Raw genomic sequence first — 230,686 nt, 5'->3', positions numbered from 1 at the left:
GACGCCGGCTCGCCGCCCAGTGGCATCGACCGGGTCCACTGCAGCACCGGGCGAAGGTCCTGGGACGCGTACTCCGGGGGCAGGAAGTCGCCGACCATCGACTCGCCCACCCCCGGCGTCTTGAGAGCGCGGAACACCTCGGCCCCCGCGGGCGGGAACTCCGCCCACGACATCGGCTTCAGCACCGCTTCCGTGAACGCCAGCGCCCGGACCCGCGAAGGGTGGCGGGACGCCCAGTCCGCCGCCAGCGCGCCACCCCAGTCGTGGCCGATCAGGACCACGTCGTCCAGCGCCAGGGCGTCGAACCAGTCGTCGAGGTGGCGCGCGTGGTCGTCGAACGTGTACTCGATGTCCGGCCTCGGTGAGTCACCCATGCCGATCAGGTCCGGTGCCAGGCGACGGCCCGGCAGGGACGGCATCACGGTGCGCCACAAGCGGGACGACGTCGGGTTGCCGTGCAGGAACACCAGCGGCGCTCCGCTGCCTTGCTCCTGATAGGCCAGTGTCGTCACTTGAACGCTCCCGCGAAACGCGCGGCCCACGCCGCGAACGGACGCGGCGGGCGGCCCAGGATCCGTTCCACGTCCGGGCTCACCCGCTGCTCCGACGGCGCCGGTGCGCCCAAGATGTCCAGTGTGGACTCCGCCACCTCCGCCGGCATGAAGTTCAGCATCGCCGCGAGGGCCTCGCCGCGCGTCTGCGGGACGAACCGGACCGGCTCCCCGACCGCCTCGCCGATGGCCGCCGCCTGCTCGCGCGGCGACACCGGAGCCGGGCCGGTCAGGACGTACGTCTTTCCCGCGTGCGACGGGGAAACCAGCGCCGCCGCCGCGACCGCCGCGATGTCCTCCGGGTCGATCACCGGCAGGGCGACGTCGCCGAACGGTGCCGCGATCGCACGTGAAGCGCGCACGCTTTCCGCCCATTGGAACGCGTTCGACGCGAACCCGGCCGGACGCAGGATCGTCCACTCCGGACTCGACGCCCGTACGGCGTCTTCGAACACCGCCGGGTGCCGTCCGGTTCCGACGCCCTGCGACGACAGCAGCACCACGCGGGCGGACCCGGTCCGGGCCAGCACCGGCTCCAGCGAACCCTGGAACCCCGGCGGCACCATCAGGAACACCGCCGACGCGTCCTCGAATTCCGGTGGCGAAGCCAGATCTCCTTGCCGGACAACCACTCCCGGTGGCGCGTCGGCGATCCGGCGGGACACCGCCGTCACTTCTTCTCCGGCCTCCGCCAGCTGGCGCACCAGCGGGGCTCCGACATTTCCCGTTGCTCCCACAACCACGATCATGGGAACGACGCTACATTCGCCGGTATAGTAGGTACCTAGAGGAAAGTAATGGCTGGAGGCCCGAAAAGTGACCAGGACCACACCCGAGCTGGCCTGCCCGATCGCGCCGGTCGTGGACATCGTGTTCAGCCGGTGGACCACGCCGATCCTGTGGGCCCTCAACGAATTCGGCCGGCAGCGGTTCGTCGAACTCGAGCGCCGGATCGCCACCATCACGCCGAAGGTGCTCACCCAGCGGCTGCGACAGCTGGAGCGCGACGGTCTCGTCGTGCGCACCTACCACGCCGAAGTCCCGCCGCGGGTGGAGTACGAGATCAGCGAGCTGGGCCGCAGCCTGGGCCCGCTGTTCGCCAGCCTCGCCGAGTGGTCACCCCACCTCGACGAGGTCGAGCAGGCCCGGGCGGCTTACGACTCCCGCAGCTCGGCCAAGTAGGCCTCGGCCGCGGCGACGTCGGCGGCCGAGGCCCTCGCCCGCTCGCGTTCGAGGGCGGCCGAAAGGATCTTCACGGCTTGGGCGACGTCGCCGCGGGAGTCGCCCTGGACGACGGCGTTCTCCAGCGCCCGGCCGAGCTTCGTGGTCGCGAGCGACGCCTGCTCGCGCGAGACGATCCGGATCCAGTTGCCGCCGGGGTCGACCACGCTGAAGCCGGTCAGGCCCCCCATGTTCTTGCGCACGCGCGGCCGGGTCATCCGCGGGATCCCCTTGACCAGCAGTTTCCCGTGCGCCGCACGCATCCCGGCGGCGAACGCCTCGAACAGCGCGCCGAGGTCGGGGACCTGCACCAGGCAGGTGCCGTAGGACTGCTCCGGATCGAAGCCCGGCATCCCGAAGAAGTGCAGGTGCAGGTCCTCGCGCCGCAGCGCGACGTACGGGTTCGGGCGGAGCTGCCGGTACGTCCGCTCGAACCCCAGCATCGCGTAGAACTCCGCGATCTCGTCGACGTCCCCGCACGGCAGCAGGGGCGTCGTCACCTCACCGGCCATTGATCTCGTACCCCATACGAAAAGACTACTGCGAAATGTCCAGATAATCCAGGTTCGCCGGGCCGTCGGCGGTGGTCGCGGTGAGCCGTACGGTGTGCGCGCCCGCCGTGAGAGTCACCGGACGGGCGACCGTGCTCCACGTCGTCCAGGCGCCGGTCGGCGAGAACGGGACGCCGGTGGCCACCACCGCGCCGTCCACCGCGATGTCGACCGGGCGCGCCGCCGTCGTGCCGTTCGCGTAGCCGACCGTGAGCGTCGACGCCGGCCCGCTCACCTGCCACTCGACGTAGCTGCCCACCGCGTTGGCGCCGTTCGCGAAGCCCGTTCCCGAGAAGCCCGCGTGGTTCGCGTCCACCGTGCCGCCGGCCGAAAGGGTCGCGGATTCGGCTTCATAACGGGAACTCCGGGACGACACGCGGTACAGCACCGTCGCGTGCGAGGGCACCGACGCGCTGATCGTGCCCGTGGTGGTCCGGACCGCCTTGCTCCACAGGTCTTTCAGCGTGTACGAAGACGCGCCGCCGATGCCGGTCGCGGACGCGGTCGTGCTGATCGTCGCCGTCGCCGCCGTCTCGTTGGACAGCGCCACCGCCCGGTCGCCGTTGGCGAGCACCTTGCTGTAGACGACGAGCCCGCCGTTCGCGCTCAGCACGGTCGCCTGCTTGCCCAGCGGGTCCTGGTCGAGCGCGATCACGTCGGTGTTCTCCAGGATCGCGAAACTGTCGGCCGACGCCTTCCGCAGGTCGCTGCCGATGAGCAGCGGCGCCGCCATCATCGCCCACAGGCTGAAGTGCGTGCGGTACTCGGCCGCGGTCATGCCGCCGTTGCCGACCTCCAGCATGTCGGGGTCGTTCCAGTGCCCGGGGCCGGCGTACTGCGCGAGCCCGCGGTTGGTCTGCGCCTTGCCGATCATGCTCGACCACTTGTCGGAGATGTCGCCGGTGGTGCGCCACAGGTTCCCGACCGGCGCCGCCCACGTCCACGGCTTGTTCTGACCCCACTCGCAGATCGAATAGGCGATCGCGCGCCCGGACTTCGCGAGCGCGTCCCGCATCGCCTTGTACCGCTGCTGCGCGTCGGCACCCTGGTTGTTGCAGTTGTCGTACTTCAGGTAGTCGACGCCCCAGGAGGCGAAGAGGTTCGCGTCCTGCTGCTCGTGACCCAGCGCGCCGGGGAAGCCGGCGGTGTTGCACGTCTTCGTCCCGGCGCTGGTGTAGATGCCGAACTTCAGGCCCTTGCCGTGCACGTAGTCGGCGAGTGCCTTGATGCCGTGGGGAAAGCGCGCGGGGTCGGGGACGAGGTCACCCGCCGGGTTCCGCGACGGCAGCGCCCAGCAGTCGTCGATGTTGACGTAGGTGTAGCCGGCGTCCTTGAGGCCCTTGCTGACGAAGATGTCGGCGATGCCCTTGATCATCGCCTCGCCGAACTCGGGGCGGCACTGCGTCGAGTTCCAGTTGTTGAACCCCATCGGCGGTGTCCGCAGCAGCCCGTTTTCGAGCGCCGACGCCGGGGGTGAACCCAGGACGAAACCGCTTGCCGCGATCGCCAGCGCGGCGGCCGCGCTCGCGATGCGCCGAAGTGAGGACATGCGTGCTCCCGGAGGTGAGTAGGGCGACCTCCGGTTAGTTAAGGATCCTTCCAATCGACTCGTCAAGTCGTGGCGCATGAAACATCAGATATGACACTCCATTTTCCCGGTCACCGGCACGATGCGGGCAGCTCCTCCACCAGCCAGGCGTGCAGCTGCCGGGCCGCGTCGGCGACGTCCTCCCCCGTCTTCAGCGTCAGCGTCGGCACCCGCGGCTCGGCGACCGCCGCGTCGAACAGCCGCAGGTAGGCGCCGACGGTCGTGAGCTCGGCGTCCGTGACGGTCGCCGGCAGCTCGTCGAACTCGACCTCCGCCGGGTCGGCGAGCACGACGCCGGTCGCGCCGGCCGCGTCCGCCACCGCGGCGGCGAGCAGCGCGCCCGAGCCGGACCCGAGCACGACGAACGGCTCGCCGGCCGCCTGCTCGCGGATCGCCTCGGCCGCCGTCGCGACCAGGGTGTCAAGGTCGGCCGGCGCGGGGGTCTCGCCCTCGAACCCGGGCGCAGGCAGCAGCCACGCCTCGCGGACGCCGTCGAACCGCGTGGCGACCTCTTCGCACCAGCTCGTCGAGCCGGTGAGCGTGCCGACCGCGAACAGCAGCGGCCGGGACGCGCCCGTCGTCACGCGCCGGAGCCGCGGGGTCCACGGTGCCGCCGGCAGGAACTGCGAGGCCGTGGCGAGGAACGTCCGGAACTCCGCGGTGCGGCCGGTTTCCCGGGCCGTCCGGAGCAGGGTGCCGAGTGAGCCACCGGCGTCCGACGTGGTCAGGGCGACGTTGGCCAGCAGGTGGTCGGTCAGCTCGGCGACGGTCGGGTAGTCCCAGACGAGCGCGGCGGGCAGTTCGAGCCCGGTCGCCGCGCTGATCCGGTTGCGCAGCTCGACGACGCCGAGCGAGGTGAACCCCAGCTCGGCGAACGCGGATTCCGGCTCGACGGCGTCGACGGACGGGTGCCCGAGCGTCGCCGCGACCTCCGCCCGGACCCAGTCGAGCAGCCACCCGGGCCGGTCGGCGGCCGGGAGGTCCGCCAGGCGCCCGGTGATCGGCTCGATCTCCGGCGCATCGCTCACCTCGGGTGCCGTCGCTCCCGGCACCGCTGTCCCCGATGCCGCCGTCTCCGGCAGCACCATGTCGAGCCAGTACCGGCTGCGTTGGAACGCATAGGTGGGCAGGTCGACACGGGCGGCACCGGCGAAGAACGGCGCCCAGCCGACCTCCACACCGTGGACGTGAGCAGTGCTCAACGCTGTGAGCAGTGCTCTCTCCTCGTCCCGGTCACGCCGCAACGCCGGGATCGCGACGCAGCCCCCGCCGAGCGTTTCCCTGGTCATCGTGCTGAGTACGCCGTCGGGACCCAGCTCCAGGAACGTCGTCACGCCTTCGGTTTCGAGGGTGCGGACGGCGTCGGCGAAGCGGACGGCCTCACGGACATGGCGGACCCAGTAGTCGGCGGTGAACGGCTCGGCGAGAGCACCGCTCACATTCGAGATCACCGGTATCGCCGCCGGGTAATAGGTGAGCGTCTCGGCGACCGCGCGGAACTCGTCCAGCATGGGGTCCATCAGCGGCGAGTGGAACGCGTGGCTCACCGTGAGGCGCTTGGTCTTGGGGAACTGCGCGGCGATCGCGAGGACGGCGGCTTCGTCGCCGGAAATGACCACCGACTCGGGACCGTTCACCGCGGCGATCGACACGCCTTCGGTCAAGACGATGTCGGACTCCGGGGCCGCGATGGAGACCATCGCGCCGCCGGTGGGCAGGGCCTGCATCAGGGAGGCGCGGGCCGTGACCAGGCGGCAGGCGTCTTCGAGGGACAGGACCCCGGCCACGTGGGCAGCCGAAATCTCGCCGATCGAGTGGCCGGCCACGAAGTCCGGGTGGATGCCGAAGGACTCGGCCAACCGGAACAGCGCCACCTCGATCGCGAACAGGGCGGGCTGCGTGAACTCCGTGCGGTTGAGCAACTCGGCGTCGTCGAAGGCTTCGCGCACGTCAGGAAGGTGCGCGAGGACGGCATCGAAAGCTTCGGCGTAAGCGGGGAAGCGGGCGTAGAGACCGCCGCCCATGCCGACTCGCTGGGCGCCTTGGCCGGTGAACAGCGCGGCCAGGCGGCCAGGGCGTTCGCGGCCGGTGACGACGTTCGGGGCCGATCGGCCGTCCGCCAGTGCGGTCAGCCCGGCCGAAAGCTCCTCACGACTGGTGCCGTGAACCACCGCCCGGTGCGCGAACCGGCTCCGCGAGGAAACCAGGGACAACCCGACATCGGCCGGGTGCCCGGCGACGTCCAGCAGCTGAGCGGCCTGCGCCCGCAGCGCGGCTTCGCTCCGCCCGGACAACACCCACGGCAGCAACCCCGTCTCGCCGCGCTCGGAAACCACCGGCGGCGAGGAAGGAAACTGCTCGAGGATCGCGTGCGCGTTGGTCCCGCTGACGCCGAACGAGGACACCCCGGCCCGCCGCGGCCGATCGGACGTCCACTCGCGGGCTTCGGTCAGCAGCTCCACCGCGCCCGACGTCCAGTCCACATGGGACGACGGCGTGTCCACGTGCAGCGTCGGCGGGAGGACACCGTGACGCATCGCCATGATCATCTTGATGACCCCGCCGACGCCGGCCGCCGCCTGGGTGTGGCCGATGTTGGACTTCAGGGAGCCCAGCCACAACGGCGTCGAACGGTCCTGGCCGTAGGTCGCCAGGATCGCCTGCGCCTCGATCGGGTCGCCGAGGGTCGTGCCGGTGCCGTGCCCTTCCACGACGTCCACTTCGGACGGTCGCAGTCCGGCTCCGGCCAGTGCGGCGCGGATGACCCGCTGCTGCGACGGGCCGTTCGGGGCGGTCAGGCCGTTCGACGCGCCGTCGGAGTTCACCGCCGTGCCGCGGACCACCGCGAGCACCGGGTGACCCTTGCGCCGGGCGTCGGAAAGCCGTTCCACGGCGAGGATTCCGGCACCTTCACCCCAGCCGGTGCCGTCGGCGGCGTCGGCGAAGGACTTGCACCGGCCGTCCGCGGCGAGGCCGCGCTGGCGGCTGAAGTCGATGAACACCCCCGGCGTCGAAAGCACCGTGACGCCGCCGGCCAGCGCGAGGTCGCACTCCCCCTGGCGCAGCGACTGGCACGCCAGGTGCAACGCCACCAGCGACGACGAGCAGGCGGTGTCGACGGTGAGCGCCGGGCCTTCCAGGCCGAGCGCGTAGGCGATGCGCCCGGACACCACGCTCGCCGAGCTGCCGGTGCCGAGGAACCCGTCGACGCCCTCGGGAACGGCGAGCGGGCGGGACGCGTAATCGGAGTACATCACGCCGGTGAACACGCCGGTCCGGCTGCCGCGCAACGTTTCCGGGTCGATCCCCGCGCGTTCGAGCGCCTCCCACGACGTCTCCAGCAGGAGCCGCTGCTGCGGGTCCATGGCCAGCGCCTCGCGCGGCGAGATGCCGAAGAAGCCCGCGTCGAAGTCGGCGGCGTCGTAGAGGAAAGCGCCTTCCTTGGCGTAACTCGTGCCGGGGTGGTCGGGATCCGGGTCGTAGAGCGCGTCGAGGTCCCAGCCGCGGTCGTCCGGCAGGCCGGCGACGGCGTCGCGGCCCGCGGCGACCAGGTCCCACAGGTCTTCGGGACCGCGGACGCCGCCCGGGTAGCGGCAGCCGATGCCGACGACGACGATCGGGTCGCCGTCCACCCGGCGCTCCCGCACCACGACCTGCGCCGTCTCCCCGGACACCCGCTCGACGACGTATTTGGTGAGCGCCTGCGGGTTCGGGTGGTCGAAGACGAGCGTGGCCGGCAGCCGCAGGCCGGTTTCGGCGGCGAGCCGGTTGCGCAGTTCCAGCGCGGTCAGCGAGTCGAACCCGAGTTCCTTGAACGCCCGCGCGGGCTCGACGGCGGCCGCCGAGGCGTAGCCGAGCACGCCCGCGACCAGGCCGCGGACGAGTTCGAGGACCTGGCGGGTCCGGTCGTCGGCGCCGAGCCCGGCGAGCCGGTCGGCGAACGACGACTTCGCGACCGCCGCCGCGGCTTGACGGCGCAAGGGCGGCAACAGGCCGTGGAGCAGCGCAGGCGTCACCGGCTGGCGGCGCAAAGCGGCGAGTTCCAGCCGGACCGGCGCGAGCACGGACCGATCCGCGGCGACCGCCCGGTCGAACAGCGCCAGCCCGAAAGCGCTGCCCAGCGGGGTCATGCCCGCGCCCGCCATGCGCTGCAGGTCGCCCTCGGCGAGGTGCCCGGTCATCGAACTGGCCTCGGCCCACAGGCCCCAAGCCAGTGCGACCGCGGGCAGGCCGTGGGCGCGGCGGTGCTGCGCGAGCGCGTCGAGGTAGGCGTTCGCGGCCGCGTAGTTGGCCTGCCCCGCGCCGCCCATGGTGGCGGCGAAGGAGGAGAACAAGACGAAGGCGGACAGCCCCGAAGTGAGTTCGTGGAGGTTGAGGGCCGCGTCGGCCTTGGGCCGCAGGACCGCATCCAGGCGTTCCGGCGTAAGGGATTCGACGACGCCGTCGTCGAGGACGCCGGCCGCGTGCACGACCGCCGAAACGCGGTGCTCGCCGAGGACCGCCGCCAGCTGCGCGCGATCGGCGACGTCGCAGGCGATCGCGGTCGCGGTGGCCCCGAGTCCGGCCAGCTCGGCGACGAGTTCCGGGAGGGAACCGCGGCGGGACAACAGAAGCAGCTCCCGGACGCCGTGGGCGGTGACGAGGTGCCGGGCGACCAAGCCGCCGAGCAGGCCGGACGCGCCGGTGATCAGCACGGCGCCGTCGCCCCACGCGGGCGTGGTGTCCGAAGTGGACGCCCGGGCCAGCCGCGGGACGTGCCACTTCCCCGCGCGCAAGGCGAGCTGGGGTTCCCCGACGGGCAGTTCCGCCGGGATCTCGCCGGCGTCGAGCAGCACGAACCGGCCGGGGTTCTCGGCCTGGGCCGAGCGCACCAGGCCGGTGACGGCCGCGGCGGCGAGGTTCGGCACGTCTTCGCCGTCGACCGAGACCGCGCCCGAGGTCGCGATGACCAGCAGTTCTTCGGATGCGAGGGATTCCTGGAGCCGCGCGAGGACCGCCGTAGTCGTCTCCCGCACCGAGCCGTCCGGGACGCGGAACACGGTGAACTCGCTGGTCAGCTCGGTGGCGGTCAGCTCGGGCCAGGTGACTTCGAAGAGCGCGTCGCGGGTGGGCTCCGCCTTGGCGGGTGTGCGCAGGGTCAGCGACCGGACCGTCCCGACCGGGGCGCCGGTTTCGTCGGCCAGCTCCAGCGCGACGGCGTCGCCGGACCCCGGCGTCAACGTCACGCGCAGGACCGTCGCGCCGGACGCGGCCAGCGAGACACCGCTCCAGGCGAACGGCAGCTTCGGCCCGTCCCCCGTCGCGGACAACGCACCGAAGCCGGCGGCGTGCAGGGCGGCGTCGAGCAGCGCCGGGTGCAGGCCGAACCGGGCCGCCTCGGCGCGCAGGGCCTCGGGCAGCTCGACCTCGGCGAAGACTTCGCTCCCCCGCGTCCACACGGCACGCAGGCCGCGGAACGCCGGGCCGTAGTCGACGCCGGTCGCCGCCATGGCCGGGTAGAAGCCCGCCACCTCGGCGCGCTCGGCCCCCGCCGGCGGCCACTCCGAAGCGGAGCTTTCACGGGAAAGTGGCGCTTCGGTGAGGAGGCCAGTGGCGTGGCGGGTCCACGGCGTGAACTCGTCCGGGCGGGAGAAGATCGCGAGTTCGCCGTCGTCCCGCACCGAAACCTGGAGGTGCACCCCGCCCTGGGCGGGCAGCACCAAGGGGGTCTCGAGGGTGAGTTCGTCCAGCGTGCGGCGGCCGACCTGGTCGCCGGCGCGGATCGCGAGTTCGACGAACGCCGTGCCCGGCAACAGGACTTCGCCGCCGACGCGGTGGTCGGCCAGCCACGGCAGGCTGTGCAGCGAAAGCTTGCCGGTGAGCACCGCGCCGCCCGAGTCCGCGAGCCCGACGACGGCGCCGAGCAGCGGGTGCTCCGCCGCGGTCAGCCCGAGGCCGCCCGCGTCGCCGACCGCGACCAGCCGCGGCCAGTACCGTTCGTGCTGGAACGCGTACGTGGGCAGTTCGGTGCGCACGGCGCCGGGGAAGGCGTCTTCCCAGCGGACGTCGACGCCGTGCACCCAGGCTTCGGCCAGCGACGTGTGGAACCGGGCGAGCCCGCCTTCCCCGCGACGCAGGGTGCCGAGGGCGCCGTCGCCGATCGCCATGGTCAGCACGGGGTGCGGCGAAGCCTCGACGAAGGTCCGGAATCCCTGGCCCGTCAACGCGGTCACGGCGGTGTCGAGCCGGACCGGACGGCGGAGGTTGGTGTACCAGTATTCGGCGTCCAGTTCGGTGCCGTCGAGCCAGTCGCCGGTGACCGTCGAGAAGAAGCCGGTCGTGGCCCGCACCGGCCGGACCGGGGCCAAGACCTCGATGAGGCGCTCACGGATCCGTTCCACCTGCGGCGAATGCGAGGCGTAGTCCACCGGGATCCGCTTCGCGCGGACGTCGTCGGCGGCGCAGGCGGCCATCAGTTCGTCGAGCGCGGCCGGCTCCCCGGAGACGACGACCGCGGCGGGCCCGTTGATCGCGGCCACCGACAGCCGCTCGCCCCACGGCGCGATCCGGGCCGTCACCGCGTCGGCGGATCCGGCGACCGAGACCATGCCACCCTGCCCGGCCAGCTCCAGGATCGCCTGGCTGCGCAACGCGACCACGCGAGCACCGTCCTCGAGGGACAAGGCGCCCGACACGACCGCGGCCGCGATCTCGCCCTGCGAGTGCCCGACGACCGCGGCCGGTTCGACACCGTGGGAACGCCACAGTTCCGCCAGCGAAACCATCACGGCGAACAGCGCGGGCTGCACGACGTCGACCCGCTCCAGCATCGCGGAGTCACGGATGGCGCCGGTCAGCGACCAGTCCACAAAGGACGACAGCGCCGTCGCGCACTCGGCCATCCGGGCGGCGAACACCGGCGACCCGGCCAGGAGCTCCACGGCCATCCCGGCCCACTGGGAACCCTGCCCGGGGAACACCATCGCGACCTTGCCCGCGGCGGCCGTCCCCTTGACGACGGCCGGAGCGGGAAGATCTTCGGCCAGCGCGGCGAGTCCTTCGGCCAGGCCGTCCCGGTCACCGACGACCACCGCGCGGTGGTCGAACGCGGACCGCGTCGTCGCCAGCGAGAGCCCGATGTCGCCGACCGGCCCGTCGACGCCGGCGAGCCCGGCGGCCTGGGCGCGCAGTGCCTCGGCCGACCGGGCCGAGAGCACCCAAGGCACGACCTGCCCGGGCTCGTCGGCCCCGGCGGCCGGACGGTCCTCGGCGGGCGCTTCCTCCAAGATCGTGTGCACGTTGGTGCCGCTCATGCCGAACGCCGACACCGCGGCCCGGCGCGGCCGGTCCGACGGCCACTCACGGCGTTCGGTGAGCACCTCCACCGCACCGGCCGACCAGTCCACCCGGGACGACAGCTCGTCGACGTGCAGGGTCCGCGGGAGAACGCCGTGGCGCAGGGCCATGACCATCTTGATGACCCCGGCGACCCCGGCGGCGGCCTGCGTGTGGCCGATGTTGGACTTCACCGAACCCAGCCACAGCGGCGCTTCCCGGTCCTGACCGTAGGTCGCGAGCAGCGCCTGGGCCTCGATCGGGTCACCCAACGTCGTGCCGGTGCCGTGCGCCTCGACCGCGTCGACGTCCGAAGTGGACAACCCGGCGTCGGCCAGCGCGGCCCGGATGACCCGCTGCTGCGACGGGCCGTTCGGCGCGGTCAGGCCGTTCGACGCGCCGTCGGAGTTCACCGCCGAACCCCGGACGATCGCCAGCACCGGGTGGCCGTGCCGGCGCGCGTCGGAAAGCCGTTCCACCACGACCATGCCGCTACCCTCGCCCCACGAGGTGCCGTCGGCGGCTTCGGCGAACGCCTTGCACCGGCCGTCGGCGGCCAGGCCGCGCAGCCGGCTGAACGCGATGAACGAACCCGGCGTCGGCAGCACGGTCACGCCACCGGCGAGCGCGAGGTCGCACTCCCCCTGCCGCAGCGCCTGCACCGCCAAGTGCAGTGCGACCAGCGACGACGAGCACGCCGTGTCGACGGTCAGCGTCGGTCCCTCCAGCCCGAACGCGTACGCGACGCGTCCGGAAAGGACACTCGCCGCGTTGCTCGTGGCGAGGTGCCCTTCGAGGGCCTCGGCGGCGCTGAGCATGAGGGTGCCGTAGTCCTGGCCGTTGGAGCCGACGAAGACACCCGTCCGGCTGCCCTTCAAGGACGACGGCCGGATCCCCGCGTGTTCGAAGGCCTCCCACGACGTTTCCAGCAGGAGCCGCTGCTGCGGGTCCATGGCCAGCGCCTCACGCGGCGAGATGCCGAAGAAGCCCGCGTCGAAGTCCGCGACGCCGTCGAGGAAACCGCCCTCACGCACGTACGACGTCCCGGGTGCCTCGGGGTCCGGGTCGTACAACGAGCCCAGTTCCCAGCCGCGGTCCTCCGGGAACCCGGAGATCGCGTCGTGCCCGCCGTCGACCAGGTCCCACAGCTGCGCCGGGGTCCGGACGCCGCCGGGGAACCGGCAGCCGAGGCCGACGATCGCGATCGGTTCGTGCGTCCGGGCTTCCTGGAGCCGCCGGCGGGTGTCCTGAAGATCGGCCGTGACCCGCTTGAGGAAGTAGCGGAGCTTTTCCTCGTTGTCCATCGTCGTTCACTCCATGCAGTAGCGGGCCGGATCAGGAGATGCCGAACTCTTTGCCGAGGAGGTCGAACATCTCCTCGTCGCTGGCGGTGTCGAGGCTCGGGGCGGCGGGTTCGCCCGCCCAGCCGGCCGTGAGCAGCCGCAGCTGCTCGGCGACCCGGGCCCGCTCGGCTTCGCCCAGGCTCGCGCCGAGCCGGCCGAGCTCGTCGAGCAGCCCGTCGACCCCGCGCGGCGCGGGCTCGTCGCCCGCCAGTTCCGCGGTGAGGTGCCGGGCCAGTGAAGACGGCGACGGGTAGTCGAAGATGAGCGTCGCCGGCAGGCTCAGCCCGGTGACGCGGTCGAGGCGGTTGCGCAGTTCCACGGCGGTCAGCGACGTGAAGCCGGTTTCGCTGAACGCCCGGTCCGGCGCGACGTCCGCCGCCCGGCCGTGGCCGAGCACCGCCGCCACGTGCTCGCGGACGACGTCGAGCACGAGTTCACCGGCGTCGGCCGGGGACAGCCCGGTCAGGCGGTCGGCGAGTCCGGTGTGGACTTCGGCGACCGGGGCCGCCGGCGCCAGTTCCGCGTACAGCGGGCGTGCCTGGCCGGGCAGGTAGGTGTCCCAGTCGATGTCGGCGACGACCTGGGAACGCGTGACCCGGCCGAGCGCGGCCGCGGCATCCGCCGGCGGCAGCGGGGTGACCCCGGCGCGCCGCATGCGGTCGGCGTTTTCGGCGGCCATGCCGTCGCCCGCCCACGGGCCCCACGCGATCGAGGCGGCCGGGCGGCCCATCGCGCGACGGCGGTGGGCGAGCGCGTCCAGTTCGGCGTTGGCGGCCGCGTAGTTCGCCTGCCCGGCGGCGCCGGCCGCGCCGGCGAGCGAGGAGAACAGCACGAAGGCGTCGAGGTCGCCGGTCAGCTCGTCGAGGACGCGAGCGCCGGTCACCTTGGCGTGCAGGACATCGGCGAACCGGTCGCCGGTGAGGGTGTCGACGACGCCGTCGTCGAGGACGCCCGCCGCGTGCACCACCGCCGACACCGGGTGTTCGGCCAGCAGGGCCGCGACCGCGTCCCGGTCGGCGATGTCGCAGGCGACGACCGTCGTGCGCTCGTCCGGCGCCGCACCGCCGCGGCGGCTCGCGAGGACGACGTGCTCGGCGCCGTGGCCGAGGAGCCAGCCGGCGACGTGCCCGCCGAGCGCCCCGGTGCCGCCGGTGACGAGCACGGTGCCCCTCGGTGTCCACTGTGGACCGCTGCTGGTGTCGCGGACGAGCCGGCGGGCGAAGACCCCGGCGGGCCGCACGGCGACTTCGTCCTCGCCGCCGGCCGCGAGCACCGCGCACAGCCGCTCGCCGTCCTCGGGGCCGAGGGTGTCCGGCAGGTCGACCAGGCCGCCCCAGCGGTTCGGGTGCTCCATCGCGACCGTCCGGCCGAAGCCCCAGAACTGGGCCTGGGCGGGGTCCGCGACGGGTTCGCTGTCCTGCGTGGCGATCGCGCCGCGGGTGGCGCACCACAGCGGCGCGGTGACGCCCGCGTCGCCGAGGCCCTGCACCAGCGCGAGGGTCTGCGGGAGCCCGCCCGCCACGGCCGAGCCCGGGGTGCCGGCCGCGAAGGCCAGCAGCGACAGCGCACCGGCCGGGGTGGCGCCCTCTTCCGCCAGCTTGGCCTCGACCAGCTTGGCGACGGTGATGCGATCGGCGTCTTCGGGGACCCGGACGACCAGGGGCCGCGCCCCCGACGTCGCGAAGGCACCCGCCACCGCGGTCACGGCGCCGGCGTCGTCGAGGGTTTCCGGGAGGACGAACAGCCAGTCGCCGGAGACCGCGGCCGCGGTTTCGCGCAGTTTGCGCCAGACGACGCGGTAGCGCCACGCGTCGGCCGGGGAGTCCACCCGGGACTCCCGCCGCCAGCCGGACAACGCCGGGAGCGCGGAGCCGACGGCCTCGCGCTGGTCGCCGTCGAGGCCGAGCAGTTCGCCGAGCGACTCCAGGTCTTCGCCTTCGACGGCCCGCCAGAACTCGGCGTCCGCTTCGGACACGGGCGCCGCGGGGGCGGGTTCGGGCCAGAAGCGCTGCCGCTGGAAGGGGTAGGTGGGCAGGTCCGCCGTGCGGGCCGGCGGGTAGAACGCGGCCCAGTCGACGTCCACGCCATGGACGTGAACAGTGCTCAACGCCGTGAGCAGTGCTCTCTCTTCGCCGCGGTCACGCCGCAGCGCCGGGACCGCCGCCGGGCGGCCGACCATGGCGCTGAGCACGGCGTCCGGGCCCAGCTCCAGGAACACGTCGGCACCGGCGGCCTGCAGCGTCGAGATGCCGTCGGCGAACCGGACGGCCTCGCGGACGTGCCGCACCCAGTAGTCCGCGGTGAACGGCTCGGCGAGAGCACCGCTCACATTCGAGATCACCGGTATCACCGCGGGGTGGTAGGTGAGCCGTTCGGCGACGGCGCGGAAGTCCTCGAGCATCGGGTCCATCAACGGCGAGTGGAAGGCGTGGCTCGTGTTGAGCCGCTTGGTCTTGACGCCCTGCGCGGCGAACTCCGCGGCGATGTCCAGGACCGCGGCCTCCTCGCCGGAGATCACCACCGACTCGGGGCCGTTGACCGCCGCGATCGAGACCCCGTCGGTCAGGGTGATGGCCGGCTCCGGCGCGGCGATGGAGACCATCGCCCCGCCGGACGGCAGCGCCTGCATCAGCGACGCTCGCGCGGCCACCAGCCGGCAGGCGTCTTCGAGCGAAAGCACTCCGGCGACGTGCGCCGCGACCAGCTCGCCGATCGAGTGCCCGGCGACGAAGTCCGGGCGCACGCCCCACGCCGTCACGAGCCGGTGGAGCGCGACCTCGACGGCGAACAGCGCGGGCTGCGTGTAGCCGGTCCGGTCGAGCCGGTCGCCGCCGTCGAAGACGATCTCGCGCAAGGACGCGTCGAGCAGGCCGTCGAACTCGGCGCACACGGCGTCGAACGCGTCGGCGTACACCGGGAACCGGTCGTACAGCTCGCGGCCCATCCCGGCGCGCTGCGCACCCTGGCCGGTGAACAGCACGGCGAGCCGGCCGGGGCCGGCGGTGCCGCGGACGCCGTTGTCGAGGTCCGCCAGCCCGGCGAGGAGTTCGCCGGTGCCGTCACCGAGCACGACGGCCCGGTGTTCGAGAGCGGCGCGACCGGTCGCCAGGGTGCGGCCGACCTCCGCCGCGGGAACGCCGTCGGCGACCGCCGCGCGAAGACGGCGGGCCTGGTCCTGGAGGGCGTGCTCGTCCCGCGCGGACAGCGGCCAGAGCGTGAGTCCACTCTCGACGGTGGTGGCGGGCTCGGGTTCCCCGGCTTCGAGGACCACGTGGGCGTTCGTCCCGCTGACGCCGAACGCCGACACCGCGGAGCGGCGGGCGTGGCCGGTCTCGGGCCACGGCGTCGGCTCGGTGAGCAGCTCGACGGCGCCGGCCGTCCAGTCCACGTGCGACGACGGCGCGTCGACGTGCAGCGTCTGCGGGAGCACGCCGTGGCGCATGGCCAGCACCATCTTGATGATCCCGGCGATGCCCGCGGCGGCCTGGGTGTGGCCGATGTTGGACTTCACCGAACCCAGCCACAACGGCGTTTCGCGCTCCTGGCCGTAGGTCGCGAGCAACGCCTGGGCCTCGATCGGGTCACCGAGGGTGGTGCCGGTGCCGTGCGCCTCGACGGCGTCCACGTCCGAAGTGGACAGACCGGCGTCGGCGAGCGCGGCGCGGATGACGCGTTGCTGCGACGGGCCGTTGGGTGCGGTGAGACCGTTGGAGGCGCCGTCGGAGTTGACCGCCGAGCCGCGGACGATCGCCAGGACCTGGTGGCCGTTCCGGCGGGCGTCGGACAGCCGCTCCAGCAGCACCAGCCCGGCGCCTTCGCCCCAGCCCGTACCGTCGGCCGCTTCGGCGAACGCCTTGCAGCGGCCGTCCGAAGCGAGGCCGCGCTGGCGGCTGAACTCGACGAAGGTGGCCGGGGTCGACATCACCGTCGCGCCGCCCGCCAGCGCCAGGTCGCATTCGCCGCGGCGCAGCGCCTGGGCGGCGAGGTGGATGGCGACCAGCGAGGACGAGCACGCGGTGTCGACCGTGAGGGCGGGGCCCTCCAGGCCGAACGCGTAGGCCAGCCGGCCGGACACGACCGCGGCCGCGTTGCCGGTGCCGATGAACCCGCCGACCTCCTCGCCCGCCGCGCCGAGCAAGCCGGCGTAGTCCTGGCCGTTGGTGCCGGCGAACACGCCGGTCCGGCTGCCCCGCACCGAATGCGGGTCGATGCCGGCGCGTTCGAAGACCTCCCACGTGATCTCGAGCAGCAGGCGCTGCTGCGGGTCCATGGCGAGGGCTTCGCGCGGCGAGATCCCGAAGAAGGCCGCGTCGAACTCCCCGGCCGCGTCGAGGAAACCGCCGTCGCGGACGTAGCTGTGGCCGCTCTTGCCGTGTTCCGGGTCGTAGAGCGCGCCGAGGTCCCAGCCGCGGTCTTCGGGCAGGCCGGTCATCGCGTCGACGCCGCCGGCGACGAGCCGCCAGAGGTCTTCCGGAGTGGCCACCGAGCCGGGGAAGCGGCAGCCCATGGCGACGAGCGCGATCGGCTCGTCGGTGCCGGCGCGCGCCGGGCCGGCCTCGATCGGTTCCGGCAGCCGGCCGAGCAGCTCGCGGTGCAGGTGCCGGGCGAGCGCGACCGGCGTCGGGTGGTCGAAGACGAGGGTCGCGGGCAGGCTCAGCCCGGTCGCCGCGTCGAGGCGGTTGCGCAGTTCGACGGCGGTCAGCGAGGTGAAGCCGCTTTCGGAGAACGCGCGTTCGGCGTCGACCGCGGCGGCGTCGGGGTAGCCCAGAACGGCCGCGACGTGCGTGCGGGTCAGGTCGAGGACCTTCCGGCTGCCGTCCTCTTCGGACAGTCCGGCGAGGAGGCCCTCCGGTTTCGCGGCCGCCGGTTCGACGGTCGCGGTGGTCTCGGCGAACCCGGTGAACAGCGGCCGGGGCCGGACGGCCCGCAACCCCGGGAGGTAGACGTCCCAGTCGAGATCGGCCACGACTGTCACCGGCGCGTCACCGGCGGCTTCGACGGCGAGCGCGTCGAGGGCGAGGCCGGGTTCCAGGGCGCCGACGCCCGCGGCACGCAGCCGGCGGCGCGCTTCGGCGTCCCCGGCGGCCATCCCGTCACCGGCCCACGGGCCCCACGCGATCGAGACCGCGGGCCGGCCCGCCGCACGCCGTTGCTGCGCGAGCGCGTCGAGGTGCGCGTTGGCCGCGGCGTAGCTGCCCTGGCCCGCCGCGCCGAACGCGCCGGCCATGGAGGAGAAGAGGACGAAGGCGTCGAGGTTTCCGGTGAGCGCGGCCAGGTTCTCCGCGGCGGTCGCCTTGGCGCGCAGGACGGCGTCGAACCGTTCCGGCGTAAGGGATTCGATGACGCCGTCGTCGAGGACGCCCGCGGTGTGCACCACCGCGCGGAGGTCGTCGGGGAGCACGGCGGCCAGTGCGTCGCGGTCGGCGGCGTCGCAGGCCACGATCTCGACCTCGCAGCCGAGGGCGGTCAGCTCGCTTGCCAGTTCCGCGGCGCCGGGCGCGGCCGGTCCGCGACGGCTGAGCAGCACCAGCCGCTCGGCACCGCCGGTCGCCAGCCGCCGGGCGACCTGGGCGCCGAGCGCGCCCGTGCCGCCGGTGACCAGCACGGTTCCCCGCGGCTGCCAGATCTCGCCCGAGGTCGCGGCACGGCGTTCCAGCCGCCGCGCGAAGACCCCGGACGGGCGCAGCGCGACCTCGTCCTCGGTGCCGGCGAGCACGGCGGCGAGCCGCTCGCGGCCGCGGTCGTCCAGCTCGGCCGGCAGGTCGATCAGGCCGCCCCAGCGCTGGGGGTACTCCATCGCCGCCGTCCGGCCGAGGCCCCAGACCTGGGCCTGGACCGGCGCTTCGACGCGGTCGGCCCGTACGGCCGCGACCGCGCCCCGGGTCAGGCACCACAGCCGGCCGCCGAGGCCGAGCTGCAGCAGCGTGGCCGTGCCCGCCGCGACACCGCGGCCGCCGTCGGCCAGTGCCAGCAGCGAAAGCACTCCGTCCACTTCGGAGCCGTCGAGGGTTTCCGCCACTCGTTCGCCGAACTCCTCGCGGGGCGTCAGCGGGTCGATCCGCACCGGGGTGACGCGCCCGCCGCGTTCGATGATCGTCTGCGCGACGCCGCCCACGACGCCGGTCTCCCCCGACTCGGGCACGACCAGCAACCAGTGCCCGGCCGACGCCGGCACGTCCTGGGTCACCGGGCGCCAGGCGACCCCGTACCGCCACGAGTCCACAGTGGACTCCTGGTGCCGCCGCCGGTACCAGGCCGACAGGGCCGGGGTCACCGCCGCCGCGACGTCGTCGTCCAGTTCCAGTTCGGTGGCCAGCTTGCCGCTCGCGACGACGTCCCAGAAGCCGGAGTCGCCGCCGGGCGCCACGCCGGGCTGCTGCTCGCTCGCGAGCCAGTACCGCCGGTGCCGGAACGCGTAGGTGGGCAGGTCGACCCGGCGGCCGCCGGGGAAGAACGGCGCCCAGTCGACGTCGACGCCATGGACGTGAGCAGTGCTCAACGCCGTGAGCAGCGCTCTCTCTTCATCGCGGTCGCGTCGGAGCGTGGGAATGGCGATGCCGGGGACCACGGCGCTGAGCACGCCGTCCGGGCCCAGCTCCAGGAACACGTCGGCACCGGCCGCCTGCAGCGTCGAGATGCCATCGGCGAACCGGACGGCCTCGCGGACGTGCCGCACCCAGTAGTCCGCGGTGAACGGCTCGGCGAGAGCACCGCTCACATTCGAGATCACCGGTATCGTCGCGGAGCGGTAGTTCAACGTCTCGGCGACCGCGCGGAAGTCCGCCAGCATCGGGTCCATGAGCGGTGAGTGGAACGCGTGACTCACCGAGAGGCGCTTGGTCTTGACACCCCGCGCGGCGAACTCCGCGGCGATGTCCAGGACCGCGGACTCGTCGCCGGAGATGACCACCGACTCGGGGCCGTTCACCGCGGCGATGGACACGCCTTCGGTCAGGACGATGTCGGATTCCGGGGCGGCGATGGAGACCATCGCGCCGCCGGCGGGAAGGGCCTGCATCAGCGACGCGCGGGCCGAGACCAGGCGACAGGCGTCCTCCAGGGAGAGAACACCGGCAACGTGCGCGGCGGAGATCTCGCCGATCGAGTGGCCCGCCACGAAATCCGGGCGGACGCCGAACGATTCCACCAGGCGGAAGAGCGCGACCTCGACGGCGAACAACGCGGGCTGGGTGAACTCGGTGCGGTTGAGGAGTTCGGTGTCGGTGAGGGCGGCGCGGAGGGCGGGGTCGAAGTGGGCGAGGACGGCGTCGAAAGCTTCGGCGTAGACCGGGAAACGGGCGTAGAGGCCCTGGCCCATGCCGACTCGTTGCGCGCCCTGGCCGGTGAACAGCGCCGCCAGCCGGCGGTCCGGCCGGGCGATCCCCGTGGCCACCGGGGTGTCCAGGGCAGCCAGGAGTTCCGCGCGGTCCTCACCGAGGACGACCATCCGGTGGTCCAGGGCAGCGCGGGAGCGGGCCAGCGAGTGACCGATGTCGACCGGGGACAGCGACGGCCGCGCCTCGACGTGCGTGCGGAGGCGGTCGGCCTGCGCGGCGAGCGCGTCCGCGTCACGGGCGGAAAGCAGCCACGGGACCACTCCGGGCTCCGGGCGCTCCGGCTCGGCGACGACGACCTCCGGCGCCTGCTCGATGATCGTGTGGGCGTTGGTGCCCGAGATGCCGAACGACGAGATCCCGGCGCGGCGCGGGTGACCGTTCTCGGGCCAGCGCCGTCCTCCGGTGAGCAGCTCGACCGCGCCGGACTCCCAGTCGATGCGCGACGACGGCGCGTCGACGTGCAGGGTCTGCGGCAGGACGCCGTTCCGCAACGCCATGACGACCTTGATCACGCCCGCCACACCGGCGGCGGCCTGCGTGTGCCCGATGTTCGACTTGAGGGAGCCCAGCCACAGCGGCTCTTCGCGATCCTGCCCGTAGGTGGCCAGCAGGGCCTGCGCCTCGATCGGGTCGCCGAGGGTGGTGCCGGTGCCGTGCGCTTCCACCATGTCCACTTCGGACGGTGCCAGCCCGGCTCCGGCCAGCGCGGCGCGGATGACCCGTTGCTGCGAGGGGCCGTTCGGGGCGGTCAGGCCGTTGGACGCGCCGTCGGAGTTCACCGCGGAACCCCGTACCACGGCGAGGATTTCGTGGCCGTTGCGGCGGGCGTCGGACAGGCGCTCCAGCAGCACCAGGCCCGCGCCTTCGCCCCAGCCGGTGCCGTCGGCGGATTCGGCGAACGCCTTGCAGCGGCTGTCCGAGGACAGCCCGCCCTGGCGGTCGAACTCGACGAACATGCCCGGCTGCGCCATCACGGCGACGCCGCCCGCGAGCGCGAGGTCGCACTCGCCGCGGCGCAGCGCCTGGACCGCCCAGTGCAGGGCGACCAGCGACGACGAGCACGCGGTGTCGACCGAGACGGCGGGGCCTTCGAAGCCGAAGGTGTAGGAGACGCGGCCGGAGATCACGCTGGTCGCGTTGCCGGTCAGCAGGTGGCCTTCGACGCCGGCGGCCACCTCGGCGACGCCGCTGCCGTAGGCCTGGTGCGCCGCGCCGACGAACACGCCGGTGCTGCTGCCGCGCAGCGATCGCGGGTCGATTCCGGCCCGCTCCAAGGCTTCCCACGAGATTTCGAGCAGGAGCCGCTGTTGCGGGTCCATGGCCAGCGCCTCGTGCGGCGAGATGCCGAAGAACTCCGCGTCGAACCCGCCCGCGTCGTGGACGAACCCGCCCTCGGCGGCGTCCAGCGCGGCGAGGTTCCAGCCGCGGTCGGCGGGCAGGGCCGTGAGCGCGTCGCGCCCGGTCTCGACCAGCTGCCACAGCTCCTCCGGGGACGTCACTTCGCCCGGGTAGCGGCAGCTCATCGCGACGATCGCGATCGGGTCGTCGTCGACGACCGTCGTGACGACCGCCGGGGTGCCCGGTGTCGCGTCGCCGGCGAGTTCGGCCTGCAGCAGCGCGGCGAGTGCCTGGGGGTTCGGGTGGTCGAAGGTGATCGTGGCCGGGAGCCGGAGGCCGGTCACCGCGGTGAGCCGGTTGCGCAGCTCGACGGCGGTCAGCGAGTCGAACCCGAGGTCCTTGAACGCCTTCGCCGGCTCGACGGCCTCGGCACCGTCGTGCCCGAGCACGGCGGCGACGTGCGTCCGGACGAGGTCGAGCAGGAACCGGCGGACGTCGTCCGCGCTGAGCCCCGCGAGCTTCGCGGCCAGCCCTTCGACACCCGGCACGGGCCCGGCCGCGCGGCGCGTGCGGACGCGGACCAGGCTGTGCCACAACGTCGGCAGGTGCTCGGCCTGGGCCCGCAGCGCGGCGAGGTCGACGCGGACGGGGACGACGCTGCCGGCGCCGGCGACCTGGGCCGCGTCGAACAGGGCGAGGGCCTCCTCGGTGCCGAGGGCGCCGATACCCGACCGGGCGATCCGGGACAGGTCTTCGTCGTCGAGGGTGCCGGTCATGCCGCTGGCTTCGGCCCACTGGCCCCAGGCGAGCGAGACGCCGGGCAGGCCCTGCTCGCGGCGCTGGGCGGCGAGCGCGTCGAGGGCGGCGTTGGCGGCGGCGTAGTTGCCCTGGCCCGCCGCACCGGCGACGCCGGCCAGCGAGGAGTACAGGGCGAACCACGCGAGGTCGCGGTCGCGGGTCAGCTCGTGCAGGTTGAGCGCGGCGTCGACCTTGGGCCCGACGACCGCGTCGAGCCGTCCGGGGGTGAGGGATTCGACGACGCCGTCGTCGAGAACGCCTGCGGTGTGCACGATCCCGGTCAGGGAAACCGAGTCGAGGAGTACGGCGAGGGCGGCGCGGTCGGTGACGTCGCAGCTCTCGACGCGCACGTCGGCGCCGAGCGCGGTGAGCTCGGCGACCAGTTCGGCCGCGCCCGGGGCGGCGGCGCCGCGGCGGCTGGTCAGCAGCAGGTGCCGGACGCCGTGGGTGGTCACGAGGTGGCGGGCCAGCAGGCCGCCGAGGGTGCCGGTGCCGCCGGTGACGAGCACGGTCCCGTCCGGGTCCGGGGCGGCGGGGACGGTCAGGACGTTCTTGCCGACGTGCTTGGCCTGGCTGATGAACCGGAACGCGTCCGGCGCGCGGACGACGTCCCACGCCTTGACCGGCAACGGCGTCAGCTGCCGGTTTCCGAACAGTGCCAGCAGATCCCGGAGGATTTCCTGGATGCGGTCCGGGCCCGGGTCGCCGAGGTCGAACGGGCGGTAGGCGACGCCGTCGCGGGCGGCCGGGTCGCGCAGGTCGGTCTTGCCCATCTCGAGGAACCGGCCGCCGCGCGGGAGCAGGTCGAAGGATGCGTCCACAAAGGACCCGGTGAGCGAGTTGAGGACGACGTCGACGCCGCGGCCTTCGGTGGCGGCCAGGAACCGGTGCGAGAACTCGAGATCGCGTGAGGAGGCGATGTTCGTGACGCCGAGCGCGCGGACGGCGTCGTGCTTGGCCGGGCTCGCGGTGGCGAACACTTCGGCGTTCTTCGTGCGGGCGAGCTGGACCGCGGCCATGCCGACGCCGCCGGCCGCGGCGTGGACGAGCACGGACTGGCCCGCTTCGAGCCCGCCGAGGTCGAACAGGGCGTAGTAGGCGGTGACGAACGCGACCGGCACGGAGGCGGCTTCGGCGAAGGTCCAGCCGGCCGGGACGGGGACGAGCAGCCGCGCGTCGGTGACCGCGGTGGGGCCGAAGGCGCCGGTGAACAGGCCCATGACGCGGTCGCCGGGAGCGAGCCCGGTGACGTCGGGGGCGACTTCGGTGACCACGCCGGCGGCTTCGGAGCCGAGGACGGCGGCCGGGTCGGGGTACATGCCGAGCGCGATCAGGACGTCGCGGAAGTTGATCCCGGCGGCGCGGACGGCGACCCGGACCTCGCCTCGGCCGAGTTCCCGTTCGGGTTCCGGGGTGAGGGTGAGGCCGTCGAGGGTGCCGCCGGTGGTGGTGAGCCGCCACGACTCCCCTGGGATGGCGAGGGCGCCGCTGTGGGCGCGAACCAGGCGAGGTGCGGTGAACTTGCCTTCGCGGACAGCGAGTTGCGGTTCGGTGGCGGGCAGCGTGGTGAGGTCGGGCCGGGGTGAGCCGTCGAGGTCGAGGAGCTGGAAGCGGCCCGGGTGCTCGGACTGGGCGGACCGCACGAGCCCCTGGACGGCGGCCGCGGCGGGGTCGGTGTCGGCACCGCGGGTGACGACCACGAGGCGTCCGGGCCGGTCGGCGGCGAGCCAGTCCTGGACCAGCGCCAGCGCGCGGTGGGTGGCGGCTTGGACGGAGGTCGTGGTGGTGACGGCGGCGAAGACGAGGGATGCGTCCGTGTCCACATCGGACACTTCGGTGAGGCCGAAGGTGTCGGGACCCAGCGCGACCGCGTCGAGCGCGGGGCCCGCGGCGACGACGGTCCGATCCAGACGGAACAGGGAGCCGCTCTGGGCCGGCGGGGCAGCTGCGCCGGAAATCGGGCGCAGGACCAGGGAATCGACCGTCGCGACGGGGCCGCCGGACTGGTCGTGGACCGTGACCGCGACCGCGTTGTCGCCGGCCGGGGACAGGCGGACGCGCAACGCCGTGGCGCCCGATGCGTGCAGGGCGACGCCGCTCCACGAGAACGGCATGCCGCCGGTGGCGCCCGGTTGCGCCGCGGCCGTGGCGTCCGGGCCGGCGAGGCCGAGCGGGTGCAGGGCCGCGTCCAGCAACGCCGGGTGCAGGCCGAAGGCGGCCGCGTCGGGCTGGTACTCCTCGGGCAGGGTGACCTCGGCGAACGTGTCTTCGCCGCGGCGCCAGACCGTCCGCAGGCCGTGGAACGCCGGGCCGTAGGTGAAGCCGAGGCCGGCGAGACCGTCGTAGAGGCCGTCGGTCGGGACGCGCTCGGCTCCCGGCGGCGGCCACTCCGTCAGCTCCGCGGCCGGCGGGGCGCCGGTGGCCAGGAGGCCGCCGGCGTGCCGGGTCCAGGTGTCGGTGTCCTGGCCGGGGGTGGCGCCGTCGTCCGGACGCGAGTGCAGGGTGAGTTCGCGGCGGCCGGCGCCGTCGGCCGGGCCGACGAACACCTGGATCGCGACGCCGCCGCGCTCGGGCAGGACGAGCGGGGCTTCGAGGGTCAGCTCGTCGACGAGGTCGCAGCCGACCTGGTCGCCGGCCCGGACGGCCAGCTCCAGCAGCGCGGTCCCCGGGACGAGCACCGCCCCGCCGAGGGCGTGCCCGGCGAGCCACGGCTGGGCTTCCAGCGACAGCCGTCCGGTGAAGACGACGCCGTCGTGACCCGCCAGGCTGACCGCGGCGCCGAGCAGCGGGTGGTCCAGTCCGCCCAGGCCGAGCGATCCCGCGTCACCGTGGGCCACGCCGCCCCGGGGCCAGAAGCGTTCGCGCTGGAAGGCGTAGCACGGCAGGTCGACGCGGCGGCCGCCAGGGAAGAACGCGGCCCAGTCGACGTCCACGCCGTGGACGTGAACAGTGCTCAACGCTGTGAGCAGTGCTCTCTCGTCATCCCGCTCTCGTCGCAGAGCACTGATCGCGGTTCCCTCGACCATCGCGCTGAGGACACCGTCCGGGCCCAGCTCCAGGAAGATTCGGGCGCCCTCGGACTCGAGGGTGGCGACGCCATCGGCGAAACGGACCGCCTCGCGGACATGACGAACCCAGTAATCCGCGGTGAACGGCTCCGCGAGAGCACCGCTCACATTCGAGATCACCGGAATCGCCGCCGGGTGGTACGTGAGGGACTCGGCGACCGCGCGGAACTCCTCCAGCATCGGGTCCATCAACGGCGAGTGGAACGCGTGACTCACCGTGAGGCGCTTGGTTTTCGGGAACTGCGCGGCAATCGCCAGGACCGCGGACTCCTCGCCGGAGATGACGACCGAATCCGGGGTGTTGACCGCGGCGATCGAGACGCCCTCGGTCAGGGTGATCTCCGACTCGGGGGCGGCGATCGAGACCATCGCGCCACCGGCGGGGAGGGCCTGCATCAGGGAGGCACGGGCCGAGACCAGGCGACAGGCGTCGGCGAGGGTCAGGACGCCGGCCACATGTGCTGCCGAGATCTCGCCGATCGAGTGGCCAGCCACGAAGTCCGGGCGGATGCCGAACGATTCCACGAGCCGGAACAGGGCCACCTCGACGGCGAACAACGCCGGCTGGGTGAACTCCGTGCGATCGAGCAGCTCAGCGTCGTCGAAGGCGGCGCGGAGTGCGGGATCGAAGTGAGCGAGGACCGCGTCGAAAGCCTCGGCGTAGACCGGGAAGCGGGCGTAGAGGCCCTGGCCCATGCCGACCCGCTGGGCACCCTGGCCGGTGAACAGCACCGCCAGCAGAGCATCCGGGTCGGCGGTGCCGGTGATGGCGTCCTCGATGCGCTCCAGACCGGACCGCAGTTCCTCGCGATCGGCGCCGAGCACCACCGCGCGGCGGGCGAGGGCGGCGCGGGTGACCGCGAGGGAGTAGCCGCCGTCGACCGGGTCGGGATCCGCCGCGAGCAAGCGCTGGGCCTGCTCCCGCAAAGCCGCGTCGCTCGCGCCGGAGAGCACCCACGGCAGTAGCCCGGCTGACGGGGCGGCCGGCTCCGGAGCCTCCGCCGCGGGGGCTTCCTCGACGATGACGTGGACGTTCGTCCCGCTCACACCGAACGCCGACACGCCGGCTCGACGGGGAGCATCCCCGGCCGGCCACGGGCGGGGCTCGGTGAGCAGCTCCACCGCGCCCGCGGACCAGTCCACTTCGGACGAAGGCGCGTCGACGTGCAGCGTCCGGGGCAGCACCTCGTGCCGCAACGCCATGACCATCTTGATGACACCGGCGATACCCGACGCCGACTGCGTGTGCCCGATGTTGGACTTCAGCGCACCGAGCCACAACGGACGGTCGGCCGGACGGTCCTGGCCGTACGTGGCCAGCAGGGCCTGCGCCTCGATCGGGTCGCCCAGCGCGGTTCCGGTGCCGTGGGCCTCGACGGCGTCGACGTCCGATGTGGACAGACCGGCGTTGGCCAGCGCTTGGCGGATGACTCGTTGCTGTGACGGGCCATTGGGTGCCGTGAGGCCGTTGGAAGCGCCGTCGGAGTTCACCGCGGAACCGCGGATGACGCCGAGGATCCGGTGCCCGTTGCGGCGGGCGTCGGACAGCTTCTCGAGCAGGATCATGCCGACGCCTTCGCCCCAGCCCGTGCCGTCGGCGGCGTCGGCGAAGGACTTGCAACGGCCGTCCGACGCGAGACCGCGCTGGCGGCTGAACTCCGCGAACGCCAGCGGGCTCACCATCACCGTGACACCACCGGCGAGCGCGAGGCCGCATTCGTCCTGCCGCAGCGCCTGGCACGCCCAGTGCAGCGCGACCAGCGACGACGAACACGCAGTGTCCACGGTGACCGACGGGCCTTCCAGCCCGAAGGTGTAGGACAGCCGGCCCGACATGACGCTCGGCGCCTCGCCGGTCAGCAGGTAGCCCTCCGAGCCCGCGGCCGACTGCAGCGTGCTGCTGTACCCGGACGCGTTGGCGCCGATGAACACGCCGGTTCGGCTGCCCCGCAACGAAAACGGGTCGAGGCGGCCGCGCTCCAGGAGTTCCCAGGACGTCTCCAGCAGGAGGCGCTGCTGGGGGTCCATGGCCAGCGCCTCACGCGGGGAGATGCCGAACAGGCCGGGGTCGAACCGGGCCGCGCCGGGGACGAAGCCGCCCTCGACCGCGCGGGTGCCTTCCTCGCCGTACATGCGCTCGACGTCCCAGCCGCGGTCCTCCGGGAAGCCCGACATCGCGTCGGTTCCGGTCGCGACGAGGTCCCACAGGTCCTCGGGCGAGGCGACCCCGCCCGGGTACCGGCAGGCCAGGGAGATGATGGCGATCGGCTCCTGCTCGGCCGCCTCCGCCGCCTGCAGCCGCTGCCTGGTCTGATGCAGGTCGGCCGTCACGCGCTTGAGGTACTCGAGGAGCTTGTCCTGCTCTGACATCGCCAACCTCATCCGTTCGTCCAGTCAGGGCGTCACTGCGCCGGCGGCGGGGAAATCTTGTCGATGAAGGCGAAGACCTCGTCGACCGACGCGTCGGCCAGCTGTGCCTTCTGCGGCGCGGGTTCCGCGCTCCACCGGTTCAGCAGGGACTTCAGCCGCATTTCGACGCGCAGCCGGAGGTTCTCGTCGGTTTCGAGGTCCCCCAGCGACGCCTCCAGCTGGTCCAGCGCCCCGAACGCCGACTCGCCGGGCGCGGTGCCCGGGGTGATCTCGGCGGCCAGGAACCGGGCCAGCGCCACCGGTGTCGGGTGGTCGAAGACGGCGGTGGCCGCCAGCCGCAGGCCGGTGACCTCCCGCAGCCGGTTGCGGACCTCGACCGCGGTCACCGAGTCGAAGCCGAGGTCGCGGAACGGCCGGGTGCTGCCGATCGCGTCGGCGCCGCGGTGACCGAGGACGACCGCGGCTTCGGTGCGGACCAGGTCGAGCACGGCCCGGTCGCGCTCGGCCGCCGTCAGCCCGGCCAGCCGCTCGCGCCAGCCGGCCGCGGCACCTTCGTCGTAGCGGGTCTGCTCGGCTTCCAGCCGGTCCAGCACCTGCCGGACCGCGGGCAGGTCCTCGATCAGCGGGCGCCGCCGCGACGCCGTGAAGGCCGGCACGAACCGCTCCCAGTCGACGTCGGCCACGGCGAGGAACGTCTCGTCGCGGTCGAGGGCGCCCTGCATGGCCGCCACCGCACGCTCGGGCGCCATCGGCCGCAGGCCGCGACGCCGCAGCTGCTGCTCGCCTTCGTCCCGCGCCATCCCGCCGCCGGCCCAGAGGCCCCAGGCCACGGAAGTCGCCTTGACGCCGCGGGCGCGGCGCTGTTCGGCGAGCGCGTCGAGGTAGGCGTTCGCGGCGGCGTAGGCACCCTGGCCCGCGCTGCCCCAGACGCCGGAGTTGGAGGAGAACAGCACGAACGCTTCGAGGTCGTCGCCCAGCAGCTCGTCGAGGTGCGCGGTGCCCGCGACCTTCGCCGCGAGGACGTCTTCGAACTCGTGCAGCCCGGTCTCGGCCAGCGTGCTCGACTGCGGCAGCCCGGCGGCGTGCACGACGGCGGTGGGCGCGTGCTCCAGCCCGGTCAGCAGCTCCTCGACGGCCTTGCGCTCGGCGACGTCGCAGGCGGCGATGGTCACCGCGCAGCCGAGTTCCCGCAGTTCGTCGGCCAGTTCGGTGGCGCCGGGGGCGGCTTCGCCACGACGGCTGGTGAGCACGAGGTGCTCGGCGCCGGCGCGGCCCAGCCAGCGGGCGACGTGCGCGCCCAGCGAACCGGTGCCGCCGGTGACGAGCACGGTGCCGCGCGGCCGCCACGGCTCCCCCGCGGGTGCCGGACGCGCCGGGCGCAGGCGGCGGGCGAGGACGCCCTGGGCGCGGATCGCGAGCTGGTCTTCGCCGCCCGGCTCGGCCAGTACGCCGGCCAGCCGGTCGGCGGCACGGTCGTCCAAGGTCGCGGGCAGGTCGAGCAGACCACCCCACAGTCCCGGGTACTCCAGGCCGATCACGCGGCCGAGACCCCACAGCTGCGCGGGCACGCTCGACGCCGGGGCGTCGCCCGCGCCGGTCGCGACCGCGCCGCGGGTGAGGATCCACAGTGGAGCGTCGATCCCGGCTTCGGCGAGCGCCGGGGCCAAAGCGGCTGTCGCGGCGACCCCGGAAGCGATCAGCGGGTGACCGGGCACCGGCGTTTCGTCGAGACCCAGCAGGGAAACCACACCGGCGTACTCCCCGGGCGGCAGGTCCTCCGCCGTGGTGGTGACGACCTCGGCGCCGCGGACGGCGAGCGCGTCGAGCACCGAGTCCGCGAAGGAACCGCGACCGGCGGGCACGAGTGCCAGCCAGCGCCCGGAAAGCAGCGGCAGTACCGGTTCGGCGACCGGTGTCCAGCCCACCTTCAGGCACCAGGAGTCCACAGTGGATTCTTCGGTGCGGCGGGTGCGCCAGCGGGACAGCGCGGGCAGCACGGCGTCCAAAGCCGCGCTGTCGACACCGAGGACGCCGGCGAGGTCGTCGGTTTCCTCGAGCGCCGTCCAGAGCCCGTCGTCGGCCGGGGCCGCCGGGGCCGGGTCGAGCCAGTACCGCTGGTGGTCGAAGGCGTACGTCGGCAGCGGGACCAGCCGGGCCCCTTCGCCGAACGCCGGCGTCCAGTCGACGTCGACGCCGTGCACCCACGCTTCCGCGAACGACGTGTACAGCCGGTCGAGGCCGCCTTCACCGCGGCGCAGCGTACCCGTCACGACGGCTTCGTCCACAGTGTCCTGGACGCTCATCGTGAGCACCGGGTGCGAGCTGCATTCGACGAACGTGCCGTAGCCGTCCCCGGCCAGCAGCCGGGTGGTCGCGTCGAACAGCACCGGGTTGCGCAGGTTGGTGTACCAGTAGCCGCCGTCGAGCCCTGCGGTGTCGAGGGGTTCGGCGGTCACCGTGGAGTAGAAGGCGATGTCGGACGAGCGCGGCGAAACCGGCGCGAGCAGCTCGCGCAGCTCGGCTTCGATCTCTTCGACCTGGGCCGAGTGGGAGGCGTAGTCGACCGGGATCCGCTTGGCGCGCACGCCGTCGGCTTCGCAGGACCGGATCAGCTCGTCCAGTGCGTCCGGAGCGCCGGAGACCACCACCGCGGCCGGGCCGTTCACCGCCGCGACCGAAAGCTGCTCGGTCAGGCGGGCTTCGACGGACTCGCGGGATGCGGCCACGGACACCATTCCCCCGCGCCCGGCCAGCGCCAGGATCGCCTTGCTGCGCAACGCGACCACGCGGGCGGCGTCCTCCAGGGAGAGCGCACCGGCGACCGCGGCCGCGGCGATCTCGCCCTGGGAGTGGCCGATGACGGCGTCGGGCTGGACGCCGTGGGCGCGCCAGGCTTCGGCCAGCGACACCATCACGGCGAAGAGCGCGGGCTGGACGACGTCGACCCGCTGGAGCATGGCGTCGTCACCGAGGACGGCCGGCAGCGACCAGTCGACGAACGGCGCCAGCGCGCGTTCGCAGTCCCGCATGCGGGCCGCGAACGCCGGCGACGTGTCCATCAGGTCCAAAGCCATCCCCACCCACTGCGAGCCCTGCCCGGGAAAGACGAAGGCGACCTTGCCCCCGTGGCGGGCGCTGCCCCGCACCAGGCCGGGAACGGCCCGGCCGTGGGCGAGCGCGCCCAGGGCGTCGTGGCCGCTGTGCTCACCGGCGGCCACGAGCACCGCCCGTTGTTCGAACGTAGACCGGGAATTCGCGAGGGAGTACCCCACATCTGCGGCCCGGACCCCCTGTGCGGCCCCTACGCGGGCCTGCAGGCGACGGGCCTGCGAAGCCAGGGAATCGGGGGTCTTCGCGGACAGGACCCAGGGCACCGGGCCGGTCGCGGCGGGCCCGGACAGCTCCGCCGCGACCGGCTCCGGTGCGGCTTCGAGGACCGCGTGGGCGTTGGTGCCGCTCATCCCGAACGACGACACGGCGGCCCGGCGCGGCCGGCCGGTTTCGGGCCAGGGCCGGCTTTCGGCCAGCAGCCGGACGTTGCCGGTCGTCCAGTCCACATGGGACGACGGCGTGCCGGCGTGCAGCGTGGCGGGCAGCACGCCGTGGCGCAGGGACAGGACCATCTTGATGATGCCGGCGACGCCGGAGGCGGCCTGGCTGTGGCCGATGTTCGACTTGACCGAGCCGAGCCACAGGGGGTGCTCGCGGTCGCGGCCGTAGGTGGCCAGGAGGGCCTGGGCCTCGATGGGGTCGCCGAGGGTGGTGCCGGTGCCGTGGGCCTCGACGGCGTCGACGTCGTCGAAGGTCAGCCGGGCGTTGGCCACGGCCTGGCGGATGACCTGCTGCTGGGCGGGGCCGTTGGGGGCGGTGAGGCCGTTGGAGGCGCCGTCCTGGTTGACCGCCGAGCCGCGGATCACGGCGAGGACCTCGTGGCCGTTGCGCTGGGCGTCGGCGAGCCGCTCGACCAGCACGACGCCGACGCCCTCGGCCATGCCCATGCCGTCGGCGTCGTCGGAGAAGGCCTTGCAGCGGCCGTCGGACGCGAGCGCGCGCTGACGGCTGAAGGCGACGAACGACGCCGGGGTCGACATCAGCGCCACCCCGCCGGCCAAGGCCATCGTGCACTCGCCGTTGCGCAGCGACTGGCAGGCCAGGTGCAGCGCGACCAGCGAAGACGAGCACGCGGTGTCGACGGTGACCGCCGGCCCGGTGAGCCCGAAGGTGTAGGAGATCCGGCCCGAGACGACGCTGGCCGCGCCGCCGGTGAGCAGGTGCCCGGCCGAGCTGTCCGGCTGGGCGAGCCCGATGCCGTAGTCGGCGTAGTTGGTGCCGACGAACACGCCGGTCGCGCTCCCCCGCAGGCTCTCCGGGTCGACGCCGGCGCGTTCCATCGCCTCCCACGTCGTCTCCAGCAGGAGCCGCTGCTGCGGGTCCATGGTGAGCGCTTCGCGCGGCGAGATGCCGAAGAAGCCCGGGTCGAAGTCGCCCGCGTCGTGCAGGAAGCCGCCGTGGCGGGTGTAGCTGGTGCCCTCGTGGTCGGGGTCGGGGTCGAACAGCGCGTCGGTGTCCCAGCCGCGGTTGGCCGGGAACCCGGTGATGGCGTCGCCGCCCGCGGTGATCAGCTCCCAGAGGTCCTCGGGGCTGGTGATGCCGCCGGGGTAGCGGCAGCTCATCGCGACGATCGCGATCGGCTGGTCGTCGGCGACCGCGACGACGGTTTCGGTGACCGCGGTCGTGGCGCCGAAGAGGCCGTCGAGCAGGAACGCCGTGATCCGCTCGGCGGTCGGGTGGTCGAACGCGAGGGTGGCGGGGAGGCTCTGGCCGGTTTCGGCGGCGAGGCGGTTGCGCAGCTCGACGGCGGTGAGCGAGTCGAAGCCGAGTTCCCGCAGGGCGACGCCGGGTGCGACGGCGTCCGGGCCGTCGTGGCCGAGGACCGCCGCCGCGGTGGCGCGGACCAGCTCGAGCACGGTCCGGGTGCGGTCGGCGGCGGACTGCCCGGTCAGGCGCTCGCGCAGGCCGCCCGGGGTGACCGGGGCCGCTTCCACGGTCAGCGCGTTGCGGACCTCGGGCAGCTCGTCCAGCAGGGGGCGGGGCCGCAGCGCGGTGAAGACCGGGGCGAACCGCGTCCAGTCGACGTCGGCGAGCGCGAGGAACGTCTCGTCGTCGGCCAGGACCTGGCGCAGCCCGGCGAACGCGAGGTCGGGGTCGAGGAACGGCAGGCCCTGGCGGAGCAGGCGGCTCGCGTCGAAGTCCTGGTTCTCCTTGGCGGCGTCCCAGGGGTTGACGGCGTTCCAGACGCCCCAGGCCAGCGAGGTCGCGCGGAGGCCGCGGGTCCGTCGGCGCCGGGCGAGGGCGTCGAGGTGGGCGTTGGCCGCGGCGTAGGCCGCGTGGTCGCCGCTGCCCCACACGCCGGCGATCGAGGAGAACAGGACGAACGCATCGAGGTCGCGGTCGAAGACGGCGTCAAGGTTTTCGGCGCCGAGCACCTTGGCCTTGGCGACGGCGGCGAACTCGGCGACGTCGGTGGCGTCGATCGAGGCCAGCTCGATGAGCGCGGCGGCGTGGATCACCGCGCTGATGTCGTAGCGGTCGGCGAGGGCCTGCACGTCGGCCCGGTCGGCGACGTCGCAGGCGGCGAAGGTGACCGGGATGTCCAGCGCGGCGGTCAGCTCGGCCGCGCCGGGCGCCTGGTCGCCGCGGCGGCTGGCCAGGACGACGTGTCCGGCGCCGGTGCGCTCCAGCCAGCGGGCGATCCGCGGGCCGAGCGCGCCGGTGCCGCCGGTGACGAGCACCGTGCCGCGGAACGACCACGTGCTGGGCGCGGTTTTCGGTGCGGCGGCTCGGACCAGGCGGCGGACGAGGACGCCGGACGGGTGGATGGCGAACTGGTCTTCGTCGCCGCTGGTGGCGAGGATGGCGGCGAGGCGGGCGGCGGCCCGGTCGTCGAAGTCGGCAGGCAGGTCCACCAGGCCACCCCAGCGGCCGGGGTGTTCGAGGCCGATCACGCGGCCGAGGCCCCAGATCTGGGCCTGCGCGGGCGACGGCGTCTCGGTCGCGACGGCGCCGGACGTCAGCAGCCACAGCGGTGCGCTGATCGCCGCGTCGCCGAGGGCCTGGGCGAGCAGCAGCGTGCCCGCGACCCCGGACGGCAGTTCGGGGAAGTCCGGGTGCGGCCGTTCGTCGAAGCCCAGCAGGGAAACCACGCCCGCCGGGTTCGGTTCGGCCGCACGGAGGCGCGCGGCCAGGCTCTCCCGGTCGCCGGTCACCTCGACCGGCACGATCTCGATGCCGAGCGCGTCCACCATGGCCGAGTCCTGACCGGGCGCGACCACGGCGAGCCAGCGCCCAGCCGGCACTTTCACGTGAAAGTGATGTGGAGAACCCACCTCCGGATCACTTTCACGTGAAAGTGCGGGGGCCGGGCGCCAGCGGACGTCGTAGCGCCAAGAGTCCACCGTGGACTTGTCGTGTGCCGTCCGGCGCCACTCGCTCAGCGCGGGCAGCAGCTCGCTCAACGGGATTTCGGTGTCGACGCCCAGCGTCTCGGCGAGGGCCTGGAGGTCGTGGCTGTCGACGACCTCCCAGAACCCGGAGTCCTCCGTGGTCGCTACCACGGGCGTGCCGGGCTTCAGCCAGTAGTGGCGGTGCTGGAAGGCGTAGGTGGGCAGGTCGACGCGGGCCGCGCCGGCGAAGTACGACGTCCAGTCGACCTTGACGCCGCGTACGTGCGCTTCGGCGACCGAAAGCGCGAAGCGGGCCAGGCCGCCTTCGCCGCGACGCAGGGAGCCGAGCGCGACGACGTCGTCCCCGATCGCCATGGTCAGCACCGGGTGCGGCGACGCCTCCACGAACGTCCCGAACCCCTCGCGCTTGAGCTGCTCGACCGCGATGTCCAGCCGGACGGTGCCGCGCAGGTTCGTGTACCAGTACTCGGCGTCGAGTGCGGTGCCGTCGATCCATTCGCCGGTCACCGTGGAGAAGAACGCCGTCTCCCCCCGCCGCGGGGCGATCGGGGCCAGGACGTCCAGGAGTTCGTCGCGCAGCTGTTCCACCTGGACGGAGTGGGACGCGTAGTCCACCGGGATCCGGCGGGTGCGCACGTCTTCACACGCGGCCATGAACTCTTCGAGGGCTTCCGGTTCACCGGAGACGACGGTCGCGGCGGGGCCGTTCACCGCGGCGATCGAGATGCGCTCACCCCAGGGCCGGGCGAGCGCCTCGGTCCGCTCGCGCGAGGTGGCCACGGACACCATCCCGCCCGCACCCGCCAGCGCGAGGATCGCCTTGCTGCGGAGTGCGACCACGCGCGCACCGTCCTCGAGGGACAGCGCACCGGACACGACGGCGGCGGCGATCTCCCCCTGCGAGTGGCCGATCACGGCGTCCGGGCGCACCCCGTGGGCGGCCCACAACGCGGCGAGGGACACCATCATCGCGAACAGCGCGGGCTGCACGACGTCGACGCGGTCCAGGTCGAGGTCGCCGTCCAGCAGCGAGAAGCCGGTGTGCGGTTCGAGGGCACGCGCGCACTCGGTGAAGCGAGCGGCGAAGACCTCGGACGTGGCCAGCAGCTCCGTCGCCATCCCGGCCCACTGGGCACCCTGGCCGGGGAAGACCATGGCGACCTTGCCGGCGCTCCCGGCGGCACCCGTGACGACGTTCGGCGCCGGGACGCCGTCAGCCAGCGCCCGCACGCCCGCGAACAGGCGCTCCCGGTCCTCGCCGACCACGACCGCACGGTGCGCGAACGCGGACCGGGTCGTCGCCAGGGAAAGCGCGACTCCGGCCGGGTCCGCGTCCACAGTGGCCAGCCGGGACGCCTGCTCGCGCAACGCCTCCGCCGACTTGGCCGACAGCACCCACGGCAGGACGCCGTCGACGGGCTCCGCTGCCGCAGGCTCCTCGGCGGGCTCCTCCAAGATGATGTGCGCGTTGGTGCCGGAGATCCCGAACGACGACACCGCACCCCGGCGCGGCCGGTCCGCGGTCCACTCGCGGCCTTCCTGCAGCAGCTCGACCGCGCCCTCGGTCCAGTCGATCTTCGTCGACGGCGTCCCGGCGTGCAGGGTCGGCGGCATCCGGTGGTTCCGCAGCGCCATGACGAGCTTGATGATGCCGCTGACGCCGGCCGCGGCCTGGGTGTGGCCGATGTTCGACTTCACCGAACCGAGCCAGAGCGGCTCCGGGCGGTCCTGGCCGTAGGTGGCCAGCAACGCCTGGGCTTCGATCGGGTCGCCCAGCGCCGTGCCGGTGCCGTGCGCTTCCACCAGGTCCACGTCCACAGTGGACAAGCGGGCGTCGGCGAGCGCGTCCCGGATCACGCGCTGCTGGGACGGCCCGTTCGGCGCGGACAGGCCGCTGCTCGCGCCGTCCTGGTTCACCGCCGAACCGCGGACGACGGCAAGCACCGGGTGCCCGTGCCGGCGCGCGTCGGACAGCCGCTCCACGAGCAGCATGCCGACGCCCTCGCCCCAGCCGGTGCCGTCGGCGCCCTCGGCGAACGCCTTGCACCGCCCGTTGCCGGACAGGCCGCCCTGGCGCTGCATCTCGGTGAACATGCCGGGGTTGACCATCACCGCCGCACCACCGGCGAGCGCGAAGTCGGATTCCCCGCGCCGCAGCGACTGCACGGCCAGGTGCAGCGCCACCAGCGACGACGAGCACGCCGTATCGACGGTGACGGACGGGCCTTCGAGGCCGAGGGTGTAGGAGATCCGGCCGGACAGGACGCTGGTCGCGGTGCCGGTCATCAGGTGCCCCGCGACCGCTTCGGCGTCCTCGCCCGCCCCGGTGGCGTACCCCTGGTGCGCGGCGCCGACGAACACCGCGGACCGGCTGCCGCGCAACGACTCCGGCACGATCCCGGCGCGTTCCAGCGCCTCCCACGACGTCTCCAGCAACAGTCGCTGCTGCGGGTCCATCGCGAGCGCTTCGCGCGGCGAGATGCCGAAGAACCCGGCGTCGAACAGGCCCGCGTCGTGCACGAAGCCGCCTTCGGCCGCGAAGCCGGCGTCGTGCGCGTCCGGCCAGCCGCGGTCGGCGGGGAACCCGGACATCGCGTCGCGGCCGCCGTCCACCAGCTGCCACAGGTCTTCCGGCGAGCGGACGCCGCCCGGGAACCGGCAGGCCATCCCGACGATCGCGATCGGCTCGAACCCGGCGTCCTCCACCTCCTGGATGCGCTTGCGGGCGCGCCGGAGGTCCGCGGTCACCTTCTTCAGGTATTCCCGGAGCTTCGCGTCGTTGTCCATCAGGCCCCATCCCGTCGGTGCGTGGCGTCCATTCAGGACAGCCCGAGCTCGTTGTCGATCAGGTCGAAGATTTCGTCGTCGGTGGCGGCGTCGAGCCCGTCGCCGGACTCCTCGTCCGCCTGCGCGCCGCGCCGCCGGGCCAGCAGCGTCTCCAGGCGCGCGGTGATCCGCCTGCTGTCGCCGGCGCCTTCGAGCACGCGCTCGAGCCGGTCCAGCTCGGCCAGGACCGCCGCGTCCGCGTCCGCTTCCCCGGGCGCGAGCCCGGCCAGCAGGTGCGCCGCCAGGTCGGCGGGCGACGGGTGGTCGAAGACCAGCGTGGCCGGCAGCCGCAGCCCGGTCTCGGCGGTGAGGCGGTTGCGCAGCTCCACCGCGGTCAGCGAGTCGAAGCCGAGGTCCAGGAACCCGCGGCCGCCTTCGACGTCGGCGGCCGAGCCGTGGCCCAGCACCGTGGCGACGTGCCCGCGCACGAGGTCGAGCAGGAACTCGCCGCGCTCGGCCGCGGGCACCGCACCCAGGCGCTGCGCGAACGGCGGGCCGGACGGCTCACCATCGGCGGCCGCTTCGGCGGTCCGGCGAGCCGGGGCCCGCACGAGCGAGGCGAACAGCGGCGGCAAGCCCGCTTGTGCCCCCAGCGCGGCCGTGTCGAGCTGCAGCGGCAGCAGCACCGGCTCGGGCCGCGCGGCGGCGACGTTGAACAGGTCGAGGCCGCTTTCGGCGGTGAACGGGACGAACGCGGACCGCTCCAGCTTCGCGCGGTCGGCGTCGCCGAGCCCGCCGAGCATCCCGTCGGTGGCCCAGGGACCCCACGCCAGCGAGCCGGCGGGCAGGCCGCGCGCAGAGCGGTACTGCGCGAGCGCGTCGAGGAACGCGTTGGCCGCGGCGTAGTTGCCCTGACCCGGGCTGCCCAGCGTGGCCGCGGCCGAGGAGAACAGCACGAACGCCGACAGGCCGAGGTCCCGGGTGAACTCGTGCAGGTTCAGCGCGGCGTCCACCTTGGGCCGCAGCACCGCGTTCAGCCGCTCGGGGGTCAGCGACGCGACGACGCCGTCGTCGAGCACGCCGGCCGCGTGCACCACGCCGGTGAGCGGCCGCTCCGCCGGGATCGCGGCGAGCACCGCGGCCAGCTCCCGGCGGTCGGCGGCGTCCCCGGCGACGATCCGCACGTTCGCGCCGAGTTCCCGCAGGTCGGCGGCCAGTTCGGTGGCGCCCGGCGCGTCCGGCCCGCGCCGGCTCAGCAGGACCAGGTCGCGGACGCCGTGCCCGGTGACCAGCCGCCGGGCGAGCAGGCCGCCCAGCGCGCCGGTGCCGCCGGTGATCAGCACCGTGCCGGGGCCGAAGCACGACGGCATGGTGAGCACGACCTTGCCGACGTGCTTGGCCTGGCTGACGAACCGGAACGCCTCGGGCGCGCGCCGCACGTCCCAGGTCCGGACCGGCAGCGGGGTCAGCGCGCCCGCTTCGAACAGCGCGATGACCTCGGTGAACAGCTCGCGGATCCGGTCCGGCCCGGCTTCGACGAGGTCGAACGCCTGGTAGGCCACGCCCGGGTGGGCCGCGGCGACCTCGCCCGCGTCGCGGACGTCGGCCTTGCCCATCTCCAGGAACCGCCCGCCGCGCGGCATCAGCGCGAAGGACGCGTCGACGAACTCCCGGGTCAGCGCGTTGAGCACGACGTCGACACCCCGGCCGCCGCCGGCCTCGCGGAACAGCTCGGCGAACCCGGTCGTGCGCGACGACGCCAGGTGCGCGTCGTCGAGCCCGGACGCGCGCAGGACGTCCCACTTGCCGGGGCTCGCGGTCGCGTAGACCTCGGCGCCGAGGTGGCGGGCCAGCTGGATGGCGGCCATGCCGACGCCACCGGCACCGGCGTGGATCAGCACGGACTCCCCCGCCCGCAGCCCGGCCAGGTCGACCAGGCCGTAGTAGGCGGTGAGGAACACGATGGGCACCGAAGCCGCTTCGCTGAACGACCAGCCTTCGGGCATCTTCGCCAGCATCCGCTGGTCCGCGACCGAGCGCGGGCCGAACGAGCCGGGGAAGAAGCCCATCACCTTGTCGCCGGGCTTGAGGCCGGTGACGCCTTCGCCGCACTCCAGCACGACGCCGGCGCCTTCGATGCCCATGATCGGCTCGCCCGGGTACATGCCGAGGCCGATGAGGACGTCCCGGAAGTTCATCCCGGCCGCGCGGATGGCGACCCGGACGTGACCCGCTTCGAGCGTCTCCGGCAGCGGATTCGGGATCAGCGCGAGGTTTTCGAGCGTGCCCGGGCCGGTGGTGTCGAGCCGCCAGTTGCCCTCGGCGGGCACGCGCAGCAGGTCACCGGAGCCGGCGCGCACCAGCCGTGCGGCCAGTGCGCGGCCGTCCCGCAGCGCGAGCTGCGGTTCGCCCGAGGCGACCGCGCCCAGCAGGGCCGCCGAGCGCGGGTCTTCGTCGTCGAGGTCGACCAGCACGAGCCGGCCGGGGTTCTCGAACTGCGCCGACCGCAGCAGGCCCCACACGGGTGCGGCGGTGAGGTCGGGCACGCGGTCGCCGTCGACCGCGCCGACCGCGCCGCGGGTGACCAGCACCAGCCGGGCGGTGCTGAACCGCTCGTCGGCCAGCCAGGCGCGGACCAGGTCCAGCGCGAAGCCGGCCCGGTCCTTCGGCTGGGGCGAGTGCCGGATCGCGGAGAACACGAACTGCGGCTCCTCGCCGGTCTCCGCCGTGCTGCGGCCGAGGTCCGCGAGGTCCACATAGGACTCCACGGTACCGGCGGAACCGAGCCCGGCGACCAGGCCGAGCGGGTCCGGGCCGATGACCGCGTACCGGCCGGCGGTCGGCTCGGGCACCGGGATCGGCGTCCACTCGACGCTGAACAACGAGTCGCCGCCGTCCGGGCCGCGCAGCTGCTCGGCCGAAACCGGGCGCAGCACCAGCGCGGCCACCGACGCGACCGGTGCCCCGGTGGCGTCGGCGACGTCGACGGCGACCGCGTCCCCGGCACCCGGGCGCAGCCGGACCCGCAGCGCGGCGGCCCCGGTGGCGTGCAGGGTGACGCCGGTCCAGGCGAACGGCAGCCGTGGCCCGGTTTCGCCGTCCCGCAAGCCCAACGCGTGCAGGGCGGCGTCGAGCAGCGCCGGGTGCAGGCCGAACGCGCCCGCCTGCTGCTGCTCCGGCAGCGCGACCTCGGCGTAGATCTCCGCACCGGCGCGCCAGGCCGCGCGCAGGCCGCGGAACGCCGGGCCGTAGCCGAAGCCGGACGCGGCGAGGGTGTCGTAGAAGCCGGTCACGTCAACGGGTTCCGCACCGGCGGGCGGCCACTCGGCGAGCGCGGCGGGTTCCGCCGCGGCCGCCGGGGCGAGCACGCCTGCCGCGTGCGCGGTCCACTCGTCCCGGCCCTCCGGTCGGGAGTGGATCGTCAGCTCACGGCGGCCGTCGGCGTCCGGCCCGCCGACCGCGACCTGGATCGCGACGGCGTCCTGTTCGCGCAGCACGAGCGGGGCGGCGAGGGTCAGCTCTTCGAGCGCCGGGCAGCCGGCCTGGTCACCGGCGCGCACCGCGAGTTCGACGAAAGCCGTGCCGGGCAACAGGACCGTGCCGAGCACGGCGTGATCGGCCAGCCACGGCTGCGTCGCGAGGGACAGCCGCCCGGTGAGGACGACGCCGTCGCCGCCGGCCAGCGGCAGGGTCGCGGCCAGCAGCGGGTGGGCCGCGTCGGTGAGCCCGGCCGCGCCGACGTCCCCGGCCGCCGCGGCCGAGACCTCGGGCCAGAAGCGCCGGTGCTGGAAGGCGTACGTCGGCAGCGGGACGCGGCGCGCGCCGGTGAACGCGGCCGAGAGGTCGGCCGGGACCCCGCGGACCCAGAGCCCGGCGAGCGCGGTGGCGAACGTGCGTTCCTCCGGCCGGTCGCGGCGCAGCAGCGGCACGGCCACGACGTCCTCGCCGAGGCAGTCCGCGGCCATGGCGCTGAGCACGGCGTCCGGGCCCGCTTCGAGGAACGTCCGGACGCCCTGGCCGGCCAGGGTGGCGACGGCGTCGGCGAACCGCACCGACGCCCGCACCTGGCGCACCCAGTAGTCCGGAGTGGACAATTCGGGACCGGCGAGCTCGCCGGTCACCGTGGACACCACGGTCCGTTCGGCCGGGTGGTAGGTCAGCCGGTTCGCGACCGCGGCGAAGTCGTCGAGCATCGCGTCCATCCGCGGGGAGTGGAACGCGTGGCTCACCTTGAGCCGCTTGGTCCGCACGCCCGCGGCGGCGAACCCGGCGGCCAGTTCCAGGACGACGTCTTCGTCGCCGGAGACGACGACCGAGCCGGGTCCGTTGACCGCGGCGATGTCCGCCCGGCCGCCGGTCTTGGCGACCTCCGCGGCCACGGCTTCTTCGCCCGCTCGCAGGGAAACCATCGCCCCGCCGTCCGGCAGTGCGTCCATCAGGCGGCCGCGGGCGGCGACCAGTTCGGCGGCGCCGGCCAGCGACAGGACCCCGGCGACGTGCGCCGCGACCAGCTCGCCGATCGAGTGGCCGGCGAGGTAGTCCGCGTGCACGCCCCAGCTTTCGGCCAGCCGGTGCAGCGCCAGTTCCACGGCGAACAACGCGGTCTGGGTGTAGGCGGTCCGGTCGAGCAGCGCGGCCTTTTCGGTGCCCGGCTCGGCGAAGACGAGGTCCCGGATCGAGTGCTCCAGGTGCGGGTCGAGGTGCGCGCAGGCCTCGTCGAACGCGTCGGCGTAGACGCTGAACCGCGCGTACAGCTCGCGGCCCATGCCGGCGCGCTGCGCGCCTTGCCCGGTGAACAGCACCGCCAGCGGCCCGGTGGCCGCCTCGCCCGAGATCACCTCGGGCGCGGGCGTGCCCTCGGCCAGCGCGGTCAGTCCCGCCCGGAAGTCCGCGGCCGTGGTGCCGAGCACGACGGCCCGGTGGTCCAGCGCGGCGCGGCCGGTGGCCAGGGAGAACCCGATGTCGGCGGGTGTTCCATCCACTTCGGACAGCCGGTTCGCCTGTGCCCGGAGCGCGGCCACCGAACGGCCGGAGACCGGCCACGGCACCAGCCGATCGGGCACCTCGGTCCGGTCGGCGAGAACGGGCTCGGCCTGCTCGATGATGGTGTGCGCGTTGGTTCCGGAGATGCCGAACGACGAGATCCCGGCCCGGCGCGGCCGGGCGGCGGTCCACTCGCGGGCTTCGGTGAGCAGCTCGACCGCACCCGCCGACCAGTCCACGTGGGACGACGGCGTGTCGACGTGCAACGACTTCGGCAGCAGCTCGTGCCGCATCGCCATGACCATCTTGATGATGCCCGCCGCACCGGCGGCGGCCTGCGTGTGCCCGATGTTCGACTTGATCGAGCCCAGCCACAGCGGTGTTTCCCGGTTCTGGCCGTAGGTCGCGAGGACCGCCTGCGCCTCGATCGGGTCACCCAGCGTGGTGCCGGTGCCGTGCGCCTCGACGACGTCCACATCGGACGGCGTCAGGCCCGCGTTCGCCAGCGCCGCACGGATCACGCGTTGCTGCGACGGCCCGTTCGGCGCGGTCAGGCCGTTCGACGCACCGTCGGAGTTGACCGCCGAACCTCGGACGAGCGCGAGGACTTCGTGGCCGTTGCGACGGGCGTCGGAAAGCCGTTCCAGGAGCAGCAAACCCGCGCCTTCGGCCCAGCCGGTGCCGTCGGCGGCCTCGGCGAACGGCTTGCACCGGCCGTCCGGGGCCAGCCCGCGCTGGCGGCTGAACTCGACGAACGCGCCCGGGGTCGACATGACCGTGACGCCGCCGGCGACGGCCATCGTGGACTCGCCCTGGCGCAGCGACTGGCAGGCCAGGTGCAGCGCGACCAGCGACGACGAGCACGCCGTGTCGACCGCGACCGACGGCCCCTCCAGACCGAAGGTGTAGGAGACGCGCCCGGCGATGACGCTCGTGGTGTTGCCGGTCAGCAGGTGGCCTTCGACACCGGACGCCGAGCCGAGCATGGTGACGTAGTCCTGGCCGTTGGTGCCGGCGAACACGCCGGTCTTGCTGCCGCGCAACGAATGCGGGTCGATGCCCGCGCGCTCGAACAGCTCCCACGCCGTCTCGAGCAGCAGCCGCTGCTGCGGGTCCATGGCGAGCGCCTCGCGCGGCGAGATCCCGAAGAACGCGGCGTCGAACTGGCCGACGCCATGGAGGAAGCCGCCGTCGCGGGCGTAGCTGCGGCCGCTCTTGCCGGGGTCCGGGTCGTAGAGCGCGCCGAGGTCCCAGCCGCGGTCGTCGGGGAAGCCGGAAATGCCGTCGCCGCCTTCGCCGACCAGCCGCCAGAGGTCCTCGGGCGAGCGGACCCCGCCCGGGTAGCGGCAGCTCATCGCGACGATCGCGATCGGGTCGTCGGCGACCTCGGCCACGGTCGCGGGCGCGCCCGGTTCCGGGGCGCCGGCGCCGAAGATCTCGCCGAGCAGGCGGTCGGTCAGGTCGGCCGGGGTCGGGTGGTCGAACACCAGCGTCGAGGGCAGGGCGAGGCCGGTGTCGGCGGCCAGGCCGTTGCGCAGCTCCACCGCGGTGAGCGAGTCGAAGCCCAGGTCCTTGAACGGCCGGACCGGGTCGATCGCCTCGGCGCCGTCGTGCCCGAGGACCGCCGCGGCGCGGGCGCGCACGACGTCGAGGAGCACGCGACGCCGTTCGGGCGCGGGCAGCCCGGCCAGCCGGGTGGTCAGCTCGGCCGTGCCGCGAGTGGTTTCGCCTTCGGTCACGGCGAACTCGGGCAGCTCGGCCATGAGCGGCCGCTGCCGGGCGGCCGCGTACGAAGGCGCGAAGCGGGCCCAGTCGACGTCGGCGACGACGACGGTCGTCTCGTCCAGCTCGACGGCCTGCAGGAGGGCGCGCAGGCCCAGCTCCGGGTCCAGCGGGAGGAGCCCGCGGCGGCGGAGCAGTTCGTCGCCCTCCTCGGACGCGCCCATGCCGGCGCCCGCCCACGGGCCCCAGGCGATCGACGTCCCGGCGAGCCCGGCGGCGCGGCGGCGTTCGGCGAGGGCATCGAGGTGCGCGTTCGCGGCCGCGTAAGCGCCCTGATGGCCACTGCCCCAGACGCCGGCGATCGAGGAGAACAGCACGAAGGCTTCGAGGTCGTCGCCGAGCAGCTCGTCGAGGTGGACGGCGCCGTCGACCTTCGCGCTGACGACGTCGGCGAAGTCCTCGGTGGACGATTCGGCGATCGGCGTGAACCGGCCGTAGCCGGCGGCGTGGAAGACCGCGCTCACCGACCGTCCATCCAGGACCGCGGCCAGGGCCGCGCGGTCGGCGACGTCGCACGCGACGATCTCGGCTTCCGCGCCGAGGTCACGCAGGTGCGTCGCGAGTTCGGCCGCACCGGGTGCGTCCGGTCCGCGGCGGCTGAGCAGCAGGAGGTGCCGGGCACCCCGCGCGGCGAGCTTCCGCGCGAGAGCGCTGCCCAGTGCCCCGGTGCCGCCGGTGATCAGGGTGGTGCCCGACGGGGCCCAGCCACCGGGTTCGGTGCCGGCCGGGGCGCGGACGAGCCGGGGTACGAAGGCGCCGGACGCCCGGAGCGCCACCTGGTCCTCGGCGGTGCCCGCGGCGAGCAGGCCCGCGAGACGGTCGTGACCGCGGTCGTCGAGGGTGGCCGGGAGGTCGAGGAGGCCGACGTCGCGGCCCGTGAGTTCCAGTGCGGCGACCCGGCCGAGGCCCCAGACCTGCGCGAGCGCGGGGTCGGGCGCGGCGTCGGAGCGGGCGGTGCGCACGGCTTCGGTGGTGACGCACCAGAGCGGCCCGGACAGGTCGGCCTGCAGCACGGTGAGTGCTTCGCCGAGGTTCGCCGGGAAGGCGAGGGCGCCGGCGATGCCGTCCACTTCGTGCAGCCGATCGACGGGCGCGGTGACGACGTCCGCGCCCCGCTCGGCCAGGCCCTCGGCGATCCCGGCGGGCGCGGTGCCGATGATCAGCCAGGTGCCGGACAGCCGGTCGGCCCCGATCGGGTGCGGCCGCCAGGCGACGCGGTAGCGCCACGATTCGAGGGTGCTCGCCTCGCGGTGCCGGGTGCGCCAGGCCTGGAGCGCGGGCTGGATCGCGACGGCGAGGTCTTGGTCCACGGCGAGGTCGCGGGCCAGGTCGCCGTTCTCGACGACGGCCCAGAACTCGGCGTCGGCGGTGTCGGCGACGGCCTGCGGCCGGGCGGGCTCGAGCCAGTACCGCTGGTGCTCGAAGGGGTACGTCGGCAGCGCGACGGCCCGGCCCGCGGAGCCGGCGTAGAGGCTCTCCCAGTCCAGGTCGACGCCGCTGACGTGCAGCCGGGCCAGCGCCGTGAACAGGGTGCGTTCTTCGTCGCGGTCGCGGCGCATCGCCGCCACGGCCGTGCCCGGCACCATCGCGCTGAGCACGCCGTCGGGGCCCAGCTCCAGGAACACCCCGACCCCGGCGGCCTCCAACGTCGAGACGCCGTCGGCGAACCGGACCGCTTCCCGCACGTGCCGCACCCAGTACTCCGCGGTGAACGGCTCGGCGAGAGCACCGCTCACATTCGAGATCACCGGTATCGTCGCCGAGCGGTACGTCAGGGACTCGGCGACCGCGCGGAACTCCTCCAGCATCGGATCCATGAGCGGCGAGTGGAACGCGTGACTCACCCTGAGCCGCTTGGTCTTCGGGAACTGCGCGGCAATCGCCAGCACCGCAGCCTCGTCGCCCGAGATGACGACCGAATCCGGGCCGTTCACCGCGGCGATCGACACCCCGTCGGTCAGGACGATCTCGGACTCCGGGGCGGCGATCGACACCATCGCGCCGCCCGCCGGGAGGGCTTGCATGAGCGAGGACCGCGCGGCGACCAGGCGGCACGCGTCGTCCAGGGACAGCACACCGGCGACGTGTGCGGCCGAGATCTCGCCGATCGAATGGCCGGCCACGAAGTCCGGGCGGACACCGAAGGACTCGACCAGGCGGTAGAGCGCGACTTCGACGGCGAACAGGGCGGGCTGCGTGAACTCCGTGCGGTTCAGCAGCCCGGGGTCGGTGAGGGCCTCGCGCAGGGCCGGATCGAAGTGGGCGAGCACGGCGTCGAAAGCTTCGGCGTAGACCGGGAAGCGCGCGTGAAGCTCCTGGCCCATGCCGACGCGCTGGGCGCCTTGGCCGGTGAACAGCACGGCCAGCAAGCCGTCGCGGTCGGCCGTGCCGGTGACCACGGCGGCGTCGGTGCCACCCTCGGCGAGGACGCCCAGCGCGCGGTCGATCTCGTCACCGGACGCGACGAGCACCGCGCGCTGGTCGTGCGTGGCACGCGTGAAAGCCAAGGAGTACGCGAGATCCCGCGGCGCCAGGTCCGTGCCCCGGAGCCGGGCGGCCTGCGCCCGCAACGCGGTGCCGCTCCGGGCCGACAGCGGCACGAGCGGCGGCGTCGCGTCGGGCCCGGCAGGCGGGACCACCACGGCGTCGGCCTGCTCGAGGACCACGTGCGCGTTCGTCCCGCTCACCCCGAACGCCGAGACCGCGGCCCGGCGCGGGCCGTCGGATTCCCACGGCCGCTCCTCGGTGAGCAGCTCGACCGATCCCGCCGTCCAGTCCACTTGGGACGACGGCGTGTCGACGTGCAGCGTCCGCGGCAGGACGCCGTGCCGCATGGCGAGGACCATCTTGATCACGCCCGCCACGCCGGACGCCGACTGCGTGTGCCCGATGTTGGACTTCAGGGATCCCAGCCACAGCGGCCGGTCCCGGTCGCGGCCGTACGTCGCCAGCAGGGCCTGCGCCTCGATCGGGTCGCCGAGCCGGGTGCCCGTGCCGTGCGCCTCGACCGCGTCGACGTCCGAAGTGGACAGTCCGGCGTTCGCCAGTGCCGCCCGGATCACCCGCTGCTGCGAGGGACCGTTCGGGGCGCTCAAGCCGTTGGACGCACCGTCCTGGTTCACCGCCGACCCGCGCACCACCGCGAGGACCGTGTGCCCGTTGCGGCGCGCGTCGGACAGCCGCTCCAGCAGGACCAGGCCGACGCCTTCGCCCCAGCCGGTGCCGTCGGCCGCGTCCGCGAAGGACTTGCAGCGGCCGTCTTCGGCGAGCCCGCGCTGACGGCTGAACTCGACGAACGCCGCCGGGTGCGCCATCACCGTGACCCCGCCCGCGAGCGCCATCGAGCACTCGCCCTGCCGCAGCGCCTGGCACGCCAGGTGCAGGGCCACCAGCGACGACGAGCACGCCGTGTCGACGGTGACCGCCGGCCCCTCCAGGCCGAACGTGTAGGACAGGCGGCCCGACACGACGGCCGGGGCGCTGCCGGTCAGCAGGTAGCCCTCGGAGCCGCCGGACTCGTCGCGCGCGCCGACGCCGTAGCCGGACGACGTCGCGCCGACGAACACGCCGGTTCCGCTGCCGCGCAGCGAATCCGGGTCGATGCCCGCCCGCTCGAACACCTCCCACGACGTCTCGAGCAGGACGCGCTGCTGCGGGTCCATGGCGAGCGCCTCGCGCGGCGAGATGCCGAAGAACCCGGCGTCGAACGCGGCCGCCGTGGTCATGAACCCGCCCTCGCGGGTGTAGCTGGTGCCGAGGTTCGCCGGGTCCGGGTCGTACAGCGCGGCCAGGTCCCAGCCGCGGTCGGCCGGGAACGGGCCGACGCCGTCCGCGCCCTCGGCGATCAGGCGCCACAGGTCCTCGGGCGACTGCACGTCCCCCGGGTAGCGGCAGCCCATGGCCACGATCGCGATCGGCTCGTCCGACGCGGCGGCCGTGGCCGGGCCCGCGGCGGCGGTCCCGGTCCCGGACACCTCGCCGAGGAGGTGCTCGGCCAGCGCGCGCGGGTGCGGGTGGTCGAAAACGACGGTGGCCGGGAGGCGGACACCGGTCACCGTCGTCAGCCGGTTGCGGAGTTCCACTGCGGTCAGGGAGTCGAAGCCGAGCTCGCGGAAGGCGCGGTCGGCGGCGACGGCGGCACCCGAGTCGTGCCCGAGCACGGCGGCGGCCTGGGCGCGCACGAGGTCCAGGACGTGGTGGGCGGCCTCGCGCGGGCCGAGCCCCCGCACCTCTTCGGCGAGTCCGGACCCGACCTCGGTGACGACCGCCTCGGCGGCGAGGTGGTCACGGACTTCCGGGAGGTCTTCGATGAGCGGGCGGCGGCGGGCGGCGGTGAACCCGTCGGCGAACCGCGGCCAGTCCATGTCGGCGACGGCGACGAAGGTGTCGTCGGCGTCGAGGGCGTGCTGCAGCGCGGCGATCGCGAGCTTCGGGTTCATCTCCCGCAGGCCGCGGCGGCGCAGGTGCTCCTTCGCCTCGGCGCTGCCCGCCATGCCGTCGCCGGCCCAGGAACCCCAGGCCACCGCGGTGGCGGTCCGGCCGGCCGCGCGGCGGCGGGCGGCGAGCGCGTCGAGGTGGGCGTTCGCGGCGGCGTAGGCGCCCTGGCCCGCGCTCCCCCAGACGCCAGCGTTGGAGGAGAAGAGGACGAACGCGTCGAGGTCGTCGCCGAGCAGCTCGTCGAGGTGATCGGCCCCGGCGGCCTTGGCCGCGAGCACCTCGGCGAAGTCTTCGACGCCGGTGTCGGCGATGGTGCCCGCCTGCGGCAGGCCCGCGGTGTGCACGACGGCACGCACTTCGAGCCCGTCGACCAGGGCGGCCACGGCGTCGCGGTCGGCGAGGTCGCAGGCCGCGAAGGTGACTTCGGCGCCGAGAGCGGTCAGGTCCGCTTCGAGCGCTTCGGCGCCAGGAGCGTCCGCGCCGCGGCGGCTGACCAGCACGAGGTGCTCCGCGCCGGCACCGGCCAGCCAGCGGGCGACGTGCCCGCCGAGCGCACCGGTCCCGCCGGTGACGAGCACGGTGCCTTCGGGACGCCACTTCCGGGCCGGTTCGCCGCTCGGGGCGTGCGCGAGCCGGCGCGCGAAGACGCCGGACGCACGCACGGCGACCTGGTCCTCGTGGTCGAGCCCGGCGAGGACGGCGCTCAGCCGGCGGGCGGCCCGCCGGTCGAGGGTGGCGGGCAGGTCGACGAGCCCGCCCCAGCGTTCGGGGTGTTCGAGGCCGGCGACCCGGCCCAGCGCCCAGACCTGCGCGGGGTCCGCGCCGGGTACGGCGTCGCCGGGCAGCGCGGCGACGGCGTTGCGCGTCAGCAGCCACAGCGGTGCGGTGCTCCCGGCCAGCGCCTGCACCAGCAGAAGGGTGCTGGGCGCGTCGGGCAGCAGGGACACCACGCCGGCGACGTCGGTGAGGTCGCCGGCCGACTCGACCACTTCGGGCTCGGCACCGGCGGCCGCGAGGGCACTCGTCACGTCGGCGGCGTCGGTGCCGGGCGTGACGACGACGAGCCAGCGGCCGGACAGCGTCGCGGCGGCCGGCTCGGCGAGCGGCTTCCACTCGACGCGGTAGCGCCAGGAGTCCACAGTGGACTTCTCCTGGCGGAGCCGGCGCCAGCGGGCGAGGGCGGGCAGCAGCTCGGCGAACGACGTCTCGGAGCCGACGCCGAGCAGCTCGGCCAGCGCACCGACGTCCTCACCCTCGACGGCGGTCCAGAACCGGGCGTCCGCGGGGTCACCGGCGGCGGGCTTGACCGGCGCGTCGAGCCAGTACCGCTTGCGCTGGAAGGCATACGTCGGGAGATCGACGACCCGGGCTTCGGGGAACGCGGGGGTCCAGTCGACGGCGACGCCGTTGACGTGCGCTTCGGCCAGCGCGGTGTGGAACCGGGTGAGCCCGCCGTCGTCGCGGCGCAGACTGCCCAGCGCGACGACGTCTTCGCCCAGCGCCATGGTCAGCACCGGGTGCGGCGACGCCTCGATGAACGAGGTGAACCCCTCGCTCTTCAGCCGCTCGACGGCCGAGTCCAGCCGCACGGTGCCGCGCAGGTTCCGGTACCAGTACCCGGCGTCGACGTTTTCGTTCCACTCCCCCGTCACCGTCGAGATGAAGGCGATCTCGCCCGCGCGAGGAGTGATCGGCGCCAGGACCTCGTGGAGTTCGTCGTGCAGCTGCTCGACCTGCACCGAGTGCGACGCGTAGTCCACCGGCACCCGCTTCGCGCGGACACCGTCGGCCTCGCAGGACACGATCAGCGCATCGAGGGCACCCGGCTCGCCCGAGACCACCACGGCGGCCGGGCCGTTCACCGCCGCGATCGACAGCCCCTCGGTCAACCGCGCCTCGACCTCGCCGAGGGGAGCCGCGACCGAGACCATCCCGCCCCGGCCGGCCAGCGCGAGGATCGCCTTGCTGCGCAGCGCGACCACGCGAGCACCGTCCTCAAGGGACAGCGCACCGGAGACGACGGCGGCGGCGATCTCACCCTGCGAGTGCCCCACCACCGCGTCCGGGACGACGCCGTACGAACGCCACAGCGCCGCCAGCGACACCATCACGGCCCACAGGGCGGGCTGGACCACGTCGACCCGGCCCAGCGCGTCCGCGTCGTCGAGCACTTCGCGCAGCGACCAGTCCACAAAGGACTCCAGAGCCACCGCGCACTCGTCGAGCCGGGCCGCGAACACCGGCGCCGACGCGGCCAGTTCCAGCGCCATCCCGGCCCACTGCGAACCCTGCCCCGGGAACACGAGCGCCACCTTGCCGCGGGCGGTCGCTTCCCCGGTCACCACGGCGGGACTCGGCTCACCGACGGCGAGCGCGGCGAGCCCGCCCTCCCCGGTCACGACCGCGCGGTGGCTCAGCAGCGCCCGCGACTTCACCAGCGAATACCCGACGTCGGCCGGGTCGCCGTCGTGCTCCAGCAACGCGGATGCCTGGGCCCGCAACGCTTCCGGCGAACCCGCCGACAGCACCCACGGCACCGGCCCCGACGGGACCCGCTCCGGGTGCGAGGGTTCCTCCGGCGACTGCTCCAGGATGACGTGCGCGTTGGTCCCGCTGACGCCGAACGACGAAACGCCGATCCGGCGCGGCTGCCCGGTCTCCGGCCACGGCGTCGCCTCGGTGAGCAGCCGGACCTCGCCGGCGCTCCAGTCCACTTGGGACGACGGCGCGTCGATGTGCAGCGACTTCGGCAGCAGGCCCTGCCGCATGGCCTGGACGGACTTGATGATCCCGGCGACACCGGCGGCGGCCTGGGTGTGCCCGAGGTTGGACTTGACCGAGCCGAGCAGCAACGGCCGGTCGGCGGCGCGGGCGCGGCCGTAGGTGGCCAGCAGTGCCTGCGCCTCGATCGGGTCGCCCAGCGTGGTGCCGGTGCCGTGCGCTTCGACGGCGTCGACCTGCTCGGCGGACAGCTGGGCGCGGTCGAGCGCGGCCCGGATGACCCGCTGCTGCGACGGCCCGTTCGGCGCGGTCAGGCCGCTGCTGGCGCCGTCCTGGTTGACCGCGGAGCCGCGGACGACGGCGAGCACCGGGTGCCCGTTGCGGCGCGCGTCGGACAGCCGCTCGACGAGCAGCATGCCGGCGCCTTCGCCCCAGCCGGTGCCGTCGGCGGCGTCGGCGAAGGGCTTGCAGCGGCCGTTCGCGGCGAGCCCGCGCTGGCGGCTGAACGCGGTGAACGTGCCCGGCGTGGCCATCACCGTGACGCCGCCGGCCAGTGCCAGGGAGCAGTCGCCGAGCCGGACCGCCTGGCAGGCCAGGTGCAGGGCGACGAGCGACGACGAGCACGCCGTGTCGATGGTGACCGCGGGCCCTTCCAGGCCGAGGGTGTAGGCGATCCGGCCGGAGGCGACGCTGCCCGCGCTGCCGTTGCCCAGGTGCGCCTCGAACTCCGCGAACACCTCGGGCGCGAGCAGCAGCCGGGCCGCGTAGTCCTGGTACATCACCCCCGCGTAGACGCCGACCTTCTCGCCGCGCACGGACGTCGGGTCGATGCCCGCCCGCTCCAGCACCTCCCACGACACCTCCAGCAGCAGCCGCTGCTGCGGGTCCATCGCGAGGGCTTCGCGCGGCGAAATACCGAAGAACCCGGCGTCGAAGTCGGCCGCGTCGGCCAGGAAAGCGCCTTCCCGGGTGTAGCTGGTGCCCGCGCTGCCCGGGTCCTCGTCGTAGAGCGCCTCGAGGTCCCAGCCGCGGTCGGCGGGGAACGCCCCGACCGCGTCCTCACCCGCGGCGAGCAGGTCCCACAGCTGTTCGGGGGTGCGGACGCCGCCGGGGAACCGGCAGCTCATGCCGACGATGGCGACCGGCTCCTGCGCGCGGTCCTCGTTCTCCTTCAGGCGCCGCCGCGCCTCGCGCAGATCGGCCGTGGCCCGCTTGAGGTAGTCCAGGAGCTTCTGTTCGTTCGACATTCAGGACATCCCCAGTTCGTCGTCGAGGAGGTCGAAGATCTCCTCGGCGGTGGCGTCGGCCAGTTCCGTGCCGGGTTCGTCCCGGCTGTCGTCGGTCGCGGTCCAGCGGGCCAGCAGCCCGCGCAGGCGCTCGGTGATCAGGTCGCGCTCGCCCGCGCCGGGTTCGGTCGCGGCGAGCACCGCGGCCAGCCGGTCCAGTTCCGCGTGGACGGGCAACGCCGCTTTCGCCCCGCCCGCGGGCAGTTCGGCGCAGAGGTGCTTGGTGAGCGCGTCCGGGTTCGGGTAGTCGAAGATCAGCGTGGCGGGCAGCCGCAGCCCGGTCACCGCGTTGAGCCGGTTGCGCAGCTCCAGCGCGGTCAGCGAGTCGAAGCCGAGGTCGAGGAAGCCGCGCCCGGCCTCGACGGCGTTGCCCGACGCGTAGCCGAGCACCGCCGCGACCTGGGCCCGCACCACGTCGTCGACCACGCGGAGCTGCTCGGCTTCCGGCAGGCCCGCGAGCCGCTCGGACAGGCCGGGCCCGGCCGGGACCCCGTCGCGCACGGCCCGCCGCGAAGACGTCCGGACCAGCCCGCGCAGCAGCGCCGGGACCTCGGCCCGGGCCCGCCAGGCGGCGAGGTCCAGCGCGACCGGCATCAGCAGCGGCTCGCCCGTGCTCACCGCGAGGTCGAACAGCCGCAGCGCGCGGGCGGTCGGCAGCGCGCGGACGCCGGACCGGCCCAGCCGCGACACGTCGTCGTCGCCGAGGTGCGCGGTCAGGCCGCTGCGGGTCTCCCACAGCCCCCACGCGAGCGAGGTCGCGGGCAGCCCCCGGCCCCGGCGGTGCTGGGCGAGGGCGTCGAGGTAGGCGTTGGCCGCGGAGTAGCCGGCCTGGCCCGCGCCGCCCATCGTCGTGGCGAAGGAGGAGAACAACACGAACGCGTCGAGGTTCAGGTGCGCGGTCAGCTCGTGCAGGTGCCGCGCCGCCAGGGCCTTGGGCCGCAGCACGGTCTCGAGCCGCTCCGGCGTCAGCGCTTCGAGGACGCCGTCGTCGAGCGCGCCGGCGGCGTGCACCACCGCGGTCAGCGGGTGCTCGGCGGGGATGGTCGCCAGCGCGCTTTCGAGGGCGGCGCGGTCGGCGACGTCGCACGCGAGGACCGTCACCGACGCACCGGACAGCTCTTCGGCGGCGGCCGGTGCGCTGCGGCTGAGCAGCAGCAGGTGGCGGACGCCGTGGACGGTCACCAGGTGCCGGGCGAGCAGGCCGCCGAGGACGCCGCTCGCGCCGGTGACGAGCACGGTTCCCTCCGGGTTCCAGGTGTGCTCCTCCCGCGGTGGGGTCGCCCGCGCCAGCCGCGGGACGTGGAATTCGCCGCCGCGCAACGCCAGCTGGGGTTCGCCGGACGCGGCGGCCACGCCGGCCCAGGTGGCGAGGTTCTCGGGGGTGTCGACGTCCAGGAGCACGAACCGGCCCGGGTGCTCCGACTGCGCGGAGCGGACCAGGCCCCAGACGGCGGCCGCTTCGGGGTCGGCGGGTGCCTCACCCACGGCCGATCCGGTGACCAGCACCAGCTTTCCGTCGTGCTCGCCGGCCAGGAAGTCCTGCAGGGTCTGCAAAGCCTCCGCCGTCACGTCGCCGCGGAACTCCTTGTACGCCACCGGACCGGGTTCGCCGAGCGGCACGGCCGGAGCGGCGGGCTCGGTGTCCACCTGCTGCCAGGTCAGCGTGAAGAGCGAGTCGGTGCCGTTGTCCGCGGCGGCGGCCAGCTGCCCGGCCGAGATCGGCCGCATGACCAGCGATTCCGCCTCGGCGACCGGAGCACCGCTCTCGTCGGCGACGGCGACCGAGACGCCGTCCGCGCCGAGCGCCCCGAGCCGGACGCGCAGGGTGGTCGCGCCGGTCGCGTAGAGCCGGACGCCGGTCCACGCGAACGGCAGCCGGGCGCCGGCTTGGGCGCTGGTCAGGCCGATCGGGTGCAAGGCCGCGTCGAGCAGGGCCGGGTGCAGGCCGTACCGGGCCGCGTCGGCGCGCTGGTCGTCGGGCAGGACGACCTCGGCGTAGAGGTCGTCGCCGTGCCGCCAGGCCGCGCGCAGGCCCTGGAACGCCGGGCCGTAGCGGTAGCCGTGCCCGGCGAGGGTGTCGTAGTGGCCCTCGACCGGCAACGGTTCCGCGCCCGCGGGCGGCCACGCCGTCAGGGTCGTGCCCGGCTCCGCGCCGACCGCCAGGATGCCTTCGGCGTGCTGGGTCCAGTCGACGTCGTCGTTCGGTCGCGAGTGGACGGTCACCGTGCGGCGGCCGTGCTCGTCGGCGGCTTCGACCCGGGCCTGGACGGCGACGCCGCCGCGGCGGGGCAGGACCAGCGGCGCCTGCAGGGTCAGCTCTTCGACGGTGGCGCAGCCGACCTGGTCGCCGGCCCGCACCGCGAGCTCGACGAACGCGGTGCCCGGCAGCAGCACGGTGTCGCCGACCGCGTGGTCGGCGAGCCACGGGTGGGTGCTCAGCGAAAGCCGGCCGGTGAGCAGGGTGGCACCGGTGCCCGCGACGGTCACGGCGGCCCCGAGCAGCGGGTGCCCGGCGTCGGTGAGGCCGAGCCCGCCGGCGTCGCCCGCGGTCACGGCCGTCCACTGTGGCCAGTACCGCTCCTGCTGGAAGGGGTAGGTGGGCAGGTCGGTGAGCCGGGCGCCGGGGAACGCCGGGGTCCAGTCCACGCGCACGCCGTTGACGTGCGCTTCGGCGAGCGCGGTGTAGAAGCGGGGCAGGCCGCCGTCGTCCCTCCTCAGCGAACCCAGTGCGAGGACGTCGTCCCCGAGCGCCATCGTCAGGACGGGGTGCGGGGACGCCTCCACGAACGTCCCGAAACCCTCGCTCTTGAGCCGCTCGACCGCGATGTCGAGGCGAACGGTGCTGCGGAGGTTGGTGTACCAGTACTCGGCGTCGACGCTTTCGTTCCACTCGCCGGTCACCGTCGAGATGAAGGCGATCTCGCCTTCACGTGGCTTGATCGGGGCCAGGACGTCGAGCAGCTCGTCGCGGAGCTGCTCCACCTGCGCCGAGTGCGACGCGTAGTCCACCGGGACCCGCTTGGCGCGGATGCCCTCGGCTTCGCAGGACGCGATCAGCTCGTCGAGGGCTTCGGGCTCGCCGGAGACCACCACCGCGGCCGGACCGTTCACCGCCGCGATGGCGATTCCGTCGGTCAGCCGCTCCTCGACGGCTTCACGGGAAGCGGCCACCGAGACCATCCCGCCCTGTCCGGCGAGCGCGAGGATCGCCTTGCTGCGCAACGTCACCACCCGAGCACCGTCCTCGAGGGACAGCGCGCCGGAGACGACGGCGGCGGCGATCTCCCCCTGCGAGTGGCCGACGACCGCGTCCGGGACCACGCCGAACGAGCGCCACAGCTCGGCCAGCGAGACCATCACCGCGAACAGCGCGGGCTGGACCACGTCGACCCGGTTCAGCGCCTCCGCGTCGGCGAGGACGTCCCGCAGGTGCCAGTCCACAAAGGAGCTGATGGCGGCCGCGCATTCGTTCAGCCGGGCCGCGAACACCGGCGACGACTCCGCGAGGTCCAGCGCCATCCCGGCCCACTGCGAACCCTGCCCCGGGAAGACCAACGCCACCTTGCCGGGTGTTCCGGCGAGCCCGGTGACCGCGTTCGCCGCGGGGGTTCCCTCGGCCACGGCGGTCAGCGCGTCGGCGCCGAGCACCACCGCGCGGTACGGGAACCGCGAGCGAGCGGTCGCCAGGGAGAACCCGATGTCCGCCGGATCCGCGTCGAGGGCGGCGAGGGCGGCGGCCTGATCGCGCAGCGCGGCCTCGGTCCGGCCGGCCAGCACCCACGGCACCGGGCCGGCGACCGGCTCGCGCTCCTCGGCGACGACGTCCGGCGCCTGTTCGAGGATCGTGTGCGCGTTGGTGCCGGAGATGCCGAACGACGAGACGCCCGCCCGGCGGGGCCGCTCGGAGGTCCACTCGCGGGACTCCGTCAGCAGCTCGACCGCACCGGCCGTCCAGTCCACATGGGACGAAGGCGCGTCGACGTGCAGCGTCTTCGGCAGGACGCCGTTGCGCATCGCCATGACCACCTTGATGATCCCGGCGACACCGGCGGCGGCCTGCGTGTGCCCGAGGTTCGACTTGACCGAACCCAGCCACAGCGGTTCGTCGCGCTCCTGGCCGTAAGCCGCGAGCAGGGCCTGGGCTTCGATCGGGTCGCCGAGGGTCGTCCCGGTCCCGTGCGCTTCCACGGCGTCCACTTCGGACGGGGTCAGCCCCGCGTCCGCGAGGGCCGCGCGGATCACCCGCTGCTGCGAGGGGCCGTTCGGCGCGGTCAGTCCGTTCGACGCGCCGTCGGAGTTCACCGCCGAACCGCGCACCACGGCCAGCACGCGACGGCCGTCACGTAGAGCGTCCGACAGGCGCTGCACCAGCAGCATGCCCGCGCCCTCGGAGAACCCGGCGCCGTCGGCGGCCTCGGCGAACGCCTTGCTGCGGCCGTCCGCGGCGAGGCCGCGCTGCAGGCTGAAGTCGACGAACATGCCCGGGGTGGCCATCACCGTCGCGCCGCCGGCCAGCGCCATCGTGCACTCGCCGCGCCGCAGCGCCTGCACCGCGAGGTGCAGCGCCACCAGCGACGACGAACACGCCGTGTCCACCGTCAGCGAGGGGCCTTCCAGACCGAACACATAGGACAGCCGCCCGGACACGACGCTGGCCGCGTTGCCGACGCCCGCGTGCCCTTCCAGCTGCTCGGTCGAGCGCTCCAGCAGCGCCGGGTAGTCCTGGCCGTTGGTGCCGGCGAACACTCCGATCCGGTCGCCCCGCACGGAAAGCGGGTCGAGCCCGGCGCGTTCGAACGCCTCCCACGACGTCTGCAGCAGCAGCCGCTGCTGCGGGTCCATCGCGAGGGCTTCGCGCGGCGAGATGCCGAAGAAGCCGGGGTCGAACCGCGTGGTGTCGGCGAGGAACCCGCCCTCGCGAGCGTAGCTCTTGCCGCCGGTGCCGGGTTCGGGGTCGTAGATCTGCTCGAGGTCCCAGCCGCGGTCGTCCGGGAACGGCGTGATGCCGTCGCCGCCCGCCGCGACCAGCCGCCAGAGGTCTTCGGGCGAGCGGACGCCGCCGGGGAACCGGCAGCCGATGCCGACGATGGCGATCGGCTCGTCGGCGGCGATCCCGGCCGCGGTGTCCTGAGTGGACTTCCCGCCGGTGCCGAGGAGCTCGCCGAGGTACCCGGCGAGGACGGTGACCGTCGGGTGGTCGAACACGAGGGTCGCGGGCAGCCGCAGGCCGGTCGCGGTGGCGAGCCGGGTGCGCAGTTCGACCGCCGTCAGCGAGTCGAAGCCCAGTTCCGAGAAAGCGCGTTCGACGTCGACCCCGGCCGGGGACGCGTGCCCGAGCACGACCGCGGCCTGTGCGCGGACCAGATCGGTCAGCACGCGGTGGGCTTCGGCCGCGCTCAACCCGGCGAGCCGCGCGGCGAACCCGGAGGTCTGGACCGGGGTGTCCTCGACGGCCTCGGGGATCTCGGCGAGCAGCGGGCGCGGCCGGGCGGCGGTGAAGGCCGGGGCGAAGCGTGCCCAGTCGACGTCGGCGACGACCACGGTCGTGTCGTCGTGGTCGAGGGCCCGGCCGAGCGCGGTCAGCGCCAGCTCGGGGTCGAGCGGCGGGACGCCCTCGGCGACCAGGCGGGCGCGGTCGACGCCTTCGTCGGCATCCCAGACGCCCCAGGCGATCGAGGTCGCCGTCGCCCCGCGAGCCCGGCGCCGCTCGGCGAGCGCGTCGAGGTGGGCGTTGGCCGCCGCGTAGGCACCGTGGGCGCCGCTGCCGACGACCGCGGCGATGGACGAGAACAGCACGAACGCGTCGAGACCGTCGGGCAGCAGCGCGTCGAGGTGGTCGGCCGCGCCTGCCTTCACGCGGCACGCGCGTTCCAGCAGGTCCGGTCCGGTTTCGTCGAGCGGCGCCAGGTCGGTGACGGCGGCGGTGTGGAACACCGACCGGACCGGGCCGTGGGCTTCGAGCACCGCGGCCAGCTGCTCGCGGTCGGCGACGTCGCAGTACGCCTCGATCACTTCGGCGTCTCGCAAGGTTTCCACACCGGGCAGCGCGGCCGCGGCGAGCACGATCCGCGTGGCGCCCCGGTCGATGAGCCAGCGAGCGAGCCGGACGGCCGCGTGGCCGTCGGCGTCGGTGACGAGCACCGTGCCCTCGGGTCGCCACCGCCGCGCGGGCTCGCCGCTCTCGGCGTGGACGAGCCGCCGGGCGAAGACGCCGGACGCGCGCAGGGCCACCTGGTCTTCGCCGGTGGTCCCGGCCAGCACCGCGACCAGCCGGGCGCCGGTGGTTTCGTCGAGGGACGGCGGCAGGTCGACCAGGCCGCCCCAGCGGGCCGGGTGTTCGAGCCCGGCGATCCGGCCGAGGCCCCAGACCTGCGCCTGCGCGGGGTCGGGCCCGTCGTCCGGCCCGGCGGCCACGGCTCCTTCGGTGAGGAGCCACAGCGGGGCGTCGACGCGGGTCAGTCCGAGGGTGGTCGCGGCGTCGGGGCGGACGGCCACCACGCCGGTCAGGTTCTCGTCGTCCTCGACGATCTCGGCGCCGTGGGCGGCGAGGACCTCGCGGACGTCGTCGCCGTCTCCGACGACGCGCCAGCGGCCGGTGAGGCGAGCCGGCGTCGTCGTGAGGGGACGCCAGGCGATGCGGTAGCGCCAAGAGTCCGTTGTGGACTCGTCGTGGCGACGGCTGCGCCACTTCGCCAGCGCGGGCAGGACGGCGTCGAGCGGGGCGTCTTCGGCGAGGTCGAGGACGCCCGCGAAGGCCGGGACGTCCTGGTCGCCGACGACCTCCCAGAACCGCTGCTCCGCGGGATCGGCGTGGCCGGGCCCGGCTTCGGGGACGTCGAGCCAGTACCGCTCGCGCTGGAAGGCGTAAGTGGGCAGCTCGGCGGGAACCGCGTCGGGGAACGCGGGCGTCCAGTCGACGCGGACGCCGTTGACGTGCGCTTCGGCGAGCGCGGCGTGGAAGCGGGCGAGGCCACCGTCGTCGCGGCGGAGGCTTCCCAGCGCGACGACGTCTTCGCCGAGCGTCATGGTCAGCACCGGGTGCGGCGAGGCCTCGATGAACGTCCCGAAGCCCTCGCTCTTCAGCCGCTCGATCGCCGTGTCGAGACGGACGGTGCTGCGCAGGTTGGCGTACCAGTACTCGGCGTCGACTTCTTCGTTCCACTCGCCGGTCACCGTCGAGATGAAGGCGATCTCGCCTTCGCGGGGCCTGATCGGAGCCAGGACGTCTCGCAGCTCGTCGCGGAGCTGCTCGACCTGCGGCGAGTGGGACGCGTAGTCCACCGGCACCCGCTTGACCCGGATGCCGTCCGCGCGGCAGGCGGCCATGAACTCGTCCAGGGCTTCCGGCGTCCCGGACACCACCACGGCGGCCGGGCCGTTGACCGCCGCGACGGAAACCCCGTCGATCAGCCGTTCTTCCACGGTTTCGACGGAGGCGCCGACCGACACCATCCCGCCACCGCCGGCCAGCGCCAGGATCGCCTTGCTCCGCAGCGCCACGACCCGGGCGCCGTCTTCCAGCGAGAGCGCGCCGGAGACCACGGCGGCCGCGATCTCGCCCTGCGAATGGCCGACGACCGCGTCCGGGACGACGCCGAACGAGCGCCACAGCTCGGCGAGGGAGACCATCACGGCGAACAACGCGGGCTGGACCACGTCGACGCGGTTCAGTGCGGCCGCGTCGGCCAGCACGTCGCGGAGCCGCCAGTCCACAAAGGATTCCAAGGCGGCACCGCACTCGTCCAGCCGGGCCGCGAACACCGCCGACGACTCCGCCAGCTCGAGCGCCATCCCGGCCCACTGCGAACCCTGCCCAGGGAAGACCAGCGCCACCTTGCCCGGCGCATTCGCCTCGCCGGTGATCACGTTCGCCGCGGGAGCGCCCTCCGCGAGCGCGGTGAGACCACCGGCGAGATCGCCGACCACGACCGCGCGGTGCCGGAACAGCGACCGCGCCGTCACCAGCGCCGCCCCGACCGAGGCCGCCGGAAGGTCCGCCCGGTCGAGCAGTGCGGCAGCCTGCGCCCGCAGCGCCTCCGGCGTCCGGCCGGAGAGCACCCAGGGAACCGGACCGTCCACGACGGACGCGGCCACGGCTTCGGGAACGTGTTCCAGGATCGCGTGTGCGTTCGTGCCGCTCACCCCGAACGACGACACCGCCGCCCGCCGCGGCCGGTCGGCCGTCCACTCGCGGGGCTCCGTGAGCAGCTCCACCGACCCGGCCGTCCAGTCCACATGGGACGACGGCGCGTCGACGTGCAGCGTCCGCGGCAGCACGCCGTGGCGCATCGCCATCACCATCTTGATCACGCCGCCGACGCCGGCCGCCGCCTGGGTGTGGCCGATGTTCGACTTGAGCGAGCCCAGCCACAGCGGCTCCGGGCGGTCCTGGCCGTAGGTCTCCAGGAGTGCCTGCGCCTCGATCGGGTCGCCGAGGGTCGTGCCGGTGCCGTGCGCCTCGACCGCGTCCACTTCGGACGTCGTCAGGCCCGCGTTCGCCAGTGCCTGGCGGATGACCCGCTGCTGGGCCGGGCCGTTCGGCGCGGTGAGGCCGTTCGACGCACCGTCCTGGTTGAGCGCCGAACCGCGGACGACCGCGAGCACCGGGTGGCCGTTGCGGCGGGCGTCGGAAAGCCGTTCCACCAGCAGCAGACCGGCGCCTTCGCCCCAGCCCGTGCCGTCGGCGGCGTCGGCGAACGACTTGCAGCGGCCGTCCGCCGCGAGCCCGCGCTGACGGCTGAACTCGACGAACAGCGCGGGCGTCGACAGGACGGCGACACCGCCCGCCAGCGCCAGATCGCACTCGCCCTGCCGCAGCGACTGGCACGCCAGGTGCAGGGCCACCAGCGACGACGAGCACGCCGTGTCCACCGTGATCGCCGGGCCTTCGAGGCCGAACGCGTACGCGATCCGGCCCGAGGCGACGCTGCCCGCGCTGCCGTTGCCGAGGTAGCCCTCGTAGCCTTCCAGTCCACTTCGGACGTTCGACAGCCGCGTCGCGTAGTCCTGGTACATCACGCCGGCGAACACGCCGGTCCGGCTGCCGCGCACCGAATCCGGCACGATGCCGGCGCGCTCGAACGCCTCCCACGCGATCTCCAGCAGCAGCCGCTGCTGCGGGTCGGTGGCGGTCGCCTCGCGCGGGGACATGCCGAAGAACTCCGCGTCGAAGTCGGCGGCGTCGTAGAGGAACCCGCCTTCGCGGGCGTACGAGGTGCCGCCGTGCGCGGGGTCGTCGTCGAAGAGGTCGCCGACCGGCCAGCCGCGGTCCGCGGGGAACACCGAAACGGCGTCGCGGCCCTCGGCGACGAGCTGCCAGAGGTCGTCCGGCGAGGCGACCCCGCCCGGGTACCGGCAGCTCATCGCGACGATCGCGATGGGCTCGTCGGCCCCGGTCGTGCGCGTGACGGCGGTCCGGTTCGTCCGCCCGGCCAGGTGGGCGGCGAGCACCGCCGGGGTCGGGTGGTCGAACACGAGGGTCGCGGGCAGCCGCAGGCCGGTGGCCGCGGCGAGGCGGTTGCGGAGGTCGACCGCGGTCAGCGAGTCGAAGCCGAGGTCCTTGAACGCGCGGCCCGGGTCGACCGCCTGCGCCGACGCGTGCCCGAGCACGGCCGCCACCTGCGTGCGGACCAGCTCGACCAGGCCTTCTTCGGTGAGTTCTTCCAGCGCGTGGCCCCCGGCCGCGGCGGTCCGCCGCACCGGCGGGAAGAGCCCGCGGAACAGCGGCGAAACCGTGCCATCGGCGGCTTGACGGCGCAACGCGGCGGCGTCGAGCGCGATCGGGACGAGCGCGGCCGGGCCCGCGACGACGGCCCGGTCGAACAGCTCGAGGCCGTGCGCGGTCTCGAGTGGACGGACGCCGGAGCGGCCGAGCCGGTCCCGCGCGCGGTCGTCGAGGTGCCCGGTCATGCCGCTGGCCTCGGCCCACAGCCCCCAGGCCAGCGACACGGCGGGCTGCCCGGCCGCGCGGCGCCGCTGGGCGAGGGCGTCGAGGTAGGCGTTGGCGGCGGCGTAGTTGCCCTGCCCGCTGCCGCCGGTGGTGCCCGCGGCGGCGGAGAACAGCACGAACGCCGTGAGGTCGCCGGTCAGCTCGTCGAGGTTGCGGGCGGCGACGGCCTTGGGGCGCAGGACCCCGTCCAGCCGCTCGGGGGTCAGGGCCTCGACGACGCCGTCGTCGAGGACACCGGCGGCGTGCACGACGGCGGAAACCCGGTGCGCGGCAAGCACTTCGGCGAGCCGGTCACGATCCGCCGCGTCACACGCGGCGAAGACGGCCTCGGTGCCCGCGGCGGCGAGGTCCGCGGCAAGTCCGGCCGCGCCGGGCGCCTGCGCGCCGCGGCGGCTGAGCAGCACCAGCCGCCGGACGCCGTGCTCCCGGGCGAGGTGCCGGGCGACGAACCCGCCGAGCACGCCCGAAGCGCCGGTCACCAGCACGTCGCCGTCGCCCCAGTCCGGCGTCTCGCCGGTGGCGGTGGCGCGGGCGAGCCGGGGCGCGAACACGCGGCCGTCGCGGACGGCCGCCTGCGGCTCGGGCGGGACGACCGGGTGGTCCGGGTTGTCGGTGTCCAGCAGTGCGAACCGGCCGGGGTGCTCCGACTGCGCCGAGCGCACCAGGCCCCACGCGGCGGCGAGGTCCGGGTCGGGCGCTTCGCCGTCGTGGACCGCGACCGCGCCGCTGGTGACGAAGACGAGCACCTCGGCGCGCTCGGTGGCGAGCCAGTCCTGGACGAGGCCGAGCACCTGGTGGACCGGCGCGCCGGTCAGGGTTTCGAAGACGGCGCCGGTGCCGCCGGCTTCCGGGACCTCGGTCCAGCCGACGACGTACAGGTCGTCGGCGGCCCGGTCCAGACCACCGGCGGGCAACGGCCGGAACGCGAGGGACTCGGCGGACGCGACCGGGGCGCCGGCCGGGTCGGCGACCTCGACCGTGATTTCGTCGGTGCCACGGCGGGTCAGCCGGACGCGGAGCGCGGAGGCCCCGGTGGCGTGCAGGGCGAACCGCGTCCAGGCGAACGGGAGCCGGGCTTGTCCGTCCCCTGTGGACACGAGCGCGAGCGGGTGCAGGGCGGTGTCCAGCAGGGCCGGGTGGAGGCCGAAGCGGGCCGCGTCCGGTGTCTCGGGGAGTTCGACCTCGGCGAAGATCTCGTCGCCGCGGCGCCAGGCCGCGCGCAGGCCCTGGAAGACGGGTCCGTACTCGTAGCCGGCCGCCGCGCGGAGGCCGTCGTAGAACCCGTCGAGGTCGATCCTGGCCGCGCCCTCGGGCGGCCAGGAGTCCAGGGTGAACCCGGCTTCGGGGGTACCGGCGGCGAGGACGCCGGCGGCGTGGCGGATCCAGGGGTCGTCCTCGTCGCGGCGCGAGTGCACCTCGACGGCGCGGCGGCCGGTCTCGTCGGCCACACCGACCCAGACCTGCAGCGCGCGGGTGTCGCGCGCGCCGAGGGTGAGCGGGGTTTCGAGGGTGAGCTCCTCGACCGTGCCGCAGCCGGCGCGGTCGCCGGCCTGGACGGCGAGTTCGACGAAAGCCGTGCCGGGCAGGAGGATCGTGCCGTGCACGGCGTGGTCGGCGAGCCACGGCTGGGTCTGCGGGGAAACGCGGCCGGTGAGGACGAGCCCGTCCCCGGCGGCCAGCGCGACGGCGGCGCCGAGCAGCGGGTGCCCGGTGGCGCTGAGGCCGAGCGCGCCCGCGTCGCCCGGGTCCGCGATGACGTCGGGCCAGAAGCGTTCGCGCTGGAAGGCGTAGGTGGGGAGGTCGGTGGTGCGTGCGCCGGCGAAGGCCGGGGTCCAGTCGACGTCGACGCCGTGGACGTGCGCTTCGGCGAGCGCGGTGTGGAAGCGGGTCAGTCCCCCGTCGTCACGCCTGAGCGAGCCCAGCGCGACGACGTCTTCGCCGAGTGCCATCGTCAGCACCGGATGAGGCGAGGCCTCGATGAACGTCCCGAAGCCTTCGTCCTTCAACCGCTCGACCGCGGTGTCGAGACGGACGGTGCTGCGCAGGTTGGTGTACCAGTACTCGGCGTCGACGCTTTCGTTCCACTCGCCCGTCACCGTCGAGATGAAGGCGATCTCGCCATCGCGCGGGGTGATCGGGGCCAGCACCTCTCGCAGCTCGTCACGCAGCTGCTCGACCTGCGCCGAGTGCGACGCGTAGTCCACCGGCACCCGCTTCACGCGGATGTCGTCGGTGCGGCAGGTCGCCGTGAACTCGTCCAGGGCCTCCGGCGCACCGGACACCACCACCGCGGCCGGGCCGTTCACCGCCGCGACCGACACTCCGTCGATCAGCCGCTCCTCGACGGTTTCGAGGGAGGCGGCGACGGACACCATGCCGCCACCACCGGCCAGCGCGAGGATCGCCTTGCTGCGCAACGCGACCACGCGTGCGCCGTCCTCGAGAGAAAGCGCTCCCGCGACCACGGCGGCCGCGATCTCACCCTGCGAGTGACCCACGACCGCGTCCGGCACCACGCCGAACGAACGCCACAGCTGGGCGAGGGAGACCATCACGGCGAACAGCGCCGGCTGCACGACATCCACCCGGGTCAGCGCTTCCGCGTCCGCCAGCACCGCGCGGAGCCGCCAGTCCACAAAGGACTCGATGGCCGTCGCGCACTCGTCGAGCCGGGCCGCGAACACCGGCGACGACTCCGCGAGGTCCAGGGCCATCCCCGCCCACTGCGAACCTTGGCCGGGGAAGACCAGCGCGACCTTGCCCGGCGCACCCGCTTCCCCGGTGACGACGTTCGCCGCGGGCGTGCCCTCGGCCAGCGCGGTCAGGCCGGCGGGCAGATCGCCGACCACGACCGCGCGGTGCGGGAACGTCGTACGGGTCGTGACCAGGGAAAACCCGATGCCGGCGGTGTCTTTGCTGTCGTGCGCCGCCAGCGCGGCGGCCTGGGCTCGCAGCGCGTCGGCGGTCCGTGCGGAGAGGACCCACGGCACCGGCCCGGCGGCGGCCGCTTCGGGCTCTTCGGCTTCCGGAGCGGCTTCGAGGATCGCGTGCGCGTTGGTGCCGCTCATGCCGAAGGCGGACACCCCCGCGCGGCGCGGCTCGCCGGTCTCGGGCCACGGGCGGGCCTCGTCGAGCAGCCGGACGCCGCCGGACGCCCAATCGACGTGCGAGGTCGGGGCGTCGACGTGCAGCGTCCGCGGGAGGACGCCGTGGCGCATCGCCATGACCATCTTGATCACGCCGGCGACGCCCGCGGCGCCCTGCGTGTGGCCGACGTTCGACTTCAGCGAACCGAGGAACAGCGGGTCGTCGCCGGTGCGGGCGCGACCGTAGGTGGCCAGCAGGGCCTGCGCCTCGATCGGGTCGCCGAGGACGGTGCCGGTGCCGTGCGCCTCGACCGCGTCGACCTGCTTCGCCGACAGCCGCGCGCCGGCCAGGGCCTCGGTGATCACGCGCTCTTGCGCGGGGCCGTTGGGCGCGGTGAGGCCGTTGGAGGCGCCGTCCTGGTTGACCGCGGAGCCGCGGACGACGGCGAGGACGGGGTGGCCGTTGCGCTGGGCGTCGGACAGGCGTTCCAGCACCAGCATGCCGGCGCCCTCGCCCCAGCCGGTGCCGTCGGCGGCCTCGGCGAAGGACTTGCAGCGGCCGTCGGCGGCCAGGCCGCGCTGGCGGCTGAAGGCGACGAACGCCGCCGGCGTGGACAGAACGGTCACGCCGCCGGCGAGGGCGAGCGAGCACTCACGGCGGCGAAGCGCGTGGCATGCCCAGTGCAGCGCGACCAGCGAAGACGAGCACGCGGTGTCGACCGTGACGGCGGCACCGGTGAGGCCGAGGAAGTAGGCGAGCCGCCCGGAGACGACGGCGGTGGCGGTGCCGGTCAGCAGGTGCCCTTCGACGGCGTCCCCGGCGCCGCGCATGAGGTTCGCGTAGTCCTGACCGGTGTTGCCGACGAAGACGCCGGTCTCGGAGCCGGCCAGCGACGCCGGGTCGATGCGGGCCCGTTCGATGGCCTCCCAGGTCGTCTCCAGCAGCAGGCGCTGCTGGGCGTCCATGGCGAGGGCCTCGCGCGGGGAGATGCCGAAGAACTCGGCGTCGAATTCGGCGACGTCGTGCAGGAACCCGCCGGACGCGGTGTGCGAGGTGCCGGGCCGGTCCGGGTCGGGGTCGCGCAGCGCGTCGAGGTCCCAGCCGCGGTTCTCGGGGAACCCGGTGACGGCGTCGGTGCCCGCGGCGACGAGGTCCCACAGGTCCTGCGGCGACCGGACGCCCCCGGGCAGCCGGCACCCCATGCCGACGATCGCGATCGGCTCCTGCTCGGCGTCCTCGACCGCCTGCAGCCGCTGGCGCGTCTGGTGCAGGTTGGTCGTGACCCACCTGAGGTGCTCGCGCAGCGTCTCCTCGTCGGCCATGTCAGTGCCACCAGCCTTTTCTCCAGCGAACTGCGGAACCCCGGCCGGCCGCACCGCCGAAAGCGGCACCGGGCCCGCGCCGAAGTGGCATCAATCTGCAGGCTATGGGACCTTTTTTGGCCCTACAACCCCTAATGATCCCCCTTAAAGGGGCCCCTACACAGGGAAAACCCGCCCCCTTGCCGAGGGCGGGTTTTCCTTTCCAGAATTGCTTCTACAATTTCCCGAGGTCATTGTTGATGAATTCGAGGAGCGCGTCGTCGTCGGCGAATTCGAGGCCGCCGGCCGGCGCCGGGACCGCCGCCGGTTCGGCGTACCGGCTCAAGAGAGCCTGCAGCCGGACGGTCAGCTCCCCGCGCGTCAGCCGGTCGGGTTCGCCGCCGGCCAGCGCCGTTTCCAGCCGCTCGAGCTCGGCCAGCACGCTGGGAGTGCTGTCCCCCAGCTGCGCCCGCAGGTGCTCGGCGAGCGCGGTCGTGTTGGGGTGGTTGAACACGAGGGTGGCGGGCAGTTCGAGCCCGGTCTCGGCGGCGAGCCGGCCCCGCAGCTCGACGGCGGTGAGCGAGTCGAACCCGAGCTCGGTGAAGGCCCGCTTGGGATCCACGGCGGCGGTCGTGGCGTGCCCCAGGACGTGCGCGGCCTCGGTCCGGATGAGGGTGACGAGCTCGGCGAGCTGATCGGCCGGCGAGAGCCCGGCGAGCTTCGTCCGGAAGCCGTCCCCCTGGTCGACGGCCTTTTGCGGCTCCGCGACCCGCGCCTCGGGCAGCTCGGCGAGCAGGCGGCTCGGGCGTGTGGCGGTGAAGGCCGGGACGAACTTGGCCCAGTCGACATCGGCGACGACGACGTTCTCGTCCCCGGCCCGCCGCAGCGCGGCGAGGGCTTTCCCGGGCGCGAGGGTGGCGAGCCCACGCCGCCGGAGGTGCTCCTGGGCGGCCGGGTCGGCGGCCATCCCGCCTTCGGCCCAGGGGCCCCAGGCCACGGAGGTGGCAACCCGGTCGCGTGCCCGACGCTGGTTCGCGAGTGCGTCGAGTTCGGCGTTGGCCGCGGCGTAGGCGGTCTGGCCGCCGCTGCCCCAGACTCCCGCGATGGACGAGAAGAGGACGAAGGCTTCGAGGTCGTCGCCGAGGAGTTCGTCGAGGTGCCGGGCCCCGGCGACCTTGGCTTCCCGGATCCGGTGGAAGCCGGCGTCGTCGAGGTCGGCGAACGCGGTGGCCTGGCTCACCCCGGCGGCGTGGACGACGGCGGTGATCTCCGGGAGCCGTTCGAGGGCCTGGGCGAGGTCGGCGCGGTTGCCGACGTCGCAGGCCAGGACGGTCGCCTTGGCTCCGGTGGCGCGCAGCTCGTCGGCCAGTTCTCCGGCCCCGGGTGCCGCCGGGCCGCTTCGGCTCAGGAGGACGAGGTGTTCGGCGCCCGCCCCGGCGGCCCAGCGAGCGACGGTCGCGCCCAGTGCACCGGTACCGCCGGTGATGAGGACGGTCCCCCGCGGGCTCCAGGCCGGCGCGGTCAGCGGGGCGCGGACGAGACGACGGGCGAAGACGCCGGCGGGGCGGAGCGCGAGCTGGTCTTCGCCCGCGCCGGCCTGGCCGGCGATGATTGCCCGGAGGCGGTCGACCTGGTGCTCGTCGGGGACCGCCGGCACGTCCACCAGGCCACCCCAGCGGTCCGGGGTCTCCAACGCGAGCGCCCGCCCGAAGCCCCAGAGCGCGGCCAGGCCGGGGTCGCCGGGGCTGTCGTCGCCGGGGACTTCGACCGCGCCGAGCGTCACGCACCACAGGGGCGCGGTCACGCCGGCCCTGGCCAGCTCCATGGCGGTGACGAGCGCGTCGTCGCCCGGTGCCGCGATCAGGACGACCCCGTCGGCCGCACCGAGCTCGTGCGGCTCGACGACCGGGACCCCCAGCGCGTCGGCCCAGCGCCGAGCCGCTCCGGAGGTGGCCACGGCCACGTGACTCCCGGCGGTCGCCGGGGTGGGCTCCGCGATCGGGAGCCAGGTCACCCGGTAGCGCCAGGAGTCCGCCACCGCGGTCTCGGCACGGTCGCGACGCCACGAAGCCAGCGCCGGCAGCACCCTCGCCACATCCGATTCCGGCACCCCGGTTCCAGCCGACAGACCGGCCGCGTCCGCGCGGTCCACGGCCGCCCAGAACTGGGCGTCGACCTCGCCGCCGACCGGCCGCGGGGCGGGGGTGGGCCAGAACCGCTCGCGCTGGAAAGCGTACGTGGGCAAGGGAATCCGGTGGCCGGGCAGCTCCGCCCAGTCGACCGGGACCCCGGCGGCGTGGAGCCCGGCCAGTGCGGTGAAGAACGTCCGTTTTTCGTCGCGGTCCCGCCGCAGCGCGGGAATCGCCGTGCCGGGGACCATCGAACTCAGCACCCCGTCCGGACCCAGCTCCAGGAACACCCCTACACCGGCTGCCTCCAACGTCGAGACGCCGTCGGCGAACCGGACCGCTTCCCGCACGTGCCGCACCCAGTAGTCAGCCGTGAACGGCTCCGCGAGAGCACCGCTCACATTCGAGATCACCGGAATCGCCGCCGGGTGGTAGGTGAGCGTCTCGGCGACCGCGCGGAACTCGTCCAGCATCGGATCCATCAACGGCGAGTGGAACGCGTGGCTCACCGTGAGGCGCTTGGTCTTGGGGAACTGGGCCGCGATCGCCAGTACCGCGGCCTCGTCACCGGAGATGACCACCGACTCGGGACCGTTCACCGCAGCGATCGAGACGCCCTCGGTCAAGACGATCGCGGACTCGGGAGCGGCGATCGAGACCATCGCCCCACCGGCGGGCAGGGCCTGCATGAGCGAAGCACGCGCCGAGACCAGCCGGCAGGCGTCCTCGAGGGACAGCACCCCGGCCACGTGCGCGGCGGAAATCTCGCCGATCGAATGACCGGCCACGAAATCCGGGCGGACGCCGAACGACTCGACCAAGCGGAAGAGCGCGACCTCGATCGCGAACAACGCAGGCTGCGTGAACTCCGTGCGGCTGAGCAGCTCGGCGTCGTCGAAAGCCGTCCGCAGGTCCGGGAACCGGGCGCACACCTCGTCGAAAGCCGAGGCGAACACCGGGAACCGCTCGGACAGCCCCTGCCCCATCCCGACCCGCTGCGCGCCCTGACCGGTGAACAACACGGCGAGCGGGCCAGGCGCGGCATCCCCGCGCACCACGGACGGATCCGACGCACCCTCCGCCAACGCCGTCAACCCGCGAACCAGCTCAGCGTCGTCCGAAGCGACCACGACCGCTCGCCGCGGCAAGGCCGCACGGCCCGTCGCCAGCGAGAAAGCCACGTCCGGCAGCGCACCGCGTTCACCGGCGAGCAGCCGCCGAGCCAACGCGCGCACACCTTCCTCGGTCTGCGCCGAAACCGGCACCGGCAGCACCCCGACCGGCGCCGTGTCGTGGACGACGGCCTCCTCGGGCGCCTGCTCCAGGATCGTGTGGGCGTTCGTCCCCGAGATCCCGAACGACGAAACACCCGCTCGCCGGGGTCGGTCCGACAGCCACTTCCGCGGCTCGGTCAGCACCTCCACCGCACCCGACGTCCAGTCCACATGGGACGAAGGACGGTCCACGTGCAGCGTCTGCGGCAGCACACCGTTGCGCATCGCCATGACCATCTTGATGATCCCGGCGACCCCGGCGGCGGCCTGCGTGTGCCCCAGGTTCGACTTCACCGAACCCAGCAGCAGCGGCGTCGAGCGATCCTGACCGTAGGTCGCCAGCAGCGCCTGCGCTTCGATCGGGTCACCGAGTTTGGTGCCGGTGCCGTGCGCTTCCACCGCGTCCACTTCGGACGGAGCCAAGCCCGCGTCCGCCAGCGCGGCGCGGATGACCCGCTGCTGCGACGGGCCGTTCGGCGCCGTCAAGCCGTTCGACGCACCGTCCGAATTCACCGCCGAACCCCGCACCACAGCCAAAATCTCGTGACCGTTGCGCTGTGCGTCCGACAAGCGCTCCACCAACAGCAAGCCGACGCCTTCGCCCCAGCCGGTGCCGTCCGCGCCGTCGGCGAACGCCTTGATGCGGCCGTCCGGGGCGAGGCCGCCCTGCCGGTCGAACTCCACGAACGCGCCCGGCGTCGACATCACCGTGACACCGCCCGCGATGGCCATCGAGCACTCGCCCGCCCGCAGTGCCTGCCGCGCCCAGTGCACCGCCACCAGCGACGACGAACACGCCGTGTCCACGGTGACCGCCGGGCCTTCCAGCCCGAACGAGTACGCGATCCGGCCGGAGACGACCGCCGCCGCGTTGCCCGTGCCGACGTAGCCGGCGACGTCGTCGCCCGCGTCGGTGAGCAGCGCCGGGTAGTCCTGGCCGTTGGTGCCGGCGAACACGCCGATGCGCTCGCCGCGCAGCGAACGCGGGTCGAGGCCCGCGCGCTCGAACAGCTCCCACGTCGTTTCCAGCAGCAGCCGCTGCTGCGGGTCCATGGCGAGCGCCTCGCGGGGCGAGATGCCGAAGAGGCCGGCGTCGAAGTCCGCGGCCCCGCTCAGGAAACCGCCCGGACGGACGGCGGCGAGGTCGGACGGCCAGCCGCGGTCGGCGGGCGGGGCGGACAGCGCGTCGGCGCCGCGCGCGACGAGGTCCCACAGGTCTTCCGGCGACCGGACTTCGCCGGGGAACCGGCACGCCATGGCCACGATCGCGATCGGCTCGTCGTCCCTCGCGGCGACCGCGGCCGGCGTGCTCACGTCCGGCGCCGAACCGGCGAGCAGGCCGTGCAGGTGCCGCGCGAGAGTCGCCGGGTCGGGGTGGTCGTAGGTCAGGGTGGCGGGCAGGTCGAGCCCGGTCGCGGTGCGCAGCCGGTTGCGGAGCTCGACCGCCGACAACGACGTGAAGCCGAGGTCGCTGAACGCCCGGTCGCGATCGACCGCCGCTGCCGAAGCGTGCCCGAGCACCGCGGCGACGTGCTCGCGGACGAGGTCCAGCACCCTGGCGGCGGTGCGTTCGACGACGACGGGCGCCTCGGCGGCCGGCGCCAGCTCGGCGAGCAGCGGACTCGGCCGGGCCGCGGCGAACGCCCGGCCGAACACCGGCCAGTCGACGTCGGCGATCGCCACGGTCGTGTCCCCCGCGGCGAGCGCCCCACCGAGCGCGGCGAGCGCGAGGTCCGGATCGAGCGGCCGGAGCCCCGCCGCCCCGAGCCGGGCGGCGACCCCGTCGTCCGCCATCCCACCGCCGGCCCACGGCCCCCACGCCACGGCCAGCGCGGGCCGCCCCGCGGCACAGCGCGCCTCGGCCAAGGCATCGAGCCGGGCGTTGGCTGCGGCGTACCCGGCCTGCCCGGCCGCGCCGAGGGTGCCGGCGAGGCCGGAGAACAGCACGAAGGCGTCGAGGTCGTGGGTCAGTTCGTCGAGGTGCAGCGCGCCGGCGACCTTGGCCGCCTCGACCCGCGCGAGGCGCTCGGGGGTCAGCGTGTCGAGGACGCCGTCGTCGAGCACACCCGCGGTGTGCACCACGGCCCGCAGGTCGGGAATCCGGTTGAGGAGGGCTTCGACGGCGTCCCGATCGGCGACGTCGCAGGCCTCGATGACCGTCGGGGTGCCGGCCGCGGTCAGCTCGGCGGCCAGTTCAGTCGCGCCTGGGGCGTCCGGGCCACGACGGGAGGTGAGGACGAGCCTTTCGGCGCCGTTCGCCGCCGCCCACCGCGCGACGCGGGAGCCGAGCGCGCCGGTGCCGCCGGTGATGAGAACGGTCCCGCGCCACCGCCAGTCACGTGCGGCGTCGGCCGGGGCGGCCACGAGCCGGCGCCCGAAGACGCCGGACGCGCGGATGGCGACCTGGTCCTCGCGCCCACCCAGCACGGCGAGGAGCTGTCGGGTGGTGTGTTCGTCCAGTTCGTCAGGGAGTTCGACGAGTCCACCCCAGCGTTCGGGGACTTCCAGCGCGGCGCTGCGGCCGAGCCCCCAGATCCCAGCTTGGGCGGGGGTGTCGCTGGTCAGGCACCAGAGCGGCGCGGCGATTCCCGCGTCGCCGAGCGCTTGGACGAGGGCGGTGGTCGTGGCGACATCGCCACCGACGGAGAGGACACCGGTCCAGGCCTCGCCGGCTTCATGCGGCGAGTCGGTGGAGGACTCCCCCGACGCGGGCCGGTCCTGCCCGGCCTCTCCCAGCCCGGTGGCGCGGAACTTCGTCGCGGTTGCCTCGCGCAGGCGGTCCGCCAGCTCGGCGCGGGACTCGCCCGCCGTGGTCAGGGGCACGACTCCGGAGAGGAGTTCACCCAGTCGAGCGGCGGTTTCGTCGCCCGCGGGAGCGACCAGCAGCCAGCGCCCGGGCTTGGCGGCACCGAGGGTGAGCGGGGTCCACTCGGCGCGGTACCGCCAGCCGGCGACCGTCCGGTCCCGGCGGCTGCGGTGCCGCCACGCCGACAGCGCCGGGCGCACCGCTTCCGCGAGGTCCTGGTCGAGGCCGAGCGCGGTGGCGAAGTCGTCCGTGTCCGCGCTCTCGACCGCCGTCCAGAACGCCTTGTCCTCAGTGGACACTTCGGCGGTGCCGGTGAGCCAGTAGTGCTTCCGCTGGAAGGCGTAGGTCGGCAGTTCGGCGTGCGCTTCGGCGGGAAGGAAGGAGGCCCAGTCGACGTCGACACCGTGGACGTGAACAGTGCTCAACGCTGTGAGCAGTGCTCTCTCTTCATCCCGCTCTCGTCGCAGAGCACTGATCGCGGTTCCCTCGACCATCGCGCTGAGCACCCCGTCCGGGCCCAGCTCCAGGAAGATTCGTGCACCTTCGGATTTGAGGGTGGCGACGCCGTCGGCGAAGCGGACCGCCTCGCGGACATGACGCACCCAGTAGTCCGCGGTGAACGGCTCCGCGAGAGCACCGCTCACATTCGAGATCACCGGTATCTGCGCCGGGTGGTATGTGAGGGTCTCGGCGACCGCGCGGAAGTCGTCGAGCATCGGGTCCATCAGCGGCGAGTGGAACGCATGGCTGACTTTGAGACGCTTGGTCTTCGGGAACTGCGCGGCGATCGCGAGGACCGCGGACTCTTCGCCGGAAATGACTACCGACTCGGGAGTGTTGACTGCGGCGATCGAGACACCCTCGGTCAAGACGATCTCGGACTCGGGGGCGGCGATCGAGACCATCGCGCCACCGGCGGGGAGGGCCTGCATCAGGGACGCACGGGCCGAGACCAGGCGGCAAGCGTCCTCCAGGGACAAGACGCCGGCGACGTGGGCGGCCGAGATCTCGCCGATCGAGTGGCCAGCCACGAAATCCGGGCGGACGCCGAACGACTCGACCAAGCGGAACAGCGCCACCTCGACGGCGAACAACGCCGGCTGGGTGAACTCCGTGCGGTTGAGCAGCTCAGCGTAGTCGAAGGCCTCGCGGAGTGAGGGGTCGAAGTGGGCGAGCACGGCGTCGAAAGCTTCGGCGTAGACGGGGAAACGCGCACAGAGACCGCGGCCCATACCGACCCGTTGCGCACCCTGGCCGGTGAACAGCACCGCCAGCGCACCCGGCACCACGCTGCCGTGCACCAAGTTCGGAGAACTTCCCCCGGAAGCCAGGGCTTCAAGCCCGGCCCGCATCTCCTCAGCCGAGGCACCGACCACGACGGCCCGGTCCTCGAACGCCGTACGCCCCTTCAACAATGCCGCGCCCACGTCCGGGAGGCCTGCGTCAGCAACGGGAACGAGCGCCGCGGCCTGCGCGCGCAAAGCGTCCGCGCCGCGGGCCGAGATCAGCCACGGCACCGGACCCGTCACCGCGGTCGACGAAGGCGCCTCGGACTCCCCCTCTTCGAGGATCACGTGCGCGTTCGTCCCGGAGATCCCGAACGACGACACCGCCGCCCGGCGCGGCCGATCAACAATCCATTCCCGCGCCGAAGTCAGCAGTTCCACCGCACCGGCGGACCAGTCCACTTGCGACGACGGTTCCTCGGCGTGCAAAGTGCTTGGCAGCAAGCCATGTCGCATCGCCATGACCATCTTGATCACGCCCGCCACCCCGGACGCCGACTGCGTGTGCCCGATGTTCGACTTCACCGACCCCAGCCACAACGGGGTCGAGCGGTCCTGGCCGTAGGTTTCGAGCAGCGCCTGCGCTTCGATCGGGTCGCCGAGCGAAGTACCCGTGCCGTGCGCCTCGACGACGTCGACGTCCGATGTGGACAGTCGCGCCGCGGCGAGTGCGGCCGTGATGACGCGGCGCTGGGAGGGGCCGTTGGGGGCGGTGAGGCCGTTCGACGCGCCGTCGGAGTTGACCGCCGAACCGCGCAGGACCGCCAGGACCGGGTGGCCGAGGCGCCGCGCGTCCGACAGCCGTTCGACCAGCAGCATGCCGACACCCTCGGCCCAGCCGGTGCCGTCGGCGGCGTCGGCGAACGCCTTGCAGCGACCGTCCGCCGCCAGGCCGCCCTGCCGGTCGAACTCGGCGAACGTGCCCGGGGTGGCCATCACGGTCACCCCACCGGCGATCGCCAGGGTGCATTCACCGCGCCGCAACGCCTGCGCGGCGAGGTGGAGGGCGACCAGCGACGACGAGCACGCCGAGTCGATCGTGACCGACGGCCCCTCCAGCCCGAGGTGGTAGGACAGCCGCCCGGACAGCACGCTGCCCGCGGTCCCGGTGAGCAGGTAGCCCGCGACCTCCTCGTCGTCACCCGCGGACGTGCCGTAACCGGAAGCCGCGCCGCCGACGAACACACCGGTACTGCTGCGCTTCAACGACTTCGGCGCGATCCCGGCCCGCTCCAGCAGCTCCCACGACGTCTCCAGCAGCAGCCGCTGCTGGGGGTCCATCGCGAGGGCCTCGCGGGGCGAGATGCCGAAGAAGCCGGCGTCGAATTCGCCTGCCCCGTAGAGGAAACCGCCCTGGAACGAACCAGCGGGCCAGCCGCGGTCGGCCGGGAAGCCCCCGATCGCGTCGGTGCCGGATTCGACCAGCTGCCACAGGTCTTCGGGCGAGCCGACGCCGCCGGGGTAGCGGCAGCTCATGGCCACGATCGCGACGGGCTCCCGGTCCCGGGCCTCGACGTCGGCGAGCCGGTCGCGGGTGTCCTTCAGATCGGCCGTGACGAACTTGAGGTAGTCACGGAGTTTCTGCTCGTTGGCCATGGCCGCCCCACTGTCTTTCACGAGGTCCGGAAGGTGTTGTCGATGAAGTCGAAGAGCTCGTCGTCGCTGGCGCCGCCGAGGTCGGTGCCGCCGGTCTCGCCGGACAGGTCGCTCCAGCGCGCGAGGAAACCCTTCAGGCGCGCGGTGACCTCGCCGCGCGCGGAAATGCCGTCCAATTCGGACTCGGTGACGGTTTCGAAGGCGGCTTCCAGCCGGTCGAGCTCGTCGAGGAGCCGGACGCCACCCGTCTCGCCGCCGCCCAGCCGCCGGTCCAGCTCCTCGGCCAGGTCGGCCGCGGTCGGGTGGTCGAAAGCCAGCGACGCCGGCAGGCTCAGCCCGGTTCCGGTGGCGAGCCGGTTGCGCAGCTCGACCGCCATCAGCGAGTCGAAGCCGAGCTCCTTGAAAGCGCGTTCCGGCCCGATCGCCTGCACCGAGTGCCCGAGGACGCCCGCGACCTGGTCGAGGACCAGGGTGAGCAGCGCCTTCGGCCGGTCCTGAATGGACATCGAAGCGAACCCGGTCTCCTCGGGCTCGGCCTCGGTGAGCACGGCGCGCACCGCCGGGAGGTCGGCCAGGACCGGCCGGGGCCGGGCCGCGGTGAAGACCGGCGCGAACTTGGCCCAGTCGACGTCGGCGACCACGACGGCGGTGTCGTCCGCCGCGAGCGCCCGGCGGAGGGCCGTGACGCCGAGCGCGGGGTCCATCGGCGGGAGGCCGCGTCCGCGCAGCATCCGGACCGCGCCGTCGTCGGCCGCCATCCCGGATTCGGCCCACGGGCCCCACGCGATCGCGGTCGCGGTGAGCCCGCGGCCGCGGCGTTCTTCGGCGAGCGCGTCGAGGAACGCGTTCGCCGCACCGTAAACCGCCTGCTCGCCGCTGCCCCAGACGCCGGAGATCGAGGAGAAGAGGACGAACGCGTCGAGGTCGCGGTCGCGGGTCAGCTCGTCGAGGTGCCGGGCGCCGGCCACCTTGCCGGCCAGCACCGCGGTCACCTCCCCGGGCGTGATCGCGGTGAGCGGGCCGTTCTGGCCGGTGCCGGCCGCGTGCACGACCGCGGTCAGCGGCAGGTCGGCCGGGATGGCCGCGATGACCTTCTCGAGGGCGTCCCGGTCGGCCGCGTCGCAGGTGGCGAGGGTGACGCGGACGCCGAGGGCGGACAGCTCCGAGGCCAGCTCGGCCGCGCCCGGTGCCTGGGCGCCGCGACGGCCGGTGAGCACGAGGTGTTCGGCTCCGGTGGCGGCGAGTTCACGGGCGACCGCGGCGCCGAGCGCGCCGGTGCCGCCGGTGATCAGCACCGTGCCGCGCGGGCGCCAATCCCGCGTCTCCCCGGGCGGGGCGGGCGCGAGCCGGCGGGCGAAGACGCCGTCCGGGCGGAGGGCGACCTCGTCCTCGGTGCCGTCGGCGAGCACGGCCGCGAGCCGGGCTCCGGCCGCCGCGTCGAACGTCTCGGGCAGGTCGGCGAGGCCGCCCCAGCCGGACGGCAGCTCGAGGGCCGCGATCCGGCCGAAGCCCCAGGTCGTGGCCTGGCCGGGCTGGGTGACGTCCTTGGCCGCGCCCTGGGTGAGGCACCACAGGCGGGCCGGGATGCCGGAGTCGGCGAATGCCTGCGTGAGCACCAGGTTGGCGGCGAGCCCGGTCTCCGCGTCTTCTCCGATCGCCAGCAGGGAAACGACTCCTTCGACGTCGGCGTGGTCGCGGAGCAGGGTCGTCAACGCGGCCCTTTCGCGGCGGCCGGACTCGATGATCGGCTCGGCGCCGTGCGCTTTCAGTGCCTGGGCGACCTGCTCGGCGAGCTCGTTCGTGCCGAGGATGAGCCAGCGGCCGGTCAGGCGTCCCGTGGTCTCGGCCAGCGGTCGCCAGGTGACGCGGTAACGCCAGGTGTCCACTGTGGACGATGAGCGCCAGCGGTCGAGCGCCGCCATGGCCTGGTCGTCGAGTTCGAGGTCGCCCGCATCGACTGCGGCCCAGAAGCCGCTGTCGCTTTCGGTCTTTGCCGCGGGTTCGAGCCAGAACCGCGACCGTTGGAAGGCGTAGGTCGGCAGTGCGATCCTTCTGGCGCCTTCGAGCAGTGCGGCGGTGTCGAGCGGGAAGCCGGCGACGCGGAGGCGGGCGAACGCCGTGACCAGCGCACGGGGCTCGTTCTCGCCGTCGCGGAGCGTCGGGACCGAAGGGAGATCAGTGCTCTCGGCAGCCATCGCGGACAGCACGCCGTCGGGGCCGAGCTCGAGGAACGTGCTCGCGCCTTGCTCGGTGAGCGTATGCACGGCATCGGCGAACCGGACGGCTTCGCGCACGTGGCGCACCCAGTACTCCGCGGTGTACGGCTCAGCGAGAGCACCGCTCACATTCGAGATCACCGGTATCTGCGCCGGGTGGTACATGAGGGTTTCGGCGACCGCGCGGAAGTCGGCGAGCATGGGGTCCATGAGCGGCGAGTGGAAGGCGTGGCTGACGCGGAGCCGCTTGGTCTTGACCCCACGGGCGGCGAACTCGGCGGCAATGGCGAGCACGGCGGTTTCGTCGCCGGAGATGACGGTGCTGCGGGGACCGTTGACCGCGGCGATGCCGACACGGTCGCCGGCCCGGTCGGCCCGGTTGCCGACCTGCTCGGCTCGATCGCCAGGCAGTGCGGCCCCGGCGCCGGTCTTCTCGGCCCGGTCACCGGCAGGCTCAGCCCAGCCACTGGTCAGCTCGGCGCGATCCCCAGCCAGCTCAGCCCGGTCGGCTAGCTCAGCCCGGTCGCCGGTCGGCGTCGCCTGGTTGGCCAGCTCGGCCCGGTCGCCGGTCAGCGTGGCTTGGTCAGCCAGCTCGGCCCGGCCGCCGGTCAGCGTGGCCTCGTCTGCCGGCTCGGCCCGCTCGCCGACCAGCGTGGCCCGGTCACCGGCCAATCGGGCCCGGACCTCGGCCTCCGAAGCGGCGATTGCCACCATCGCGCCGCCCTCGGGGAGGGACTGCATCAGGGTTGCGCGGGCGGTGACCAGCTTGCACGCGTCGGGCAGCGAGAGCACGCCCGCGACGTGCGCGGCGGCCAGCTCGCCGATCGAGTGCCCGGCCACGAAGTCCGGCCGGACTCCCCACGACTCGACGAGCCGGAACAGCGCGACCTCGAGGGCGAAGATCGCGGGCTGCGCGTAGCCGGTCCGGTCGAGCAGATCCGTCTCGATCACCTCGGCCAGCGGCACGTCGGTGTCGAGCAGGGCGCAGGCCTCGTCGAACGCCGCCGCGAACACCGGGAACCGGGCGTACAGCTCGCGGCCCATCCCGGCCCGCTGCGCGCCTTGGCCGGTGAACAGCACCGCAAGCCGGCCGGGGGTGCCGGTGCCGGTGAGGGCGCCCGGGTCGCCGCCGGCGATCGCGGACAGTCCGGCCAGGAGCTCGGGAGCACTCTCGCCGACGACCGCGGCGCGGTGGCCGAGGTCGGCGCGGGTGGTGGCCAGGCTCAGCGCGACGTCGGCGGGTACCTCGTCGCCGAGGAATCCGTGCAGGCGGGCGGCCTGTGCCCGCAGTGCCGCCGGGCTCTTCGCCGACAACACCCACGGCACCGGACCGGAAACCGGCGCGCGGTCCTCGGTGACGGCGTCCGGTGCCTGCTCCAGGATCGTGTGCGCGTTGGTGCCGGAGATGCCGAACGACGAAACTCCCGCCCGCCGGGGACGGTCCGACGGCCACTCGCGCGGCTCGGTCAGCAGCTCCACCGCTCCGGCCGTCCAGTCCACATGCGACGAAGGCGTGTCGACGTGCAATGTCCGCGGCAGCACACCATTGCGCATCGCCATCACCATCTTGATGACGCCCGCGACCCCGGCGGCGGCCTGCGTGTGCCCCAGGTTCGACTTCACCGAACCCAGCAGCAGCGGCGTCGACCGGTCCTGACCGTAGGTCGCCAGCAGCGCCTGCGCTTCGATCGGATCACCGAGTTTGGTGCCGGTGCCGTGTGCTTCCACCGCGTCCACTTCGGACGGAGCCAAGCCCGCGTCGGCCAGCGCGGCGCGGATGACCCGCTGCTGCGACGGGCCGTTCGGCGCCGTCAGGCCGTTCGACGCGCCGTCCGAATTCACCGCCGAACCGCGCACCACGGCCAACACCTCGTGACCGTTGCGCCGCGCGTCCGAGAGGCGCTCCACCAGCAGCATGCCGATGCCTTCGGCCATGCTGGTGCCGTCCGCGCCCTCGGCGAACGCCTTGATCCGGCCGTCTTCGGCCAGGCCGCGCTGCTGGCTGAACGCGAGCAGGACGCCGGGGGTCGGCATGACCGTCACGCCGCCGGCGAGCGCCAGGTCGCATTCGCCGCGTCGCAGCGCCTGCACCGCCAGGTGCAACGCCACCAGCGACGACGAACACGCCGTGTCCACCGTCAGCGAGGGACCTTCCAAACCGAACACATAGGACAGTCGGCCCGACGCCACCGACGACGTCCCGCCGGTCATCAGGTGCCCTTCGAGGCCGTCGGTCGCCGCGCCCGTGCCGTAGCCGGACGTCGCCGCGCCGACGAACACGCCGGTCCGGCTGCCCCGGGCCGACGTCGGGTCGATGCCGGCGCGCTCGAAGGCTTCCCACGTCGCTTCGAGCAGCAGGCGCTGCTGCGGGTCCATGGTCAGTGCCTCGCGCGGCGCGATCTCGAACAGCTCCGGGTCGAAGCGGTCGGCGTCGCGGACGAAACCGCCGTTGCGCGTGTAGATGCGGCCGGGCGTGCCGGGTTCCGGGTGGTACAGGCCATCGAGGTCCCAGCCGCGGTCGGCGGGGAACGGCGTGATCGCGTCGACGCCACCGTCCACAAGGGACCACAGGTCCTCCGGCGAGGCGACCGAACCCGGGTAGCGGCAGCTCATCGCCACGATGACGACCGGGTCGTCGCCGGATGCGGCGGTCACGACCTGGGTCGGCTGTTCCGCGGCGGCACCGAACAGTTCGGTCCGCAGCAGTGCCACGAGCGCCGCCGGGGCCGGGTGGTCGAACACCAGCGTCGCCGGCAGGCGCAGCCCGGTCGCGGCGCCGAGCCGGTTGCGCAGCTCGACGGCGGTCAGCGAGTCGAAGCCGAGTTCGGCGAACGAGCGGCCGGGCTCGATCTCGTCGGCGGTGTCGTGGCCGAGCACCGCGGCGACGTGGTCGCGGACCAGCTCCAGCAGCCGCCGGTCGCGCTCGGCGGCGGGCAGCGTCTGCAGCCGGGCGGTCAGTCCGCCGTCGCTCGACGCGGTCGTGGTGGCGGCGCGGCGGGTGGCGCGGACGAGCCCGCGCAGCAACGGCGGCACCGGACCGTTCGACGCCGAGAGGTCGAGCCGGGCCGGGATCGCCAAGGTCTCGCCGCGGGCGATGGCCGCGTCGAACAGCGCCAGCCCGTCGGCGTCGGACAGCCCGGTCATGCCGCCCCGCGACATCCGCGCCAGGTCGGTGGCGCCGAGGTGGCCGGTCATGCCGCTGGCCTCCGCCCACAGGCCCCAGGCCAAGGAGACACCCGGCAGGCCGAGGGCGCGGCGGTGCGCGGCCAGTGCGTCGAGCGCGGTGTTGGCGGCCGCGTAGTTGCCCTGCCCGGCCGTGCCGAACACGCCCGCGGCGGCCGAGAAGAGCACGAACAGCGCCAGGTCCATGTTCCGCGTGAGCTCGTGCAGGTTGACGGCCGCGTCGACCTTGGGCCGCAGCACCTCGTCGAGGCGGGCCGGGTCGAGGCCGGTGAGCAGGCCGTCGGCGAGGACGCCCGCCGTGTGCACGACGCCGGTCAGTGTGCGGCCGGCCAGCAGCTCGGCCAGTGCGTCGCGATCGGCGGCATCGCACGCGGCGATTGTCACCTCGGCGCCCAGCGCGGTCAGGTCGTTCGCGAGTTCAGTCGCGCCCGGCGAGTCCGGGCCGCGGCGGCTGACCAGCAGCAGCCGCCGGACGCCGTGCGCGGTCACGAGGTGGCGCGCGACGCGGGCGCCGAGCGTGCCGGTGCCGCCGGTGACGAGCACGGTGCCGGCCGGGTCGAGCGGGCGCGGCAGCGTGACGACGTTCTTGCCGACGTGCCGGGCCTGGCTGATGAACCGGAACGCCTCCGGCACCTGCCGCAGGTCCCAGGTGCGCCGCGGCAGCGGGGTGAGTGCGCCGGCTTCGAACAGCCCGGCCAGTTCACGCAGGATTTCCTGCAGGCGTTCGGGTCCGGCTTCGATCAGGTCGAACGCGCGGTAGAGGACGCCCTCGTGGACCCGCGCGACTTCGGCGGCGTCGCGGAGGTCGGCCTTGCCCATCTCGACGAACCGTCCGCCGCGGGGCAGCAGCCGGAGGGAGGCGTCGACGAATTCGCCGGCGAGGGCGTCGAGCACGACGTCGACGCCGTGTCCGTTGGTCACCTTGCGGAAGTGGTCCTCAAAGGACAGTGACCGGGAGTCTCCGATGTGGATGGTGTCGAGACCCATTTGCTTCAGCACGTCGTGCTTCCCGGTGCTCGCGGTCGCGAAGACCTCGGCGCCGCGGTGGCGGGCGAGCTGGACGGCCGCCATGCCGACGCCGCCGGCGGCCGCGTGCACGAGTACGGACTGGCCCGCTTCGAGGCCGCCGAGGTCGAACAGGCCGTAGTAGGCGGTGGCGAACGCGACGGGGATCGATGCGGCTTCGGCGAAGCTCCAGCCGTCCGGCATCGGGGTGACCAGGCGGTGGTCGGTGACCGCGATCGCGCCGAGTGCGCCGGTGAACAGGCCGGTCACGCGGTCGCCGGCGGTCAGGCCGCGGACCTGTTCGCCCGTTTCGAGGATGATGCCGGCGGCCTCGCCACCCATCAGGGCCTGGCCCGGGTACATGCCGAGGGTGATCAGGACGTCGCGGAAGTTCAGGCCGGCCGCGCGGACCTCGACGCGGATCTCGTCGGGCCCGAGTGCGGCTTCGGCTTCCGGCGCCGGGAGAGTGGTGAGGCCGTCGAGGGTGCCGGTGCCGGTGGTGCCGACGCGCCAGGCGCCGGGCGAGGCCAGTTCCGGGCGTGCCTGCCCAGTGCCGGGCAGCTTCAGTTCCGTGGCCGGGCGGGCCAGGCGCGGGACGAGCACTGTCCCCGCGCGGGCGGCCGACTGCGGTTCGCCGGACGCCAGCGCGGTGCCGATGGCGGCGGCCGCGTCGGAACGGTCGTCGAGGTCGAGGAGCACGAAACGGTCGGGGTTTTCCGACTGGGCCGAACGGATCAGGCCCCACGCCGGGGACTGCGCCAACGCGGGCACCGGGTCGCCGGGCAGGGCGGCGAGCGCGCCGGTGGTGAGCACCACCAGCCGGGCCGCCGCGAACCGATCGTCGGCCAGCCACTCCTGCGCGGTCGCGAGGACGTGCGCCGCGACGGCGTGCGGGTCGGTGCCGGTGACTGGCAGTACCACCGCGTCCGGCACCTCGGTGAGGTCCGACAATGGTCCGGTCAGCCACGCGAATCCGGGCACTTCGCCGGTCGTGGTGACCGGTGTCCATTCGGTGCGGAAGAGGGCGTCCGGCACGTCGTCCACCGTGGACGCGACCTGGAACGCCAGCGAGCCGATGCTTGCCACCGGGTTGCCTGCCGGGTCGGTGGCCACGACCGACACCGCGTTCGGACCCGCCTGGCTCAGCCGCACGCGCAGGGCGCTCGCCCCGGTGGCGAACAGGCTCACGTCGGTGAACGCGAACGGGAGGCGGGCCTGGCCGTCGTCGGGGAAAAACCCGCCGAGGCCGAGTGCGTGCAGGGCGGCGTCGAGCAGGGCCGGGTGCACGGCGAACGCGTCGGTTCCCGGCAGCTCCACCTCGGCGAAGACGTCTCCGTCGCGGCGCCACGCGGCGCGCAGGCCGCGGAAGGCGGGTCCGTAGTGGTAACCGGCGTTGGCGAGCGCGGTGTAGTGGGCCTCGACGTCGAGCGCCTCCGCGCCGGCGGGCGGCCAGTCGGGCAGGGGCTCGGCTTCCGGGGCGCCGAGGGCCAGGACGCCTTGGGCGTGCCGCGTCCAGCGGGCGCCGGGACGGTCCGGGCGGGAGCTGATGGTCAGGGCGCGACGGCCGTCCTCGCCCGGCGCCTCGACGACGAGCTGGAGCTGGACGCCGCCGGTGGCGGGCACGGCCAGCGGCGCCCCGAGGGTGAGTTCTTCGACGGTGCCGCAGCCGGTGTGGTCGCCCGCGTGGATGGCGAGTTCGGCGAACGCCGTGCCGGGCAGCAGCGCGGTGCCGAGGACCTCGTGGTCGGCGAGCCAGGGGTGCGTCTGCCGGGAGAGCCGTCCGGTGAGGACGAGCCGGTCTTCCTCGGCGAGGGTGACCGCGGCGCCGAGCAGGGGGTGTTCGACGGCGCCGAGGCCGAGCCCGGCGGCGTCACCGGTGCGGGTGGCCGGTCGGGGCCAGTACTGCTTGCGCTGGAAGGCGTACGTCGGGAGGTCGACGACCCGGGCGTCCCGGAAGGCCGGGGTCCAGTCGACGGTGACCCCGTGGACGTGCGCCTCGGCCAGCGCGGTGTGGAAGCGGGGCAACCCCCCGTCGTCACGGCGCAGACTTCCCAGTGCCACAACGTCTTCGCCCAGCGCCATCGTCAGGACCGGGTGCGGCGAGGCCTCGATGAACGTCCCGAAGCCCTCGCTCTTCAACCGCTCGACCGCGGTATCCAGGCGGACGGTGCTGCGCAGGTTGGTGTACCAGTACTCGGCGTCGACTACTTCGTTCCACTCCCCCGTCACCGTCGAAATGAAGGCGATCTCGCCCACGCGAGGAGCGATCGGGGCCAGCACGTCGAGGAGTTCGTCACGCAGCTGCTCGACCTGCGCCGAGTGCGACGCGTAGTCCACGGGGACCCGCTTGGCGCGGATGCCGTCGGCTTCGCAGGAGGCGATCAGCTCGTCGAGCGACCGCGGCTCGCCGGAGACCACGACCGCGGCCGGGCCGTTGACGGCGGCGATCGAGAGGCCGTCGGTCAGCCGTTCTTCGACGGCTTCGCGGGAGGCGGCCACCGAGACCATCCCGCCACGGCCGGCCAGCGCGAGGATTGCCTTGCTCCGCAGAGCAACCACGCGGGCACCGTCCTCAAGGGACAGCGCACCGGACACCACCGCGGCGGCGATTTCACCCTGGGAGTGGCCGACGACGGCGTCCGGGACCACGCCGAACGAGCGCCACAACTCCGCCAGCGACACCATCACCGCGAACAACGCGGGCTGCACGACGTCGACCCGGCTCAGCGCCTCCGCGTCGGCGAGCACGTCACGGAGCTGCCAGTCCACAAAGGAGCTCAGCGCAGCCGCGCACTCGTCGAGGCGGGCGGCGAAGACCGGCGAAGACTCCGCGAGTTCGAGTGCCATTCCGGCCCACTGGGAGCCCTGGCCGGGGAAGACCAAGGCGACCTTGCCCGGCGCCCCGGCCACGCCGGTGACGACGTTCGCCGCCGGGGTGCCCTCGGCCAGCGCGGTCAGACCCTCGGCGAAGTCGCCGGTCACGACCGCGCGGTGCGGCAGGGAAGCCCGGGTGGCGATCAGCGAGAAGCCGATGTCGGCCGGAGTACCGGCCACCCGGAGCAAAGCCTGCGCCTGGCCGCGCAGGGCCTCGGCCGAACGAGCCGAGAGCACCCACGGAACCGGGCCTGACTCAGCGGCAGGCGAAAGCTCTTGCTGGGGAACGGCTTCCAGTACGGTGTGCGCGTTGGTGCCGCTCATGCCGAACGACGAGACCGCGGCCCGCAGCGGGCGGTCGGCTCTCCACTCGCGCGACTCGGTCAGCAGCTCGACGGCACCCGCCGTCCAGTCCACGTGCGACGAGGGCGCGTCGACGTGCAGCGTCCGCGGCAGCACGCCGTGCCGCATCGCCATCACCATCTTGATCACGCCGGCGACGCCCGCCGCGGCCTGGGTGTGGCCGATGTTGGACTTGACCGAGCCGAGCCACAACGGCGTCTCACGGTCTTGGCCGTAGGTGGCCAGGAGCGCCTGGGCTTCGATCGGGTCGCCCAAAGTGGTTCCGGTGCCGTGGGCTTCGACCACGTCGACGTCCGAAGTGGACAAACCGGCGTCGGCCAGCGCCGCGCGGATGACGCGCTGCTGGGCCGGGCCGTTCGGCGCGGTGAGGCCGTTGGACGCACCGTCCTGGTTGACCGCCGAGCCGCGGACCACGGCCAGCACGCGGTGTCCGTTGCGCTCGGCGTCCGAGAGCCGTTCGAGCAGGACCAGGCCCGCGCCCTCGCCCCACGCCGTGCCGTCCGCGGCCTCGGCGAACGCCTTGCAGCGGCCGTCGGCGGCGAGGCCGCGCTGGCGGCTGAACTCCACGAACGTACCCGGCGTCGCCATCACCGTGACGCCGCCCGCCAGCGCCATCGAGCATTCGCCGAGCCGCAGCGACTGGACGGCCAGGTGCAGCGCGACCAGCGAAGACGAGCACGCCGTGTCGACCGAGACGGCCGGGCCCTCCAAGCCGAAGGTGTAAGCGAGCCGGCCCGAGGCGACGCTCGCCGCGTTGCCGGTCGCGATGTGACCTTCGAGGGTGTCGGCCGAGCCGAGGAGCAGCGTCGTGTAGTCGTGGCTGTTGGTGCCGGCGAACACGCCGGTCCGGCTCCCCCGGACCGAAGCCGGGTCGATGCCCGCGCGCTCGAACGCCTCCCACGTCAGCTCCAGCAGGAGCCGCTGCTGCGGGTCCATCGCGAGGGCCTCGCGCGGCGAGATGCCGAAGAACCCGGCGTCGAAACCGCCTGCCGCGTCGAGGAAAGCGCCTTCGGTGACGCTGACCGAGCCGAGCCGCGAGGGGTCGGCGTCGTAGAGGTTTTCGAGGTCCCAGCCGCGGTCGGCGGGGAAGCCGGAGACCGCGTCCGCGCCGCCGGACACCAGGCGCCACAGGTCTTCCGGCGACGCGATCCCGCCCGCGTACCGGCAGCTCATCGCGACGATGGCGATCGGCTCGTCGGCCGCCGCGGCCGTCGTCGTGGTGGTTTCGGTGACGGCGTCGCCGAGGACGCCGGCCCGCAGGTGACCGGCGAGCGCGGCCGGCGTCGGCCAGTCGTAGACGAGCGTCGCGGGCAGGGCGAGCCCGGTCTCCGCGCGCAGGGCGTCCCGCAGCTCGATCGCGGTCAGCGAGTCGAAGCCGATCTCCTGGAACGCGCGGTCCGGCGCGACGGCGGCCGCGCTCGTGTGCCCGAGCACCGCGGCGGCCTGGTCACGGACGAGCTGCAGCAGCACCTCGTCGGCGACCGCCGGGGTCAGCCCGCGCAGCCGGCCGACGAGACCACCGGTCGCGGGGGTTTCCGGCACGGGGACGGCGTCCGGGATCCCGGCCAGCAGCGGGCTCGGCCGCCGGGAGGTGAACGCGGCGGCGAACCGGGGCCAGTCGACGTCGGCGAACGTGACGTTCGTGTCGCCGCCCGCGGCCCGTAGGAGCGCCGTGACGGCCACGCCCGGCTCCAGTGCGCGCAGACCACGGCGGAGGAGGTAGTCCTCGGCGTCGTTGTCGGCGGCCATCCCGCCGTCGGACCACGGTCCCCACGCGACGGCCGTGGCGGCCAGCCCACGGGCTCTGCGGCCTTCGGCGAGCGCGTCGAGGAAAGCGTTTGCGGCCCCGTAGAGCCCCTGCTGCCCGCTGCCCCACACCCCGGCGATCGAGGAGAACAGGACGAACGCGTCGAGGTCGGCGTCGGCGAGGAGTTCGTCGAGGTGGCGGGCGCCGGTCGCTTTGGCCGCCCACTGCTCGGCGACCGCGGCGCTGTCCACTTCGGACAGCAGCGCGGACCGCACGACGCCCGCGGTGTGCACGACGGCGGTGAGCCCGGGACTGACCCGCTCGATCAGCTCGGCCAGGAACTCCCGGTCGGCGACGTCGCCGGCGGCGAACGTCACCCGCACGCCCAGCTCGTCGGCCAGCTCGGCCGCGCCGGGTGCGTCGGCGCCGCGGCGGGAGACCAGCACCAGGTGGTCGGCACCGTCCCGGGCGAGACGGCGGGCGACCTGGGCGCCCAGCGCGCCGGTCCCGCCGGTGACGAGGACCGTGCCACGCGGGGTCCACGCGGGAGCGGCGACCGGCTCGGCGGGCTCCAGCCGCCGTCCGAAGCTGCCCTCCGCGCGCACGGCGACCTGGTCCTCGTCGCCACTGAGCAGTGCCAGGAACCGTGCCGCGACGTCTTCGTCCACAGTGGACGGCAAGTCGAGCAGGCCGCCCCAGCGCTCCGGCAGTTCGAGTGCGGCCGCGCGGCCGAGGCCCCAGATCGCGGCCTGATCGGGGTCCGGCGCGGGGTCGGTTCCGGTGGCGCGGACGGCTCCGGCGGTGACGCACCACAGCGGGGCGTCGATCCCGGCGTCGCCGAGTTCACGCAGGAGGTCGACGGTCCGCTCGAGCCCGGCACCGCTGAACACGGCGACCGGATCGATGTCACCGATAGGGCCGTCGAGGCGGAAGACCCGGCCGTTCCAGTTCTCGAGGACGGCTTCCAGCTGCGGGGACGGGTCGATGACGAGGCAGTCGCCCTGCGGTGCCGGGACGTCGGTGGCGGTCAGCGGTGTCCAGGTGACCCGGTAGCGCCACGCGTCCGCGGCCGTGGCCTCTTCACGGCGTCGCCGCACGGCCGCGATGGCGGGGCGCAGGGTGTCTTCGGGCAGGCCGAGTTCGGCGGCGAGCGCGGGGACGTCGACGTCGGTCTGCGGTGCGGGCGTGGGCCAGAAGCGTTCCGGCTGGAAGGGGTAGGTGGGCAGGTCGATCCGCGGGCCGGTGGGCAGGTAGGCGGCCCAGTCCACGGTGCCGCCGTTGACCCACACCCCCGCGAGGGCGGCGAGCAGGGTCCGTTCCTCGTCGCAGTCACGTCGCAGGACCGGGAAGGCCGTGCCCGGCACCATCGCGCTGAGAACTCCGTCCGGTCCCAGCTCCAGGAACGTGTGGACGCCTTCGGCTTCGAGGGTCGCGACGCCGTCGGCAAACCGGACCGCTTCCCGGACGTGGCGGACCCAGTAGTCGGCCGTGAACGGCTCGGCGAGAGCACCGCTCACATTCGAGATCACCGGTATCGTCGCAGAGCGGTAGTTCAACGTCTCGGCGACCGCGCGGAAGTCCTCGAGCATCGGGTCCATCAGCGGCGAGTGGAACGCGTGACTGACGGTGAGGCGTTTGGTCTTCGGGAACTGCGCGGCGATCGCCAGCACGGCGGCCTCGTCGCCGGAGATGACGACCGACTCGGGACCGTTCACCGCGGCGATCGAGACGCCCTCGGTCAAGACGATCTCGGACTCGGGGGCCGCGATCGAGACCATCGCGCCACCAGTGGGCAGGGCCTGCATCAGCGACGCCCGCGCGGCGACCAGGCGGCACGCGTCTTCGAGGGACAGAACCCCGGCAACGTGCGCGGCGGAAATCTCGCCGATCGAATGACCGGCCACGAAATCCGGGCGGATGCCGAACGACTCGACCAAGCGGAAGAGCGCGACCTCGATGGCGAACAGCGCGGGCTGGGTGAACTCGGTGCGGTTGAGGAGTTCGGCGTCGGTGAGGGCGTCGCGGAGTGCGGGGTCGAAGTGGGCGAGGACGGCGTCGAAAGCTTCGGCGTAGGCCGGGAAGCGGGCGTAGAGGTCTTGGCCCATGCCGACCCGTTGCGCGCCCTGGCCGGTGAACAGCACCGCCAGCCGGGAATCCTCGCGGACCTCGCCGGTGATCAGGTTCGGTTCGAGGACGACGGCGCGGTGCTCGAACGCCGTCCGGGTGGTGGCCAGGGTGCGGGCGATGTCCGCGGCGTCGGCCGTCACCGCGTCGAGCTGGGAAATCTGCGCCTGAAGGGCTTCCGGGGTCTTGGCCGACAGCACGAACGGCGTGAGGGTGCCCACCGGTGTCCCGGCGGGCACCGGCTCGGCGGGCGGAACGGCTTCCAGGATCGTGTGCGCGTTGGTGCCGCTGACCCCGAACGACGACACCGCGGCTCGCCGCGGCCGGTCGTCCGAAGGCCATTTGCGGGACTCGGTCAGGAGCTCGACCGCGCCCGCCGACCAGTCCACATGCGACGATGGCGCGTCGACGTGCAACGTCCGCGGCAGGACTCCGTGCCGCATCGCCATGACCATCTTGATGATCCCGGCGACACCCGCCGCCGCCTGGGTGTGCCCGATGTTCGACTTCACCGAACCGAGCCACAGCGGCGTCGAACGGTCCTGGCCGTAGGTGGCCAGGAGTGCCTGCGCTTCGATCGGGTCGCCGAGGGTGGTTCCCGTACCGTGCGCCTCGACGACGTCGATGTCCGAAGTGGACAAGCGGGCGCTGTCGAGGGCCGCGCGGATCACGCGTTGCTGGGACGGGCCGTTCGGCGCGGTCAGGCCGTTGGACGCGCCGTCGGAGTTGACCGCCGATCCCCGGACCAGGGCCAGGACTTCGTGGCCGTGGCGCTGTGCGTCGGAAAGGCGTTCCACCAGGAGCATTCCGACGCCTTCGCCCCAGCCGGTGCCGTCGGCGGCCTCGGCGAACGCCTTGACGCGGCCGTCCGGGGCGAGCCCGCGCTGCTTGCTGAACTCGACGAACGTGCCGGGGGTGGCCATCACCGTCGCGCCGCCGGCGAGGGCCAGGTCGCACTCGCCCTGCCGCAGCGCCTGCACGGCGAGGTGCAGGGCGACCAGCGACGACGAACACGCCGTGTCGACGGTCAGCGACGTGCCTTCGAACCCGAACAGGTACGACAGCCGCCCGGAAACGACGCTCGCCGCGTTGCCGGTGCCGAGGTAGCCCTCGACGTCCTCGGCCGACGAACGCAACAGGGTGAGGTAGTCCTGGCCGTTGGAGCCGACGAACACCCCGGTCCGGCTGCCCCGCACCGAAGCCGGGTCGATGCCGGCGCGTTCGAAGGCCTCCCAGGACGTCTCGAGCAGGAGCCGCTGCTGGGGGTCCATGGCGAGGGCTTCTCGCGGCGAGATCCCGAAGAAGCCGGCGTCGAAGAGGTCGGCGTCGTGCAGGAAAGCGCCTTCTCGCGCGTACGTGGTGCCCGGGCGGCCTTCGTCGAACAGCGTCGCGGTGTCCCAGCCGCGGTTGGCGGGGAACGCCGTGACGGCGTCACCACCGCGGGCCACCAGGTCCCACAGCCCCTCGGGCGAGCGCACGCCACCGGGGAACCGGCAGGCCATCGCGACGATGGCGACCGGCTCGGTCGCGGCCTCGACGAGCTGCCGGTTCTGCCGCCGCAGCCGCTCGGCCTCCTTGACGGAGGCGCGCAGCGCGTCGAGCACCTTCTCAGGCGTGGCCATGGTTTCAGCTCCAGGGGTGGGTCATCGGGAATCGGTACCGTCGAGCGCCAGCCGCACCAGCGCTTCGGCGTCCAGTTCGTCCAGGTCGTCGCCGGCGTCGGTGGCGTCTTCGAGGCCGGCCAGCTCCAGCAGCGCCGACATCAGGCCGGCGTCGCGGAACTTCGCCAGCGGCACGGTGGCCAGCGCCGCCCGGATCCGGGCTTCCTCGGGGTCGGCCGCGGCGCCGGGCCGCAGGACCTCGAGGAGGTGCGCGGCGAGTGCCGCCGGGGTCGGGTGGTCGAAGACGACCGTCGCGGGCAGGGCCACGCCGGCCGCGGCCGCCAGGCGGTTGCGGAACTCGACCGAGGTCAGGGAGTCGAAGCCCAGCTCGGTGAACGGCCGGGCCGCGGGGACGGCGTCGGCACCGCGGTGCCCCAGCGCGACCGCCGCCTCGGTGCGGACCAAGCCCAGCAGCGTCCGCTCGGCCTCCGCCGGGTCCAGCTCGGCCAGCTCGTTTCGCAAGTCGCTGTCGGCCACCGGCTCGGTCTCCCCCGCGCGCCGCGCTTCCGGCACGCCGAGCAGCAACGCGCTCGGCCGCGCCGAGGTGAACGCGGGGACGAACCGCTCCCAGTCGACGTCGGCCAGGGTCAGCGTCGTTTCGTCGCGCCCGACCGCACCGGCGAGCGCGCGGACGGCGAGGGCGGGGCGCAGGGTCCGCAGGCCGCGGCGGCGCAGGTAGTCCTCGGCGTCGTGGTCGGCCGCCATGCCACCGTCGGCCCACGGGCCCCAGGCGAGCGCGGTCGCGGTCCGGCCCCCGGCCCGGCGGCGTCGCGCGAGGGCGTCGAGGTGGGCGTTGGCGGCGGCGTAGGCGGACTGGCCGCCACTGCCCCAGATCCCGGCGATCGACGAGAACAGGACGAAGGCGTCCAGCTCGGTGTCGCCGAGGAGGGCGTCGAGGTTTTCGGCGCCGGCCACCTTCGCGGCCAGGATGTCCGCGAACGGCGCGAGGTCGGCGTCGTCGAGTGGGGTCGCTCCCCCGGTGCCGGCCGCGTGGACGACTGCCGTGAGGTCTTCGCCGATGTCGTCGAGGACCTCGGCCAGCGCGGTTCGGTCGGCTACGTCGCAGGCTGCGATCGTGGCCTTGGCACCCAGGGCGGTCAGCTCGGTCAGGAGGTCTTCCGCGCCGGGCGCCTGGCGGCCGCGGCGGCTGGTGAGGACGATCCGTTCTGCTCCGGCGGTGGCCAGCCAGCGGGCGACGTGGGCGCCCAGCGCGCCGGTGCCGCCGGTGACCAGCACGGTGCCGCGGGGCTGCCACGGGCGTGCGGTGGCGGCGCCGGTGACCGGGGTGAGTCGCCGGGCGAGCCGGCCGGTTTCCCTTACGGCGACCTGGTCTTCGGCCGGGTCGGCCAGTGCTTGGGCGAGGAGTTCTCCGGTTCGGGGGGTGAAGTTCGCGGGCAGGTCGACGAGGCCGCCCCAGCCGGCTGGCCGGTCGAGGGCGGCGGTGCGGCCGAGGCCCCAGACCTGGGCTTGGACGGCGTCGGGGGCGTCGTCGGTGGCGCCGGTCGTGACGGCACCGCGGGTGACTGTCCACACGGGAGTGCCGGGGGCGGCGCGGAGGAGGGCGAGTGTTGCCGCCACCCCGGCCGGGACGGTGCCGGCTCCCGGGGTCAACGCGAGCAGCGACAGAACGGCGTCCGCCGTCGCGGCGGCTTCCGCCAGGGCCTCGGGGGCCGGGTCGTCGAGCCGGGTCAGCGCGACGCCGTTCGCGGTGAGTGCTGCCGCGATCCGGTCGCCGAGCGTGGTTTCCGTGGCCGGGACGGCCAGCAGCCAGGTGCCCGCCGGCCGCGCGCCGGTCTCGCGGGCCGGTTCCCAGGTGACCCGGTAGCGCCAGGAGTCCACGACGGACTCTTCGTCGCGCTGACGTCGCCAAGTCGACAACGCCGGCAGCAGCGCGGTCAGGGATGCGCGCTGGGCCTCGTCGATCGCCAGTGCGCCGGCCAGTTCGCCGACGTCCTCGCGTTCGACCGCCGACCAGAACGCCGTGTCCGCCGCGGGGGCCGGGGTGGCCGGCTCGAGCCAGTAGTGCTCGTGCTGGAAGGCGTAGGTCGGCAAGGCCACGCGCCCGGCGGGGCCGAAGACCGCCGAGAGGTCCGCGGGCGCGCCGTTCGCGAACAGCGTCGACAGCGCGGTCAGCGCCGCCGTTCCGTCCGGGCGGTCGCGCCGCAGCGACGGGACCACCACGACGTTCTCGGACACGTTGTCGCGGGCCATCGAGCTGAGCACGCCGTCCGGGCCCAGCTCCAGGAAGAAGCGGGCGCCCCGGGCTTCGAGCGTCGCGACGCCGTCCGCGAACCGGACGGCCTGCCGCACGTGGTCCACCCAGTAGTCCGCGGTGAACGGCTCGGCGAGAGCACCGCTCACATTCGAGATCACCGGTATCTCCGCCGGGTGGTAGGTGACCTTGTCGGCGGCCGCGCGGAACTCGTCGAGCATCGGGTCGAGGTGCGGTGAGTGGAAGGCGTGGCTGACGCTGAGGCGCTTGGTCCGGACGCCGCGGTCCGCGAATTGCGCGGCCACAGCGAGGACTTCGGGCTCGTCGCCGGAGATGACGACGGACGCCGGGCCGTTGATCGCCGCGATCGAAACCCGGTCGCTCAGCAGCGGCAGCACGTCGGCTTCCGGTGCGGCGATCGACACCATCGCACCGCCCTTCGGCAGGGCCTGCATCAGCGCGGCGCGCGCCGAGACGAGCAAGCACGCGTCTTCGAGGGAGAACACGCCGGCGACGTGCGCCGCGGCCAGCTCGCCGATCGAGTGCCCGGCGACGAACGCCGGCCGGACGCCCCACGACTCGAAGAGCCGGTAGAGCGCGACCTCGACGGCGAACAGCGCGGGCTGGGTGAAGCCGGTCTCGTCCAGGCCCGGGGCGTCGCCGAAGACGACGTCGCGGACCGGCACGGTGAACTCGGCGCAGATCGTGTCGAACGCCGCCGCGTAGACCGGGTAGCGGTCGTACAGCTCGCGGCCCATGCCGGCTCGCTGCGCACCCTGGCCGGTGAACAGCACCGCGAGCTTGCCGGCCGACGCCGTGCCGCGGACCAGCCCCGGTGCGGGTTCCCCGGCGGCCAGCGCGTGCAGGCCGGAGACCAGTTCGTCGCGGCTGCCGCCGAGCACGACCGCGCGGTCCTCGAAGCGGGTGCGGGCGAGCAGGGCGCCCGCGATCGCCGCGGGGGAAGGGTCCGCCGGCTCGCGGCCGGGCAGCGCACCCGCCACCGGGGAAGTATCCGCGACGGCGGCCGCCAGCTTGCGGGCCTGGGCGCGCAACGCCGGTTCGCTCTTGGCCGACAGTGCCCACGCCACCACCGGCGGCTCCGGCACCGCGGCCGCCGGCGGAGCCGGTTCGGCGGGCAGTTCCAGGATCGCGTGCGCGTTGGTGCCCGAGATGCCGAACGCCGAGATCCCGGCCCGGCGCGGGCGTCCGGTCGCGGGCCATGCACGCTGCTCCGTGAGCAGCTCGACCGCTCCGGCCTCCCAGTCCACCCGGGACGAAGGCGCAGCCACGTGCAGCGTCTTCGGGAGCACGCCGTGGCGCATGGCCATGACCATCTTGATCACGCCGGCCACGCCCGCCGCCGACTGGGTGTGGCCCAGGTTGGACTTCAAGGAGCCCAGCCACAGCGGTTCGTCGCGGTCCTGGCCGTAGGTCGCCAGTACCGCCTGGGCCTCGATCGGGTCGCCGAGGGTTGTGCCGGTGCCGTGGGCTTCGACCGCGTCGACGTCCGAAGTGGACAGACCTGCGCTCGCCAGTGCGGCTCGGATCACGCGTTGCTGCGAGGGACCGTTCGGTGCGGTCAGGCCGTTCGAAGCGCCGTCGGAGTTGACCGCCGAACCGCGCAGGATGGCGAGGACCTCGTGGCCGTTGCGGCGGGCGTCGGACAGGCGCTCCAGCACGACCATGCCCGCGCCTTCGCTCCAGCCCGTGCCGTCGGCGTCGTCCGAGAAGGCCTTGCAGCGGCCGTCCGGGGAGAGGCCGCGCTGGCGGCTGAACTCCACGAAGATGTCCGGCGTGCCGAGGATCGCGACGCCGCCGGCCAGTGCGAGGTCGCACTCACCTTGGCGGAGGGCCTGGCCGGCCAGGTGCAGCGCCACCAGCGACGACGAGCACGCGGTGTCCACCGTGACCGCCGAGCCCTCCAGGCCCAGGTGGTAGGCGACCCGGCCGGACAGCACGCTGCCCGCGTTGCCGGTCATCAGGTGCCCTTCGACGCCTTCCGCGGCGGACGTCGAACCGGCGGCGTAGCCCGAGTGGGCCGCGCCGACGAACACGCCGGTGTTGCTGCCGCGCAACGTGCCCGGCTCGATTCCCGCTCGTTCGAACGCCTCCCACGAAACTTCCAGGAGCAACCGCTGCTGCGGGTCCATGGCGAGGGCTTCACGCGGCGAGATTCCGAAGAAGCCCGCGTCGAATTGCGCGGCGCCGGGCAGGAAGCCGCCGCCGGAGGCGTAGAACGTGCCCGGGTGCGCCGGGTCCGGGTGGTACAGCTCGTCGACCGGCCAGCCGCGGTCGGCCGGGAAGCCGCCGATCGCGTCGCGGCCCTCGGCGACCAGGCGCCACAGGGCGTCTGCCGAATCGACGTCGCCGGGGAAGCGGCAGCTCATCGCCACGATGGCGATCGGGTCGTCCGTGCGGTTCCGGGTCGGGACGGCCGGGGCCGCCGCGGGGGCCGCGCCGGCCAGTTCGCCGTGCAGGAAGCCGGCCAGCACCTCGGGGTTCGGGTAGTCGAAGACGAGCGTCGCGGGCAGCGTGCGGCCGGTCGCGGTGGCGAGCCGGTTGCGCAGCTCGACCGCGGTCAGCGAGTCGAAACCGCTGTCCTTGAAAGCTTTCGCGGCGTCGATCGCGTCGGGACTCGCGTGCCCCAGCACCGCGGCGACGTGCTTGCGGACGAGGTCCAGCAGTTTTTCGCGCGCCTCCCCGGCACCGAGGCCGGCGAGCTGGGCGGCCCAGCCGTCGTCGGTGACGGCGGTCCGCGCGCTGCGGCGGACCGGCGTGCGCACGAGCCCGCGCCACAGCGGGGCGAGGTCTTCGGCGGCGCGCAGGGCGGCGAGGTCGACGCGCATCGGCACGGCGACCGGGCGGCCGAGCCCGATGGCGGCGTCCATCGCGGCGAGTGCGTCCTCTGTGGACAGCGGCCGGATGCCGGCGCGTTCGATGCGGCCGCGGTCGCGCTCGCCCAGCTTGCCGGTCATCGCGCTGGACAGGTCCCACTGGCCCCACGCGAGCGAAACCGCGGGCAGGCCGCGGGAACGCCGTCGCGCGGCCAGCGCGTCGAGGGCGCTGTTCGCCGCCGCGTAGCCGCTTTGCCCCGCCGCGCCGACGATCCCGGCGACCGAGGAGAACAGGACGAACCAGGCCAGGTCGTGGTCCCGGGTAAGCCTGTCGAGCGCCTCCGCACCATCCACTTTGGCGCGGAGCACGGCGGAAACCCGTGCCGGTGTCTGCGCTTCGAGCACGCCGTCGTCCAGTACGCCGGCCGCGTGCACCACCCCGATCAGCGGCTGCCCGGCGGGGATCGCCCGCAGCACGTCCGCCACGAAACCGGGCTCGGCCACGTCGCCGGCGGCCACGACCACCTCGACGCCGAGCGCGGTCAGTTCGTCGACGAGCCCGGCGGCGCCGGGTGCGTCCAGGCCCCGCCTGCCGACGAGCACCAGCCGCCGCACGCCGGGGCGGCGGGCGAGGTGCCGGGCCACCGCCGCGCCGAGCGTGCCGGTGCCGCCGGTGACGAGGACGGTGCCGGCGGGTTCGCGAGGCGGCAGGGTGAGGACGTTCTTGCCGATGTGCTTGGCCTGGCTGACGAACCGGAACGCGTCGGCGGCGCGGCCGAGGTCCCAGGCGCGCACCGGCAACGGCGTCAAGTCGCCGCGGCCGAACGCGGCCAGCAGGTCGGCGAAGATGGCGGCGATCCGGTCCGCGCCGGGGTCGCCGAGGTCGAAGGTGTGGTAACCCGGGCCTTCGCGGACGTCGGTCTTGCCCAGCTCGACGAACTGCCCGCCGGGCTTGAGCAGCTCCAGCGAGGCGTCGGTGAACGCGCCGGTCAGCGAGTTCAGGACGACGTCGACACGGCCGAACTTCTCGCGGAAGTCCAGGGTGCGGGAGCTGGCCAGGTGGGCGTCGTCGAGGCCGAGTTCGCGCAGCGCGGCGTGCTTGCCCTCGCTCGCCGTCGCGAACACCTCGGCGCCCTTCCAGCGCGCGAGCTGCACCGCGGCCATGCCGACGCCGCCGGCGGCCGCGTGCACGAGCACCGACTGGCCCGCTTCGAGGCCACCGAGGTCGAACAGGCCGTAGTAGGCGGTGACGAACGCGACCGGGACGGTGGCCGCCTCGGCGAACGTCCACCCGGCCGGGATCGGGGCCAGGCGGCGCGCGTCGGCCGTGGCCCGCGGCGCGAAGGCGTCATCGACGAGGCCGAAGACGCGGTCGCCGACGGCGAGGTCACGGACGTCGGTGCCGATCTCGACCACCACACCCGCCGCTTCGGAGCCGAGGCGGGCCGTGGGGTCCGGGTACATGCCGAGGGAGATGAGCACGTCGCGGAAGTTGAGGCCGCCCGCGCGGACCTCGATCCGGACGTCTCGCGGGTCGAGCGGCGCTTCGGTCGCTTCGGCCAGTATCAGGCTGTCGGTGGTGCCGCCGCCGGTGGTGACGAGCTGCCAGGAGTCGCCGGTCGGTGTCAGCGGCATCCCGGTCGCGCGGACCAGCCGCGGCGCGGTCGCGATGCCTTCCCTGAGCGTCAGCTGCGGTTCGCCGAACGCGTCCACAGTGGACAGGAGTGCTTCGGAGCGCGGGTCGTCGTCGACGTCGACGAGGAGGAACCGGCCGGGGTGCTCCGACTGCGCGGACCGCACCAGCCCGGCGGCGGCCGCCGCGGCGAGGGCGCCGTCGGCCGCGCCGCGGGTGACGACGACGAGTTTGCCGGCCTGCTCTTCGGCGAGCCAGGTCTGCAGCTTCTCCAGGACCCAGGCGGCGGTTTCGTGGACGTCGTCGCCGGTCACCCGGGCGAACACGAGTTCCTCGCGGGCGGCGCCGGGGTCGGCGGTGACCTCGGTCCAGGCCTGCTCGAAGAGCGTGTCGGGGACGGCGGCCGCGGCGGGCGCGACCGGGCGCAGCAGCAGCGATCCGACGGTCACCACGGGCGCGCCGGTGGTGTCCCACGCGGTGAGCGCGACGGCGTTCTCCCCCGCCGGGCTCAGCCGGACCCGCAGCTCGGTGGCGCCGGTGGCGTGCACCGCGACGCGGGTGAAGGAGAACGGGATCCGGGCCGCGCCGTCGTCGGGGGTGACGATGCCGAGGCCGAGCGGGTGCAGGGCGGCGTCGAGGAGGGCCGGGTGGATCGCGAACCCGGTGGCGTCGAACGGTTCCGGCAGTGCGACTTCGGCGTACACGTCGGTGCCGTCGCGCCAGACGCGGGTGAGGCCGCCGAAGGCCTCGCCGTAGACGAAGCCCATCGCGGCGAGCCGCGCGTAGAGCCCGGTGGTGTCGACCGGCTCGGCCCCCGCGGGCGGCCATTCAACGGCACTTTCACGTGAAAGTGCAGCTTGGCTGACGCTGCCGGTGGCGTGCTGGGTCCAGTCGGCGTCGGCGTGCCGGGAGTGGACGGCGATCGGGCGGCGGCCGGCGGAGTCCGCTGGACCGGCCGAGACCTGGACGGTGACCGCGCCGCGGGCGGGCAGCACCAGGGGCGCGGCGAAGGTCAGCTCGTCGACGACGTCGCAGCCGACCTGGTCGCCGGCCTGGACCACGAGTTCGAGCAGGGCGGTGCCGGGAACCAGGACGGTCCCGGACAGCGCGTGCCCGGCCAGCCACGGGTGGGTTTCCAGCGAGAGGCGTCCACTGAGGACGGTGCCTTCGTCGCCGGCGAGGTCGACGGCGGCGCCGAGCAGCGGGTGTTCGAGCGCGCCCACGCCGACGGCGCCGAGGTCGCCCCGGGCCGCTCCGGCGCGCGGCCAGTAGCGCTCGCGCTGGAACGGGTAGGTCGGGAGGTCGATGCGGCGGCCGCCGGGGAAGAACGCGGCCCAGTCGACGTCCACGCCGTGGACGTGAACAGTGCTCAACGCTGTGAGCAGTGCTCTCTCGTCATCCCGCTCTCGTCGCAGAGCACTGATCGCGGTTCCCTCGACCATCGCGCTGAGCACCCCGTCCGGGCCCAGCTCCAGGAAGATTCGGGCGCCCTCGGACTTGAGGGTGGCGACGCCGTCGGCGAAGCGGACCGCCTCCCGGACGTGGCGAACCCAGTAGTCCGCGGTGAACGGCTCAGCGAGAGCACCGCTCACATTCGAGATCACCGGTATCGCCGCGGGGTGGTACGTGAGGGACTCGGCGACCGCGCGGAACTCCTCCAGCATCGGGTCCATGAGCGGTGAGTGGAACGCGTGACTCACCGTGAGGCGCTTAGTCTTGACGCCCCGCGCGGCGAATTCCGCGGCGATGTCCAGGACCGCGGCTTCCTCGCCGGAGATGACCACCGACTCGGGGGTGTTGACCGCGGCGATGGAGACGCCGCCGGTCAGCGCGATCTCGGACTCGGGGGCCGCGATCGAGACCATCGCGCCGCCCGGCGGGAGAGCCTGCATCAGCGAGGCGCGCGCCGAGACCAGGCGGCAGGCGTCCTCGAGGGACAGGACACCGGCCACGTGGGCGGCCGAGATTTCGCCGATCGAGTGACCCGCCACGAAGTCCGGGCGGATGCCGAGGGACTCGACCAGGCGGTAGAGGGCGACCTCGACGGCGAACAACGCCGGCTGGGTGAACTCCGTGCGGTTGAGCAGCTCAGCGTCGTCGAAGGCCTCGCGGAGTGGGGGGTCGAAGTGGGCGAGCACGGCGTCGAAGGCGGCGGCGTAGGCCGGGAAGCGGGCGTAGAGGCCCTGGCCCATGCCGGCTCGCTGGGCGCCCTGGCCGGTGAACAGCACCGCCAGCAGGGCGTCCGGGTCGGACGTGCCGGTGATGATGTCCTCGCCCAGGCGCACGGCGCGGTGCTCGAGGCGGGCTCGGGTGGTGGCCAGGGAGAAGCCCAGGTCGACCGGGTTCGCGTCCGGGAGGTGGCTGATGAGGGTGTCCAGGGCGGCCGCTTCGTGGGCGGAGAACACCTGGGGCAGCAACGCGTCCGTGGGTTCCGGCTCGGGGTGCGGCTGACCGGCGGGGGCCTGTTCGAGGATGGTGTGGACGTTCGTGCCGCTCACGCCGAACGCCGAGACCGCCGCCCGGCGGGGACGATCTCGCTCCGGCCACTCGCGGGGTTCGGTGAGGAGCTCGACGGACCCGGTCGTCCAGTCCACCTGGGACGAGGGGGTGTCCACGTGCAGGGTTCGCGGCAGGACGCCGTGGCGCAGGGCCTCGACCGTCTTGATGACGCCCGCCATGCCGGCCGCCGCCTGCGTGTGCCCGAGGTTGGACTTGACCGAGCCGAGCCACAGGGGCTCTTCGCGGTTCTGGCCGTACGTGGCCAGGAGGGCCTGGGCCTCGATCGGGTCGCCGAGGCGGGTGCCCGTGCCGTGGGCTTCGACCGCGTCGACGTCCGAAGTGGACAGACCAGCGTTGGCGAGTGCGGCGCGGATGACCCGCTGCTGTGACGGGCCGTTCGGGGCGCTCAGGCCGTTGGACGCGCCGTCCTGGTTGACCGCCGAACCGCGGACCACCGCGAGGACCTGGTGGCCGTTGCGCTCGGCGTCCGAAAGGCGCTCCAGCAGGATCAGGCCGACGCCTTCGCCCCAGCCGGTACCGTCGGCCGCGTCGGCGAAGGGCTTGCAGCGGCCGTCCGCGGCGAGGCCGCGCTGGCGGGCGAACTCCAGGAACGCCATCGGCTTGGCCATGATCGCCACGCCGCCGGCCAGTGCCAGCGAGCACTCACCTTGCCGCAGCGCCTGGCTCGCCAGGTGCATCGCGACCAGCGCCGACGAGCACGCGGTGTCCACCGTGACGGCCGGGCCCTCCAGCCCGAACGTGTACGACAGCCGCCCGGACATCACGCTGGGGGCCTCGCCGGTGAGCAGGTAACCCTCCGAACCGGACGGTCCCTGTTCGAGGTTCGAGCCGTAGCCCGAGCTGCTGGCGCCGACGAACACGCCGGTCGCGCTGCCGCGCAGCGAAGCCGGGTCGACGCCCGCGCGCTCGAACACCTCCCACGCCGTTTCCAGCAGCACGCGCTGCTGCGGGTCCATCGCCAGCGCCTCACGCGGCGAGATGCCGAAGAAGCCCGCGTCGAACTCCGCCGCGCCGGCCACGAACCCGCCGACTTCGGCGAAGTCCGCGTCACCGAAGGAAGTGAGGTCCCAGCCGCGGTCGGCCGGGAACGCCGTCAGCGCGTCGACGCCGTTGGTGACCAGGCGCCAGAGGTCTTCCGGCGAGCGGACGCCGCCGGGGAAGCGGCAGCCCATCGCGACGATCGCGATCGGCTCGTCGGTCGCGGCGGCCGACGTGACCACCGCGGTCTCGTTGCGGCCCAGCAACAACCGCCGCAGCTCGTCGGCTAGCGCGGCCGGCGTGGGGTGGTCGAACACCAGCGTCGCCGGCAACGTCAGCCCGGTCGCCGCGTTGATCCGGTTGCGGACCTCGACCGCGGTCAGCGAGTCGAAGCCCAGCTCGCGGAACGCGCGCCCGGCCGGAACCGCTGTTGCCGAGTCGTGTCCGAGGACCGACGCGGCCTGGGCGCGGACGAGGTCCAGCAGCAGCCGGCGGGCTTCGGCTTCGCCGAGTTCGGCGACCCGGCGGGCCAGCGCCGGACGCTCGGTCTCCGGCTCGTCGGACGCCTCGAGCAGCGCCCGGACCTCGGGGATGTCTTCGATCAGCGGGCGCCGCCGCGAAAGCGTGAAGCCGGGCGCGAACCGCGCCCAGTCGACGTCGGCCACGGCGAGGAAGACCTCCCGCGCGTCGAGGGCCTGGCAGAGCGCCTCCACCGCGGCTTCCGGTGCCATCTCGCGGAGCCCGCGGCGGCGCAGCTGCTCTTCCAGCTCGACGTCGCCCGCCATGCCCCCGCCGCCCCAGAAACCCCAGGCCACCGAGGTCGCGGCGGCCCCGCGGGCGCGGCGCTGCTCGGCGAGGGCGTCGAGGTAGGCGTTGCCCGCGCCGTACGCTCCCTGGCCGCCGGAGCCCCAGACACCGGCGTTCGAGGAGAAAAGCACGAAGGCGTCGACGTCGTCGCCGAGCAGCTCGTCCAGGTTCCGGGCGCCCGCGACCTTGCCGCCGACGACGTCGGCGAACTCGGCCGCGGTGGTCTCGCGCACCGGCGTGGCCTGCGGCAGCCCGGCGGCGTGCACGACCGCGCGCACCGGCTCGCCGAGGTCCGCCAGCAACGCGGCGAGCGACTCGCGGTCGGCGACGTCGCACGCGGCGATCGTCACCCGCGTCCCGAGCGCGGTCAGTTCGGCTTCGAGGTCGGCCGCACCCGGCGCGGCCGGACCGCGGCGGCTCGTGAGCACCAGGTGCTCGGCACCGTCGGTGGCGAGGCGGCGGGCCACTTGCGCGCCCAGCGCGCCGGTGCCGCCGGTGATCAGGACCGTGCCGCGCGGCTTCCAGCGCTCGGCCGGCGGGGTGAAGGGAGCGCGGACCAGGCGCCGGGCCAGCAGCCCGGACTCGCGGACCGCGACCTGGTCCTCATCGTCCACACCGGACAGTGCGGCAGCGAGCAGGCCCGCGGTCGCGGCGTCCGGTTCGGCGGGCAGGTCGAGCAGGCCGCCCCAGATCGCGGGCAGTTCCAGGCCGATCACGCGGCCCAGGCCCCACGTCATGGCCTGCGCCGGACGGCGGTCGAGCCCACCGCGGGTCAGCAGCCACAACGGCGTCTCGCCGTCGGCCATGGCCTGGGCCAGCGCGAGGTTCGCGGTGGCGCCGGCGGGCAGGAAGTCCGCCTCCGGCGACGGGGTTTCGTCGAGCGCGAGCAGCGACACGACCCCGGCGCAGCCCTCCGCGCCGGTGAACTCCGAGACCACGACGGGCTCGGCACCGTGCGCGGCGAGGGCGGCCGGGACACCGGCGTCGTCGTGGCCCTCCGGGACGACGACCAGCCAGCGTCCGGACAGTTCCGGCGCGGACGGCGTGGCGACGGGCTTCCACTCGACGCGGTAGCGCCACGAGTCCACTTCGGACGCGGCGCGGGCGCGCTCACGCCAGCGGGTCAGGGCGGGCAGGACTTCGGCCAGGGTGCTGGCCGGGCCCACGTCGAGCGTGCCGGCGACCGCGTCGAGGTCGAGGCCGTCGACGGCGGCCCAGAACGCGGCGTCCACCGGGTCGGCGGCCGGCTGCGGGGCGACACCCGCGTCGAGCCAGTAGCGGCGGCGCTGGAAGGCGTAGGTGGGCAGGTCGACGCGGTGGGCGCCGGGGAACGCGGGCGTCCAGTCCACGACGAGCCCGCGCACGTGGGCCTCGCCGAGCGACCGCAGGAACCGCTCGTACCCGCCGTCGTCGCGGCGCAGCGAACCGAGCGCCTCGACGCCGTCGGCCTCGCCGATCGCCATCGTCAGCACCGGGTGCGGCGAGGATTCGACGAACGTGCCGAACCCTTCCGCGGCGAGCGTGCTGACGGCGACGTCGAGCCGCACGGTCTCGCGGAGGTTCGTGTACCAGTACTCGGCGTTCAGCTCGGCGCCGTCGATCCAGGCGCCGGTGACGGTCGAGAAGAACGCGATGTCGCCGGTGCGCGGCCGGATCGGGGCCAGCACGTCGAGGAGTTCGCCCCGCAGCTGCTCGACCTGCGCCGAGTGGGACGCGTAGTCGACGGGGATCCGCTTGGCACGCACGCCGTCCGCCTCGCACGCGGCGATCAGCGCGTCCAAGGCGGCGGGCTCACCGGAGACGACGACGGCGGCCGGGCCGTTGACCGCGGCGATCGACACCCCGTCGGTCAGCCGCGCTTCGACCGCGGCCAGTGGCGCCGCGACGGAAACCATGCCGCCGCCCCCGGCCAGCGCCAGGATCGCCCTGCTGCGCAACGCGACCACGCGAGCACCGTCCTCGAGGGACAGCGCGCCCGAGACGACCGCGGCGGCGATCTCGCCCTGCGAGTGCCCGACGACCGCGTCCGGCACCACGCCGAACGAGCGCCACAGCTCGGCCAGCGAGACCATCACGGCCCACAACGCGGGCTGGACGACGTCGACCCGCGACAGGGCGTCCGCGTCGGCCAGGACCTCCCGCAGTGACCAGTCCACAAAGGACGAAAGAGCGGCCGCGCACTCGTCGAGCCGGGCCGAGAACACCGGCGACGACGAGGCCAGTTCGAGGGCCATGCCCGCCCACTGCGAGCCCTGGCCGGGGAAGACGAGCGCGGTCCGGCCGGTGCCGGCGGCCCCGGTGGCCACGTTCGGCGCCGGAACCCCCTCCGCCAGCGCGGAAAGCCCGGCCAGCAGCGCGTCCCGGTCGCCGGTGACGACCGCGCGGTGTGGGAAGGCGGTCCGGGAGGTGGCCAGCGAGAACGCGAGGTCGGCCAGGTTGTGCTCGGCCGCACACCCCTGCAGCGCAATCGCTTGCGCCTGCAGCGCCTCCGGCGTCTTCGCGGACAGCACCCACGGCACGACCGCCGGCTCGGGCGTCAGCTCGACGTCGACGGTGTCGCCCTGCTCCAGGATCACGTGGGCGTTGGTGCCGGAGATGCCGAACGACGAGATCGCGGCCCGGCGCGGCCGGGCCGGGTCCCAGTGCCGCGGCTCGTCGAGCAGGCGCACCGCGCCGCTCTCCCAGTCCACGTGGGACGACGGCGTTTCCGCGTGCAGCGTCCGCGGCATCAGGCCGTGCCGCAGCGCCTGCACGGTCTTGATCACCCCGGCGACACCGGCGGCGGCCTGGGCGTGCCCGATGTTCGACTTGAGCGAGCCCAGCCACAGCGGCTCTTCGCGGTCCTGACCGTAGGTGGCCAGCAGTGCCTGCGCCTCGATCGGGTCGCCCAGTGCCGTTCCGGTGCCGTGCGCCTCGACGAGGTCGACGTCCGAAGTGGACAGACCGGCGTCGGCCAGCGCCGCGCGGATCACGCGCTGCTGCGCCGGTCCGCTCGGGGCGCTGAGCCCGTTCGACGCGCCGTCCTGGTTCAGCGCGCTGCCCTTCAGCACGGCGAGCACCGGGTGGCCGAGGCGCCGCGCGTCGGACAGCCGTTCGACCAGCAGGATGCCCGCGCCCTCGGCCATGCCCATGCCGTCGGCGGAGGCGCCGAACGCCTTGCAGCGCCCGTCCGCGGCCAGGCCGCGCTGGCGGCTGAACGCGGTCAGCGACGCCGGCGTCACCATCACCGCGACCCCGCCGGCGAGGGCGAGCGAGCACTCACCGCGACGCAGGGCCTGCGCGGCCAGGTGCAAGGCCACCAGCGACGACGAGCAAGCCGCGTCGATGGTGAGCGCGGGCCCTTCCAGGCCGAGGGTGTAGGCGACCCGGCCGGACAGCACGCTCGACACGCTGCCGGTGAGCAGGTGCCCTTCGAGGCCGTCCGGGATGTCGCGCATCCGCGCGTGGTAGTCCTGGTAGTTGGCGCCGACGAAGACGCCTGCGGGCTCGCCGCGCAGCGTGGCCGGGTCGATCCCGGCGTGCTCGATCGCCTCCCACGAGATCTCCAGCAGCAGCCGCTGCTGCGGGTCCATGGCCAGCGCTTCGCGCGGCGAGATGCCGAAGAAGCCGGCGTCGAAGTCGGCGACGTCGTGCAGGAAGCCGCCGTGGCGGACGCTCGACGTGCCCTGCTCGTCGGCGTCGCCGCCGAACAGCTTCGCCAGGTCCCAGCCGCGGTCGGTCGGGAAGCCGGAGATGGCGTCGCGGCCTTCGGCGACGAGGGTCCACAGGTCGTCGGCGGACTGCACGCCGCCGGGGTACCGGCAGCCCATGCCGATGATCGCGATCGGGTCGTCGGCGTTCGCGACCCGGGTCGCGGTGACGGCCTCGGTGCGCGTGCCGAGCACCTGGTCCCGCAGGTGCGCGGCGAGCCGCCGCGGCGTCGGGTGGTCGAAGACGAGCGTCGCGGGCAGCCGCAGCCCGGTCGCGGCGGCGATCCGGTTGCGGACGTCCAGCGCGGTCAGCGAGTCGAAGCCGAGGTCGGTGAACGGCCGGTCCGGCTCGACGGCGGCACCGTTCGCGTGTCCGAGCACCGCGGCGGCCTGGGCGCGGACCAGCTCGAGCAGCAGCCGGTCGGCCTCGTCGCCGGAGAGCCCGGCGAGCTGCCCGGCCAGCGCCGGTGCTTCCGCCGCGGGCGCCTTCGCGGTTTCCTTCAGCCGCTTGACCTGCGGCAGGTCGTCGAAGAGCGGCCGGGCGCGGCCGGCGGTGAACACCGGCAGGAACCGGGCCCAGTCGACGTCGGCGAGCACGGCGAAGGTCTCGTCGTGGCCGAGGGTTTCGTGCAGGGCCGCGATCGCGGTGGCCGGGTCCATCAGCGGCAGGCCGCGCCGGGCGAGCTGGCCGGTGTCGACGCCTTCGGACATCCCGCCCTGGCCTTCGATCTCCGTCGGGGCCCAGACGCCCCAGGCGATCGACGTCGCGGTCGCGCCCCGGGCCCGGCGCCGCTCGGCGAGGGTGTCGAGGAAGTTGTTGGCGGCCGAGTAGCCGGCGTGGTCGCCGCTGCCCCAGACGCCGGCGATCGAGGAGAACAGGACGAACGCGTCGAGGTCGTCGCCGAGCAGCTCGTCGAGGTGCCGGGCGCCGGCCACCTTGGCGCGGACGACCTCGGCGAACCCGGGCAGGGTCGTCTCGGTCACCGGCAGCAGCTCGACCGTGCCCGCGGCGTGGAAAACCGCGCGGACCGGCTCGTCGAGGTCCGCCAGCAGGCCGGCGAGGGCGTCGCGGTCGGCGACGTCGCAGCGGGCGAGCGTGACGCGGGCGCCGAGGGCTTCCAGCTCGGCGGCCAGCGCGGTGGCGCCGGGCGCGTCCGGGCCGCGGCGGCCGGTCAGCACCAGGTGCGACGCGCCTTCCCCGGCGAGCCAGCGCGCGACGTGCGTGCCGAGCGCGCCCGTGCCGCCGGTCACGAGGATCGTGCCTTCGGGCCGCCACCGGGCCGGCCGGGCCTGCTCGCCCTTGCCCGCGGTGTGCAGCCGCCGGACCCGGACGCCGCCGGGCCGTACGGCGAGCTGGTCTTCGTCGCCGGGCGCGGCGAGGATCCGGCCGAGCTGGTCCAGCTCGGCGGCGGTCGGCTCCGCGGTCAGGTCCACGAGACCGCCCCAGCGGTCGGCGTGCTCCAGCGCGAGGACGCGGCCGAGACCCCAGAGCGGCGACTGCTCGATGCCCGGCAGCTCATCGGCGGGACCGGTGCGGACCGCGCCGCGGGTCAGCACCCACAGCGGCGCGCCGATCCCGGCGTCACCCAGTGCCTGGGCGAGAACGAGCGTCAGGATCAGCCCCGCCGGGCTCGCCGGGAACTCCGGGTGCGGCCGTTCGTCACTCGCGAGCAGCGAGACGACGCCGTCGTACGGCCCGGCGAAGCGCTCGGCCAGCGCGGCCCGGCCGGTGTCGGTGAGCACGAGGGTCTCGACGTCGGCGGTGCGCGCGAGCGCGTCGACGACGTCCTGACCGGAGCCGTCTTCGCCGCGCACGACGAGCCAGCGCCCGGACGGCGTGGCGGCGGGCAGGTCGGCGGGCTTCCACGTGATCCCGTACCGCCAGGCGTCCACAGTGGACTCGATGGTCCGGCGCCGCCGCCACTGGGCCAGCGCGGGGAGGACCTCGTCCAGCGGGGTGTCGACGGAGACGCCGAGGGTGCCCGCGAGGTCCGCCGGGTCGGCGCGGTCGACGACGTCCCAGAACCGCGCGTCGGCCGGGGCGACCCGGCCGCCGTGGCCGTCTTCGGTGTGCAGCCAGAAGCTCTCGCGCTGGAACGGGTAGGTGGGCAGGTCGACGCGGCCCGCGCCGGGGAACGCCGGGGTCCAGTCGACCTCGACGCCGGCGCAGTGCGCTTCGCCGAGCGCGAGCTGGAACCGGGCGAGCCCGCCGTCACCGCGGCGCAAGGTGCCCAGCGCGGTCGCGGTCTCGCCGATGGCCATCGTCAGCACCGGGTGCGGCGACGCCTCGACGAACGTCCCGAACCCGCGCTCGGTCAGCGCACGGACGGCGTCGTCGAGCAGCACGGTGCCGCGGAGGTTGGTGTACCAGTACCCGGCGTCCAGCTCGGCGCCGTCGGCCCAGTCGCCGGTCACGGTGGAGAAGAAGCCGGTCCCGGCGGTCCGCGGCGTGATCGGGGCGAGCACGCTCAGGAGTTCGTCGCGGATCTCTTCCACCTGCGCGGAGTGCGACGCGTAGTCCACCGGGATCCGCTTGGCGCGGACGCCATCGGCCTCGCACGCCGCGATCAGCGCGTCCAGGGCCCGGGGTTCGCCCGAGACCACCACCGCGGCCGGGCCGTTCACCGCCGCGATCGACAGCCCGTCGGTCAGCAGTGCCTCGACGGTCTCCCGCGGGGCGGCCACCGAAACCATGCCACCGCGCCCGGCCAGCGCCAGGATCGCCTTGCTGCGCAACGCGACCACGCGGGCACCGTCCTCGAGGGACAGCGCACCCGACACCACGGCGGCCGCGATCTCACCCTGCGAGTGCCCCACGACCGCGTCCGGCACGACGCCGTACGACCGCCACAGCTCCGCCAGCGAAACCATGACGGCCCACAACGCGGGCTGCACGACGTCGACCCGCGCGAGCGCGTCCGCGTCCGCCAGGACGTCCCGCAACGACCAGTCCACAAAGGACGCCAGCGCCACCGCGCATTCGTCGAGCCGGGCCGCGAACACCGGCGCCGAAGAAGCCAGCTCCAGCGCCATCCCGGCCCACTGGGAACCCTGGCCGGGGAAGACCAGCGCGACCTTGCCCGGCTTCCCGGCCACTCCGGAGACCACGGCGTCGTCCGGCGCACCGGCGGCGACCGCGGCGAGCCCGCGGAGGAGTTCGTCCCGGTCGTGCCCGACGACGACGGCCCGGTGCTCGAACCGCGCCCGCGTCACCGCCAAGGAGCGGCCGACCTCGGGCAGCCCCAAACCGTCCACATCGGACAGGCGAGCCGCCTGCGCGCGCAAGGCTTCCGCGGTGCGTCCCGAAAGGACCCACGGGACGACCGCCGGCACCGGAGCCGGTCCGGGGACTTCGGCGGGCGGCGCGGCTTCGAGGATCGCGTGCGCGTTCGTCCCGCTGATGCCGAACGACGACACCGCCGCCCGGCGCGGGTGGTCGCGCTCGGGCCACTCGACGTCGTCGGCGAGCAGCCGCAGCGTGCCGCCGGACCAGTCCACTTCGGACGTCGGCCGCCCGGCGTGCCGCGACTTCGGCAACGTCGAGTGCTGCAACGCCAAGACGGCCTTCATGACCCCGGCGACGCCCGCCGCGGCCTGGGTGTGCCCGATGTTCGACTTCACCGAACCCAGCCACAGCGGCTGTTCCGGCGACCGGCCGCGGCCGTAGGTCTCCAGCAGCGCCTGCGCTTCGATCGGGTCGCCCAGCGGCGTGCCGGTGCCGTGCGCCTCCATCAGGTCGACCTGGCTCGCCGCCACCCGGGCGTTGGCGAGCGCGTCGAGGATGACGCGTTCCTGCGACGGCCCGTTCGGCGCGCTGAGCCCGTTCGACGCGCCGTCGGAGTTGACCGCCGAGCCGCGCACGACCGCGAGCACCGGGTGCCCGTTGCGCTGGGCGTCGGAAAGCCGTTCCAGGACCAGCATGCCGGCGCCCTCGGCGGCGCCGAACCCGTCGGCGTCGGCGGAGAAGGGCTTGCACCGGCCGTCCGGGGAGAGCGCCCGCTGCCGGCTGAGCTCGATGAGGATGCCCGGGGTCGCCATCACGGTCACGCCGCCGGCCAGCGCCAGCGAACACTCGTCGCGGCGCAGCGCCTGCACCGCCCAGTGCAGGGCCACGAGCGAGGACGAGCACGCGGTGTCGACGGTGACCGCGGGGCCCTCCAGGCCGAGGACGTAGGCGATCCGGCCGGACGCGACACTGGTGATCGTGCCGGTCAGCAGGTGCCCCTCGACCGATTCGGGCACCTTGTGCGAGCTCGGCACGTAGTTCTGCTGCATGGCCCCGACGAACACGCCGGTGCGGCTCGACTTCAGCGTCCGCGGGTCGATGCCGCCGCGCTCGAGGGCTTCCCACGACGTCTCCAGCAGCAGCCGCTGCTGCGGGTCCATCGCGAGGGCCTCACGCGGGGAGATGCCGAAGAAGCCCGCGTCGAACCGGTCGGCGTCGTGCAGGAAAGCGCCGCCGCGCATGGAGAACGTGCCCGGCCGCGAGGGGTCCGGGTCGTACAGCGACGCGAGGTCCCAGTCCCGGCCGTCGGGCAGCTCGCCGATGACGTCCTCGCCGTCGGTCACCAGCCGCCACAACGCTTCCGGCGTCTCGATCCCGCCCGGGAAGCGGCAGCCCATGCCGACGATCGCGATCGGCTCGGTTTCCCGCGCCTCGAAGTCCCGCAACCGCTGCTTGGCCTGGCGCAGGTCCGCGGTGGCCAGCTTCAGGTAGTCGCGAAGCTTGTCCTCGTTCGACATGTGCCGTCAACTCCGTGCCTTGTACGCGCCTTGGTGGCGGCGGTGGCCCGACCCCGTCTCAGGACAGGTCGAGCTCTCGGTCGAGCAGTGCGAAGATCTCGTCGTCCGACGCGGCGTCGAGCGGGGCGTCCCCGGCTTCGGGGCCGCCCGCCTCGTCCGTGCCGTCCAGCCGGAACAGCAGGTCGCGCAACCGGACCTTGACCCGGCCGTGCAGCGGCGGCCCGCCCGCGTCCGCGAACAGCGCCCGCTCCAGCCGGTCGAGCCCGGCGAGCACGTCGGAGTCCTCGGTGGACGGCTGGAGCGCGCCGAGCAGGTGCCCCGCCAGCGCGTCCGGGGTCGGGTAGTCGAAGACCAGGGTGGTGCGAAGCTTCAGCCCGGTCGCCTCGGCGAGCCGGTTGCGCAGCGCCACCGCCGTCAGCGACTCGAACCCGAGCTCGCTGAACGCGCTGTCGCCGTCGATCCCGGCCGCGGTGTCCCGGCCGAGGACCTCCGCGGTGTGCTCGCGGACCAGGTCCAGCACCAGTTCGGCCCGCGCGGGCTCCGGCAGCGCGGCCAGCCGCGCGGCGAACCCGCCCTCGGGCGCGGTGCGGGTGACCGGCTCGGCGTGCGGAGCCCGGACGTACTCCCCCGGCAGCGCCCCGAGCACGACGTTTTCGGCGGAGAAGACCGGGCGCCCCACGCTGTCGGTGGCCGCCACCGACACCGAGTCCGGGCCGGTGGCCCGCAGCCGGACCCGCAGCGCCGGCGCGCCGGCCGTGTGCAGGGCCAGCCCGCTCCACGACGACGCGAGCCAGCCCTCGGACTCCGCCGCGGCGGGGAACAACGCGACCGACTGCAGCGCGGAGTCCAGCAGTGCGGGGTGGATGCCGTACCCGGCACCGCTCCCGGCCTGCACCGGCAACGCCACTTCGGCGAACAGCTCGCCGTCGAGCGACCAGGCGCCGGTGAGCCCGCCGAACTCGGGGCCGAGCTCGATCCCGTGCGCCCGCAAGCGATCCCGCGCGATCGAAGCGTCTTCGGCGACCGCGCCCGGCGGCGGCCATTCGACCGGCGGCGCGGCCGCGCCCGCCGCGCCCGCGGTCTCGGCCATGATCCCGGTCGCGTGCCGCGTCCACGGCCCGCCCTGGGCGGCGCCGACCGAGTCGGGCCGGGCGAACACGCCGATCCGGCGCGCCCCGGCGTCGTCGACCGGGCCGATCCGCACCTGCAGGCACAGCGCCTCTTCGGCGAAGACGACCGGCAGGTGCTGGGTGAGCTCTTCGATCCGGGCGCAGCCCAGCTCGGACGCGGCGTGCAGGGTCAGCTCGACGAGCACGGCCGAGGGCAGCACGGTCCGGCCGAACACCGTGTGCCCGGCCAGCCACGGCTGCTGCGCGGCCGACAGCCGTCCGGTGAACAGCCAGCCGCCGTCCTCGGCGAGTTCGACGGCCGCGCCGAGCAGCGGGTGCCCGGCGGCCAGCAGGCCGGCGGCGGCGACCGTGGCGTCCGAACCGGACTCCGGCAGCGTCACCGGCTCCGCGCCGCCGGGGAAGGCCGCCGTCCAGTCGACGCCGACGCCGGACACGTAGGCCGCGGCGAGCGAGCCGAGGAACGAGCGCGGGCCGTCTTCACGACGGCGGATCGAGCCGAACACCACCGCGCGGCCGTCCAGCGTGTCGATCGTGTCCTGCACCGCGACCGTGAGCACCGGGTGCGGGCTGATCTCGGCGAAGACGCCGAGGCCCTGCGCGACGAGCCCGCGGGTGGCCTCGTCGAAGCGGACCGGGTTGCGCAGGTTCCGGAACCAGTAGCGGGCGTCGAGGACGGCGGTGTCGAGCGGGCCTTCGGTCACCGTCGAGTGGAACGGGACGGCGGTCGACGACGGCGCGAGCGGGGCGAGGTCGGCCAGCAGCCGGTCGCGGATGCCGTCGATGTGCCGCGAGTGCGCGGCCAGCCCGACCGGGATGCGCCGGGCCCGCACGCCCTCGGCGGTCAGGTCGGCCAGGAGCTCCTCCACCGCACCGGAATCACCGGAGACGACCACCCACGACGGCGCGTTCACGGCACCGATGTCGAGCCCGTCCCGGCCCGCCAGCCGCGACCGGACGTCGGCGACCGGCAGGGGGACGGAGATCATGTCGCCGCGGCCGGACAGCGTGGCCTGCGCCTGGCTCCACCGCGCGGCCACCCGCATGCCGTCCTGGTGGGACAGCGCGCCGGTCGCGCAGGCCGCGGCGACCTCGCCGAGGCTGTGCCCGACGACGGCGGCGGGTTCCACGCCGTGCGAACGCCAGAGGGCGGCCAGCGCCACCATCACCGCGAACAGCACCGGCTGCACGACGTCGGCGCCGTCGTCCAGCGTGGGCGCGCCGGGGCGGCCGTGCAGGACGTCCACAATGGACCAATCGGCGAACGCCGCGAGCGCGGCGTCGCAGCGCGCGATCTCCCCGGCGAACACCGGCGACCACTCCAGCAGGTCCAGCGCCATGCCCGGCCACTGCGAACCCTGGCCGGGGAAGACGAACACGACCCGCTCGGCGCGCCGGGCACTGCCGCGCACGACGTCGGGCGGGTTCTGCCCGGCCGCCAGCGCCTCCAGCCCGCGCAGGCCGCCGTCGCGCCCGCCGGAGAGCAGCACGGCGCGGTGCGCGCGGCCGGTGTCCTCGGCGGCGACCGAGCGCGCGAACGACTCGAACGGCGTGTCGGGGTGCTCGGCGAGGTAGCGCGCGAGGCGGTGGGCCTTCGACCGCAGGCCCGCCTTGCTGTCGGCGGAGACGATCAGGGGCACGACGTCGTGACCGCTGCCGGTGTGCTCGTGCTCGGTCGTCAGGGTCGGGGTGGCCACTGGTGTACCTCCGGGGTCGGGCGTCCGGCTCTCAAGGAAGACGCACGGAAAACGGGTTCCGGAACACGTCGCCCGGGTCCCAGCGCGCCTTGACCCGCTGCAGCCGCGGGTAGTTGTGCTGGTGGTAGAGCTCGTGCCAGGCCAGCCCGGAGCGGTTCCACCGCTCGTCCTGGACGTCGAAGTCCGGGTTGTTCACGTAGGAGCCGTTGGTGCGCTCGTCCGGCACCGGCACCCCGCCGGTCCCCGCGTAGACGTCCGCGTAGAACTCGCGCAGCCACGCCAGGTGCGCCTCGGGCTGTTCGGAGGCGTCCCAGTGCGTCGAGTAGACGAGCTTGAGGATCGAGTCGCGCTGCGCGATCGCGGTGTCGGCCGGCGAAAGGGCGTTCATCTGCCCGCCGCAGCCGACGAACATCACACCGGCGCGGTGGTTGCCGTAGTCCTCGCGCAGCAGGTGCCGGTAGATCTTGCCGGCCTGCTCGTCGGTGCAGCGCTTGCGCAGGTCGGCCGCCTTGATCTTGAAGCTCAGCGTGTGGTCGCCGCTGTCGGCGATGCCGCCCCACGACGTCGAGTGCAGCCACGGCAGCTCCTGGCGGCCGCTCAGCGCCGGGGCGACGCCGAGGTCGCGGCGGATCGCGGCCACGTAGTCGTCGAGCAGGCCGGCCGCGTTCGGGAGGGAGCTGTCGATCTGGGTCGACATGGCGACGAACTGCGAAGCGCGCGTGCCGCACCAGAGGCCGCTGTAGAGGTCGTCGTAGGGCGAACCGGGCGCGCTGTTGCGCTCGTACCAGTCGCCGTGGTTGCGCAGCAGGCGGGTGAACGCGGCTTCGTCGAGCATGTCCCAGACCCAGACGTCCTGCTGCACCAGCAGCCGCGCGGGCGGGGTGGGGAGCAGTGCGCTCGGGGCGCCGGTCACGCCGGGGATCCGCAGCCAGTAGCGCGTGACCACGCCGAAGTTGCCGCCACCGCCGCCGGTGTGGGCCCACCAGAGGTCGTGGTTCTCGTCGTCGGGGTCGCGGGTCGCGACCACCGCGCGGGCGGTGCCGTCGGCGTCCACCACGACGACCTCGACCGCGTACAGGTGGTCGGAGACGTAGCCGAACTTCCGCGACAGCGGGCCGTACCCGCCGCCCGCGATGTGCCCGCCGAGGCCGACGCTCGGGCAGGAGCCGGCCGGGATGGTGACACCCCAGCGCTTGTACAGCGTCCGGTAGGCCTGGCCCACGGTCGCGCCCGGCTCGACGGCGAAGGCGTCGCGCCCGGGGTCGAAGTCGATGCGGTTGAGCTCGGAAAGGTCGATGACCACCTGGACGTCCGCGGCGCCGACCATCGCCTCGACGCAGTGGCCGCCGCTGCGGACCGCGATCCGCCTGCCCTCGCGGACGGCGGTGCCGACCGCGGCCACGACCTCTTCGGTGGAGGTCGCCACGCAGACGTAATCGGGTTTGCCGACCCAGCGCTGGTTCACCCCGCGCACGAGATCGGCATACCGGGCGTCGTCCGGCAGAACCGTTACCGCACCCATCGATCGCCCTCATTCCCGAGTTTATCCAACCTCGCCGAACACTACGGCGACGCCGCTGACCGCTCCAACCCCTAACCCCCCGAAACCGCTGCTCACCAGCCTCTTGCTTAGGGGCGCGCTAGGGGTTACCGGCCCGATCGGCCGCTGCTAACTTCAACGTGCGGAAATCTTTATTCTGCCGGACTGCGCTAGTTAAAGACAGGGCGGGAAATCGTGGCCGAACTCCATTCATGGCACCCGATCGACGAGCAGTCGGACGACAAGGAAGTAATCATCACGGTTGATTTCACGGTCACCGGGCGACCGGAGGCGGGGTTCGCCGAGCTCGCGACCCACCTCGAGACGCCCTACGGCGTGTGGGAGAGCCTGCCGCCCGCCGTCGGCGACGAAACCGGCATGAACGGCGACGACTACCTCGACCGGTGGACCACCGAGCTGCGGGCCAGCGGCGTCGAGGTCAAGGCGGTGTTCGGCTACTGCGCGTCCAGCGTGTTCGCGCTGGCCATCGCCGACCGGATCGCGACCTGGCAGGACAAGCCGCGGGTCGTGCTGTTCGACCCGACCGCCGCGACCGGGTTCACCGTGCTCCACTACGGCTTCTTCCGCGTGGTGGACGCCCTCGCGGCCGTGCTCACCGACGACGAGGTCCGCGACGCGCACGCCGCCGGCGAGACCGCGCAGCAGACCCACGACGACCTCGAGACGCTCACGAAGGAGTTCGTGCGCATCTACCGCGAGGTCGGCGGCACCGCCTTCGAGCGCGTCGGCCTGGAAGCCGACCGCGCCGAGGAGCTGGTCTCGTGGTTCAGCAGCTACATGACCTACCTCGTGGCGGCCTCGCAGCTGACCGTCCCCGCCGACCTGGCCGGCGTCGACGTGATCCGCTCGGCCGAACTGCCCGGCGCGCTGGAGATCGGCGCGCGCGAAGTCCGCTTCGACATCGACCACTCCGGCCTGCTCAGCCAGCCGGAGGTCGCGCAGGCCGTCCGCGGCCTGCTCGTCTGATCGCCCCCCTTCTTCCGGAAATCCAGCAGGAGAGCTGATGCCGACGTCACCGACCGGTCTGGGCACCGGCACGGAAAGCCAAGCCGAAGCCGCGCTCGCCGGGCACCCCGGGATCGCGCGCGCCCGCGTGACCCGCGAACCCGGCACCGGGCGGCTCGTCGCCCACGTCGTGCCGCGGGACCCGGTCGCCGAGGACGGCGACGACCGCAAGCGCGTCGACGAGTGGCAGCTGATCTACGAATGGGTCTACGGCGAACTCCCCGAGTCCGGGGGGCTCGGGGAGAACTTCGTGGGCTGGCACAGCACCTACACCGGGCTGCCGATCGAGCTCGCGCAGATGCGGGAGTGGCGGGACGCGACCGTCGAGCGGATCACGTCGCTGCGGCCCCGCCGGGTGCTGGAGATCGGCGTCGGCACCGGCCTGCTGATGGCCAAGCTCGCGCCGTCGTGCGAGGAGTACGTGGCGACGGACTTCTCCGCCACCGTGGTCGAGACGCTCACCGGCCAGGTCGCCCAAGACCCCGCACTGGCCCACGTGACGCTGCACAACCGCGAGGCCAACGACTTCTCCGGCCTGCCGGACCAGCACTTCGACACCGTGGTGATCAACTCGGTCATCCAGTACTTCCCGGACATCGGCTACCTCGCGGACGTGCTGCGGCAGGCGGCCGCGCTGCTCGCGCCCGGCGGCGCGGTGTTCGTCGGCGACGTGCGGAACCTGCGGCTGCTGCGGGCGTTCCGGACCGCGGTGCTGGCCGACGAGCTCGCCGCCGCGCCCGAGTCGGCCCGGCAGATCGTCGAGAACAGCGTGCTGGAGGAGAAGGAACTGCTCGTCGACCCGGACTTCTTCCCGGCGCTGGCCGCCACGCTGCCCGGGATCGCGGCGGCGGACGTCCGGCTCAAGCGGGCCCACCACCACAACGAGCTCAGCCGGCACCGCTACGACGCCGTGCTGCGCAAGGACCCCGCCGAGACCGTCGAGCCGGCGCTGACCGCGGCCTGGGACCCGGGCGCGCTGGAGACGCTGCTCAGCGACGTCCGGCCGCCGTCCGCGCGGATCACCGGCGTGCCGAACGGCCGGGTCGCGCGCGAGCTGGCCGAGCTGGCGAAGCTCGACACCGGCCGCACCCCCGCCGCGGTCACCGCGCCGGACCCCGAAGACCTCCACGAGATCGGCAAGCGCCGCGGCTACCAGGCCGCGGTGACCTGGTCCGCCGAGGGCCCGGGCCTGGTCGACGTCGTCTACGTCCGGGCCGGCGAGCCGGTGCTCGTGCCCGGCTCGGCCGCCACGCCCGGGCTGCCCTTCACCGCCTACGCGAACGCGCCTTCGCGGGCCGCCAAGACGAGCACGTTCGTCGCCGAGCTGCGCGCGTACCTCGCCGCGCGGCTGCCCGCCGAAGCGATCCCGCACGCCTTCACCACCGTCGAAGACCTCCCCGAAGGGACCGGACATGCCGACCACTGAGGGCGCGCGGATCCCCGCGACCCGCAAGGAAGAAGGCCTCTGGCTGCTGGAGCGGCTGGTCCCCGGCGAAGGCGTGAACAACGTCCCGGGCGTCGCGCTGCGGGTGGCGGGCCGGCTCGACCGGGCCGTGCTGCAGGAAGCCGTCACGCGGCTGGTGCGCCGGTACGACGCGCTGCGGACCGTCTTCCACGCCGACGACACCCGGCTGACGAAGGAGGTGCTGCCGTCCTTCCCGCTCCGCCTGGAGGGCGAGGACAGCACCGACGTCGACGCCGGGCTGCGCGAGCTGATCACGCGGCCGTTCACGCTCGACGGCACGCCGCTGCTGCGCGTCGGCCTCTACCACGGCCCGGAGCACGACTCCGTCGGCGTGGCCGTGCACCACCTGATCTTCGACGGCACCTCGATGTCGATCTTCCTGGAGGAGCTGGCGGCCGCGTACGACGCCGTGCTCGCCGGAGACCTCCCCGACGCGAGCGAGCCCGTCCCGCTGTGGCCGGAGTCCGAGCCGAAGCCGGCGAGTCTCGCCTTCTGGCGCGAGCACCTGCGCGACTTCGACGCGAGCGGCCTCGAACTGTGGTGCGGCGGCCAGGAAAGCGCCCAGCCGACCCTGCGCGGCGAGCAGCTGGTCCGCGCGTTCTCGCCCGAAGCGAAGGACGTCGTCACCGCGCTGCAGAAGGACCTCAAGGCCCCCGACGTCGTCCTGCTGCTGGCCGCCTACTACCTGCTGCTGCACGCCCACGGTGCCGGCCCCGACCTCGCCGTCGGCTTCCCGGTGAACGTGCGCAGCCAGCAGGCCCAGCGCGCGATCGGCTACCACGTCAACATCGTCCCGCTGCGCGTGCGCATCGACCCGGCCGAGACGTTCCGGACGTTCAGCCGCCGCGTGCGCGACCTGTTCTTCGAGGCGATCGCGCACGCGGACGTGCCGATGGACGTCCTGCTGCCCGAGGTCGAGCGCGCCGATTCCTCCTGGCGCACCACGATGTTCCGGCACGTGTTCAACTACCTGCCCTTCGGCGGGCGGGCGGCCACGAGCATCGGCGGCGCGCCCGCCGAAGTCGCCGAAATCGACCCGGGGCACAGCAAGTTCGACCTCGAGTTCGTCATCCTGCCCTCGGCCGGCGAGAGCCGCGTCAAGGCGGTGTACGGCGCCGAAGTGCTCGGTGGCGACGACGTCGGCCTGCTGCTGGAGCGCTACGACGCCCTGCTCGTCGCGGCCGCGGGTGCGCCGGACCGGCCGCTGGGCGAGCTGGACTCGTGGGGCGCCACCGACCGCCGGGTGCTGGACGCGCCCGCGAAACCGGCGTCGCCGGACACCGTGCTCACCGCGATCGCCCGCACCGCCGGGGAAAACCCCGGCGCGCCCGCCCTCGTCACCGACGACGGCACCACGTCCTACCGCGAACTCTGGCGGGCCGCTTCGGCCGTCACGACCCTGCTGGCCGACGCCGGGACAGCGCCGGGCGACCTGGTCGCCGTGGTCGCCCCGCGCGGGCGCGAACTCGCGGCCGCGGTGCTCGGCGGCTGGCTGGCCGGCGCCACCGTGACCACGGCCGACCCGGGCCAGGCCGACGTCCTCGAGGTCGTGTCGGGCGCGAAGCTGGTGCTGGGCGCGGCGGAAACCGCGCCGCACGCCTCGATCCCGTGGCGGCCGATCTCGTACGCGGTCACCGTCGCCGTCGAGCCGGACGCCGGGGCCGTTTCCCCGGACAGCGCGGCACTGATCGGCGTGACCCACCGCGAACTCGCCGCGGCCGCCCGGCACAGCGCCGCGCTCGTGCCGCCGGGGCGCCCGGTGCTGTGGCTGACCTCCCCGGCCACCGGCGCCGCCGTCGCCGAACTGCTGCTGGCCCTGACCACCGGCGCCCCGCTGGTCGTGGCGCCCGACGCCGCCCGCACCGACGGCCGGCTGCTCGCCGGCCTCCTCACCCGCCACGACGCCGGCGTCGTGCACGCCACCCCCGCCGTCTGGTCCCGCGTGGTCGAGCACCTCGGCGAAGCCGCCGGCGGCCGGACCGCGCTGATCGGCGCCGAACCCGCGCCCGCCCCGCTCGTCCGCACGCTGCGCGCGCTGGAAGCCGACGTCCACACCGTGTTCTCCGGCGCCGGACGCTGGGTGCTCGGCGACGGCATGCCGGTCGCGGGCCTCGAAGCCGACGTCGTCGCCCCGGACGGGCGGCGGCTGCCGCTGGGCGTGCGCGGAGAGCTCCGGCTGGCCGGGACCGCCACCGGCGTGCTCGCGCACTGGCGCACCGACGGGTCCCTGCACGTCCACGGCCCGCGCGAACGCCAGCTGTTCCTCGGCGGCACCCGCGTCGACCTGGCGACGGTGGAGGACGCGCTGACCGCGTACACCGACGTCGTCGCGGCGGCCGTCACCGCCCGGGTCACCGACGAGGGGACCGAGCTGGTCGCCGTGGTGCACGCGCCGGACAAGCCGCAGCTGGCCGCCGACCTGGCGCGGCACGCCGAGACGGCGCTGCCGCCGCGGGCACGCCCGGCCTGGTACCTGCGGGTCGACGCGCTGCCCGAGACCGCCGGGCACGAGGTGGACCGGGCGGCGGTCGCCGAACTGGCCGCCACCGCCGGGCCGCCGGCCGAAGTGCCCGCCGAGGTCGTCCCGGACGCCACGACGGCCGCCGTCATGGCGATGTTCGCGACCCTGCTCAAGCGCAACGACGTCACCGAGGACACGAACTTCTTCGCCAGTGGCGGGCATTCGCTGCTGGCCGCCCAGCTCGTCCAGTCGATCCAGAAGAAGACCGGGGTCCGGCTGAAGCTGTCCGCCGCCTTCTCCCACCCGACGCCGGCCGCGCTGGCGGAGCTGATCACCGAACGCGGGAGCACCCGATGACGACGTCCTTCAACCCGGCGCCCCGCCCGTTCGAGCGGGCCGAGACCATGCACGGCCTGTTCGAGTGGTGCGCGGACCGCTGGCCGGCCCGCACCGCGCTGCACCACCGGGGCCGCGACATCACCTACCGGGAGCTGGCGGAGACCGCCGACGCGTACGCGGCCGAGCTGCAGGCGCGCGGGGTCGGGCGCGGCTCGATCGTGCCGGTGCTGCTGCCCCGCTCCCCCGAGCTGTTCGCGACGCTGCTGGCCGTGCTCAAGTGCGGTGCCGCCTACGCGGCCCTGGACCTGCGCTGGCCGCGGACCCGGCTCGCGGAGCTGATCGAGCACCTCGGCGGCCCGGTGGTGGCCGCCGAGCGCGGGGCCGACTGGCCGTCGGCCTGGTCACCGCCGGCCCAGCCGATCCTCGGCGCCCGCCCGGCCGCGGTCGACGTCGGCGCGGACGACGCGTGCGCCGTGTTCTTCACCTCCGGGACCACCGGGACGCCGAAGGGCGTGGTGACCGCGCACCGGGGCAACGTGCGCCTCTTCGACGACTGGCTGTTCACGCCGCTGGACTCCGGCGCGGTGATGCCGCAGGCGCTCGCGGCGACGTGGGACGCCTTCGGCCTCGACTCGTGGGGCGTGCTGTTCAACGGCGGCACCCTGGTACTGCTGGAGGACACCCTCGAGCTGGCGACGAAACTGCGTGACCTGGTCGCGATCCACGGCGTCACCACGATCTTCCCGCCCACCGCGGTGTTCCACAGCATGGTCGACAACGACCTCGACGCGTTCGCCGGCCTGCGGGCCGTCGGCACCGGCGGCGAGAAGCTCTCGGCCCGGCACGCGGCCCGGTTCCTCGAGGCGTACCCGGACATCCCGCTGTACAACATGTACGGCCCGGTCGAGTCGAGCGTGGCGGCCACCTGCCACCGCGTCCGGCCCGAGGACTGCACCTCGCCGGATTCGGTCCCGCTCGGCCTGCCGTTCCCCAACACCCAGGCGTACATCCTCGACGGCGACCGGTTGTGCGACGTCGGCGAGAGCGGCGAGATCTGCCTGGGTGGCAAGGGGCTGGCGCTCGGGTACTTCGAGGACCCTTCGCTGACCGCGCGCAAGTTCGTCGAGCTCGCCCTGCCGTCCGGCCCGGAACGCGTCTACCGCACCGGTGACCTCGGGCGCTGGACCGCCGGCGGGCTGCTGCACTTCGAAGGCCGCGCGGACCGCCAGGTCAAGATCCGCGGCCACCGCATCGAACTCGACGACGTCGAGCACAACGCCGGGCGCGTACCGGGTGTCGGCGCGTGCGCGGTCGTGCCGGTGACCGGGGCCGACGGCGCGTACGAGGACCTGTGCCTGTTCTACGCCGGTTCCGGCGAAGCCCCGGGTGAGGAAGAACTGCGCACCCGGCTGGCCGAGCGGCTGCCCGGCTACCTGGTGCCGGCTCTGGTGCAGCGCCTGGAGCGGCTGCCCGTGCTGGAGGACCGGAAGCTGGACCGGCGGGCGCTGGCCGAGCTGGCGGCGAGCCGCCGGATCGCCTCGGTCGCCCCGGTGGCCGAGTCCCTTTCGGACACCGAAGCCGCGGTGGCGGGCTTCCTGCGCGAGATCATCGGCGTGCCCTCGATCGCCAGCGACGTCTCGTTCTTCCGGCAGGGCGGCAACTCGCTGTCCGCCGCCCAGCTGTGCTCCCGGATCAGCCGGGACCTCGGCGTCAAGCTGCGGATCTCCCAGGTGTTCGAAGCCCCGACCGTGCGCGGTGTCGCCGGGCTGATCACCGCCGGAAAGGCGTAGGAGGAAAGCGATGCCGGTCCAGACGGCCGAGGACATGACCACCCAGATGCGGGTGCTGTGGACCCTCGGCGAACTCGGCGATCCCCTGGCGCTGCTGCTGCGCGGCCCGGAGGATCCCTACCCGCTCTACGAAAAGATCCGCGCGAAGGGTCCGCTGCACCGCAGCGAGCTCGGCGCGTGGACGACGGTCGACCACGCGACGGCCACGAAGGTGCTGCGCGACCGGCGGTTCGGCGTGCTCAAGTCCGACGGCAAGCCGATCAGCCCGGTCATCACGTCGTTCGACAACTCGATGCTCGGGGCCGACGGCGCCGACCACGCGCGGCTGCGCAAGCTGGCCACGCCGTTCCTGAGCCCCAAGGCGATCCTCGGGTTCCGCGACAAGCTGACGGCGATCTGCCACGAGCTGCTCGACCGGGTCGACACGAGCCGGGAGTTCGACCTGATGGCGACGTTCGCCGACCTCATCCCGGTCACGGTCGTGGCGACCATCTTCGACATCCCCGAGCCGTTCCTGAGCAGGTACCTGGAGCACGGCCCGAAGTTCGGCACGATCTTCGACGAGATCACGTCGGCGGAGCACATCGCGGGCGTGCAGCGGTCGCTGGACGAGCTGGACGCGCTGTTCACCGAGCTGATGGAGATGCGCCTGGCCCACCCGGGCGACGACGCGGTCAGCAAGCTCCTCACGGCCCGCGCCGAGGACCGGCTCACGACGCACGAGCTGGTGTCGATGTGCCAGCTGCTGACGCTGGCGGGCGCGGAGTCGACGGTCAACCTGATCGGCATCGGCGTCAAGACGATGCTGGAACAGCGGGACCAGTGGGACAAGCTGGTGGCCGACCCCGACCTGGCCCCGCAGGCGGCGCAGGAGTCCCTGCGGTTCGAGGCCCCGGTCCAGCAGTCCAGCCGCGTGTCCACAGTGGACGTCGAGGTCGGGGACACGGTGATCCCGGCCGACACGGCGGTGGTGATCCTGACGGCGGGCTGCAACCGCGACCCCGCCGTGTGGGCCCGTCCCGACGTTTTCGACATCACCCGCCCGACCACCCCGGACAACCTGTCCTTCTCGGGCGGCTCCCACTACTGCCTGGGCGCGCCGCTGGCGCGGCTGGAGGCGGACGTGGCGTTCCGGGTCCTGGCAACGCGCTTGCCGAACCTGCGTCAGACGGGCCCGGCCGACCGCCGGCGCTCGGCGATCATCCGAGGCCTCCGCCACCTACCGGTGACGAACGGCTGACGATCCTTTTCCGGACGGCCGACACCCGAACCAGGGTGCCGGCCGTCCGTGCGTGCTCGGTCCGCGGCTGGGTCGTGAGTCTTGATCGGGGTAAGGATGTGGCCGGCTGGGTGATAGGCCTCGTCGGCGGCGGTGAGCGCGCCGGCGATGTCGAGGTCGCGGGCGGCGGAAAGGTCGTTGCGGGAGCGGGGCAGCACCGCCGAGGCCCACATGGGGAGGCCGTCCGGGGTGGCCAGGAGTTCGCGCCGAATGTGCGGTGTTGCCCGAGTACCACAGATGCACTGTGGCGCCGCGGTCGCCGCGACCCGGTCACAGGCGAGCAGGCTGCCGTCCAGGATGACGTGGGTGTCCCCGTGGCCTGCCGTCGGCGAGGACGTGGTGCAGGTCCGAGGCTCGGGCGGACCACTTGCCAGTAGGGGTCAACGCACGCAGGACACCGGTGACGAGCCAGACCAGAGTAGGCCGTGCGGGGGCGTGGGTGTAGGCCCGTAGCCGGTTGGCTGCGGGCCTTTCCCGTGTTCAGTTCGTTCAGGCTGCGAACGGTAAGGGCTGATGCAGGTTGTTGCGCCTGGGTTTTCGGCGTTTGTCCAGGAACCCCGGCGGCAGGAACTCCGGCAGCCCGTCTGTGGCGATGCGGACCTGCCAACCGGACCGATGCAACAACCTATGGTGGTGAGCACACAACAACACCAGGTTGGCCAAGTCGGTCAGGCCACCCTCGGCCCAATGACGGACATGGTGGCCCTGGCAGTGCCGGGGCGGGCGGTGACACCCGGGGAAGGCGCAGCCACGGTCGCGCAGGAACAGGGCCCGGCGCAGGCCCGGGGAGATCAGGCGACGGGCCCGGCCCAGATCCAGGGGTTCATTGTGGGCGCCGAGCACGGCGGGGATCAGCTTGCAGTCGCAGGCATGAATCCGCGCCTCGGCCGCCGACATCGAACCGGTGTCGCCCAGGGTCGCCTGCCCGAGACCGGATTTCAGGTCCGCCAGGGACACCGCGACCAGGACATGGGCACGTTCCCCCGCCTGCATCGGCAGATCCCGGGAATCGAGAGCCAGATCCACCGCGTCGGAAAAGGCGTCGCCGTAGCGTTCCTGCGGGGACCGCCAGTCCGGGCCGTCGTCAGCGTGCCGGCGTTCGGCCAACGCATCGAGCAGGGCACTGGCGCGGGTACCGGTCTCGTCGTCGAACCGACCGGACAGTTCCCAGAAACCAGTTCGTTTACGGCGCAACGAGAGTTCCCGGGCAGGGGTGGCAGGCTCGGTGTCCTCGGGCTCGGCACCATCGGGATCGAGGTGGGCCAGGATCCGCGCGCCCAGGGCAGCGACCTGCTTGTGCCCGGCGTCGGCGGCGAAGGCCAGCAGATCACGTTCGGCGGCATCGCGGTGCTCGGCGGGAATCCGGGCCACGGCCTCGACGATGGTGTCGATCATCGGCGCGCTCAGCAAACCGTCACAGGCGGCGACACCGGTGGCGGGAGCCAGAGCGGCGGCGCCATCGAGACTGTGGCTGGGGTGGAGAGCCTGGGCTCGGGCGAAGGTACGCTCGGCAGCAGACTTGGGAACATCGGCAAGGTGCTCGTACAACCGCGCAGTAGAACGGTACCCGAACAACTCCATGACACCACGGGATTCGATTTCCACCAGCAGCGCACCAATTTCCGCCTCGGCAGACCGCACGACGGTGAGCAGCGAAACGATGCGGTCGGCCAAGGCCTCCGCGTCCGCTTGCCACACCGCTTCTCTTTCCACACAACAAGATTACCGACCATCGACCAGATGTTCATCACTAGATAAGGTGACGATGATCGTTGCGTGGGGAATCGGCGCTGCCGATCACCACAAAAAGCCAACCACCGGAGCGCCGATTTCCCACGCCCCGGCGAAGCCGCATCTTTGAAGCCGGCCGGTGCCCCGCGAAGGAGCACCGGCCGTCCGATCAGCGTCAGTTCACCGCGACCTGCGTGCCCAGCGGCAGCGACGCCGAAGACGAACCCGCCTTCACCGACCGCGTCCCGCCTCCCCGCTTCCACGCCTTCGCCGCCGAGTCCCAGTAGCTCAGCTGGCGCGGGTCCACGTGGATCGTCAACGTCCGGTACGCGCCCGCCGTCAACGTCACCTTCGCGTAGCCGCCCAGCGCCGTCGGGGCCTGCGGGGCCGTCACCTGCGGGCTCGGGCCGAGGAACACCTGGGCCACCTCGGTTCCCGTCCGGGTCCCCGTGTTCCGCACCGTCACCTTCACGTCCAGACCACCGTCCGACGCGTTCGTGGCCGTCAGGCCGCTGTAGGCGAACGACGTGTACGAAAGGCCGTAGCCGAACGGGAAGAGCGGGGTCACCTTCTTGTCCGCGTACCAGCGGTAGCCGACGTCGACGCCCTCCGTGTACTTCACCTGGCCGTCCTGGCCCGGGTACAGGCCGGCTTCGCCGCTGACGAGCGTGTGGGCCTCGTCCACCGGGAACGTCTGGGTCAGCTTGCCCTGCGGGTTGGCGTCGCCGTACAGCAGCGCCGTCGTCGCTTCCGCGCCCTTCTGGCCCGGGTACCACATCTCCAGCACCGCGGCCGTCTTCGCCAGCCACGGCATCTTCACCGCGGACGCCGTGTTGAGGACGACCACCGTGCGCGGGTTGGCCGTGGCGACCGCGTCGATCAGCTCGTCCTGGTAGCCCGGCAGCGACAGGTCCGGGCGGTCGAGGCCCTCGGAACTGTCGTCGTAGGCGAACACGATCGGCGTCGTGGCCAGCTTGGCCGCCGCCACCGCCTCGGCGATCTTGGCCGTGGCCGCGACCGGGGTGAGCCAGTGCAGGTTCACCTGCAGCGGCTTGACGAAGTCCGCGAAGCCGTAGAGCAGCAGCGAGTGCTGGCCCGCGGTCAGGTGCACGGTGATGCCGGTGTAGCCGGTCGCGATGGAGTCGCCGAACAGGCCGCTCGCGGCGCCGTCCACCTGGAGGAAGCCGCCACCGCCGGTGGCCTGCAGCTGGATGCTGTAGTCGCCCTCGACCGGCGCGGTGATCGTGCCGTTGTAGAACACGCCTTCCGCGCCGGCGGGCAGCCCGCCGCCCTGGGTGTAGGCCGGGGACAGCGCGTTCGCCGGGACGACCTCGCCCGCCGGGTCGTAGCCCGTGGTGTAGGTCGTGGTGCTGCCCGCGCGCTTCTTGATGACGTCCAGCGGGGTGGCCGGCGTGGCCGACGGGAGCACGTGGGAGCTGCCGCCGCCGTTGAGCTTCGGCGTCTTCGCGTTGTAGCCGATCACCGCGACCTTGCCCGACTTCGCGGTGCTCAGCGGCAGCGCCGCCTTCTCGTTGCGCAGCAGGACCGCGCCGGCCTGGGCGACGTCCTGCGCGGTCGCCGTCAGGCCGGACAGGTCGCGCGCCGGGCGCGCCGGGTTGTCGAGCAGGTGGAACCGGTCCAGCTGGCCGAGGATGCGCGCGACCGCGGTGTCCAAAGCGGACTGCGGGATCTTGCCTTCGCTGATCGCGGTCTTGAGCTGGTCGCCGAAGTACGTGCCGTCCGGCATCTCCTGGTCGAGGCCCTTGGGCAGGGACTCGGGCGTCAGCGACATCCGCCAGTCCGACATCACCCAGCCCTTGAACGCCAGCTGCTCCCGCAGGATCCCGGTCAGCAGGTCGCCGTTCGCGCACGCGGACGGCCCGTTGAGGTTGTTGTACGAGCACATCACCGCGCCGGCGCCGGCCTTCACCGCCGCCTCGAACCCGGGCAGCTCGACCTCGTGCAGCGTCTGGTCGTCCATCTGGACGTTGATCGTCTGCCGGTCGTTCTCCTGGTTGTTGCCGGCGAGGTGCTTGACCACCGGGATGGTGCCCTGGCCCGCGATGCCCTTGACCTCCGCCGCGGCGATCCGCGACGTCAGCAGCGGGTCCTCGCTGAAGGTCTCGAAGTTGCGCCCGCCGTACGGGATCCGGATGGTGTTCACCATCGGCGACAGCAGCACGTCGGTGCCCAGCGCCCGGGCTTCGCGGCCGACGCCGGCGCCGTAGCGGGTGGCGAGCGACTCGTCGAAGCTGGACGCGAGCGAAACCGGCGCCGGCATGACGACCGACGGCTTGTCGACGCGCACCCCGGCGGAGCCGTCCGCCAGCCGCAGCGACGGGATGCCGAGGCGCGGCACACCGGGCACGTACCCCGCTTCGCCGACGCTGTTCGGGTCCGTGCCGCCGTGCACCAGGGAAAGCTTCTCGTCGAGGGTCAGCTCGCCGACGAGGCTCCGCACCCTCGGCGAGAACTTCGCGGCCGGATCGGCCGCGGCGCCGGCCGCCGCCAGACCGGACGTCAGGAGTACGCCGGCCAGGACGACCGCCGCCGTGCGCAACCGTGGCCGCGCACGAAGAAGATCATTACGCATAGTCACCCCAGAAACCCGCGAAAGGGTCGCCCCCACCGCATGTTGGTCCAATTGACGACCAACCTAGGTGACTACAGCACGGACCGTAACCCCTGTCTTGACCAGGGCCTTCACCGGTTCAGAGCGGCCGCGAGACGAACTCCCGGCTAATTCCGGGTGACGTCCAAGCTGGCTTCGCCGCCGCGGATCTCCCCGAGGTGCAGGTGGTACCCGAGGAAATTGATGTCGACCCCCTGGAACAGCGAGACGCTGATCCCGTTCGACAGGAAGGTCACGGAATTGTTGTCGACCTTCTGCACTTCCAGTTCCTGCCCGCCGAGGTCGACCTTGCCACCGCTGACGAGGTTGAAATGGCACGACCGATCCGCACAGCCCAGATCGATCAAATGGTCGCACCCGGCCACCGAAAAAGAAGTGACGAGAGCGAACAGGCACACCACGATCCCACGACGCATTTCGATCCCCCGATATCAGTTTACTGTTCGGCTGATGGCAGGACGCACGGAATGAGGATGGTAATTTCGGTCGGGCCGCCCGCCGGGCTGTCGATTTCCACGACGCCGTCGAACGCCGCGACCCGCCGCTGGACCCCGACGAGCCCGCTGCCGCGGCTGAAGTCGGCGCCACCCTTGCCGTCGTCGGCGACGACGACCCGCAGGACGCCCGGCCGGTGGGTGACGCTGACCCGCACCCGCTTCGCGGCCGCGTGCTTGGCCGCGTTGGCCAGCAGTTCGGCCACGGAGAAGTAGACCGCCGACTCCAGTGCCGCGTCCGGCCTGCCGATCAGGCCGACCTCGACGTCGGTGGGCACCGGCGCGTCCATCGTGAGGTCCTCGAGAGCGGCGCCGAGGCCGCGGTCGGCGAGCATCGGCGGCTGGATGCCGTGCACCAGCCCCCGCAGCTCCCGCAGCGCGGCCGCGGACAGGTCACGCGCGCCCGCCAGCTGCCGCCGGACCTCGTCGAGGTCGGTGTCGAGCAGCATCTCGGCGGTGCTGAGCGACATGCCGATCGCGATCAGCCGCGCCTGGGCGCCGTCGTGCAGGTCGCGCTCGATCCGCCGCAGCTCCGCGGCCTGCGCGTCGATGGCCGCGGCCCGCGTCGCGAAGAGCCGCTCCACCCGCCGCGTCAGCAGCGTGCGCTCGTCGGGCGCCAGCAGCCACCGCGTCCAGGCCTCGTGCAGGCTGACCGCGCCGGGCGCGGCCACCAGGCCCAGCACCAGCAGCGCGAGCCCCGCGACGGCGGTCCCGGCGACCCCGGCCGGCGTGTCCATGGGCAGCGGGAAGTACCACTCGCCGGTCGCCAGGTGCGGCGCGGTCAGCGGCGAGACCAGCAGGAACGCCCCGAACGCGGCGAGCGCGACCGGCAGGGCCGCCACCACGCCGCCGGTCAGCGGGTTGACCACCAGCCAGCACAGGTCGCGCCAGGTCGCCGGGTCGGTGAAGAACCAGCGGCCGCGGCGCTGGGCCAGGGAGACCCAGCGGAACCGGTGGAAGTCGTAGCCGTTCCAGTACCACCCGTTTTCGGTGCGTTCCAGCACCGGCAACGGGAGGTAAGGCGATTCGATCGCGCGGCCGTAGAGCGACGGCGCGCTTTTCCGGGAAAGGACGGGCAGCACCCGGCACGCGGGAATGGCGACCAGCACGGTCAGCCCCGCGGCCGCGACGTATTCCGGCAGCCAGATCGCCGCGGGCAGCGTGAGAACGCACACCTGCGCGGCCGCGAACAGCACGAGAACGACCAGTCGTGCCATTCCGGCGAAGCCGCGCCGGACGGCCGATGCGCTCCGCTGGGGAATCGACGACATCGGCAGATCATACTCTCCACGGGAGAGTGTTCCTGGTCGGCTCATCGCGTCCCCCATCCCCTCCGGGCGGCCCGATCGGGTCCGCTCGCACTCGAGGTTGTCCCAGTCTGCGGCGCCCCGAGGGGGGAGACAATCGGCTTAGGCCACACATAGGGGTATAGCCAGCCATACCCCTATGTTCGGTCTAACAGGCTCACGCCGACCAGCACCGCGACACTACCGTTGTCAACGCAAGCGGCGCCACGACGCAAGCGAATGGCACCGGAAACGCGACCGAACTCGCGATGACCCAGGAGCAGCAATGAACGAAGCCGGCATCCAGCGCACCCAAGCGGGCACGCAGTCCCACGCGGAACCCCGGAACCCGCGGCTGGCGCTGTTCGCTTCCGCCGCATTCGACCTGATCGTCCCCCTCGCCGTCTACTACATCCTGCGCCAGAACGGCGTCCCGCTGTTGACCGCCGCGATCATCGGTGGCATCGTCCCCGTCGTCCGCACCGTGTACGTCTTCGCCCGGTACCGCAAGATCGACGGGCTCGGCCTCTTCATGGTGACGATGATGGTCATCGGCACCGCAGTTTCCCTGATTTCCGGCGACGCACGGTTCTTCTTCGCCAAGGACGGCTGGCTCACGGCCATGTTCGGCGTCTGGATGCTGATCACGCTGTTCTTCGAAAAGCCGTTCTTCCTGCACGCCGGGGTCAGCATCGCCCGCACCAAGCGGGGCGGCGCCGGCGCCGAGGTCTGGGAGCGCCGCTGGGACACCGAGCCCAAGATGCGCCACGGCCTGCGCCTGCTGACGGTGGTCTTCGGTGTCGGCATGATCGTCGACGCGGTCGTCCGCGTCGTGCTCGCCTACTCCCTGCCGCTCGACGACATCAACCTGGTGACGACCGTGCAGTGGATCGTGGTCCTCGGCGGGCTCATCGGCTTCATGGCCTACTACACCCGCAAGCACGACCTGCGTGCCTGAGGGCCCCCGGCCGACCACCGCACTCCGAGGAGCTTTCCCATGGCACACATCGCGCTGCTGAACATCCCCGCGTACGGGCACATCATGCCGACGCTGGACGTGGCCGCCGAGCTGGTCCGCCGCGGTCACCGCGTCACCTTCGCCACCACGGACCAGTTCGCCGACCTCGTGGCACCGACGGGAGCACGGGTCCTGCGCTACGAGTCGTCCCTGACGCCGAAGCCGCGCACCGAGGACCCGCCCGCCGACTTCGCCGCCTGGCTGCCGCTGGTGCTGGTCATGGAGAGCACCGCGACCATCCCGGTGTTCGAAGCGGCCTTCGCCGACGACGTGCCGGACCTGATCCTGTACGACCGCACGGTCTACGCGACCGGGCGGGTGCTCGCCGCGAAGTGGGGCGTGCCCGCGGTGGAGCTGTTCCCGTCCTTCGCCTACAACGACGAGTGGTCGCTGGCGAAGTTCCTCGGGGAAGAAAACGGTTTCAGCGAGGAGCACCCGGCCCGCGTGGCCTTCCGCGAGAAGATCGCGGAACTGACCGCGGCGCACGGCGTCCCGGAGATCACCCCCGCCGACTTCGCCATCGGCCGCGAGGAGTTCGCGCTCGCGTTCGTGGCGAAGGAGTTCCAGTACCACGGCGAAACGTTCGACGACCACTTCGCGTTCATCGGCCCGTGCCTGGGCGACCGGACGTTCCAGGGCGACTGGCAGCCGCCGTCGGACGGCAAGCCCGTGCTGCTGGTTTCGCTCGGCACGGCGTTCAACGACCGCCCGGACTTCTTCCGGGCCGTCGTGGCGGCGTTCACGGGCGAGGACTGGCACGTGGTGCTGTCGGTCGGCACGCTCGACCAGGCGGAGCTCGGGGAGCTGCCGCCGAACGTCGAGGCGCACGCCGCAGTGCCGCAGCTGGCGGTGCTGAAGCACGCTTCGGCCTTCATCACCCACTCCGGCATGGGCGGGACGATGGAGGCGCTGTACTTCGACACTCCGATGGTGTCGCTGCCGCAGAGCGTCGAGCAGGCCGCGGTGGCCCAGCGCGTCGCCGAGCTCGGCCTGGGCACCAGCCTGGCCGGCCAGGAGCCCACTCCGGAGCTGCTGCGCGAAGCGGTGCAGACCACCGCGGGCGACGAGCGGATCCGGTCCGCGGTCGCGGCGATGGGCGCGAAGGTGCGCGCGGCCGGCGGCGCCGTCCGCGCGGCCGACGAGCTCGAGCGGCACCTCAAGCGCGTCTCCTGACGACTTCGCGCCCGGGCCCCCGCGGCCCGGGCGCGCTTTCCGGCTCGCTGGTTCCTCGAACCAGCCGCCTGTGGGGAAGGGCCGAGGTTGTCCCCCAGCACCACGGCCCTTCCTCACCCCCGTATGCGCACTTTCCGATCCCTCCCGGGCCGCGCGCCCGGTGATTTCCTGGAGGACCAGCGTGCAGGACGCTGTGGTGGTGCGGGACCTCGTGAAGAGGTACCCGAAAGCAGAACGGCCTGCGGTCGACGGCCTCGGCTTCACGATCGCCGCGGGCGAGGTGTTCGGCCTGCTGGGCCCCAACGGCGCGGGCAAGACGACGACGGTCAGCATGCTGACCACGCGCGCGCTGCCGACGTCCGGGCGGGCCGAGGTGGCCGGCATCGACGTCGTCAAGGATGCGACCGCGGCCCGCCAGGTGCTGGCCGTGGTGCCCCAGCGCAACAACCTCGACCAGTCGCTGACGGTGCGGCAGAACCTGCTGTTCCACGCCGCTTACCACGGCATGGGGCGGGCGCAGCGGCACCGCCGGGCCGACGAGCTGATCGAGTGGATGGGCCTCGGCCCGCGGGCGAAGGCCAGGGTGGACGAGATGTCCGGCGGCCAGGCCCAGCGCGTGATGATCGCCCGGGCCCTGATGCACAAGCCGAAGGTGATGTTCCTCGACGAGCCGGCGACCGGGCTGGACCCGCAGTCGCGGCTGTTCGTGCACGAGCGCGTCGCCGAGCTGACGGCCGAGGGCGTCACCGTCGTCGTCACCACGCACGACATGGACGAGGCGGCCAAGCTGTGCGACCGGGTCGGCATCGTCGACCACGGCAAGCTGCTGGCCCTCGACACGACCGAGGCGCTGACCCGGTCGCTGCCGGGCAACACGACGCTCACCGTGGGCGTCACGCTGGCCGACGCGCCCGCCGAAGCCGTCGGCAAGGAGCTGGAGCTGGTGCCCGCCGTCGTCCGGGTCGAGCGGCTCGCCGCGACCGGCCGGGCCGCGGCCGACGAGGGCGCCGTCCAGTTCCGCCTCTACACCGAAGCGGAACCGGCGTCGCTGCTGCCCGGCGTGCTGGCCGTGCTGGGCCGCGAGCGGTGCGAGGTCACGGGGATTTCGTTCGGCAAGCCCACCCTCGAAGACGTGTTCATCTCAATCACCGGACGGGACCTCCGATGACCGCCACGACGCTCACCCCGCAGCCCGGGATCGGCACCGGGACCGGCCAGGCCGGCAGCCCCGGCCAGGCCCGCGCGTTCTTCGCCGTGCTCGGCCGCGACTTCTTCGTCACCGGGCGCGAGCTGCTGCCCTTCCTGGCGCAGATGCTGATCCAGCCGCTGTTCCTGCTGTTCATCTTCGGCAAGGTGCTCTCGCAGATCGGGTACGCGGGCGCCGGGTACGCGCAGATCCTGCTGCCCGGCATGGTCGCGATGAACGCGTTCACCGGGGCGCTGCAGAACACCGCGCTCCCGCTGGTGCTGGACTTCTCGGTGACCAGGGAGATCGAGGACAGGCTGCTGGCGCCGCTGTCGATCCGCCTGGTGGCGGTGGAGAAGATGCTGTTCGGCGCGATCCGCGGCATCATCGCCGGCCTGGTGATGATCCCGATCGGCCTGCTCATCCTCGACGGCGTCCGCTGGGACGTCGCGGCCCTGCCCGGCGTGGCCGGGGTCGTGGCACTGGGTTCGCTGGCCGGCGCGGCGGTGGGCATGGTGCTCGGCACGATCGTCCCGCCGCGGCACATCAACCTGGTGTTCACGATCCTGCTGGTCCCGCTGATCTTCACCGGGTCCGGCCAGTTCCCGTGGCTCAGCCTGTCCGGTTTGCGGTGGTTCCAGGTGATCTGCGCGGCCAATCCCCTGACGTACGTGTCGGAGGCCCTGCGCCGGCTGGTGATGCCGACCCAGGTCCAGTCGATCCCGCTGTGGATCTCCCTGGTGGTCATGGTGGCGGCGACGGTGCTCTTCGGGGTCTTCGGGATCCGCGGTTTCCTGAAGCGCGCGCTGGACTGACGCGGGGTAACCGGGCGGGTGCGGCGACGGTACGGTTGGACCACCCAGCCCCGGCCCCGCCCGGCCCGGAAACCCAGGAGCGGTTCGTGCGCGTTGTCCTCGCGGAGGATCTCTACCTGCTTCGAGACGGCATGACCCGGCTGCTCGAGGCGAAGGGGTTCACCGTCGTGGCCGCGGTCGGCAACGCGACCGAGCTGCTGAAGGCCATCGAGGACCACACCCCGGACATCGCGGTGGTCGACGTCCGGCTGCCCCCCAAGTTCAGCGACGAGGGCATCCGCGCGGCCCTGGAGGCCCGCAAGCGGCGCCCGGGGATGCCGGTGCTGGTGCTCTCCCAGCACGTCGAGCAGACGTACGCCCGCGAGCTGCTGGCGGACGGCACGGGGGCGATCGGGTACCTGCTGAAGGACCGGGTGCTCAACGCCGACCAGTTCGTGGACGCCCTGCGCATGGTCGCGGCCGGCGGGACGGCGATGGACCCCGAGGTCATCTCGAAGCTGCTGGCGAGCCGCTCGCGCCGGGACCCGCTGGACGCGTTGACGCCGCGGGAGCGCCAGGTGCTGGAGCTGATGGCGGAGGGCCGCTCGAACGCGGCGATCGCCCAGCGGATGGTGATCAGCGAAGCCGCCGTGGGCAAGCACACGGCGAGCATCTTCACGAAGCTGGACCTGACCCAGCACGAAGACGACAACCGGCGGGTGCTGGCGGTGCTGACGTACTTGAGCAGCAAGGTGCCGAAGCCCTGATGAAGAGGGCCCGCAGCCGGGGTGGCTGCGGGCCTTTCCTCGTTCAGCGCGCGATCAGCAACCGTAGAACTTCCGCACCCGGTCGGTGATGTACTCCTGATCGGCCTCCGTCAACGACGTGTACGTCGGCAGGTACAGCCCCTCTTCGGCGAACCGGTTCGCGCGCAGCGATGGCCACACCGGGTCGAGGTACATCGGCTGCCGGCTCATCGGCTTGAAGAACACCCGGGTCTCGACCCCCTCGGAAGCGAGGAACTCCCGCAGCTCTTCCCGGCGCTCGCACAGCAGGTCGTACATCCACAGCACGTCGCGGCGCGGCATCAGCGTCACGCCGGGGACGTCCCGCAGCCGGGCGTCGTACCGCTCCTCGATCGACGCCCGCAGCGCCAGGATCGAATCCAGCTTCCCCACCTGGGCGACGGCCACCGCCGCCTGGAGGTTGGTCATCCGGAAGTTGTAGCCGATCTTCTTGTGCAGGAACGTGTGGTCGCGGTTGAACGCCATGCCCCGCAGGTGCTTCATCTGCTCGGCCAGCCGCGGGTCCGACGTGAGGCAGATGCCGCCCTCGCCCGAAGCGATGATCTTGTTGGCGAACAGCGAAAAGCAGGCGATGTCCCCGACCGGGCTCACGCCGTGCGCCTCCGCGGAATCCTCCACCACGCGCAGGTTGTACTCGTACGCCAGCTCCATGATCGCGGTCATGTCGCACCGGCGGCCGTAGACGTGCACCGGCATGATCGCCTTGGTGCGCGGGGTGATCTTCGCTTCGATGAGCGACACGTCGATGTTGAGGTCGTCGCCGCAGTCGACGAACACCGGCGTCGCGCCCGTGTACGTCACCGCCCACGCGGAGGCGATCATCGTGAACTCCGGGACGATCACCTCGTCGCCGGGGCCGATCCCGAGGGCCCGCAACGCCAGCGTCAGCGCCGTCGTACCGGAGGAGCACGCCACTCCGTGCGCCACCCCGTTGTACGCCGCGAACGCCTCCTCGAACCGGGCCACGTACGGGCCCTGCGAGGAGATCCAGCCGCTCGTGACGGCCTCGGTCACGTTGGCCAGCTCGGTTTCGTCCAAGTACGGCTGCGACACCGGGTACTTGATGGACATGTCCTTCCCTTCCCCGACCACGGAATCGATCACCGGACCGCGGCCTGCACGGCGTCGGCCGCGGCCGACGCGCCGCCCGCCGACCGGAAGCGGTCCGCCCAGTCCTCGGCGTTCGCCGTGAACTCCTTCTCCTCCAGCAACCTCCGCAGCTTCGCGACGATCGCGTCCGCGGACACCGTCTCCTCGTGCGAAAGGACCAGGCCGCAGCCGCTGTCGAGGACGCGGGCCGCGTGGTCGTGGCAGTCCATCCAGAACGGCTGCACGAGACCCGGCTTGCCGAAGTAGACGCCCTCGTACGCGCTGTTGCCGCCGCCGTGGTTGTAGTAGACGCGCACGTGCGGGTGGGCCAGGACGTCGAACTGCGACGGCACCCAGTTCTCCAGCCGCACGTTCGACGGCAGGTCCGCCGGCAGCAGCGCGCGCTGGGCCTTGGGCAGCTTCCACAGCACGTGGTGCTCCGGCCCGAGCTTGCGCGCCGCTTCGGCGATCGCCGTCACCTGGGGCGCGGTCAGCCGCATGTGGGTGCCGAACGCCAGGTAGACGACCGACTCGTGCTCGTCGAGCCAGGCCGACAGCGCCGGGTCCGGCTCCACCGCCTCGGGCAGCGGCGGGACGACCGGGCCGACCATCTTCAGGTGCGACGGCGCCGCCTCGAACGGGTACTCCATGCCGAACACCGAGTAGGCCAGGATCGCCTGCGCGCGGTCGGCGTAGGTGGACTGGCCCGCGGTCGCGTTCAGGATGCCGGCTTCCTTGCGGGCCTTGGTGAACTGCACCGCCGGCACCTTCGTCAGCATGCCGAGCAGCAGCCGCAGCCGGAAGCCGAGGTTCGCGAGCTTCTGACGCCCGGAGAGGTCGCGCGGCAGCCCGGTGTTCGGGCTCGGGTAGCTCAGCGGGAGGCGGTCGGCGAAGACCTCGCTGACCGAGATCGGCACGCTGTAGACGTACGGGATGTCCCGCGCGATCGCCGCGTCGGTCGGGTAGACGCTGGAGGAGTCGATGACCATCAGCCCCGGCTTGACCTCGTCGACGACGGCCAGCGCGCGCTCGTACATCGTCACCATGATGCTCGCGTCCGTGACGCCGCTGAGGTAGGCGATGACGTTCTGGGGCCGCGCGGTGAGGCTGCCGGGCTTCGCGGGCTGCGTCGCGGCGGCGTAGAGGTCCGGGTCCCACTCGCCCGGCGGGCGCTCGAGGCGCTCCCCGAACGACACGAACTTCACCGGGTTGTCGGCGGAGATCGCCTCGACGACGGCGCGACGGTCCTCAGTGGACGCGAAGTACAGGTCCGGCACGCCGCGGCGGGCGAGCTCGCCCGCGATGACGAGCAGCGGGTTGATCATGCCGGCGTCGGCGATCGACGCGAACAGGACGGGAGCCATCGTCTCACCAGCTCCCGGCGAGCATCAGTTCGCTGTACTTGTGCTCGTTCGACGCCTTGCGCAGGTCGGCCTCGACCATCATGCGCATCAGCTCTTCGAAGTCGACCGACTGCTTCCAGCCGAGCTCGGCGCGCGCCTTGTCCGGGTCGGCGCAGAGGGTTTCGACCTCCGCGGGCCGCACCAGGGCCGGGTCGACGACGACGTAGTCGCGCCAGTTCAGGTCCACCGAGTCGAAGGCGATCTGGACGGCGTCGCGGACCGAGTGCATCTCCCCGGTGCCGACCACGTAGTCGGTCGCCGTGTCCTGCTGCAGCATCAGGTGCATCGCGCGGACGTAGTCGCCGGCGAAACCCCAGTCGCGCACCGCGTCCAGGTTGCCGAGGTAGAGCTTGTCGCGCATGCCCAGCTTGATCTCCGCCACCGCCATGGTGATCTTGCGGGTGACGAACTCGGCCCCGCGGCGCGGCGACTCGTGGTTGAACAGGATCCCGGAAACCCCGAACATGCCGAAGGATTCGCGGTAGTTCTTGGTGATGAAGTGCCCGTAGGTCTTCGCGACGCCGTAGGGGCTGCGCGGGTGGAAGATGGTCTGCTCGTTCTGCGGGGTCTCGGCGACCTTGCCGTACATCTCCGACGACGACGCCTGGTAGAACCGGATCCCGCCGCCGCCGGTGGGCCGCGACTTGTCCAGCCCGCACACCATCCGGACCGCTTCGAGCACCCGCAGCACACCCATGCCGTTCACCTCGGTGGTGAGTTCCGGCTGCTGCCAGGACATCGGCACGAACGAGATGGCCGCGAGGTTGTAGACCTCGTCCGGCTGCACCAGGTCCACCGCGGCCACGAGGCTGACCTGGTCCATCAGGTCCCCCTCCACGAAGTGGAGATCGGAGACCAGCCTGCTGATCCGCGACTTGCGCGGGTTCGCCTGGCCGCGGACCAGGCCCCAGACCTGGTAGCCCTCGGCCAGGAGGTGTTCGGCCAGGTACGACCCGTCCTGGCCGGTGATACCGGTGATCAACGCACGCTTCGCCATGAATGTGTGCCTTCCTGTGCCACGTAACGAGTGCAGCCCCCGCCGTGGCGTCGTCCGGCCGCCTTGCGAGCAGCTTCGGTGAACCCTGCCGCCGCGAAAATCGCGCTGTACCGCCGAATCCGCGTCCGGTGGTCGGCAACGACGTCCACGCTCGCGCCAGGCCGCCGCGAAGTCAAGGAGATCGGCACCAAGTCAGTGGGCCGCCCCTACCCCGTCCGAAGTGGCCTAGGGGCGGGGCGAAAAACCTAGGGGTGGGCCCGAAACACGCGAAGGAGCCGGGGCCCGCGCGAGGCGGGTCCCGGCTCCTTCGCACCGCCGAGGTGTCAGCGCACGGGCGGTACCGGCCGCAGCGGACGGCGGACCGGGGGCACCGCCTGGTGGTTGACCGCGACGGGCTGACGGGCCGCGCCCGGCACCCGCTCCTGCTGCTCCGGCACCCGCAGCTGCGGTTCCGACGCCAGGTCGCGGCGCCGGGTGACGCTCAGCTTGCGGTAGACGCGCGTCAGGTGCTGCTCCACGGTGCTGACGGTGATGTAGAGCCGGCTCGCGATCTCCCGGTTGGTGTGGCCCCGCGCGGCCAGCCAGCCGACCCGCTGTTCGGCGTCGGTCAGCAGCTTGACGTCGGTGGGCGCCACCGCACCGCGGAGGGAGACCACGACGTCGTCGGAGCCGCCCTCGAGGAAGGACCGCCGCAGCAGCTCCGCCCCGCACTCCTTGGCCAGCGCCCGCGCGTCCCGGCTCGCCGTGCGCGCGATGGCGGGGTCGCCGCCGGCCCGGCTCAGCTCGGCCAGCGTCCGGGCCAGTTCCAGCTTGGCACCGGACTTCTCGAGCGCGTCGGCCGCTTCCTGCATCAGCTTCGGCCGCCGGGCCGGGTCGGCCACGAGCGCGAGTGTCCGCAGCGTGATGCCCCGCGTCCGGTCCCCGCAGTCCGGGCCGAGCTTCGCCGCCTGCTCCTCGGCGAGTTCCCGGGCCTTCTCGCGGTCACCCAGCTTCAGGTAGACCTCCGCGGCGCTGGAGCGCCACGGCACCAGCGACGGCTGGTCCAGGTCCCAGCGCGCCATCTGCTCCCCGCAGGCGAGGAAGTCGTTCAGCGCGGTCGGCAGCCGGCCCGTCGCGAGGTAGTAGTGCCCCCGCGCGTGCAGGTAGTGCAGGCCGAACCGGGTCTCGCCGAGCGCGTCGGGCACCGGCTGGTTGAGCAGCTCCGCCGCCTCATCGAACCGGCCCATCTCGGTCAGCGCCGCGAGCAGCGTGGCCAGCGGGGCGCCGACCCCGATGCCCCAGGCCTCCGGCGTCATCTTCGTCAGCGCGATCTTCGCGTTGCGGGCCGCGAGCGGCAGGTCGCCCTGGCGGAGGGCGACCTCCGCGCGCAGTTCCGCCAGCGACGCCTGCCACGTCGGGGCCGGGCGCCCGGCGGCCTGCGCCATCAGGTGCTCGGCCCAGGTCGCGGCCTTGTCGAGGCGCTCGGCGTAGATCAGCACCGTGGCGGCGAACACCAGGTGCCGCAGGCTGGTGTCGGTCATCCGGGTGCCTTCCAGCACCTGCTCGGCGTCGAGCACGGCCGCCTCGGTCGGGCCTTCGCGGACGGCGCTGGTGAGCGCGTCGACCGCCTTCTGCTGCGAGTTCACCACCAGCCCGAGCCGCGGCGCCGCGGCGTCCCCGGTGCAGGTCGCGAGCATCGGCTCGACGAGGTGCCGCATCCCCGGCACCGAGCTGGCCAGCCACGAGTCGAGCGTGAGCAGCTCGCCGCGGGTGCGGCGGTCGGTGGAGTCGACGAGGTCGCCGAAGGCGTTCGCGATCTCCACGGCCTCGTCGACCCGGCCGAACCACAGCAGGAACTCGAAGATACCGACGACCCGGATGCCCGGCAGGTGCCCGGCGCGGGTCGCGTGCACCAGCTCCGGCAGCCGCCGCATCGCCTTCGCCGGGGTCGTCCGCCACTCGATGTCGGCCAGCGACGCCTTGGCGATCGCGCGGTCGCGGTCGTCGGTGCAGCAGCGGCTGGCCAGCGCGATGCAGGCGCGGGCCAGTTCGACGTCGTCCTCGAGCAGCGCCGCCTCCGACGCCTCGGACAGCAGGTGCTCGGTCCACGGCTCGTCCAGGTTCCCCGCCACGACGTGGGCGGCGATCGCGGTCGGCCGGGCGCCCTGGTCGAACAGCAGGCGCGCGGCCTGGCCGTGGAGGGCGGACCGGACGGCGGGGTCGAGCTCGTCGAGCACCGCCACGCGGGCCTCGGCGTGGCGGAACCGGTGCCCGTCGAGGACGCCGGCCGACTCCAGCGCCCGGCGCACCGGCTCGGCGGTGGCCGGCGCGAAGGAGACCATGCCGCCCGCCAGGGCGATCGGCGACTGCTCGCCGTCGCCGAGGACGGCGAGCGCCCGGGCGAGTTCGAGCGCCCGCGGCTCGCTGGAGTGCAGGCAGCTGAGCACCGCGTGCCGGTAGGCGGGCCCGGCGACGACCCCGCCCGCGCCCGCCGCCCTGGTGTCCTGCACCAGCGCGGTGGCCAGCAGCGGGTTGCCGCCGCTGATCGCGAAGCACTCCGCGGCCAGCGCGTGCGCCTTGCCCTCGTCCAGCTTGCCCGCCAGCAGGACGCCGACGCCGTTGCGGGACAGCGGGGCCAGCCGCAGCTGGCGGCAGTGCGGGCGCCGCATCAGGTCGACGTGGCGGACCGGGCGCCGTTCGCCGGGGTCCGCGCGTTCGGCGAGCAGCACGAGCACCCGGGCGGGCCGGATGCGCCGCGCCATGTGCTGCAGGAACTGCAGCGACGCGGGATCGGCGTAGTGGGCGTCGTCGACGCAGATCACCAGCGGGGTCTCGGCCGACCAGCTGATCACCGCGCTGGACAGGCGGTGCAGGAACCGGCTGTCCAGCAGCGTCGCGTCGGCTTCGGCGTCCTCCACGTACGCCGAAACCTGGTCGACGATGTCCGCGCGGACACCCGGGGTGTGCACCAGCTGGGAAACGACACCCAGCCCGACGGCGGTTTCCGACCGGGCGCCGGAGGCGGACAGCACGACCGCGCCGGTACCGGCGGCCTGTCTGCCGAACTCTTCCAGCAGGGCCGTTTTCCCGCTGGCGACCGGTCCGAGGACGAGGCCGACACCGCCGGCCCCGGAATGGCAGTCGGCGAGCATCTGACTCAGCGTCGCCGTTTCGAAGTCACGTTCGATGAGCATGACGGAACTTCCCCCAGAAATTCTCTGTGTGTTGGATTCCTTCGATCCACGGCCGGCACGACGACCCCCAGGCCGCCGGCTCCGGTTTGTTCCGCGAATCACCAGCACAGGCACGTGTGCGGGCAGGCGAATGCCTCCGCACGCATTGCTTCACGGCAATCACACGGCCCACCGCTCCCCAACGGCGTCGACCGGCGATTGCGAACTCGACCGGCTCGCGCATGAGCCGGCGTCAGTGTCTATTCAGCGTCCCTCACGAAGGACAGCGGTATCCGTTCATCAGACGAACCTTTCCCCAGACCCCAGATCCCCGCAGTTTCCCGGTTGGGTGATTACCTGTCCCGATCACCCGGTCTCCCGCGAGGAGATAACGAACCAGAAGCTACCACCTGCCCCTACGTGCCGCAACGAGCCGCGAAGGGGCTTCACCCGGACCACGATGTCCGTTTGGTCCTGTTCGGCAGGACATTCCGCATACCCGTCCCGACCAGCGTTTACCGTGGGGAAACGCCGGTCGACGGGCAAGGGGCCGAAAGTCGGTGGGCGCTATGAGCCACACCACTTGTTCCTCCCAGTCGAAGCCCCGGCCCGGGGGTTCCGGCATTCGAGTGAGCGGCGGGCAGGCCTTTTTTTCGGGCGTAACCGAAAGGCCGGAAGGAAACAGATTGTGAACATTTTTTTAGCGGGCGCCGCGTCCACGGATCGGGACGCGGCGCCCGTCCGTCAGACCTTCGCGGGAACGCGGCCCTCCTTCGAGAAGTACCCGCGGACGCCCTTGCTGCAGAGCAGCAGGAACAACACCAGCAGCACCACTGCCTGCACGACCTGGCCGGCCCGCATCCAGTTCGGGAATTCGGCCGAGACGACGAGGTACACGAGACCCGCCAGCCCGAGGACGGTCACCAGCATCACGCGGACGTAGGTGCGCCGGCGGCCGAGCTTGAGCCGCGCGGCCAGCCGGACGTAGACGATGGCGATGACCAGCACCGACACCGGGCGGATCCACAGGACGCTTTCGAGCGACGTGCGCGTTTCCGCGTGGTCGGCCGGGTTGGCCTGGCCGGTCGATTCCCAGTGCAGCACCTGGTAGTCGAGGATGCCGTCCTTGTTCAGGAACGTCAGCACCGCGAACGCGATGCTGAGCAGCAGGTTCAGGTAGAGCAGGAAGATGACCGGCCGCAGCGCGCGGCCGGTCGAGGACGAGGTGGCCATGGTTTCCCCAGTTCAGTCGTGCGCGGTGGCACGTTCGACGATGCGGACTAGTTCGGCCGCGTAGGCGGCGACGTCGATCCCCGGACGGCGGATCGATTCGGTGTGGAAGCCGTCTATGGCCTGGCGGATGGTGATCGCCATGACGCGCGGGTCGAACCGGCCGAAGTCGCCGGTCCGCTGACCCTCGCGCAAGCAGGTCTCCAGGACGTCGATGGCGCCGTGGTACCACTCCCCGGTGCCACCGTCGGCCTCGCCGCCGGGAGCCCCGCCGTGCCGCAGGCTTTCGAGCAGCGCGGTGAGTTCGACGGGGTGCTCGGCGATGAACGCCAGGTTCGACTCGATGTAGACCCGCAGCTCCGCCGCTGGCCCGTCCACCGCGTCGATCCGGTCCCGCATGTACGCGAGGCTCGTGGTCAGCACGTCCCGCACGACTTCGGCGATCAGGTCCGCTTTGCCGTCGAAGTGGTAGGAGATCATGCCGGTGCTGCTCAGCCCGGCACGCTTCGCGATCTGCCCGAACGAAGCCTTCGCGTACCCGAGTTCACCGATGGTTTCGATCGCCGCGCGGACGATCTGCGCCCGCCGGGCGTTCTCGGTGAACGTTTTTGCTTGCATGAGCAAAAGGTAGCACGATCGAGCAAACAATCGCCAGAATGCCGTCTTTCCGCAATCGATCAGTTGCGGTACGTGTCGATCTTTTCCCGGGGCACGGGAAAGGCCGCCCCGGAGAACTCCGGAGCGGCCTTCGGTGGGCTTGATCCGCCGGCCGGGCGCTACTCGGTCACCTGCCGGGCGGTCGCCATCGCGCGCTCGGTCTCCCAGAACGCCCGCATCGACCGGATCAGCCCGTCCTCGCCCACCCGGTAGACGAACACCCCGTCGGTGTCCACGCGGTAGCCGCCCGGCAAGTACGTCGTGATCGTGCCGACGTTGGCCACCTCGTCGCCCGCCGCGTGGGAGTCGCGGATCGTGAACTCGAAACGCTCCACGTTGGCGATCGTCTTGTCCCAGAACGCGCTGATGCCGTCGCGGCCGTGGTGGCCCTTGCCCTCCTCGTCGAAGAACGAGGGGCCGACCGGGTCCTCCACCACGGCGTCGGCGGCGAACAGGTCCAGCCACGCCTCCTTGTCGCCCGCCGTCACCGCGGTCATCGACGCGACCGCCGCGCGCCGCGCGGGCGGCTGCTCCGCCGCCGTGTCCCAGCTGACCTGCACACCCACGGCAGTCACTCCTCGAACTTCGCGATGATCTCGGCCCCGAACTTGTGGATCGCTTCCAGCTTCGGCTCGACCGGCGCGTCGAACCCGACGCCGTCGAACACCCACGGCATCGTGATTACGTCGGTGACGCCCGCTTCGGCCTGCTCGCGGTAGCCGTCGAGGCCGAAGCGGTCGATGCAGACCGCCTGGTACTCGAACGGGTCGTCGGCGCGGCCGCGCTCGGCCAGCAGCTCCTTGAGCCGGGCGATGGTCTCGCGCAGCTCTTCGAGCTTCATCATCGCCGACGACCAGCCGTCGGCGACCCGCGCGGCGCGCTTCAGCGCCACCTCGGTGTGGCCGCCGATGTAGAACGGCACCCGCGACGGCGGCGCCGGGCTCATCTGGATCTTGTCGAAGTCGTAGAAGTCGCCGTGGTACTCGGCCATGCCGCCGTCGAGGAGCAGGCGCAGCACGTCGATGGCCTCGTCGACGCGCCTGCCGCGCTTTTCGAACGGGACGCCGCAGTACTCGAACTCCTGCGGCAGCCAGCCGACGCCGAGCCCGAGCCCGAAGCGGCCGCCGGTGAGCACGCTCGCCGAACCCACCTGGCGCGCCAGCAGCACCGGGTTGCGCGAGCCGAGCTTGAGCACCGACGTGTAGAAGTGGATCCGGCTGGTGACCGCCCCCATCGACGCGGTGGCGACGAGCGGGTCGACCCACGGGGTTTCCCCGGTCCAGAACCGGCTGCCGTCGGGGGTGTACGGGTAGTCCGTGTCCACCGTTTCGGCGTAGAAGAGCGAGTCCGGCAGGGCGATGGAGGCGAAGCCGGCCTCTTCCGCGGCCCGGGCGAGCTCGCCCAGCTGATCGAGGGGGTTCATCGCGATCGACAGGGTGAACTTCATGGTGTCGAACTATAACGTGTTCTAGTTTGCTCGGCCAGGTCCGACGGTGTGCCGGATCACTGTCCGGGAACCCTCCGCGTAACGTCCGCGTTGTCCGGATCAAAGGTGACTTCCGGTCACCCGAGCCCCGAACTTCTGGGAGTGGTCCATGGGCACCGCGATCTTCCTGATCGTGCTCGTCGTCGTGATCGTCGGTGGCGGCCTCTATTTCTCGCGGCAGCGCGCCGCGGCCCGGCAGCGGGAGCTCGACGACGCCAAGGCCGACGCCCGGCGCCTGGTCGAGCGGCTCGGCGGTCAGGTACTCAACCTCAACGGCAACGACACCGCGTCGATGCAGGCGATGGCCGACGCGAGCGAGCGCTACAACGCGGCCGGCTCGCAGCTGGAGCAGGCCCGCACCATCGAGCAGGCCCGGCTGGTCAAGGACACCGCCGTCGAGGGCCTCTACTACGTCCGCGCCGCGCGCGTCGCCATGGGCATGGACCCCGGCCCGCAGCTGCCGGAGGAGGCCGAGCGCGAGCGCGCCGGCAAGGTCACCGAGCGCCGTGACGTCGACGTCGAGGGCCAGCACTACGCGGCCTCGCCGGACGCCGGCCAGGACACGCCGTACTACTACCCCGGCGGCCGCGTCGCCGGGCGGCCGGTCCCGCAGGGCTGGTACAGCGAGCCGTGGTGGAAGCCCGCGCTCGTCGCCGGCGCCTGGGGCCTCGGGTCGATGTTCCTGTTCAGCGCGATGTTCTCCGGCATGGGCGGCATCGCCAGCGCCTCGGCGTGGGAGTCGGGCTACGACGCGGGCCAGCAGGACGCGCTCGAGTCCGGCGACGCGGGCGGCGGCGACGGCGGCGACATGGGCGGCGACGGCGGAGGCGACTTCGGCGGCGGCGACAGCGGCGGCGATTGGGGCGGCGGCTTCGACGGCGGCGGGTTCGACGGTGGTGGCTTCGACGGCGGCGGCTTCGACTTCTGACGCCCCGAAGGCCACATCGGGGCGCCGGTCAGGCGGGCTGGCAGGTGGGGCACCAGTAGAGGTTGCGGCCCACCAGTTCCGAGTTCGCCACCGGTGTCCCGCACACCAGGCACGGCTCGCCCGCCCGGCGGTAGACGTAGACCTCGCCGCCGTGGCGGTCGACCCGCGCGGCGCGGCCCATCGCCTCCGGCAGGTGCTCCGGGCGGACCGTGTCGATGCGGCCGACGCGGACGCCGTCGCGCATCAACGTCACCAGGTCGGCCCAGATGTCGTCCCACAGCGCGCGATCGAGCGCGCGGCCCGGGGTCAGCGGCGCGACGCCGTGGCGGAACAGCACTTCGGCGCGGTAAACGTTCCCGACCCCCGCGAGCACCGCCTGGTCCATCAGCAACGCCGCGATCGACGTCTTCGACCGCGAGACGCGCTCCCACGCCCGCTCGGGTTTCGCGTCGCGGCGCAGCGGGTCCGGGCCCAGCCGGGCCTTGATCGCGTCGGCCTGGTCCGGAGAAAGCAGCTCGCAGCGGGTGGGCCCGCGCAGGTCCGTCCAATGTGTCCGGCCGGCCAGCCGCAGCCGGACCTGTCCGACCGGGTCCGGCGCGGGCAGCGCGGCCTCGCCGAACGTGCCGTACAAACCCAGGTGGATGTGCACGATCCCGTGCGGCCCGTAGTCGTGGAACAGGTGCTTGCCGTGCGCCTGCGCGCCGACGAACACCTGACCGTCCAAACGGGACGCTTCGGCGGCGAACCGGCCCTGCGGGCTGCTCACCTCGACGGGGGCGCCGGCGTACCGGCGCTTGTGCAGCCGCGCGAGCCGGTGGAGCGTGTGCCCCTCGGGCATCAGGCCTCCGGCAACGCCGGCGGGGTCCCGGTGCGCTCGTAGTCGAGCAGCTGCTGCACGCGGCGGGCGTGCCGCTCCTCCGGCGAGACCTCGGTCGCGAGGAACGCCTCGACGATCTCGGTGGCCTCGTCGGCGGTGTGCATCCGGGCGCCGACGCCGATCAGCTGGGCGTGGTTGTGCTCGCGGCACAGCTTCGCGGTCTCGACGCTCCACGCGAGGCCGGCCCGCGCGCCGGGCACCTTGTTCGCGGCGATCTGCTCGCCGTTGCCGGAGCCGCCGACCACGATGCCGCGGCTGCCTTCGTCGGCCACCACGCGCAGCGCCGTCTCGACGCAGAACGCCGGGTAGTCGTCGGCCGCGTCGTAGACGTGCGGACCGATGTCGGTCACCTCGTGGCCCTGCTTCTCCAGGTGAGCCACCAGGTGGTTCTTCAGCTCGAAACCGGCATGGTCGGATCCCAAGTAGACACGCACGGCTGGGAGTCTGCCACCACGCCCGGTTTCGGGCATGCTCCGGGGGTGGGCAGCTGGGAGCAATCGGGGTACGACGTGCGGCTCGACTGGGGCGGCGAAGGCGTCGCCGCGCTCGGCCGCGAATGCGCGGTCCTGGTGGTCGTCGACGTGCTTTCCTTCGGCACCACCACGGATCTCGTGGTCGGGCGCGGCGGCCGCGTGCTGCCGGTGCGGTGGCGCGACGAACGCGGCGTCGCACGGGCGAAGGCGGCGGGTGCGGTCATCGCGGGTGAGGCCGGATTCACCCTGCGGCCCTCTTCTGTGACGGAGATCCCGCCGGGGACGCTGCTCGCGCTCCCCTCGCCCAACGGCGCGACCCTGTGCGAAGCCGCCGCCGAGACCGGGGCCGCGGTCCTCGCGGGGTGCCTGCGCAACGCCTCCGCCGTCGCCGCGAAGGCACTCGAGCTCGGCGGGCCGGTTGGGCTCATCGCCGCCGGGGAACGTTGGGGCGTGAACATCTTCGGGGCCGGCGAGACCCTCGGGCCGCTGCGGCCGTGCGTCGAAGACCAGGTGGGCGCGGGCGCGATCGCCGCCGCGCTGGCCCGGCTGGGCGCCTCGCTGTCCCCCGAAGCCGCCCTCGCCGCGCGCGGCGTCGACGTCGAAGCCGTCGCGGGTTGCGTGTCGGGGCGCGAACTGACCGAATCGGGTCACGGCGGGGACGTCGCACTGGCCACGCAGCTCGACGTGAGCCAGGCTGCCCCTGTCCTGAACGAAGGAGTACTGGCATGACCGGCCGCTGGATCGACGTCGCCGACGGCGTGCACGCGCGCCGCTACGAGGAACTGGACCTGACCGTCGGGCTGGTGGTGGGCGCCGAGCGCTGCCTGGTCGTCGACACGCGCGGCGACCTCGAGCAGGGCGCCGAACTGGCCGCGGCGGTGCGGGAGATCACGCCGCTGCCCTGGTCGGTGGCGTTCACGCACGCGCACTTCGACCACACCTGGGGCACCGAGGCGTTCACGCCCTGCGCCGTCTGGGCGCACGAAGGCTGCCGCGCCGAGCTGGCCGAATACGCCGAAAACGCCCGGGCGAAGTGGATCGACTACTACCGCGAAGCGGGCAAGGCCGAGATCGCCGACGCCATCGCGCGCACGACGTTCGTGGTGCCCGACCACCTGTTCACCGACCGGGCCGTGCTCGACCTCGGCGGCCGCACCGCCGTGCTGCTGCACCCCGGCCGCGCCCACACCGACCACGACGCGGTCGTGCACGTCCCCGACGCCGACGTCGTCTTCGCGGGCGACATCGTGGAGAACGCCGAACACGGCTTCAGCGCGTTCTCCTTCAGCGCGGAGTCGGACCTGACCGCCTGGCCGGACACCCTGGACGCGATCCTCGGCCTCCAGCCGCGGGTGATCGTGGCCGGCCACGGCGACCCGGTCGACGCCGACTTCGTCCGCTACCACCGCCACGGCCTGCACGAGCTGCTCGCGCTGAAGGCGGCGATGGGCCGCGGCGAAACGACCGAGGCCGCCGCCGTGGCAGCTTCGCGCTACCCCGGCGACGTCACCCTGGCCGCCCTCGCCACCCCCTGACGCGGAGCTTTCACGTGAAAGCGACGCCGTCAGTCGAAGTTCAGGTCGCCGGTGCGGGTGCGCTTGAGCTCGAAGAAGTCCGGGTAGCTCGCCAGCGCGACCGCGCCGTCGAACACCTTCAGCGCGGCTTCGCCACGCGGGATCGAGCTCAGGACCGGGCCGAAGAACGCCACGCCGTCGATGTGGATCGTCGGGGTGCCGACGTCCTGGCCGACCGGGTCCATGCCCTCGTGGTGGCTCTTCTTCAGCGCCTCGTCGTACTCCGTGGAGTCCGCGGCGTCGAAGAGCTCGGCGGGCGCGCCGATCGCGGCCAGCGCCTCCTTGATGACCTGGTCGCGGTCCTTGTTGCCCTGGTTGTGGTAGCGGGTGCCGAACTCGGTGTAGTACTCACGCAGCATCTCTTCGCCCTTGAGCTGCGAGAGCGCGACGGCGACGCGCACCGGGCCCCAGCCCTTCGACAGCAGTTCCTTGTACTGCTCGGGCAGCTCGTCCCGGCCCTCGTTGAGCACCGACAGGCTCATGATCCGGAAGCGCAGGTCCAGGTTGCGGTGCTTCTCCACCTCCAGGATCCAGCGGGAGGTGATCCACGCGAACGGGCAGATCGGGTCGAAGTAGAAATCGACCTTCGTGGGCTGCTCGGCAGCGGTCATCGGGGTACTCCTGGGTTACGTCTCGATGTGGGCGGACCCCCACACGACGGGCCAACACCGGCGCACCCGAGGTTGTTCCCTTATCGCCGGGCACCCCGTCGCCATGATTGGATGCGGGGAGTTGAAAACCGATACCAACGACCAGAGGTGCCTGTGCCCGCCCCCAACCTGACCCGCGACCAAGCCAAGCTGCGCGCGGATCTGCTCGACGTCACCGCGTACGACATCGAGCTGGATCTGACCGACGGCCACGGCGGACCCGGGGAGAAGACCTTCGCGTCGACGACGACCGTCCGGTTCTCCAGCGCCCGGGCCGGCGAGAACACGTGGGTCGACATCGTCGCCGACCGCGTGCACTCGGCCACCCTGAACGGCTCGGACGTCGACGTCAGCGCCTACGTCGAGGACAAGGGCATCGCGCTGGCCGGACTGGCCGAGGCGAACGAGCTGACGGTGACCGCCGACTGCCGGTACATGAACACCGGCGAAGGCCTGCACCGGTTCGTCGACCCGGTCGACGACGGCGTCTACCTGTACACGCAGTTCGAGACGGCCGACGCCAAGCGGATGTTCGCCTGCTTCGACCAGCCGGACCTGAAGTCCGTCTACCGGCTCACGGTCATCGCGCCGCGGGACTGGAAGGTCGTCTCGAACACGATGCCCGAGTCCACCGAGGAGACGCCGGAAGGCGCCGTCCGCACGGTGTTCAAGGAGTCCGAGCGGCTCTCGACGTACCTGGTCGCGCTGATCGCCGGCCCGTACGCCGAGTGGCGCGACGAGTACACCGACGCCCACAAGACCATCCCGCTCGGGATCTACTGCCGCGCGTCGCTGGCCGAGCACATGGACGCCGACCGCCTCTTCACCGAGACGAAGCAGGGCTTCGGCTTCTACCACGAGAAGTTCGGCACGCCCTACCCGTTCTCCAAGTACGACCAGCTGTTCGTGCCGGAGTTCAACGCGGGCGCGATGGAGAACGCCGGCGCGGTGACGTTCCTGGAGGACTACGTCTTCCGCAGCCGCGTCACCCGCTACGCCTACGAGCGGCGCGCCGAGACGCTGCTGCACGAGATGGCGCACATGTGGTTCGGCGACCTGGTCACCATGCGCTGGTGGGACGACCTGTGGCTGAACGAGTCGTTCGCGACCTTCGCGAGCGTCCTGGCCCAGGCCGAGGCGACCGAGTACAAGAACGCGTGGACCAGCTTCGCGAACATCGAGAAGTCGTGGGCCTACCGGCAGGACCAGCTGCCCTCGACGCACCCGATCGCGGCCGACATCGTCGACCTGCACGCGGTCGAGGTCAACTTCGACGGCATCACCTACGCCAAGGGCGCGAGCGTGCTCAAGCAGCTCGTCGCCTACGTCGGGCTCGACCACTTCCTCGACGGCCTGAAGGTGTACTTCGGCAAGCACGCCTGGGGCAACGCGACCCTGGCCGACCTGCTGGGCGCGCTGGAGGAGGCGTCCGGGCGCGACCTGTCGTGGTGGAGCGCGCAGTGGCTGGAGACCACCGGGCTGAACTCGCTGAGCCCGCGCTACGAGATCGGCGCGGACGGCAGGTTCACGGCGTTCGCCGTCGTGCAGTCCGGCGCGAAGCCGGGCGCCGGTGAGCTGCGCACGCACCGCGTCGCCGTGGGCGTGTACGACGAGGACGCGTCCGGCAAGATCGTCCGGAAGCACCGCGTGGAGCTGGACGTCGACGGCGAGCGCACCGAGGTGCCGGACCTGGTCGGCCAGCCCGCGGGCAAGCTGGTGCTGGTCAACGACGACGACCTGACCTACTGCACGATGCGCCTCGACCCGACGTCGCTCACGACGCTGATCGACCGCGTCGCCGACATCACCGAGTCGCTGCCGCGCACGCTGTGCTGGTCGGCGGCGTGGGAGATGACCCGCGAGGCCGAGCTGAAGGCCCGCGACTTCGTCACGCTGGTCCAGCGCGGCATCCACACCGAGACCGAGGTCGGCGTCGTCCAGCGCCTGCTGCTGCAGGCCCAGACCGCGCTGAACTCCTACGCGGAGCAGGGCTGGGCGGCCTCGACCGGCTGGCCGGCGTTCACCGGGCGGCTGCTGGAGCTCGTCCGCGCCGCGGAGCCGGGTTCGGACCACCAGCTGGCGTTCGTGAACTCGCTGGCGGGCTCGGTGCTGGACGAAGCGACGCTGGCGGTGGTGGCCGGCTGGCTCGACGAGTCGGCCCCGCTCGAAGGCCTGACCGTGGACACCGACCTGCGCTGGCGCCTGCTGCACGCGCTGGTCGCACACGGCAAGGCCGACGCGACGGAGATCGACGCCGAGCTGGCCCGCGACAACACGGCCACCGGCCGCCGCCAGGCGGAGCGCGCCCGCGCGTTGCGCCCGACGGAGGAGGCCAAGTCGGACGCGTGGCAGCGCGCGGTGTACGACGACGAGCTGCCGAACGCGGTCAGCGACTCGCTCATCTCGGGCTTCTCGCACCCGGGCCAGAAGGCGCTGCTGGGCTCGTACGTGCCCCGCTACTTCGAGGTGATCGACGAGGTGTGGCAGCGCCGGTCCAGCGAGCGCGCGCAGCCGATCGCGATCGGGCTGTACCCGTCGTGGGCGGTGGCCCCGGAGACGGTGACGGCCTCGGACGAGTGGCTGGCGGGCGACCACTCGCAGGCCCTGCGCCGCCTGGTGTCGGAGGGCCGGGCGGGCATCGTCCGGGCCTTGGCGGCGCGGGACTTCGACGCGCAGGCCTGACCCAGGCGCCGAACGTAGAAGAGCCCCGCACCTCACCGAGGTGCGGGGCTCTCGCGTAAGAGATCAGCGGGGTGCGGGGCCCGCCTGGTCGGACAGCATGCGCAGCGCGTTCACCAGTCCGCTCACCAGCCCGCGGACGAGGTCGCCCTCCTTGAAGGAGGCCACCATGCTCGCCACCGCCAGCTTGGCACCGCGGTCCGGGAGGCGGGTGTACGCCGTCTTGCCCGTGACGATCTCGATCTTGCGCTCGCCCGGCGAGACCGCGATCAGGACCGCGTTCGCCGGGTCCGTCGTCGTCGCGTGCAGCTTCTCCGCCGCCGCGCGGCTGTCCTCGCCCAGTTCGCCGAGGTACAGGCTGAAGTCGAGGCCGGTCTCCCGGCTCGCGAACGTCAGCGCCTCGTCCAGGCGGGCCAGCTGGCGGGTGTCGAACGGGCCCGACGGCGCGGCCGGCTCGTACATCTTCGCCGCCGACACGCGGCCGCTCGACGTCAGTCCCTCGCCGTAGGCCAGCTCGGACTCGTCGACGCGCTTCGTCAGCTCACCAGTTGCCACGAGCGCCTCCCGCCGCGGTCGCGGCGCCCGAAGGCGCCTTTGTTTCGGCGCCGGCGTGCCGGTGCCCTTCGCCGACCCCGTCGGGGTTGGCGCTCCACCACATGGCCGGGTATTCCCAGGCCTGGCCGGACCGGTACCGCGGGGCGCCGCCGGACCTGCGCCGGAGCGTCAGGAGCCCGGCGAGACCGTAGATGGCCAGCGGGATCACGGCGAAGACCACGATCGTCTCGACAACGTTCACGGCGCTGAGCGTATCGGATGACCTCGGCGGCCACCGCGCGCGCCGCACTCGACCGTTCGTCGTAAGCCGACTGCCGTCCGCCGCTTGGCTCGCGGCCACTGGAACGTTGGGGCGAAGACCGTCGGGCCGAAAGGTTGCAACTCAACGTACAGGCGGCCGCACCCGCCGCTGTCGTCTTGTCGCGGCCTTGAAATCCTCGTAGCTTTTTCACCTGTACGGGCCTTGCGCCCCGCTCTCCAGCCCCAGCAGGTAACGCACCGGTCCCAGGAGGCCTTGCCATGAACAGCGCCCACACCCCCGCACAGGCGATCACCGAGACCTTCTCGTCACCCAGCGACATCGAATTCGTGCCCGGAACACGTGTGACGGCGGGCACAAGGGTTACCCGGGGTACACGTGTCACGCGCGGTACACGCGTAACGGCCGGAACCCGCGTCACCATGGGCACCCGGGTGACGGCGGGCACGCGGGGTACGCGAGTCACCCGGGGCACTCGCGTCACGATGGGCACTCGTGTGACGGCCGGCACGCGAGTCACCCGCGTCACGCGCGGCACGCGGGTCACCCGCGGCACGCGCGTCACCATGGGCACTCGCGTCACCTGCCAGAGCGACTACGCGCTCGCTGCCTGACCCCGTACTCCAGGGACGCACGCACTACCTGAACACGCGCAAGCACCCGGCTCGCCCCGGCCGCCGCAAGGCAGCCGGGGCGCCGGCGCGTCTGGAGCAGCTAAGCGGCCGAGCCGAGGTAGGGCTGCCAGAGCGGGTCGGCCTCCCGGGAATGGGCCAGCAGCCGCCAGTGCGGGCCGTGGGGCGCCCGCGGGACGACGCGCAGCCGCCAGCCGATCTCCGAGAGCAGCCGGTCCGCTTTGCGGTGGTTGCACTTGGCGCAGCAGGCGACGCAGTTCGTCCAGCTGTGGGGCCCGCCGCGGCTGCGCGGCTGGACGTGGTCGATCGTTTCGGCCCGCCCCCCGCAGTACGCGCAGCGGTACCGGTCGCGGTGCATCAGCCCGGCACGGGTGAGCGGCACCTGCGCCCGGTAGGGCACCCGCACGTACGTGCTGAGCCGGATCACCGAGGGCACCGGCAGCGACACCTTCGCCGAATGCAGCTCGATGCCGCCGGGGTCGCCGTGCACCACTTCGGCCTTGCCGCACATCACCAGCACCACGGCCCGCCGCAGCGGGAGCGCGGTCAGCGGCTCGAAAGTGGCGTTGAGCAGGAGCACCCGGCGCCGGCCCCAGGCCGGGGCAGCCGGATCCCGGCCTCTACTACGCTGTCCGGGCGGGCGGGTAACTCCCCCTGGGCGGTTCCCCGGCCCGGCCGGGACGGTTCCGCCGGATGCGGACCCCCCCGTGTAGGCGCGCAGGACCACCTCTGGCGTCTCGTCGGCCGTGGCTTGGCCGGAGGCGCCGCGGGGGCTGGGTTGTCGGTCTGGCACTCGACCACCTCCAGGGGCGTAGGCATAGTCGACCACAGAACAGGCCCCCAGCGCACGTGTGTTACAAGACGTGTCACATCCGCGCGACCCGACATCCACTTGAAGTTGGGCAGACCGACCTGATCGGAAGGATGATCGAACTCCCGTGTCCCCCTTGCTCTCCGTCGCGAAGCCGCCCTGCGTGAGCGACCCCAGCACCTTCTGCTCCCAGGTGTACGCGGCCACCGGCAACGCGTGGCTGGCCGGATCGGCGAACTGGCTGCTCACGAAGCCGCTGAAGATCCTGATGATCCTGGTGATCGCGTTCGTGGTCCGCCTGCTGATCAGGCGCATGATCAACCGGGTCACCACGTTCCCGCGCTCCGGCGGCAAGCTCCCCGCCCTGCTGCGCCCCCTGCGCGAGCGCGCCCCCGAAGTGCTCGGCTCCGCCGTGATCGAACGGCGGCGCCAGCGCGCCCAGACCATCGGCTCCGTGCTGAAGTCGATGGCCACGTTCCTCGTCTACGGCCTCGCGTTCATCCTCGTGCTGGGCGAGCTCGGCCTGGACCTCGGGCCGATCATCGCCTCGGCCGGCATCATCGGCGTCGCGATCGGGTTCGGCGCGCAGAACCTCGTGAAGGACTTCCTGTCCGGCATCTTCATGATGGTCGAAGACCAGTACGGCGTCGGCGACGTCGTCGACATCGGTGAGGCGACCGGCACCGTCGAGGCCGTCGGCCTGCGGATCACCACGCTGCGCGACCTCAAGGGCACCGTCTGGTACGTCCGCAACGGCGAGGTGCTGCGCGTCGGCAACTCCAGCCAGGGCTTCGCGGTCGCGGTCGTCGACGTCCCGCTCGGCTACACGGCCGACGTCGAGCGCGCGACCACCGTGCTCCTGGGCGCCGCGGCCAAGGCCACCGAGAGCGAGGCGCTGAAGGACAACGTCCTCGAGCCGCCGGAGATGCTGGGTGTGGAAAGCGTCACACCGGAAGGCCTCCAGCTGCGCCTGACGGTGAAGGTCCGCCCGGGCAAGCAGTGGGCCGTGCAGCGCGCCCTGCGCGCGCAGCTGCTCGCGGCCCTGGAGGAGGCCGGGTTCGAACCGCCGCTCGGCCGGCTGTTCCCGAGCGTGGTCCCGGCCGTCGAAAAGTAGCGCCGTTACGCTGGGAAGCGGGTTCGCGACCATCCGGAAGGAGCGGGACCGGCGTCGGGAACCCGCACCCAGGAGGGCAAAATGGAAGGCGTGTCTGCAGTGAGCGAACCGGCGAACCTCTACGAAGCGGTCGGCGGCGAACCGACGTTCCGCCGCATCGTCGGGCGGTTCTACGAAGAGGTCGCGCGTGACGAGATCCTCCGCCCGCTCTACCCCGAGGAGGACCTCGGCCCGGCCGAGGAGCGCTTCCGGCTGTTCCTCATGCAGTACTGGGGCGGCCCGCACACCTACTCCGACCAGCGCGGGCACCCGCGGCTGCGAATGCGGCACGCGCCGTTCAAGATCGGGCCGATCGAGCGGGACTCGTGGCTGCGCTGCATCCGGATCGCCGTCGACGAGGAGAACCTGGAAGAGCCGTACCGCGGTCAGCTCTGGGCGTACCTGGAGATGGCCGCGCACAGCATGATGAACAGCTTCGTATGAGACCCGGGCCGGACTGGTGGCGGAATGCCGTCTTTTACCAGGTCTACGTGCGCTCGTTCGCCGATTCGGACGGTGACGGCGTCGGAGACCTGGAAGGCATCCACTCCAGGCTCGGTTACCTGGAGCTGCTGGGCGTCGACGCGCTGTGGCTGACCCCGTTCTACCGCTCCCCGATGGCCGACCACGGCTACGACATCGCGGACCCGCGGGACGTCGACCCGATGTTCGGCACCCTCGGCGACTTCGACGTCCTGCTGACCGAGGCGCACAAGCGGAACATCAAGGTCACCGTGGACGTGGTGCCGAACCACACCAGCAACCAGCACGCCTGGTTCAAGTCCGCGATGGCGGCGAAGCCGGACAGCCCGGAGCGCGACCGGTACATCTTCCGCGACGGCGTCGGGCCGAAGGGCGAGGACCCGCCGAACAACTGGGTCAGCGCGTTCGGCGGCCCGGCCTGGACCCGGGTGCCGGACGGCCAGTGGTACCTCCACCTGTTCGCCCCGCAGCAGCCGGACCTGAACTGGACCAACCCCGAGGTCGCCGCCGACCTCGAACGCACCCTGCGCTTCTGGCTCGAACGCGGCGTCGACGGCTTCCGCATCGACGTCGCGCACGGCATGGCGAAGCCGCCGGGGCTGCCGGACATGGACCCGCGCGCGGACGCGCTCGGGCCGAGCCACTACTACGACCCGCGCTGGGACCACGACGGCGTCCACGAGATCCACCAGATGATCCGCAAGGTGCTCGACGAGTTCCCGGAGGCCATGGCGGTCGGCGAGATCTGGGTGACCGACGAGGAGCGCCTCTCCCGCTACCTGCGGCCCGACGAGCTGCACCTGGCGTTCAACTTCCGGCTGGTGCTGACCCACTTCGACGCCGACGCGATGCGCACGGCCATCGAGCGCTCCCTGACCGTCCCGGCGAAGGTCGGCGCGCCCGCGACCTGGACGCTGGGCAACCACGACGTCTGGCGCCAGGTCAGCCGCTACGGCGGCGGCGCGGCCGGCGTCCGGCGCGCCCGGGCGATGGCGCTGGTGGAGCTGGCCCTGCCCGGCACCGTCTACCTCTACAACGGCGAAGAGCTCGGCCTGGCCAACGTCGACATCCCGGCCGCAGAGATGGCCGACCCGCGCGCGAAGACGAGCGGCGCCGAGTTCGGCCGCGACGTCTCCCGCGTCCCGCTGCCGTGGGAGGGCGACCTCCCGCCGTTCGGGTTCTCGCGCAACCCGCGCACGTGGCTGCCGATGCCGGCCGGCTGGGCCGGGCTGACGGTGGAGAAGCAGATCGAGGACGCGGACTCGACGCTCTCCCTGTACCGCCAGGCGATCGAGCTGCGGAAGACGCATCCGGCGTTCGGCGGCGAGGAACTGGAGTGGTACGGCGCGCCCGCGGGCTGCTTCGCGTTCCGGCGCCGCGGCGGCGGGCTGGTGTGCGCGCTGAACACGTCGGCGAGCCCGATCGCGCTGCCGCCCGGTGAAGTGCTGCTCTCCAGCAGCCCGCTGGTCGACGGGAAGCTGCCGGCGGATTCGGCCGCCTGGCTGGTTTGAGGGGGTTGACGTGCGGAAACTGGTCTACGGGATGAACCTGAGCCTGGACGGCTACACCACCGCGCCCGGTGGCGACCTCGGCTGGAGCGAGCCGAGTGACGAGCTGTTCGAGTGGTGGCTCGAGCAGGAGCAGGCGGTCGATCTGTTCCTGTACGGGCGCAAGCTGTGGGAGACGATGGGCTCCCACTGGCCGACCGCCGACGAGCTGCCGGGCGCCACCCCGGCGGAGATCGCGTTCGCGCGGAACTGGCGGGACACGCCCAAGGTGCTGTTCACCTCGGCGGAGATGGACGAGCCCGGCTGGAACACCCGCGTGGTGACCGGCGACCCGCTCGCCGAGATCACCCGGCTCAAGGCCGGGGACGGCGGGCGGATGCGGGTCGGCGGGCCGACGCTGGCCGCGGCGGCCCTGCGGGCCGGGCTGGTCGACGAGTACGAGATCGTCACCCACCCGGTCCTGGTGGGCGGCGGCACGCCGTTCTTCACCGCGCTCGACAGCCGGGTGCCCCTGAACCTGGTGGAGACGCGGACGTTCCCCGGTGGGGTCGTCCTGACCCGGTACGAGCGGCGCTGACCGCCCCTACCCGCTCTGGTCGCCCGAGCCGTCGTCGAAGGCGCCGCTCGCCAGCCACGCCACCAGCGCCGCGGCCTGGAGGTAGGGCGCCGCCTGGGCAGCCGCCCGGCCCGCCGCACGCGTGCGGCCCCACCTCTCAGGTCTTTCGGCGCGCTCCGGCGCCGGCTCACCCACCGGACGGTCCTGCCGCCACGGCGTGTCCTCGACGCGTACGGCGTCGAGGAAGTCCGCGGTCGGGTCGTCGTCCCCCGCCCTTAGGGGGTTCCGGGTGGCGGAGCCCCCGGCCCGGGGCGAAGCCCCGGATGTCTCGTTCATGACTCCAGGGTGCCACCGGTGGCGCGCACCGGTGGCACCCGTAAGGAATCCGTCAGAACAACAGCGGCAGCAGCGCGTGGCGGCGCCGCACGATCGCGCCGTAGCGCGCGTCCAGGCGCAGCCACGAGTCCGTCGCCGACACGCGGACGACGTCCTCCGCCAGGTCCGAGTCCACGAAGCCCATGCCCGACATCGCGAACAGGCAGCGCATCTGGACCTTGACCTCGACCGCGTCGCCGGACACGGTCAGCACCGCCTGGTCCATCAGCGACGACGGCGGGTTGCCGTGCGGGCCGGCGTTGTCCCTGGCCAGCGTCACGCCGCGGTCGGCCAGCTCCGCGACGACCCGCGCCGGCAGCTCGTCGATCAGCGGCCAGCGGCCGGACGGCGGCAGCTCGCCGTGCCACAGCAGGTCGCGGGCCGGGCCCGGGTCCATCTTCGGCCCGCCCGCCACGGTCAGCGCGGCGAGCAGCTCGTTGCCGGACACCGTGACGTCGCCGGGCGTGACGTCCCCGGCCACCGCGCGCGTCGCGAAGCACTCGAACGGCGTCGCCGTCCAGGCTTCCACCACGCCGTCGCCACGCTGGCGCAGCCGGACGGCCGTCTGGCCGTCCAGCCGGACCGCGCGGGCGACGAACGCACCGAGGGTCTCCCGGTCCGCCGCGTCCGGCACGAACAACTCAGGCATCCGCGAACCCCTGCTTCAGAAACTCCGACTCGGGCGGGCTGAGCCTACGCGGCCGCAACGCGACCGTGTCGTACGGCGCCAGCACCGTCTCCGCGGTGACCGCGACCGGGTCGGTTCCGGCGGGCCCGGTGTGGACGCGGTAGGCGAGCGTGAAGCTCGCCGCGCGCAGCTCCGTCAGGTCGATGCCGACCCGCAGCTCCTGCCCGGACACCACGATCGGCGCCTTGTAGGCCACCTCCAGCTTGACCACGACGATGCCCTTCGGCAGCTGGTCGAGCCCCGCCTCGACGGCACCCTTGAACAGCAGCGGGATGCGCGCCTCTTCGAGCAGCGTCACCATCTTCGCGTGGTTGATGTGGCCGTAGACGTCCATGTCCGTCCAGCGCGGACGGACGCGCGCAACGTAGGTCACCGCACCGTGCTCCGGATCTGCCGGGCCGCCACCGAAAGCGTCGCGAGGTCGAGCCGGCCGGACTTGTGGATCTCGTCCAGCGCGACGCGAGCCCGCTGCAGCCGCGAGGAATTCGTCTTCTCCCACTGCGCGATCTTGGCGTCCGCGGACGAGCCGGGATCGCTGTGCCGCAACGCGTCCAGCGTGATCGCCCGCAGCGAGCCGTAGACGTCGTCGCGCAGCGAAAGCCGCGCGAGGGCGTGCCAGCGGTTGCCGCGTTCCAGCGCGCTGATCTCGGTGAGCATCTTGTCGACGTCCAGGTGGTCCGAGAGCGCGTAGTACAGCTCCGCCGTCTCGGCCGGGCTGTGCGTCGCGTCCACGCCGATCTGCTGTTCGGCGAGCTCGGCCACGTCGGTGACGTCGAGCAGGCCGAAGGTGTGCAGCAGCAGCGACACCCGGCGGGCCAGGCCCTCGGGCACCTTCGCTTCGATCAGCTCGTCCACGTGCTTCTGCACCGACTCCGCCTCGCGGCCGCGCAGCAGGTCGCCGATCTTCGGGACGAGCTTGCCGAGCACCCGGCTGAACCGGTTGATCTCCGCCAGCGGGGCCAGCGGCTGCGGCCGGTTGGTGAGGAACCAGCGCGCGGCCCGGTCGAGCAGCCGCCGCGTCTCCAGCACCATGCTGTCCGCGACGTCGGTGGACACGACGTTGTCGAGCGCGTCGATCTCCGCCCACAGCGCGGGCAGGTCGAACACCCGCGTCACCACCGCGTACGCGCGCACCGCGTCGGTCGCGGTCGCGTTCATCTCCTCCATCAGCCGGTAGACGAAGGAGATGCCACCGCCGTCGACCACTTCGTTGGCGATGAGCGTGGTGATGATCTGGCGGCGCAGCGGGTGCTCGCCGATCGCGGAGGCGAACCGCTCGCGCAGCGGCACCGGGAAGTACTCGGGCAGCCGGCCGGCGAACACCTGCGAGTCGGGCAGGTCGCTGGCCAGCAGCTCGTCCTTCAGCTCCAGCTTGACGTGGGCGAGCAGCGTCGCCAGCTCCGGCGACGTGAGGCCCTTGCCCGCCTTCTCCAGCTCACGGAACTCCGAGTTGCTCGGCAGCGCTTCGAGCTTGCGGTCGAACGCGCCCGCGGAGACCAGCGCCTGGACCTGCCGCTGGTGCACCGAAAGCATCGGCGCGGCGTGCGCCCGGCTGACGCCGAGGACGGCGTTCTGCCGGTAGTTGTCCGCCAGCACCAGCGCGCCGACCTCGTCGGTCATCTCCGCCAGCAGCTCGTTGCGCTGGGCCTCCTCGAGCTTCCCGGTCTGCACCAGGTGGTCGAGCAGGATCTTGATGTTGACCTCGTGGTCGGAGCAGTCGACGCCGGCCGAGTTGTCGAGCGCGTCGGTGTTGATCTTGCCGCCGTTGCGGGCGAACTCGATCCGGCCCAGCTGCGTGAGGCCGAGGTTGCCGCCCTCGCCGAACACCTTCACGCGCAGCTGCTTGCCGTCGACGCGGATGGCGTCGTTGGCCTTGTCGCCGGCGGCGGCGTGGGTCTCGGTCTCCGCCTTGACGTAGGTGCCGATGCCGCCGTTCCACAGGAGTTCGACGGGCGCCAGCAGGATCGCCTGGATGAGGTCCATCGGAGCCAGCGCGGTGACGCCCTCCTCGAGGCCGAGGGCCTCGCGCACCTGCGGGCTGATCGGGATCGACTTCGCCGTGCGCGGGTAGATCCCGCCGCCCTCGCTGATCAGCGAGCGGTCGTAGTCGTCCCACGAGCTGCGCGGGAGGTCGAACAGCCGGCGGCGCTCGGCAAATGTTACGGCCGCCTCCGGGTTCGGGTCGAGGAAGACGTGCATGTGGTTGAACGCCGCGACCAGCCGGATGTGCTCGGACAGCAGCATGCCGTTGCCGAAGACGTCGCCCATCATGTCGCCGATGCCGACGACGGTGAAGTCCTCGGTCTGGGTGTCCTTGCCCAGCTCGCGGAAGTGCCGCTTGACGCTCTCCCAGGCACCCTTCGCCGTGATGCCCATGGCCTTGTGGTCGTAGCCGACCGAGCCGCCGGAGGCGAACGCGTCGCCCAGCCAGAAGCCGTACTGGCCGGAGACCTCGTTGGCGATGTCGGAGAACTTCGCGGTGCCCTTGTCCGCCGCGACGACCAGGTAGGAGTCGTCGGCGTCGTGCCGGACGACGCCCGGCGCGGGCACGGTCTTGCCCTCGATCCGGTTGTCGGTCAGGTCGAGCAGGCCGGAGATGAACATGCGGTAGCAGGCGATGCCCTCGGTGAGCTGGGCGTCGCGGTCGATGCTCGCGTCACCGGTCGCGGCCGGCGGGCGCTTCACGACGAAGCCGCCCTTCGCGCCGACCGGCACGATCACCGCGTTCTTCACCGCCTGCGCCTTGACCAGGCCGAGGATCTCGGTGCGGAAGTCCTCGCGCCGGTCCGACCAGCGCAGGCCACCGCGCGCGACCTCGCCGAAGCGCAGGTGCACGCCCTCGACGCGCGGCGAGTACACGAAGATCTCGAACTTCGGCCGCGGCTCGGGCAGCTCGGGCACGCCGGCCGGGTCGAGTTTGATCGCCAGGTACGTGCGGTTGGCCCCCGCGGCGTCGGTGACGTGGTAGTTCGTCCGCAGGGTGGCCTGGATGACGGCCATCAGGCGGCGCAGGATCCGGTCTTCGTCGAGGCTGGTGACCTCGTCGATCATCGAGCCGAGCTCGCTCGCCAGCGCTTCGGCGGCGGCTTCGCGGTCGGTGTCGTTCAGCTTCGGGTCGAAACGGGCCTCGAACAGCCGCAGCAGCTTCGTCGCGACCTGCGTGTGGTTCAGCAGTGTGTTCTGGATGTAGTCCTGGGAGAACGCGCTGCCGGCCTGGCGCAGGTACCGCGAGTACGCGCGCAGCACGGCGACCTGGCGCCAGGTGAGGCCCGCCCGCAGGACGAGCCCGTTGAGGCCGTCGACCTCGGCGTCACCGCGCCAGGCGGCCTCGAAGGCGTCCTGGAAGCGGTCGCGCAGCTCGGTGATCGCCTCGGCGCCGGTCTTGGCGATGACCTGCTGGCCGATGCGCAGGCCGAAGTCGTAGATCCAGCACGCGCCGCCGTCCTCGCGGTGCAGCTCGTACGGCCGCTCATCGACGACCTCGACGCCCATGGCCTGCAGCACCGGCAGCACCTTGGACAGGGTCACGCCCTCGCCGCGCAGGTAGAGCTTGAAGCGCCGCTCACCGGGCTCGGCGCCGGCCGGCAGGTAGAACGACAGCGCGAGGTCGCCCTCGTCGGTCAGCGAGTCGAGGGCGCGGAGGTCGCCCAGCGCCTCTTCGGCGGTGAAGTCCTCCTTGTAGCCCTCGGGGAACACGCCCGCGTAGCGCTGGCCCTGCTCGGTCGCCGACTCCTCGCCGACGATCCCGACCGCGACGCCGCCGTCCGAGCGCTCGCGGCGCTCGTCGAGCACCGCCTCGACCATCCGGTCGTCCCAGCTGCGGACCGCGGTGTTGAGCCGCTCCTGGATCCGCTGCGTGTCCGGCTCCAGGCGGCGCGCCGGGTCGGTGTGCACCATGAAGTGCACCTGCGCCAGCACGGTTTCCCCGATCCGGGCGCTGTACTCGAGCTGGGTGCCTTCGAGCTCTTCGAGCAGGACTTCCTGCATCGCCAGCCGCGACCGCGTCGTGTAGCGGTCCTGCGGGAGGTAGACGAGGCAGGAGTAGAAGCGGCCGTACGGGTCGCGCCGCAGGAACAGCCGCAGCCGCCGCCGGTCGGACAGCGTGATCGCGCCGGTCGTCGTCGCGTACAGCGAGTCGGTGTCGGCGGAGAACAGGTCGGCGCGCGGCCAGTTCTGCAGGACTTCGAGCATCCGCTGGCCGGAAAAGGACTCCATCGGGAAGCCGGCGCGGTGGATGACCTCGCGGACCCGCTTGCACACCACCGGGATGTCGAGGACGTTCTCATGGAGCGCGGTGGTGGTGAACATGCCGAGGAAGCGGTGCTCGCCGGTGACGGTGCCGTCGGCGTCGAACGTCTTCACGCCGACGTAGTACGGGTAGACCGGCCGGTGCACGGTCGAGGGCGCGCTCGCCTGGGTCAGCACCAGCAGCGACGGCGCGAGCGCGGTGGCGGCGGTGTCCGGCCCGGCGGTGAGGCCGCGGGCGGCGAGGCTGTCCTGGCGCAGCACGCCGAGGCCGGAAGCCAGGACCGCGCGCAGGGCCGGGTCGTCGGAGTCCGGGTGCGGGTTGTCGATCAGCTCGTAGCGGCGGTAGCCGAGGAAGGTGAAGTGGCCGTCGGCCAGCCAGCGCAGCAGCCGCGCGCCCTCGGCGACCTCGGCCTGGGGCAGCTTCGGCGGGTCGGTCTCGAGCTCGCTCGCCAGCTGGCAGGCCGTCTGGGCCATCTTCTCGGCGTCCTCGACGACCTCGCGGACGTCCCCGAGCACGCTGGAGAGCCGGTTGTCGAGCTCGCGCGCGCGGTTGCGGTCGGTGACGAAGTCGATCTCGATGTACATCCACGACTCGGCCGCCGAGTTCACGGGCGGCTCGCCCGGGTCGGCGTCGGGGTGGACTTCCTGCAGTTCACCGGTCAGGTCGCGGGTGACGACGACGATCGGGTGGACGATCCGCTGCACCTGCACCCCGTCGCGCGCGAACTCCGCGGCGATCGAGTCGACGAGGTAGGGCATGTCGTCGGTGACGACCTGCACGACGGTGGCCTCGCGAGCCCACCCGTCTTCGGCGACGGTCGGGTTCAGCAGCCGCACCGCCGGGCGGCCGGGCATCCGGTGCTTGGCCAGCTGCAGGTGCGACCGCACCGCCCCGACGAGGTTCACGGCCTCGTCGCCGACGATCTCTTCGGCCGGGATGTGCCGGTAGTACAGCCGGATGAGCTCACCGATCTCCGGCGCCAGCCCCGCGGCCGCGTCGATCAGGTCGTCCCTGATCTGCTCCGGGCTGGCCGGGGCGCGCTGGCCGAACTCGGGTTCGGTTTCCGCGCCGGTTCCGGATGGGGACGAGACTCCGGTCGAGCTCATTTGAGACAACTCTCCAGTTTGCGTGAGGTGGCACCGCGCCGGCTCGTCGTTGGGCCGGACTCACCCCACACTAATGCGCCGGGCCGCGGGTCCACACGAAGACCCAGACGTTGGTCGGGACCGAAAAACCCTTTTGGGCCAGGGAATTTGCCGGATCGGTAAAGCTACCGGCGGGTTGTGTTGGCGCTGGTCGCGCGGCGCTGACCAGCCACGCGGGACGCCACGTGTCCAACGTGATCGGTTCAGCTTTCGTCTCCTGACACCGCTCGGCGAACGTTGTCGGCCGGTCGGCGACCCCGTGGCGCCCGGGACCCGGGGGCGGCGGAGGCACGGGCAGGTCGGCGACGAAACGGGGTGTCTCACCGACGGGAGGCCGACCGGGCGAACGCTCCCGGCCCTGGAAACGACATGAAAGGGTCGTTCACTGCACCGCCGGGGTCGTGACGGGTCCGGGCTCCCGGCCGGCTGCTCCCGCGGTGGTGCGGTCCCGGGCGGGTCAGTCGCCCGAGCCGTGGCGGCGGGAGTCGACGTCGGCTCCGTGGCCGTTGCGGGCGTGGCCGTTGCGGTGGCCCGTGTCCTGGGAGCCCAGCTGTTTCACCAGGGCGGCCGCGCTGGCCGTGCCTGCCTGGTGCTCCGCCAGTGCGCGGGCGAGGAGGTCGGCGAGGCCGGCGTCCGGGGGTGGCTCGTCCTCCGCGATCGCGCGGGCGTAGCTCTCCGGGAACGGTGCCGTGGCCGGCGTCCAGTGCCCGAAGTCCTCCATCGGCTCCAGCGTCGGCGGCATCCGCAGCCGCGGCAGCCAGGGCTCGGCCTCGTCGCGGTAGTCCGGCGCGGACGGCGGCTGGTCCTCCGGCCGCGGTGGCGGCGCGAGTTCCGGCTCGGGCCGTTCCTCGGCGCGGGGGGTCTCGGCGTCTTCCGCCCGCCGACGGCCCCCGGCACCCCCGGAGGAAGACGAAATACCGAGGCGATCCAGCACCGACCGCGCGGCGACGGACCCGTGCTCAGCGTCGTGCCGGGTCGAGGGCTGCGGCTCCTGGCGCGGCCGCGGCTCGGGTTCACGCTCGGCCGCGGGCTCGGGAGCGAGCGGCAAGGCGGGAGTGATGCGCGTGGGCGCCGACTCCCGTTCGGCCGCCGTTTCCTTCAGCCGGGCTTCGGCCAGCGCGGCCCACGAGAACTTCGTCTTCCCACTCGCCGGTTCGGCCTCAGCAGGCTCCGGTTCCGGCGCACGGGCGGACCGGGTCTCCACCGGCTCGGACCGGAAGTCCGGCTGCCGTTCGGCCCGCACCTCGACGGGCTCGGACCGGAAGTCCGGCTCGGACGGCGCCTCCACCGGCTCCGGATCCCGCCTGCGCTTCCCCCCGGACCGGACCTCGACCGGCTCGGCTTCACGGCCACGCTCGGCCTCGGCTCGCTGCCCCGGCTGCCGCTCACGAACGGGCTCGGACCGGTGGCCCGCCTCCCGCCCGTGCTCCGACGGCACGTCCACGGGCCCAGCGTCACGTGCAGACCGCACCTCAACGGGCCCGCCGTCGCGGCCGCGCTCCGACCGCACCTCGTCGGGCCTCGCGTCACGCCCAGACCGCACTTCGACGGGCTCAGCGCCGCTCCGACGTTCAGACCGCACCTCACCAGCCTGAGACCGCACCTCGCCAGGCGCCGCCTGACGTCCGCGCTCCCCCGCCGAGTGCACCTCGATGGGCTCGAGCCGCGGCTCAGCCCGGAACTCCGGTTGCCGCCCGCGCTCAACTTCAGCCCGCACGGGCTCCGCCTTCGGAACCACCCGCGGCTCAGGACGACCCACCGGCCGCCGCTCCACCACGACCGGCTCCGCGCGCCGGGGCGCCGGCTCGTCACGAATCGCCGGCATCACCGTCGTCTCGGCCGCGTCAGCCGTCGCCCGCGGCCGCTCGAACGACCAGCCCGGCGCCGGCTCACGGCCGAACGACCACGCAGGTGACGGAGGCGACGGCTCGGCAACCACCGGAACCGGCCGCGACGGCACCGCCTTCAACACCTCGTCCAGATCCACCGAAGCCGGCTCGCCGGTCCCGAACTCGCCGGCCAGCACATTGCACGCCTGCCGCCGGGCACGCGCGTGCAGCTGCTCCGCCGCCCGTGAGCGGTACAGGCAAGCGATGGCCTCCTCGGCCCGGCCGAACCGCTCCTCCAGCTGCGCCAGCTCCAGCCACAGCCGGGCCGTGACCGCCGGAAGCCCGTGCCGATCAGTGCTCGCCACGGCCTCGCGGACCAGCTCGATCGCCGCCTCGCCCGAACCCGCGGGCAGGTGGATGCGGGTCGCCACGGCCAGCCGCAGCCAGCCCATCGGGGCGACCCCGGCCGCTCGCACCGGCTCCGCCAGCACGGGCTCCGCGATCTCGTACGCCATTTCCGCGTCGCCGCGGTCGAGCAGGGTGCTCACCAGCAACAACACCAGCCGGATGCGGACGAGGCCGCCGTCGTCGGCCGGGTTGTCGAGCTTCTCCAGGAAACCGAGCCCGGTGCGGGCCGCGTCGGCCGCCGCCGTCAGGTCGCCGTGGCGACGCCGGTGCGAAGCCGTGCCGACGCGCAGCAGCGCGCGGACCAGCAACTGGGTGTCCGCGCCCAGCGACTCGTCGCCGAGGACGAGCTTGTCCGCCTCGACGAGCACCCGGTCCAGCTCCGCCTTGCGCCCCAGCAGACCCAGGCAGCCGGCCAGGTGGCACAACGCCGCGGCGCGGTGCACCGGCGAGACCACGGGGTCGGTCAGCACCGGCCGCAGCGCGGCGAGACCGGTCAGCGGCACGCCCAGGCTCCGGGCGCACACGGCGAGGTCGATGCGCAGCCGCGCGGCGATGTCGCCGTAACCGGCGTGCTCGGCCGCGCGCAGGGCCGCGACGGCCCGGCCGACCGTGGCCGGGCGCATCCCGAGCCGGACGCGCGAGGACACGACCAGGCTCTCGGCCCGGATCCACTGCTCGTCGGCGCCGGCGGCCTCCGACAACGCCGCCGCGCGTTCGCCGAGGACCAGTGCGAGCTCGGGCGCGCGCAGGTGCAGCGCGTCCGCGCGTTCGATCAGCCTGCCGACTGCGGAGAGGGTTCCCCCGGCATTGGCGGAGCGCCCGCTCTCCACGCGGGAGAGCGGGCCCGTCCGGTGCGCTTTGCTGGCTTCCACGGGGAAACCCGCCCCCTCAGTCGCGGGTCAGCTTGCGGTGGGTGACACGGTGCGGGCGGGCGGCTTCGGCGCCCATCCGCTCCACCTTGTTCTTCTCGTACCCTTCGAAGTTGCCCTCGAACCAGAACCACTTGGCCGGGTCTTCGTCCGTACCTTCCCAGGCCAGGATGTGCGTTGCGACCCGGTCGAGGAACCACCGGTCGTGCGAAATCACAACGGCGCAGCCGGGGAACTGCTCCAGCGCGTTCTCCAGCGAGCCCAGGGTCTCGACGTCCAGGTCGTTCGTCGGCTCGTCGAGCAGGATCAGGTTCCCGCCCTGCTTGAGCGTCAGCGCCAGGTTGAGCCGGTTGCGCTCACCACCGGAGAGCACGCCCGCCGGCTTCTGCTGGTCCGGGCCCTTGAAGCCGAACGCGCTGACGTACGCGCGCGACGGCATTTCGGTCTGGCCGACGTGGATGTAGTCCAGCTCGTCGGAAACGACCTGCCACACGGTCTTCTTCGGGTCGATGCCGCCGCGATTCTGGTCCACATAGGACAGCTTGACCGTCTCGCCGATCTTGACGACGCCGTTGTCCGGCTCCTCGAGCCCGACGATCGTCTTGAACAGCGTGGTCTTGCCGACGCCGTTCGGGCCGATCACGCCGACGATGCCGTTGCGCGGCAGGTCGAACGACAGGCCGTCGATGAGGACGCGCTCGTCGAAGCCCTTCTTGAGCTTCTCGACCTCGACCACGACGTTGCCCAGCCGCGGGCCCGGCGGGATCTGGATCTCTTCGAAGTCGAGCTTGCGGTGCTTGTCCGCCTCGGCCGCCATCTCCTCGTAGCGGTCGAGGCGCGAGCGGGACTTGGTCTGGCGCGCCTTGGCGTTCGACCGCACCCACTCGAGCTCGGTCTTCAGGCGCTTCGCGAGCTTCTGGTCCTTCTTGCCCTGGACCTCGAGGCGCTCGCGCTTCTTCTCCAGGTACGTCGAGTAGTTGCCCTCGTAGCCGACGACGCGGCCGCGGTCGATCTCCATGATCCACTGGGCCACGTTGTCCAGGAAGTACCGGTCGTGGGTGACGGCGAGGACGGCGCCGGCGTAGCGGGAGAGGAACTGCTCCAGCCACAGGACACTTTCGGCGTCCAGGTGGTTGGTGGGCTCGTCGAGCAGCAGCAGGTCCGGCGCCGACAGCAGCAGCTTGCACAGCGCGACGCGGCGGCGCTCACCACCGGAGAGGTGGGAGACGCCTTCGTCCGGCGGCGGGCAGCGCAGCGCGTCCATGGCCTGCTCGACCGTCGAGTCGAGCTCCCAGGCGTCGGCGTGGTCCAGCTCCTCCTGGAGCTGTCCCATCTCTTCCATCAGCTCTTCGGTGTACTCGGTCTCCATGAGCTTGAGGACCTCGTTGTACCGGTCGAGCTTGACCTTGATCTCGCCCAAGCCCTCTTCGACGTTCCCCCGGACCGTCTTCTCCTCGTTGAGCTCCGGCTCCTGCATGAGGATGCCGACGCTCGCGCCGGGCTGGAGGAACGCTTCGCCGTTGCTGGCCTGCTCGATCCCCGCCATGATCTTGAGAACGGTGGACTTACCGGCACCGTTCGGCCCGACCACGCCGATCTTGGCGCCGGGGTAGAACGCGGTGCTGACGTCGTCGAGGATGACCTTGTCCCCGACGGTCTTGCGCACCTTCTTCATGGTGTAGATGAACTCGGCCATACCCACGATCGTAGAGCGCGCCTGATCGCGTCTCGACGCCGGTCACCACCGGACTACCGATTGTCAGGCCTGGGTCACCGCGAGCGTGGTTTTCGGGCGCCCGGACGAGCCCTCAACCTCAACTGGAACCCGAGGGTCGCTTGCCCTCGGCGAGGTTCTTGAGCATCGCGTTGTAGGCGTTCAGTTCTTCGTCGCCGGTGACCGCTTCGCGCCGGTCACGCCGCTTCGCCTCGCGCTCGTCCTGACGCGACCACTGCACCAGCAGCGCGATCAGCACCAGCAGCACCGGGATCTCGCCGGCCGCCCAGGCGATGCCGCCGCCGAGCCGCTGGTCGGCGAGCAGGTCGGTCACCCACGGCAGGTGCAGCTGGCCGTAGAACGCCTGCCCGATGACGGCCTGCTTGCTCATCAGGATCACGCCGAAGAACGCGTGGAACGGCATCGCGGCGAACATCATCCCGAGCCGGCCGAGGTACGGGATCCGCCGCGGCGCCGGGTCGACGCCGATCACCGGCCAGTAGAAGACGTACCCGGCGAGCAGGAAGTGCCCGTTCATGATCAGGTGCGCCCAGTGGTAGTTCAGCGCGTTGTCGAACAGGCCGGAGAAATAAAGCGCGTAGAACGACCCGACGAACAGCAGCAGCGCGACCACCGGGTGGGTCAGGAACCGCGACACCGGGGAGTGCACGAAGGCGACGAGCCACTCGCGCGGCCCCGGCGGGTTCTCCTTACCGGCCGCGGGCAGCGCGCGCAGGGCGAGCGTCACCGGCCCGCCGAGCACGAACAGCACCGGCGCCACCATCGACAGCAGCATGTGGTTGCCCATGTGGACGCTGAACATCGCGGGCGCGTACCGGCCGATGCCGGACGACGTCGCGATCAGCAGCACCACGCAGCCGCTGATCCAGGCGACCGTGCGGCCGACCGGCCACGGGTCGCCCCGGCGCAGCAGCCGCCGGACCCCCGCCAGGTACAGCCCGCCCACGACGAGCGCGAGGACGCCGTAGACGAGGTCGAAGCGGGTGTCGAAGAGCAGCCGCCACAGCGTCGGCGGGCCGTCGAGGTTGTAGCCGATCAGCAGTTCGGTGGTGGACGGCTGGGTGACCGCGTCCGCCGGTGGCGGCGTCCGCGCGAGCCCGGACGCGATCCCGATCGTGACGAACATGATCACGATCTCGACCGCGGCCAGCCGCAGCAGCTGCCCGCCGCCCTTGCCGTCCACGAGGTCGGCGACGCCCTTCTGGCGCTGCTGGTGGCCGAACACCCCGAGCAGCAGCAGCGCGACCGTCTTGGCCACGACCAGCAGGCCGTAGTCGGTGGTGAAGAGGTCGTTCAGGCCGATCCGGACCAGCGCGTTGACCACGCCGGAGAGCAGCATCACGATCCAGCACACCAGCGCCAGCCGCGAGAACCGCTGGGCGGCCAGGCTCAGGTGGTTCCCGCGCCGGTAACCCAGCGCCAGCACCGCGATCAGCCCGCCGACCCACAGCGCCGCGGCGACCAGGTGGAACAGCAGGCTGTTGGTGGCGACGTCGTGCGAGCCGCCGCTGGCGGAGTGGCCGGTGACCGCGACCGGGACCAGGCCGACGACGGCGAGCCCGAACAGCACCGCCGTCCAGCCCCAGGTGAGCGCGAGCCGGCAGCCGAGCGCGACGAGGACCGCGATCAGCGCCGTCCACAGCCAGGCCTTCGGCTGCTCGATGGCGCCGACGAGGTCCAGCAGCGTCTGCGGGTCGAGGATGTCGCCGAACGGCTTCCCGGCGGTGTCGGCGGCGGTGAAGGCGACCGACAGCAGGGCGGCGGCGAACCACACCCAGGCGGCGATCCCGGCGGCGCGCAGTGCGCCGTAGCCCTCGGGGCCGAGCGTGCCCGACTTCTGCGGCGGCACCAGGAACGCCGCCAGCAGCAGCGACCCGACGCAGATCACCGACGCGGCTTCGGACAGCACGCGCACGACGGTGACGCCGTACTGCGTGACCAGCCCCGGATCGGGGAGGCCGGCGATGACGTAGCCCGCCCCGCCGGTGAGGGCGATCAGCCCGACCGCGACGACGGCGGCCAGCAGCACGCCGACCGAGAGCAGGGGCAGCACGCTGGCCCGCCGCTGCGTGGGGACGTCGGATTTCGTGACGGACTGCTCGGACACGCCCCTGAGGGTATGCCCAGCCCCGGTCAGGCCCGTGTGACGGGCAGGATGGGAGCCGTGAAGATGATCCTGCTGCGGCACGCCGAGTCGCTCGGCAACGTCGACGAGCTCGCCTACACGCGGATCCCCGACCACGCGCTGCCGCTGACGGAGAAGGGCGAGCGGGAAGCGCTCGCGGCCGGCCCGGAGATCGCCCGGCTGCTCGACGGCGAGCGGCCCGCCGTCTACGTCAGCCCGTACCTGCGCACCCGGGAAACGTTGCGGCTGCTGGACATCGAGGCGTCGTGCGATCGGCTGCTGCAGGAGCCGCGGCTGCGCGAGCAGGACTGGGGCAACCTGCAGGACCCGGCCGACCAGGAGGTCCAGAAGGCGCGGCGCAACGAGTTCGGGCACTTCTTCTACCGGCTCCCGTTCGGCGAGTCGGGCGCGGACGTCGACGACCGCGTCGCGGCGTTCCTCTCGGACCTGCGCCTGCGCGACGAACGTCACCCGGAGACGGTCCTGATCGTCTCCCACGGGCTCACGCTGCGGTTGCTGTGCCGCCGCCTCTTCGGCTGGAGCATCGAGCTGTTCGAGTCGCTGTCCAACCCGGGGACCTGCGAGTACCGCGTCCTCGAGGAGCAGGACGGCAAGTGGACGCTGGACCGCCCGTTCGCCCAGTGGCGGGACTCACCCGACGGGGAGACGCAGCTCTAGCCGTGATGTCCGGGGTGGTCCGGCCCCGGTGCCGGACCGGGTCGGCCGCTCGCGCCACCGCAGCCGCACGATCCGGGCACTGGTGCACGGTCGGGCCAAGCGCCCCAATGTGGCGTTCGGTGCGTCCAACGCACCCAATGTGGCGTTCGGTGCGTCAGACGCAACCAACGCCACTTTGGGACGCTTGCCCGGATCGCGGCCGACGGACCTCGGACGCGTGACTCCGTCCCGGCTGTACCTTCGGCGCGGTCACCTCAACTCGGGACAACGTCCCTGGACATCACGTCCAGCGGGGCGGTCAGCACGACGCGGGTGCCTTGGCCGAGCGCCGAATCGATGCGTGCGGCGCCCCCGATCTCGGCCAGCCGCGCGTGGATGGAGTTGTCGATGCCGAACCCGGCGCGGCGGGCGCCGGGGTCGAAGCCCGTCCCGTGGTCGCGCACGGACACCGTGACGACGCCTTCGCGCTCTTCGAGGCAGACGACGGCTCTGGTCGTCTTCGCGTGCTTAAGGGTGTTTCGCAGCGCTTCGCGGGCCGCGTCGTGCAATGCGTTGACGACGGCTTCGGGCACGTCCGAAGGCTTCGCGAGCACCACGAGGTCGACGCGCAGGCCGTCCGCCGTCATCTCGACCGCCAACGCGCCGAGGCGGTGTTCGAGCCCGCCCGGCTCGGCGGGCGCGTCGCCGTCGAGGCTCAGCCGCAGGCGCAGCGCGTGCGCCCGGGCGGTGCGCCGGACCTGGTCGAGCCTGCCGACGGGGTCGAGCGCGTCGTCGGGGGCGGGCAGGGCGAGGGACTCCATCACCTGCAGCACGGTGTCGTGGACGTCCCGGCGGTGCCGCTCGCGTTCGGCGGCTCGGCCGCGCTGTTCGCCCAGCCGGTGCGCGAACCGCATCGAGCCGGCGACCAGCAGCACGATCGCCAGCGCCGTCGCCGCGGCCGCGAGCAGGGCCGGCAGGATCCACGTCGCCGGCGCGGACGTGCCCGAGACCGCGGCCGTGCCGTAGCGCAGGAGAACGGCTCCGGCGATGGCCGCCGCGCCGGCGGGCGCGCCGCGCAGCAGGGTCCAGACCATGACCGTGCCCATGATGTTCGGCCAGGTCAGCCCCAGCAGGCCGGGCGCGAACGCCGCCGCGGCCAGGCTGGTGACGAGCGTGTACGCGGTGTCGGCGACCAGCACCGGGCGGATGCCGGTGGCGCGGCGGAAGACCCAGGCGACCTCGAGGAGGTTCGGCACCAGGAAGAACGCCACGGCGAGCCAGAGCACCGGCGCCGTGCGCCCGCCCGCGGCCCACAGCGCCTGGAGGAACAACACCAGCCGGAACACGACCGGCACCAGCACGAGCCTCGGTACGGCGCCCTGCACCAGCGAAAGCGCACCCCACCGACCGCTCCCGCCGGCGAGCGCCCCCGCTCCGCCGAGCAGCACAACCCTCACGACGTCCTCCCCGGATCAAGGCCCCTACCCTGATCAGCCGACCTGAAATGGAAGCGTCGCCGCATTCATCTCAGTTTACCGACAGGGTCAGCTTGCCCCCACCGGTTCGGCACTGTCAACGGGTTCAGCCCAGACGGCGGGCAATCGAGGAGACGAGCGATCTCCATGCCGGGAGCCATGATTTACCCATGAGTCCGGGGGTGCGCCTCCCAGCTGAGACCCAGCGGAAGGCACCCGGCTCGATGGGAGAACCGCACAACTGGCTCTCCTGCGAGGAGCCCCGGGAACGCCCGCGTCGCTGTGATCCAGACGGCCACGGCACCCGGCTCGGGACGAGAAACCAGTGGAACGGGGAAGGGGGCCGACGGGTGACGCACACGATGACGTCCCGTCGGAGCCCCCGGACCCTCCCGCCGGTGTTCTGGTGGATCTGGATCAGCCTTCTGGTCAACTGGGCCGGCGCCTTCACCCGGCCCGTGCTCGCGCTGTCGCTGACGGCCGGGCACGGGTACCCGGTGTCCTACGCCGGGTTCGTCATCGCCCTGATCGGGCTGGGTGGCGTACTCGGCACCGTGGCCGGCGGCGTCCTCGCCGACCGGCTGGGCCGGCGGCCGACCCTCGTGCTGGCGCACGTCGTCACCGCGGTGGCGATGGTCGCGCTCGGCACGGCGAGCGGGCGCTGGCAGCTCGAAGCGGCGGCCTTCGCCGTCGGCGTCGGTTCCGTGGCGGCCCGGCCGGCGATGAACGCCGCGCTCGCCGACGTCGTGCCGCCCGCCGACCGGCCGCGCGCCTTTTCGCTCAACTACTGGGCGGTCAACGTCGGCGTCGCCGTGTCCGCCGCCCTCACCGGCGTCATGGTGGGCTTCGGCTACCCCGTCGTGTTCATCGCCGACGCCGCCGCGACCGCGTTGTGCGCGCTCGTCGTGCTGCTGAAGGTGCCCGAAACCCGGCCGCCGTTCACCCCACGGGCCCGCGTCGCCCGGCCGCCCTTGCGGTTCGACCTGCGGTTCGCCGTCTTCCTGCTCGCCACCCTCGCGATCGGCTCGGTCTACGAACAGAGCGCGACGACACTGCCGGTCGTCATGGTCGGCGCCGGGCTCACCGCGGGCGCGTTCGGCCTCGTGCAGGCCTTGAACGGGCTGCTCATCGCGTTCCTGCAGCTCCCGCTGACCCGGTGGGCGCGCCGGCACCGGCGACGACCGCTGCTGATGGCGAGCGCGCTGCTGATCGGCTGGGGCTTCGGGCTCAACCTCTTCGCCGAGGGGCTGCTCGGCTACGCCGTCATCGCCCTGGTCTGGACGGTCGGGGAAATGCTGCAGATGCCCGTCGGCAGCTCCGTGGCGGCCGACCGGGCACCCAGCACGCAGCGCGGCCGGTACGCGGCCCTCTACACCGGCGCGTGGTCGGCCGCGGCCCTGCTCGGGCCGGCCGGCGGCGGCTGGCTGCTGGACCGCGGTGGCCCCGCGGCCGTGTGGCTGGCCTGCGCCGCGCTCGGCGCGCTGGCCGCCGCGGGGTTCGCGGTCGGTACCAAGCTTCCGCGCGAGGTGGCCGCCTCGGACGCGCGGAACGGGGAGCACTCCCCGGATCCCGCCACCGGAACCGGTGGTGGGCCGTCGATGGAAAGGGTAGCGCCATGAAGCAGGAGCAGTTCTCCGTCGAGACCGCCCCGGAAGCCCTGGTCGTCAACACCTGCGTCGCGGCGAGCCTCGTCGTGAACACGTGCGTGGCGGCGAGCCTCACGGTCAACACGTGCGTCGCGGCGTACCTCCCGGAGCGCTGATGACCGCTCTGCACGAAGGGCTGCCCGGCCGGAGCGGTGAACGCCGTTCCGCGCCGGGCTCCGGCCCGATCATCACCCGGTTGCGGTCCTTCGCCGGCTTGGAAGGCACTCCGGCGGCCCTGCACCTGGCGGTGGCCGACATCCGCGACGTCCGGGCCGAGCTGCCGTGGCAGGGCGACCTGCAGGGCTTCGGCACGTCGTGGGACGACCCGGCGCACGCCCGCGTGTCCGCCCGGGGCGAGGCGGTGGAGCGGTACTGCGCGACCCGGCCGCCCCGCGACGTCGTCCACGGCAGCCACGACGACCTGGTCGCGCGCGGGCTGACCGCGCTGTCCCCCGGCCGGCTCGCGCTGTATTCGCCGCGCCAGTACGCCACCCCCGGGTTCCCGTTCACGCCGTTCCTCCCCTCTTCGCCGGTGCACTGGGTCCGCGCCACCTCGCTCGGCGGCGGCGACGTCCACGTGCCCGCGTTCCTGGTCCACACCGGCTGGCCCCACGTCCCGAAGGCGACCGAGGAGCCCCTCCACGCGTTCCCGGCGATCGGCGGCACGGCGGCGGGCGAAACCCTCGAAGCCGCGATCCGGTCCGGCTTGCAGGAAATCGTCGAACACGACGCCTCGGCGGTCTGGTGGCTCAACGGCGCGCCCCAGCCCACCCTGGCCCCGACCCCGCGCCTGGCCTCACTGGCCGGTGCCGACGAGGTCCGGTTCTGGTCGATCGCGAACGCGTTCGGCATGCCGGTGCTCGCCGCGGCGGTCCGGTCGCCCGAGGGCTGGCTGACGGTCGGCACGGCGACGCGGCCCGACCCCGAGCAGGCGGCCCTGAAGGCGCTGGCGGAGGCGTACACGCTGCAGATCACGTGCCGCACGCTCGACGACCGCGACGCGCTCTCGGCGATCGTCGCGGGCTACGGCGGCCGCCCGGGCCCATTGCGCCCGTGGCGGGCGGAGCGGGACTACGCCGACCACTACGGCCCGGCGGACCTCGTGGAGCTGCTGTGCCACCAGCAGTTCCACCTCGACCCGCGAGCCGGCGCGGCGGCGCTGGCCTGGGCGACGGGCGGGCCGCCCCTCGACTGGGCGGCGATCCCACGGCCGGCGGACGACTCGCTCGACGCCCTGCTGGCGTGCGTCGCGGCGGCGGGGCACGAGGTCCTGTACGTCGACCTGACAACGCCGGAAGCGGCGGCGGACGGCGTGCGGGTGGTGCGGGTCCTGGTGCCGGGCACGGTCGGAACGGCGCCGGCCGCCTACCCGCCGCTGGGCCTGCGGCGGGTCCAGGACCTGGGGGTGCGGCTGGGGTGGCACCCGGAGCCGCTGGACGAGGAGCAGCTCAACCGGGATCCGATGCCCCACGGGTGAGCTCCGGCGCGGGCTGCCCGGCTTCCTCCCGGCGCCGCGACCGCCGGGCCGCCACCGCCGCGGGCAGGATCAGCGCCGCGACCAGCGCGACGAACACGAACGCGGCCCCGAACCCGACCGCCTGCGCGATCCCCCCGATGATCGGCGGCCCGGCGAGGAACCCGGTGTAGGCGACGGCCGACACGAACCCGATCTCGCGCTCCCCACCGGCCCCGTCACCGCGTTTCCCCGCGTCACCGGCGAGGCTCAGCGCGAGGGGGAACGAAGCCGCGAGCCCCGCACCGGCCAGCGCGAAGCCGGCGTAGGCGACGGCAGCGGCCGGCACTATGGCCGTGGCGAGGAAGCCGGCCGTCGCCAGCGCCGCGCCCGCGACCAGGCAGCGGGTCGGCCCGAACCGCCGTTGCGCCCACGGTCCCGCCAGCCGCGCCAGCGCCATGACCAGCTGGAACCCGGCGAACGCCAGCGCCGCCGCCCCCTGGCCCACGCCGCGTTCGGCGGTCATCAGCAGTGCCGACCAGTCCGCCGCCGCGCCCTCGGCGACCGCCGAGCACAGCGCCACCGCGGCGAGCAGCCACAGCACCGGACGGCGGATCGGCGCCCGGCGGCGACCGGTGACCACGGCAGTGTGCTCCGGACGGCTGCCCGGGACCGCGCGGACCACGACCAGCAACACCACGACCGCGACGACGGCCGCGGTGGTCAGGTGGCGCGCCGGTGACCAGCCGTGTCCCGCGGCGAGCCCCGCGGCCAGCGAACCGGCGAGCGCGCCCACGCTGAACCCGGCGTGGAAGACCGGCATGACCGGCCGCCGGGCCCGGCGTTCGACGGCCACCGCGGCGACGTTCATCGCGACGTCGAGCATCCCGACGCTCGCCCCGACCACGAACAGCGCGCCGGCCAGGAGCGGGACGCCCGGCGCGTAGCCGATCAGCACCAGGGCGACGGCCGCCAGGACCGTGGTCCCGGCCACGACCGCCCGGGCCCCGAGGCGTTCGACGACCCGTCCGGCCACCGAGGCGGCCGAGAGCAGGCCGACGCTGGCGCCGAGCAGCGCGAGCCCGAACACGCCGGGCGAGGCGTGCACCTGGGCGGCCAGCGCGGGCGTGCGCGTCGCCCACGAGCCGATCGCCAGGCCGTTGAGGGCGAACACGGTGAACACCGCGACCCGATCCCGCATGGCTCCCCCTTCCGCGGCCTCAGCTTGACACGGCGCGCGTAACACCGGAACGGCCCGTTCGCAAGCCCCGTTCGCGGCCGTGTGGACAACCGCGGCCGGTTCCCCGAGTTGTCCACAGAATGGAAATCGCGGGCTGACAACCCTTCCCCGGCGCGCCAATCTGGAATCACACGTTCACCGCGGCCACCGGGCCGCGAACTCCAGAGGGGAATCCACCATGTCTTCGAGCCGTCTCCGTTCCCGGCTGCCGCAGTTGCTGGTCCTGGCCGTGCTGGGGTTGCTGACCAGCACCGGAGTGGCCCAGGCCGCTTCGCCGCCGCCGGATCCCGCCTGTCAGAAGGGCGAATTCTGCCTATGGTCGGCAGACGCCTACGGCGGCGGGTCCCAGCGGTTCGACCTGCGCACCGCGAATCCCGGGGAATGCATTCCACTGCCCGACGGATTCGCGGGATCCTCGTTCGCGAATCTGATGAGCCGTGACGTCACGGTGTACCAGGACGAGGAATGCTCGACCGAGGGCGATTTCATCACCTACCCGGGTGGCGGCACGTTCGTGCCGAACGCGCCGTTCCTCGTCCGGGCGGTCCAGATCTGGGAATGACCCCGACCCGGGCCCGTGCCCGCCGCCGCTCCCAGGGTGGGGAGCCGGCTCGCGGCGGCGGCCGGGCCCGACCGGGGCCGCTCCCCCGACAGCGGCCCCACCCCGTGGGCGCGCCTCTGCGGCGTGGCGCGCCCACGGGCCCCCGGCGGCAGCTCACCGGCGGACAGCGCCTTCCGATCACCGCCGGACCGCGCACCTCCCCCGACCGGGTCGGATCGCGGGCCGTGACGGTGTCGCCACCGGACTCCCGAATTACGTCGAACGAGACCTGAAACGATTCGCCGGTGTCGAACGATCGAGAGGATGGCGACGACTAAGCTGCCGGTGCCGGGCGACCGGTACCGATCGGCTGCAGCCGTCGGCGCGGGCCCTCGTAGCTCAGCTGGATAGAGCAAGAGCCTTCTAATCTCTAGGTCGCAGGTTCGAGTCCTGCCGGGGGCGCCTTCGGCCTGGTCAGACACTGTGTCTGGCCAGGCCGCACGAACGAAATAGGCCAGATGGCCCACTTACGCACCACATTCGTAGCCGAACGTACCCGTCTAGATACGACGGCGCCCGGCACAGTCCGAGTGTGCCGGGCACCGTCCACGTCGATCACTCAGTCGCGCTGACGAACCCTCGCCGCCAGCCCACGCCACCCCGAACCCGGCAGCTCAATGACACCGCCCTCGGGATCCTTGCTGTCGCGAACAGCAACACCATCCGGGTCCTTCGCGACCTCCACGCAGTTGTTCGTCTCGCTGTGACTCGACTTCCGCCAGCGGCGGGGTCGGTCGGGTACGGTCACGTTGTCGTCTCCTCCTTCGCTCCGGGGGACTTCGATTCCGCGATGAGCCTGGCTGTGGCCGCCGGGCTCATCGCCACCTCTTCCAGCTGTGGAAGTGTGTCCGTGTAGACCTTGACCTGGTCGGGGTCGTGCAGGAACAGACCGGCGAGCCGGTCCTCGCGATGGATCACCGTCGAATCAGGCCCGTACAGCACACTGAACGGACCTTCCAACTCGGCTGTCCACTCGGCATTGAAGGGGATCGCACGGATCGTGACCGTCGGCAGCTCGCTCAGTACCAGCAGGAGATCGAGCTGCAGGTCGAGAAGCTCGTGGTCCCCGAGCGTTCGCTTGAAGACGCCGGCGTCGACGAACGCGATCAGCTCCGCTGGATCCTCGCGACGCTGGAACGAAGCCGGCCCGCGCCCTTGACGTTCCGCCACACGCCTCGCGATCTCCACCTCTGGAACGCCCGCCCGACGCAAGATGCTCCGCGTGTAGGCGGGGTGTTGCAGCGGGCCGGGGACCAGCAGCGGCGAGACCGTGACGATCCGCGTGGCAACCGCTTCGAGCCCCAGAAGTGCATCAGCCTGACGCTGCTGCTCGGTCCGGCCGGACGCGAACCAACCGCGGTCGTCGTCGGAGCTGGCCATCGACATCAACTTCGTCGCGATGTCCAGCGGCGCCCCGAGCGCGACGATCAGATCGCCAAGATCGTCCGGTTCGAGCGGCCGTTCGCCGGTCTCTGCTCGGTGGATCTTCAGGTGGTTCCACCCAAGCTGCGTGGCGACATCCCGCTGTGACCGCTTACCGCGGGCCACACGCAGCTGCGTACCGATCGCCTTCGCCTTGGGCGTGTTTCCGGCCATGTAACAGAGCATAGACAGCGAGCTCTGACGACCAGACGTCACCAGCGAACTACTACATCACCCTAACGGGCCATTGAGATCATGTTGTTTCCGTGTCGATACTGGGTTCGGAAACAGTCGGAAACAAGCGGTAACAACCCAGTCTGGGGTGCAGATGGCAGACGACAGCTGGCGCAAGGTCCGCGCCATCCCCAGCACCAAGCCCGACGGCACGCCCGTCAACATCATCGTCGGGATGGTCTCCCGCAACGGCCACCTCGAACCCGCAATCCGCATCGACGACGGCCCCATCGCACTCCTCCCCCTCGAAGAAGTCGGGGCCGACGTCATCGCCGCCATCCGCAAAACCCTGCTGGACTGGTACGAGCGGGAAGGCCGATGACAACCCTCGTCACCAAAGCCACCCCAGCTCCAGGAATCGCCAAACTCCGAGTCGCCGAAGATGTCTGGACAAGCTGGACAGAGCCCGTCCGACTCATCCGGACCTGCCAGTCCTGCGGAACTGTCTACCGGTCAGCTGGCGCCGCTTGGGTGTGCGAGCACTACCACGAGGGCCTGTGATGGCCATCTCCGGCAAGGGTGCTGAAGGGCTCTTCACCGCTGCCCGCGCGATGGCGAATGCGGTAACCCACGACAACCCGGCCGACGCGACGGATCCCGATGAAGACGCGCCGGCCGGGTCACCAAACTCCGCCCACCGTGGAAGCGACTCGAGCGGGTCTCGGGAAGCTGTCCCCCCGTCCGCGGCGGGCGGACCAGACCGCGCTTAGTCCGAGACGGCGCGGAGGCGGCCCCCGGGGAAACCCGGGGGCCGTTCTTTCGGTCACAGTCGGGTCACGTGGGCAACGCAAGTCTTGATCCAGACGACACCATGCGAGACCACCACCCTGGGGAGACCACGATGACCACGACCGACAAGCCGCGGATGAAGCTGAAGTACGCCGTCATCGGCGTCGTGGTCCTGCTCGTAGCCGGCGGGATCGTGACCCTCATCATGCTGCTCTCCGGTCCTGCGCCCGTGGACTACAAAATCACGGCAACCGGTGCTGGCACGACCATGTGGATCACTCCCGACGGGAGCGGAGAAATCGTCATGGTCGGCGGTTCCGGAACGGAGACGGTCCACGCCGGCAAGGTTTCCGTGATCGTTGGATCGACTCCAGCCGACGGCGCCAGCTGTCAGATCACAGGCCCTTCCGGGAAGGTGGTCGACTCGCAGATGACCCACCGCGGGGGGTCATCGGTGACCTGCTCGACTCCGTAGCCGAAGACGCGAAGAAGCCCCCGCGCTCGACCACCCCGGGGGAATGGGGTGGGAGCGCGGGGGCTTCTCGTTCGGGCCGCCGACCACGGCACGACCCGAAGCTCGGTGGAACTTACGGGGCGTCGTCCGCCTGGAACGGCGCGCCGGTCTGCGAGGCGTAGAAGTAATTCAGCCCGCCGTCCCGCGAGAACGCGTCAGGGTCCCGCTTGGACTGCCACAGCGGGTTCCCGCCGATCGTTGGCGACCGGTCGACCCACTGCGCGGACTCGTTCGTCAGCGGCGACAGCGGCTTGAACCCGAGCAGGAGCAGCACCTTCTGCAGAATCCCGTCACGCTCGACCGGGTCGGTGTAGTTCGCGAACGTGCCGACGATGTTGACGATGTTGTCGTAGTCGGTGCCGGTGATCCCCTGGTAGGTGAGTTCGTAGATGGCGTGGTCTCCGAGCGCGGTCAAGGGTCCCTCCCGGGGTCAGAGCATGCGGAGTTTCCCGAACGGCGCGCGGGGCCGCTCGGGGTTGTCGAGGATGTCGATCCAGGCGTCGTAGTCGCCGCGCGGGACGTCGAGTGCGCCCGGGCCGGCGAGGACGCCGAACACGCCGGGGCGGGTCCGGCCGTTGTCGGGGGACAGGGTCTCACGCAGGAACGTCGCCGGGTGCCAGTCGACCTCGAGCGGCTCGGCGCCGACCGCGGTGAAGGCGAGCTGGATGGTGAGGGTCGCCGGGTCGATCGGCTGTCCGCCCGGCGTGCTGCCTGCGGCCTCGGCCTCGATGTACTCGAGGCTCTGGGCGTACCGCTCGATCATGAGGCCTCCTGGACGTGCCAGCGCGACGGGAGGAGCCGCGCGGAGAAGCGGGACGGCAGCAGCACCGCGGTCACGGTGATGTCGCGCTGCTCACCGAACACGACACCCGTCGCGGCGAGCTGCATCACGGCGTCGCCGGCCGCGGTCCGGATGGCGGCCGATGGGCCGGACGCGTCGAGTAGAAGCGTGGCGGTGCCGCTGTCGAGGATGGGCAGGACGGGCTGGCCGGTGCCGGACGCGTCGAGCGTCAGCACCGCCGCGCCGGCGGCTGCGCGGATCGCCGAGTGCGCGCCGGTCGCGTCGAGAATGAGCACTGCGGTGCCGGACTGCTGGTCGCTGCCGGAGTCGACGGTGCCGGTCGCCTGCACCGCGAGGTCCGCTGCCCCGATCGCAGTGGCGAGGTGGAGAGCGGCCCCGGCGGCGGCGAGGGTGAGCACCGCGGTGCCCGCGTCGGCGGCCTGGCGCGCCGCGGCGCCGGAAGCGCCGAGTTGCAGCGCCGAGGTCCCCGCGTCGGCGGTCGTTCGGGTCGCTGTGCCGCTGGCGCCGAGCTGCGACGTGCTGGCGCCGGCGTCGCCGGTGAGGTGCGTAGCGGTGCCGGACGCGGACAGCAGTGCGTCGGCCGTGCCCGCCGCGGCGCGCAGCGCCTGAGTTGTGCCTGCTGCTCCGAGCGCCATGGCCGCGGTGCCGCTGCCGGCCCGCACCGCGGTGCTCGTGCCGGTCGCGGCGAGCGCCGCGTCGGCTGTCCCGGCGGCGGCCGCGGTGCGGCCCTGGGTGCCGCTGGCGCCGAGGGTGAGGGTTGCGGTGCCGGCGTCGGTGAAGGACGTGCCGATCGGCGGGTCGGCTTCGGTGGTGCCGGAGACCGAGCCGGCGGTGAGCGTCCGGGAGTTGCCGGATGCGTCGGACAGGTCGGTGCCGGTGGCGAGCGGGTGATCGGAGTAGGTGCCGGTCTTGACGGCGGTGAAGCTGTCGCGTTCGGCGGCGAGTTCGGTGGAGGTGAGCTGGACGCCGGACCACTGACGGACGCAGCGGGCGCGGCCGCTGAAGTACTCGGTGCTGTCCGAGCTGGAGCGGCCGCCGATGGTGTAGCCGTCGGGTGCGCTGCCGCCTGACGACGTCCCGGACGCGGAGTGCATCGTGCCGCCCGGCGTGCAGGTGTAGATCGTCGCGGTGGTGCCGGACTGGACGATGGCGATGAACAGCCAAGCGCCGCCGGTGAAGACGTCAACGCCGGCGACGCCGCCGGTGTTGCCGGGGGTGAAGATCGCGGGGCTGGTGCCGTCGGTCTTGGTGGCGAGGGTGAGGCGGGTGGTGCTGCCGGACGACGCGTGCGCCCGGAACATGGTGGAGAAGTCGTTCCGGTCGACGCTGAGGTAGAACCAGCCGCACATCGTCCAGCCGCCGGCGCCCTGGGGGTCGGGGGCGCCGCCGGTACGGGTGACGCGGGAGTTGGCGGTGCTGTCGGCGCCGAACCGGAACGACATGGGGTCAGCCCGTCGCGGTGAGGGTCGGGGTGTAGTTCAGGGTGCCGCCGGCGGTGGAGAAGTTTTCGGTGACGGTGAGGGGGATGCCGGTGATGAAGGTGCCGGCGGTGCTGGCGGTCCAGATGCCGACGTGGGTGGCGGCGGTCGCCGAGCCGGTGCGCGCGGTTACCGCTGCCTGGGTGCCGGTCGAGCCGGTGCCGCCGGACGCCGCGGGGAACGTCGACGATCCGCGGGCGTAGCTGGTGCCGGTGGCTTCGCTGGCGCCGGTGGTGCCGGGGTCGGCGGTGTGCAGGGAGACGTAGCCGATGTTGGAGGTGAGGAGCGCACGGATCGCGTTGACGGCGGCGTCGCGTGCGGCGTTGGTGTAGGTCATAGGTCAGACCTCCGTCGGGCCAGCCGGCCGCGGCCGCGCCACCGGGCCGGCCGGGTACTGGGGTGCCGGCAGCGCGATCACACCGACGGCGCCGAGCCCGGCCAGGATCAGCTGGATGATCTGGCCGCTGCCGAGCGCCGTGCCGCTGGCGAGGATCGTGGCGAGGAGGGTGAGCACGGCGATGCCGACGGCGACGACGCCCTTGGCGTACTTGGCGGTGCCGGCGTTGAGGTTGGGGACGACGGCGACGCCGATGGTGGCGAAGGCGAGCAGGAACAGGTTCACCGTCTCGACCGTCGACAGGTGGCCGTCGACGAGGAACGGGACGAGTCCTGCGAGGACGGTGGCGATCGCCTGGGCGACCGCCTTGCCGAATCCGGGCATGGTCAGGGGTCCTTTCGGTCTCAGAAGCAGTCGATCTCGAACGGGCGGTCGGTGCGGGCGCTGTACTCGATGTCGGCCCACACCGCGTCCGGCAGCGAGAACCGGCGGTGAGAGGTGAGGCGCGGGTCGTAGCTCGGGTCGGACTCCGGGTTGTGGCCGACACCGGCCTTGTCCGAGCCCCACGCGAAGATGTTCCCGACCCACATCGGGTCGGCGGTGCCGTCGCCCTTGAGCGGGGGCCGGACGATGACGGCGGCGCCGTCGGTGCCCGACAGCTTGACGCGGACGGTGTTCTGGTTGGCGTTCGGCGGGGTGACGGTGATGCGTTCCATGAGGTCGACTCCGGTGGTCGTGGTCGGACCGGACGGCGCGCCGCCGCCGGTGTTGCTTCCCTGGCCGAGCAGGGCGGCCAGCTGGTCGCGTGTGCCCCGGAACGCGCTGGCGTCGAGCGGGGCGTACCCGGCGATCCGGGCAGAGGACGTGAACTGGAGCAGCGCGACGTCGAGTCCGCCGTAGCCGTTCCAGTACGAGGCGGGCACCTCGGTCCACTCGTTGGCGAGGAGCCCGACGACGTTGTTCGGGTAGCGGCTGGACCACAGCGGCGGCAAGCCGGCCAGCGACGGCGAGCCGAGGTTGTCACGCCAGTACCACAGCGGCAGGTACAGCAGCGGCACCCGGTACCCGGCTGCTCGCAGCTGCGCCACCAGGTCGCGGGTCAGCGCGACGCCGCCGGAGTTCGCTTCGACGTCCGGGATGATCGGGACGTCGAGCGGAACCACCTGCCGGATCTTCGCGACGTGCTGCGCCGCGGTCGCGTTGGCGCGCTGGTACCAGTACGCGGCGACCAGTTGCCCGGCCGCGCGTGCCTCGGCGAGGTTGCTGGCGAAGTCCTCGTCGACGAAGCTGCTGCCCTCCCCTGCTTTGAGGATGGCGAGTTCGCAGCCGTCGCGGCGGGTCTGCGCGAGGCTGAGTGCCTTGTTCTGGTGGTGGGAGATGTCGATGGCGAAGGTGACGGGCATGGCGCTCCTACGTGGTCGGGATGGGAAGCACGGGCGTGGCGGTTGTCGGCGTCGGGTAGGTCGTCACGACGCAGGTCCAGGTGTCGGCGGAGCCGCCGTCCGCGAGCTGCACCCGCAGCTGCGCGATCGACCCGCCGTTCGGGCACAGCGCCTCCGGGTGGTCACGGAAGTACACGCCGACCGCAGCCTCGATCTCCTCCGCCGTCGGCGCTCGGCCCGGCGGCCCGGGTGAGCCAGCGGTACCCGGCTGCCCTGCAGTCCCGGGCTGACCGGGCGCACCGCTGGCGCCTGGCGCACCGGACGGCGGCGGGTTCGTCGTGAAGTAGCCTGCCAGCGCCGACGAGATCTGGCCGAGCGTCGGCTGCGCCGGCGCGATCGGATTCGCCGCCACGTACCGGGCGACCGCCTGCCCCAGCGCCGCCGACGACGGAGTCGTGTCCGGCAACGACGCCAGTACCCGCGCAGCCGCGGACGCCACGATCACGTCCGTGTCCGGTGCCGTCCCGGGCGTCGGGATCGGGACCTGCGGCTGCCCGCGCGACGCGAGCTCGCCGTTCGCCCGGTCCCCCGCGGTCTTCGCCTGCTGCGCCTGCTGCAGCGTCGTCAACGCAGCGCTCGTCGCCGAGGACCGGAAGTATAAGTCGACGATCGCGTAGCCGCCGCCGATGACGATTAGCACCACCACGACCGCGACGGAGATGATGATCCGCGGCCACCAGCGGCGCACTTCGTCCCGCGCCGCCCGCCGCGCCTCGGCCGGTGCCCGCTCCGCGAGCGCGTGCACCCCGGCCCGCGCCGTCTCCACCGCGCCGTCAGCCCGCTGATCGTCCACTGCTGTCCCCGTTCCACATCGGATCGAGCCGATAGACCAGCGCCCGCAGCTTCACGGTCTCCAGCTCCAGCGCCGCGTTCTTCTTCACCAGCCGCTTGTTCTCGGCCTGCGCCTCATCCCGCTCACGGTGCGCGTCCGCCATCGCCGCACCGACCAGATCAAGCGCTTGGTCGGTGCGCTGCACCACCGTCGGAGTAGGCAGAGCGGCCGGCTCGGAGCTCGGTGCTGCCTTCGGCTCATCCTTCGGTTTCCCCCGCTTGACCTTCTCGACCAGCGCCGGACCGAACGCCGTCCCAAGAACACCGAGCAGCGTGAGCGCGGCCAGCACGACCGCCAACCACGGAGGCCCGGACGCCGGAGCGGCGTCGGCAGCGAGCAGCACGTGACCCCCTCGAACTCGGCATCACCCCGACGTGCCCGCATCCAGCCGTGTCTTCGACCTCTGCCACAACGCGAACGCATGCGCAGGCGCCGCCAGGATCAGCGTGTGCGCCCACCCGCCACCACTGGTGGCCTGACCCCACAAGATCGGCACGATGAGCCCGATCCCCCAGAAGAAGCAGGAGAACGCCGCGATCGCGTGCCCCAACGTGCGGCGCCGCAACAGCAACAGCACCCCCGCGGCGGCGAACACACCTCCCCACACCGGAATCGGTACACCCAGCTGGCGGATGAACGCGAACCCCGCGCCCGACGCCGGACCGAACACATACCCCAACCCGACGACGATCAGGTGCGCGGCTAACAGCCAACGCGGCACCCGCACGACGTCGTTCATCCGAGTTTGCACAGCACGAACCAGCTGTTCTTCGTCATCATGTTGATCACGACCGTGTCGTTGACCGTCGCCGTGTACGCCGCGTTCTTCGCCAACGTCACCGACCCGCCGTCGAACGCCACCACAACTTTCGATCCGACGATCGCGGTGACCGTGCCGATCTTCTGCCGGTCGGCCAGCATCTGCTCGAGCTTCAAGGTCAGCGCGTCGAGGAGCCGCATGTCGCCTCCCTACGACTCGGACGGGATCATCAGCGTCGACCGGGTCTGCAGCGGCTGCCCACCGTCGGGCAACAGTGGGATCGACACCTTGTCGATGATGTGCTGTGCTCGCCCGAGGTCTTCGTCGTCGAGGTCGATGACGTCGCCGGCGTCGAGCGCGCGGTTCGGGAACAGCGAGAAGTCGACCGAGCATCCGAGGCCCTGGTACCGCGCGAGCATCGTCTGCCCGATGGTCGTGCACTGCCCGGTCGTGGTGGCCAGCGGCGTCGAGTAGAACCGCGGTTTCCGGCCGAACGCGCCACCGACGTACGTCGGCGACAGCGGATCCATGTCGGCCACGGTCGCCGACACCGGCGGTGTTCCGTCCGCGCGGACACCGGAGACGACCCACACGTTGTAGACGTTCTGGCGCGTCCACTCCTCGTCGGTGGACAGGATGTTCCCTTCCTGCCCGGTGCGCGCGTACCAGACCGGCGCGTCGTTCAGTGTCGGCTGCGGCCGGATCACCGCCTGGCCGAGCTGGTCGAAGAACACCTCTGCGGCGATCGCGTCGGCGAGCTTCTCGATGCCGTCCTGCCAGCGTTCCCGTTGCATCTCCATCACCGGGCACACCGCGGTCGAGCCGGTCAGGTCGACGACCGGCCACGTCAAGCCGAGGACTTCACGGATCAGCCGGGTGATCTCCGAGACGTTCGTCGCGCCCGGCAGCGTCTGCGTCGGCGCCTCGAACCGCGCCTCCGCCACCCGCTGCGACAAGTCCACGAGAGACAGTTCCGCGGCCGACGTCGCATCCGCCGACCGTGACCGCTTGTTGCGGTCCAGTGAGAACAGCCCCTGCGGGATCCACTCCGGCTCGTCCTGGCCGGGGATGATGATCCCGCAGTCGATCCGGCACGTCGACCCGAACGGCGTCAGCAGATCCGCCGGCGACGTCGGCCACAGCGACGGATCCGTGACGATCGTCGCCGTCCGTCGGACCTGGCTCGTCGCGTCAACCTCGACCGACCCGCCGAGGATCGGCAAGTACCGGGTGCCGGCGGTCGGGCTGTCCACGACCGCGCGGACGTCGACGTTGTGGCTCTTGGCCGAGACGCGCCGCGCCGGGTCGCTGATGTTCCACACAGGGCGGCTCCCCTCACAGTGCCGGCGCGGCGACCTGAACCCACGGCGCCGAGATCTTCAGCATCTGCTGCCACGGCGACGACCCGTCCGGGTCTTCTTCGAAGTCGAGCAGGGACAGCCACAGCGGCGGCCCGTAGTTCAGCGACGCCGGCGCGCGCAGAAGCACCGGCCGGTTGTCGTCGAGGATGGCCACCAGCCGCTCGGTGGACTCCGACCCGAACGTCCACAGCGCGATGCTCTCGGTGGACTTCCACGCGGACCGGCGCCGCGACCCGATGGTGAGGAACATCGGGTCGTTGATCGCCTGGAACACCGCGACGTTCGCGGCCTTACCCCGCAGCGGCCGCTTCTCGACGAACACCTCGAGCGGCTCGTCCGGCGCGTCCGGGTGGGTCAGCCACACGATCTCGTTCGACGGCAGCGTCGCGTAGGCCGAGGTCATGCGCCCGCCCGCGAGTCCGCCGTTTACAAGCTGGTACTGCACGGGGACGTCGGTCGGGCATTCGCCGTCCTCAATGACCAGCAGCGGCGCCAGCGCCGACGCGGACAGGTCGGTAGTGCCGAGCCAGGTCGCGCCGTAGGTCCCTCCGTCGAAGTAGCTGCCGTCGCTGCTCGTTCCGCGTTCGATGGTGATGCCGTCGAGGCTCATCGCGCCGCCGGCGGGCATGCCACCGGCGATGACCTTGATGGTCGCCGCGACGCCGGCGGCGGGGGTGGCGATGCGCAGCACTTGCCGGGCGAACTGCGCGACGCTGTTGTTGATCTGGTCGGTGGTGAGTGCGGTGGATGCGAGGGTGAGGGGGTTGCCGTCCAGGTCGGTGAACGATGCCTGGACCGTCAACGATGTCGCGGCGGCGGAGAGGCGCAGGTCGAATGCGACGGTCAGGTCTTGGCCGGCGCCGACGGCGTTGGGGATGACGACGCCGCAGGATCCAGCCGCGGCGACGGTCGCCTTCAGGTAGTAGGTGCCGCGCGGTGCGGTTCCGTCGTTGGGGCGGGTCAGCGTCGGCGATCCGAGGTCCGGGACGGTGCCGTTCAGCCCGGATTCGAAGGACGGGTTCTGACAGAGGTTGCGGCGGGTCGGTCCGAGTGCGGTGAGTGGTGCCCCACTGCGGACGGGAGTCTGGGTGCCGTCGGCTTCGACTCGGATGAGGCTGAGGACGGTGGCGTCGGGCCACCACGCGGTGATCTCCATGATCCCGCGGTCGGTGATGGGCCGGATGCTGAGGCCGCCACCGGGGTAGATGCCGGTGGACTGGCGGGCCGCGAACCCGCGCAGCGCGAACGCGTAGGTGCTGTTCTGCTCGTACACCCACGTGGCGGTGCCGCCGGGAATCGGCGGCGGGAGCGTCTGCTGCCCGGACGGCGGTGGCGCGCCAGCTCCGGCGCCGGCGTAGCCGGTGCGCGCGTACGGCCCGGTCCCGAAGGCCACGAGGTCACCAGCCCAGCGCGAACAGGACGCAGCTGACGTTGGTTTGCGTGGTACGGGTGCTGTTGCCGTTGTAGGTCGTGAACGTCACCGACGACGCGTTCACGGCCGACACCACGAAGGGGCCGACGTGAGCGAAGTCCACCGAGGTGATCATCACGCCGAGACAGTTCGTGGGGAACGGCTGCTTGAAGTTGACGGTCTTGTCGCCGTTGCCGTTCGTGGTGAACGCGGGGACGTACTGCATCTGCGCCAGGATGGTGGCGCCGTCGGGCGGGGTTGCGCTGTGCATGTTCGGTCCGACGTTGCCGGCGAGGGCGACACCGGCGGCGGGTACCCAGCCGTTGAAGGACTTCATGACGACGTCGAGCTTGTCGGTCCGGTAGGCGCGCTGGCCGAACTGCGCGTCCGACGGGAGCGCACCGGACGTCGCCATCATGATCATGTCGTAGGCGGTCGGTGCGCACTCGACCCGCGTCCCGGAGGGCCACGGCCGGGCGCTGCTGCCTTCCTTGCCGCGGGCCACTGTCACAGTGTCGGAGGCGGCGGTGTGCGCGCTGACCCACACGATCTCGAAGACGCCGGCCGCGTCGTCGTGGAGCACGAGCGGGACGTACTTCTCCCCGTAGCCAGTGCCGAGCGCGGTGAACCCCGGCGCACGCATGGTCGTGTCCGTGACGGACGCGGCGATGCTCAGCTGCGTCGAGAAGTAGTTGTTCGTCTCGCGAAACGAGAAAACCACGAGCCCTCCTAGTTCCTGCGGCCGCGGTAGAGCGCGTCGCCGTCTGCGTGGTCTGCTGCGGAGATGCGGGCGTCAACGAGCGGCACCAGAACTCCGCCGATGTCCAAGGACCCGGTGATCTGCAGGGGCCCGCTCAGCCCCGCACTGGAGACGGAGACCGAGCCCTGTTGCGCGATCCCGCCGGTGGCGTACCGGCGCATCAGGTCGAACCCCATGCGCCGCGCCGTTTCCGTCAGCAGGCTGATCGAGCGGGACTTCTGGTTGATCGGGATGTACGCCTCGTCGTCGACCATCCGGTCACCGATGACCCGCAACGTCCGCGGCGGGACGATCTGCGCGATGCCCGCGCGCATCGGCTTGATCCCGCCGGCGGCGTAGGGCTCAAGGACGTTGCCGGTGGCGTTCATGATGTTGTTGCCGCCACCGACACGAACGCTGCCGTCGGTTCGGACGATCATCGTGATCGTTCCAGTCCGATCCCGGGATACCTGGTTGATCGCCGCCTCGGCCGCAGCCGTATTCGCTTTCACCTGGATGTAGCCCACGCTGCCGTCGGCGTAGCGGACGACCTCGATCGTCTTGTCCTTGGCGCCCTGGTTGATGGCGTCGATCCGCATGTACGTCGTCGTGCCATCCGCAAGCGTGACGACGGCGTAAATCTTGCCGTCGGCCGGGTCCTTATGACCGTCGATCGTCACGACACCGGTGCTGCCATCGGCGTACTGGACAGTCTGATCGATCTTGCCCGTGGCTTCGTTGGCGTCTGCACTGATCGGAACCGTGCCCTTTTTACCTGCGGCGTACGGTTCAAGGCTGTCGATCGCATCCTTGGCCTGCTTAACGTCTCCAGTGATCACGATCGTGCGCCCGTCAGGCAGTTCGTAGACGGCTTGTCCGGCTTCATCGACAGAGATTTTCAGGCCGGCTGCTGCAGCGTCGGCCGCTCCGATGCTGCCAATTGCGGTGCGCAGCGCATCCGGAATTACATCCTTGTATGTTCCTGCCAGCTTCACGGCCTCGGCGTTGGATGCAACGATGCCGTCATGTTGCTTCTGCAGGTCGTTATTTGCCTTACTGTTAGCGGCGCCCTCGGCGCGCTTCGCGTCAAGCACAGCAAGAATTGCGTGTTCCTCTGCACGAAGGGAGTCCTGGTACTCTTTCGAGTTTTTACCGTGCTCCTTGGCCTGAACGTTTGTGTTCTCCTGCGCAGTCGCTAGTTGAGCCACAGCGTCACGATAGGACAAAGAAGCATTTGCTGCGGCCCGAGCGGAGTCGACTTGACGAAGCTGATCTTCCCACATCTTCACGGTGGCAACGTCCGTATGAGCAGCGGCAGCAGCCAAAAGTTCGTACCCCTGCTGCGCTTCACGATTCATCTTGATCTGCTGTCCGACTGCGCCGGTTCCATTCAGGATCGCATCGACCTGCCGCCGTTGCGCCTCTGTAAACTGGTCTACCGCACCTTGACCAGAACGTGTTGCCGCGGTTGATGTCGAGGAATATATCTTCACCTTCGCGGCGACGTCCTCGTATGCGCCACCGTTTTCCAGCAGCTCGTGATTTATTCCCTGAATTCCCTGAATCTGCTTGTCGTTGAGGCCAGCCTGTTTTCCGATCGATGCGAGTGCAGAATCCGAAGCCTTGGTCACTTCTCCCAGCGCGGTCGCGTTTCCGTTCGCGGCGGCGGCGTAGAGTTGGAAACTGGAACCGGCAGCCTTTGCGTTGTTTGCCGCGTTGAGATCGGCGATGGATTTATTGTTGACATTGATGATGTTTTGGTCAACAACGCCACCAGACTGCTTGTAGGCGTTGGTGAGGTCGTCAACGGCCTTCTTGTGCTCAGCTGTCTTCTGAGCTGCCTCCTCGTTCCGCTGGGCGAACAGCGATAACGCGACACCTGCGCCGGCCAGCGCAAGACCCCAGGGACCGCCGAGCGCACCCACGAGACCACCTGCTGCGCTCTTCAGCAGGTTTCCGCCCGCTGCGGCAGCGCCGGCGAGCTTCCCGAACCGCTCGGTACTCGACGAGACCTCGTTGAACCGGTCCCGTGCCTGCGACAGCGCCGATGTCCGCTCCACCAAAGTCCCAACCGCAGCGCCGAGCGTGTTGATCGGCTGCCCGGCGCCGGCTGCGCCTTCCTTGATCGCGCGGGTCTGCTCGACGAAACCACGCGCCGAGGCGACTGCGGGAATCGCCGAGGTGTTGAACGCCGCTGCCGCGCTCCCCATCCGCCCGATCGACTGGCCGGCCGCCGCGCCGATCTCGCGCTGGACCCGGGCCTCGTCGTTGAACTGCCGCAGCACGCCCACCGCGCCACCGACCGCGCCGACTGCCGCGCGAGCCGGCGCGGCGATGACACCGACGGTCTTGCCGAACAGGCCGAGCTTCGACGTCGCGCCCTCGGCCTCGCCACGCACACCAGACAGCGCGCCCTTCAGCCCGTTCAGGATCCCGGGTCCGACCTTCAGCGCCAGCAGAGCGAACGCGGCCGCCTGCACCGGGCCGGGGAGCTCCCCGAACAGGTGCAGCACCTCGCCGATCCCCGCGGCGAACGGCCGCAGGATCGTCAGCACGCCGGAGGCGGCGTCGTAGGTCAGCTCGAGCGCGAGCCGGACGGCGCCGAGCGGACCGGACGCTGTGGTCGCGCCCTTGGCGATGTCGGCGATGCCTTTCGCGATCGGCTGCGCGACGTCGACGGCCTTGCGGCCGACGTCGACGAACCCGCCGACCGCGGTCGTGACGATCCCGATGCCGCGGTCGAGTGCCTGCTTCGCGCCCTGCTCGAACGGCGCGATGAGCCGCTGCCCAGCCTGCGCGACCTCGGTCGCGCCGGCGGCGACCTTCTTCGCGATCCCGGGGCCGACCTGGCCGGCGAAGTCGATGACGTGCTCGAGGCCGTCGACGACCTGCGGTCCGTATTTCGAGACGGCGTCCGCCGCGCCGCGGACACCGGCCTCGAGCGCCGGACCGATCTTCTCGAACGCGTCGATTTCGACGGTCTCGACCTGGGACTTGAAGCCCTCGATCGCGCCGCCGAGACCCTTGGTCTTCGCCGCGGCGACTTCGGAGGCGCCGCCAGCGTGGCCTATGGCGGTGGCCATCGCGTCCCACTGCTCACCGGTGGTGCCCGCGGCGACACCAGCCAACCGGACCGCGTCCGACCCGAACACGGTGGCGGTGGCCTGCTGGTACTGGGCGTCCGTCATCCGGCCAGAGGCGTCGTGCAGCTGGTCGAAGATGGACTTCAGGCCGACGAACTTACCGGTCGCATCGTAGGTGGTCAGACCGAGCTTTTCGATGGCCTTCTGCGCCGGCTTCGACGGGTTCGCGAGCGCCAGCAGCGCCGACTTGATGAGCGTACCCGCGTCGCTGCCCTTGATGCCAGCGTTGGCGAACAGCCCGAGGGCGGTGGTGGTTTCGTCGATGGACAGGCCGAACTGGTGCGCGACCGCCCCGACCTGCCCCATCGCCTGCGCGAAGTCCGTGATCTCTCCGGACGCGGCGTTGGCGGCGTTGGCGAGAACATCGGAGACATGCCCAGCCTGGTCCGCGGACAGCCCGAACGCGTTCAATGCCTGCGACTGGATCTCCGCGGCCTTTGCCGCTTCGATCTGCGCCGCCGCGGCGAGCTGCAGGGTGCCCTTCGCCGCGGTCATCGCCTGGTCGACCGACAGGCCACCCTTGGCGAGTTCGGTCATCGCCGCCGCCGCGTCCGCCGCGGACGTCGCCGGGAGGGACATGTCCGACCCGAGCGCCTTCGCGGTGGCGCCGACGCGGGCCATCTGGTCGCCGGTGGCGTGACTGACGGCCTGCAGGGTGTTCAGCGAGTTCTGGTACTCGATGCCGATGTCGATGACCTGCTTGAACCCGACGGCAGCGAGGCCGATGCCGCCGGCGACGGCGAGACCGATTCCCTTCGCGGTCGAGCCGAGCGGGCCCTGCAGCCCGCGGAGCCCGGCAGTGACCTTGCCGTCGAACCCGCGGAGGTTCGGCTCCACGTCGATTTCGATCTTGCCACCGGGCATGGCTGGTCACCTCCCGGCGGTCGTAGTTACTGCTGCTGGTCGTCCTGCTCGCGCATGCGCTGCACCAGTTCGGCTACCTGGGCAAGGAGCGCCTTGCCGGTGCCGGGCTTGATCGGGACGTACGTCTCTTCGCCATCTCCGGCGCTGATGTCGATCCAGGTGCCAGGCGGCAGTATGCGTGGTTGCGGTTCGCTCATGGCGTCCCTTGTGGTCAGACGTGTTCGGCGGTCAAGCCCATGGCGCGGTCGAACTCGCGGCTGGACAGGTGCTTCACTTCCGGTGCCGGGCCGGCGCGGTAGCACTCGACCGCGTCGATGTACTCGCGGAGACGCTGCTCAGCGAGCGAGTCGGGGCGGTGCGCGACCGGCGGGATCAGCGGATGCGGCGGCGGCTTGATCCCAGCCTTCTTGGCTTGCGCGCGTTCCCGCTTGAGCTTCGGGTCGTCCGGGTCGGTGATCCGGTCGGACCACGCGAGTTCGAGCTTGTAGGCCTGCGCTTCTAGGAGCAGCGCGGTGTTCTCTTCGTGCGGGCCCCAGTGAGTGAGGCCGTCAGAGAGGAGGTCGTAGAGCGCAGCGTCGCGGATCCGGGTCAGGCGGTGGACGTACGCGACCAGGTCTACGGCGGGCATGGTGCGCCACGCGCGGCGAAGGTCGACCTGGAAGTACTGCCGGAGGTCGGTGAGGACGGCGTCCCACCAGGGTCCGAGGACCCCGATCAGGACGCCGAGGATTCCCCCGCGTCACCGTCGACCGAGCCGCTGATCACGTAGTTCAGGATCTGCTTGAAGTACTCCTGCTCGAGCGCGCCGGTGAGTGGCTGCCGCTGCTGCTTGAACGCGTCGACGAGCTCGTCCTTTTCGGACGGGTCGACGAGGAGCACAGCGAGCGCGTCGCCGAGCGAACCTTCCTTGATTGCTGTGTTGTACTCGACGATCTGATTGCCGGTGGCGGAAGCGGTGAACCGGAACGACTTCTTAGCGACCTTGAGTCGGCGCTCGGTCAGCAAGCCGCGACGGCTGAGCCAGGCGTCGAGGTCGAATTCGGGGCCGTCGTCGGTGGTGACGATGAGGTCGCTGTCGCGTACGGCCGGCGCGTCGGGCTTCTTGGCGGTGCGGGTGGTTCGGGGGGCGCCCTGCGTCATGCTGCTACTCCTGTTCAGGCGAGCGGGTTGGTGTTCTTCTGCCACTGGCGGATGGCCTTGCCGCCCGACGGCGGCGCGAGCGGCGCGATCTCCAGCGGGAACCCCGAGATGTCCTCACCGTCCATCTTGTCCTCGGGGATCGCGCCGAGCTCGCCCTTCTCGACGTAGTAGGCCTTCGCTTCGTCGCCGTCGTACACGCGGACGATCAGTGCGAAGTCCTCGTCCTCGCCCTCGATGAGCTCGTAGCCGCCGTTCCCGGCGACGACCGAGCCGCCGCGGAGGATGGTCAGCGCGGTGGCCTTGGACATGTCGACCGGCTCGAACGCGATGGTCGGCTTGACGGGCTGCTTCTTGCGCTTGTAGGCGGCGCCGGACTTGTTGTTCCAGATGTCGAGCTCGTCGACGGTCTGGTCCTTCTTCACGCTGAACCCGGCGCGGATGCCGCCGAACGCGTCCCATCCGGACAGGCTGGGGGCGAAGATATCGGCCGGGATCGCGGTCCCGGTGGGCGCGCGGAAGGCGTCGCCGTCTTCCCACACGCGCGCCAGATCGCTGTTCGCGTAGCTGGACATGAGTCCTCCTGGTAGTCCCGCAGCGCGGGGATCGGGTGCGGTGGGGCGCCGCTGAAGGTGCGGGGGCGTCGGAGGGTAGGGCCGGTCCGCCGCCAGGGCGCCCCCGCCGAAACGGCGGACCGGGGTCTATCGGAGGTGGATCGGCATCGTGGCCGTGATCAGCGCCCAGTACACGACGGCGTCCGGGCCGCGGCTCGTGTTCGGGTCCATCGGCAGCGGCCCCGCGGTGACCCGCGGCGTGTAGGTCAGCGACCGACCGCCGGGCTCCGTCTCGGTCCAGGTCTGCTGCCCGGACCGGTCGAGGACCCGCGCTGCGGCCGCGCAGATCTTCCACGCCACCTGCTCTGGCGAGAGGTCACCGACGTCGCGTGCCGCGCAGCCGTGCAGCTGAACTCCGCCGCGCCAGCCGACCGAGCGGCTTGACGCCGACAGCGGGTTCGCCGAGCAGCGGATCACCGCGTACGGGGCGAGGACGTTGTCCGGCGCCCGGGTGCCGACCCGGCCGCCGACGAGCGCTGCGAACTCGGCGTCGGCGAGTAGCTGCTCGCGGATCGGGATGTGCAGGTCCGGGAGTGCGTAGGCGGCGGTCATCGTCACCTCCTCAGGCCGCCGTGATGCGCGCGAGGTCGCTCGCGGTAATCGGCCACGTCTGGTTCTTCCGCCGGTTGCAGCGGGCGCACGCCGGACGGATGTTCGCCAGCATGTGCCAGCCGCCAAGCTTGATCGGCTTGACGTGGTCCGAGTGCTCCGCAGGCGCGGAGCACATCCAGCAACGATTGCCGAAGTACGCCAGCCGTTGCTGGAGTTGATCTGCCGTGAATGGCACACGCCGCGAACGGATCTCTCGGTTCCGAGCGTTGATCCGCTCGCGCCGGTGAGCACGGCACTTGCGGTGACGACCGTCGCGGTCGTCCTGACACCCGGGATGGATGCAGGTTCTGATCAGCGGCCGCGCGCTTGCCAACCCGTGTACCTGCCATAGCGGGACGCCGCGTTCACCAACGTCATGTGCGCAGGAGTATCCGAGGTTCCGAACTCCTTATAGATGGCGTCCGGGTCGCTGTCCACGATGGACACTCGGTCGCCGTCAGTCTCGACGCTGATGCCGTCCCGGTACTCGCCAGTCAGGACCGGTGCGTCCCCGACAGCGTCACCGGCGGCTTCGTGCGCGATCTCGACGCGCCGATCGGTGGAGATGCGGCGCGCCTCGGCGAGAAGTTCGGCCCGGTACAGCGTGACGCGGATGCCCATCGCTCAGCCCGCGTCGGTCGCGACGATCGTGATCGTGTTCACCGAACCGGTCACGAGCACTTCGGACCCGTAGGTGTTGACCGGCCAGCCGCCGGCGAGGCGGGTCTGCGCGCCGGTGAAGGTGTAGGTCAGCGGCGTGACCGTCTGGCCGTCGACCTTCTTCGGGAACGTGACCGTCACCGTGCCGCCGGCCGACGCGATCATCTCCAGCGCGAGGTGCCCGCTGTTCGGGATCCGGTTGCCGTTGACGGTGTCGCACGGGACCGGCGCGGGCTTGACGACGGCGGTCTTGTGGTCGAGGTAGGCGGGGGTGATCAGGGTCGCTGCCATCGTGGCGCTCCTAGCTCTGCATGTCGGAGATGAGCCGCGCGGCGGCGGCGAGGAACTCGGGTCTGTGCTGCGGCCGCCGCGCTACGGCGCCGACGATCTCGAACCGCTGCCCGAGCTCGTCGGTCACGACCGATTCGGATGTCAGCGCCGAGCTGGGGCCGACGAGGATCGTCCAGTTCGACAGGACGGTGGACTGCTGTCCGCGGAACTCGGTGGCGGCGGAGACGTCGACGACGGGTTTCTGGCTAAGCCTTGCCGGTTCGACGACGTCCACCGGTGTTCCCGGCGTCGGCCGGCCCGTCACCGGATTCGGCGGTCCCGTCGCCGGTCCCGGGTTCGTGATCGTGACTTGCTGATCCAGTTTCGGCGCCACTGGGCACCTCCTCGGTGCGCTGCTCGCCGCCGGACTCGTCGGTCCTCGCGGGCGGTTCGGTGGTGAGCGTGCCGTCGGCCAGCCCGTCGCCGACGAACTTGGACGTCGGCGACGCGAAGTGCTCCCGCCCCTCGGCGTCGTACACCCGCGTCACGGTCTCGGCCGGCTGATGCGCGGTCGCCGGGTTCTCGCCGGCCTGCTCGATCTCGGTTTCGGTCTGCGTCGTCTCGTCGGCCATGCTCAGATCCCTCTATCCGGGGTGGACGGAGAACGCCTTGCCGCGGACTTCGTCGGCGCTCGGCCCGGTCGGCGTCAGCAGTCCGATCTGGTCAGCGGCGAGGTCGAGGCCCGCGGTCGTGGCGTCCTGGAAAACGATCGTGTACTCGGGGTGCGCCTCGGACTTCACGCCCTGCTTCACCGACACGGCCTGCGTGACGACGTCGACGCACACGGCCTCGGCGAGGTCCCGCTCGATCGTGTTGGCCGCGAGCCCGGTGTCGAGGTTCGCGCCGACGTCGGCGAGGCGCTTCCGCATGATCGCCGAGACGTAGCGGATCAGTGCCTTCGCCTGGTCGGTTTCGGTGTCGGTGAACGTGACGCCGAGGCGGGTGGCCACGTCAGCGGGCGAAGCATACGTGGCCACCCGGCATCACTCCTGGTTCTGCTCGGCGGCGCGGCGCTCGCGCTCGTCGTCGATCGCCTTGGCGATGTCGTCGCGGCTCGCGTTCTCCGGGATGGACTCGAACCAGCCGAGCTTCCCGGCGTACTCGCGCCACGCCTCGACGCTGCTGCCCTTGCCGTGCCGCGGCGGCTCGACGGGCGGGTCGCCCTCGCCGGCGGGTGCCGCCGGCTCCGGGTCGGCCGCGGGCGGGTCGCCGTCCCAGACGTCCGGGTTCGTGATCGCCGCGGCCGCCCAGGCCGGCAGTTCGTCGGGCGGCCCGAACGTACCGGCCTGCTGCGCGCCGCCCGCGTCTACGGCGACGACGTGCACGAAGGTGTTCAACCGTGCCATGTCCGTCACCCCCTACGCCACGTCGGCGATCATCAGCAGCTTCGGGTTCGCCAGCACCGGCATCCCGACCGCGTCCACGTAGGTGAACTCGCGGTACGGCGGGCCGGACTTCTCGACGACGCCGACGATGCCGGGCGCCTGCGAGAAGCTGAGGTCCGCGGCCTGCGAGTTGACCAGCTCGAGCGAGGTGGCGGTGACGCCCCACGCGGTGTAGCCGAGGTCGGTGACGTTCGGCGGCACGAAGATCACCCGGTCGTCGGGGATGACGCGGGTGGAGACGCCGTCGACGTCGACGACCGTGTCGTAGACCATCTGGATCGGCGGCAGCCCGTACGCGCCGAGCGCCGCGTCCAGGCCCGGGCGGGTGATCAGGCCGGGCGTGCCGACCAAGCTCGCCGCGAGGGTCCGCAGCTCCGCGTTCTGGAGCATGTAGTTCAGGATCCGGCGGGAGATCGCCATGCCGCCGGGCGCGAAACCGTTGGTGGCGACGTAGGTGTCGACCCAGGCGCTGAGGTTCGCGATGATCGTCGCCGAGGCGACGGTCGACCACGGCACACCCGGGGAGACGAAGTGGTTCGCCGGGACACCGAAGTCGGCCTCGAGGAACAGGCCGCCCTCGCCGGCGAGCGTGAACTTGCCGTCGGTGAGGACGTCGCCACGGGCCTGCTCCATGCGGGCCTGCACCTCGCGGGTGAGGCTGGTGGCGTCGTCGTAGATCGCGTCGATGATCGCCGCGTTGTTCGTGCCGCCGGTGCGCGCGAATTCGAGGTTCAGGCGCTCGAGCTCGCCCATGCTCAGCGAGGTCGACAGCGGGGGCAGCTTCACGGTCTTGGTGAGCTCGGTGTCCCGCTCGGACACGTGCAGCCGGCCGTCGAAGGCGCGGAACCGCGCGGTGCGGTTGGTGCGGGTGAGCTCGGCGAAGTCGATGCTGTTCTTGGTGAAGTACTTGTCGGGGAGCAGCTGGTTGAGGACCTGGTCGGCGGGGGTGGGGACCTCGCGGACGAAGGTGGTGAGGGCGTCGGGCGTGACCGGCCCATCGAAGATGATCATATGTCAGGCTCCTTGCCGGTCAGGCGACGAAGTGGATCATCGGGAGGTCGGCCTGCCCGTTGGCGTTGAGGCCGAACGGCAGCTTGGACAGCTTCACGAAGCCGTGCACGAACAGGCCCGCGCCGACGTCCTTCGTGGTGTCCGCCAGGTTGGGGACCTTCACCGAGCTGAACAGCAGCCCCTTGCAGACGTCCAGGCCGCCGGTGCCCTCGGTGCCGCCCGCGGTCGCCGTGGCGACGGTGACGGTGCCGGTGCCGCCGGTCGGGGTCGTGGTCATCGCCGCGACGTCCGTGCCGGCCAGCGCGCCCTGGAACGTCACCGTGTACGGGCCGCTGGCGTTGCCGGTGACGACGACGTTGCCGGCGCCGATGTTCGACAGGGCCTCGAGCGCGGCCTGCACCTGCGCGGCGGTCGCCGCGGCGGCGAGGCTCGCCGTGGTCTGGCCGTTCCAGGTGACGGTGAACGACGTGAGGCCGGAGCCGCCCTCGGTGAGGGTCTGGACCTCGTTGGACACGGTGTACGGGCCGTACAGCCCGCTCGCGGTGATCTTCGCCAGCGCGGTGCCGGACGGGATGAACCCGTTGGGGTAGTGAACGGCCGGGGTGAACGCGGACACGTCGAGGGTGATGGAGGGCGTGGTGCCCGGGTCGGTGCCGTGCTGGCTGAGCAGCCAGGACCGCTTCTCGACCTGGTAGCTGGTCGTCTGCACCTCGATCGAGGTCATGATGGACTCGCTTTCAGGGGTGTCTAGGACTTCTTGCCGAAGCGGCGTTCCGCTTCGGCCTTGCCGGCGGCGGCGCCCGACTTCGGTGCCGGCTGGTGGTTCCCCTGCCCGGGGAGTGCGGCCGGGGGCGTCGCGCCCGGGGCCTTCACGAGATAGGCCTTGTTCTTCGCGAGCTCGGCGACGAGTTCGTTGACCTTGGCGCGGTCGACGTCGCCGTCCTTGGTGACCTTGACCTCGGCGAGCCGGTCGCGCAGCTGCACGGCGGCGTCGCCCGGGTCGTGGAAACCGGCTGCTGCTGCCGCTGCTTCGACGACGGCACGGGTCAGGCGCACGTTTCCTTCCGCGCGCCCTTCGGCGCGGGCAGCTTCAACGGCCTTCTCGTGGTCCGTCTGGGTCGCGGTCTTGAGCTCGTCACGTTCTCGCTCAGCTGCCTCGGCGCGTGCTACGGCCTCGGCGTGGAATCGGCGTTCGGCCTCGAGGGCACGCTTGCCAGCTTCGCCGAGCGGCTCGTCCGGCGGTTCGGGCGTCGCGCCCTGGCCGTTCGGTGCGGGCGGCGTGGCCGGCGGCGCGGGAGGTGCCGCCGGGGGCTGGCCGCCGCCGGGGACGGGGTCGGAGGCACCCATGATCGGCCAGACGGGGCGGCCGCCGACGATCGCGACGGCGCGCAGCGGTTCGCCCGTGCGCGGGTCGATGATCGTGGGGTGGGTGGGCAGTTCGGGCAGGGTGGTGTTCCGCATCGCGCGGTCCTCCATCGGGTGGGCGTCTCGCCGCGTCGCGCGGTCGAGCCGGGGGAAAGCCGCGCGGCACGTCGCGTGTCCGGGCGGGTGTTGCTCTCCTGACCGTCGCGGTCAGGGGAAGTCGTGGCGCTGCGTCAGCTGCGGGCGTACCGCCGCTGGATCTGCACCAGGTCCTCGTGCTCGTCGATCAGGTCGTCGATCGCTTTACGGGCGCGACGGGCCGCCTCGTACGTCGGAACATTGGCGGAGACCGTGGCGATGACGAGGTCGTCGTACTCGTCGCGCAGACGGAGCAGTTCCGTGGTGATCTCCGTCAGCCTGATCTGGCCTGGCATCAGACGATTTCCGGGCCGGGGGCGGACATGTCTGGCGTGGACCAGTCGCGCTTCCAGGTCGGGAACGCCGCCGCTCCCGCGCGGACGAGCGCATCGATCGTGCGCTCGATGGCCCGCTGGTCGAGCGTGACCCGCCAGCCGTCGAACGGCTCGGGAGCGGCGAACCCGCTCGCCGTGGACTCCGCGTGGAACTCGAACGGGCTGTCCAGGTTGACCGAGGCCAGCTGAACGTGACCCGAGGTGATCGGCACGTCCTTGCGCCCGCACTCGGAGCAGTCCGGTACCGGCGCCGACCAGATCGCGCCACAGGTGCAGACCCGCTCTTCCGGGCGCCATGACACCTCGGCGCGCCAGCGGTCCTGGGTCATGTCGTTGATGTTCTCCTTGGGCATCCCGCCCACCTTCTTCCTGTACAGCCCCATCCCGGGGCACCCGCTCCGCTTCTCAGAGCAGGTAGGCAAATCGGCGGAGCTGCCGCAGGATCTCATCGCGGTCCCAGTCGAACTCCTCCGCCAGCGCGAAGATCTCGTCCGGCAGCAACCGCGGCACCTTCGCCCGCCGGTAGTGCGAACCCTTCACCTTCCGCAGCTCCGAGTCCGCGCGCTTCCGGAACCGACCATCCGGCAACACCTCGTACCCGCCGAACACCGCGCGCCGCGTCGTACCGACCGTCGTCGACTGGATCTCACGACCAGCGAACGTCGCCGTCGTCACACCCTCATAGGCGTTCACGACCTGCGACATGTCCGCGCCCGCGCGGATCGCCTTCGCCGCCGCCTCACCGAAGATGTCGTCCTGGTCCTTCGTGGACAGCGACCGGAAGTACTGCTTCGGGTCCGTGCGCCAGTCGTCCGCCGTGTCCTCCACGGACGGCACGTTGTGGCAGTCGCACCGGTCGTGCCGCTTGAACGCGCTGACCTTGTACACCCGGCCCGCCAGGATCGCGCACCGCGGACACGACTTGCCGTTCAGCATCCGCACGTACCGGTTCGCACCCCGACTCGTACCCATCGCCGTGACCGCCGCCCGGCCGGCGTCCTGCATGCCGGTCGAGACGATCGACATCGCCACCAGGTCCGCGTGCCGCCGCGCCTCGTCAACCCCGACCTCGCGGGCCGTGCGACCAACCGAGATCGGCGCGTAGATCAGGTTCTTCAGCCACGAACCGCCACCGGCGGTCATATCCGCGAAGCCTTCGGGCGCGAGCTCCGGGCCGGAGAGCACCGGGGCGCCCTGCTCCTCGAGCAGCGCGGTCACGTAGTCGTCGGCGCCCGTGACCATCTCGACCTGCAAGGCCAAGAGGTCTTCACCGACGTCGGCGATCGCGTCGCGCCACCGCTCCGGGTTCGTCGCCCCGTACCGGCTGGCCCGCTCGATCCGGCCGATCGCTTCGTGGGTCAGCGCGGTTTGGTCGTCGGCGTAGGGCTGGACGATGTCACGAACCGACGACGGCAGGGGCATTTCCCGCTCCCGTGTCGGCCGGCTGGCCGGTGTCCGTGCCCTGGCCCGCGCCGACGTCGATGTTCCGCAGGTTCAACGCGGCCCGCTGGAACTGCGCCGACCGCTGCCCCATCCGCATCCGCAGACCCTTCTTGGTCTCCTCGCTGTACCCGATGTCGACCCACGCTTGCTCGTTGTCGATGATCCCGCCTTGCACGCCCTTCAGGGCGGCGTCCATCTTGGATGCCAGCGTCGGCGTCGCCGGGTTCGCCCACTTCGCTTCCATCGCCGCGATCGACGACGGATCCTTCTCGAGGATCGCGTACTGGATCCGGCCAGCCTGCTTCCATGACCCGCCAGCCCACAGGTTCCGCTTCCCCGTGCGGAGCACCAGACGCTCAATCGAGTACAGGATCGACTCAGCCGACGGCGGGTTGTCGCTCGCGTACCCCATGTACGACGGCGGCAGTCCGTAGACCGACGCGGCGACTTGAGCTAGTAGCTTGTGCGACTCGTGGAAGTTCCGCAGGTCGGATGCGGCGAACTGGCCGACCTTCACTTCGGGCGCTTGCTCGCCGCGGGCGGTCGCCTTGGCGTGGGGGATGCCCCACACGTCGCCCATGGCGACCTTCCACAGCGGGATCTGGTTGCCGGACTCGTCGACGAAGTCCTTCTCCGTGGCGCCGACGACCCACTTCCGGCCGACCGCGTGGTGCTCGCCGGCGGCCATCAGGTTCGTCGCGAACTGGTTGGCGCCGTCCAATGCCGGCTTCAGCTGAACCAGGTCCGAGCGGCCATGCCCGCGGCGCGGATTGGCCAGCATCGGCACCAGCGGCACCGACGGCAGCGACGGGTCCTCCGCGATGACCCGGGACCAGTCTCCGAGCGGTTCGATCTCCCGCATCTTCCACTGGCTGTCGAGCTCGAAGACCCGGCACGGACCGGACTCACCGGCGACAGTGGGGACGTGCGGGAGGTACAGGAAGGCGCGGTCTTCGCTCTTCCCGATCCCGACGTCCTCCTGATACATCTTCAGACCGGCGACCGGCTGTCGAGTCCGCGGGTCGAGTTCGACGGCGACCTGGTCGGCATACTCGGTGGTGACCATGGGGCTGCCGCCCGGGCCGTCCGGGCCGACCATCAGGAAGTGCAGGCCGCCAACCTGCATCGCCATGTGCGCTTCGTCGGAGAGCTCGTCGAGGTTGTTGTCCTGCCACGACTTGTCCAGCTCGGGAACGGGTTTCTCGGCGAGCAGGAACGACTCGAACTTCTGCCGCTCCACCACCGACTGGATCACCAGCTCCGACCACGGGAGCAGCAGCGGCGGGAACCGGCCGTCCTGCTCTGCGATGATCCGAGCGACATACACCAGCGGCTGCTCGAGGTTCATGTACTGCCACCACAGCAGCGCGTACTTCCGCTGCTCGGAGATGCGGTTCGACAGCCGTGCGTACCACTCGTCCGGGGTGAGGTCGGACAGCTTCACGCGGACCTCCCCCGGCTCGAAATCACGATCTTCGGACGTTCTTGCGGCGCTTCTTCTTCGTACGGTTCGCGGAGCATCGCGTTGCACGCCATCGCCGCCGCCGGCACCCCATCAATCCGCTTCCCGACTTTGCCGCGCTCCGGCTTATCCGGCCGGATCAGGTCCGGGTTGTACGGCGCCTTCCGGACCTCGACGGAGTCGAAGCAGAACTCGGCGACCGGGTTGCCGTGATGCAGGAACCGGCCGGTTTTGACCAGCGCCATGAGCTCGTTCATCCCCAGCGTCATCGAGCTGAAGTCGTTCTTGTAGGCCTCGATCTCCCACAGCCCGGTGTCGTTCTCGATCCGCTGGATCACCGGCGCCGACGACCACACGTCGCAGTCCGCGGCGAGCAGGTCGAAATCCTCCGCGTCCTTCGCGACGTCGGTGTAGACCTGCTCGTAATCGAGGACCGGGCCCGGGGTCGACGTGATCCAGCCCTGCTTGACCCACTTCGAGAACTTGTCGTCGTTCTTCTTGTCCAGCTCCCGCAGCGCCGCCTCGGGGAGCCAGAACCGCCACAGCGCGTGAATCCACTGCTTCTCGGGGATCAGCGTGCACCACGCGGTCAGGTCCGACCGGGCGGCGAGGTCGAAGCCGGCCCACCCGGGTTTCCCGAGGAGCCGCTTGCGGTGGTAGTCCGGGCGCAACCAGATGTCGTTCGCGTCTCCACCGCTGCCGCGGTAGAGGTGCATCGGCATCCAGCGGAACTTCTGCTGCACCCGCTGGTTCGTCTGGAACTGCCGGAACCCGTTTTCCTTCGCCGGGTCGTTCCGCGCGTCCAGCGCTTGCCGGCGCATCGCGTCGCGGGACTTGAACTGGTCCAGCGCCGGGTTCGGCCACTTCCAGTTCGCCTCTTCGAACGGATCCAAGCTGACCGGCAGGTGAGGGTGCCCCGGGAACGTCTCGCGGAGCCGGTCCAACTCGTCCTGGCTGTGCGGCAGCTTCCGGACGAAGCTGAAGACGTGCGGCGCCCGCGCCGGGTCCTCCTGCGTCTTCTCCGCCTCGTCGATCAGGTCCGCGCCGAAGCTGGAGTCGTCGTCGGTCTCGGTCGTCGTCGCGTACAGCAACTCCTGCAGCCGCGCGCCGGCCGCGGTCGTCATGGCCTCCCACATCGACCCGTCCGGCTGCGACAGCACCTCGTCCAGGTTGAACGCGTGCGGGTTGTGCCCCAGCTCGCCCTCAGCGTCCGCCGTGAGGATCTCGTAGTGCGACCCGGACTTCTCGTCGATCAACCGGCGCGCGTTCTTGTTGTGCACCAGCCGCTTCGACAACGCGGGCGACAGTTGCGTCATCCGCAAAGCGGGCTCGAACACCTTCCCGGCCTGTTTGGTGTCCTTCGCCGCGCAGTACACCTCGGCGGACTCCTCGTCGTCGCCGACGAGCATGTACAGCTGGATCGCCGCCGCGATCTCAGACTTGCCGTTCTTCCGCGCCACCACGATGTAGGCGATGCGGTAGCGGCGCGCGTACGTGCCCCACTCGTGCGACCACTGGACCTCGCCGAACAGCGGCCGGATGATCTCGAACTCCTGCCAGTCCAGCAGGATGAACGGCGTCCGGACGAGCGGGCCCTTGACGTGTACGAGCATCCGGGCGAAGAACGTCACGACCCGGTCGGCGCGCGGCTCGCAGTAGTGCGCGCCGGACTTCGGGCAGATGTTGCCGCGGAAGGTGTAGCTGCACACCGGGCCCGTGTGGTCGTCGGGGCGCCAGCGGGCCTCGAGGTCCCAGCTAGCCGGTGAGGAGGTCGTCGTCTGCATCGCCGGACGCCTCCCCGATGGACAGAGCCGCCCGGTCGGAAGGAGTCAGTCCAAAACGGGCGGCGTACTTCTGCATCTGCGCGTCGGCCTCGTTCAGCACCAGCGTCCACGGGTTCTTCGCGTACCGGTGACCGGTCTCCTCGCCGTTCTTGTTGAAGACCGGCAGCTCGATCACTTCGCCCTCGACCTGCAGCCGCTTCGACGCGTGGCGGCGGCGGACGACTGCGTCGCACCACGACGCGAACGCTTCGACGTCCCACCCGGTCAGCACGCCCTTCGCCTTCAGGTCGGCGGCCAAGGTGTTCCAGACCTTCACGGCCTGTTCGCCGAGCCAGTTGGGCGGCGCGACGTCCACGGTGGACGGTTTCGGCTCGGCGGTGTTGATGCGGTCCTTGCGGTCGCCGTGCAGGACGGCGAGGTTCGTGGGCTTCGTCGGCCGGCCGGTCGTCGCCATCACTCGCCCCGAACCCAGGCACGCGCTTCGTCTTCCCACACCGCTGTACCCAGTGCGAGCAAGCCGAGGGTCTCGTGTGTCCGGGCGCCGTTGTTCACCGTCAGCGCCGTCCGCATGTCGCCCGTCGAGTCGTAGTACGTGGCCACCAGCACGAAGCCAGCGGGCATGCCGCTGGTGTCCTCGCCGAGCTCGCCAGCCTGGATGCCCGCGGTGATCGCTGCGCTGAGCCGGTCGGCGAACTGGTCCATGCCCTCTTCGCTGACCATCTGCCACCTCCCGGTTACGGCGGGTCTGGAGTTTCGTCCACGCGAGATCCGCCCTTGCCCGGGGCGAACGTGCGTTTGACCTGGGGGGAGGGGGCATCCCCAGGTGGTATTGATCATGTGTTGTCGATCTTTGTTTGATCATCTTGTGATCGACTACTAGTGATCGACTGCTGCTCTGGTGCCGTGCTGTTGACCCTGCCGTGTGGCCGCGGTGCGGGTGGCCAGCTGTGCCGCCCTCTGCCCAGAGGTGGTGGGCTGGCGCGGTTGGCCGGGCGCGTGGGGTGCGTGGCTCTCAGGCCCGCTCAGCCTGGAACTTCCAGCGCCGGAGGATCTGCCCTGCTCGGGCTGGGCATGGTGTGTCTCCGATGGGGGCGTCGGGTCAGCGTGGTCAGGGTCGTGCGCCTCGTGCCGAGTTGCATGACCGGCAGAGAGTTCGGAGTGGACCGTCGGGTGCTCCGCCTCGCGCGACCGGGGTGATGTGGTCGGCGGTGAGGTCGGTGGCCGCGTGGCCGGGCCGGTTGTAGCCGGGGCACCAGTCGCCGTGCTCATCCCGCCACGCGCGGACGGTGGCGCGTCGGCGGGTGATTTCGGTCCAGTCGCGTGTGCGTTTGGTGGGGGTGGTGCGTGCGCGGTGTCTGCGGTCGGCTCGTGCGTGGCGTTGGCAGGGGCCGCGGTGGTCTTGGTCTTCGGACTTCTCGGGGCAGCCGGGTCGGGTGCAGGTGTGGACCGGCACGGCTCAGGTGCGGTACTCGTCGAGGTGGGCGACCTGTCTGGTGACGACGTCGGTGGGGCTGACGCCTTGGGTGCCGAGTTCGAGGAGCCAGCCGCAGGTGCAGGTCAGGCAGATGCTCGGGACGTGCAGCACCTGGATTTCGAGGGTCATCACGTGGAGCGCGAGGGCGGTCCAGGTCTTCGGCGGCTTGGTGCCCTTCGGCATGACGAGTTGGGTCTCGTTGAAGCCGTGCTCGTAGATCGCGTGCCAGCGTCCGTCGTGGAGTGGCGAGCTGACGACGAGGGTGGCGCCTTCGGGTGGCGGAGTGCCGGTGGCATGTTCGGGCATGGGGGCCTGCCCTTTCGTGGTCAGTCGAGGGCGATGTCGAGCCACACGCCGACCAGCACCTTGCCGGGCTCGCCGCAGAGGAGGCAGGCGACGTAGTCGCAGCGGTGATCGTCGTGGATGGAGGGGAGCTTTGGGAGCTGGTTGGCCACCGCGGCGTCGCCTCCGGAGGTTGTGCGGCTGATCGAGGCGGTTGCCCCCACCGGGTAGGTCCGACTCACGAAGTCCGGTCCCGTCTCCCGGCAGGGCAGCCGTGCGCCGGGCGGGACGTCACTCGCTCGACGGCTTCGCAGGGCTTTTTGCCCGGTCCGCGCCCCGGGTTTCCTTGGGGCGGTCGGCCCTGCATGTGACCGGCCACCGAGGGTGGATGGGTGCTTGCTGCGGAAGGCGGCGCGTCCGGTGGTGTCTGGCGTCCGGGGCGTGGACGTGAGGCGCCTGGTTCGCCCCTGCGGGTGGCGGGGAGCTGGTGCTCGACCATGCCACTCCTGTGGATCTTAGGGGAAAGTAGCGTTCGCGCTGGTCGACGTCAAGGGGCACAAGCGGGTGATGGCGGATCTTGGCCGAGGGCTGAGGAGTCGAACCCCTGCGCTTTCACGCCCCATCCCGGTGTTCGAAGCCGGTGGCCGGACCAACCCAGCCGGAGCCCTCGCTGTCCGAAGTGGAGTTCAGCGGGATGAGGGGTGGGACTCGACGACGGCAGCCGGGGCGGCGACGCGGCGGGCGTCGGCGGCGGTGGGCTGCGGTCGGGTCATGGCGGCGAAGGTAGCCGGGCCGGGCGTGGGTCGTCAAGCGGGTCGTCGGCGGTCGGGGCGGGTCTCGCGTGCGCGTGTACGCGCGCGGACGCTCACGCGTGCGCGACCCAGAAACTCAACCACCTCAGGAACGTAAGAGAACCACTTCCCCTTCCCCCTCCCCCTAGGGTTCGGGGATCCCTTAAATGGGTGAGTCCATTCGAAGGATTCGGGGAACCCTTCTCGTAGTGTTCGCGAAGGGTTCGGCGCCACTACATGTTGTGGTGGTCGAAGGGTTCCCCGCTTGCCGATCGGCTAGTGTCCGGGCCCCCCACGGGGATGCATTGACGGGCCCGACCATCCCGACCGTAGAACATACGTTCGACAACTTGCAAGGGCTGTCGCATACTCCAGGCATGACGTTCTCGCCCTCGTTCGCCGTGACCGTGGTCGCTGGTGACCATGGCGCGCCGACGCTGTTCGTGCACCGCCTGAACCACGAGCTGGAGGCGTGGACGACGTTCGAGTCGGACCAGGACTACGACGTCGTGCTGGGACGTCTGGGGTTCGCGCGGGCCGGCGAGTGGTCGATGAACCAACACGGGGCGCAGCAGTGCACCGCTCAGCGATCCTCATAGGCGTGCGTCACGGCTGCTGGTCCGGTTCGTCGACGAAGTGGCCGTTCTCGTAGATCAGCACGCCATCCTTGTAGGCTTGCGCGCCGGGTGTGCTGACGAGCGGGTAGGTGTGCCCATCGGCCGTGGTGATGGTCTTCTCCGGCATCCGGCGCTTCTGTTCGTCCTCTAAGGTGCCACTGCTCGACCGGCTTTCCTTCGAGCTCGTCGGCGACCTTCTCGTAGTCGGCTTCGCCGCGGTAGACGTCGCGCGCCACCAGTTCGCGCAACACGGCAGCCACCGCGCGCTGAAGGTCGGCGTACTCGAAGCCCGGTTCGCCGCGGTCGCGGGCAGCGGTCTCCAGTTGGTCGAACGCGCGGTCGGTGAGCCGCTTCGCCAGCGGCGTCAGGTCGGTCACGGCTTCCACTCCTCTCGGTAGCCTGGTAGGTCCGCGAGGGGCAGGGCGAGCAAGCGCAGCGTCGAACACGGCCAGACCTGGGTCGAGTAGTCGAGGCAGTCGTCGCACGAGTCGCCCGTTGCGCACTTGCGGCAGAACTGCTGATCGCTCGAAAACTGGATGTCAGGCTGGTGCATGTCGATGATGGCCCGCTTGGCTTCAACCTCGCGACGCACGCGAGCCGGGTCATGGCGGGCCATGTGCTCGGCGTCGTGCTCCTCCAGCTTCGCCACAGTGCCGCCCAAGCGCATGACCTCGGCGGTCACACGGCCCGGCAGCAGCTCCAGCACGTGCCATGTGTCGCCCGCGAGCACGCCGTCCTGGGTCGCGATCCGCTCGTCTTCGTCGAGCTGGGCTCTCAACCAGGTGATCAGGTCGTCCATCACGGCACCTCCGGCAGTCTCACGGCCTTGATCTTCGTGAAGCACGGCGGACACAGGATGCCGCCCGGGCCAGCCGGCGCCTGGTCGCACTTCGAGCAGTTCGGGGACTCAGCCACGGTCGTTCTCCTTGCCGTCGTCGGCCGCCCGGAGGATCGAGTCGACCGTAGGACCCTTCACGCCGAGCACGGCGGCAATGCGGTACTTGGACCAGCCGGCCGCCCGGGCCGCGACGACGGCGTCCTGCCGCCGGATGCGCGCCTGCTTGGCGCTGTCGACGGCCGCCTGCGCGGCGACCAGCTCGGCCTCGATCTCGGGGTCTTCCATCACCAAAGCGTACACCACTGTGTCTACACCACTTGCACTACACACACTGGTGTGTCTACACTGGTGTGGTAACCAAGCGAGAGCCCCGGAGGCCCCGATGACCGACCAGCCCTACGCCCCACCCATCGCCAGCAAAGCCACCATCGCCACCAACGCCGTCCGCGCCCACGTCTACGTCGCGCTCAAGAACGTCGCCGACGTCGACACCACCGTCACCTACCCCGACGGCGGCGGCCCGCTCACCGTCACCGCCTACGGCCACACCATCCAGATCACCACCACGGACATCACCGACCAGCAGTAGCCCACCCCGCCCCCGGCTCCGGGCGGGGGCGCCACCATCCACACAGGAGAGACGATGACCGACAGCCACCTCGTCGACATGATCCCCAGCTACTGCCACATCGACGGCCCGCACACCGATGACACCGTCACCGACGCCACCTCGTCCCTCAGCGAACTCGTCCGCTACCTCAACCACGCCACCATCGGCCGGAACCCGTGGCGCTGGGCGTCCACCACACACCGCGTCGTCGGCGGGCTCAGCGCCACGGTCTACGGCATGGAACAGCTCGTCCGGCAGCTCGCGCAGGTCCTCGCCGCGCAGGCGGAGAGCGCGACGCTGTACGACGACCGCCGCGACCGACCAGGTGCCGACACCGCGATCGCCGCAGCGATGGAGATGCAGGCGCTGCAGCTGCTGATCGGGCAGCTCGCGTCCGCTTTGGACGCCGTCCGGGCACACACCGTCCACCTCGGCAACAACGACTAGATCCCGTGGACCAGGACGAGGCGGTCGCGGTGCTCGCCCGATCGCTTCGGAACCTGCCCGCCCCGGCCCTTCGCCGAATGGCCGCGTCCCCCAGCCCGACCACCGCCGCTGTCGCCCGCGCCATCCTCGACACCCGCGCAGACGAGGCGCCGCGCGACCACATCTTCTCCAGCTGAGCCGAAACGAGTCGCGCCGGGAGGCGTGGCCGTCCAGGGGATCGTGACCCTGTTGACGACGGCTCCCTCGTCAGACACCTTCCGGCGCTCCGCCGTCAAATCCTTTGTGGACGAACCATGCCCAGAGCACACCACGGCGGATCGCCGCTCACCAAACGCCAGCAGCACGCGAAGACCGCACTCGACACGGCGGTCGCCGCGCTCGCAGCTGGCACCGACCGGCCCAGCATCGACGCTGAGCCGTTCGACCACGGCCGCTGGGAGCGGGCCGTCACCACCCACATCGCCGGGCTCACCCCGGCGCCAACAGTAGGAGGAACCTTGGCCACCACCGAGGAAAACGCCGCCCTCGTCCGCTCCCAGACCGAGAAGGTCGGCGAGGCGGTCGCGTCCATCGTGTACGCGCTGGACTTACTGGCCGACGCCAAGAACGCGGCAGTCGGCGCGCTGGGCAACACGCAGGGCGCGAACACGTTGAGCGCGCAGGTCGAGGCCGTTCGCACCGATCTCGACGCCATCCAGGGTCGGGTGATGGGGCTGAACCAGGCATTCGAGGACGCCGCCAAGTCCGGCGCCTGAAGCGGCGGCCCGCTCTATCATCGAACGCACCGCGCACGGCTCCGACACTGAGGACCAGCAGGCGCGGTACGACAACCTCAAGCAGGCACGTGGCTCGCTGAACTGAGAAGGCCCCCGGCACACGCCGGGGGCCTTCATCACGACCAATCCTCGGTCCCGCCGCAGCCGCACCGCGCGACCGGACCATCCGGCATCTCGTACCGCGCCAGGTTAGACGCCGTCCGGGATCGGTGCCAGCGGCCCATCTCCCGCGTGCGGAGGTAGCGGGGACCGCGCTGCAGCGGCACGCCGTCGACGCGGCCGAGGCCACGGGTCAGCGGCGGCATCAGCTCGACGGTCTCGTCGACAGCCGTCACGACGCTTCCCGCGCGGACACCTCGGCGAGCACGTCGAGCACGTCCCCCACCCGGTACCGCGGCGCCCGCCGACGCCCCGCCACCACGAGCACGCCCTCGACGGCACCGTCGTCCGGGTCTGCGTCCGCCGTGCCATGCGCCAGCAACCGGCCCCGCAGCGCATAGCCGCGGACCATGCTGGCCGTCAACGGCTGCTCCAGGTAGGACGGCAGGGCCCGGGACAACTCCGTCGCCGTGAGCAGCTGGTCCTCCATCGCGTCCAGCATCACCTTCCGCCGCACCGCCACGTCATGCTCCGCGCCGCAGTCCGGGCACGCCATCCGATCCCGGTCCTTCCGCCCGTACAAGTCCGTCTCGCACTGCAACGTCACCGTGACCGGGCCCGTCTCCAACGGCACCGTGATCGTCATCGCCGCCGAACAGATCCCGAGGTAGGTCCGGGCCTGCGGGCCGTAGATGACGCCCTTCGCGTGCCGCACCGCCGTCGTCACATCGTCGTACAGACCGGCCGCCTCCGTGTGCCCGGCGACCCAGGACGGGTGCCGCAGCAACCACTTCGACAACGGCAACGGATGCACCGCGACGTTCAGCGGGTCGACGTGCGTCTCCCACTCCGTCGGGCACCCCGGCGCACAGTCAGCGCCCACGCTGCCGCGGTCCTCCGTCCCGCACGCCGAGCAGCGGTGCCAGCGCGGCGCGTTCTCCTCCCACAGCGTGTGCACCCACAACGCCAGCTTGTCCCGCAGTTCGGCGACGACCGCCGACGCGCCCAGGTGCACCGGGATCCGTTGCTCCGACGTGCCGGACACGAACCCGACGCTGCTTCCGCCGATCTTCGCCTGCCGCGTCACCGCGACATCCAGGTCCGGGAGCAGCGTCTCGATTTCGTGGAGGTCGTCGAGGAGGTTCTTCAGGTCCACTGTGCAGAGTTGGGTTTCGGTGGGCCGGCCGCAGCCGAGGACGCAGTCGTTCATCGTGGTGTCCTTCCGCCGAGGTTCTTGGGGGCGCGCGGTCGGTGCTGGGGGCCGGTGTTGCGGTTGCGGCGCGCCTCGAGCGCGGCCTGCATCCGCTCGGCACGTGTCGGCTGCGAGGACTGCTCAGCGGCCGGATCTGCTTCCAGGACGCCGCCGGTGGTGAAACCAACGTCCGTCCAACCGCCGAGCTGGGTCTCGTCGATGATGGCGTGGCTGATGCGGTTGCCCGCGATCGCGCGGATGAAAGGCCCGGCCGTCTCGAACGCCACCCGTAGCGCATTCTCGAATCGCGACATGTCGGGCACGATCCTGACGACGATCTCGTCGCCGTCCGGCGAGTGGCGGAGCGCGCTGGCGACCCGCGGCACCGTCGCCGTCAGGCCGGCGCGGTCCCGGTTCCAGCTCTCCTGGTGCCCTTCGCTGCAGAAGTCCCCCGAGTAGTCGTCAGCGGTCAACTTGGCCGAGCACCAGCCGCACACCGACGACGTGACCTCGTCGATCCGGTCGATGATGTCGATCACAGGGCCTCCTTGTGGTCGATCGCGATCCAGCGCGCCGGCTTCGCGTTGTGCTTCGTCACCCGGACGACGAGGCCGCGCCGCTCGAGTTCGCGGATCGTGCGGTACGTCGTCGAGTGCGACGGGTCCGGGTACTCCCACCGCTCCTCGGGGTTGAGTTGCGCGCCGAGGAACGCCTCCCGCGTCGTGAACGCCCGTCGGCGAGCCTCGATCCACTCGACGACCGCCTCGATCTTGAGGGCGGTCTTGTCGCACGGGTGGTCGCTGATCCAGGTCTTCACTCGATCTGCTCCGGGCGCTGGCCGGCGAGCAGGGCTGCGAGGTCGGCGAGGGTCATGGTGACCCACTGCTTGGCGGGGTCGCCGATGCCGTGGCGTTTGTGAGGTCGCCGCGGTCCTTGCCGCCTGATCGTGTGCGTCTCTCGATGCGGTCGTCGACGTTCTCAGCGAGGTATCGGGCGATGGTGGTTTCGAAGCGGGTTCCGCCGGCTTTGGCGGAAGCGCGGGTGCGGGTAACGGTCGGTCTCCAGCGTGGTCGTCTTCGGTGCACGTGTCGCCCGGGAAGAACACCCGAGGCGCAGACGGGGCGGGCACGAGCCGCACGGCGCTGGCGCACGGGCGCTGATCGCCGCCGCGATACAGGTGATGCGTCGGGCACCACCAGAAGTTGGGCATGCGGTTGTCCTCGGTCACGGCTGGACTCCCGTCCACGGGCCGACCTCACGGCAGACCAGCTCGGTGCCCGGGAACGCGCCGTCCTCGGCGTCCTGGCGGCTGTGGCCGAACTCCTGGACGATGCCCGTGCCCGGCCAGCGGCGGCCCCACTCGGTCTCGCAACCAGGCGTCGCCGCGATCACTTCTGCTGGCGTCGCGACCAGACGGAGCCAGTGGTCCGGCACCGCGTCGAGCATCCCCTGGCTCACCCAGGCGCCGTAGCCGTGCTCGCGGCCCAGCTCGATGAGGGAGCCGTCCTCGGCCTCGATCGCCAGGCCGCTCCAGTCCGGGGCGAGCCAGATGCCGCGACTCTCGGCGGCGGCGGTCATCGGCGGAACCAGCCGATCGCACGGGCGAACCAGCGGCGAGCAGCGGGCATCGTCCAGGCGCCGTCGCGCAGCAGCTGGGCCACGCGGTGCTGGCCGCGGTTCGCGTGGGCGTGGGCGTGGGCGTACGGGCGGGCCGGGACGGTGGCCGGGGTGCTCGTCGTCGCCCAGCGTCGTCGAGGCGCCGACGGTGCCCGTCTTCGGCCAGCCGCCGCGCGGCCGGCGCCGGGCGGGCGGGTCGTACGGGGCGCAGTCGAGCCCCGCGACCAGCTCCGACCAGACGAGGCTGTCCCGAAGCGGTTTCGGCGGGGTGGTGGGCTGCTCGGTCACGATGCCTCCTTGGGCGGAAGTTGGTCGAGCCAGTGGAGGACGGCGATGGTGTGGTCGAGGTCGAGTGCGCCGGTCCGTTCGAAGCGGGACATGGTGCTGGGGCAGACGCCGATCGCGCGTGCGACGGCGCGCTGGCTGAGCTTCCGGCGGTCGCGGGTTTCGCGGACGATGCCGGGGAGCTTGACGAGGATGTCCGCCAGGTCGCGGTAGACGGTGGTTGTCGGGTCAGCCACGGCCGACTCCTTCCAGCCCAGTGAACAGGTGCGGCTCGGCGAGCCGGTTGGACCACAGGACCTCGGTGCGCTCCTGCTTCGTGCCGCCCTGCCCGGTCATGGTCTCGATGCGGGTGACGTGCCAGTCCGGGTACAGCTCGAGGTAGAGCGGCGAGTCGTAGCCGGACAGCACGACGGAGGCGTCCGCGGCGTGCAGCACGGCCGCGAGGTCGCGGTGCTCCTGCTCGGTGCGCATCTCGTGCCGGTAGGCGTTCCCCCAGCGGCGGGAGCTGCCGAGGTACGGCGGGTCGACGTAGAGCAGCACGTTCGAGCTCTTGCCGTAGCGGGTGATGAGGTCGAGCGCGGGCTGGCACTCGAGCGAGACGCCGGTGAGCCGGGCGGCGGCGGGTGCGATCCGGCTGACGTAGGCCTCGAGGTAGCCGGGCATCGACGTGACCGATCCGGCCGGGTCGACGTGGTTGAGGGCGCAGCGGTGCCGCTCGCGGTACTCGGCGATGTGCCCTTCGGTCCAGTGCACGATCGGGGACACCCAGACGACCGAGCCGGCAACGTCGATCTCGTTGGCGTTGCGCCACCGACGGTCTGACTCGGACCACCGGGTTCCGGCGATGTAGGCGACCTGTCCTGTCCGGCCGCGCCGGCCCACCAGGTCCCGGCGGACACGGTCAAGAGCCCTTTCCTTCAGCCGCTGGTACATCACCGAGTGAGCGCCAGGCCCCGGGAACCCGCGCCACACCGTGTCGTGCTTGGCGCCGGCGGTGGAGGGCTTGACCTCTCCGAGCACGAGGTCGCGGTAGCTTCTCGGCGGGTCAGCCCACGTCACTGGCAGCCCCCACACCGTGCACACCGCTGCGACGTACTCGGAGGTTTTCGGGGCGGCGATGGTGGTGCGGATGTGCACGGCGGTGTCGACCCGGTCGCGCACCAGGTGGGCGAGGAGGGTGGAGTCGTTGCCTCCGGAGAACAGCAGCAGCAGCTTCTCCGGGGCGTACACCTGGATGACCTCGTCGAGCAGTGCGTGGGACCTGGCGATCGCTTCGTCCAGGGTGAGCGCTGCGTACTCGCGCGCCTTTGGTGGCACCTTCGCCAGGGCATCCGGCATGCCGGGCAGGATGTCGTGCTGTCCGTTGTCGCGGCGCGCCCGACGCACGGCGCCGGCAGCGTCGTCAGCCATGAGACACCTCCGGCGGCCCGGCCAGCTGGTCACCACGCAGCGCGGCGACGGTGGCGCACGGCCACGCGATCGCCTCGCCGTACGCGTCCACCCCGCACTCGCGGCAGTCCCCGTCGTCGTCCCGCTCGTGCAGTCCGAGCGCGGTGTTGATCCGGCGCCACAGGCCACCTACGGCGTCCTGCAAGTTCTTCTCCGCGCGCGACGTCGGCCGCGTCGGCGGGTGGCAGGTCTCGTGTCCGGCCCCCATTCCGTTGCTGGGCTGGCCGCACACCGTGCAGTGGTAGCCGATGCACACGCCGTTCTCGCGCGTGCAGCGCGGGTTCTGGCACTCGCCGGGGTAGCGCGCGGCGCTGACAGCGTCGTCAGCCACCGTGCACCTCCTCCGAACGCTCAGCCTCGGTGATCTCGGCGTGGCGGTCGGCGCGGAGGTCCTCGTCGTCGTGCGGTCGGGCCTCGGCCACCGCACGCTCCTCCCGCTGCTGCGCGGCCGCCGCGGTGACGTCGTCGGACTCGGTGCCGTACGCGAGCAGGGCCGCGCTGACCATCGGCCACAACTCGACGCCCTCGCGGTCGAGGTTGTGCTTCCGGAGGACGAGCTTGTCGTCGCGGCTTTCCGGGCCCGTGCCGTACCAGACGCACGGCTCGCCGTAGCCGTCCTCGTCGACGTAAAACCGTTCGGTGGTCATGGGTTGTCCCTTCGTGGTTCGAGTCCGTCCACGGTGGTCGGTCGTGGCGGCGCGGGTCGGCAGTGCGCGCACTGGTCGGTGGGGAGTTCGGTGGTTTCGCAGCGTTCGGTGGTTGGGGTGGGGTTGGCGGTGGCGCGGAGTTTCTGAGCGGCTTGTTCGATTTCGACGCGGTCGGCGCCGGTGAGGGGAACCAGGTTGCTGGTGATGGGGTCGCGTTGGCGGTGGGCGGCGTTCCAGCGGCGGAGCGCGGTCTCGTAGTGCTCGTCAGCAATCACGATTCCTCCAGCGAAGCGATCGCGGCTCGGCCAAGACGGATCATCTTGACTGTTCGGGAATCCCAGCCGAACCGATCCATCACCTCACGGAAAGCTCCCTGGCCACCACAGTCGTCGTCGTGCTTGTGGTCTTCTTCGCAACCCCAGCCGACGAGGAGCGCCCACACGATCGCGTCGACCTGGTCGACGCTCCAGTCGCGGGAGTCGCTGACGATCGCGTCTCGTGCAAGTTCCAGAGCCTTCGACAGGCCAGTCATGCGGTCCTCTTCTCGTAGTGGGCCCGGATCGTCGACCACGTCGGACACGGCCCATCCGCCAACCGCACCGGATCCACCTTGTCCTCCGTCAACGGCTCCGACGGCTGGCATCCCCTGCACACCAACCGATCCTCCGACTCGACGATCACCGGCGCGTGGTCCCGCAACAGTTCGAGGAGCGCGGCGTTGTTGTCGACGTCCGGGATCCCCGCGAGCATGTCCCGGTGCGCCGCCAACACCCGCGCACGCTCACCCGCCGCGCGGATCCGACGCTGCGCCGCACGCCCGGCGAGCTTCTCGACCACAGCAGGTTCAGGCAACAACCGGATCTCCATCGGCTTTAGAGTTTCCTTCCTCGGACGCGGGTACGGCGTCGGCTTCTCATGGGGCGACATGACCATCAGGTACGGACCTGATCGCCCCGGCACCGTGTCGGTGTCGTCAGCCGGCCAGATCTCGTCGGGGACGTGTTCGCAGCCGTCGTGGTGTAGCGGGCGTTCGGTGTCGGCGTGGGCGCGGCATCCGACACCATCGTCCACACAGGTGGGGCAGAGGAGGCGGTGGTCGTCTTCGCCGCCGGGGATGGTTTCGAGGTGCTCGGTGCGGGGCTGTTCTTGGCCGCCGAACGAGTTGCCGCAAGCGGCGCATTGGCGCCAGGGGTATCCGAGGAGGACAGCCCAGCCGTGCGCGATGGCACGACCCAGCCGAACCCCGGCGGTCACGGCGCACCGCCAGGCAGATCGACCTCACGCACCGAACGACCCGCCTGCCGGACCACGTCCACCCCGGTCCGCACCAGCGACCGCTCGGTCACCCCGTACGCGGCGAGCAGCGGCTCGGCCGCACGCCACGCCCACTCCGGGATCCCCTGCTCGCGGGCCTTCGTCTTCGTCCACCGACCGAGGTGCTGGTGCCGGTACTCGGTCAGCGAGAACTGGAACGCGACGGTCCGGCCGACGCAGTTGATGAGAAGGGTGCGGTCGGATCGGTCGGGCCCGCCGGCGATGACGGGTGCGTGGACGCGGTAGGCGGTGCCGTCGCCGGGCAGCCAGTCGACCCAGCAGATTTTCGCGGCTTCGGCGGTGTACCGCGGATCCCGCGCGCTCACGGAGCCACGCCTTGCCGCTCGCATTCCTGCCGGTTCGCACGCCGGTAGCCGGTCGCGGTCGGCTTGAACCGGTCGAGTCGAATCTCGGTCGTACGGGAGTGGCCGCCACCGTGCTCGTACCAGCTCTCACAGACGGCGTGCGTTTCACCCACCGAAGTCACCATCAGGAACCGGGTGCCCCGACTGTTTCCTCGGGTCGTTGTCGACCCACAGCTGGCCGGATTCGAATCCGCTCTGGTCGGTCATGAGGTCTCCAGGTTTCGTTTCGTGTTCAACGGATCCGGGGCCGGGTCGTCCAGGTACGCCCTGCGGCGCAACACCTCCGGACGAAGCCCGGGCCGACACACGTAGCAGGGCTTCGGGTTGTCCGCCTCCGGGTCGATCCACCCACCCTCGCAGCGCGGATCATGGAACGGGGCGTCCACCGACTCGCTGTCGTCCTCGATCGGCTCGCCGGTTCGGTCATGCTGGCTCACGGGACACCACCGTTGGAGAGCTCCAGCAGAACGTCGGCGTGGCACGGCACGCGGTATCCGTGCTCATCGGACAGCGGGCACCAGCACACGAGGTCGCGGCCGCGAAGCGGTGACAGATCCCAGGTGGGGGCGATGACGTCTCGGAAGCAGTCGACGACGATCCGCCGCGCCTTCAGTAAGCCGTGCTCTTCGATCGGCGGGATCGACGCGAACTCCCGGTCATCCGGACGGTAGAGCACGATCACGCCGCTTGCACGCTTTACGAACCTGTACGGGTTCCCCCACTTGCTGGTGCGGTCGACAATCACCGCGCCCTCCGGCTTGCGCCACCCGGCCGTGCGCTTGCGCTGGATCCGCTTCGGCTTCTGCTCGCTCACGCCGTGTTCCTCCTCTTGATCAACGCACGCGGCTTGTGGTCACACACCGCCGTCCCCACATAGCCCCGCTCATCACAGATCCCGCACGCCGCGATCGCCTTCCGCTTCTCCCCCGCCCGCACCCGCGCCGCCGAAGCGTTCACGTCGTCCTTCGCCCGGGCCCGCGCGACGTGCCACTCACGGTTCGCGTCCTTCGCAGAACCACACGCCCGGCACGGCCGGTTCGTCGGATTCGCCTCATGCTTCGGGCACCGCGACGGCGGAGCCTTCTCCCCCGGCTCCGGCTCGGCAGCCGGCGCAGACTCCGCCGCCTCGCGAGGCCGCACCACGCCCTCCAGCTCGTCCGCCACGAACAGGCACTCGTCCAGCACCTCACGCAGCAACCCCTCGGCCTCCGGGGCACGCTCGTCGTGCAACGTCCGCAACTCGACCGCGAGCTCCTTCCGCAGCCGATGGGACTCGATCAGCACGGCGGACTTCAGTGCGGCACGGAGAACGTTCGGCATCTTCGCGACCCCGTCGCGGCGCACGAACGTCCTGATCAACACCTCTTCGGTGTCGTGGTCCACGAAAATCTTGCGGTGTTCGTCCAATTCTGACAGGACGGGTTCTATGCGGTCGCGTTTCCAGCGGAGGTTCTTGCACCATTTGGACGGACGCAGCGGGCCGGCGCCGCACTGCGTCAGGCTGGAGTCCGTCAGGACCGCGAAGTAAGCCAGCTTCGCGGCGTCGCTGATCTCGGCCAGGCCTTCCCAGACCGAGAACAGCAGACGGGCCTCACTCCTTGCCATCAGGCGGCTGATCCCTTCCTGATCGGCGCGACCTGTGCGGCCAGGTGCGCGGCTTCACGGGCCGGGACACCGGCGGCGCGGAGCCGCCGGTACTCGTGCGGGTTGCGGCGCCACGCGAGGAGTTCGGCGGCGGTCTGGTCGTCGGGGACCATCGCAGCGAGGAGCACGACGAGGGCGCGGGCTGCGGTGGCGGGGTCGGTGTAGACCATTTCGGCGTCGGCGAGCATCGCTTCGACGTGCATGGGATGGTCGTTGTGGACGGCGCGGACGATCTTCTCCGCGGACGGCACCAACGTCTCGAGATACCGGTCACCGGTGAGGGCGCTGTCCGGCGCGCGGCAGGTCATGAGCTGGCCAGTTCTGTCAAGACCTGGTCAGCCAGTCGGCAAGTTTCGTTGCTGCACCAGCGAAGGCTGTCCGCGTGGTTGTCCTCGTGGTCCTTCCGAACCGCCTCCGCGAGAGCGACCTGGGATTCGCCGTACTCCTGAACTTCCTCCGCGACTTCGGCGAGCCGGTCGGACAACGTGGTCAGGCTCGCGATCAACTCGGGGTAGACGGGCGTCTTCGTGACGGTGTTGGCCATCCGGACTGCCCTCCTCTCGTGGTCGTTGGGGGTGTGGTCGGGCGGGCTCGGGGTTGCCCGCCCGACCACGTCAGGTGCGCCCGTCGGGATGTACGGGCGACACCGGTATCGGCTGACCGCTCGGCGCCGGGTACGTCAACAAGCGGCCGGGCGCGAGATCCACGTCCGGGTCAGCCGCAGGAACGGTGAACCGGATGACCTTCGGCTGCGCCCAGCCCAGGGCAACGTGCGCCTCCGCGAACCGGGCCGCGGTCTCCGCGCGCCGCAGCAACGACACGTCCCGCGGCGCCTCGTCGGACTCGAACTGCTCGTACGCCTGCTCACCGCTCGCGAGCCACGCCTCAGCCTCCGCGAAGTGATCCGTCATGACCGCTCACCGCCAGCCACGTCCGGGTCGTCCGGCAGCGTCGGGTCGGCGAGCTCCTCGATCCGACGCTTCAGCTCCTCGCCCTCTCCCAATCCCTCCAGCGTGTCGATCAGCACCGTCGCCTCGTCCTTCGTCAGGTCGCTGGCGGTGCAGATGTCGCGCTGGAGGATCGCCGACGAGGCCGCCAGCCGGACGTCGCGATCGACACCGGCGTTCGTGAAGATCGACTGCATCTTCTTCATCTGCGGCTCGGTGATCGGCCCGGACGACTGGACAGCAGGGACCTCGTCACCGGGCAGCGGCGGGTCACCCGCGGACTCGACCGCCGGGGCGCCAGCGCCGAGCGCGGGCCGCGCGACCCGGGTGGTCGTCGCGCGCCGCTTCGCCGGCGCCCGGACCGCCGTCGTCTCCGGTTCGAACGTGTCGGCCAGCTCCTCCGCGGTGTAGGCGATGCCGAGGATCGCGTCGGACGCGACGAACCGGGCGCATTCGGCGGTGGCGCGGGCGACGAGCATCGCGCCAGGCTGCTTCTTCCAGCTGTCCTTCGTGTGCAGCCCGAGGCCGCGAGCGCGGTCCATCGTCCACGTCGACTCGTGGGTCTCGTCGGATCCGGCGCGCTTCCCGCGGACGATGGCGCGGCTGTTCGTGGACTCGACGACCCACATGTCGTGGCCCTTCGACTGCACGACCGCCCGGAGCGTGATCGCCCGCGGCGCCGCGGAGCCTTGGATGATGTCGAAGCTGTTCATCGACGCGCGCGGCGAAAGACCGATCTCGGATCCGGCGAGGATCGCCGCGGCAGCCTCTTCGGGCTTGTTCCGGAACTGCTGGGGGCAGAACGCGGTGGCGCAGAGCGCGTCGGCGATCTGCTTCGCGGAGCGGAGCGCCTGCGCCCACTCGACGAGCGCGCCGGCGGCGGCGGGGAGCGCGGACGTCGCGACGACCTCGCCACCACCCTGGTAGTGCTCAAGCTCGGTCATCAGAACGGGGGCCTCTCACTGCTCTGGTTGATATGGGCGACGGCGTGACTGGCCGCCATCTGCGCGATCTCGGCGCACTCGCCGACGTCCTTCCACGCCGCCGACAGCGGGATGTCGATGACCACCGCGACGCGCACGCCGAAGCGGTTCGTCACGGCGGACTCGAACTTCCATGACCGGCTCTCGTCGTCCATCACGCCACCGCGCCGGTCAGTTCCAGGCGGCGGCGCGGCGTCCGGCCCGGCGGCTCGATCGCCGCACCCACCAAATCCCGCGACATCTTCGTGAAGTCCGCCACCTGCTTCGCGTACCGCAACTGCCGCAACTGCTCCTCACCCGCCACCACCGGGATCAGGTACGCGCCGTCGGCGGTGATGTGCACCGCCGCGCAACCGTCCACTTCGAGCATCGGCTGCTCAAAGCCGTCCTCGTCCAAGTAGGTGTCGGCGAACCGGTAGCCGGCCAGCTGCAGCGCCGTCTCCCCGAAGATCCCCGACCGGTTCGTCTTCAGATCCACCATGATCCGCGGACACGGCATCGGCAGGCCCTTGAGCCCGTTCGGGAATTCGAAGATCGCGTCGAACGTGCCCGCCCACCCGTACTTGTGCGACATGCACGTCGTCTCCAGAAGCACGACGCGGACGGCGAACTCTTCGAGGAACTGGATGTAGGACTCGATGTGCCCGGTCAGCGCGTCCGGGACTTCGACTTCTTCGCCGCGGGCGAGCTTTTCGCCGAGGTCGTGGACTTCGGTGCCGCGGTTGGCGGCACGATCTTTCTCGGCGTACCGGGCGCCCTTCAGCTTCTCCAGGCGCTGCGACGGCGAGAGCCCCGACAGTTCGTCCCAGTGGTCCACCGCGTAGGCGGCGGTGCTGTTGGCGGCCCAGTTGATGAGGGCGGGTTTGGGGATGCCGTCGCCGAGGATGGTGGTGACGCCGGGGACGCGTTCGTTGTTGGCGTCGAGGTAGTAGTGGCTGCGGGCGGTGTCGACGCGCCGGATGGGTGCGGTGTACGTGGTCACTGCTGGGGGCCTTTCTTGGCGGGTCGGCCGTGGAGTAGGCGTGGGATGGCGTCTTCGTGCATGCCGAGGTGGAAGGCGATGGCGCGGTGGGTGAAGTGGCGGGCTTCGAGTCCGCGGGCGATGACGGCTTTTTCGGCGCGGGTGAGGTCGCGGCCGACGTCCTGGCCGGTGAGGGATCGGTCGACGGCGACGTGGAACGGGATGTCGGGTTCGGTCACGCGCCCGGACCTTCGATGTCGTCGTTGACCAGGATCTCGAAGTAGGCGCGGCCCTCTTCGGCGACGAGCTGGCCGGTGAAGCTTTCGGGCTGTCCGTACTCGGTGCCGTCTTCGAAGCGAACGCTCCAGTCGGAGACGGCCCGCATCGCGCTTTCGAGGTCGTTGGCGGGCCAGTCCATGAGGCGGACGGCGTTGGACTGGTCGGTGTGGCGGATGCGTACTTCGATCATCGGAGTCTCCTGTGGAGGTTGTGTTCGGCGGCGATGCGTTCGTCGGTGGCGCGGTTGAGGTCGCCGTCACCGAGCCACGGACCGGGCACGTCGTCCGCGTGGTGGGGGCGGTCGTCGAGGTGGCGGAGCGGGCGGCGTTTGTCGACGAGCACGACCGCGGCGAGCACGACGAGCGCGGCGACAGCGGCGGCGATGAGCACACCCGGGCCTGTCACGACGCACCAGCCATCTGCCGCGCCGGCTCCGGGGTCGGCTGCACGAACATCCGCGTCGCGCGCTCCGGCCGCGGGAAGAGACCGTCCATGCCGGGCGGGTCCGGCTTCGGGCGCGGCTCGCCCCCTCCACCGCCGCCCGGGACCTTGAACTCGATGCAGTGGTACTGGTCCGCCATGCTGTAGCGGCCTTGCTCGTCGCGTGGTCCGTCGAGCCACTCGGCCGGTGTCCGGGACATCATGGCGACGAGGATCAGGGGGCAGCCGGAGCCCTTGCCCATGTTGCGGTGCGGCGCGTCGCGGAGGCAGCGGTAGCACCAGTTCGCCATCCAGGTCTCGCCTTCGGTGCCGTTGCTGAAGGCCGGGACATCGCGCGAGCGGGCGTACGCCTCGTCGTAGTCGATGCTCACGGCTCATCGTCCAGGCGCGAGAGCAGGTCCGGGCCGCCGTGGTCGGCGAGCAGCTTCATCGCGGCGCGTCCGCCGTCGTGTCGGGCGACCTGCGCGGTGAGCCGCTGGCCGATTTCGAGCTGCTCGACGACGGCCGACCCGCCGTTCATGAGGTTGAGGATCCGGGACACGTCGTGCGTGCCGGAGACGACCAGCACGACGACGGGTTCCGGTGAGCCGAACTCGGTGGGCCTGTCGTATGCACGGGACTCGTACATCAGGCTTCGCCTCCCGTCAGCAGACCCTTGCGGTAGCCGACCGCGACTGCCTCCGGCGCGCCGCCCTTCACCTTCAACTGCCGGTACAGCCGCGCCGCGTGCGTCTTCGCCGTGTACCGCTCGATCCCCATCCGGTGAGCGGCCTGATCAACGGACAAGCCGAGCGAGATCAGTTGCAGCAACTGCAGCATCCGCGGAGTCACACCCAACTCCTCGGCCACGTCGTCCGGCGACCGCCTCACCACCCGAGCGGTCGGCGTGACCGGCTCGTCGAGCTTGTGCACCCGCAGCCGCTCCTCCCTCGCGACTGGCGCGCTGAGGTGCATCGCGCCAGCGCCGAGGATCTTCGCGACCTCGGGCATGACCTCCGGCTTCACGGCCAGCGCGACCGTCCGCGCCGCCATCACTGCACTTCCACATAGGACTCGGCGGGCTGCTCCAGTTCACCGGGTGCGGAGACGCCGCAGGCACGGCCGTCGAAGGAGACCCAGGACACGTTTCCTCGTCCGGTGACCTCGCGGACACGGACCAGCATTCCCGCGCCTTTGGGTCCGCCGCGGCGAGGAACGACAGCCAAGCCGCCCGGGACCGGTGCCCAATGGCGGGCCGCCCGCCGGACCTCGATCCCGGACGCCTGCATCGCCTCCAACACGCGCTCCGCGTGCGCACGCCGGTCTTCTGGCGTCCACTGCTCCGGAGCGGAAGCCGCCAACACCTCGACGAGCACGTCGCCGTTGACGGTGCCGCGCCACTCGGCGCGTTCCAGGCGGAGCCGGGCGATCTCTGCGCGGAGCCGGCCGATCGTCTCCGACGCCTTCCCGTTCAGACGACGGGTGACCCGCAAGTTCTCAAGGACTTCGGCGTAGGGCAGGTCCTTCATGCGGCACCGATCCCCTCGACCGTGCCCGCCTCCACGTACTCGGTGAGCTGCGTCACCGACATCGGCAGCATCACGCCGTCCTTCGTCAGCCGGTACAGCTCGCCGAAGTCGACGTCCCACACGCGGACCCGGCGGCCACCGATCTTTCCGACGACCTCCACGTAGGTGGCCCGGTTTCGGGGTTCGCCGTGGATACCTAGCCACACGGAACCGTTGTCGCCGAACGACTTTGCCCACAGCAGCAGCGCGGCCGTGTTCTGGGGTTCGCCCTTCCACGGGTAGGTGCTGATCTGGAGTGTGATCGTTTCCGGGTCGAGGGACCGCCCGTCGATCTTCACGTTCGGGACTTCCGGGTGCGTGCGCAGGTGCTCGGCCAACGCGGTGAGCCGATCCGCCAGGTCAGTCGCGGGTGTGGTTGTGGTCGTCATCGTGCACCGCCGTCGAGGTAGTCGACACGCCAGGTCGGGTGGGCGGACACGACCAACCCGTCCTCGTACTGGACAAGGAGTCGTCCGGATTCGTCAGATCCGGTGATCACTCCGAGGACGTCGTCGACGACAACACGGCCGCCAAGCTCGGCGGGCACGCCGTAGTAGTCGCGCGCGTGAGCGAGTCCAGTCATCGCTTGCCCTTCCGGGTGATTGTGAGGAGCAGCGCGGCGAGGAGTCCGAACAGGACACCCCGCTCGGCGCAGCCAGCCGGTCCGTAGTCGCGTCGTCGGTCACCCATCACACACTCGCTTTCTTCGCACACCTGGTGCATTCGGGGACGCCGTCGAGTGCCCACCACTCGGCCTTCCAGTACCAGCCGCTGGCACCGCACAGGGCGTCCGTGTCGCCGGAGTCGTATCGGTGCTCCTTATGGTTCTCCAAGCCGATGTCCGGAACGACGTGCTTGCGACCACCCTTCTGGCCCGATCGGTAGATCCGGGCCCACTGGTGCCCGTCAGGCAGCGGCGTCTTCGCGACACCCCACTTCGGTTCGTGCGAGCAGTCGTCGGAAAGCACGCGCGCGTCGGACAGAAGTCCGATCTGAACCCGGAATCCGGCCTTCTGGTCGCGCCGCCGCTGCTCGGCGTTCGGCTCGAACGATCGCCACGCCTCGTCCGCCGTCATCGCGCCTTCGCGGACCGTGCAGGCACCGGACATACAGCCGCACGGCGCGTACATCAGCCACGAGCAGTCCCTCATCGGCGTCGGCTTGCCGTCGATCTCGAACAGGACCTTGGTCATCGGGCACCCACCATCGGCGCGAGACGCGCCAGCTCGTGCGCCGAGATGAACCCGGCGAGATCGTTGCGGCGGAGCAGGTCCGCCCGAACATCTACGGCCACCGAAATCCGGCGGCCGCAGCGGATCAGGCCCGTGCAGGACAGGACGGCGCGGCGCTGTCCGACCTCGCCGTGCACGGGCGACGCCGCGGACAGGCTCGCGACCCACGCGCGGAACCCGGCGACGTCGTCGTCGCGGAGCCGGACGGTCGGCGCGCCGCCGACGGCGATCCCGCCGATGCGGGGGCGGAGGTCGTCGGCGTGCGCGAGGATCGCGCGGACCGTGTCGAAGTCGTTCACGACGCCTCCTCGGCGCGCATCGCGTAGGTGCGCTGGTTCTCGTAGTCGGTGACGACGAACCGGTCCTGCCGGAGCGCACCAGCGGCGGCGGTAATGGCGGGGAGCGCGTCGGGGTGGGCGGTGATAACGACGCCGGGTTCGTCGTAGAGCCGCGTCCACCCGTCGACGTGGCGGGCGGAGAACAAGTGCGCGGCCGCGAGCCCACAACCGCTGGCGCCGTGGTCGTCGAGGTGACGGCGGACGTCGTCGACCGTGTGCAGCGGGGCGCCCGGTTCGTAGCCTTCGCGGAGTCCGAGCGGCACGATGACCGACGGCGAGACCCGGATGCCCGGGCGGGAGAGCCACCCGTGCTTGGTGGTGAGCCGCTCGGCGAGCGCGACGTACTCGGCGATGGCCGGGGTGCCCCAGATTCGGCTCGGGTCCCGCAGCAACGCGACCCGGACCACCTGACCGTCGAGCTCTTGGATGGCGGCAGTGATCGGGAGGTCGGGATCACACTGTCCGATCAGGACGGTTCGAACGTGGTCGACGGTGCTGCCGCGCGGACGTTCGATGACGGCGTCCCAGGCGTAGTCGGCGGAGGCGCACTCGGAGTAGGCGGGCGCGGTCACGGGTTTGTCCCTTCGGTGTGCGCCCACGTCGCGTCGGCGCGGGTGTCGCGGGCCCGGTCGACAGCGGCCTGCCACTCCTCCGGCGAGAGGACGGTGGCGGTGATCTCAACCGCTGGGCCGTTGCTCTTGCTGACGCGCCACGGGCCAGCGGCGACCGAGATCACCGCCCCGATGGGAATCATCACCTGCACTCCGGCAGGTACGAGGTCGCCCGGGAAGAACACCCGAGGCGCGGACGCATGCTCGGCGCAGTGGAGCGAGCCGCGTTCCCGCAATTCGCTGCAGGTCTCTTCTTCGCCGTCCGAGAGCACCTCAACGATGTGCTCGCAGTATCCGAGCGCCGTCGCACGCTGCTCCCGGATGCGGGCATCCGCCTGCCACTGCTCCGGCGCGGGCGCCGGGCGGTCGAGGATGGCGCGGATGCGAACCGGGCAACGACAGAGAGCGCCGTCCGTGCACCCGTCGAGCACGGCGCGGATCTCGCTGATGCGGGGGTCCTCGCTCATCGGGGCACCTGCACCGACAGCACCAGCACACCCACGACCGTCACCAACGCGAACCCGCCGAACACCGCGAACAACACCCACCAGTCCCGCACGAACCGGCGCACCCGACCCAGCGACGACGACGTCACCCGCGTCCCAGCGTGCCGACCACCACCACGCAACCGCGCGAACAAGACCAGCGACAGCGCGACCAGCAGCGGCTCGAACCACTGCGGCGCCTTCCGCCGCGCGTGCGGCTGCCCCAGCACCACGATCGGCACCGAACGCGACACCTGGTCGCCACCGAGCCCACGAGATGCGAGAATGCTGACGGTCATGAGGGTCTACTCCTCTTGATCAGGGCCCGGTGTTCACAGCACCGGGCCGTCCAATGTGGTCAGAAGAAAGTCAGGCAGCGTCGGGCATCTCGGCCGCGGCGCGCTCCAACACCCACGTCGGGTAGGTGTTGACCGTCCCGTAAGCGGGGTGCTGCGCCTTCCCAGGCGTCAGCCCCTCAGCCCGCAGGATCCGGCCGGCCCGCGTACCGAGGCGCTGCAGGAACCCGCGCTCCGTCGGCAAGCCCGCGTTGATCGCGTACGCCAGCGCCGCAAACCAGTCGTGCGCACCCTCGACGTTCGCGACCCGAGCCGAGATCTCGTTCAGCTGCTGCGCCTGCCGCCGCTGCTCCACCTCGACCGCCGCCTGCTGATCGACGAGCGCGTGCAACGCGACCGCCCAACCCGGCAACTCGGCGCCGCGCTGCTCGACCGCCTCGGCCTGCTGCGTCCGAGTCGCGAAGTACGCCTGCGCCGACGCGACCTCCGGCTTGTTCGGGTCACCGTTCATCGCCACCAGGTACGCGGCATGCCGCGACAACTCGAAGTCCTCGCGCGGCTTGCCACCTGTCCGGATCGGTTCGCGGGATCCCACAAATTCCCTGCTCACGTCCAGCCCGGTGTTGCTGGCGGACTGCTGTGCCCGGGCGATCGCGGGCGCCAGGTTGCGCCACTCGCTGTAACCCATCAGCACCTGCAAGCTGCGAGCCGACCAGAACTCCGAACCATCCTGGCGGGTCTGCTTGATCCGATCGAACGGCGAACCCGCCGCCGGGACGAGGCTGGCCATCACGCGGCCTCGCGCTTCTTGCCGAGGAACCGGTCCACCTCGTCGTCGGCCACGACGTACAGCTGCCCGACCTTCGTCGCGCGCAGCGTCCCGGCGTGGATCAGCTCCAGCACCGTGTCGTAGCCGAGCCCGGTCATCGCGGCCACCTCGCGCGGCTTCCACGACTTCCGCGGCGGCGCCTTCACCGCCTTCTCCAGGCGGCCGATGCGCTCAGTGAGCCGCTCGATCGCGGCGGCAACCCCTGTCACGACGCGACCCTCACGGACGCGTCGGTGGCACGCTTCGGGCCAGTGGTCTTCTCGGCCTCTTTGCGGCGAATCGGGCCGCGCGGTTCGCTCTTGGTTTCCCGCTTCTCGTCGTCCTTCGCGGCGCGGATATCGGCGGCGACCGTGGGGTCGGCGACGATGTTTGCGGCGACGTCACGAGGGTCCTGCCCGGGGCGGTCGTGCGAGGGACGAGCGAGTGCGCCAGCGATCGCGTACAGGGCCGGGAGGCTGGCGGGCTGGGGGCTGTTGGGGCGGGTGGTGTTGGCCAGGGTGCGGGGGTTGAGGTCTGCCTTCCGTGCGAGCGTCGGCAGGTCCCAACCGCGCTCGGCGGCGAGGTGTCGCACGCGGGGCCCGTTGAGGAGTGGCATGCGGTAGATCATGCGTCGTCATGCGTCGTTGGTCAAGCATGTTGGCGCATTTTCTCGCATCACAGGTTCACAACATGCGCTGCCATGCGCTAGCATGCGTCCATGACCAGAACCCAGCGCGTTCTAGTCCGGGGGGACCACGGACGAAAATCACGTCTCAAGCAGCCAAGACGTGGCCCAACATGCGCCGCCATGCGGCACAATGCACCCATGGCGTCGAACAGAGTGCGCACAGCCAACTACGCCCCGGAGGCACGCAATCGCCTCGGCGACGCGGTCACCAAGGCACGCGAGGCGCTTGGCATGTCCAGGCCACAGCTCGTCGCCGCAGCAGCAGCGGTCGGCGTCGTGCTGAACAAGAAGAGCTTGGAGCTTGTCGAGACAGGGCAGCCGGGAGTAGGCCAGTCGTTCCTCTACGCACTCGGGCGCTTCCTGCCGAACTGGACCGAGGAAACGCCGCGGCAGATCCTCGAAGGCGACGCGTCTCCGGCGACGTCGGCGAGCACCGACGCGGCAGACGTGCCGGAGAAGCACCGGAAGATCATTGGCATGTCTGAGCGGGAGCTCGCGGAGCGGATCGTGGACATCGCGGAGGACAGCCCGGAGGCAGCGAAGCGTTACGCTGAGGATGCGCTACGGATTCGTCGCGAGTACGCCGAGCGAAGCGGCCGAATCGTAGTGGAGTGACACCGCATCTGCAGGTGTCATCTGACGAAGTTACCGAAACAGTAGGTTGATCTTAGTACTTCCGCGTAGATAGACCGCATGTTCGATAACGATGCGCCACTGACGTACGAAGATACCCCTGCCGAACGGACCAACATCGTTCACCGAAAGGGCCCATCAGGAGGGGATAACCGTGATCATCCAGGACGCCGCGCACCTGACCCATGCCGCGACCACCGCTGCCACCAGAACCAGGCTGGCGCGGTACGCGACCACCTCAGGG

General features: G+C 72.3%; 157 protein-coding genes, 1 tRNA gene and 1 pseudogene (2 of these 159 only partly in view). 35 read left to right on the top strand and 124 right to left on the bottom strand.

Translation table 11 applies throughout. From position 1 onward, the window contains the following. Both ACLJQM_RS28550 and ACLJQM_RS28545 read right to left on the bottom strand, forming a co-directional pair. A protein-coding gene (locus ACLJQM_RS28550; protein WP_410633436.1) for an alpha/beta fold hydrolase crosses the window boundary here: on the bottom strand, positions 1-512 show its 5' portion. The gene continues 259 nt to the left of window position 1, outside the view; only the first 512 of its 771 coding nucleotides appear in the window; it begins with the start codon at positions 510-512; the stop codon falls past the left edge of the window. Next, positions 509-1,300, bottom strand: coding sequence for an NAD(P)H-binding protein (locus ACLJQM_RS28545; RefSeq protein WP_410633435.1), 792 nt, complete (start codon positions 1,298-1,300; stop codon positions 509-511). Before ACLJQM_RS28545 ends, ACLJQM_RS28550 begins: the two co-directional genes overlap by 4 nt. 67 nt (positions 1,301-1,367) lie before the next feature. On the opposite strand from ACLJQM_RS28545, the gene ACLJQM_RS28540 reads away from it, so the two are divergent. Beyond that, positions 1,368-1,733, top strand: a complete 366-nt coding sequence (locus ACLJQM_RS28540; RefSeq protein ID WP_247020498.1) for a winged helix-turn-helix transcriptional regulator — start codon at positions 1,368-1,370, stop codon at positions 1,731-1,733. On the opposite strand, the gene ACLJQM_RS28535 is transcribed toward ACLJQM_RS28540, so the two are convergent. The 12 genes and pseudogenes from ACLJQM_RS28535 to ACLJQM_RS28480 all read right to left on the bottom strand — a co-directional run bounded on the left by ACLJQM_RS28535 (position 1,706) and on the right by ACLJQM_RS28480 (position 114,281). Next, positions 1,706-2,284 carry a hypothetical protein gene (locus ACLJQM_RS28535; protein WP_410633434.1) on the bottom strand — a complete coding sequence of 193 codons (579 nt, stop codon included), beginning with the start codon at positions 2,282-2,284 and terminating at the stop codon, positions 1,706-1,708. The genes ACLJQM_RS28540 and ACLJQM_RS28535 overlap by 28 nt on opposite strands. Positions 2,285-2,309: 25 nt before the next feature. Next, positions 2,310-3,872 (bottom strand): carbohydrate-binding protein, encoded by a 1,563-nt coding sequence (locus ACLJQM_RS28530; protein ID WP_410633433.1) that lies wholly within the window; start codon positions 3,870-3,872, stop codon positions 2,310-2,312. A gap of 110 nt (positions 3,873-3,982) precedes the next feature. After that, a pseudogene (locus ACLJQM_RS28525) lies at positions 3,983-12,529 on the bottom strand (SDR family NAD(P)-dependent oxidoreductase); the annotation flags it as partial. Positions 12,530-12,560: 31 nt separating this feature from the next. After that, on the bottom strand, positions 12,561-27,479 hold the full coding sequence (locus tag ACLJQM_RS28520) for a type I polyketide synthase (protein ID WP_410633432.1): 14,919 nt from the start codon (positions 27,477-27,479) through the stop codon (positions 12,561-12,563). Between the two features lie 32 nt (positions 27,480-27,511). After that, positions 27,512-36,733, bottom strand: a complete 9,222-nt coding sequence (locus ACLJQM_RS28515; protein ID WP_410633585.1) for a type I polyketide synthase — start codon at positions 36,731-36,733, stop codon at positions 27,512-27,514. A gap of 29 nt (positions 36,734-36,762) precedes the next feature. After that, positions 36,763-51,879, bottom strand: a complete 15,117-nt coding sequence (locus tag ACLJQM_RS28510) for a type I polyketide synthase (RefSeq protein ID WP_410633431.1) — start codon at positions 51,877-51,879, stop codon at positions 36,763-36,765. Continuing rightward, complete coding sequence (locus ACLJQM_RS28505) at positions 51,880-66,276, bottom strand: SDR family NAD(P)-dependent oxidoreductase (RefSeq protein ID WP_410633430.1); 14,397 nt, start codon at positions 66,274-66,276, stop codon at positions 51,880-51,882. Between the two features lie 214 nt (positions 66,277-66,490). After that, on the bottom strand, positions 66,491-75,346 hold the full coding sequence (locus ACLJQM_RS28500; RefSeq protein WP_410633429.1) for a type I polyketide synthase: 8,856 nt from the start codon (positions 75,344-75,346) through the stop codon (positions 66,491-66,493). Between the two features lie 17 nt (positions 75,347-75,363). Then, positions 75,364-90,480: an SDR family NAD(P)-dependent oxidoreductase gene (locus ACLJQM_RS28495; RefSeq protein WP_410633428.1), complete on the bottom strand. Its 15,117-nt coding sequence runs from the start codon at positions 90,478-90,480 to the stop codon at positions 75,364-75,366. A 21-nt stretch (positions 90,481-90,501) separates the two neighbouring features. Then, positions 90,502-109,935, bottom strand: a complete 19,434-nt coding sequence (locus ACLJQM_RS28490; protein ID WP_410633427.1) for a type I polyketide synthase — start codon at positions 109,933-109,935, stop codon at positions 90,502-90,504. A gap of 58 nt (positions 109,936-109,993) precedes the next feature. Further along, entirely contained in the window at positions 109,994-112,759 is a 2,766-nt protein-coding gene (locus tag ACLJQM_RS28485) for an acyltransferase domain-containing protein (protein ID WP_410633426.1), read from the bottom strand. 31 nt (positions 112,760-112,790) lie between these two features. Continuing rightward, positions 112,791-114,281, bottom strand: a complete 1,491-nt coding sequence (locus ACLJQM_RS28480; RefSeq protein ID WP_410633425.1) for an FAD-binding oxidoreductase — start codon at positions 114,279-114,281, stop codon at positions 112,791-112,793. A 213-nt stretch (positions 114,282-114,494) separates the two neighbouring features. Between ACLJQM_RS28480 and ACLJQM_RS28475 the strand changes: the two genes are divergently transcribed. The 5 genes from ACLJQM_RS28475 to ACLJQM_RS28455 are packed head-to-tail and all read left to right on the top strand — an operon-like array spanning position 114,495 to position 122,620. After that, positions 114,495-115,286: a hypothetical protein gene (locus ACLJQM_RS28475; protein WP_360776211.1), complete on the top strand. Its 792-nt coding sequence runs from the start codon at positions 114,495-114,497 to the stop codon at positions 115,284-115,286. A gap of 37 nt (positions 115,287-115,323) precedes the next feature. Continuing rightward, entirely contained in the window at positions 115,324-116,751 is a 1,428-nt protein-coding gene (locus ACLJQM_RS28470) for a methyltransferase (protein WP_410633424.1), read from the top strand. Then, complete coding sequence (locus tag ACLJQM_RS28465) at positions 116,738-119,608, top strand: condensation domain-containing protein (protein WP_410633423.1); 2,871 nt, start codon at positions 116,738-116,740, stop codon at positions 119,606-119,608. The genes ACLJQM_RS28470 and ACLJQM_RS28465 overlap by 14 nt, the downstream gene beginning before the upstream one ends. After that, on the top strand, positions 119,605-121,380 hold the full coding sequence (locus tag ACLJQM_RS28460) for a non-ribosomal peptide synthetase (RefSeq protein WP_410633422.1): 1,776 nt from the start codon (positions 119,605-119,607) through the stop codon (positions 121,378-121,380). Before ACLJQM_RS28465 ends, ACLJQM_RS28460 begins: the two co-directional genes overlap by 4 nt. A 10-nt stretch (positions 121,381-121,390) precedes the next feature. Beyond that, on the top strand, positions 121,391-122,620 hold the full coding sequence (locus ACLJQM_RS28455; protein ID WP_410633421.1) for a cytochrome P450: 1,230 nt from the start codon (positions 121,391-121,393) through the stop codon (positions 122,618-122,620). 528 nt (positions 122,621-123,148) lie between these two features. Here the strand turns inward: ACLJQM_RS28455 and ACLJQM_RS28450 are convergent. The 4 genes from ACLJQM_RS28450 to ACLJQM_RS28435 form a co-directional block, all read right to left on the bottom strand. After that, the gene (locus ACLJQM_RS28450; RefSeq protein WP_410633420.1) at positions 123,149-124,372 is read right to left on the bottom strand and encodes a DUF222 domain-containing protein; all 1,224 of its coding nucleotides are present in this window, start codon (positions 124,370-124,372) and stop codon (positions 123,149-123,151) included. Positions 124,373-124,565: 193 nt separating this feature from the next. Beyond that, on the bottom strand, positions 124,566-126,950 hold the full coding sequence (locus ACLJQM_RS28445; protein ID WP_410633419.1) for a beta-glucosidase family protein: 2,385 nt from the start codon (positions 126,948-126,950) through the stop codon (positions 124,566-124,568). A 179-nt stretch (positions 126,951-127,129) separates the two neighbouring features. Beyond that, positions 127,130-127,438 carry a hypothetical protein gene (locus ACLJQM_RS28440; protein ID WP_247020460.1) on the bottom strand — a complete coding sequence of 103 codons (309 nt, stop codon included), beginning with the start codon at positions 127,436-127,438 and terminating at the stop codon, positions 127,130-127,132. Between the two features lie 20 nt (positions 127,439-127,458). Continuing rightward, positions 127,459-128,787 (bottom strand): histidine kinase, encoded by a 1,329-nt coding sequence (locus tag ACLJQM_RS28435; protein ID WP_410633418.1) that lies wholly within the window; start codon positions 128,785-128,787, stop codon positions 127,459-127,461. A 301-nt stretch (positions 128,788-129,088) separates the two neighbouring features. On the opposite strand from ACLJQM_RS28435, the gene ACLJQM_RS28430 reads away from it, so the two are divergent. From ACLJQM_RS28430 to ACLJQM_RS28410, 5 genes are all read left to right on the top strand, one after another. Then, complete coding sequence (locus ACLJQM_RS28430) at positions 129,089-129,760, top strand: VC0807 family protein (protein WP_360776233.1); 672 nt, start codon at positions 129,089-129,091, stop codon at positions 129,758-129,760. 39 nt (positions 129,761-129,799) lie between these two features. Beyond that, positions 129,800-130,993 (top strand): macrolide family glycosyltransferase, encoded by a 1,194-nt coding sequence (locus tag ACLJQM_RS28425; protein WP_410633417.1) that lies wholly within the window; start codon positions 129,800-129,802, stop codon positions 130,991-130,993. 181 nt (positions 130,994-131,174) lie between these two features. Further along, the gene (locus ACLJQM_RS28420; protein WP_410633416.1) at positions 131,175-132,161 is read left to right on the top strand and encodes an ABC transporter ATP-binding protein; all 987 of its coding nucleotides are present in this window, start codon (positions 131,175-131,177) and stop codon (positions 132,159-132,161) included. After that, positions 132,158-132,994 carry an ABC transporter permease gene (locus tag ACLJQM_RS28415; RefSeq protein WP_410633415.1) on the top strand — a complete coding sequence of 279 codons (837 nt, stop codon included), beginning with the start codon at positions 132,158-132,160 and terminating at the stop codon, positions 132,992-132,994. Before ACLJQM_RS28420 ends, ACLJQM_RS28415 begins: the two co-directional genes overlap by 4 nt. 86 nt (positions 132,995-133,080) lie before the next feature. Then, positions 133,081-133,740 carry a response regulator gene (locus ACLJQM_RS28410; RefSeq protein WP_281506243.1) on the top strand — a complete coding sequence of 220 codons (660 nt, stop codon included), beginning with the start codon at positions 133,081-133,083 and terminating at the stop codon, positions 133,738-133,740. A gap of 54 nt (positions 133,741-133,794) precedes the next feature. Here the strand turns inward: ACLJQM_RS28410 and ACLJQM_RS28405 are convergent, their stop codons facing one another. The 8 genes from ACLJQM_RS28405 to ACLJQM_RS28370 all read right to left on the bottom strand — a co-directional run bounded on the left by ACLJQM_RS28405 (position 133,795) and on the right by ACLJQM_RS28370 (position 143,754). After that, entirely contained in the window at positions 133,795-134,850 is a 1,056-nt protein-coding gene (locus tag ACLJQM_RS28405) for a DegT/DnrJ/EryC1/StrS family aminotransferase (RefSeq protein ID WP_410633414.1), read from the bottom strand. Between the two features lie 29 nt (positions 134,851-134,879). Beyond that, complete coding sequence (locus ACLJQM_RS28400; protein WP_410633413.1) at positions 134,880-136,232, bottom strand: glycosyltransferase; 1,353 nt, start codon at positions 136,230-136,232, stop codon at positions 134,880-134,882. Between the two features lie 4 nt (positions 136,233-136,236). Next, complete coding sequence (locus ACLJQM_RS28395) at positions 136,237-137,268, bottom strand: GDP-mannose 4,6-dehydratase (protein ID WP_360776247.1); 1,032 nt, start codon at positions 137,266-137,268, stop codon at positions 136,237-136,239. 323 nt (positions 137,269-137,591) lie between these two features. Next, positions 137,592-140,441: an AAA family ATPase gene (locus ACLJQM_RS28390; protein ID WP_410633412.1), complete on the bottom strand. Its 2,850-nt coding sequence runs from the start codon at positions 140,439-140,441 to the stop codon at positions 137,592-137,594. Positions 140,442-141,164: 723 nt separating this feature from the next. Further along, the gene (locus tag ACLJQM_RS28385; protein ID WP_247020444.1) at positions 141,165-141,653 is read right to left on the bottom strand and encodes a hypothetical protein; all 489 of its coding nucleotides are present in this window, start codon (positions 141,651-141,653) and stop codon (positions 141,165-141,167) included. 12 nt (positions 141,654-141,665) lie between these two features. Next, positions 141,666-142,268, bottom strand: a complete 603-nt coding sequence (locus ACLJQM_RS28380) for a TetR/AcrR family transcriptional regulator (RefSeq protein WP_247020442.1) — start codon at positions 142,266-142,268, stop codon at positions 141,666-141,668. Between the two features lie 158 nt (positions 142,269-142,426). Continuing rightward, a complete protein-coding gene (locus ACLJQM_RS28375) occupies positions 142,427-142,873 on the bottom strand; it encodes a nuclear transport factor 2 family protein (protein WP_360776254.1) in 447 nt (148 codons plus the stop codon). A gap of 5 nt (positions 142,874-142,878) precedes the next feature. Further along, positions 142,879-143,754, bottom strand: coding sequence for a TIGR03619 family F420-dependent LLM class oxidoreductase (locus tag ACLJQM_RS28370; protein ID WP_410633411.1), 876 nt, complete (start codon positions 143,752-143,754; stop codon positions 142,879-142,881). Positions 143,755-143,902: 148 nt separating this feature from the next. Here ACLJQM_RS28370 and ACLJQM_RS28365 point away from each other — a divergent pair, with 148 nt between their 5' ends. Further along, positions 143,903-144,721 (top strand): hypothetical protein, encoded by an 819-nt coding sequence (locus tag ACLJQM_RS28365; RefSeq protein WP_360776259.1) that lies wholly within the window; start codon positions 143,903-143,905, stop codon positions 144,719-144,721. 28 nt (positions 144,722-144,749) lie between these two features. Here the strand turns inward: ACLJQM_RS28365 and ACLJQM_RS28360 are convergent, their stop codons facing one another. Together ACLJQM_RS28360 and ACLJQM_RS28355 are read right to left on the bottom strand one after the other, a co-directional pair. Further along, positions 144,750-145,559: an Fpg/Nei family DNA glycosylase gene (locus tag ACLJQM_RS28360; RefSeq protein ID WP_410633410.1), complete on the bottom strand. Its 810-nt coding sequence runs from the start codon at positions 145,557-145,559 to the stop codon at positions 144,750-144,752. Beyond that, positions 145,559-146,032 carry a ribose-5-phosphate isomerase gene (locus tag ACLJQM_RS28355; protein ID WP_247020431.1) on the bottom strand — a complete coding sequence of 158 codons (474 nt, stop codon included), beginning with the start codon at positions 146,030-146,032 and terminating at the stop codon, positions 145,559-145,561. The genes ACLJQM_RS28360 and ACLJQM_RS28355 overlap by 1 nt, the downstream gene beginning before the upstream one ends. A gap of 45 nt (positions 146,033-146,077) precedes the next feature. Between ACLJQM_RS28355 and ACLJQM_RS28350 the strand changes: the two genes are divergently transcribed. Further along, positions 146,078-146,800 carry a 2-phosphosulfolactate phosphatase gene (locus tag ACLJQM_RS28350; RefSeq protein WP_410633409.1) on the top strand — a complete coding sequence of 241 codons (723 nt, stop codon included), beginning with the start codon at positions 146,078-146,080 and terminating at the stop codon, positions 146,798-146,800. Further along, positions 146,797-147,606 carry an MBL fold metallo-hydrolase gene (locus tag ACLJQM_RS28345; RefSeq protein WP_410633408.1) on the top strand — a complete coding sequence of 270 codons (810 nt, stop codon included), beginning with the start codon at positions 146,797-146,799 and terminating at the stop codon, positions 147,604-147,606. Before ACLJQM_RS28350 ends, ACLJQM_RS28345 begins: the two co-directional genes overlap by 4 nt. A gap of 29 nt (positions 147,607-147,635) precedes the next feature. Here the strand turns inward: ACLJQM_RS28345 and ACLJQM_RS28340 are convergent, their stop codons facing one another. Next, positions 147,636-148,256 (bottom strand): DsbA family protein, encoded by a 621-nt coding sequence (locus tag ACLJQM_RS28340; RefSeq protein ID WP_247020425.1) that lies wholly within the window; start codon positions 148,254-148,256, stop codon positions 147,636-147,638. A gap of 153 nt (positions 148,257-148,409) precedes the next feature. Between ACLJQM_RS28340 and pepN the strand changes: the two genes are divergently transcribed. After that, positions 148,410-150,977, top strand: a complete 2,568-nt coding sequence (gene pepN / locus ACLJQM_RS28335) for an aminopeptidase N (protein ID WP_360776629.1) — start codon at positions 148,410-148,412, stop codon at positions 150,975-150,977. Between the two features lie 63 nt (positions 150,978-151,040). Here the strand turns inward: pepN and ACLJQM_RS28330 are convergent, their stop codons facing one another. Beyond that, positions 151,041-151,529: a DUF5130 family protein gene (locus tag ACLJQM_RS28330; protein ID WP_247020423.1), complete on the bottom strand. Its 489-nt coding sequence runs from the start codon at positions 151,527-151,529 to the stop codon at positions 151,041-151,043. Beyond that, the gene (locus tag ACLJQM_RS28325) at positions 151,516-151,770 is read right to left on the bottom strand and encodes a hypothetical protein (protein WP_360776272.1); all 255 of its coding nucleotides are present in this window, start codon (positions 151,768-151,770) and stop codon (positions 151,516-151,518) included. Before ACLJQM_RS28325 ends, ACLJQM_RS28330 begins: the two co-directional genes overlap by 14 nt. A 278-nt stretch (positions 151,771-152,048) precedes the next feature. Here ACLJQM_RS28325 and ACLJQM_RS28320 point away from each other — a divergent pair, with 278 nt between their 5' ends. Continuing rightward, positions 152,049-152,402, top strand: a complete 354-nt coding sequence (locus ACLJQM_RS28320) for a hypothetical protein (RefSeq protein WP_410633407.1) — start codon at positions 152,049-152,051, stop codon at positions 152,400-152,402. Between the two features lie 100 nt (positions 152,403-152,502). On the opposite strand, the gene ACLJQM_RS28315 is transcribed toward ACLJQM_RS28320, so the two are convergent. Next, positions 152,503-153,000 (bottom strand): HNH endonuclease, encoded by a 498-nt coding sequence (locus ACLJQM_RS28315; RefSeq protein ID WP_315863255.1) that lies wholly within the window; start codon positions 152,998-153,000, stop codon positions 152,503-152,505. Positions 153,001-153,394: 394 nt separating this feature from the next. Here ACLJQM_RS28315 and ACLJQM_RS28310 point away from each other — a divergent pair, with 394 nt between their 5' ends. From ACLJQM_RS28310 to ACLJQM_RS28295, 4 genes are all read left to right on the top strand, one after another. Beyond that, positions 153,395-154,345: a mechanosensitive ion channel family protein gene (locus tag ACLJQM_RS28310; RefSeq protein ID WP_360776278.1), complete on the top strand. Its 951-nt coding sequence runs from the start codon at positions 153,395-153,397 to the stop codon at positions 154,343-154,345. 99 nt (positions 154,346-154,444) lie between these two features. Further along, a complete protein-coding gene (locus tag ACLJQM_RS28305) occupies positions 154,445-154,828 on the top strand; it encodes a globin (RefSeq protein WP_410633583.1) in 384 nt (127 codons plus the stop codon). Beyond that, complete coding sequence (locus ACLJQM_RS28300; protein WP_410633406.1) at positions 154,825-156,378, top strand: glycoside hydrolase family 13 protein; 1,554 nt, start codon at positions 154,825-154,827, stop codon at positions 156,376-156,378. The genes ACLJQM_RS28305 and ACLJQM_RS28300 overlap by 4 nt, the downstream gene beginning before the upstream one ends. A 10-nt stretch (positions 156,379-156,388) precedes the next feature. Then, the gene (locus tag ACLJQM_RS28295; RefSeq protein ID WP_360776284.1) at positions 156,389-156,952 is read left to right on the top strand and encodes a dihydrofolate reductase family protein; all 564 of its coding nucleotides are present in this window, start codon (positions 156,389-156,391) and stop codon (positions 156,950-156,952) included. Between the two features lie 6 nt (positions 156,953-156,958). Here the strand turns inward: ACLJQM_RS28295 and ACLJQM_RS28290 are convergent, their stop codons facing one another. The 7 genes from ACLJQM_RS28290 to ACLJQM_RS28260 form a co-directional block, all read right to left on the bottom strand. Beyond that, positions 156,959-157,267, bottom strand: a complete 309-nt coding sequence (locus ACLJQM_RS28290) for a hypothetical protein (RefSeq protein ID WP_410633405.1) — start codon at positions 157,265-157,267, stop codon at positions 156,959-156,961. Positions 157,268-157,319: 52 nt separating this feature from the next. Further along, positions 157,320-157,955 (bottom strand): hypothetical protein, encoded by a 636-nt coding sequence (locus ACLJQM_RS28285; RefSeq protein ID WP_410633404.1) that lies wholly within the window; start codon positions 157,953-157,955, stop codon positions 157,320-157,322. Further along, complete coding sequence (locus ACLJQM_RS28280) at positions 157,948-158,367, bottom strand: acyl-CoA thioesterase (protein WP_410633403.1); 420 nt, start codon at positions 158,365-158,367, stop codon at positions 157,948-157,950. Before ACLJQM_RS28280 ends, ACLJQM_RS28285 begins: the two co-directional genes overlap by 8 nt. Then, on the bottom strand, positions 158,364-163,349 hold the full coding sequence (locus ACLJQM_RS28275; protein WP_410633402.1) for an NAD-glutamate dehydrogenase: 4,986 nt from the start codon (positions 163,347-163,349) through the stop codon (positions 158,364-158,366). Before ACLJQM_RS28275 ends, ACLJQM_RS28280 begins: the two co-directional genes overlap by 4 nt. 496 nt (positions 163,350-163,845) lie before the next feature. Beyond that, a complete protein-coding gene (locus tag ACLJQM_RS28270; protein ID WP_410633401.1) occupies positions 163,846-166,497 on the bottom strand; it encodes a hypothetical protein in 2,652 nt (883 codons plus the stop codon). Positions 166,498-166,513: 16 nt separating this feature from the next. Next, positions 166,514-168,190 (bottom strand): energy-dependent translational throttle protein EttA, encoded by a 1,677-nt coding sequence (gene ettA / locus ACLJQM_RS28265; RefSeq protein WP_360776299.1) that lies wholly within the window; start codon positions 168,188-168,190, stop codon positions 166,514-166,516. 118 nt (positions 168,191-168,308) lie between these two features. Next, the gene (locus tag ACLJQM_RS28260) at positions 168,309-170,336 is read right to left on the bottom strand and encodes a cytochrome c oxidase assembly protein (protein ID WP_410633400.1); all 2,028 of its coding nucleotides are present in this window, start codon (positions 170,334-170,336) and stop codon (positions 168,309-168,311) included. A 57-nt stretch (positions 170,337-170,393) separates the two neighbouring features. Between ACLJQM_RS28260 and ACLJQM_RS28255 the strand changes: the two genes are divergently transcribed. Then, positions 170,394-171,032, top strand: a complete 639-nt coding sequence (locus ACLJQM_RS28255; RefSeq protein ID WP_247020396.1) for a phosphoglycerate mutase family protein — start codon at positions 170,394-170,396, stop codon at positions 171,030-171,032. A gap of 254 nt (positions 171,033-171,286) precedes the next feature. Here ACLJQM_RS28255 and ACLJQM_RS28250 read toward each other — a convergent pair whose 3' ends face one another. After that, positions 171,287-172,459, bottom strand: a complete 1,173-nt coding sequence (locus ACLJQM_RS28250; protein WP_410633582.1) for a sensor histidine kinase — start codon at positions 172,457-172,459, stop codon at positions 171,287-171,289. A 425-nt stretch (positions 172,460-172,884) separates the two neighbouring features. Here ACLJQM_RS28250 and ACLJQM_RS28245 point away from each other — a divergent pair, with 425 nt between their 5' ends. Genes ACLJQM_RS28245 through ACLJQM_RS28235 form a run of 3 tightly spaced genes read left to right on the top strand, consistent with a single transcriptional unit; the run spans position 172,885 to position 175,609 of the window. Continuing rightward, positions 172,885-174,105 carry an MFS transporter gene (locus ACLJQM_RS28245; RefSeq protein WP_360776308.1) on the top strand — a complete coding sequence of 407 codons (1,221 nt, stop codon included), beginning with the start codon at positions 172,885-172,887 and terminating at the stop codon, positions 174,103-174,105. Further along, positions 174,102-174,248: a hypothetical protein gene (locus tag ACLJQM_RS28240; RefSeq protein ID WP_158104371.1), complete on the top strand. Its 147-nt coding sequence runs from the start codon at positions 174,102-174,104 to the stop codon at positions 174,246-174,248. Before ACLJQM_RS28245 ends, ACLJQM_RS28240 begins: the two co-directional genes overlap by 4 nt. Further along, on the top strand, positions 174,248-175,609 hold the full coding sequence (locus tag ACLJQM_RS28235; protein WP_410633399.1) for a YcaO-like family protein: 1,362 nt from the start codon (positions 174,248-174,250) through the stop codon (positions 175,607-175,609). Before ACLJQM_RS28240 ends, ACLJQM_RS28235 begins: the two co-directional genes overlap by 1 nt. On the opposite strand, the gene ACLJQM_RS28230 is transcribed toward ACLJQM_RS28235, so the two are convergent. Next, a complete protein-coding gene (locus ACLJQM_RS28230; RefSeq protein ID WP_410633398.1) occupies positions 175,581-176,786 on the bottom strand; it encodes an MFS transporter in 1,206 nt (401 codons plus the stop codon). The genes ACLJQM_RS28235 and ACLJQM_RS28230 overlap by 29 nt on opposite strands. A gap of 217 nt (positions 176,787-177,003) precedes the next feature. On the opposite strand from ACLJQM_RS28230, the gene ACLJQM_RS28225 reads away from it, so the two are divergent. Both ACLJQM_RS28225 and ACLJQM_RS28220 read left to right on the top strand, forming a co-directional pair. Beyond that, positions 177,004-177,387 (top strand): peptidase inhibitor family I36 protein, encoded by a 384-nt coding sequence (locus ACLJQM_RS28225; protein WP_410633397.1) that lies wholly within the window; start codon positions 177,004-177,006, stop codon positions 177,385-177,387. 367 nt (positions 177,388-177,754) lie between these two features. Beyond that, positions 177,755-177,828, top strand: a tRNA-Arg gene (locus tag ACLJQM_RS28220). Positions 177,829-177,985: 157 nt separating this feature from the next. Here ACLJQM_RS28220 and ACLJQM_RS28215 read toward each other — a convergent pair. Continuing rightward, complete coding sequence (locus ACLJQM_RS28215; RefSeq protein WP_410633396.1) at positions 177,986-178,174, bottom strand: DUF397 domain-containing protein; 189 nt, start codon at positions 178,172-178,174, stop codon at positions 177,986-177,988. Then, entirely contained in the window at positions 178,171-179,022 is an 852-nt protein-coding gene (locus tag ACLJQM_RS28210; RefSeq protein WP_410633395.1) for a helix-turn-helix domain-containing protein, read from the bottom strand. The genes ACLJQM_RS28215 and ACLJQM_RS28210 overlap by 4 nt, the downstream gene beginning before the upstream one ends. Positions 179,023-179,176: 154 nt before the next feature. Between ACLJQM_RS28210 and ACLJQM_RS28205 the strand changes: the two genes are divergently transcribed. Both ACLJQM_RS28205 and ACLJQM_RS28200 read left to right on the top strand, forming a co-directional pair. Beyond that, positions 179,177-179,404 carry a hypothetical protein gene (locus tag ACLJQM_RS28205; protein WP_410633394.1) on the top strand — a complete coding sequence of 76 codons (228 nt, stop codon included), beginning with the start codon at positions 179,177-179,179 and terminating at the stop codon, positions 179,402-179,404. Positions 179,405-179,923: 519 nt separating this feature from the next. Next, positions 179,924-180,286, top strand: a complete 363-nt coding sequence (locus ACLJQM_RS28200) for a hypothetical protein (protein WP_410633393.1) — start codon at positions 179,924-179,926, stop codon at positions 180,284-180,286. Between the two features lie 112 nt (positions 180,287-180,398). Here ACLJQM_RS28200 and ACLJQM_RS28195 read toward each other — a convergent pair whose 3' ends face one another. The 39 genes from ACLJQM_RS28195 to ACLJQM_RS28005 all read right to left on the bottom strand — a co-directional run bounded on the left by ACLJQM_RS28195 (position 180,399) and on the right by ACLJQM_RS28005 (position 207,675). Next, on the bottom strand, positions 180,399-180,740 hold the full coding sequence (locus ACLJQM_RS28195) for a hypothetical protein (RefSeq protein WP_410633392.1): 342 nt from the start codon (positions 180,738-180,740) through the stop codon (positions 180,399-180,401). A gap of 15 nt (positions 180,741-180,755) precedes the next feature. Further along, entirely contained in the window at positions 180,756-181,088 is a 333-nt protein-coding gene (locus ACLJQM_RS28190; protein WP_410633391.1) for a hypothetical protein, read from the bottom strand. After that, positions 181,085-182,569, bottom strand: a complete 1,485-nt coding sequence (locus ACLJQM_RS28185) for a hypothetical protein (protein WP_410633390.1) — start codon at positions 182,567-182,569, stop codon at positions 181,085-181,087. The genes ACLJQM_RS28190 and ACLJQM_RS28185 overlap by 4 nt, the downstream gene beginning before the upstream one ends. 4 nt (positions 182,570-182,573) lie before the next feature. Then, entirely contained in the window at positions 182,574-182,942 is a 369-nt protein-coding gene (locus ACLJQM_RS28180; protein ID WP_360776337.1) for a hypothetical protein, read from the bottom strand. Positions 182,943-182,945: 3 nt separating this feature from the next. Next, positions 182,946-183,326 (bottom strand): hypothetical protein, encoded by a 381-nt coding sequence (locus tag ACLJQM_RS28175; RefSeq protein WP_410633389.1) that lies wholly within the window; start codon positions 183,324-183,326, stop codon positions 182,946-182,948. Positions 183,327-183,346: 20 nt separating this feature from the next. Then, the gene (locus tag ACLJQM_RS28170; RefSeq protein WP_410633388.1) at positions 183,347-184,345 is read right to left on the bottom strand and encodes a glycoside hydrolase family 25 protein; all 999 of its coding nucleotides are present in this window, start codon (positions 184,343-184,345) and stop codon (positions 183,347-183,349) included. 7 nt (positions 184,346-184,352) lie between these two features. Beyond that, complete coding sequence (locus ACLJQM_RS28165; protein WP_410633387.1) at positions 184,353-185,177, bottom strand: hypothetical protein; 825 nt, start codon at positions 185,175-185,177, stop codon at positions 184,353-184,355. Beyond that, the gene (locus tag ACLJQM_RS28160; RefSeq protein WP_410633386.1) at positions 185,158-185,559 is read right to left on the bottom strand and encodes a hypothetical protein; all 402 of its coding nucleotides are present in this window, start codon (positions 185,557-185,559) and stop codon (positions 185,158-185,160) included. The genes ACLJQM_RS28165 and ACLJQM_RS28160 overlap by 20 nt, the downstream gene beginning before the upstream one ends. A 21-nt stretch (positions 185,560-185,580) precedes the next feature. Beyond that, the gene (locus ACLJQM_RS28155; protein WP_410633385.1) at positions 185,581-185,955 is read right to left on the bottom strand and encodes a hypothetical protein; all 375 of its coding nucleotides are present in this window, start codon (positions 185,953-185,955) and stop codon (positions 185,581-185,583) included. Further along, positions 185,952-186,176, bottom strand: a complete 225-nt coding sequence (locus ACLJQM_RS28150; protein WP_410633384.1) for a hypothetical protein — start codon at positions 186,174-186,176, stop codon at positions 185,952-185,954. The genes ACLJQM_RS28155 and ACLJQM_RS28150 overlap by 4 nt, the downstream gene beginning before the upstream one ends. A 9-nt stretch (positions 186,177-186,185) precedes the next feature. Next, positions 186,186-187,298 (bottom strand): DUF5047 domain-containing protein, encoded by a 1,113-nt coding sequence (locus ACLJQM_RS28145; protein ID WP_410633383.1) that lies wholly within the window; start codon positions 187,296-187,298, stop codon positions 186,186-186,188. Positions 187,299-187,311: 13 nt separating this feature from the next. After that, positions 187,312-188,730 (bottom strand): hypothetical protein, encoded by a 1,419-nt coding sequence (locus ACLJQM_RS28140; protein ID WP_410633382.1) that lies wholly within the window; start codon positions 188,728-188,730, stop codon positions 187,312-187,314. Between the two features lie 4 nt (positions 188,731-188,734). Beyond that, positions 188,735-189,469: a hypothetical protein gene (locus tag ACLJQM_RS28135; RefSeq protein WP_410633381.1), complete on the bottom strand. Its 735-nt coding sequence runs from the start codon at positions 189,467-189,469 to the stop codon at positions 188,735-188,737. An 8-nt stretch (positions 189,470-189,477) separates the two neighbouring features. Continuing rightward, complete coding sequence (locus ACLJQM_RS28130; RefSeq protein WP_410633380.1) at positions 189,478-193,494, bottom strand: phage tail tape measure protein; 4,017 nt, start codon at positions 193,492-193,494, stop codon at positions 189,478-189,480. A 26-nt stretch (positions 193,495-193,520) separates the two neighbouring features. Then, complete coding sequence (locus ACLJQM_RS28125) at positions 193,521-193,691, bottom strand: hypothetical protein (protein WP_410633379.1); 171 nt, start codon at positions 193,689-193,691, stop codon at positions 193,521-193,523. A gap of 14 nt (positions 193,692-193,705) precedes the next feature. Then, entirely contained in the window at positions 193,706-194,122 is a 417-nt protein-coding gene (locus ACLJQM_RS28120) for a hypothetical protein (protein ID WP_410633378.1), read from the bottom strand. Between the two features lie 86 nt (positions 194,123-194,208). Further along, positions 194,209-194,634: a hypothetical protein gene (locus tag ACLJQM_RS28115; protein ID WP_410633377.1), complete on the bottom strand. Its 426-nt coding sequence runs from the start codon at positions 194,632-194,634 to the stop codon at positions 194,209-194,211. A gap of 14 nt (positions 194,635-194,648) precedes the next feature. Next, on the bottom strand, positions 194,649-195,206 hold the full coding sequence (locus ACLJQM_RS28110) for a hypothetical protein (RefSeq protein WP_410633376.1): 558 nt from the start codon (positions 195,204-195,206) through the stop codon (positions 194,649-194,651). A gap of 126 nt (positions 195,207-195,332) precedes the next feature. After that, entirely contained in the window at positions 195,333-195,797 is a 465-nt protein-coding gene (locus ACLJQM_RS28105) for a DUF3168 domain-containing protein (RefSeq protein WP_410633375.1), read from the bottom strand. A gap of 10 nt (positions 195,798-195,807) precedes the next feature. Next, the gene (locus ACLJQM_RS28100; RefSeq protein WP_410633374.1) at positions 195,808-195,972 is read right to left on the bottom strand and encodes an HNH endonuclease; all 165 of its coding nucleotides are present in this window, start codon (positions 195,970-195,972) and stop codon (positions 195,808-195,810) included. A gap of 176 nt (positions 195,973-196,148) precedes the next feature. Next, positions 196,149-196,457 (bottom strand): HK97 gp10 family phage protein, encoded by a 309-nt coding sequence (locus ACLJQM_RS28095; RefSeq protein ID WP_410633373.1) that lies wholly within the window; start codon positions 196,455-196,457, stop codon positions 196,149-196,151. A gap of 3 nt (positions 196,458-196,460) precedes the next feature. Next, positions 196,461-196,787 carry a hypothetical protein gene (locus ACLJQM_RS28090; protein ID WP_410633372.1) on the bottom strand — a complete coding sequence of 109 codons (327 nt, stop codon included), beginning with the start codon at positions 196,785-196,787 and terminating at the stop codon, positions 196,461-196,463. Between the two features lie 10 nt (positions 196,788-196,797). Then, positions 196,798-197,061, bottom strand: coding sequence for a hypothetical protein (locus ACLJQM_RS28085; RefSeq protein WP_410633371.1), 264 nt, complete (start codon positions 197,059-197,061; stop codon positions 196,798-196,800). Next, entirely contained in the window at positions 197,033-197,398 is a 366-nt protein-coding gene (locus ACLJQM_RS28080) for a hypothetical protein (protein WP_410633370.1), read from the bottom strand. Before ACLJQM_RS28080 ends, ACLJQM_RS28085 begins: the two co-directional genes overlap by 29 nt. Positions 197,399-197,410: 12 nt before the next feature. Next, on the bottom strand, positions 197,411-197,803 hold the full coding sequence (locus ACLJQM_RS28075; protein ID WP_410633369.1) for a Gp19/Gp15/Gp42 family protein: 393 nt from the start codon (positions 197,801-197,803) through the stop codon (positions 197,411-197,413). Positions 197,804-197,809: 6 nt separating this feature from the next. Further along, positions 197,810-198,172: a hypothetical protein gene (locus ACLJQM_RS28070; protein WP_410633368.1), complete on the bottom strand. Its 363-nt coding sequence runs from the start codon at positions 198,170-198,172 to the stop codon at positions 197,810-197,812. Between the two features lie 12 nt (positions 198,173-198,184). Next, the gene (locus tag ACLJQM_RS28065; protein WP_410633367.1) at positions 198,185-199,222 is read right to left on the bottom strand and encodes a major capsid protein; all 1,038 of its coding nucleotides are present in this window, start codon (positions 199,220-199,222) and stop codon (positions 198,185-198,187) included. Positions 199,223-199,241: 19 nt separating this feature from the next. Next, a complete protein-coding gene (locus ACLJQM_RS28060; protein ID WP_410633366.1) occupies positions 199,242-199,946 on the bottom strand; it encodes a hypothetical protein in 705 nt (234 codons plus the stop codon). Positions 199,947-199,969: 23 nt separating this feature from the next. Beyond that, complete coding sequence (locus tag ACLJQM_RS28055; RefSeq protein WP_410633365.1) at positions 199,970-200,683, bottom strand: hypothetical protein; 714 nt, start codon at positions 200,681-200,683, stop codon at positions 199,970-199,972. 134 nt (positions 200,684-200,817) lie between these two features. Beyond that, on the bottom strand, positions 200,818-201,018 hold the full coding sequence (locus ACLJQM_RS28050) for a hypothetical protein (protein ID WP_410633364.1): 201 nt from the start codon (positions 201,016-201,018) through the stop codon (positions 200,818-200,820). Next, positions 201,018-201,410 (bottom strand): hypothetical protein, encoded by a 393-nt coding sequence (locus tag ACLJQM_RS28045; RefSeq protein ID WP_410633363.1) that lies wholly within the window; start codon positions 201,408-201,410, stop codon positions 201,018-201,020. The genes ACLJQM_RS28050 and ACLJQM_RS28045 overlap by 1 nt, the downstream gene beginning before the upstream one ends. A gap of 52 nt (positions 201,411-201,462) precedes the next feature. After that, a complete protein-coding gene (locus tag ACLJQM_RS28040; protein WP_410633362.1) occupies positions 201,463-202,479 on the bottom strand; it encodes a hypothetical protein in 1,017 nt (338 codons plus the stop codon). After that, entirely contained in the window at positions 202,454-203,944 is a 1,491-nt protein-coding gene (locus tag ACLJQM_RS28035; protein WP_410633361.1) for a hypothetical protein, read from the bottom strand. Before ACLJQM_RS28035 ends, ACLJQM_RS28040 begins: the two co-directional genes overlap by 26 nt. Next, positions 203,941-205,746: a terminase large subunit gene (locus ACLJQM_RS28030; RefSeq protein ID WP_410633360.1), complete on the bottom strand. Its 1,806-nt coding sequence runs from the start codon at positions 205,744-205,746 to the stop codon at positions 203,941-203,943. Before ACLJQM_RS28030 ends, ACLJQM_RS28035 begins: the two co-directional genes overlap by 4 nt. Beyond that, complete coding sequence (locus ACLJQM_RS28025; protein WP_410633359.1) at positions 205,718-206,200, bottom strand: phage terminase small subunit P27 family; 483 nt, start codon at positions 206,198-206,200, stop codon at positions 205,718-205,720. The genes ACLJQM_RS28030 and ACLJQM_RS28025 overlap by 29 nt, the downstream gene beginning before the upstream one ends. Then, positions 206,200-206,466 carry a hypothetical protein gene (locus tag ACLJQM_RS28020; protein ID WP_410633358.1) on the bottom strand — a complete coding sequence of 89 codons (267 nt, stop codon included), beginning with the start codon at positions 206,464-206,466 and terminating at the stop codon, positions 206,200-206,202. The genes ACLJQM_RS28025 and ACLJQM_RS28020 overlap by 1 nt, the downstream gene beginning before the upstream one ends. A 388-nt stretch (positions 206,467-206,854) precedes the next feature. After that, entirely contained in the window at positions 206,855-207,199 is a 345-nt protein-coding gene (locus ACLJQM_RS28015; RefSeq protein WP_410633357.1) for an HNH endonuclease signature motif containing protein, read from the bottom strand. 3 nt (positions 207,200-207,202) lie between these two features. After that, positions 207,203-207,526, bottom strand: coding sequence for a hypothetical protein (locus ACLJQM_RS28010; RefSeq protein WP_410633356.1), 324 nt, complete (start codon positions 207,524-207,526; stop codon positions 207,203-207,205). Between the two features lie 20 nt (positions 207,527-207,546). Beyond that, positions 207,547-207,675 (bottom strand): hypothetical protein, encoded by a 129-nt coding sequence (locus ACLJQM_RS28005; RefSeq protein WP_410633355.1) that lies wholly within the window; start codon positions 207,673-207,675, stop codon positions 207,547-207,549. A gap of 995 nt (positions 207,676-208,670) precedes the next feature. Between ACLJQM_RS28005 and ACLJQM_RS28000 the strand changes: the two genes are divergently transcribed. Beyond that, positions 208,671-208,892 carry a hypothetical protein gene (locus ACLJQM_RS28000; RefSeq protein WP_410633354.1) on the top strand — a complete coding sequence of 74 codons (222 nt, stop codon included), beginning with the start codon at positions 208,671-208,673 and terminating at the stop codon, positions 208,890-208,892. On the opposite strand, the gene ACLJQM_RS27995 is transcribed toward ACLJQM_RS28000, so the two are convergent. From ACLJQM_RS27995 to ACLJQM_RS27985, 3 genes are all read right to left on the bottom strand, one after another. Continuing rightward, positions 208,877-209,287: a hypothetical protein gene (locus ACLJQM_RS27995; RefSeq protein WP_410633353.1), complete on the bottom strand. Its 411-nt coding sequence runs from the start codon at positions 209,285-209,287 to the stop codon at positions 208,877-208,879. The two genes, ACLJQM_RS28000 and ACLJQM_RS27995, sit on opposite strands and share 16 nt — an antisense overlap. Continuing rightward, the gene (locus ACLJQM_RS27990; RefSeq protein ID WP_410633352.1) at positions 209,284-209,709 is read right to left on the bottom strand and encodes a DUF6221 family protein; all 426 of its coding nucleotides are present in this window, start codon (positions 209,707-209,709) and stop codon (positions 209,284-209,286) included. The genes ACLJQM_RS27995 and ACLJQM_RS27990 overlap by 4 nt, the downstream gene beginning before the upstream one ends. Before the next feature lie 108 nt (positions 209,710-209,817). Next, on the bottom strand, positions 209,818-210,033 hold the full coding sequence (locus ACLJQM_RS27985; RefSeq protein ID WP_410633351.1) for a hypothetical protein: 216 nt from the start codon (positions 210,031-210,033) through the stop codon (positions 209,818-209,820). A 97-nt stretch (positions 210,034-210,130) separates the two neighbouring features. Between ACLJQM_RS27985 and ACLJQM_RS27980 the strand changes: the two genes are divergently transcribed. The 4 genes from ACLJQM_RS27980 (at position 210,131) to ACLJQM_RS27965 (ending at position 211,560) form a co-directional block, all read left to right on the top strand. Continuing rightward, entirely contained in the window at positions 210,131-210,337 is a 207-nt protein-coding gene (locus tag ACLJQM_RS27980; RefSeq protein ID WP_410633350.1) for a hypothetical protein, read from the top strand. A 54-nt stretch (positions 210,338-210,391) separates the two neighbouring features. Continuing rightward, the gene (locus ACLJQM_RS27975) at positions 210,392-210,805 is read left to right on the top strand and encodes a hypothetical protein (protein WP_410633349.1); all 414 of its coding nucleotides are present in this window, start codon (positions 210,392-210,394) and stop codon (positions 210,803-210,805) included. Positions 210,806-210,810: 5 nt separating this feature from the next. Next, a complete protein-coding gene (locus ACLJQM_RS27970) occupies positions 210,811-210,981 on the top strand; it encodes a hypothetical protein (protein WP_410633348.1) in 171 nt (56 codons plus the stop codon). A 117-nt stretch (positions 210,982-211,098) separates the two neighbouring features. After that, the gene (locus tag ACLJQM_RS27965) at positions 211,099-211,560 is read left to right on the top strand and encodes a hypothetical protein (protein ID WP_410633347.1); all 462 of its coding nucleotides are present in this window, start codon (positions 211,099-211,101) and stop codon (positions 211,558-211,560) included. Positions 211,561-211,697: 137 nt separating this feature from the next. On the opposite strand, the gene ACLJQM_RS27960 is transcribed toward ACLJQM_RS27965, so the two are convergent. From ACLJQM_RS27960 to ACLJQM_RS27770, 39 genes are all read right to left on the bottom strand, one after another. Beyond that, complete coding sequence (locus tag ACLJQM_RS27960) at positions 211,698-211,916, bottom strand: hypothetical protein (RefSeq protein WP_410633346.1); 219 nt, start codon at positions 211,914-211,916, stop codon at positions 211,698-211,700. Continuing rightward, entirely contained in the window at positions 211,913-212,890 is a 978-nt protein-coding gene (locus ACLJQM_RS27955; protein ID WP_410633345.1) for a hypothetical protein, read from the bottom strand. Before ACLJQM_RS27955 ends, ACLJQM_RS27960 begins: the two co-directional genes overlap by 4 nt. Beyond that, positions 212,887-213,411 (bottom strand): hypothetical protein, encoded by a 525-nt coding sequence (locus tag ACLJQM_RS27950; RefSeq protein WP_410633344.1) that lies wholly within the window; start codon positions 213,409-213,411, stop codon positions 212,887-212,889. Before ACLJQM_RS27950 ends, ACLJQM_RS27955 begins: the two co-directional genes overlap by 4 nt. Further along, a complete protein-coding gene (locus ACLJQM_RS27945) occupies positions 213,408-213,689 on the bottom strand; it encodes a hypothetical protein (protein WP_410633343.1) in 282 nt (93 codons plus the stop codon). The genes ACLJQM_RS27950 and ACLJQM_RS27945 overlap by 4 nt, the downstream gene beginning before the upstream one ends. 407 nt (positions 213,690-214,096) lie before the next feature. After that, positions 214,097-214,450: a hypothetical protein gene (locus ACLJQM_RS27940; RefSeq protein ID WP_410633342.1), complete on the bottom strand. Its 354-nt coding sequence runs from the start codon at positions 214,448-214,450 to the stop codon at positions 214,097-214,099. Positions 214,451-214,773: 323 nt separating this feature from the next. Next, entirely contained in the window at positions 214,774-215,010 is a 237-nt protein-coding gene (locus ACLJQM_RS27935) for a helix-turn-helix domain-containing protein (protein WP_410633341.1), read from the bottom strand. Continuing rightward, on the bottom strand, positions 215,003-216,184 hold the full coding sequence (locus ACLJQM_RS27930; protein WP_410633340.1) for a phosphoadenosine phosphosulfate reductase family protein: 1,182 nt from the start codon (positions 216,182-216,184) through the stop codon (positions 215,003-215,005). The genes ACLJQM_RS27935 and ACLJQM_RS27930 overlap by 8 nt, the downstream gene beginning before the upstream one ends. Then, on the bottom strand, positions 216,177-216,554 hold the full coding sequence (locus ACLJQM_RS27925) for a hypothetical protein (RefSeq protein WP_410633339.1): 378 nt from the start codon (positions 216,552-216,554) through the stop codon (positions 216,177-216,179). The genes ACLJQM_RS27930 and ACLJQM_RS27925 overlap by 8 nt, the downstream gene beginning before the upstream one ends. Then, positions 216,547-216,870: a hypothetical protein gene (locus tag ACLJQM_RS27920; RefSeq protein ID WP_410633338.1), complete on the bottom strand. Its 324-nt coding sequence runs from the start codon at positions 216,868-216,870 to the stop codon at positions 216,547-216,549. Before ACLJQM_RS27920 ends, ACLJQM_RS27925 begins: the two co-directional genes overlap by 8 nt. Next, on the bottom strand, positions 216,867-217,145 hold the full coding sequence (locus ACLJQM_RS27915; RefSeq protein ID WP_410633337.1) for a hypothetical protein: 279 nt from the start codon (positions 217,143-217,145) through the stop codon (positions 216,867-216,869). Before ACLJQM_RS27915 ends, ACLJQM_RS27920 begins: the two co-directional genes overlap by 4 nt. After that, positions 217,142-217,402 (bottom strand): hypothetical protein, encoded by a 261-nt coding sequence (locus tag ACLJQM_RS27910; protein WP_410633336.1) that lies wholly within the window; start codon positions 217,400-217,402, stop codon positions 217,142-217,144. The genes ACLJQM_RS27915 and ACLJQM_RS27910 overlap by 4 nt, the downstream gene beginning before the upstream one ends. Further along, positions 217,399-218,124, bottom strand: a complete 726-nt coding sequence (locus tag ACLJQM_RS27905; RefSeq protein WP_410633335.1) for a hypothetical protein — start codon at positions 218,122-218,124, stop codon at positions 217,399-217,401. The genes ACLJQM_RS27910 and ACLJQM_RS27905 overlap by 4 nt, the downstream gene beginning before the upstream one ends. Further along, a complete protein-coding gene (locus ACLJQM_RS27900) occupies positions 218,121-218,510 on the bottom strand; it encodes a hypothetical protein (RefSeq protein ID WP_410633334.1) in 390 nt (129 codons plus the stop codon). Before ACLJQM_RS27900 ends, ACLJQM_RS27905 begins: the two co-directional genes overlap by 4 nt. A 242-nt stretch (positions 218,511-218,752) precedes the next feature. Beyond that, the gene (locus tag ACLJQM_RS27895; protein WP_410633333.1) at positions 218,753-218,986 is read right to left on the bottom strand and encodes a hypothetical protein; all 234 of its coding nucleotides are present in this window, start codon (positions 218,984-218,986) and stop codon (positions 218,753-218,755) included. After that, complete coding sequence (locus tag ACLJQM_RS27890; protein WP_410633332.1) at positions 218,983-219,363, bottom strand: DUF4326 domain-containing protein; 381 nt, start codon at positions 219,361-219,363, stop codon at positions 218,983-218,985. Before ACLJQM_RS27890 ends, ACLJQM_RS27895 begins: the two co-directional genes overlap by 4 nt. Beyond that, positions 219,360-220,154 (bottom strand): hypothetical protein, encoded by a 795-nt coding sequence (locus tag ACLJQM_RS27885; RefSeq protein WP_410633331.1) that lies wholly within the window; start codon positions 220,152-220,154, stop codon positions 219,360-219,362. The genes ACLJQM_RS27890 and ACLJQM_RS27885 overlap by 4 nt, the downstream gene beginning before the upstream one ends. Further along, complete coding sequence (locus ACLJQM_RS27880; RefSeq protein WP_410633330.1) at positions 220,154-220,501, bottom strand: hypothetical protein; 348 nt, start codon at positions 220,499-220,501, stop codon at positions 220,154-220,156. The genes ACLJQM_RS27885 and ACLJQM_RS27880 overlap by 1 nt, the downstream gene beginning before the upstream one ends. Further along, the gene (locus tag ACLJQM_RS27875; protein ID WP_410633329.1) at positions 220,498-220,737 is read right to left on the bottom strand and encodes a hypothetical protein; all 240 of its coding nucleotides are present in this window, start codon (positions 220,735-220,737) and stop codon (positions 220,498-220,500) included. Before ACLJQM_RS27875 ends, ACLJQM_RS27880 begins: the two co-directional genes overlap by 4 nt. Positions 220,738-220,807: 70 nt before the next feature. Continuing rightward, positions 220,808-221,104: a hypothetical protein gene (locus ACLJQM_RS27870; protein ID WP_410633328.1), complete on the bottom strand. Its 297-nt coding sequence runs from the start codon at positions 221,102-221,104 to the stop codon at positions 220,808-220,810. Further along, positions 221,101-222,084, bottom strand: coding sequence for a hypothetical protein (locus ACLJQM_RS27865; RefSeq protein WP_410633327.1), 984 nt, complete (start codon positions 222,082-222,084; stop codon positions 221,101-221,103). Before ACLJQM_RS27865 ends, ACLJQM_RS27870 begins: the two co-directional genes overlap by 4 nt. Then, complete coding sequence (locus ACLJQM_RS27860) at positions 222,084-222,278, bottom strand: hypothetical protein (RefSeq protein ID WP_410633326.1); 195 nt, start codon at positions 222,276-222,278, stop codon at positions 222,084-222,086. Before ACLJQM_RS27860 ends, ACLJQM_RS27865 begins: the two co-directional genes overlap by 1 nt. Next, entirely contained in the window at positions 222,278-223,105 is an 828-nt protein-coding gene (locus ACLJQM_RS27855) for a hypothetical protein (protein ID WP_410633325.1), read from the bottom strand. Before ACLJQM_RS27855 ends, ACLJQM_RS27860 begins: the two co-directional genes overlap by 1 nt. Beyond that, entirely contained in the window at positions 223,102-223,323 is a 222-nt protein-coding gene (locus ACLJQM_RS27850) for a hypothetical protein (RefSeq protein WP_410633324.1), read from the bottom strand. The genes ACLJQM_RS27855 and ACLJQM_RS27850 overlap by 4 nt, the downstream gene beginning before the upstream one ends. Then, positions 223,320-223,553, bottom strand: a complete 234-nt coding sequence (locus ACLJQM_RS27845) for a hypothetical protein (protein ID WP_410633323.1) — start codon at positions 223,551-223,553, stop codon at positions 223,320-223,322. Before ACLJQM_RS27845 ends, ACLJQM_RS27850 begins: the two co-directional genes overlap by 4 nt. Continuing rightward, entirely contained in the window at positions 223,550-223,768 is a 219-nt protein-coding gene (locus tag ACLJQM_RS27840) for a hypothetical protein (RefSeq protein WP_410633322.1), read from the bottom strand. The genes ACLJQM_RS27845 and ACLJQM_RS27840 overlap by 4 nt, the downstream gene beginning before the upstream one ends. Continuing rightward, entirely contained in the window at positions 223,765-224,175 is a 411-nt protein-coding gene (locus ACLJQM_RS27835; protein ID WP_410633321.1) for a hypothetical protein, read from the bottom strand. The genes ACLJQM_RS27840 and ACLJQM_RS27835 overlap by 4 nt, the downstream gene beginning before the upstream one ends. After that, entirely contained in the window at positions 224,172-224,432 is a 261-nt protein-coding gene (locus ACLJQM_RS27830) for a hypothetical protein (protein ID WP_410633320.1), read from the bottom strand. Before ACLJQM_RS27830 ends, ACLJQM_RS27835 begins: the two co-directional genes overlap by 4 nt. Next, positions 224,432-224,836, bottom strand: a complete 405-nt coding sequence (locus ACLJQM_RS27825) for a LuxR C-terminal-related transcriptional regulator (protein WP_410633319.1) — start codon at positions 224,834-224,836, stop codon at positions 224,432-224,434. The genes ACLJQM_RS27830 and ACLJQM_RS27825 overlap by 1 nt, the downstream gene beginning before the upstream one ends. Next, positions 224,836-225,312 (bottom strand): hypothetical protein, encoded by a 477-nt coding sequence (locus ACLJQM_RS27820; RefSeq protein WP_410633318.1) that lies wholly within the window; start codon positions 225,310-225,312, stop codon positions 224,836-224,838. Before ACLJQM_RS27820 ends, ACLJQM_RS27825 begins: the two co-directional genes overlap by 1 nt. Continuing rightward, positions 225,309-225,740: a hypothetical protein gene (locus ACLJQM_RS27815; protein WP_410633317.1), complete on the bottom strand. Its 432-nt coding sequence runs from the start codon at positions 225,738-225,740 to the stop codon at positions 225,309-225,311. Before ACLJQM_RS27815 ends, ACLJQM_RS27820 begins: the two co-directional genes overlap by 4 nt. After that, a complete protein-coding gene (locus ACLJQM_RS27810) occupies positions 225,737-225,934 on the bottom strand; it encodes a hypothetical protein (protein WP_410633316.1) in 198 nt (65 codons plus the stop codon). Before ACLJQM_RS27810 ends, ACLJQM_RS27815 begins: the two co-directional genes overlap by 4 nt. Before the next feature lie 106 nt (positions 225,935-226,040). Continuing rightward, on the bottom strand, positions 226,041-226,544 hold the full coding sequence (locus tag ACLJQM_RS27805; protein WP_410633315.1) for a hypothetical protein: 504 nt from the start codon (positions 226,542-226,544) through the stop codon (positions 226,041-226,043). Beyond that, on the bottom strand, positions 226,541-226,882 hold the full coding sequence (locus tag ACLJQM_RS27800) for a hypothetical protein (protein ID WP_410633314.1): 342 nt from the start codon (positions 226,880-226,882) through the stop codon (positions 226,541-226,543). The genes ACLJQM_RS27805 and ACLJQM_RS27800 overlap by 4 nt, the downstream gene beginning before the upstream one ends. Then, positions 226,879-227,493 carry a hypothetical protein gene (locus tag ACLJQM_RS27795; protein WP_410633313.1) on the bottom strand — a complete coding sequence of 205 codons (615 nt, stop codon included), beginning with the start codon at positions 227,491-227,493 and terminating at the stop codon, positions 226,879-226,881. Before ACLJQM_RS27795 ends, ACLJQM_RS27800 begins: the two co-directional genes overlap by 4 nt. After that, entirely contained in the window at positions 227,490-227,999 is a 510-nt protein-coding gene (locus tag ACLJQM_RS27790; RefSeq protein WP_410633312.1) for a hypothetical protein, read from the bottom strand. Before ACLJQM_RS27790 ends, ACLJQM_RS27795 begins: the two co-directional genes overlap by 4 nt. Further along, positions 227,996-228,316, bottom strand: a complete 321-nt coding sequence (locus tag ACLJQM_RS27785) for a hypothetical protein (protein WP_410633311.1) — start codon at positions 228,314-228,316, stop codon at positions 227,996-227,998. The genes ACLJQM_RS27790 and ACLJQM_RS27785 overlap by 4 nt, the downstream gene beginning before the upstream one ends. 70 nt (positions 228,317-228,386) lie before the next feature. Next, positions 228,387-229,103 carry a hypothetical protein gene (locus ACLJQM_RS27780; protein ID WP_410633310.1) on the bottom strand — a complete coding sequence of 239 codons (717 nt, stop codon included), beginning with the start codon at positions 229,101-229,103 and terminating at the stop codon, positions 228,387-228,389. Next, positions 229,103-229,351 (bottom strand): excisionase family DNA-binding protein, encoded by a 249-nt coding sequence (locus ACLJQM_RS27775; RefSeq protein WP_410633309.1) that lies wholly within the window; start codon positions 229,349-229,351, stop codon positions 229,103-229,105. The genes ACLJQM_RS27780 and ACLJQM_RS27775 overlap by 1 nt, the downstream gene beginning before the upstream one ends. After that, the gene (locus tag ACLJQM_RS27770) at positions 229,348-229,737 is read right to left on the bottom strand and encodes a hypothetical protein (RefSeq protein ID WP_410633308.1); all 390 of its coding nucleotides are present in this window, start codon (positions 229,735-229,737) and stop codon (positions 229,348-229,350) included. The genes ACLJQM_RS27775 and ACLJQM_RS27770 overlap by 4 nt, the downstream gene beginning before the upstream one ends. A 210-nt stretch (positions 229,738-229,947) precedes the next feature. Between ACLJQM_RS27770 and ACLJQM_RS27765 the strand changes: the two genes are divergently transcribed. Both ACLJQM_RS27765 and ACLJQM_RS27760 read left to right on the top strand, forming a co-directional pair. Next, positions 229,948-230,424 (top strand): hypothetical protein, encoded by a 477-nt coding sequence (locus ACLJQM_RS27765; RefSeq protein WP_410633307.1) that lies wholly within the window; start codon positions 229,948-229,950, stop codon positions 230,422-230,424. Positions 230,425-230,596: 172 nt separating this feature from the next. Continuing rightward, on the top strand, positions 230,597-230,686 hold the start of the coding sequence (locus tag ACLJQM_RS27760; RefSeq protein WP_360776488.1) for a hypothetical protein. 177 nt of this gene lie beyond the right edge of the window; 90 of the gene's 267 nt are visible here — the first part of the coding sequence; it begins with the start codon at positions 230,597-230,599; the stop codon falls past the right edge of the window.

Source organism: Amycolatopsis sp. cmx-4-83 (genome assembly GCF_046548815.1).
GTDB lineage: Bacteria > Actinomycetota > Actinomycetes > Mycobacteriales > Pseudonocardiaceae > Amycolatopsis > Amycolatopsis pretoriensis_A.
The sequence above is the reverse complement of the archived record's forward strand: the minus strand, read 5'-3'. Positions and strand labels throughout refer to the sequence as shown.

Coding starts and splice junctions, on each gene's coding strand:
- ACLJQM_RS28545 (WP_410633435.1), bottom strand. CDS start 1,300: ATGATCGTGGTTGTGGGAGCAACGGGAAATGTCGGAGCCCCGCTGGTG.
- ACLJQM_RS28535 (WP_410633434.1), bottom strand. CDS start 2,284: ATGGCCGGTGAGGTGACGACGCCCCTGCTGCCGTGCGGGGACGTCGAC.
- ACLJQM_RS28530 (WP_410633433.1), bottom strand. CDS start 3,872: ATGTCCTCACTTCGGCGCATCGCGAGCGCGGCCGCCGCGCTGGCGATC.
- ACLJQM_RS28520 (WP_410633432.1), bottom strand. CDS start 27,479: ATGTCAGAGCAGGACAAGCTCCTCGAGTACCTCAAGCGCGTGACGGCC.
- ACLJQM_RS28510 (WP_410633431.1), bottom strand. CDS start 51,879: ATGTCGAACGAACAGAAGCTCCTGGACTACCTCAAGCGGGCCACGGCC.
- ACLJQM_RS28505 (WP_410633430.1), bottom strand. CDS start 66,276: ATGGCCGACGAGGAGACGCTGCGCGAGCACCTCAGGTGGGTCACGACC.
- ACLJQM_RS28500 (WP_410633429.1), bottom strand. CDS start 75,346: ATGGCCAACGAGCAGAAACTCCGTGACTACCTCAAGTTCGTCACGGCC.
- ACLJQM_RS28495 (WP_410633428.1), bottom strand. CDS start 90,480: ATGGCCACGCCTGAGAAGGTGCTCGACGCGCTGCGCGCCTCCGTCAAG.
- ACLJQM_RS28490 (WP_410633427.1), bottom strand. CDS start 109,935: ATGTCGAACGAGGACAAGCTTCGCGACTACCTGAAGCTGGCCACCGCG.
- ACLJQM_RS28480 (WP_410633425.1), bottom strand. CDS start 114,281: ATGGGTGCGGTAACGGTTCTGCCGGACGACGCCCGGTATGCCGATCTC.
- ACLJQM_RS28470 (WP_410633424.1), top strand. CDS start 115,324: ATGCCGACGTCACCGACCGGTCTGGGCACCGGCACGGAAAGCCAAGCC.
- ACLJQM_RS28465 (WP_410633423.1), top strand. CDS start 116,738: ATGCCGACCACTGAGGGCGCGCGGATCCCCGCGACCCGCAAGGAAGAA.
- ACLJQM_RS28460 (WP_410633422.1), top strand. CDS start 119,605: ATGACGACGTCCTTCAACCCGGCGCCCCGCCCGTTCGAGCGGGCCGAG.
- ACLJQM_RS28455 (WP_410633421.1), top strand. CDS start 121,391: ATGCCGGTCCAGACGGCCGAGGACATGACCACCCAGATGCGGGTGCTG.
- ACLJQM_RS28440 (WP_247020460.1), bottom strand. CDS start 127,438: ATGCGTCGTGGGATCGTGGTGTGCCTGTTCGCTCTCGTCACTTCTTTT.
- ACLJQM_RS28435 (WP_410633418.1), bottom strand. CDS start 128,787: ATGTCGTCGATTCCCCAGCGGAGCGCATCGGCCGTCCGGCGCGGCTTC.
- ACLJQM_RS28430 (WP_360776233.1), top strand. CDS start 129,089: ATGAACGAAGCCGGCATCCAGCGCACCCAAGCGGGCACGCAGTCCCAC.
- ACLJQM_RS28425 (WP_410633417.1), top strand. CDS start 129,800: ATGGCACACATCGCGCTGCTGAACATCCCCGCGTACGGGCACATCATG.
- ACLJQM_RS28415 (WP_410633415.1), top strand. CDS start 132,158: ATGACCGCCACGACGCTCACCCCGCAGCCCGGGATCGGCACCGGGACC.
- ACLJQM_RS28405 (WP_410633414.1), bottom strand. CDS start 134,850: ATGTCCATCAAGTACCCGGTGTCGCAGCCGTACTTGGACGAAACCGAG.
- ACLJQM_RS28400 (WP_410633413.1), bottom strand. CDS start 136,232: ATGGCTCCCGTCCTGTTCGCGTCGATCGCCGACGCCGGCATGATCAAC.
- ACLJQM_RS28395 (WP_360776247.1), bottom strand. CDS start 137,268: ATGGCGAAGCGTGCGTTGATCACCGGTATCACCGGCCAGGACGGGTCG.
- ACLJQM_RS28390 (WP_410633412.1), bottom strand. CDS start 140,441: ATGCTCATCGAACGTGACTTCGAAACGGCGACGCTGAGTCAGATGCTC.
- ACLJQM_RS28385 (WP_247020444.1), bottom strand. CDS start 141,653: ATGGCCACCTCGTCCTCGACCGGCCGCGCGCTGCGGCCGGTCATCTTC.
- ACLJQM_RS28380 (WP_247020442.1), bottom strand. CDS start 142,268: ATGCAAGCAAAAACGTTCACCGAGAACGCCCGGCGGGCGCAGATCGTC.
- ACLJQM_RS28370 (WP_410633411.1), bottom strand. CDS start 143,754: ATGAAGTTCACCCTGTCGATCGCGATGAACCCCCTCGATCAGCTGGGC.
- ACLJQM_RS28365 (WP_360776259.1), top strand. CDS start 143,903: ATGGGCACCGCGATCTTCCTGATCGTGCTCGTCGTCGTGATCGTCGGT.
- ACLJQM_RS28360 (WP_410633410.1), bottom strand. CDS start 145,559: ATGCCCGAGGGGCACACGCTCCACCGGCTCGCGCGGCTGCACAAGCGC.
- ACLJQM_RS28345 (WP_410633408.1), top strand. CDS start 146,797: ATGACCGGCCGCTGGATCGACGTCGCCGACGGCGTGCACGCGCGCCGC.
- ACLJQM_RS28340 (WP_247020425.1), bottom strand. CDS start 148,256: ATGACCGCTGCCGAGCAGCCCACGAAGGTCGATTTCTACTTCGACCCG.
- ACLJQM_RS28320 (WP_410633407.1), top strand. CDS start 152,049: ATGAACAGCGCCCACACCCCCGCACAGGCGATCACCGAGACCTTCTCG.
- ACLJQM_RS28300 (WP_410633406.1), top strand. CDS start 154,825: ATGAGACCCGGGCCGGACTGGTGGCGGAATGCCGTCTTTTACCAGGTC.
- ACLJQM_RS28290 (WP_410633405.1), bottom strand. CDS start 157,267: ATGAACGAGACATCCGGGGCTTCGCCCCGGGCCGGGGGCTCCGCCACC.
- ACLJQM_RS28285 (WP_410633404.1), bottom strand. CDS start 157,955: ATGCCTGAGTTGTTCGTGCCGGACGCGGCGGACCGGGAGACCCTCGGT.
- ACLJQM_RS28275 (WP_410633402.1), bottom strand. CDS start 163,349: ATGAGCTCGACCGGAGTCTCGTCCCCATCCGGAACCGGCGCGGAAACC.
- ettA (WP_360776299.1), bottom strand. CDS start 168,190: ATGGCCGAGTTCATCTACACCATGAAGAAGGTGCGCAAGACCGTCGGG.
- ACLJQM_RS28240 (WP_158104371.1), top strand. CDS start 174,102: ATGAAGCAGGAGCAGTTCTCCGTCGAGACCGCCCCGGAAGCCCTGGTC.
- ACLJQM_RS28235 (WP_410633399.1), top strand. CDS start 174,248: ATGACCGCTCTGCACGAAGGGCTGCCCGGCCGGAGCGGTGAACGCCGT.
- ACLJQM_RS28230 (WP_410633398.1), bottom strand. CDS start 176,786: ATGCGGGATCGGGTCGCGGTGTTCACCGTGTTCGCCCTCAACGGCCTG.
- ACLJQM_RS28225 (WP_410633397.1), top strand. CDS start 177,004: ATGTCTTCGAGCCGTCTCCGTTCCCGGCTGCCGCAGTTGCTGGTCCTG.
- ACLJQM_RS28210 (WP_410633395.1), bottom strand. CDS start 179,022: ATGGCCGGAAACACGCCCAAGGCGAAGGCGATCGGTACGCAGCTGCGT.
- ACLJQM_RS28205 (WP_410633394.1), top strand. CDS start 179,177: ATGGCAGACGACAGCTGGCGCAAGGTCCGCGCCATCCCCAGCACCAAG.
- ACLJQM_RS28200 (WP_410633393.1), top strand. CDS start 179,924: ATGACCACGACCGACAAGCCGCGGATGAAGCTGAAGTACGCCGTCATC.
- ACLJQM_RS28190 (WP_410633391.1), bottom strand. CDS start 181,088: ATGATCGAGCGGTACGCCCAGAGCCTCGAGTACATCGAGGCCGAGGCC.
- ACLJQM_RS28185 (WP_410633390.1), bottom strand. CDS start 182,569: ATGTCGTTCCGGTTCGGCGCCGACAGCACCGCCAACTCCCGCGTCACC.
- ACLJQM_RS28180 (WP_360776337.1), bottom strand. CDS start 182,942: ATGACCTACACCAACGCCGCACGCGACGCCGCCGTCAACGCGATCCGT.
- ACLJQM_RS28175 (WP_410633389.1), bottom strand. CDS start 183,326: ATGCCCGGATTCGGCAAGGCGGTCGCCCAGGCGATCGCCACCGTCCTC.
- ACLJQM_RS28170 (WP_410633388.1), bottom strand. CDS start 184,345: ATGCCCGTCACCTTCGCCATCGACATCTCCCACCACCAGAACAAGGCA.
- ACLJQM_RS28155 (WP_410633385.1), bottom strand. CDS start 185,955: ATGAACGACGTCGTGCGGGTGCCGCGTTGGCTGTTAGCCGCGCACCTG.
- ACLJQM_RS28150 (WP_410633384.1), bottom strand. CDS start 186,176: ATGCGGCTCCTCGACGCGCTGACCTTGAAGCTCGAGCAGATGCTGGCC.
- ACLJQM_RS28130 (WP_410633380.1), bottom strand. CDS start 193,494: ATGCCCGGTGGCAAGATCGAAATCGACGTGGAGCCGAACCTCCGCGGG.
- ACLJQM_RS28125 (WP_410633379.1), bottom strand. CDS start 193,691: ATGAGCGAACCGCAACCACGCATACTGCCGCCTGGCACCTGGATCGAC.
- ACLJQM_RS28120 (WP_410633378.1), bottom strand. CDS start 194,122: ATGCCCGCCGTAGACCTGGTCGCGTACGTCCACCGCCTGACCCGGATC.
- ACLJQM_RS28115 (WP_410633377.1), bottom strand. CDS start 194,634: ATGACGCAGGGCGCCCCCCGAACCACCCGCACCGCCAAGAAGCCCGAC.
- ACLJQM_RS28110 (WP_410633376.1), bottom strand. CDS start 195,206: ATGTCCAGCTACGCGAACAGCGATCTGGCGCGCGTGTGGGAAGACGGC.
- ACLJQM_RS28105 (WP_410633375.1), bottom strand. CDS start 195,797: ATGACCGCCGCCTACGCACTCCCGGACCTGCACATCCCGATCCGCGAG.
- ACLJQM_RS28100 (WP_410633374.1), bottom strand. CDS start 195,972: ATGTGCTCCGCGCCTGCGGAGCACTCGGACCACGTCAAGCCGATCAAG.
- ACLJQM_RS28095 (WP_410633373.1), bottom strand. CDS start 196,457: ATGGGCATCCGCGTCACGCTGTACCGGGCCGAACTTCTCGCCGAGGCG.
- ACLJQM_RS28090 (WP_410633372.1), bottom strand. CDS start 196,787: ATGGCAGCGACCCTGATCACCCCCGCCTACCTCGACCACAAGACCGCC.
- ACLJQM_RS28080 (WP_410633370.1), bottom strand. CDS start 197,398: ATGGCCGACGAGACGACGCAGACCGAAACCGAGATCGAGCAGGCCGGC.
- ACLJQM_RS28070 (WP_410633368.1), bottom strand. CDS start 198,172: ATGGCACGGTTGAACACCTTCGTGCACGTCGTCGCCGTAGACGCGGGC.
- ACLJQM_RS28065 (WP_410633367.1), bottom strand. CDS start 199,222: ATGATCATCTTCGATGGGCCGGTCACGCCCGACGCCCTCACCACCTTC.
- ACLJQM_RS28060 (WP_410633366.1), bottom strand. CDS start 199,946: ATGACCTCGATCGAGGTGCAGACGACCAGCTACCAGGTCGAGAAGCGG.
- ACLJQM_RS28055 (WP_410633365.1), bottom strand. CDS start 200,683: ATGCGGAACACCACCCTGCCCGAACTGCCCACCCACCCCACGATCATC.
- ACLJQM_RS28050 (WP_410633364.1), bottom strand. CDS start 201,018: ATGCCAGGCCAGATCAGGCTGACGGAGATCACCACGGAACTGCTCCGT.
- ACLJQM_RS28045 (WP_410633363.1), bottom strand. CDS start 201,410: ATGCCCAAGGAGAACATCAACGACATGACCCAGGACCGCTGGCGCGCC.
- ACLJQM_RS28040 (WP_410633362.1), bottom strand. CDS start 202,479: ATGCCCCTGCCGTCGTCGGTTCGTGACATCGTCCAGCCCTACGCCGAC.
- ACLJQM_RS28030 (WP_410633360.1), bottom strand. CDS start 205,746: ATGCAGACGACGACCTCCTCACCGGCTAGCTGGGACCTCGAGGCCCGC.
- ACLJQM_RS28025 (WP_410633359.1), bottom strand. CDS start 206,200: ATGGCGACGACCGGCCGGCCGACGAAGCCCACGAACCTCGCCGTCCTG.
- ACLJQM_RS28020 (WP_410633358.1), bottom strand. CDS start 206,466: ATGGTCAGCGAAGAGGGCATGGACCAGTTCGCCGACCGGCTCAGCGCA.
- ACLJQM_RS28010 (WP_410633356.1), bottom strand. CDS start 207,526: ATGCCCGAACATGCCACCGGCACTCCGCCACCCGAAGGCGCCACCCTC.
- ACLJQM_RS28000 (WP_410633354.1), top strand. CDS start 208,671: ATGACGTTCTCGCCCTCGTTCGCCGTGACCGTGGTCGCTGGTGACCAT.
- ACLJQM_RS27990 (WP_410633352.1), bottom strand. CDS start 209,709: ATGGACGACCTGATCACCTGGTTGAGAGCCCAGCTCGACGAAGACGAG.
- ACLJQM_RS27985 (WP_410633351.1), bottom strand. CDS start 210,033: ATGGAAGACCCCGAGATCGAGGCCGAGCTGGTCGCCGCGCAGGCGGCC.
- ACLJQM_RS27980 (WP_410633350.1), top strand. CDS start 210,131: ATGACCGACCAGCCCTACGCCCCACCCATCGCCAGCAAAGCCACCATC.
- ACLJQM_RS27975 (WP_410633349.1), top strand. CDS start 210,392: ATGACCGACAGCCACCTCGTCGACATGATCCCCAGCTACTGCCACATC.
- ACLJQM_RS27965 (WP_410633347.1), top strand. CDS start 211,099: ATGCCCAGAGCACACCACGGCGGATCGCCGCTCACCAAACGCCAGCAG.
- ACLJQM_RS27955 (WP_410633345.1), bottom strand. CDS start 212,890: ATGAACGACTGCGTCCTCGGCTGCGGCCGGCCCACCGAAACCCAACTC.
- ACLJQM_RS27940 (WP_410633342.1), bottom strand. CDS start 214,450: ATGACCGCCGCCGCCGAGAGTCGCGGCATCTGGCTCGCCCCGGACTGG.
- ACLJQM_RS27930 (WP_410633340.1), bottom strand. CDS start 216,184: ATGGCTGACGACGCTGCCGGCGCCGTGCGTCGGGCGCGCCGCGACAAC.
- ACLJQM_RS27920 (WP_410633338.1), bottom strand. CDS start 216,870: ATGACCACCGAACGGTTTTACGTCGACGAGGACGGCTACGGCGAGCCG.
- ACLJQM_RS27910 (WP_410633336.1), bottom strand. CDS start 217,402: ATGACTGGCCTGTCGAAGGCTCTGGAACTTGCACGAGACGCGATCGTC.
- ACLJQM_RS27885 (WP_410633331.1), bottom strand. CDS start 220,154: ATGGCAAGGAGTGAGGCCCGTCTGCTGTTCTCGGTCTGGGAAGGCCTG.
- ACLJQM_RS27880 (WP_410633330.1), bottom strand. CDS start 220,501: ATGACCTGCCGCGCGCCGGACAGCGCCCTCACCGGTGACCGGTATCTC.
- ACLJQM_RS27875 (WP_410633329.1), bottom strand. CDS start 220,737: ATGGCCAACACCGTCACGAAGACGCCCGTCTACCCCGAGTTGATCGCG.
- ACLJQM_RS27870 (WP_410633328.1), bottom strand. CDS start 221,104: ATGACGGATCACTTCGCGGAGGCTGAGGCGTGGCTCGCGAGCGGTGAG.
- ACLJQM_RS27865 (WP_410633327.1), bottom strand. CDS start 222,084: ATGACCGAGCTTGAGCACTACCAGGGTGGTGGCGAGGTCGTCGCGACG.
- ACLJQM_RS27860 (WP_410633326.1), bottom strand. CDS start 222,278: ATGGACGACGAGAGCCGGTCATGGAAGTTCGAGTCCGCCGTGACGAAC.
- ACLJQM_RS27845 (WP_410633323.1), bottom strand. CDS start 223,553: ATGATCGAAGTACGCATCCGCCACACCGACCAGTCCAACGCCGTCCGC.
- ACLJQM_RS27830 (WP_410633320.1), bottom strand. CDS start 224,432: ATGTACGAGTCCCGTGCATACGACAGGCCCACCGAGTTCGGCTCACCG.
- ACLJQM_RS27825 (WP_410633319.1), bottom strand. CDS start 224,836: ATGGCGGCGCGGACGGTCGCGCTGGCCGTGAAGCCGGAGGTCATGCCC.
- ACLJQM_RS27820 (WP_410633318.1), bottom strand. CDS start 225,312: ATGAAGGACCTGCCCTACGCCGAAGTCCTTGAGAACTTGCGGGTCACC.
- ACLJQM_RS27815 (WP_410633317.1), bottom strand. CDS start 225,740: ATGACGACCACAACCACACCCGCGACTGACCTGGCGGATCGGCTCACC.
- ACLJQM_RS27810 (WP_410633316.1), bottom strand. CDS start 225,934: ATGACTGGACTCGCTCACGCGCGCGACTACTACGGCGTGCCCGCCGAG.
- ACLJQM_RS27805 (WP_410633315.1), bottom strand. CDS start 226,544: ATGACCAAGGTCCTGTTCGAGATCGACGGCAAGCCGACGCCGATGAGG.
- ACLJQM_RS27790 (WP_410633312.1), bottom strand. CDS start 227,999: ATGAGCGAGGACCCCCGCATCAGCGAGATCCGCGCCGTGCTCGACGGG.
- ACLJQM_RS27785 (WP_410633311.1), bottom strand. CDS start 228,316: ATGACCGTCAGCATTCTCGCATCTCGTGGGCTCGGTGGCGACCAGGTG.
- ACLJQM_RS27780 (WP_410633310.1), bottom strand. CDS start 229,103: ATGGCCAGCCTCGTCCCGGCGGCGGGTTCGCCGTTCGATCGGATCAAG.
- ACLJQM_RS27770 (WP_410633308.1), bottom strand. CDS start 229,737: ATGCCACTCCTCAACGGGCCCCGCGTGCGACACCTCGCCGCCGAGCGC.
- ACLJQM_RS27765 (WP_410633307.1), top strand. CDS start 229,948: ATGGCGTCGAACAGAGTGCGCACAGCCAACTACGCCCCGGAGGCACGC.